The 230,686-nt window shown below is 58.5% G+C and carries 195 protein-coding genes, 3 tRNA genes, 1 rRNA gene, 1 other RNA gene and 4 pseudogenes (1 of these 204 cut by a window edge); 94 read left to right on the top strand and 110 right to left on the bottom strand.

What is annotated here, in order from left to right:
* Positions 1–105: ribosomal RNA gene (rrf, locus tag HCI85_RS08925) — 5S ribosomal RNA — on the top strand; the annotation flags it as partial.
* 164 nt (positions 106–269) lie between these two features.
* Here rrf and HCI85_RS08930 read toward each other — a convergent pair.
* On the bottom strand, positions 270–548 hold the full coding sequence (locus HCI85_RS08930; protein WP_090256113.1) for an HU family DNA-binding protein: 279 nt from the start codon (positions 546–548) through the stop codon (positions 270–272).
* A gap of 143 nt (positions 549–691) precedes the next feature.
* On the opposite strand from HCI85_RS08930, the pseudogene HCI85_RS21265 reads away from it, so the two are divergent.
* The 4 genes and pseudogenes from HCI85_RS21265 to HCI85_RS21160 form a co-directional block, all read left to right on the top strand.
* Positions 692–1,468, top strand: a pseudogene (locus HCI85_RS21265) (MCP four helix bundle domain-containing protein); the annotation flags it as partial.
* 27 nt (positions 1,469–1,495) lie between these two features.
* Positions 1,496–2,326 (top strand): methyl-accepting chemotaxis protein, encoded by an 831-nt coding sequence (locus HCI85_RS21270; protein WP_446730786.1) that lies wholly within the window; start codon positions 1,496–1,498, stop codon positions 2,324–2,326.
* A 104-nt stretch (positions 2,327–2,430) separates the two neighbouring features.
* Positions 2,431–2,527, top strand: an RNA gene (gene ffs / locus HCI85_RS08940) — signal recognition particle sRNA small type.
* Between the two features lie 80 nt (positions 2,528–2,607).
* Positions 2,608–2,832 carry a DUF6538 domain-containing protein gene (locus HCI85_RS21160; protein WP_342636221.1) on the top strand — a complete coding sequence of 75 codons (225 nt, stop codon included), beginning with the start codon at positions 2,608–2,610 and terminating at the stop codon, positions 2,830–2,832.
* 98 nt (positions 2,833–2,930) lie between these two features.
* Here HCI85_RS21160 and HCI85_RS08945 read toward each other — a convergent pair whose 3' ends face one another.
* Complete coding sequence (locus HCI85_RS08945) at positions 2,931–3,218, bottom strand: DUF3509 domain-containing protein (RefSeq protein ID WP_167144365.1); 288 nt, start codon at positions 3,216–3,218, stop codon at positions 2,931–2,933.
* A 70-nt stretch (positions 3,219–3,288) separates the two neighbouring features.
* The gene (locus HCI85_RS08950) at positions 3,289–3,510 is read right to left on the bottom strand and encodes a hypothetical protein (protein WP_090256116.1); all 222 of its coding nucleotides are present in this window, start codon (positions 3,508–3,510) and stop codon (positions 3,289–3,291) included.
* 461 nt (positions 3,511–3,971) lie between these two features.
* On the opposite strand from HCI85_RS08950, the gene dnaX reads away from it, so the two are divergent.
* The 4 genes from dnaX (at position 3,972) to HCI85_RS08970 (ending at position 8,386) form a co-directional block, all read left to right on the top strand.
* Positions 3,972–6,041 carry a DNA polymerase III subunit gamma/tau gene (dnaX, locus tag HCI85_RS08955; RefSeq protein WP_167144367.1) on the top strand — a complete coding sequence of 690 codons (2,070 nt, stop codon included), beginning with the start codon at positions 3,972–3,974 and terminating at the stop codon, positions 6,039–6,041.
* A gap of 18 nt (positions 6,042–6,059) precedes the next feature.
* Positions 6,060–6,386: a YbaB/EbfC family nucleoid-associated protein gene (locus tag HCI85_RS08960; RefSeq protein WP_090385942.1), complete on the top strand. Its 327-nt coding sequence runs from the start codon at positions 6,060–6,062 to the stop codon at positions 6,384–6,386.
* Between the two features lie 144 nt (positions 6,387–6,530).
* Complete coding sequence (gene recR / locus HCI85_RS08965) at positions 6,531–7,130, top strand: recombination mediator RecR (RefSeq protein WP_167144370.1); 600 nt, start codon at positions 6,531–6,533, stop codon at positions 7,128–7,130.
* A gap of 107 nt (positions 7,131–7,237) precedes the next feature.
* Positions 7,238–8,386, top strand: a complete 1,149-nt coding sequence (locus tag HCI85_RS08970) for an acyl-CoA dehydrogenase family protein (protein ID WP_167144372.1) — start codon at positions 7,238–7,240, stop codon at positions 8,384–8,386.
* 75 nt (positions 8,387–8,461) lie between these two features.
* On the opposite strand, the gene HCI85_RS08975 is transcribed toward HCI85_RS08970, so the two are convergent.
* Together HCI85_RS08975 and HCI85_RS08980 are read right to left on the bottom strand one after the other, a co-directional pair.
* Positions 8,462–8,674, bottom strand: coding sequence for a cold-shock protein (locus HCI85_RS08975; RefSeq protein ID WP_069516724.1), 213 nt, complete (start codon positions 8,672–8,674; stop codon positions 8,462–8,464).
* A gap of 343 nt (positions 8,675–9,017) precedes the next feature.
* Complete coding sequence (locus tag HCI85_RS08980) at positions 9,018–9,944, bottom strand: AraC family transcriptional regulator (protein WP_167144374.1); 927 nt, start codon at positions 9,942–9,944, stop codon at positions 9,018–9,020.
* Between the two features lie 301 nt (positions 9,945–10,245).
* Between HCI85_RS08980 and HCI85_RS08985 the strand changes: the two genes are divergently transcribed.
* Both HCI85_RS08985 and HCI85_RS08990 read left to right on the top strand, forming a co-directional pair.
* Positions 10,246–10,983 (top strand): SDR family oxidoreductase, encoded by a 738-nt coding sequence (locus tag HCI85_RS08985; RefSeq protein ID WP_167144376.1) that lies wholly within the window; start codon positions 10,246–10,248, stop codon positions 10,981–10,983.
* 25 nt (positions 10,984–11,008) lie between these two features.
* Positions 11,009–11,287 (top strand): putative quinol monooxygenase, encoded by a 279-nt coding sequence (locus HCI85_RS08990; RefSeq protein ID WP_090256122.1) that lies wholly within the window; start codon positions 11,009–11,011, stop codon positions 11,285–11,287.
* Positions 11,288–11,342: 55 nt separating this feature from the next.
* Here HCI85_RS08990 and HCI85_RS08995 read toward each other — a convergent pair whose 3' ends face one another.
* From HCI85_RS08995 to HCI85_RS09015, 6 genes are all read right to left on the bottom strand, one after another.
* Positions 11,343–12,359: an alpha/beta hydrolase gene (locus HCI85_RS08995; protein ID WP_167144378.1), complete on the bottom strand. Its 1,017-nt coding sequence runs from the start codon at positions 12,357–12,359 to the stop codon at positions 11,343–11,345.
* Positions 12,360–12,418: 59 nt separating this feature from the next.
* A complete protein-coding gene (locus HCI85_RS09000) occupies positions 12,419–12,847 on the bottom strand; it encodes an organic hydroperoxide resistance protein (RefSeq protein ID WP_090256124.1) in 429 nt (142 codons plus the stop codon).
* Positions 12,848–12,913: 66 nt separating this feature from the next.
* Positions 12,914–13,042 carry a hypothetical protein gene (locus HCI85_RS21100; protein ID WP_256665650.1) on the bottom strand — a complete coding sequence of 43 codons (129 nt, stop codon included), beginning with the start codon at positions 13,040–13,042 and terminating at the stop codon, positions 12,914–12,916.
* 306 nt (positions 13,043–13,348) lie between these two features.
* Entirely contained in the window at positions 13,349–13,798 is a 450-nt protein-coding gene (locus HCI85_RS09005) for a MarR family winged helix-turn-helix transcriptional regulator (protein ID WP_160088576.1), read from the bottom strand.
* A 154-nt stretch (positions 13,799–13,952) separates the two neighbouring features.
* A complete protein-coding gene (locus tag HCI85_RS09010; protein ID WP_167144380.1) occupies positions 13,953–14,837 on the bottom strand; it encodes an SDR family NAD(P)-dependent oxidoreductase in 885 nt (294 codons plus the stop codon).
* The gene (locus HCI85_RS09015) at positions 14,834–16,387 is read right to left on the bottom strand and encodes a flavin-containing monooxygenase (RefSeq protein WP_167144382.1); all 1,554 of its coding nucleotides are present in this window, start codon (positions 16,385–16,387) and stop codon (positions 14,834–14,836) included. Before HCI85_RS09015 ends, HCI85_RS09010 begins: the two co-directional genes overlap by 4 nt.
* A 115-nt stretch (positions 16,388–16,502) precedes the next feature.
* On the opposite strand from HCI85_RS09015, the gene HCI85_RS09020 reads away from it, so the two are divergent.
* Positions 16,503–17,225, top strand: coding sequence for a TetR family transcriptional regulator (locus HCI85_RS09020; RefSeq protein ID WP_167144384.1), 723 nt, complete (start codon positions 16,503–16,505; stop codon positions 17,223–17,225).
* Between the two features lie 108 nt (positions 17,226–17,333).
* The gene (locus HCI85_RS09025) at positions 17,334–18,899 is read left to right on the top strand and encodes a cation:proton antiporter family protein (protein ID WP_167144386.1); all 1,566 of its coding nucleotides are present in this window, start codon (positions 17,334–17,336) and stop codon (positions 18,897–18,899) included.
* A gap of 23 nt (positions 18,900–18,922) precedes the next feature.
* Here HCI85_RS09025 and HCI85_RS09030 read toward each other — a convergent pair whose 3' ends face one another.
* The 4 genes from HCI85_RS09030 to fnr form a co-directional block, all read right to left on the bottom strand.
* Positions 18,923–19,750 carry a metal-dependent hydrolase gene (locus HCI85_RS09030; protein WP_167144388.1) on the bottom strand — a complete coding sequence of 276 codons (828 nt, stop codon included), beginning with the start codon at positions 19,748–19,750 and terminating at the stop codon, positions 18,923–18,925.
* 315 nt (positions 19,751–20,065) lie between these two features.
* Positions 20,066–20,866, bottom strand: a complete 801-nt coding sequence (locus HCI85_RS09035) for an ion transporter (protein WP_446730780.1) — start codon at positions 20,864–20,866, stop codon at positions 20,066–20,068.
* A 112-nt stretch (positions 20,867–20,978) separates the two neighbouring features.
* Positions 20,979–21,527 (bottom strand): adenine phosphoribosyltransferase, encoded by a 549-nt coding sequence (locus tag HCI85_RS09040; RefSeq protein WP_090256132.1) that lies wholly within the window; start codon positions 21,525–21,527, stop codon positions 20,979–20,981.
* Between the two features lie 25 nt (positions 21,528–21,552).
* Positions 21,553–22,287 carry a fumarate/nitrate reduction transcriptional regulator Fnr gene (fnr, locus tag HCI85_RS09045; protein WP_090256133.1) on the bottom strand — a complete coding sequence of 245 codons (735 nt, stop codon included), beginning with the start codon at positions 22,285–22,287 and terminating at the stop codon, positions 21,553–21,555.
* A 153-nt stretch (positions 22,288–22,440) separates the two neighbouring features.
* Between fnr and HCI85_RS09050 the strand changes: the two genes are divergently transcribed.
* Complete coding sequence (locus HCI85_RS09050) at positions 22,441–22,905, top strand: DUF1931 family protein (RefSeq protein ID WP_167144392.1); 465 nt, start codon at positions 22,441–22,443, stop codon at positions 22,903–22,905.
* A 26-nt stretch (positions 22,906–22,931) separates the two neighbouring features.
* Here the strand turns inward: HCI85_RS09050 and hemN are convergent, their stop codons facing one another.
* The 15 genes from hemN to ccoN (HCI85_RS09125) form a co-directional block, all read right to left on the bottom strand.
* The gene (gene hemN, locus HCI85_RS09055; protein ID WP_167144394.1) at positions 22,932–24,314 is read right to left on the bottom strand and encodes an oxygen-independent coproporphyrinogen III oxidase; all 1,383 of its coding nucleotides are present in this window, start codon (positions 24,312–24,314) and stop codon (positions 22,932–22,934) included.
* Positions 24,315–24,401: 87 nt separating this feature from the next.
* On the bottom strand, positions 24,402–25,085 hold the full coding sequence (locus HCI85_RS09060) for a sulfite exporter TauE/SafE family protein (protein WP_167144396.1): 684 nt from the start codon (positions 25,083–25,085) through the stop codon (positions 24,402–24,404).
* Positions 25,078–25,296: a cbb3-type cytochrome oxidase assembly protein CcoS gene (ccoS, locus tag HCI85_RS09065; protein ID WP_167144399.1), complete on the bottom strand. Its 219-nt coding sequence runs from the start codon at positions 25,294–25,296 to the stop codon at positions 25,078–25,080. Before ccoS ends, HCI85_RS09060 begins: the two co-directional genes overlap by 8 nt.
* A gap of 3 nt (positions 25,297–25,299) precedes the next feature.
* Positions 25,300–25,578, bottom strand: a complete 279-nt coding sequence (locus HCI85_RS09070) for a hypothetical protein (RefSeq protein WP_167144401.1) — start codon at positions 25,576–25,578, stop codon at positions 25,300–25,302.
* Between the two features lie 38 nt (positions 25,579–25,616).
* The gene (locus HCI85_RS09075) at positions 25,617–28,025 is read right to left on the bottom strand and encodes a heavy metal translocating P-type ATPase (RefSeq protein WP_167144403.1); all 2,409 of its coding nucleotides are present in this window, start codon (positions 28,023–28,025) and stop codon (positions 25,617–25,619) included.
* An 8-nt stretch (positions 28,026–28,033) separates the two neighbouring features.
* Positions 28,034–28,558, bottom strand: a complete 525-nt coding sequence (locus HCI85_RS09080) for a FixH family protein (protein WP_167144405.1) — start codon at positions 28,556–28,558, stop codon at positions 28,034–28,036.
* 12 nt (positions 28,559–28,570) lie between these two features.
* Positions 28,571–29,983 (bottom strand): cytochrome c oxidase accessory protein CcoG, encoded by a 1,413-nt coding sequence (gene ccoG / locus HCI85_RS09085; protein WP_167144407.1) that lies wholly within the window; start codon positions 29,981–29,983, stop codon positions 28,571–28,573.
* Between the two features lie 136 nt (positions 29,984–30,119).
* Positions 30,120–31,109 (bottom strand): cytochrome-c oxidase, cbb3-type subunit III, encoded by a 990-nt coding sequence (ccoP, locus tag HCI85_RS09090; RefSeq protein WP_160088552.1) that lies wholly within the window; start codon positions 31,107–31,109, stop codon positions 30,120–30,122.
* Complete coding sequence (locus tag HCI85_RS09095; protein WP_090256143.1) at positions 31,106–31,291, bottom strand: cbb3-type cytochrome oxidase subunit 3; 186 nt, start codon at positions 31,289–31,291, stop codon at positions 31,106–31,108. Before HCI85_RS09095 ends, ccoP (HCI85_RS09090) begins: the two co-directional genes overlap by 4 nt.
* A 6-nt stretch (positions 31,292–31,297) precedes the next feature.
* Entirely contained in the window at positions 31,298–31,906 is a 609-nt protein-coding gene (ccoO, locus tag HCI85_RS09100) for a cytochrome-c oxidase, cbb3-type subunit II (protein WP_090256144.1), read from the bottom strand.
* The gene (ccoN, locus tag HCI85_RS09105) at positions 31,906–33,348 is read right to left on the bottom strand and encodes a cytochrome-c oxidase, cbb3-type subunit I (protein WP_090256145.1); all 1,443 of its coding nucleotides are present in this window, start codon (positions 33,346–33,348) and stop codon (positions 31,906–31,908) included. The genes ccoO (HCI85_RS09100) and ccoN (HCI85_RS09105) overlap by 1 nt, the downstream gene beginning before the upstream one ends.
* A 370-nt stretch (positions 33,349–33,718) precedes the next feature.
* Positions 33,719–34,657, bottom strand: a complete 939-nt coding sequence (gene ccoP, locus HCI85_RS09110; protein WP_167144409.1) for a cytochrome-c oxidase, cbb3-type subunit III — start codon at positions 34,655–34,657, stop codon at positions 33,719–33,721.
* On the bottom strand, positions 34,654–34,839 hold the full coding sequence (locus tag HCI85_RS09115) for a cbb3-type cytochrome oxidase subunit 3 (protein WP_170050222.1): 186 nt from the start codon (positions 34,837–34,839) through the stop codon (positions 34,654–34,656). The genes ccoP (HCI85_RS09110) and HCI85_RS09115 overlap by 4 nt, the downstream gene beginning before the upstream one ends.
* A gap of 3 nt (positions 34,840–34,842) precedes the next feature.
* Positions 34,843–35,451, bottom strand: a complete 609-nt coding sequence (gene ccoO, locus HCI85_RS09120; protein ID WP_167144411.1) for a cytochrome-c oxidase, cbb3-type subunit II — start codon at positions 35,449–35,451, stop codon at positions 34,843–34,845.
* Positions 35,451–36,890: a cytochrome-c oxidase, cbb3-type subunit I gene (gene ccoN / locus HCI85_RS09125; protein WP_167144413.1), complete on the bottom strand. Its 1,440-nt coding sequence runs from the start codon at positions 36,888–36,890 to the stop codon at positions 35,451–35,453. The genes ccoO (HCI85_RS09120) and ccoN (HCI85_RS09125) overlap by 1 nt, the downstream gene beginning before the upstream one ends.
* Before the next feature lie 105 nt (positions 36,891–36,995).
* Here ccoN (HCI85_RS09125) and HCI85_RS09130 point away from each other — a divergent pair, with 105 nt between their 5' ends.
* Together HCI85_RS09130 and nfuA are read left to right on the top strand one after the other, a co-directional pair.
* On the top strand, positions 36,996–37,685 hold the full coding sequence (locus HCI85_RS09130; protein ID WP_167144415.1) for an alpha/beta family hydrolase: 690 nt from the start codon (positions 36,996–36,998) through the stop codon (positions 37,683–37,685).
* Between the two features lie 108 nt (positions 37,686–37,793).
* Positions 37,794–38,378 carry a Fe-S biogenesis protein NfuA gene (gene nfuA / locus HCI85_RS09135; RefSeq protein ID WP_090256151.1) on the top strand — a complete coding sequence of 195 codons (585 nt, stop codon included), beginning with the start codon at positions 37,794–37,796 and terminating at the stop codon, positions 38,376–38,378.
* 101 nt (positions 38,379–38,479) lie between these two features.
* Here the strand turns inward: nfuA and HCI85_RS09140 are convergent, their stop codons facing one another.
* The gene (locus HCI85_RS09140) at positions 38,480–39,511 is read right to left on the bottom strand and encodes an RNA methyltransferase (RefSeq protein ID WP_167144417.1); all 1,032 of its coding nucleotides are present in this window, start codon (positions 39,509–39,511) and stop codon (positions 38,480–38,482) included.
* A 156-nt stretch (positions 39,512–39,667) separates the two neighbouring features.
* Here HCI85_RS09140 and HCI85_RS09145 point away from each other — a divergent pair, with 156 nt between their 5' ends.
* Positions 39,668–39,970, top strand: coding sequence for a DUF1883 domain-containing protein (locus tag HCI85_RS09145; RefSeq protein ID WP_090256153.1), 303 nt, complete (start codon positions 39,668–39,670; stop codon positions 39,968–39,970).
* A 68-nt stretch (positions 39,971–40,038) separates the two neighbouring features.
* On the opposite strand, the gene HCI85_RS09150 is transcribed toward HCI85_RS09145, so the two are convergent.
* Entirely contained in the window at positions 40,039–40,935 is an 897-nt protein-coding gene (locus HCI85_RS09150; RefSeq protein ID WP_090256154.1) for a DMT family transporter, read from the bottom strand.
* Between the two features lie 200 nt (positions 40,936–41,135).
* Here HCI85_RS09150 and aceK point away from each other — a divergent pair, with 200 nt between their 5' ends.
* The 5 genes from aceK to HCI85_RS09170 all read left to right on the top strand — a co-directional run bounded on the left by aceK (position 41,136) and on the right by HCI85_RS09170 (position 47,604).
* Positions 41,136–42,866, top strand: a complete 1,731-nt coding sequence (gene aceK, locus HCI85_RS09155; RefSeq protein ID WP_167144419.1) for a bifunctional isocitrate dehydrogenase kinase/phosphatase — start codon at positions 41,136–41,138, stop codon at positions 42,864–42,866.
* Positions 42,867–42,877: 11 nt separating this feature from the next.
* A complete protein-coding gene (locus tag HCI85_RS09160) occupies positions 42,878–44,911 on the top strand; it encodes a TonB-dependent receptor family protein (RefSeq protein WP_167144421.1) in 2,034 nt (677 codons plus the stop codon).
* Positions 44,912–45,010: 99 nt separating this feature from the next.
* A complete protein-coding gene (locus HCI85_RS21165; protein WP_262498997.1) occupies positions 45,011–45,142 on the top strand; it encodes a PA1414 family protein in 132 nt (43 codons plus the stop codon).
* Between the two features lie 184 nt (positions 45,143–45,326).
* On the top strand, positions 45,327–46,892 hold the full coding sequence (locus HCI85_RS09165) for a methyl-accepting chemotaxis protein (RefSeq protein ID WP_167144426.1): 1,566 nt from the start codon (positions 45,327–45,329) through the stop codon (positions 46,890–46,892).
* 91 nt (positions 46,893–46,983) lie between these two features.
* Positions 46,984–47,604: a tRNA-uridine aminocarboxypropyltransferase gene (locus HCI85_RS09170; RefSeq protein ID WP_167144428.1), complete on the top strand. Its 621-nt coding sequence runs from the start codon at positions 46,984–46,986 to the stop codon at positions 47,602–47,604.
* Between the two features lie 6 nt (positions 47,605–47,610).
* Here HCI85_RS09170 and HCI85_RS09175 read toward each other — a convergent pair whose 3' ends face one another.
* Genes HCI85_RS09175 through HCI85_RS09185 form a run of 3 tightly spaced genes read right to left on the bottom strand, consistent with a single transcriptional unit; the run spans position 47,611 to position 52,516 of the window.
* Positions 47,611–48,969, bottom strand: coding sequence for an HlyD family type I secretion periplasmic adaptor subunit (locus HCI85_RS09175; protein ID WP_167144430.1), 1,359 nt, complete (start codon positions 48,967–48,969; stop codon positions 47,611–47,613).
* Between the two features lie 8 nt (positions 48,970–48,977).
* Positions 48,978–51,128, bottom strand: coding sequence for a type I secretion system permease/ATPase (locus HCI85_RS09180; RefSeq protein ID WP_167145705.1), 2,151 nt, complete (start codon positions 51,126–51,128; stop codon positions 48,978–48,980).
* A gap of 32 nt (positions 51,129–51,160) precedes the next feature.
* Positions 51,161–52,516 (bottom strand): TolC family outer membrane protein, encoded by a 1,356-nt coding sequence (locus HCI85_RS09185; protein WP_167144432.1) that lies wholly within the window; start codon positions 52,514–52,516, stop codon positions 51,161–51,163.
* Positions 52,517–52,954: 438 nt separating this feature from the next.
* Between HCI85_RS09185 and HCI85_RS09190 the strand changes: the two genes are divergently transcribed.
* Positions 52,955–64,840 (top strand): retention module-containing protein, encoded by an 11,886-nt coding sequence (locus tag HCI85_RS09190; RefSeq protein ID WP_167144434.1) that lies wholly within the window; start codon positions 52,955–52,957, stop codon positions 64,838–64,840.
* Between the two features lie 109 nt (positions 64,841–64,949).
* Here HCI85_RS09190 and HCI85_RS09195 read toward each other — a convergent pair whose 3' ends face one another.
* Positions 64,950–65,828 (bottom strand): DUF6685 family protein, encoded by an 879-nt coding sequence (locus HCI85_RS09195; protein ID WP_167144436.1) that lies wholly within the window; start codon positions 65,826–65,828, stop codon positions 64,950–64,952.
* 225 nt (positions 65,829–66,053) lie between these two features.
* Here HCI85_RS09195 and HCI85_RS09200 point away from each other — a divergent pair, with 225 nt between their 5' ends.
* A complete protein-coding gene (locus HCI85_RS09200; protein WP_090255930.1) occupies positions 66,054–66,275 on the top strand; it encodes a DUF2835 domain-containing protein in 222 nt (73 codons plus the stop codon).
* Between the two features lie 80 nt (positions 66,276–66,355).
* Positions 66,356–67,384 carry a quinone-dependent dihydroorotate dehydrogenase gene (locus HCI85_RS09205; protein ID WP_167144438.1) on the top strand — a complete coding sequence of 343 codons (1,029 nt, stop codon included), beginning with the start codon at positions 66,356–66,358 and terminating at the stop codon, positions 67,382–67,384.
* 162 nt (positions 67,385–67,546) lie between these two features.
* On the opposite strand, the gene rmf is transcribed toward HCI85_RS09205, so the two are convergent.
* Positions 67,547–67,762, bottom strand: coding sequence for a ribosome modulation factor (rmf, locus tag HCI85_RS09210; RefSeq protein ID WP_090255928.1), 216 nt, complete (start codon positions 67,760–67,762; stop codon positions 67,547–67,549).
* Positions 67,763–68,187: 425 nt separating this feature from the next.
* Here rmf and rlmKL point away from each other — a divergent pair, with 425 nt between their 5' ends.
* The gene (gene rlmKL, locus HCI85_RS09215) at positions 68,188–70,461 is read left to right on the top strand and encodes a bifunctional 23S rRNA (guanine(2069)-N(7))-methyltransferase RlmK/23S rRNA (guanine(2445)-N(2))-methyltransferase RlmL (RefSeq protein ID WP_167144440.1); all 2,274 of its coding nucleotides are present in this window, start codon (positions 68,188–68,190) and stop codon (positions 70,459–70,461) included.
* A gap of 33 nt (positions 70,462–70,494) precedes the next feature.
* On the opposite strand, the gene mnmC is transcribed toward rlmKL, so the two are convergent.
* The 4 genes from mnmC to HCI85_RS09235 form a co-directional block, all read right to left on the bottom strand.
* Positions 70,495–72,474 carry a bifunctional tRNA (5-methylaminomethyl-2-thiouridine)(34)-methyltransferase MnmD/FAD-dependent 5-carboxymethylaminomethyl-2-thiouridine(34) oxidoreductase MnmC gene (mnmC, locus tag HCI85_RS09220; protein WP_167144442.1) on the bottom strand — a complete coding sequence of 660 codons (1,980 nt, stop codon included), beginning with the start codon at positions 72,472–72,474 and terminating at the stop codon, positions 70,495–70,497.
* Positions 72,475–72,485: 11 nt separating this feature from the next.
* A complete protein-coding gene (gene greB / locus HCI85_RS09225; RefSeq protein WP_160088520.1) occupies positions 72,486–72,983 on the bottom strand; it encodes a transcription elongation factor GreB in 498 nt (165 codons plus the stop codon).
* Positions 72,984–73,198: 215 nt separating this feature from the next.
* Entirely contained in the window at positions 73,199–75,697 is a 2,499-nt protein-coding gene (locus HCI85_RS09230; RefSeq protein ID WP_167144444.1) for an ABC transporter permease, read from the bottom strand.
* Complete coding sequence (locus HCI85_RS09235) at positions 75,697–76,380, bottom strand: ABC transporter ATP-binding protein (RefSeq protein ID WP_167144446.1); 684 nt, start codon at positions 76,378–76,380, stop codon at positions 75,697–75,699. Before HCI85_RS09235 ends, HCI85_RS09230 begins: the two co-directional genes overlap by 1 nt.
* Before the next feature lie 10 nt (positions 76,381–76,390).
* Between HCI85_RS09235 and HCI85_RS09240 the strand changes: the two genes are divergently transcribed.
* The 3 genes from HCI85_RS09240 (at position 76,391) to HCI85_RS09250 (ending at position 78,365) form a co-directional block, all read left to right on the top strand.
* Entirely contained in the window at positions 76,391–76,996 is a 606-nt protein-coding gene (locus HCI85_RS09240; RefSeq protein ID WP_167144448.1) for an arylesterase, read from the top strand.
* Positions 76,997–77,054: 58 nt separating this feature from the next.
* Complete coding sequence (locus HCI85_RS09245; protein ID WP_167144450.1) at positions 77,055–77,336, top strand: hypothetical protein; 282 nt, start codon at positions 77,055–77,057, stop codon at positions 77,334–77,336.
* Positions 77,337–77,411: 75 nt separating this feature from the next.
* On the top strand, positions 77,412–78,365 hold the full coding sequence (locus tag HCI85_RS09250) for a L,D-transpeptidase family protein (protein WP_167145707.1): 954 nt from the start codon (positions 77,412–77,414) through the stop codon (positions 78,363–78,365).
* A 136-nt stretch (positions 78,366–78,501) separates the two neighbouring features.
* Here the strand turns inward: HCI85_RS09250 and oprI are convergent, their stop codons facing one another.
* Positions 78,502–78,753, bottom strand: a complete 252-nt coding sequence (gene oprI, locus HCI85_RS09255; RefSeq protein WP_090242095.1) for an outer membrane lipoprotei OprI — start codon at positions 78,751–78,753, stop codon at positions 78,502–78,504.
* A gap of 523 nt (positions 78,754–79,276) precedes the next feature.
* Between oprI and HCI85_RS09260 the strand changes: the two genes are divergently transcribed.
* On the top strand, positions 79,277–79,558 hold the full coding sequence (locus HCI85_RS09260; RefSeq protein ID WP_090255919.1) for a GNAT family N-acetyltransferase: 282 nt from the start codon (positions 79,277–79,279) through the stop codon (positions 79,556–79,558).
* Positions 79,559–79,624: 66 nt separating this feature from the next.
* Here HCI85_RS09260 and HCI85_RS09265 read toward each other — a convergent pair whose 3' ends face one another.
* A complete protein-coding gene (locus tag HCI85_RS09265; protein WP_167144452.1) occupies positions 79,625–80,359 on the bottom strand; it encodes a phosphoadenylyl-sulfate reductase in 735 nt (244 codons plus the stop codon).
* Positions 80,360–80,548: 189 nt separating this feature from the next.
* Here HCI85_RS09265 and thrH point away from each other — a divergent pair, with 189 nt between their 5' ends.
* Complete coding sequence (gene thrH / locus HCI85_RS09270; protein WP_167144455.1) at positions 80,549–81,166, top strand: bifunctional phosphoserine phosphatase/homoserine phosphotransferase ThrH; 618 nt, start codon at positions 80,549–80,551, stop codon at positions 81,164–81,166.
* 130 nt (positions 81,167–81,296) lie between these two features.
* Here the strand turns inward: thrH and pabB are convergent, their stop codons facing one another.
* Positions 81,297–82,646: an aminodeoxychorismate synthase component I gene (pabB, locus tag HCI85_RS09275; RefSeq protein ID WP_167144457.1), complete on the bottom strand. Its 1,350-nt coding sequence runs from the start codon at positions 82,644–82,646 to the stop codon at positions 81,297–81,299.
* 163 nt (positions 82,647–82,809) lie between these two features.
* Here pabB and HCI85_RS09280 point away from each other — a divergent pair, with 163 nt between their 5' ends.
* From HCI85_RS09280 to HCI85_RS09310, 7 genes are all read left to right on the top strand, one after another.
* Positions 82,810–85,524: a LuxR C-terminal-related transcriptional regulator gene (locus tag HCI85_RS09280; RefSeq protein ID WP_176600630.1), complete on the top strand. Its 2,715-nt coding sequence runs from the start codon at positions 82,810–82,812 to the stop codon at positions 85,522–85,524.
* Positions 85,521–88,244: a LuxR C-terminal-related transcriptional regulator gene (locus HCI85_RS09285; RefSeq protein WP_167144459.1), complete on the top strand. Its 2,724-nt coding sequence runs from the start codon at positions 85,521–85,523 to the stop codon at positions 88,242–88,244. The genes HCI85_RS09280 and HCI85_RS09285 overlap by 4 nt, the downstream gene beginning before the upstream one ends.
* Before the next feature lie 242 nt (positions 88,245–88,486).
* A complete protein-coding gene (locus tag HCI85_RS09290) occupies positions 88,487–88,915 on the top strand; it encodes a DUF6160 family protein (RefSeq protein ID WP_167144462.1) in 429 nt (142 codons plus the stop codon).
* A gap of 88 nt (positions 88,916–89,003) precedes the next feature.
* Entirely contained in the window at positions 89,004–89,765 is a 762-nt protein-coding gene (locus HCI85_RS09295; protein WP_108488198.1) for a C39 family peptidase, read from the top strand.
* Between the two features lie 40 nt (positions 89,766–89,805).
* Positions 89,806–90,810 (top strand): transporter, encoded by a 1,005-nt coding sequence (locus tag HCI85_RS09300; RefSeq protein ID WP_167144464.1) that lies wholly within the window; start codon positions 89,806–89,808, stop codon positions 90,808–90,810.
* Between the two features lie 17 nt (positions 90,811–90,827).
* Positions 90,828–92,420 carry an outer membrane protein transport protein gene (locus tag HCI85_RS09305; RefSeq protein ID WP_167144466.1) on the top strand — a complete coding sequence of 531 codons (1,593 nt, stop codon included), beginning with the start codon at positions 90,828–90,830 and terminating at the stop codon, positions 92,418–92,420.
* Between the two features lie 9 nt (positions 92,421–92,429).
* Positions 92,430–93,578, top strand: a complete 1,149-nt coding sequence (locus HCI85_RS09310; protein WP_167144468.1) for a MalM family protein — start codon at positions 92,430–92,432, stop codon at positions 93,576–93,578.
* A 64-nt stretch (positions 93,579–93,642) separates the two neighbouring features.
* Here the strand turns inward: HCI85_RS09310 and HCI85_RS09315 are convergent, their stop codons facing one another.
* Genes HCI85_RS09315 through rloA form a run of 3 tightly spaced genes read right to left on the bottom strand, consistent with a single transcriptional unit; the run spans position 93,643 to position 96,702 of the window.
* Positions 93,643–94,629 carry an alpha-L-glutamate ligase-like protein gene (locus HCI85_RS09315; RefSeq protein ID WP_090255909.1) on the bottom strand — a complete coding sequence of 329 codons (987 nt, stop codon included), beginning with the start codon at positions 94,627–94,629 and terminating at the stop codon, positions 93,643–93,645.
* Positions 94,630–94,633: 4 nt separating this feature from the next.
* Complete coding sequence (gene rloB, locus HCI85_RS09320; protein ID WP_160088496.1) at positions 94,634–96,160, bottom strand: osmotic stress tolerance membrane protein RloB; 1,527 nt, start codon at positions 96,158–96,160, stop codon at positions 94,634–94,636.
* Positions 96,161–96,165: 5 nt separating this feature from the next.
* Positions 96,166–96,702 (bottom strand): retropepsin-like aspartic peptidase RloA, encoded by a 537-nt coding sequence (gene rloA / locus HCI85_RS09325; RefSeq protein ID WP_090255907.1) that lies wholly within the window; start codon positions 96,700–96,702, stop codon positions 96,166–96,168.
* A 303-nt stretch (positions 96,703–97,005) separates the two neighbouring features.
* On the opposite strand from rloA, the gene HCI85_RS09330 reads away from it, so the two are divergent.
* The 5 genes from HCI85_RS09330 to prpF all read left to right on the top strand — a co-directional run bounded on the left by HCI85_RS09330 (position 97,006) and on the right by prpF (position 103,721).
* The gene (locus HCI85_RS09330) at positions 97,006–97,737 is read left to right on the top strand and encodes a GntR family transcriptional regulator (RefSeq protein ID WP_167144470.1); all 732 of its coding nucleotides are present in this window, start codon (positions 97,006–97,008) and stop codon (positions 97,735–97,737) included.
* Positions 97,734–98,618 (top strand): methylisocitrate lyase, encoded by an 885-nt coding sequence (gene prpB, locus HCI85_RS09335; protein ID WP_160088492.1) that lies wholly within the window; start codon positions 97,734–97,736, stop codon positions 98,616–98,618. Before HCI85_RS09330 ends, prpB begins: the two co-directional genes overlap by 4 nt.
* Positions 98,619–98,649: 31 nt before the next feature.
* The gene (prpC, locus tag HCI85_RS09340) at positions 98,650–99,810 is read left to right on the top strand and encodes a bifunctional 2-methylcitrate synthase/citrate synthase (RefSeq protein WP_167144472.1); all 1,161 of its coding nucleotides are present in this window, start codon (positions 98,650–98,652) and stop codon (positions 99,808–99,810) included.
* Positions 99,811–99,821: 11 nt separating this feature from the next.
* Positions 99,822–102,431, top strand: coding sequence for a Fe/S-dependent 2-methylisocitrate dehydratase AcnD (gene acnD / locus HCI85_RS09345; RefSeq protein ID WP_167145711.1), 2,610 nt, complete (start codon positions 99,822–99,824; stop codon positions 102,429–102,431).
* Positions 102,432–102,533: 102 nt separating this feature from the next.
* Positions 102,534–103,721, top strand: a complete 1,188-nt coding sequence (prpF, locus tag HCI85_RS09350; protein ID WP_167144474.1) for a 2-methylaconitate cis-trans isomerase PrpF — start codon at positions 102,534–102,536, stop codon at positions 103,719–103,721.
* 67 nt (positions 103,722–103,788) lie between these two features.
* On the opposite strand, the gene ppsR is transcribed toward prpF, so the two are convergent.
* Positions 103,789–104,607: a posphoenolpyruvate synthetase regulatory kinase/phosphorylase PpsR gene (gene ppsR, locus HCI85_RS09355; protein WP_090255935.1), complete on the bottom strand. Its 819-nt coding sequence runs from the start codon at positions 104,605–104,607 to the stop codon at positions 103,789–103,791.
* 180 nt (positions 104,608–104,787) lie between these two features.
* On the opposite strand from ppsR, the gene ppsA reads away from it, so the two are divergent.
* The 8 genes from ppsA to HCI85_RS09395 all read left to right on the top strand — a co-directional run bounded on the left by ppsA (position 104,788) and on the right by HCI85_RS09395 (position 112,847).
* Positions 104,788–107,163, top strand: coding sequence for a phosphoenolpyruvate synthase (gene ppsA, locus HCI85_RS09360; protein WP_090255903.1), 2,376 nt, complete (start codon positions 104,788–104,790; stop codon positions 107,161–107,163).
* Positions 107,164–107,305: 142 nt separating this feature from the next.
* Positions 107,306–108,313: an alpha/beta fold hydrolase gene (locus HCI85_RS09365; protein ID WP_167144476.1), complete on the top strand. Its 1,008-nt coding sequence runs from the start codon at positions 107,306–107,308 to the stop codon at positions 108,311–108,313.
* 158 nt (positions 108,314–108,471) lie between these two features.
* Positions 108,472–108,960: a ribonuclease E activity regulator RraA gene (gene rraA / locus HCI85_RS09370; RefSeq protein WP_090255901.1), complete on the top strand. Its 489-nt coding sequence runs from the start codon at positions 108,472–108,474 to the stop codon at positions 108,958–108,960.
* Positions 108,961–108,980: 20 nt separating this feature from the next.
* Positions 108,981–109,976, top strand: coding sequence for a zinc transporter ZntB (locus HCI85_RS09375; protein ID WP_160088482.1), 996 nt, complete (start codon positions 108,981–108,983; stop codon positions 109,974–109,976).
* 54 nt (positions 109,977–110,030) lie between these two features.
* Entirely contained in the window at positions 110,031–110,276 is a 246-nt protein-coding gene (locus HCI85_RS09380) for a CrfX protein (protein ID WP_090255899.1), read from the top strand.
* Positions 110,277–110,278: 2 nt separating this feature from the next.
* The gene (locus tag HCI85_RS09385; protein WP_090255898.1) at positions 110,279–111,094 is read left to right on the top strand and encodes a mechanosensitive ion channel family protein; all 816 of its coding nucleotides are present in this window, start codon (positions 110,279–110,281) and stop codon (positions 111,092–111,094) included.
* A gap of 88 nt (positions 111,095–111,182) precedes the next feature.
* Positions 111,183–111,782: an RNA polymerase sigma factor SigX gene (gene sigX / locus HCI85_RS09390; RefSeq protein ID WP_090255897.1), complete on the top strand. Its 600-nt coding sequence runs from the start codon at positions 111,183–111,185 to the stop codon at positions 111,780–111,782.
* 99 nt (positions 111,783–111,881) lie between these two features.
* Positions 111,882–112,847, top strand: a complete 966-nt coding sequence (locus HCI85_RS09395; RefSeq protein ID WP_090255896.1) for an OmpA family protein — start codon at positions 111,882–111,884, stop codon at positions 112,845–112,847.
* Positions 112,848–112,978: 131 nt separating this feature from the next.
* Here HCI85_RS09395 and cobA read toward each other — a convergent pair whose 3' ends face one another.
* From cobA to HCI85_RS09415, 4 genes are all read right to left on the bottom strand, one after another.
* A complete protein-coding gene (gene cobA / locus HCI85_RS09400) occupies positions 112,979–113,716 on the bottom strand; it encodes a uroporphyrinogen-III C-methyltransferase (RefSeq protein WP_167144478.1) in 738 nt (245 codons plus the stop codon).
* Positions 113,717–114,149: 433 nt separating this feature from the next.
* Positions 114,150–115,817 carry a bifunctional protein-serine/threonine kinase/phosphatase gene (locus HCI85_RS09405; protein WP_167144480.1) on the bottom strand — a complete coding sequence of 556 codons (1,668 nt, stop codon included), beginning with the start codon at positions 115,815–115,817 and terminating at the stop codon, positions 114,150–114,152.
* 98 nt (positions 115,818–115,915) lie between these two features.
* The gene (locus HCI85_RS09410) at positions 115,916–117,127 is read right to left on the bottom strand and encodes a nitrate/nitrite transporter (protein ID WP_167144482.1); all 1,212 of its coding nucleotides are present in this window, start codon (positions 117,125–117,127) and stop codon (positions 115,916–115,918) included.
* 861 nt (positions 117,128–117,988) lie between these two features.
* Positions 117,989–118,435: a thioesterase family protein gene (locus HCI85_RS09415; protein WP_167144484.1), complete on the bottom strand. Its 447-nt coding sequence runs from the start codon at positions 118,433–118,435 to the stop codon at positions 117,989–117,991.
* 153 nt (positions 118,436–118,588) lie between these two features.
* Between HCI85_RS09415 and HCI85_RS09420 the strand changes: the two genes are divergently transcribed.
* Complete coding sequence (locus HCI85_RS09420; RefSeq protein ID WP_167144486.1) at positions 118,589–119,461, top strand: alpha/beta hydrolase; 873 nt, start codon at positions 118,589–118,591, stop codon at positions 119,459–119,461.
* On the opposite strand, the gene HCI85_RS09425 is transcribed toward HCI85_RS09420, so the two are convergent.
* The 4 genes from HCI85_RS09425 to HCI85_RS09440 all read right to left on the bottom strand — a co-directional run bounded on the left by HCI85_RS09425 (position 119,458) and on the right by HCI85_RS09440 (position 123,203).
* Positions 119,458–120,249, bottom strand: a complete 792-nt coding sequence (locus HCI85_RS09425; RefSeq protein WP_167144488.1) for an ABC transporter ATP-binding protein — start codon at positions 120,247–120,249, stop codon at positions 119,458–119,460. The two genes, HCI85_RS09420 and HCI85_RS09425, sit on opposite strands and share 4 nt — an antisense overlap.
* Positions 120,250–120,288: 39 nt before the next feature.
* Complete coding sequence (gene ntrB, locus HCI85_RS09430; RefSeq protein ID WP_090255889.1) at positions 120,289–121,140, bottom strand: nitrate ABC transporter permease; 852 nt, start codon at positions 121,138–121,140, stop codon at positions 120,289–120,291.
* A 14-nt stretch (positions 121,141–121,154) separates the two neighbouring features.
* Positions 121,155–122,438, bottom strand: a complete 1,284-nt coding sequence (locus HCI85_RS09435) for a CmpA/NrtA family ABC transporter substrate-binding protein (RefSeq protein ID WP_167144490.1) — start codon at positions 122,436–122,438, stop codon at positions 121,155–121,157.
* Positions 122,439–122,885: 447 nt separating this feature from the next.
* A complete protein-coding gene (locus HCI85_RS09440; RefSeq protein WP_167144492.1) occupies positions 122,886–123,203 on the bottom strand; it encodes a transcriptional regulator in 318 nt (105 codons plus the stop codon).
* Between the two features lie 211 nt (positions 123,204–123,414).
* Between HCI85_RS09440 and HCI85_RS09445 the strand changes: the two genes are divergently transcribed.
* Positions 123,415–123,807 carry a hypothetical protein gene (locus tag HCI85_RS09445; protein WP_167144494.1) on the top strand — a complete coding sequence of 131 codons (393 nt, stop codon included), beginning with the start codon at positions 123,415–123,417 and terminating at the stop codon, positions 123,805–123,807.
* Positions 123,808–123,843: 36 nt separating this feature from the next.
* On the opposite strand, the gene alaC is transcribed toward HCI85_RS09445, so the two are convergent.
* The 5 genes from alaC to acnB form a co-directional block, all read right to left on the bottom strand.
* Entirely contained in the window at positions 123,844–125,070 is a 1,227-nt protein-coding gene (gene alaC / locus HCI85_RS09450) for an alanine transaminase (protein WP_167144496.1), read from the bottom strand.
* Between the two features lie 139 nt (positions 125,071–125,209).
* Positions 125,210–125,788, bottom strand: a complete 579-nt coding sequence (locus tag HCI85_RS09455; protein WP_090255884.1) for an ANTAR domain-containing response regulator — start codon at positions 125,786–125,788, stop codon at positions 125,210–125,212.
* A 1-nt stretch (position 125,789) separates the two neighbouring features.
* Complete coding sequence (locus HCI85_RS09460) at positions 125,790–126,986, bottom strand: CmpA/NrtA family ABC transporter substrate-binding protein (protein ID WP_167144498.1); 1,197 nt, start codon at positions 126,984–126,986, stop codon at positions 125,790–125,792.
* A gap of 215 nt (positions 126,987–127,201) precedes the next feature.
* The gene (locus HCI85_RS09465; protein WP_090255882.1) at positions 127,202–127,411 is read right to left on the bottom strand and encodes a YgdI/YgdR family lipoprotein; all 210 of its coding nucleotides are present in this window, start codon (positions 127,409–127,411) and stop codon (positions 127,202–127,204) included.
* A gap of 133 nt (positions 127,412–127,544) precedes the next feature.
* On the bottom strand, positions 127,545–130,154 hold the full coding sequence (acnB, locus tag HCI85_RS09470; RefSeq protein WP_167145713.1) for a bifunctional aconitate hydratase 2/2-methylisocitrate dehydratase: 2,610 nt from the start codon (positions 130,152–130,154) through the stop codon (positions 127,545–127,547).
* A gap of 406 nt (positions 130,155–130,560) precedes the next feature.
* On the opposite strand from acnB, the gene HCI85_RS09475 reads away from it, so the two are divergent.
* Positions 130,561–131,037 carry a DUF1289 domain-containing protein gene (locus tag HCI85_RS09475; protein ID WP_167144501.1) on the top strand — a complete coding sequence of 159 codons (477 nt, stop codon included), beginning with the start codon at positions 130,561–130,563 and terminating at the stop codon, positions 131,035–131,037.
* A gap of 60 nt (positions 131,038–131,097) precedes the next feature.
* Here the strand turns inward: HCI85_RS09475 and HCI85_RS09480 are convergent, their stop codons facing one another.
* Complete coding sequence (locus tag HCI85_RS09480) at positions 131,098–131,961, bottom strand: universal stress protein (protein ID WP_167144503.1); 864 nt, start codon at positions 131,959–131,961, stop codon at positions 131,098–131,100.
* 249 nt (positions 131,962–132,210) lie between these two features.
* Between HCI85_RS09480 and miaE the strand changes: the two genes are divergently transcribed.
* Positions 132,211–132,816, top strand: a complete 606-nt coding sequence (gene miaE, locus HCI85_RS09485) for a tRNA-(ms[2]io[6]A)-hydroxylase (RefSeq protein ID WP_167144505.1) — start codon at positions 132,211–132,213, stop codon at positions 132,814–132,816.
* Between the two features lie 49 nt (positions 132,817–132,865).
* Here the strand turns inward: miaE and HCI85_RS09490 are convergent, their stop codons facing one another.
* The 3 genes from HCI85_RS09490 to HCI85_RS09500 form a co-directional block, all read right to left on the bottom strand.
* A complete protein-coding gene (locus HCI85_RS09490) occupies positions 132,866–134,200 on the bottom strand; it encodes an SPFH domain-containing protein (protein WP_167144507.1) in 1,335 nt (444 codons plus the stop codon).
* Between the two features lie 99 nt (positions 134,201–134,299).
* On the bottom strand, positions 134,300–135,028 hold the full coding sequence (gene lpxH / locus HCI85_RS09495) for a UDP-2,3-diacylglucosamine diphosphatase (RefSeq protein WP_167144509.1): 729 nt from the start codon (positions 135,026–135,028) through the stop codon (positions 134,300–134,302).
* On the bottom strand, positions 135,025–135,519 hold the full coding sequence (locus HCI85_RS09500; protein WP_090255875.1) for a peptidylprolyl isomerase: 495 nt from the start codon (positions 135,517–135,519) through the stop codon (positions 135,025–135,027). Before HCI85_RS09500 ends, lpxH begins: the two co-directional genes overlap by 4 nt.
* 206 nt (positions 135,520–135,725) lie before the next feature.
* Here HCI85_RS09500 and HCI85_RS09505 point away from each other — a divergent pair, with 206 nt between their 5' ends.
* On the top strand, positions 135,726–137,390 hold the full coding sequence (locus tag HCI85_RS09505) for a glutamine--tRNA ligase/YqeY domain fusion protein (RefSeq protein WP_167144511.1): 1,665 nt from the start codon (positions 135,726–135,728) through the stop codon (positions 137,388–137,390).
* A 62-nt stretch (positions 137,391–137,452) separates the two neighbouring features.
* Positions 137,453–138,835, top strand: a complete 1,383-nt coding sequence (gene cysS / locus HCI85_RS09510; RefSeq protein WP_167144513.1) for a cysteine--tRNA ligase — start codon at positions 137,453–137,455, stop codon at positions 138,833–138,835.
* A 58-nt stretch (positions 138,836–138,893) separates the two neighbouring features.
* Here cysS and HCI85_RS09515 read toward each other — a convergent pair whose 3' ends face one another.
* On the bottom strand, positions 138,894–139,724 hold the full coding sequence (locus HCI85_RS09515) for a polysaccharide deacetylase family protein (RefSeq protein WP_167144515.1): 831 nt from the start codon (positions 139,722–139,724) through the stop codon (positions 138,894–138,896).
* A 254-nt stretch (positions 139,725–139,978) separates the two neighbouring features.
* Positions 139,979–141,850: a sigma-54-dependent Fis family transcriptional regulator gene (locus HCI85_RS09520; RefSeq protein WP_167144517.1), complete on the bottom strand. Its 1,872-nt coding sequence runs from the start codon at positions 141,848–141,850 to the stop codon at positions 139,979–139,981.
* A 260-nt stretch (positions 141,851–142,110) separates the two neighbouring features.
* On the opposite strand from HCI85_RS09520, the gene HCI85_RS09525 reads away from it, so the two are divergent.
* The 6 genes from HCI85_RS09525 to HCI85_RS09550 all read left to right on the top strand — a co-directional run bounded on the left by HCI85_RS09525 (position 142,111) and on the right by HCI85_RS09550 (position 148,096).
* On the top strand, positions 142,111–143,205 hold the full coding sequence (locus HCI85_RS09525) for an ABC transporter ATP-binding protein (protein WP_167144519.1): 1,095 nt from the start codon (positions 142,111–142,113) through the stop codon (positions 143,203–143,205).
* The gene (locus HCI85_RS09530; RefSeq protein WP_167144521.1) at positions 143,205–144,317 is read left to right on the top strand and encodes an ABC transporter ATP-binding protein; all 1,113 of its coding nucleotides are present in this window, start codon (positions 143,205–143,207) and stop codon (positions 144,315–144,317) included. The genes HCI85_RS09525 and HCI85_RS09530 overlap by 1 nt, the downstream gene beginning before the upstream one ends.
* Entirely contained in the window at positions 144,314–145,177 is an 864-nt protein-coding gene (locus tag HCI85_RS09535; protein ID WP_160014187.1) for a carbohydrate ABC transporter permease, read from the top strand. The genes HCI85_RS09530 and HCI85_RS09535 overlap by 4 nt, the downstream gene beginning before the upstream one ends.
* 8 nt (positions 145,178–145,185) lie before the next feature.
* Complete coding sequence (locus HCI85_RS09540; protein ID WP_090255867.1) at positions 145,186–145,986, top strand: carbohydrate ABC transporter permease; 801 nt, start codon at positions 145,186–145,188, stop codon at positions 145,984–145,986.
* An 11-nt stretch (positions 145,987–145,997) separates the two neighbouring features.
* Positions 145,998–146,270 (top strand): DUF2160 domain-containing protein, encoded by a 273-nt coding sequence (locus HCI85_RS09545; protein ID WP_167144523.1) that lies wholly within the window; start codon positions 145,998–146,000, stop codon positions 146,268–146,270.
* A gap of 83 nt (positions 146,271–146,353) precedes the next feature.
* A complete protein-coding gene (locus tag HCI85_RS09550) occupies positions 146,354–148,096 on the top strand; it encodes an ABC transporter substrate-binding protein (RefSeq protein WP_167144525.1) in 1,743 nt (580 codons plus the stop codon).
* 69 nt (positions 148,097–148,165) lie between these two features.
* On the opposite strand, the gene folD is transcribed toward HCI85_RS09550, so the two are convergent.
* Positions 148,166–149,020 (bottom strand): bifunctional methylenetetrahydrofolate dehydrogenase/methenyltetrahydrofolate cyclohydrolase FolD, encoded by an 855-nt coding sequence (folD, locus tag HCI85_RS09555; protein WP_167144527.1) that lies wholly within the window; start codon positions 149,018–149,020, stop codon positions 148,166–148,168.
* Positions 149,021–149,291: 271 nt separating this feature from the next.
* Between folD and HCI85_RS09560 the strand changes: the two genes are divergently transcribed.
* The 3 genes from HCI85_RS09560 to HCI85_RS09570 all read left to right on the top strand — a co-directional run bounded on the left by HCI85_RS09560 (position 149,292) and on the right by HCI85_RS09570 (position 149,615).
* A tRNA-Arg gene (locus HCI85_RS09560) sits at positions 149,292–149,368 on the top strand.
* 34 nt (positions 149,369–149,402) lie between these two features.
* Positions 149,403–149,478 (top strand) — tRNA-His (locus tag HCI85_RS09565).
* Between the two features lie 52 nt (positions 149,479–149,530).
* A tRNA-Leu gene (locus tag HCI85_RS09570) sits at positions 149,531–149,615 on the top strand.
* Positions 149,616–149,747: 132 nt separating this feature from the next.
* Here HCI85_RS09570 and HCI85_RS09575 read toward each other — a convergent pair.
* The 3 genes and pseudogenes from HCI85_RS09575 to HCI85_RS09585 form a co-directional block, all read right to left on the bottom strand.
* A pseudogene (locus HCI85_RS09575) lies at positions 149,748–150,662 on the bottom strand (tyrosine-type recombinase/integrase); the annotation flags it as partial.
* A gap of 133 nt (positions 150,663–150,795) precedes the next feature.
* Complete coding sequence (locus HCI85_RS09580) at positions 150,796–151,725, bottom strand: SGNH/GDSL hydrolase family protein (RefSeq protein WP_167144529.1); 930 nt, start codon at positions 151,723–151,725, stop codon at positions 150,796–150,798.
* Between the two features lie 61 nt (positions 151,726–151,786).
* Positions 151,787–152,440 carry a phage tail protein gene (locus HCI85_RS09585; protein ID WP_167144531.1) on the bottom strand — a complete coding sequence of 218 codons (654 nt, stop codon included), beginning with the start codon at positions 152,438–152,440 and terminating at the stop codon, positions 151,787–151,789.
* A 374-nt stretch (positions 152,441–152,814) separates the two neighbouring features.
* Here HCI85_RS09585 and HCI85_RS09590 point away from each other — a divergent pair.
* Positions 152,815–153,276: pseudogene (locus tag HCI85_RS09590) on the top strand (phage portal protein); the annotation flags it as partial.
* A 157-nt stretch (positions 153,277–153,433) separates the two neighbouring features.
* Here HCI85_RS09590 and HCI85_RS09595 read toward each other — a convergent pair.
* A complete protein-coding gene (locus HCI85_RS09595; RefSeq protein WP_167144533.1) occupies positions 153,434–154,330 on the bottom strand; it encodes a hypothetical protein in 897 nt (298 codons plus the stop codon).
* A gap of 866 nt (positions 154,331–155,196) precedes the next feature.
* Here HCI85_RS09595 and tig point away from each other — a divergent pair.
* The 6 genes from tig to HCI85_RS09625 all read left to right on the top strand — a co-directional run bounded on the left by tig (position 155,197) and on the right by HCI85_RS09625 (position 163,677).
* Positions 155,197–156,507, top strand: coding sequence for a trigger factor (gene tig / locus HCI85_RS09600; protein ID WP_167144535.1), 1,311 nt, complete (start codon positions 155,197–155,199; stop codon positions 156,505–156,507).
* Between the two features lie 90 nt (positions 156,508–156,597).
* Positions 156,598–157,233, top strand: coding sequence for an ATP-dependent Clp endopeptidase proteolytic subunit ClpP (gene clpP / locus HCI85_RS09605; RefSeq protein ID WP_090255862.1), 636 nt, complete (start codon positions 156,598–156,600; stop codon positions 157,231–157,233).
* Positions 157,234–157,346: 113 nt separating this feature from the next.
* Positions 157,347–158,627, top strand: coding sequence for an ATP-dependent Clp protease ATP-binding subunit ClpX (clpX, locus tag HCI85_RS09610; protein ID WP_090255861.1), 1,281 nt, complete (start codon positions 157,347–157,349; stop codon positions 158,625–158,627).
* A gap of 149 nt (positions 158,628–158,776) precedes the next feature.
* The gene (gene lon / locus HCI85_RS09615; RefSeq protein WP_167144537.1) at positions 158,777–161,170 is read left to right on the top strand and encodes an endopeptidase La; all 2,394 of its coding nucleotides are present in this window, start codon (positions 158,777–158,779) and stop codon (positions 161,168–161,170) included.
* A 136-nt stretch (positions 161,171–161,306) separates the two neighbouring features.
* Positions 161,307–161,579 (top strand): nucleoid-associated protein HU-beta, encoded by a 273-nt coding sequence (gene hupB / locus HCI85_RS09620; protein ID WP_010490206.1) that lies wholly within the window; start codon positions 161,307–161,309, stop codon positions 161,577–161,579.
* Positions 161,580–161,799: 220 nt separating this feature from the next.
* The gene (locus HCI85_RS09625; RefSeq protein WP_167144539.1) at positions 161,800–163,677 is read left to right on the top strand and encodes a SurA N-terminal domain-containing protein; all 1,878 of its coding nucleotides are present in this window, start codon (positions 161,800–161,802) and stop codon (positions 163,675–163,677) included.
* Between the two features lie 69 nt (positions 163,678–163,746).
* Here HCI85_RS09625 and fabI read toward each other — a convergent pair whose 3' ends face one another.
* The 6 genes from fabI to HCI85_RS09655 are packed head-to-tail and all read right to left on the bottom strand — an operon-like array spanning position 163,747 to position 171,956.
* Positions 163,747–164,541, bottom strand: coding sequence for an enoyl-ACP reductase FabI (gene fabI / locus HCI85_RS09630; protein WP_090255858.1), 795 nt, complete (start codon positions 164,539–164,541; stop codon positions 163,747–163,749).
* Positions 164,542–164,571: 30 nt separating this feature from the next.
* Entirely contained in the window at positions 164,572–166,179 is a 1,608-nt protein-coding gene (locus HCI85_RS09635; protein WP_167144541.1) for an ABC transporter ATP-binding protein, read from the bottom strand.
* Between the two features lies 1 nt (position 166,180).
* Positions 166,181–167,200 carry an ABC transporter permease gene (locus HCI85_RS09640; protein WP_090255856.1) on the bottom strand — a complete coding sequence of 340 codons (1,020 nt, stop codon included), beginning with the start codon at positions 167,198–167,200 and terminating at the stop codon, positions 166,181–166,183.
* A gap of 1 nt (position 167,201) precedes the next feature.
* Positions 167,202–168,275 (bottom strand): microcin C ABC transporter permease YejB, encoded by a 1,074-nt coding sequence (locus HCI85_RS09645; RefSeq protein ID WP_160088426.1) that lies wholly within the window; start codon positions 168,273–168,275, stop codon positions 167,202–167,204.
* Position 168,276: 1 nt separating this feature from the next.
* Positions 168,277–170,130: an extracellular solute-binding protein gene (locus HCI85_RS09650; RefSeq protein WP_167144543.1), complete on the bottom strand. Its 1,854-nt coding sequence runs from the start codon at positions 170,128–170,130 to the stop codon at positions 168,277–168,279.
* Positions 170,127–171,956, bottom strand: a complete 1,830-nt coding sequence (locus HCI85_RS09655) for an extracellular solute-binding protein (protein WP_167145717.1) — start codon at positions 171,954–171,956, stop codon at positions 170,127–170,129. Before HCI85_RS09655 ends, HCI85_RS09650 begins: the two co-directional genes overlap by 4 nt.
* A 167-nt stretch (positions 171,957–172,123) precedes the next feature.
* Here HCI85_RS09655 and HCI85_RS09660 point away from each other — a divergent pair, with 167 nt between their 5' ends.
* Positions 172,124–173,548 carry an HDOD domain-containing protein gene (locus HCI85_RS09660; RefSeq protein ID WP_167144545.1) on the top strand — a complete coding sequence of 475 codons (1,425 nt, stop codon included), beginning with the start codon at positions 172,124–172,126 and terminating at the stop codon, positions 173,546–173,548.
* Here the strand turns inward: HCI85_RS09660 and HCI85_RS09665 are convergent, their stop codons facing one another.
* Both HCI85_RS09665 and gloB read right to left on the bottom strand, forming a co-directional pair.
* Positions 173,549–175,129, bottom strand: coding sequence for a lytic transglycosylase domain-containing protein (locus HCI85_RS09665; protein WP_167144547.1), 1,581 nt, complete (start codon positions 175,127–175,129; stop codon positions 173,549–173,551).
* 98 nt (positions 175,130–175,227) lie between these two features.
* Positions 175,228–176,001, bottom strand: coding sequence for a hydroxyacylglutathione hydrolase (gloB, locus tag HCI85_RS09670; RefSeq protein WP_167144549.1), 774 nt, complete (start codon positions 175,999–176,001; stop codon positions 175,228–175,230).
* Positions 176,002–176,254: 253 nt separating this feature from the next.
* Between gloB and HCI85_RS09675 the strand changes: the two genes are divergently transcribed.
* From HCI85_RS09675 to nudC, 7 genes are all read left to right on the top strand, one after another.
* The gene (locus tag HCI85_RS09675) at positions 176,255–177,016 is read left to right on the top strand and encodes a class I SAM-dependent methyltransferase (RefSeq protein WP_167144551.1); all 762 of its coding nucleotides are present in this window, start codon (positions 176,255–176,257) and stop codon (positions 177,014–177,016) included.
* A gap of 37 nt (positions 177,017–177,053) precedes the next feature.
* Positions 177,054–177,506 (top strand): ribonuclease HI, encoded by a 453-nt coding sequence (gene rnhA, locus HCI85_RS09680; protein WP_090255849.1) that lies wholly within the window; start codon positions 177,054–177,056, stop codon positions 177,504–177,506.
* Positions 177,499–178,242, top strand: a complete 744-nt coding sequence (gene dnaQ / locus HCI85_RS09685) for a DNA polymerase III subunit epsilon (protein ID WP_167144553.1) — start codon at positions 177,499–177,501, stop codon at positions 178,240–178,242. The genes rnhA and dnaQ overlap by 8 nt, the downstream gene beginning before the upstream one ends.
* Before the next feature lie 128 nt (positions 178,243–178,370).
* Positions 178,371–180,629 carry an Orn/Lys/Arg family decarboxylase gene (locus tag HCI85_RS09690; protein ID WP_167144555.1) on the top strand — a complete coding sequence of 753 codons (2,259 nt, stop codon included), beginning with the start codon at positions 178,371–178,373 and terminating at the stop codon, positions 180,627–180,629.
* A gap of 237 nt (positions 180,630–180,866) precedes the next feature.
* Positions 180,867–181,679, top strand: a complete 813-nt coding sequence (locus HCI85_RS09695; protein ID WP_160086816.1) for a crotonase/enoyl-CoA hydratase family protein — start codon at positions 180,867–180,869, stop codon at positions 181,677–181,679.
* A 50-nt stretch (positions 181,680–181,729) separates the two neighbouring features.
* Positions 181,730–183,409, top strand: coding sequence for a ferrous iron transporter B (locus tag HCI85_RS09700; RefSeq protein ID WP_167144557.1), 1,680 nt, complete (start codon positions 181,730–181,732; stop codon positions 183,407–183,409).
* A 2-nt stretch (positions 183,410–183,411) separates the two neighbouring features.
* Complete coding sequence (gene nudC, locus HCI85_RS09705) at positions 183,412–184,239, top strand: NAD(+) diphosphatase (RefSeq protein ID WP_167144558.1); 828 nt, start codon at positions 183,412–183,414, stop codon at positions 184,237–184,239.
* Here the strand turns inward: nudC and HCI85_RS09710 are convergent.
* A complete protein-coding gene (locus tag HCI85_RS09710) occupies positions 184,207–184,992 on the bottom strand; it encodes a TSUP family transporter (protein WP_167144559.1) in 786 nt (261 codons plus the stop codon). The two genes, nudC and HCI85_RS09710, sit on opposite strands and share 33 nt — an antisense overlap.
* 102 nt (positions 184,993–185,094) lie before the next feature.
* Between HCI85_RS09710 and HCI85_RS09715 the strand changes: the two genes are divergently transcribed.
* On the top strand, positions 185,095–185,742 hold the full coding sequence (locus HCI85_RS09715) for a hypothetical protein (protein WP_167144560.1): 648 nt from the start codon (positions 185,095–185,097) through the stop codon (positions 185,740–185,742).
* Between the two features lie 55 nt (positions 185,743–185,797).
* Here HCI85_RS09715 and HCI85_RS09720 read toward each other — a convergent pair whose 3' ends face one another.
* The 4 genes from HCI85_RS09720 to HCI85_RS09735 all read right to left on the bottom strand — a co-directional run bounded on the left by HCI85_RS09720 (position 185,798) and on the right by HCI85_RS09735 (position 189,036).
* On the bottom strand, positions 185,798–186,565 hold the full coding sequence (locus tag HCI85_RS09720) for an SDR family oxidoreductase (RefSeq protein ID WP_090255842.1): 768 nt from the start codon (positions 186,563–186,565) through the stop codon (positions 185,798–185,800).
* A gap of 37 nt (positions 186,566–186,602) precedes the next feature.
* Positions 186,603–187,670 (bottom strand): phosphotransferase family protein, encoded by a 1,068-nt coding sequence (locus HCI85_RS09725; protein WP_167144561.1) that lies wholly within the window; start codon positions 187,668–187,670, stop codon positions 186,603–186,605.
* A gap of 283 nt (positions 187,671–187,953) precedes the next feature.
* Positions 187,954–188,265: an SCP2 sterol-binding domain-containing protein gene (locus HCI85_RS09730; protein ID WP_090255840.1), complete on the bottom strand. Its 312-nt coding sequence runs from the start codon at positions 188,263–188,265 to the stop codon at positions 187,954–187,956.
* Positions 188,266–188,325: 60 nt separating this feature from the next.
* Complete coding sequence (locus HCI85_RS09735) at positions 188,326–189,036, bottom strand: histidine phosphatase family protein (RefSeq protein WP_167144562.1); 711 nt, start codon at positions 189,034–189,036, stop codon at positions 188,326–188,328.
* Positions 189,037–189,246: 210 nt separating this feature from the next.
* Between HCI85_RS09735 and sohB the strand changes: the two genes are divergently transcribed.
* Positions 189,247–190,266 carry a protease SohB gene (gene sohB / locus HCI85_RS09740; protein ID WP_167144563.1) on the top strand — a complete coding sequence of 340 codons (1,020 nt, stop codon included), beginning with the start codon at positions 189,247–189,249 and terminating at the stop codon, positions 190,264–190,266.
* Positions 190,267–190,291: 25 nt separating this feature from the next.
* On the top strand, positions 190,292–191,281 hold the full coding sequence (locus HCI85_RS09745) for a YhdH/YhfP family quinone oxidoreductase (RefSeq protein WP_167144564.1): 990 nt from the start codon (positions 190,292–190,294) through the stop codon (positions 191,279–191,281).
* 57 nt (positions 191,282–191,338) lie between these two features.
* Here HCI85_RS09745 and HCI85_RS09750 read toward each other — a convergent pair whose 3' ends face one another.
* The 5 genes and pseudogenes from HCI85_RS09750 to HCI85_RS21280 all read right to left on the bottom strand — a co-directional run.
* Positions 191,339–191,836, bottom strand: a complete 498-nt coding sequence (locus HCI85_RS09750) for a DUF934 domain-containing protein (RefSeq protein WP_167144565.1) — start codon at positions 191,834–191,836, stop codon at positions 191,339–191,341.
* Positions 191,820–193,478: a nitrite/sulfite reductase gene (locus HCI85_RS09755; RefSeq protein WP_160086800.1), complete on the bottom strand. Its 1,659-nt coding sequence runs from the start codon at positions 193,476–193,478 to the stop codon at positions 191,820–191,822. The genes HCI85_RS09750 and HCI85_RS09755 overlap by 17 nt, the downstream gene beginning before the upstream one ends.
* A gap of 432 nt (positions 193,479–193,910) precedes the next feature.
* The gene (locus HCI85_RS09760) at positions 193,911–194,528 is read right to left on the bottom strand and encodes a hypothetical protein (RefSeq protein ID WP_090255835.1); all 618 of its coding nucleotides are present in this window, start codon (positions 194,526–194,528) and stop codon (positions 193,911–193,913) included.
* 7 nt (positions 194,529–194,535) lie between these two features.
* Positions 194,536–195,270 (bottom strand): methyl-accepting chemotaxis protein, encoded by a 735-nt coding sequence (locus tag HCI85_RS21275; protein WP_446730787.1) that lies wholly within the window; start codon positions 195,268–195,270, stop codon positions 194,536–194,538.
* A gap of 120 nt (positions 195,271–195,390) precedes the next feature.
* Positions 195,391–196,170: pseudogene (locus HCI85_RS21280) on the bottom strand (cache domain-containing protein); the annotation flags it as partial.
* Between the two features lie 322 nt (positions 196,171–196,492).
* Between HCI85_RS21280 and HCI85_RS09770 the strand changes: the two are divergent.
* The 3 genes from HCI85_RS09770 to HCI85_RS09780 all read left to right on the top strand — a co-directional run bounded on the left by HCI85_RS09770 (position 196,493) and on the right by HCI85_RS09780 (position 199,120).
* A complete protein-coding gene (locus tag HCI85_RS09770; RefSeq protein WP_167144567.1) occupies positions 196,493–197,323 on the top strand; it encodes an undecaprenyl-diphosphate phosphatase in 831 nt (276 codons plus the stop codon).
* Positions 197,324–197,407: 84 nt separating this feature from the next.
* Positions 197,408–198,370, top strand: a complete 963-nt coding sequence (locus HCI85_RS09775) for an alpha/beta fold hydrolase (RefSeq protein ID WP_167144568.1) — start codon at positions 197,408–197,410, stop codon at positions 198,368–198,370.
* Between the two features lie 36 nt (positions 198,371–198,406).
* On the top strand, positions 198,407–199,120 hold the full coding sequence (locus tag HCI85_RS09780) for a DUF1294 domain-containing protein (protein WP_167144569.1): 714 nt from the start codon (positions 198,407–198,409) through the stop codon (positions 199,118–199,120).
* 10 nt (positions 199,121–199,130) lie between these two features.
* Here HCI85_RS09780 and HCI85_RS09785 read toward each other — a convergent pair whose 3' ends face one another.
* Positions 199,131–200,030 carry a LysR substrate-binding domain-containing protein gene (locus HCI85_RS09785; protein WP_167144570.1) on the bottom strand — a complete coding sequence of 300 codons (900 nt, stop codon included), beginning with the start codon at positions 200,028–200,030 and terminating at the stop codon, positions 199,131–199,133.
* A gap of 123 nt (positions 200,031–200,153) precedes the next feature.
* On the opposite strand from HCI85_RS09785, the gene HCI85_RS09790 reads away from it, so the two are divergent.
* On the top strand, positions 200,154–200,762 hold the full coding sequence (locus tag HCI85_RS09790; RefSeq protein WP_167144571.1) for an FMN-dependent NADH-azoreductase: 609 nt from the start codon (positions 200,154–200,156) through the stop codon (positions 200,760–200,762).
* Positions 200,763–200,824: 62 nt separating this feature from the next.
* Here the strand turns inward: HCI85_RS09790 and HCI85_RS09795 are convergent, their stop codons facing one another.
* The 5 genes from HCI85_RS09795 to HCI85_RS09815 form a co-directional block, all read right to left on the bottom strand.
* Positions 200,825–202,411 (bottom strand): ABC-F family ATPase, encoded by a 1,587-nt coding sequence (locus HCI85_RS09795; protein WP_090255828.1) that lies wholly within the window; start codon positions 202,409–202,411, stop codon positions 200,825–200,827.
* A gap of 192 nt (positions 202,412–202,603) precedes the next feature.
* The gene (locus HCI85_RS09800) at positions 202,604–203,809 is read right to left on the bottom strand and encodes an MFS transporter (protein WP_167144572.1); all 1,206 of its coding nucleotides are present in this window, start codon (positions 203,807–203,809) and stop codon (positions 202,604–202,606) included.
* Between the two features lie 89 nt (positions 203,810–203,898).
* Positions 203,899–204,840, bottom strand: a complete 942-nt coding sequence (locus HCI85_RS09805) for a LysR family transcriptional regulator (protein WP_167144573.1) — start codon at positions 204,838–204,840, stop codon at positions 203,899–203,901.
* Between the two features lie 162 nt (positions 204,841–205,002).
* Positions 205,003–205,371, bottom strand: a complete 369-nt coding sequence (locus HCI85_RS09810) for an MmcQ/YjbR family DNA-binding protein (RefSeq protein ID WP_167144574.1) — start codon at positions 205,369–205,371, stop codon at positions 205,003–205,005.
* Positions 205,372–205,377: 6 nt separating this feature from the next.
* On the bottom strand, positions 205,378–205,656 hold the full coding sequence (locus tag HCI85_RS09815; RefSeq protein WP_167144575.1) for a peptidylprolyl isomerase: 279 nt from the start codon (positions 205,654–205,656) through the stop codon (positions 205,378–205,380).
* Between the two features lie 143 nt (positions 205,657–205,799).
* Between HCI85_RS09815 and HCI85_RS09820 the strand changes: the two genes are divergently transcribed.
* A complete protein-coding gene (locus HCI85_RS09820) occupies positions 205,800–207,029 on the top strand; it encodes a PilT/PilU family type 4a pilus ATPase (protein WP_176600631.1) in 1,230 nt (409 codons plus the stop codon).
* A 28-nt stretch (positions 207,030–207,057) separates the two neighbouring features.
* On the opposite strand, the gene HCI85_RS09825 is transcribed toward HCI85_RS09820, so the two are convergent.
* The 10 genes from HCI85_RS09825 to HCI85_RS09870 form a co-directional block, all read right to left on the bottom strand.
* Positions 207,058–207,702, bottom strand: a complete 645-nt coding sequence (locus HCI85_RS09825) for a substrate-binding periplasmic protein (RefSeq protein ID WP_167144576.1) — start codon at positions 207,700–207,702, stop codon at positions 207,058–207,060.
* 156 nt (positions 207,703–207,858) lie between these two features.
* Complete coding sequence (locus HCI85_RS09830) at positions 207,859–209,814, bottom strand: acetoacetate--CoA ligase (protein ID WP_167144577.1); 1,956 nt, start codon at positions 209,812–209,814, stop codon at positions 207,859–207,861.
* A 253-nt stretch (positions 209,815–210,067) separates the two neighbouring features.
* The gene (locus HCI85_RS09835; RefSeq protein ID WP_167144578.1) at positions 210,068–210,970 is read right to left on the bottom strand and encodes a hydroxymethylglutaryl-CoA lyase; all 903 of its coding nucleotides are present in this window, start codon (positions 210,968–210,970) and stop codon (positions 210,068–210,070) included.
* A gap of 93 nt (positions 210,971–211,063) precedes the next feature.
* Positions 211,064–213,025 (bottom strand): acetyl/propionyl/methylcrotonyl-CoA carboxylase subunit alpha, encoded by a 1,962-nt coding sequence (locus HCI85_RS09840; RefSeq protein WP_167144579.1) that lies wholly within the window; start codon positions 213,023–213,025, stop codon positions 211,064–211,066.
* On the bottom strand, positions 213,022–213,822 hold the full coding sequence (locus HCI85_RS09845; protein ID WP_167144580.1) for a gamma-carboxygeranoyl-CoA hydratase: 801 nt from the start codon (positions 213,820–213,822) through the stop codon (positions 213,022–213,024). Before HCI85_RS09845 ends, HCI85_RS09840 begins: the two co-directional genes overlap by 4 nt.
* A 36-nt stretch (positions 213,823–213,858) precedes the next feature.
* Positions 213,859–215,466 carry a carboxyl transferase domain-containing protein gene (locus HCI85_RS09850; RefSeq protein WP_167144581.1) on the bottom strand — a complete coding sequence of 536 codons (1,608 nt, stop codon included), beginning with the start codon at positions 215,464–215,466 and terminating at the stop codon, positions 213,859–213,861.
* A gap of 18 nt (positions 215,467–215,484) precedes the next feature.
* Positions 215,485–216,648: an isovaleryl-CoA dehydrogenase gene (locus HCI85_RS09855; protein ID WP_167144582.1), complete on the bottom strand. Its 1,164-nt coding sequence runs from the start codon at positions 216,646–216,648 to the stop codon at positions 215,485–215,487.
* 29 nt (positions 216,649–216,677) lie between these two features.
* Positions 216,678–217,079: a MerR family transcriptional regulator gene (locus HCI85_RS09860; RefSeq protein WP_090253868.1), complete on the bottom strand. Its 402-nt coding sequence runs from the start codon at positions 217,077–217,079 to the stop codon at positions 216,678–216,680.
* A gap of 145 nt (positions 217,080–217,224) precedes the next feature.
* Entirely contained in the window at positions 217,225–217,575 is a 351-nt protein-coding gene (locus HCI85_RS09865) for a low molecular weight protein tyrosine phosphatase family protein (RefSeq protein ID WP_160086835.1), read from the bottom strand.
* Positions 217,575–218,507 carry a LysR family transcriptional regulator gene (locus HCI85_RS09870; RefSeq protein WP_090253866.1) on the bottom strand — a complete coding sequence of 311 codons (933 nt, stop codon included), beginning with the start codon at positions 218,505–218,507 and terminating at the stop codon, positions 217,575–217,577. Before HCI85_RS09870 ends, HCI85_RS09865 begins: the two co-directional genes overlap by 1 nt.
* A 158-nt stretch (positions 218,508–218,665) precedes the next feature.
* On the opposite strand from HCI85_RS09870, the gene HCI85_RS09875 reads away from it, so the two are divergent.
* The gene (locus tag HCI85_RS09875) at positions 218,666–219,895 is read left to right on the top strand and encodes an acyl-CoA dehydrogenase (RefSeq protein WP_090253864.1); all 1,230 of its coding nucleotides are present in this window, start codon (positions 218,666–218,668) and stop codon (positions 219,893–219,895) included.
* A 176-nt stretch (positions 219,896–220,071) separates the two neighbouring features.
* Here the strand turns inward: HCI85_RS09875 and HCI85_RS09880 are convergent, their stop codons facing one another.
* The 4 genes from HCI85_RS09880 to xthA all read right to left on the bottom strand — a co-directional run bounded on the left by HCI85_RS09880 (position 220,072) and on the right by xthA (position 223,548).
* Entirely contained in the window at positions 220,072–220,332 is a 261-nt protein-coding gene (locus tag HCI85_RS09880; RefSeq protein WP_342636227.1) for a hypothetical protein, read from the bottom strand.
* Positions 220,333–220,385: 53 nt separating this feature from the next.
* Positions 220,386–221,135, bottom strand: a complete 750-nt coding sequence (locus HCI85_RS09885) for a substrate-binding periplasmic protein (protein ID WP_167144583.1) — start codon at positions 221,133–221,135, stop codon at positions 220,386–220,388.
* Positions 221,136–221,245: 110 nt separating this feature from the next.
* On the bottom strand, positions 221,246–222,628 hold the full coding sequence (locus tag HCI85_RS09890; protein WP_167144584.1) for a substrate-binding domain-containing protein: 1,383 nt from the start codon (positions 222,626–222,628) through the stop codon (positions 221,246–221,248).
* Positions 222,629–222,732: 104 nt separating this feature from the next.
* On the bottom strand, positions 222,733–223,548 hold the full coding sequence (gene xthA, locus HCI85_RS09895) for an exodeoxyribonuclease III (RefSeq protein WP_160086845.1): 816 nt from the start codon (positions 223,546–223,548) through the stop codon (positions 222,733–222,735).
* Between the two features lie 143 nt (positions 223,549–223,691).
* On the opposite strand from xthA, the gene HCI85_RS09900 reads away from it, so the two are divergent.
* The 4 genes from HCI85_RS09900 to HCI85_RS09915 form a co-directional block, all read left to right on the top strand.
* Positions 223,692–224,333, top strand: coding sequence for a GNAT family N-acetyltransferase (locus tag HCI85_RS09900; RefSeq protein WP_167144585.1), 642 nt, complete (start codon positions 223,692–223,694; stop codon positions 224,331–224,333).
* A 99-nt stretch (positions 224,334–224,432) separates the two neighbouring features.
* The gene (locus HCI85_RS09905; RefSeq protein ID WP_167144586.1) at positions 224,433–226,160 is read left to right on the top strand and encodes an autotransporter assembly complex protein TamA; all 1,728 of its coding nucleotides are present in this window, start codon (positions 224,433–224,435) and stop codon (positions 226,158–226,160) included.
* The gene (locus HCI85_RS09910) at positions 226,157–229,825 is read left to right on the top strand and encodes a translocation/assembly module TamB domain-containing protein (RefSeq protein WP_167144587.1); all 3,669 of its coding nucleotides are present in this window, start codon (positions 226,157–226,159) and stop codon (positions 229,823–229,825) included. The genes HCI85_RS09905 and HCI85_RS09910 overlap by 4 nt, the downstream gene beginning before the upstream one ends.
* Before the next feature lie 293 nt (positions 229,826–230,118).
* Positions 230,119–230,686, top strand: partial view of an alanine/glycine:cation symporter family protein gene (locus tag HCI85_RS09915; protein WP_160086853.1) — the beginning only. Its footprint extends 776 nt past the window's final position; 568 of the gene's 1,344 nt are visible here — the first part of the coding sequence; its start codon is at positions 230,119–230,121; the stop codon falls past the right edge of the window.

A 230,686-nucleotide genomic window follows, 5' to 3' on the forward strand; every position in this document is an offset into this window, starting at 1 on the left:
TAGAGCATTGGAACCACCTGATCCCATCCCGAACTCAGTAGTGAAACGATGCATCGCCGATGGTAGTGTGGGGTTTCCCCATGTGAGAGTAGGTCATCGTCAAGCACCTATACCAAAACCCCCGATCGTGAAAACGGTCGGGGGTTTTACTTTGTGGCGCGAAAACAAACCACGCCCAGCTCAGCCTTTGATAGGCAACTAAACAGGGCGTATGGCCATGAGCAATATTTACGAAACTCAAGGTGCGCTCTTTGAGCGCACCTGGCCCTTCAATTGATGGCGTCACTCAACGCTTTTGCCGGTACAAACTTAACGACTTTCTTTGCTGCGATTTGTAAGGTTTGTCCCGTTTGAGGGTTGCGGCCGGTGCGAGCGGGGCGCTCACTCACTTTTAGCTTACCGATACCCGGTAGCGTGATTTCGTCACTGTTCTCCAGTGCGTCGCTAACAATTTCACTTAACTGTTCCAGTGCTGCGCGCACGGTGCTTTTCGGTGTGTCTATGGCCTCGGCAATGTCGCTGATTAGCTGTTCTTTGGTTATAGCCATGGTTCTGCTCCTTGGTTGTATAGATAGCGGTTTAGATCGTATCGCGGTGCGGCATAGGCCGTTGAAGTGAAACTGGCGCTTTATCCGATCTAGCGCCAGTAGTCTATGCTGATGCTACTTGGCAATTCTCTTGGAGAACCAGCATGCTTCGTGCCTTCGCGAATTTAGGGTTTCGTTGGAAGATTGCGCTACCGATTATGTTGCTGGCGATTTTGTTGGTTTCGATGGGCGCCTTGGGAATGCGGGGCATTACCCAGGTTGCAGATTCAAGCACGAAACTGACTAATCGTTTTTTGCCAGGTATCAGCCTGCTTCTAAATGCCGATCGCGATCTTTATCAAGCCTTTGTTGCTGAGCGCAGCTTACTTGATGAGGGGGCGGGAGCGCATGCTGAGGCTTTGACTGCATCGCATTCAGAAAATATCCAGCAGGCTTACGAGCGCGTACATAAATTCGCAGATATGCAGCCGGGTCGAGAGGCGATGCAATTGGTTGCAGAGTTTGATAAGGGTTTCGAGCAATGGAAGGCCACGTCTCAAAAGGTACTGCAGTTAGCAACCAGTGACCCCCAAGCTGCCAGCGAGTTGAGTTTTGGCGGCAGTGAAGAACAGTTTGAATCGATGCGTACAGCTATTGATAAGCTGGGTGAAATGGATGATGCAGCGGCTAATGCTGAAGGGCTTGCCGCTATCAGATTGGGCGAGACATTAAGCTGGCAGCAGGGCGTCATTATTGCTATCGGTTTAGGGGTCTGTCTGGTGCTGGTGGTGGGCTTTCCAATTCTGGTCACTGGGCCGCTGCACAAACTTTTGAATCGTATCGAGCAGATTGCTGATGGCGATGGTGATCTCCGAGTGCGCCTGGATGTCTTGTCGAGTGATGAGCTCGGTAAGCTGAGTCACGCATTCAATCGCTTTCTTGATAAGTTACAACCGCTAATCAAAGAGGTGGGAAGGGTTACCGGTGAGGTTGAAAGCTCTGCACAGAATCTTGCCGGATTAGCTGCAGCCAATGATCGGTTGATTAGTAGTGAGCATGCTGCAGTCGATCAGGTCAGCACAGCTGCAACCGAGATGAGCTCAGCAGTGAATGAAGTCGCGCGTAATGCGCAAAATGCAGCTGATGCTGCGCGTGGCGCGGAGGTTCAGTCACGCGAGGGTGCACAAGTAGTCGGTGCCACGATCAACTCAATTCGCCAACTCGCGCAAGAGGTGGAAAGTGCGTCGTTGACCATTCAGGCGCTTGAGCAAGAGGCATCAAATATCGGTGCTGTATTGGCTGTTATTCGAGGTATTGCAGAGCAAACCAACTTGTTAGCCCTCAATGCGGCCATAGAAGCTGCGCGCGCGGGAGAGCAGGGGCGCGGTTTTGCCGTTGTTGCTGATGAGGTGCGTGCATTAGCGGCGCGTACGCAGGAGTCTACTAAGGATATCCAGGTAATGATTGAGCGCCTTCAAATCGGCGTGCAGAATGCGGTTAGGGCCACCCACTCAGGGAGCAGTAAGGCAAGGCAAAGTGTTGAGCAGGCAGCTGGGGTGGATCAGGCGCTAACTGATACCAGTAATTCTGTTCAGCGCATCAATGATATGACTGCACAAATCGCAACTGCCTGTGAAGAGCAGAGCAGTGTTACTGAAGAGATTGCGCGCAATATCAGTGACATCCGAGACCTGTCGAATGAGGCGGCCCAAACCTCTGAGCAGAGTGCAGAAGCCAGTCAGCGACTATCTGAGCTGTCGCATGGTTTGAGTAAGCTGGTTGGTCGGTTTCGTGTCTAAGTCACGTGCATTTTAATGGTCTAAGTGCTTGAAACGGTTGTAACTTCAACTCAAGCCAGTACAATGGCCCGGCTCGCTTCAGTCGAGCTGCGTTATGGTGGCCCTGCCGGTCCCCTCGCAACGATCAGCCGTGAACCCGGTCAGGCCTGGAAGGGAGCAGCCGCAGCGGTGACATTGTGTGCCGAGGTGTGGCTGGTGGGGTTGCCTCCAGTCTTCTATGTGGTTGATTTATAAAGGTTTTTCACTCCAAGCCACGCGGTGGTACAAGGAGTGATACAACCGTGTCGACCGTCCCAACCTACCTCCTGTTATCTCGCCACTCGGTCTATTACTTCCGAATCGTGGTGCCTGACGTCATTCGCCCGTTGTTTCATCGCAGGGAGATAAGGCGCTCTCTTCAGACCCGCTGCAGACGTGAAGCCCTTATACGTGGGCGTGAGCTTTTGCTGCAAGTTCAGCGGCTTTTCACCGAAGCATTCCAAGGTATCAAGCCGGCGGTTGACTAGCCCTCGTTTATGGCAGTGCGATAGTTTTCACACAATGTTGTGGCTAATTCGAAGTGTTGGGGAGGCGGCCCTGCTGGCATACAGGGCGCTGGTGGCTCTTAGCTTGTGTGGTAGCTAAGCACGCTGTCCTGTTCCTTTAATGCTTTACGCATGTCTGCAGGAATGCTGCCCGAGCGCATTGCAAGCTCTAGGCGAATATCTTCAAGGCTTTGAGCGAACGCTTGCGTGTCGGTCAGTTGGGCTGCGCTCAGCACACGGCTGTATGCAGTGGCTTCGTTTGCATCCAGCAAAGAGAGCACAACCCCACCGTCTGGGCGGGGAGGGCTGAATATGGCGCGCAGCGGGGTAAACAGTTGCTCAACGAGTTCGCGGTTAATCTTGTCCATGACCATGCTCCATCCAGAGGGTGATCACTTCTGACCCCTGAGATGCTCGATGGTTCGTGAATCTTGCCAATCAAGCAGTCAGTGACTGCCGAGCGCGCTCGATGACTTGTTCCAGGTGCGCGCCACTGTACTGGCCGGGGTAGAGGCGCTGACTGTGCTTGGCGATGCCTGCATCGTTGACGATTGTAAAGCTGAAGCTACCTTTGCGGGCGGCTAGGATGCGGCAGTCAAAAGGTGCAAATGCACTCGATAGGGTGCGAATAGCATCCTGAATTTGGTGTTGGGTATTCATTTTTGGGTACTTCCTAAAACAACAGGCGCGTCATTGCGCTAAATAAAGCTCCAGGCTGTCGACGTAAGTAGTCGATTGCATGTGCAGATAGGAGCTGGACTGCGCGCACAGGTTCCCATAATGGTTACGGTGTGCGGGTCGGTACGTCGGAGGCGGGCTTGAGTCAGCGCTTGCGCGGGACGGCCAGATCAGTCAGCAGGTTGGGATATGGGTTAGAGCTGTGCGGCATTACCCGTGGGTGATGCGCTCTTACCTGGAAACCATCGAGGGGGCCAAAAGGCCTGATTGACTTACAGCGTGGTACGAACGGAGCGGATGATACCCGTCTGGTTAATTTTTCGCCAGTTTATTTGCAAGCAATGCTGCAGGTTGGCCATTCGTAGGCTGCACATTGGATGCAATTTGCCCCATGCTCCGTTAGGATTAGCCCCACTTTTGCTTTCCTCTCGTGACGGGTTTCGATGAGTTATCAGGTTCTTGCACGCAAGTGGCGTCCGCGCTCGTTCAACGAAATGGTTGGCCAGACGCATGTGCTCAAGGCGCTGATCAATGCGCTCGATAGCCAGCGATTGCACCATGCCTATTTGTTCACGGGCACCCGTGGTGTCGGTAAAACCACCATTGCGCGGATTATTGCCAAGTGCCTGAATTGCGAGACCGGCATCAGCTCGACACCTTGCGGTGTCTGTTCGATCTGCAAAGAGATTGATGAGGGTCGTTTTATCGACTTGATCGAAGTCGATGCTGCCAGCCGTACCAAGGTTGAAGACACTCGCGAGTTGCTCGACAACGTGCAGTATTCGCCGAGCCGTGGACGCTTCAAGGTCTACCTGATCGACGAAGTGCACATGCTTTCCACGAGCTCTTTCAACGCATTGCTGAAGACCCTGGAAGAGCCGCCCCCCCACGTCAAATTCCTCCTGGCGACCACGGATCCGCAGAAGCTGCCAGTCACGGTGTTGTCGCGCTGCCTGCAGTTTTCACTGAAGAACATGCCACCGGAGCGGGTGGTCGATCACCTCACCCATGTCCTGGCTGCGGAAAATATCCCGTTCGAAAATGACGCGCTCTGGTTGCTCGGGCGCGCGGCCGACGGTTCGATGCGCGATGCCATGAGCCTGACCGATCAGGCGATTGCCTTTGGTGAGGGTAAGGTGCTGGCCGCCGATGTGCGCGCTATGCTTGGCACCCTAGACCATGGCCAGGTCTACGGTGTGCTGCACGCCCTGCTGGAGGGTGATGCGCGCGCTTTGATTGAGGCTGTGCGGCATCTGGCTGAGCAGGGGCCGGACTGGAATGGCGTGTTGTCCGAGATGCTCAACGTACTGCACCGGGTGGCCATTGCCCAGGCGCTGCCGGAAGCCGTTGATAACGGTCAAGGTGATCGTGAACGGGTGCTTGAGTTGGCTCGGGTGCTGCCTAGCGAAGACGTGCAGTTCTATTATCAGATGGGTTTGATAGGGCGACGCGATTTGCCGTTGTCGCCCGACCCACGCAGCGGCTTCGAGATGGTGCTGTTGCGTATGTTGGCATTCCGCCCGGCGGATACCCACGATGCGCCGAGGGTGGCGCTAAAGCCGCTGGGGATTAGCCAGGCCACTGCTGATCCCGCGACCAACCCAGTGGCCGGTGCTGCAATTGCAGCACCGGCCGGTATTCCTGTTGCCGCGTCTAATGCACCGCCACCTGTTCTTCTTGTTGCTGATGTAACGCCTATGGCAGTGCCTGAGGTATCGGCTGCTGATGTACTGAATATGCAAGTCGAGCCTCAGACTAACGATGTGGTTGCATCGCAGCCTTCGCCGATCGAGAGTGCACCTGCACCTGCACCTGCACCTGTAGTAGTTGTTGATCTACCCTGGGAAGAGCCGGTTCAGGCGCCGGTTGCTGAGGTGGTTGAGCCTGTCGCCATTAATGCCCCCGAAGTGATTGCTGAAGTGACGCCTCCTGCAGAAGATGAGTCGCAACAGGCAGAGTCCGTGCCGCAGGTTGATACGGATGACGATGAGCCCCCGTTGGGTGATTACGACTATGTCGAAATGGACGCCGAATCGTTTGATTATGATTTTGACGCTGTCGAGCACGCTGCGCCGATCGAGCCGGAAGTGTTGCCGGCTGCCCAACCCGCAACCGGGCTGGCGGCAGACTGGTTAGAGTTGTTCCCGAAACTCGGCTTGTCCGGTATGACCGGCAGCATCGGGGCTAACTGCACACTGATCAGTGTTGAAGGTGATAACTGGTTGCTGCACCTGGATCCTGCGCATTCGGCGTTGTTCAACCCAACCCAGCAGCGGCGCCTTAATGAGGCCCTCAATCAGTTTCACGGGCGTGAGCTAAAAGTGTTGATTGAATTATGCAAGCCTGAGCAGGAAACGCCGGCGCAGGCAGCCGCAAGTAAGCGCGCCCATCGCCAGCGCGAGGCCGAGGACTCGATCCATCAGGACCCGGTTATTCAACAAATGATTCAGCAGTTCGCCGCGGTTATCCGCGCGGACAGCATTGAACCCCTGGACACTCCCGTTAACCCCTAATTACCGAGGACTTACACCATGATGAAAGGTGGCATGGCCGGCCTGATGAAGCAGGCCCAGCAGATGCAGGAAAAAATGCAGAAGATGCAGGAAGAGCTGGCGAACGCCGAAGTAACCGGTCAATCCGGTGCTGGGCTGGTCAGCGTGGTCATGACTGGGCGTCACGACGTCAAGCGTGTCAGCTTGGATGACAGCCTGATGCAGGAAGACAAGGAGATCCTCGAAGACCTGATCGCCGCGGCGGTAAACGATGCCGTGCGCAAGGTTGAGCAGAACAGTCAGGACAAAATGTCCGGTATGACTGCCGGCATGCAGTTGCCTCCAGGCTTTAAAATGCCGTTCTAAGCGGTCATCCGCCAGCGCCGCATTGCGGCGCTGGGAGCCGGTGTGGGTATCCTCAGCCCACACCGGCTGTGCCTTGCTCTGTCAGGGTTCAATAGCCCGATAGGGTTTTGTTGGTAAGAGTTGTAGCCGTCGAGTATTTCCCCAATGAGTTTCAGCCCGCTGATCCGCCACCTGATCGATTCTCTGCGCATTCTTCCTGGCGTTGGGCAGAAGACTGCTCAGCGCATGGCTTTGCAGATGCTTGAGCGTGATCGCTCCGGGGCCTTGCGCCTGGCTCAGGCGTTAACGCAGGCGATGGAAGGGGTTGGCCACTGCAAGCAGTGCCGCAGCTTGAGCGAGGACGAGGTGTGTCAGCTGTGTCTGGACCCGCGGCGTGATGACAGTCTGCTGTGTGTGGTCGAAGGGCCGATGGATGTGTATGCGGTCGAGCACACCGGGTTTCGCGGGCGCTACTTCGTTCTCAAGGGGCATTTGTCGCCGCTCGACGGTCTCGGCCCAGAGGCGATTGGTATCCCAGAGTTGCTAGCGCGAATCACTGCAGGCAGTTTCACCGAGGTGATTCTGGCAACCAATCCGACGGTGGAAGGTGAGGCCACGGCGCATTACATCGCCCAGCTGTTGGCAGGCAAAGGCCTGATTGCCTCGCGCATTGCCCATGGCATGCCGCTGGGCGGCGAGCTGGAGTTAGTGGACGGTGGCACCCTGGCGCATTCGATTGCTGGGCGTAGGCCTATCCAGCTGTAGGTTCCTGGTGGCAGGAGGCTTGATTGCCCTTGCGCATGGCGTAATCCTCTTCTTGTAAACCAAGCAAGCGCTTGGTAATTTCCCTGAAACCTCAGTGGGAATATCTCATGTCTGTCTTCCAGGAATATTTCGATGAATCCCACCAGTTGGTGCGTGATTCTGTCAGGCGCTTTGTCGAGCGCGAAATTCTGCCGCACATCAATGATTGGGAAGAAGCCGAGGAGTTTCCTCGTGAACTCTACCTCAAGGCGGGGGCTGCGGGGGTTCTCGGTATTGGCTACCCGGAGGCTTTTGGTGGCAGCCATGAAGGCGATGTCTTTGCCAAGGTCGCGGCCAGCGAGGAGTTGATGCGCTCAGGCTCTGGCGGCTTGGTAGCTGGGCTCGGCTCCCTGGATATCGGTTTACCGCCTGTGGTGAAGTGGGCCAAGCCGGAGCTGCGAGAGCGCATCGTGCCGCAGGTCCTGGCCGGTGAAAAAATCATGGCGCTGGCGGTGACTGAGCCGTCCGGTGGCTCGGATGTGGCTAATCTGAAAACCCGTGCGGTACGGGATGGCGATTTCTACCGCGTTAGCGGCAGTAAAACCTTTATCACCAGCGGCGTGCGCGCGGATTACTACACGGTTGCCGTGCGCACCGGAGGTGATGGTTTTGGTGGCGTCAGCCTGTTGCTGGTGGAGAAGGGCACGCCTGGCTTCACCGTAGGGCGCAAGCTGAAGAAGATGGGCTGGTGGGCATCGGATACGGCGGAGTTGTTCTTCGATGATTGCAGGGTGCCGGTAGGTAATCTGATCGGCGCCGAGAACATGGGCTTTGCCTGCATCATGGCCAATTTCCAGAGCGAGCGGCTATCGCTGGCGATCATGGCCAATATGACGGCGCAGCTGGCACTTGAAGAGTCGATGAAGTGGGCCAAGGAGCGCGAGGCGTTCGGTAAACCTATTGGCAAGTTCCAGGTGCTCAAGCATCGTCTTGCGGAGATGGCGACCCAGCTTGAAGTGTCGCGCGACTTTACCTATCGGCAAGCGGCGAAGATGGCGGCAGGTAAAAGCGTGATCAAGGAGATATCCATGGCCAAGAATTTTGCCACTGATATTGCCGATCGACTGACCTACGATGCGGTGCAGATCATGGGGGGGATGGGGTATATGCGCGAAAGCCTGGTGGAGCGGCTTTACCGTGATAACCGCATTCTGTCGATTGGTGGTGGCTCGCGTGAAATCATGAACGAGATCATCAGCAAGCAGATGGGCTTATAGATAAGGCAGGTTTTACAGCCGTCAGATAAAACAAACCCCGCGAGCGCGGGGTTTGTTTTAAAGCAGGACAGGGGCTTAGGCCACCTGTACCTCTTCAGCTTGCATACCTTTCTGACCGCGAGCGGCCACGTAGGTAACAGTCTGGCCTTCTTTCAGGCTTTTGAAACCGTCGCTTTGGATGGCTTTAAAGTGAACGAAGAGGTCATCGCCGCCATTAGTTGGGGTAATGAAGCCGAAGCCTTTCTCATCGTTGAACCATTTGACGGTGCCAGTTTCGCGATTTGCCATGGTGTGTCTCTTAATTCGATACGAAGTGCGGTGCCAGAGTGCTCATAGCACCTATGCGGTTTTGCTGATAACTACAAGTCAGCTCAGCCATAATAGGCCGTTTTCACAGGAAGTGTTGGGTTTAACGTTAATTATTCATATTTTTCTCAGCTCATAAGCTGAAAAGTCCCCATTAGCCTGGGCTGCAGGGCGTTTGGGCGTCTGCCTGATGGTGTTGCCGATAATGAATTCTGCCCAGTTCTGCCTGCTTAAGCGCTAACTTGGCCCCAAGTAAAACGCCTCGGTGCTCTTGAAAAGCGTCGGGGAGTTTTTTCGGGCTGCTGTCAGCGATTTTTTAGCCCTGCTATGCCGAGCTGCGCAAGCGGGCCAGATCGCGCAGCGGTGGCGCGCCGAACAAGCGGCTGTATTCGCGGCTGAACTGCGAGGGGCTTTCATAGCCGACGCGATAACTGGCTGAAGCAGCCTCTAGTCCTTCGCAGAGCATCAGGCGCCGCGCTTCCTGCAGGCGTAGCTGTTTCTGATACTGCAGGGGGCTGAGAGCCGTGACGGCCTTGAAACGGTGATGCAGGGTTGAGGTGCTGAGGTTGACTTCGCGGGCCAGGTCCTCGATGCGCAGGGGCTGGTCGAAATTCAGGTTCAGCCATTCGATTGCTCGGTTGATGCGCTGGCCCTGGCTGTCGGCAATGGCAATTTCGTGCAGGCGATGGCCCTGCGGGCTGTGCAACAGGCGGTAGAAAATTTCACGCAGGGCCAGCGGCGCAAGCATGGCGATATCGCGCGGAGTCTCTAGCAGGCGCAGCAAGCGCAATACCGCGTCGAGCAACTGGGTATCCAGGCGATCCAGATACAGCGCCCTACGTGGGCCAGGATTAGGTACGCCGATGGGGCCGATGTCGGCGATCAGGCTGGTGATCAGCGCCGGATCAATATCCAAACGCAGGCTTAGATAAGGCTGCTCGGGGGTTGCGCCGATCACCTGGCCGGTAACTGGTAGGGTGACGGAAGCCACCAGGTAGTTCAGCGGGTCGTAGGTGTACTGCTCATCGCCGAGGCGCACATCCTTGCGGCCCTGGGCAATGATGCACAGGCATGGCCGGTACAGCGTCGGTATGGGCAAGCTGGGCTGGGTTGCGCAGGCCAGGTCGAGGCCGGCAATGGCGCTGCTATGCAGGCCATCAGCCGGACACTGGCGTTGGATCAGTGCGGCCAGTTCGGCTTGGCGCAGGGCCAGGTTGTCGTCGAAGACTAAGGGGCTGATGGACGATGTCATGGATGTGGCTCCTGCTGCTGGCTTGCAGATTATCCCGGTTTTTCAGGCAAGTCTGCGTTGTACGGAATGCGTTGCAGGATCAGGCAATAATTCACCAGAAATAGGCAATAAGTCCTTTTATACAGGCGAGCAATGCAAATCTGAACTGATCATATGTGCCGCAGGGTAATTTTTGCTGAATTTTGAGCGTTGCAGGTTTAGGCAATAATTCGCCAGAAATCGTCTAACCCTGAGCACGCCATCTGACGGAATCTGTTGCTGTCGCGGCAATCCTTGCCGCTTACCAGCAGAGGATTCGGCCATGTTTAATATCCAAGACAAAGTCATTCTGATCACCGGCGCCAGCAGCGGTATCGGCGAGGCCTGTGCGCGCTTGCTGGCCGAGAAGGGCGCGCAGCTGTTGCTCGGCGCGCGGCGTACCGAGCGCCTGGAGCAGTTGGTCGGCGAGATCCGCGAGGCTGGCGGTAACGCCGATTATCGTCACCTGGACGTGACCAGTCAGGCCGACACCCAGGCATTTGTCGACGCTGCTCTGGCGCAGTACGGCCGCGTTGATGTGCTGATCAACAACGCCGGGGTCATGCCGCTGTCGCGCCTGGATGTGCTGAAGGTCGACGAGTGGAACCGCATGATCGACGTGAATATTCGTGGCGTGCTGCATGGCATCGCCGCCGCGCTACCGGTGATGCAGCGTCAGCGCAGCGGTCAGTTCGTCAATATCGCCTCCATCGGCGCCTACAGCGTGGTGCCGACCGGTGCGGTGTATTGCGCAACCAAGTATGCGGTGCGCGCCATCTCCGAAGGCTTGCGCCAGGAGGTGGGCGGCGATATTCGCGTGACCCTGGTATCGCCGGGCGTGGTCGAGTCGGAGCTGGCCGAGAGCATTTCCGATGAGTCGAGCCGTGAGGCAATGAAGGCGTTCCGCAAGGTCGCCATCACCCCGGACGCGATTGCCCGCGCCATTGCTTATGCGGTTGAACAGCCAGCGGATGTCGATGTCAGCGAGCTGATCGTGCGGCCGACTGCCAGTCCTTATTGAGCCTGTATCTCTGGAGAGCAAGCCGATGTTAAGTCATAGCGCCGTGCTGCATGCCAGGGCGGGACGCACCGAGCAGTTGGGGGTGTGCCTGCATGGCTTGGGTGAATCCATGCAGACCCTTCCCGGGTGCCTGGATGTTGAGGTGCAGCAGCTGCCGGATGATGCGGCGCAGTGGCTGTTGCAAAGCCGCTGGCAATCGATGGCGGCGTTGCAGGCATTCTTCGCCGCGTCGCTGTTGCAGCAGGTGCTCGACCAGGCTTTGCAGCAAGGCCTGCTGCGTAGCCTGCAATGCCAGGCCGCTTGAACAGCAGAACGCCCCGGCACGCTAAGCGTGTCGGGGCGCTTTGTTGTAGCGCGGGTTACTTGAGGTTGGCTTTCAGCGCTGCTGCGGCTTGCTGCATGGCGCTTTGCGTGCCGGGTATCTGGCTGATCACGTTGAGCAAACCAAAGTCATGGATCATGCCGTTGTAGCGTACGGAGGTGACGTTGACCCCCGCCGCATCCAGCTTGCGCGCATAGGCTTCACCTTCATCACGCAGTACGTCGAACTCGGCGGTTTGCACCAGGGCTGACGGCAAGCCTTTCAATTGCTCCACCGATGCCTGTAACGGCGCGGCGTAGATCTCGGCGCGCTGTTTCGGATCGGTGGTGTAGTTATCCCAGAACCACTGCATCAGGCTCTTGCTGAGGAAGTGACCGTCGGCGAACTGGTTATAGGAGGCGTTGTTGAAGTTGGCGTCGGTGACCGGCCACATCAGCAGCTGGAATTTGATCGCTGGGGTGCCTTTGTCTTTGGCCATCAGGCTGACGACTGCAGCCATATTGCCACCCACACTGTTGCCGGCCACTGCCAGACGCTTGCCGTCGACACCAATCTGCGCGCCGTTCTGCGCCACCCATTGGGTTGCGGCGTATGCCTGGTTGATCGCGGTCGGGTACTTGGCTTCCGGTGATGGGGTGTAATCGACATACACCGCCGCCGCGCCAGAGCCCACCACCAGGTCATGGATCAGGCGTTCGTGGGTCGGGTAGTCGCCAAGCACCCAGCCGCCACCGTGGAAGAACATAAACACCGGCAGCGTGCCGTTGGCATCGGCCGGACGCACAACTTTGAGCTGGATCAATTGGCCATCAACCTCAATGGTCTTGTCGACCACCTTGATGCCCGATACATCGACCTTGACCCCGGCCTGCGCGCCGACCAATACGGCGCGGGCCTCTTTCGGGCTCAGTTGTTCGAGGGGCTTGCCACCGCCAGCGGCGAGGGCATTGAGGAAACCTTGAGTATTGCGCTCCACCCCGGGGCTACCAGCGGCAAACGCGCTGTTGACGGCAAGGGCGAGTACGGCGATCGACAAACCTTGTTTGATGTTCATGTGCGGCCTCCTGGGGCGGGCCGCTGACTGGCAGCGGCCGGGTAGTGGGTAGTTTGGGCTTAGTCGAGCAGCGTCAGGGTGACGTCGATATTGCCGCGGGTAGCATTGGAGTAAGGGCAGACGATGTGCGCACGCTCGATCAGGGTCTGCGCTTGCTCACGGTCCATGCCCGGCAGGCTGATGCGCAGTTCGACTTCGATGCCGAAACCGTTGGGAATCGCGCCTATACCTACGACACCTTCAATCGAGGCGTCTGCTGGCATTGCCAGCTTGTCGCGGCCCGCGACGAACTTCATCGCGCCAATAAAGCAGGCCGAGTAGCCGGCAGCGAACAGCTGCTCAGGGTTAGTGCCCGCACCGCCGGCACCGCCAAGTTCTTTCGGGGTGGTCAGGGCGACGTCGAGTACGCCGTCGGAGGAGATGGCACGGCCGTCACGGCCGCCGGTGGCTTCTGCGTAGGCACGGTAAGCAATGGTTTGAATCGACATGGTGGTAATCCTCTAAAGTCAGTTTGGGTTGGTACGCGTTACAGGTGTTGCGGTATCTGTGGTTGATCAGCCGTCGTGGTTGATCAGCCATTCTGGGTACAGGCCTTTGCCATCCTGTTGCTGCTTGTGGCTGTGGTCCGCCAGTACGGCAGCGGAGAGCGTGATGGCGATGGTGAATGTGATCAGGGTTTGCATAACAGTTCTCCTCAAGCTGCTGGGTTGTTTGGTTGGTCAGTAATTCGTTTATTAGCACTAAAGTTTTGCGCGCTAAGTAGTCCGATGAAGTGAACTTTAGTGAACATTAATTTAGCGCGCAATATATATTTTTGAACATTTTGCGATAAGCACTGCTTTGTTCAGGCATAAGCTAGGAGTGGCGGGCGGTTGCGCGATTTTTCGAGAGCTGCGGCAGGACGAAATTGTTGAGTGGAGCAAGGGAGTGACGGGTAAGAGTCCGCGATGTGGACGACGAGACTGGCGGCAAGCCTGTCGCCCAGGTGCTTACACGGCTTGTTGCAGACTGCTACGTAAGGCGACCAGCTCAGCCTTGAGGGCGCCAAGTTCAGCGGCGGATTGCTGGGTGGCGGTGAGGATGCAGCTGGGGATGCTTTTGGCCTGTTCGCGCAGGGCGCGGCCTTTATCGGTGAGGAACAGCTCGACCACACGCTCGTCAACACTGCTGCGGGTGCGCTTGAGCAGACCTTCGGCTTCCAGGCGTTTGAGCAGCGGGGTGACGGAACCTGGGTCGGTGAGCAGACGGCTGCTGATATCGCCCACGGTGATGCCATCGCCTTCCCAGAGCACCATCATCGCCAGGTATTGCGGATAAGTCAGGCCCAGCTCCTGCAGCAGGGGCTTGTAGACCTTGGTCAGCAGTAACGAGGTCGAATACAGGGCGAAGCACAGCTGGTTATCGAGCAGCAGTTCGGCGCAAGGGTCTTGCGTAGTCATGGCGTTCTCCAGCGGCACAGGACAGGTGCCGACAATTTATCGCGCCAACTACTGTTATGCCAATTGAATGCGCACGGTGTTCATCCAGCAAGGCAAACGTTATACGTAAAAAAGCCCCAGACACCTGCGGCGCTGGGGCTTGTGGGCTAGCCGGTTACTCCACGGCAGCCTGGACTTTCTTGCTTGAGCCTTTCGGCGCAAAGCGCGCGGCCAGACGCATGGAGGCTGTTACCATGCGTTGATAGAGTGCTGGCCATAGGCGTTGCATGCCATCCAGGGCGTAGGCGTCCGGGCCGATCAGGATGCGCCGCTTGTTTGCCAGGGCGCCGTTGATAATCACCTGTGCGGCTTTCTCCGGCGTGGTGCGCAGCAGTTGGTCGTTGAACTGCTGACGTGCCTTGTCGGCATCCTGGCCGGTAACGCTGCTCAGGCTGGCGTTCATCCGCGCGGTCTTGGCGATATTGGTCTTGATCCCGCCAGGGTGCACGCAGCTGGCCGATACGCCGCAATCGGCCATGTCTAGCTCCTGGCGCAGCGACTCGGTAAAGCCGCGCACAGCGAACTTGCTGGCGTTGTAGGCGCTCATGCCCGGTTGAGCGAACAGGCCGAACACGCTGGACACGTTGACGATATGGCCGCTGCCGGATGCCTTGATATGCGGCAGGAAGGCCTTAGTGCCGTTGACCACGCCCCAGAAGTTGATGTTCATGATCCACTCGTAGTCGGCGTAGTCGTTGCCTTCCACGGTGCCGCCCTGGGCTACCCCGGCGTTGTTGAAGATCGCGTTGACCCGGCCGAACTCGCTCACCACCTGGTCTGCCCAGGCATGCACCGCTTCACGGTCGGCGACGTTGACCAGGGTTTCGCTGACCTGCACACCGAGCTTGCGCGCCTGGGCGGCGGTTTCCGCCAGGCCCTCGGCATTCACATCGGAGAGCGCCAGTTGGCAACCCTGGCGGGCCAGACCGAAGGCCAGGGCACGGCCGATGCCGGAACCAGCGCCGGTGATGGCGGCTACCTTGTTTTCAAACGACTTCATGCGCTGGCCTCCTGGGCAGTCAACTGGATAGCGCTGTTCTGCGCCGGGTGTGCCGCGTGTCTACGGCTGAAATGATAGGCCGCTGGGTCAAAGTTGCGCGTCAGCAAGCGGAAACGCCAGGTAAAGCCCGGCCATACCGTGCAGTTGCGGCCGCTGACCGGGTGCAGGTACCAGCTGGTGCAGCCGCCAGCATTCCACACGGTGTTACCCAGGCTGCCTTGTAGCTTGCCGTTGAATTGGTCCTGCACGGCCTGCTTGACCTCAAGGCTCTGCAGCTCTTGCTCACCAATCAGCTTGAGCGCGCCGAGCACGTAATGGATCTGCGACTCGATCATATAGACCATCGAGTTGTGGCCCAGGCCGGTGTTCGGCCCCATCAGGAAGAACAGGTTGGGGAAGCCGGCAGTGAGTGTGCCTTTGTAAGCCTGTGGGCCTTCTGGCCAGGTGTCGAGCAGGTCGACGCCACCACGACCAAACACCACGCCGCGCGGTAGCGGGTCGCTCGGGGTGAAGCCGGTGCCGAAGATGATCGCGTCGATCTCGCGCTCTTTACCGTCCACGGTGCGGATGCTGCCGCTGCGAATTTCCTCGATGCCATCGGTGATCAGGTCGACGTTGGGCTGGGTCAGTGCCGGGAAGTAGTCGTTGGAGATCAGTACGCGCTTGCAGCCCATCAGGTAATCCGGGGTGACCTTGGCGCGCAGGACCGGGTCCTTGATTTGCTTGTTGATGTACCACTTGCCGACTTTCTGCGCGATGGTCATCACCTTGGGCAGCATGGCAAAGCCGATCACCCGGCTTTCCAGCAGGGCATAGATAGCGCCGCGCCAGAGCTTCTGCAGCAGCGGGAAGCGTTTGAAGCGGTTGCGCTCGCGCTCGCTGATGGCGCGGTCCGGCTTGGGCATGATCCACGGCGCGGTGCGCTGGTACAGATCGAGCTGGCTGACCTGCTTCTGGATCTGCGGCACGAACTGAATCGATGAGGCGCCGGTGCCGATTACCGCAATGCGTTTGCCGGTGAGGTCATAGCTGTGATCCCACTGCTGCGAGTGGAAGATCTTGCCGGTGAAGTCGCCCAGGCCCTTGAGCGCAGGAATCGATGGGGTGGACAACGCACCCATGCCGGAGACCACGAACTGCGCGGTATAGCTGTTGCCGGCGCTGTCGCTGATCTGCCACAGCTCTTGCTGTTCATCCCAGGCCAGGCGGGTGATTTCGGTGTTCAGCTGGGTGTGGTTCTGCAGGCGGTACTTGCTCCAGCAGCCTTCCAGGTAACCCTGGATTTCTGGCTGCTTGGCAAACATACGCGTCCAGTTGGGGTTCTGCTCGAAGGAGAACGAATACAGGTGCGATTGCACGTCACAGCCGCAGCCCGGGTAGTTGTTCACCCGCCAGGTGCCGCCGACGCCGGCTTCTTTCTCGAACAGCAGAAAGTCATGCTCACCGGCCTGCTTCAGGCGGATGGCCATGCCCAGGCCAGAGAAGCCCGTGCCGATAATGGCCACCTTGCAGTGGCGGGTGGCAGTAGGGGGTGAGACGGGTGCATTCATGGCCAAGCTCCTGTTATGTTTATTGCTGGCGTATACAGCTGTATACCAAGGTAGACAAATGTATACTCGCCAGCAAGCAGCATTCTCACAAGCCAACTTTTAGGTAGGGTTCGTCATGCAGGCAGACGCCAGCGAGCAGCAGCCAGCCGCAGAAAAAGCCACCGAGGCCCCAGGCAAGACTCTGCTACTGGAAGCCGCGTTACGTCTCACCTCAACCAGCCGCAGCCTGAGTAACCTGGGCCTGCGCGAGCTGGCGCGTGAGGCTGGGCTCAATCCCAATACCTTCTATAGGCACTTCAAGGATGTTGATGACCTGGGACTTACGGTAATCCGACAAATCTCCACCCAGCTGCGCCAACCGCTGCGCGCCCTGCGTCGCGAAGCGGCCGAGCGAGCGGTGCAGTCGACCCAGGCCAGCACGCCAATGCTGTTTGGCATTGACCTGCAGCGCGGCCGGCGCGTGTGCCATGAAACCGTGCAGTTGTTCTTTGATTTCGTTGCGCAGAACCCTGAGGCGTTCATCATCGGTGTGCGCGAACTGCATGGCGCCTCGGCTGTGCTGCGCGCGGCCCTGCAGGAAGTGATGGATGAATTTGGTGCGGACATGGCCGAGGACATCATCGCCTTCAAGCTGCTGCCGGACATGGTCAACTCGGCAGTGGTGCGGCAGGTGTCGAACCTGATCAGCCGCAACCTGTTCCAGCTGTCGCTGGACTACATTGGCCAACCCGAGCGGCAAGCGGCGATCTGCGCGTTGGCTGAAGAGCAGATCGTTATGCTGTTTACCGGCGCTAGCGTGTTGCAAAGCCTGGGGCAGTTGAAGTTGCCGGTTGAGTAAACACGGCCGCAACTGAGGCGAGTCAATGCGGCGCCATCTATGGGCGTTATGCTAGGCCGGCATAGTGCTACCGCGCTGTTTCGTCGTTTGCCCCATTAAGGACCCCCTATGATTGAAGCCACCTGGATTGCCTTTGCCTTTGTCATGGGGCTGGTGGCGCGAGGTATTGGTCTGCCGCCGCTAGTGGGCTACCTGGGGGCTGGCTTTGCTCTGGCCGGTTTTGGCGAGCATATCGGGGTTGGCCCGCATGACACCGCAGCGTTGGATCACATCGCCCACCTGGGTGTGCTGCTGTTGCTGTTTACCGTGGGCCTCAAGCTGAAAATCGGCAACCTGGTGCGGCGTGAGGTGATCGGTGGCGGTCTGCTGCATTTCGCTATTTCCAGTCTGATCTTTCTTCCAGCGATTCTGTTGCTGTTGGAACTACCCTGGGAGCAGGGGTTACTGCTGGCCATTGCCTTGTCGTTTTCCAGCACGGTGCTGGCGGCCAAGGTGCTGGAGGGCAAGCGCGAGCTGCGCGCCTTCCACGGGCGGGTGGCGATTGGCGTGTTGATCATCCAGGACCTGATTGCCCTGGTGGTGATGAGCCTGGCCAGTGGCAAGGTGCCTTCGGCCTGGGCGCTGCTGCTGTTCGGTTTGCCACTGCTGCGGCCGTTGCTGTTTAAGCTGCTCGATGTCAGCGGTCATGAGGAGCTGATGGTGCTGCTCGGTCTGCTACTTGCGCTGGTACTGGGCGGTTACGGCTTCGAGCAACTGGGGCTGAGTTCCGAGTTAGGCGCATTGGCCTTTGGTGCCATGCTGGCCAAACACAAGCGCGCCACCGAGCTGGCCAACTCGCTGTGGGGCATCAAGGAAATCTTTCTGGTCGGCTTCTTTCTGCAGATCGGCATTGGCGGCCTGCCGGATGCCGCTGCCTTGAAGTTTGCCCTGGTCATGGCCGTGCTGTTGCCGCTCAAGGGCGTGCTGTTCTTCTTTCTCTTTCTGCTGTTCCGCCTGCGCGCGCGCAGTGCCTTTCTCAGCAGCGTCAGCTTGACCAACTACAGCGAGTTTGGCCTGATCATGGCCAGCGTGGTACTGCCGGAGTGGATGATTCCCCTGGCGATTACCGTTGCGCTGTCCTTTGTGATTTCCGCGCCGCTCAACCGAGTTGTTCACCCGCTATACGAGCGCCTGGCTAAACGTCTGACTGCCCTGGAGCGCAATATCCGTCATCCGGATGAACAGCCTGTTTCTCTCGGCCTTTCCCAGGTGCTGGTAATGGGCATGGGGCGTACTGGACGTGCAGCCTATGACTACTTGCGGGAGAAGGGCTATCAGGTAGTGGGCCTGGATTCCGACCCAGTGGTGATCGAGCAGAGCAACAAGGTGGGGCGTAGCGTGCTGTTTGCCGACGGTGAGGACCCGATGTTTTGGCAGCACCTGCAAATGCCCAATATCGACGCGGTGATCCTGGCGCTGAATGATGAAGAGGCCAAGGTGATTGCCACGCAGAAGCTGCGCGAGCGCGGCTTTAACGGGTTGGTGGTGTCACACGCGCTGTATGAGGATATTGCCATGCGCATTCAGCAGGCCGGTGCCGACCGTACTTACCTGACCATGAGCGAGGCGGGTGCCGGTCTGGCCGAACATGTATTGCGCACGCTGAAAAGCCGTGCCGAGGCTGACGCGGATTAGCGGTCAACCTCGGCACGCTGGGCTTAGCTGAAGCCCAGACGCTGGCGCCAGCGTTTTTCCAGCGCTTTGCTATCGTGGTCCAGCGGATGGAAGCCCGGGCGGTAGTAGTCCAGATACGGCAGGATCAGTTTGGTTAGGAAGCCGTTGCGTGGGCCGAACAGGGTTTTCAGGCCTTTGCCCCAGCTGCGCCAGTTGAGCAGTTGGCCGTCCTTGCGCAGCAGGTGCAGCTGGAACCAGCCAATCACGCCGAAGAAGATCACTGTGGAAATCGCCATCATGCCAACGCGGGTGAAGTAGCCGCCATAGACCTTCTGGTACACGTCGTAGCAGACCGCCTTGTGTTCGTTCTCTTCAATCGCGTGCCACATCCACAGTTGATAGAGCTTGGGGTCATTCATCTGGGTGGTCAGGTCTTCGCGTTGCAGCAGTTGCTCGGCCATGGTTGCGGTGAAGTGCTCCAGGGCGCAGGTGGCGGCCAGGCGCTGCTTCTTGGTGGTGATCTTGGTCACCCACTCCAATAGCACCTTGATGCGCAGTTCCAGCAGCTCCAGGTCGATATTGTGCTCGGCGGCGTAGTCGTTATAGGCCGCGTGCTCTTTCGAATGCATGGCTTCCTGGCCGATAAACGCGCTGATGTCCTTCTTCAGCTGCGGCTCGGTGACCTTCTCGCGCACGGCGCGCACGCTGTCGACAAAGAATTTCTCACCATAGGGAAACAGTGACGACAGATTGTTCATGAAGTGACTCATGAATGGGTCGCCGGCAAACCAGAACTTCTGGCTTTCATCGAAGGTGAAGTCCATGCGGCGTACGGGAAAGCTGGCGGTTGGGGTGCTGGTTTTGGCTGTCATAAGGGCGACTCCTCGGCATATTGATCGCGTTCGCGACCGCTCTTGTTTTAGGGCTTGGGACGACAGGCTGGGCTGTCTTGGGCCGTGATTAATCTTTAGCCGAGGGCGTTTTAGGCGCGAGGTCATTCCTGGCCAGGGCGGCTGGAATTGCGCCAACTTATGGATAGTTGTCGGACAGTTCGTCAGGCTCAGGCGCTTTAAGGGCGCGAGCTCGCAGGGAGAGGGGCGTGACGGGAATACGATCTATGCCAGTACTGCATCGCGCCAGGCCGGCGCGATGCAGTACTGATACTTGCGGTTTTGCAGCCGTGGGCCTCAGCGTTGCTGGCGCAGCTCGGCAACTTCGGTGCGCAGGGCGCGCAGTTCATCGAGTAGCAATTGCTCGGTGGGCGAGGGCGGAGCGAGTTTGGCTTCCTGCTCATGGGTGGTCTGCATGGCATTGACCACCACAGCGATAAACAGGTTGAGCATCATAAAGGTGGCAATCAGGATAAACGGCAAGAAATACATCCACGCCAGCGGGAACTGCTCCATAACCGGGCGCACGATGCCCATCGACCAGCTTTCCAAGGTCATCACTTGGAACAAGGTATAGAGGCTGGCACCGAGGCTGCCGAACCATTCGGGGAAGGCCGCGCCGAACAGTTGCGTGGCCATCACCGCTGCCACGTAAAACACCAGGCCGAGCAGCATGGCGATGCTGCTCATGCCCGGCAGCGAGGACAGCAGGGCTTCGACCACCCGGCGCATGTTCGGGTTGATCGAAATCAGCCGCAGCACCCGCAACACGCGCAGCGCACGCAGCACGGCGAATGGACCGCTGGACGGCACCAGGGCTACGCCCACCACCAGGCAGTCAAATACCGCCCACGGATCGCGCAGCAAGGCCAGGCCGCGGGCGACAAAGCGCAGCGCCAGCTCCAGGATAAATACCGCGAGAATTAGCTGATCCAGCGTCAGCAGCAATTCGCCCCACTCGGCCATCAGGCTTGGGTAGGTCTGGATGCCGAGAATTGCGGCGTTGAGAATGATCAGGGCGGTGACCAGGCGGGTGATGGCTGTGCTTTCCATCAGCGCGCCGAGGCGCAGACGCCAATGATTGGATGGCGGGTTCATGGGTGTTTCGTTCATGGTCTGTGGGGTTCTTGTGTAAGCGGTGAGCGAATCAGTTCGCGAGGGGCAGCCAGGCCCGGACATGCAGCGCTGCGGTCAGGGCCGTTGAGCAGAGTTATTGATCGGTGAGGGCGAAGCTGGTCAGGGCAAAGGTGGGGATACCGCTGTCCTGCAGTTTTTGCGAGCCGCCCAGTTCGGGCAGGTCTATGATTGCGGCGGCTTCGATGATGCTTGCGCCCATGCGCCGCACCAGTTGTGCGGCGGCCAGCAGGGTGCCGCCGGTGGCGATCAGGTCATCGAAAATCAGCACCTTGTCGCCTTCGCAGAGGCTGTCGGCATGGACTTCCAGCTTGGCTTCGCCGTACTCGGTCTGGTAGCTCTCGCTGAGCACGTCGGCGGGCAGCTTGCCTTGCTTGCGGAACAGGATCAGCGGCTTGTTCAGTTCATAGGCGATGATCGAGCCGATCAGAAAACCGCGCGCATCCATGGCGCCGATATGGCTGAAATCGGCTTCGACGTAGCGCTGGATAAAGCTGTCGGCCACCATGCGCAGAGCACGTGGCGACTGAAACAGCGGGGTGATATCGCGAAAGATCACCCCCGGCTTGGGGAAGTCCAGCACCGGGCGGATCAGGGTTTTGATAGTGAATTCGTCGAAGATCATCGGTTAGGTCCTCAGGGCGGGTCGATCAGCCCTCGAGGTTACCGCCGGCCAGGGCGCACAACTCGATGGGGTCGAGGATATGCACTTCTTTGCCTTCGGCTTCGAGCAGCTTGTTCTGTTGGAAGCGGGTAAATACCCGCGATACGGTCTCCACCGCAAGGCCCAAATAGTTACCAATTTCGTTGCGCGACATGGCCAGGCGGAACTGATTGGCCGAGAAGCCGCGGGCGCGGAAGCGGGCCGAGAGGTTGACCAGGAACGTGGCGATGCGTTCATCGGCGGTTTTCTTCGAGAGCAACAGCATCATCTGCTGATCGTCGCGGATCTCCCGGCTCATGATGCGCATCAGCTGGCGGCGCAGTTGCGGCAGCTGCACCGACAGCTCATCGAGGCGCTCGAAGGGGATTTCGCACACTGAGGTGGTTTCCAGAGCCATTGCTGACACCGGGTACGCGTCACTGTCCATGCCAGACAGACCGACTAGCTCGCTGGGCAGGTGGAAGCCGGTGATCTGTTCGTCGCCGCTGTCGCTCAGGCTGAAGGTTTTCAGTGCACCGGAACGTACCGCGAACACCGAGTTGAAGGCATCGCCCTGGCGGAACAGGAATTCGCCCTTTTTCAGCGGGCGGCCGCGTTTGACGATTTCGTCGAGCGCGTCCATGTCTTCCAGGTTCAGGGACAGCGGCAGGCACAGACTCGCCAGGCTGCAATCCTTGCAATGGGCTTGGTGTGGGGTATGCAACTTGATGCTTTCGGACATCGCTGGTGATCCTGAGGGTAAACACACAATAGCCGTAAGGTTACAGCAGGGTGCAGGCTAGGGCCACTAGGGCGCAGTCTGATCGAATGTTCAAGTTTTATCCGGTGCGGCCGATAAATCAGATTGCTTTCAATATCTGCAAGGAGCATTCGTATGCGTCTGGAATCGACTCAATTGAGCACCCGCATGAACCTTGCGCTGGAGCGTAAGAGCGCTGCGGCTGAGGGCGTTGCAGAGAGTAGCGAGGCGGATAAGCAGGCGTTTCGCGACAGTCTACGGGTAAGCCTGTCAGAGCAGGGAAAGGCGCGCTCTGCTGCGGCACAGAAGAACCGCGACATTGATGAGAGCAGCCTGCCGGACGTGGTCAAGGATCTGCTCAAGAGAATCCGCGAGCTCAAAGCGCAGATCGAGGCGAAGAGAAACGAGCTGAAAGAGGTCATGCAGGACCAGAGCCTCGATCCCGAGGCCAAACGCATAAAGATCGAGACGCTGCAGGGCGAGCTGGCTTCGCTGCAGGGCGCGTTGAGCAGCGCCAACGCGACGCTGATCAAGACCCTGCGCGAGCAGGACCTCAGTGATCAGCAGATGCAGGAAGTGGCCAGCCTGGTCATGAAATAAACCCCGGTTTTACGGTCCGCAGGCTGCTATATCACCCGGGAAAAACGCTGCTGGTTTAGCTCGCTAAGGTAGCGATCAAACAGCATGCACAGCGAGCGCACCAGCAGGCGGCCCGCTGGCCGTACCTCGATGCCTTGGGCAGTCAGCTCGATCAACCCATCATTGGCCATCTGCTGCAGCTGCGGCCAGACCCCGGCGAAGTAATTGCGAAAATCGATGGCGTAGGCCTGCTCGATATCTGCAAAGCGCAGCTGAAAATGACAGATCAGCTGTTGAATCACCGCCCGGCGCACGCGGTCGTCGGCATCGCAGTGCAGGCCGCGCAGGGTGGCCAGTTCGCTGTGGCCAAGGCTGTCCTGGTATTTGCTCAGGTCGCTGTTGTTCTGGCAGTAAAGTTCGCCAATCTGGCTGATCGATGAAACACCCAGGCCAATCAGGTCGCAATGACCGTGGGTGGTGTAGCCCTGGAAGTTGCGTTGCAGGCTGCCGTCTTCCTGGGCGCTGGCCAGTTCGTCGTCGGGCAGGGCGAAGTGATCCATGCCGATATAGCGGTAACCGGCGGCGCTTAGTTGCTCGATGCTGGCCTGCAGCATGGCCAGTTTGTCGCCAGGACTTGGCAGGTCACTGGTGTTGATCCGCCGCTGCGGCATAAAGCGCTCCGGCAGGTGCGCATAGTTGAACAGCGACAGGCGATCAGGTTGCAGGGCAATCACCTCGGCCACGGTACGGGCGAAGCGTTCTGGCGTTTGCAGCGGCAGGCCGTAGATCAGGTCGATGTTCACCGAGCGGAACTGCAGGGTGCGCGCGGCTTCGACGATGGCGCGGGTTTCCTCCAGGGTCTGCAAACGATTGACCGCGCGCTGTACGGCAGGGTCGAGGTCTTGCACGCCCAGGCTGACGCGGTTGAAACCCAGCTCACGGAGCAGGCCCATGGTCGACCAATCGGCTTCGCGCGGGTCGATCTCGATGCTGCAGTCGCCGCTATCGTCATCCAGCAGGTTGAAGTGCTGGCGCAGGTGGCTCATCAGGTGGCGCAGTTCATCGTGGCTGAGAAAAGTCGGCGTGCCGCCGCCGAAGTGCAGCTGTTCGACCTTCTGCTGCGGGTCGAGATGGCGGCTGATGATCTCTATTTCACGTTCGAGTTTTTCCAGATAGGGCTGGGCGCGGCCGCGATCCTTGGTGATCACCTTGTTGCAGGCGCAGTAATAACAAATGTGCGCGCAAAACGGGATGTGCACATACAGCGACAGCGGCCGCAGGGCTTTGCGGCTGTCGCGCAGGGCATGCAGCAGGTCGAACTGGCTGACACGCTCATGAAACTGCACGGCAGTCGGGTAGGAGGTGTAGCGCGGGCCGGCCTGGTCGTAGCGGCGGATCAGAGTGCTGTCCCACTGGATGGCGTTGAGCATGCGGGTATTCCCGGTTTGGCTATCAATGCCGGGCAGTCTAAGAGCGCTGCGCCTGGGGTGTTTTGACCTGTATCAAGCGGCCGCCTGCTAGTGGCCCATCAACCAGTGCTGGTGCGGTCCAGGCAGGGTCCAGAGACCAAAAAGGATTACCAGAATGCCGCCGGCCATACGTACGCCCTGCTTGCGCAGCAGGGCGGTCAGACGTTCGGCGGCCATGCCGGTGGCCAGTAGCACTGGCAGGGTGCCGAGGCCAAAGGCAAACATCAGCGCGGCGCTGTCGACTGCATTACCTTGGCTGGCGGCCCACAGCAGGGTGCTGTAGACCAGGCCGCAGGGCAGCCAGCCCCACAGGCTGCCGAGCAGCAAGGCGCGGGGCAGGCTGGTGACTGGCATAAAGCGCCGGGTCAGCGGTTGAATATGCCGCCATAGGCCACGGCCTAGCGCCTCGATACGGGTCAGGCCACTCCACCAGCCGGCCAGATACAGCCCCATGGCGACCAGCAGCAACGCCGCAATCACCCGCAGGCCCATGACCAAAGGGCTATTGGCTAATGCCCAGCCCGCCAGGCCAAGCAGCAGGCCGGCCAGGCTGTAACTGAAGATGCGTCCCAGGTTGTAGGCAAGCAGTAGCTGAAAGCGTTGTGCGCGCTGCTCGGGTGGGATGGCCAGGGTCAGGGCGCCCATCAGGCCGCCGCACATGCCCAGGCAGTGGCCGCCACCGAGCAGGCCGAGGATCAGCGCTGAAACCAGCAGCGGCAGTAGCTCAAGCACCGGGCTTGTCCTGCTGCGAGTCTTTGTGCTGGTCTTGTTGCTGCTGGCTTACGGCTGCGGTGTGCTTGGGGTCTTCATCGTCGAACAGGATGCTATGGGCCGGGCCGTCGAGGTCATCGTACTGACCGCTGTCCACCGCCCAGAAGAACAGCCAGATGGCAAAGCCCACCAGGGCAATCGCGACCGGTATCAGGATATAGAGGGCGGGCATGGCTTAGTGGCTCCGGCGCAAGAGTTGCCGCAGATCGAGACTGGCAACTGGGAAGAGTTTGTCAGGGCTGCAGCCGGTCAGCGCGACGAAGGCAAACAGAGCATTAAGGAAAAGCATGATCAGGGTGTCCGGCAGACTGTCAGTAAACAGGCTGCTGAGTGTGGTCTGCTGACGGATCAGCGCGGTGGCAAAGTGGTAGGCCATAAACAGCTGCATGCTTAACAGCATTACGGCTAATAAGCGCACCCACCAGGCAATCTTGCCAGTCACGTTGTTTCGCATAAGACCTCGCCGAGCGTTTTAGTGGGCTGTTTGACAGCTTACTGCCGAGGCAGGCGAGTCAGGCGCAGTGCGTTGACCACCACCACCAGTGAGCTGACTGACATACCCAGCGCGGCCCAGATCGGAGTGATCCAGCCAATGGCGGCGAAGGGCAGTACCAGGCCATTGTACAGGCTGGCCCAGGCGAGGTTCTCGATGATGATGTGGCGTGTTCGTTGCGCCATGTGTAGAGCTTGCACCAGGCTGCTCAGACGGTTGGATAGGAGCACGGCATCAGCGCTGGTTTTGGCCAGGTCGGTGGCGCTGCCCATGGCCACGCTGATGTCGGCGGCGGCTAACACGGGCACATCGTTAACCCCGTCACCCAGCATCAGTACCCGGCGGCCCTGGCTGTGCAGCTGCTTCAATACCTCCAGCTTGGCATCTGGCGTGAGGCCACCACGCGCGTCTGTGATACCCAGCTGGCGTGCCACTTCGCCGACCATGGGCGAGCTGTCGCCGGACAGCAGCATGATCTGCCAGCCTTTGGCTTTGGCCATGTTGATCAGTTGCGGGGCGTCTTCGCGCAGGCGGTCATTCAATACGAACCAGGCCAACGGCCCTTGCTCATCACCCAGCAGCAACCATTGGCCATGTTCACTGGTAATCGCTGGCACGGGCTGAGCGCTCAACGCGCAGACGAAACTGGCTTCGCCAATACGCAGTATTCGGTTGCCAACCCGTCCTTGCAGCCCCAGGCCCGGATGGCTGTCGACCGCTTCGGCGGCTTCTGGTGCCTGGCCGAAGGCGCGGGCGATTGGATGTTCTGAGCGGTTTTCCAGCGCGGCGGCCAATGCGAGGCAGCTGTCGGCATCCAGCTCGCGTAGAGGATGAATGGCACCAAGGGTCAGGCGACCTTCGGTGAGGGTGCCGGTCTTGTCCAGCACCAGGGTGTCAATCTGATTGAGCCCTTCGAGTACATGGCCGCGGGTCAGCAGCATGCCCAGTTTGTGCAGAGAACCCGTGGCGGCGGTCAGTGCTGTGGGCGTGGCCAGGGCGAGTGCGCAAGGGCAGGTGGCGACCAGCAAGGAAAGCACGATCCAGAACGCGCGTGACGGGTCGAGTTGCCACCAAGCCAGACCGACGATGGCGGCTACCACCAGAACGATCAGCAGGAACCACTGCGCAACATTGTCGGCCAATACCGCTAGGCGTGGTTTGTCGCTCTGCGCGCGCTCCAGCAGGCGGACGATGGCCGATAGGCGCGTAGCATCACCAAGCGCCTGCACTTCAATCTGCAGCGGGCCTTCTACGTTAAGGGTGCCCGCCGTGACGCTGTCGCCCGTGTTACGCGGTTGCGGCAGGTATTCACCGGTCAGCAACGATTCATCCACGCTCGACTGGCCCTGAACAATGCGCCCATCAGCGGGCAGCAGAGCGCCGGGGGGGACCAGCACCTGATCGCCAATGTGCAGTTCACTCAACAGAATGCGCTGACTTTGGCCGTCGGCCGTCAGGCGCAAGCAAGAGGCTGGCAGCAGGTTGACCAGCTGTGCGGTGGCGGCTGCTGTGCGCTCACGGGCACGGCGTTCCAGGTAGCGGCCTGCCAGGAGGAATAGGGCAAACATGCCCACTGCGTCGAAATACAGTTCACCCTGGCCCGTCACCGTTGACCAGATACCGGCGATATATGCACCGCCAATCGCCAGGGATACCGACACATCCATGGTCAGGTGGCGGGTGCGTAAGTCACGCAGCGCCCCCCTGAAGAATTGCCCGCAGCAGTAGAAGACTATCGGCGTGGTGAGAAACAGGCTGACCCAGCGCAGGATCTTGTCCAGCTCGGGGCTGAGGTCGATGTTGAATTCCGGCCAGGTGGCCATGGTTGCCATCATCACCTGCATCCACAGCATGCCGGCCACGCCCAGTTCACGCATGGCGCGGCGGTTCTCGCGCTGCAGCTGTTCAGCGGCGGCATCCGCCTGCCAGGGGTGAGCGGCATAGCCGATCTTGCGCAGCGTTTTGAGCAGGCCGCTGAGCGGCAGTTGACTGTCGGCCCAGCGCACCTGCAATCGGTGGTTGGATAAGTTGAGGCGCGCCTCGCTGACACCCGGCAGGCTGCGCAGATGCTTCTCGATCAACCAGCCACAAGCGGCGCAACTGATCCCTTCGATCAGCAGGCAGGTTTCGCTGAGTTCGCCGTCGTGCTCGACAAAGGGTTGTTGCACGTCGCGGCGGTCGTATAGCGCCAATTCATCCGGTAACGCCTGAGGCAGGCTTTGCGGATTGGCGGCGCTTTCGCTGCGGTGTTTGTAATAGTGTTCCAGGCCGCCACTGACGATGGCGTCAGCCACTGCCTGACAGCCCGGACAACACATTTCACGGGTTGCGCCCAGTACCTGAGCCTGGAAACGGCTGCCGGCGGGAACCGGCAGGCCACAGTGATAGCAGGGAGTTGGGGTGCTCATCGGTGCGCTTATTGAGCATCCCCGAGGAGAATGTTCTGCCCGCTTTTCACGTTTTCTTCTTCAAACAGGCGCCAGTCCTTGCCGCCTTCCTGGCCGACCAGCTCCACAAAACGACGGCCTTGCACGGCATCGATCATCTGGCCGCTGTAACTGCCATCGGCCTGCGGTTGCAGAATCACCCGGCGGTCACGTTCGGGTTGCGTCGGCGAGATCAGGTTAAGCACCAGCTGCTGTGGACGGCTGTTGCCGCTCAGTTGCAGGGTCGCAATGCCGTTGTCATCGTTGAGCAGCAAGGTGGCATGCAGCTTCAGGCGAATAGCGTGATTTTCCCGCTCCAATGACTGGTTGATGCCTTTGCCGACATCGTAATAGTCATCGGAGATCAGCCCCGGCGGGTTCTTTGTGGCGATGGTCAGCAGGGTCAGCCCCTGCACCACTGAATAGGCCAACAGGCCAATCAGGAACCAGGGCCAGAATTGCTTGTACCAGGGCTTGATGATCTCAGCGTTCTTTTCAGCTATGGGCTCAGTCATGGTCTTCTCTAATCAGCGCACGCTGGGGCCGATAAAGCGGCTGGCGGCGTCGGTTTTGATACTTGGATCATCCACCGAGTGCAGGTGGAAGGTGATTTCATTGGTGCTAGAAGGCAGTTTTTCAGGGTCGATGGACAATTCGACCGGTAGCGACAGTACCTCGCCTGCGATCGCTTTGATTTCGCGCTTGCCTTCGTACACCAGGCCGTCGAGGCCGTCGGCTTCGATCAGGTACGTGACCTCGTGCTGGGCCTTGTTCATGATCTTCAGGGTGTAGACGTTCTCGATCCGGCCTTCTTCGTTCTCGCGGTAGAGCACGCGGTCCTTGAGTACATCCAGCTCCACCAGCGAACGGTCGGCGATGGCCCAGGCGAACACGCAGAGCATCGCCAGCAGGGCGATGGCGTAACCGATCAGGCGTGGCCGCACCAGATTGGTCTTCTGGCCAGACAGGTTGTGCTCGGTGGTGTAACTGATCAGCCCTTTCGGGTAGTTCATTTTCTCCATGATGCTGTCGCAGGCATCGACGCACGCGGCGCAGCCGATGCATTCGATCTGTAGGCCGTCACGGATGTCGATGCCAGTGGGGCAGACGTGTACGCACATTTTGCAGTCGATGCAGTCACCCAGGCCCTCGGCCTTGTAGTCCGCATCACGCTTGCGTGGGCCACGGTGTTCGCCGCGGCGTGGGTCATAGGAGACGATCAGGGTGTCCTGGTCGAACATTACGCTTTGGAAGCGCGCGTAGGGGCACATGTAGATGCACACTTGCTCGCGCAGGTAGCCGGCGTTGCCGTAGGTCGCAAGGGTAAAGAAGCCTACCCAGAACAGTGCCCAGCCACCGGCTTGCAAAGTGAACAGTTCGGTGATCAGCTCGCGAATTGGCGTGAAGTAGCCGACGAAGGTGATGGCTGTGACCAATGACACGCCAACCCAGATGCTGTGTTTAGCCAGCTTGCGCAGAAATTTCTGCGTGGTCATCGGCGCTTTGTCGAGCTTCATGCGTTGGTTGCGATCACCTTCAGTGACTTTCTCCGCCCACATGAACACCCAGGTGAAGACGCTCTGTGGGCAGGTGTAGCCGCACCACACGCGACCGGCGAATACGGTAATAAAAAACAGGCCGAAGGCGGCGATGATCAGCAGCGCGGAGAGCAGGACGAAGTCCTGCGGCCAATACGTCGAGCCAAAGATATAAAACTTGCGCTCCGGCAGGTTCCACCAGACGGCCTGACGGCCGTTCCAGGTCAACCATACGGTGCCGAAGTACAACAGGAAGAGGGCTGCGCCACCGAGCATACGCAAGTTGCGGAAAATGCCGGTGAAGGAGCGGGTGTAGATTTTTTCGCGGTTGGCGTACAGGTCAACAACTTCGACCTTGGCCGGGGCAGGGGTGACGTCTTTAACTGGAATCTGTGCGCTCATCAGTTTGTACCACGGCGGTTGATTGGCTGCCCTGGTCGATACGTGCCGGCCGGGGTCATACGGGCTCTTGCGCTATGGTACGCCTGACGATTGCCCAGCAGGTGCGACCTGCGGTCGCGCCTGCCAGGCAGGAGAATTACTTCTCGATTTTTGCTTGCGACAGGCTGTACACGTAAGCCGCTAGCAGATGCACTTTATCGTTGCCCAAGAAATCAGCTTGGGCGGGCATCTTGCCGTTACGGCCGTAGCGCAGAGTTTGTTGCACCTGAGCAAAACTGGAGCCGTAGAGCCAGATTTTGTCGGTCAGGTTAGGTGCGCCCATGGCCTGTTGGCCCTTACCTTCAGCGCCATGACAGACTGCACAATTGGTCGCGAAGATGTTTTGACCTGCGGCAAGGTCAACTTCAATACCTTCCGGATTTTTCAAACCCGAGAGGGTGCGAATGTAGCCGGCAACGTTACGGATGCCTTCTTCGCCGATGCTGTCCTTCCACGCTGGCATCGCCGCCTGACGGCCGGCCATGATGGTGGTTTTGATGGTTTCCGGCTCGCCGCCATACAACCAGTCATTGTCAGTCAGGTTCGGGAAGCCATATGCGCCCTTGGCATCAGAGCCGTGGCAGACCGAGCAGTTGGAGGCAAACAGGCGGCCGCCCATTTTCAACGCTTGCTCGTCCTGAGCCACTTGCTCGATCGGCATGGCAGCATATTTGGCAAAGATCGGGCCGTACTGGCTTTCAGCCTTGGCCATTTCCTTTTCCCACTGATGCACACCGGTCCAGCCTGCATTGCGCTCGGCACCACCAGCAATTTCGATGTTCGTTGCGAAAGGCTTCTTCGCTTCGGTATCGAGGTAGTCATAGCCTGGCAGCAGACCTTTCCAGTTACCCAGGCCCGGGTAGAGCGCCAGGTAGCCGAGGGCGAAGATGATGGTGCCAACAAACAACATGAACCACCATTTGGGCAGCGGGTTGTCGAACTCTTCGATACCGTCGAAGGAGTGGCCGACAGTTTCTTCGGTGGTTTCTTCGCGCTGGCCCTTGCGGGTGCCGAAGATCAGCCAAGTCAGGGCAAAGATGGTGCCCAGAGACAGAATGGTTACGTACCAACTCCAGAACGTGGTCATTGGTTATTGCTCCTGGAAGATTGCTCGTCACGCTCGTTGGGTTTGGGATCGTCGGCGAAGGGCAGGTTGGCGGCCTCGTCGAAGCTGGATTTACGCTTGCTGCTGTAGGCCCAGAGCACCACGCCAATAAAGGCGATGAACACCACTGCTGTGCCTATGCCACGAATAGTCCCGATGTCCATCGCGCGTTACCGTTTGTTCTTGATGGAAGTGCCGAGAACCTGCAGGTACGCCACAAGTGCGTCCATTTCGGTCTTGCCTTTTACCGCGTCCTTGGCCCCAGCGATGTCTTCATCGGTGTAAGGGATACCAAAGCCACGCATGACTTCCATCTTCTTGGCGGTGTCCTTGCCGTCGAGTTTGTGCTCGACCAGCCAAGGGTAGGCCGGCATCTTCGACTCAGGCACTACGTTGCGCGGGTTGTACAAGTGCGCACGCTGCCATTCATCCGAGTAACGACCGCCGACGCGAGCCAGGTCCGGGCCGGTACGCTTTGAACCCCACAGGAAAGGGTGATCCCAGACGCTTTCACCGGCTACCGAGTAGTGGCCGTAACGTTCGGTTTCGGCACGGAACGGACGAATCATCTGCGAGTGGCAGCCGACACAGCCGTTGGCGATGTACACATCGCGGCCTTCCAGTTGCAGCGCGGTGTATGGCTTGAGGCCTTCCACCGGCTCGTTGGTAACGTCCTGGAAAAACAGCGGAACGATTTGAGTCAGGCCACCGATGCTGACGGCCAGAACCATCAGCAGCGCCATCAGGCCAATATTCTTCTCAATGATTTCGTGTTTCATCAGTGCGCTACTCCGGCAGGAATCTGTGCAGCCGCTTCATATTCAGAAGCCTTGGCGGCACGCACGGTGCGGTAGGTGTTGTACGCCATCAGCAGCATGCCGGCGACGAAGAACGCACCACCAATCATGCGCACAACGTAGCCTGGGTGGCTGGCTTCCAGCGCTTCAACGAAGGAATAGGTGAGGGTGCCGTCTTCGTTGACTGCGCGCCACATCAGGCCTTGGGTGATGCCGTTGACCCACATCGAGGCGATGTACAGCACGGTGCCGATAGTGGCCAGCCAGAAGTGTGCGTTGATCAGGCCAACGCTGTGCATCTGCGGGCGACCAAAAACTTTAGGCAGCAGGTGGTACAGAGCACCGATAGAGATCATCGCAACCCAACCGAGCGCACCTGCATGTACGTGGCCGATGGTCCAGTCGGTGTAGTGCGACAGGGCGTTGACGGTCTTAATCGCCATCATCGGACCTTCGAAGGTCGACATGCCGTAGAACGCCAGGGAAACGACCAAGAAGCGCAGGATTGGGTCGGTACGCAGCTTATGCCAAGCACCCGACAGGCTCATCATGCCGTTGATCATACCGCCCCAGCTTGGTGCCAGCAGGATGATCGACATGGCCATGCCCAGGGACTGTGCCCAATCCGGCAATGCGGTGTAGTGCAGGTGGTGCGGACCGGCCCAGATGTACAGGGTGATCAGCGCCCAGAAGTGCACGATGGACAGGCGGTACGAGTAGATCGGACGCTCGGCCTGCTTCGGCACGAAGTAGTACATCATCCCCAGGAAGCCGGTGGTCAGGAAGAAGCCCACGGCGTTGTGGCCGTACCACCACTGGATCATCGCGTCAGTCGCACCGGCATAGGCCGAGTAAGACTTGAACAGGCTAACCGGAACGGCCGCGCTGTTGACGATGTGCAGCATCGCGGTAACCAGGATAAAGGCCCCGAAGAACCAGTTGCCCACATAGATGTGCTTGGTCTGACGTTTGACGATAGTGCCGAAGAACACCACGGCATAAGCGATCCAGACGATGCCCAGGAGGATATCGATTGGCCACTCTAGCTCGGCGTATTCTTTGGAACCGGTGAAACCCATCGGCAGAGTGATCACTGCAGCGACGATCACGGCTTGCCAGCCCCAGAATACGAAGGCAGCAAGGCCATCAGAGATCAGGCGTGCCTGGCTAGTGCGTTGCACCACGTAGAACGAGGTGGCCATCAGCGCGCAACCACCGAAGGCGAAAATCACCGCGTTGGTATGCAGCGGACGCAGACGGCCAAAGCTCGTCCATTCCATACCCAGGTTAAGTTCAGGCCACACCAGCTGTGCGGCGATGAAAACACCCAGGCTCATGCCAATGACTCCCCAAATCACCGTCATTACGGCGAACTGGCGAACCACCTTGTAGTTATAAGCAGTCGGACTGATTGCTGTGCTCATTATGGGTTCCACGGTTAATGGATTTTTTAGGGGCAAAAATCGGCGGCAAGTATGGAGAAAGCAGGTGCTCATTGCAACGACACATGCCGGCGCGATAGGGCTTACAGAGCTGTTGGTAAGCCTGCATGGTCGCTAATGCAGAGCATAACCGCGAGCAGTAAACGCCTAAACAGGCGTAGCGCAAAGATGGGAATCGCCTTGGAGTTATGACAGGTGGCGACTGTCGACAAGATTAGCTCAAGTCAAACGTCACGGGTGCACTTGGTCGGAAGGGTGCGACCTTGGGTCGCATGATCCGGACGGTTGTCCGAACTCGGTAGGGAGGGGCTGGCGACTGTCAGTCGCCAGCCAGGTGGTGCGGTTTTAGCGATTACTGCTCAGTGACGGTCTGCTGTTGCCGGCTCAGGCTCAGTACATAAGCCGCCAGTAGATGCACTTTGTCGTTGCCCAAGTATTGCTCCTGCGCCGGCATCTGGCCGTTACGGCCATGGCGGATGGTCTGCTGCAGTTGCACCAGGCTGCTGCCGTAGATCCAGCCAGCCGGCTTGGTCAGGTCGGGAGCGCCCAGCATGGCCATGCCGGTGCCTTTGGCGCCGTGGCAAGCCTGGCAGTTGGCGGCAAAAATGGCGGCACCTTTTTCCAGATCAAAGCGCTTGTCGGCGGGCAGTGGCAGGCCTGCCAGGTCCTTGCGGACATAAGCTGCGACCTGTTGTACACCGTCTTCACCAATAACCGCCGTCCAGGCCGGCATCGCCCCAATACGGCCATTGAGGATGGTAGTTTTGATTACGCTGGGCTCGCCGCCCCAGCGCCAGTGGTTGTCGGTCAGGTTAGGGAAGCCCACTGCACCCTTGGCGTCAGAGCCGTGGCAAACCGAGCAATAGGTGGCAAACATACGTCCACCCATTTTTAGAGCTTGTTCGTCTTTAGCCACTTCTTCCAGGGGCATCGCCGCATATTTGGCGAATATCGGCCCATACAACTCATCAGCATTATCGACTTCACGCTGCCATTGCTTGACCTGCGTCCAGCCGCCTTCGTATCCGGGCAGTACGCCTTTCCAGCTGCCCAGGCCGGGATACAGCACCAGATAGCCAATTGAGAAGATCAGCGTGCCGAGAAACAGCATGAACCACCACTTGGGCAGTGGATTGTCATATTCCTCAATACCATCGAAGGCATGGCCCATGGTTTGATCGGTGGGGCTTTTGTGAACTTCGCTTTTACGGGTGGCAAAAATCAACCAGAACAACGCGAGCAGGGTGCCCACGGTCAGCAGGGTGATGTACCAGCTCCAGAAAGTGCTCATGGGGTCTTGCTCCTTGGGGCAGCCAGTGTGGGTTCATCGGCAAAGGGCAGCAGGGCGGCTTGATCGAAAGCCGTGCGGCGTTTAGCGCTGTAAGCCCACAGGGTCACGCAAACAAACGACAGCAGAACCAGTGCAGTGCCGATGCCGCGCAGGGTGCCTATATCAATAAAGTCGAATGACATGACCTACCTCTTGTTCTTCACGGCTGTGCCGAGCACTTGCAGGTAGGCGACCAGTGCATCCATTTCACTCTTGCCTTTGACAGCCTCGCTCGCGCCTGCGATGTCGTCGTCGCTGTAGGGCACGCCAACCAGGCGCAGGGCTTTCATTTTGGCCGGGGTGTCCTGGCCGCTCAGGGTGCCTTCTACCAGCCAGGGGTAGGACGGCATCTTCGATTCCGGCACCACGTTGCGCGGGTTGTAGAGGTGCGCACGGTGCCATTCATCCGAGTAGCGGCCGCCAACGCGGGCCAGGTCTGGCCCGGTACGCTTGGAACCCCAAAGGAAGGGGTGGTCGTAGACGCTTTCGCCAGCGACCGAGTAGTGGCCGTAGCGCTCGGTTTCTGCGCGGAACGGGCGAATCATCTGCGAATGACAGCCGACGCAGCCTTCACGAATATAGACATCACGGCCTTCCAGCTGCAGCGCGGTGTAGGGCTTTAGGCCCGCCACCGGCTCATTGGTCACGTCTTGAAAGAACAGCGGGACGATCTGCGTCAGGCCACCGATGCTCACCGCCAGTACCATCATCAGCGCCATCAGGCCGATGTTCTTCTCGAGTATTTCGTGTCTCATCAGTGGGCTCCCTCAAGCGAAAACTGCGCGGCGGCGTCCATCTCGGCGGCTTTGGTATGGCGCACGGTCTGCCAGACGTTCCAGGCCATCACCAGCATGCCGGCGAAGAAGATCGCACCGCCGATCACCCGTACTACAAAGCCGGGGTGGCTGGCTTCAAGCGCTTCGACGAAGGAGTAAGTGAGGGTGCCGTCTTCGTTGACTGCACGCCACATCAGGCCTTGGGCGATGCCGTTGACCCACATCGAGGCGATGTAGAGCACGGTGCCGATGGTGGCGAACCAGAAGTGCACGTTGATCAGGGCGATGCTGTGCATTTCGTCGCGACCAAAGACTTTTGGCAGCATGTGGTACAGCGAGCCGATCGACACCATGGCGACCCAGCCCAGCGCGCCGGCATGTACGTGGCCGATGGTCCAGTCGGTGTAATGGGATAGAGCATTGACGGTTTTGATCGCCATCATCGGACCTTCGAAGGTCGACATGCCGTAGAACGCCAGCGATACAACGAGGAAGCGCAGAATCGGGTCGGTACGCAGCTTATGCCAGGCTCCGGAGAGGGTCATCATGCCGTTGATCATGCCGCCCCAGCTGGGTGCCAGCAGAATCAGCGACATCACCATGCCCAGGCTCTGCGCCCAGTCCGGCAGCGCGGTGTAGTGCAGATGGTGAGGGCCGGCCCAGATGTACACGGCAATCAGCGCCCAGAAATGCACAATGGACAACCGGTAGGAATACACCGGGCGCCCGGCCTGCTTGGGCACGAAGTAATACATCATCCCCAGAAAGCCTGCGGTAAGGAAAAAGCCCACGGCGTTGTGGCCGTACCACCACTGGATCATCGCGTCCGTCGCCCCGGCATAGGCCGAGTAGGACTTAGTCAGGGTGACCGGTACTTCCAGGTTGTTGACCAGGTGCAGCAGTGCAACGGTGAGGATAAATCCGCCGAAGAACCAGTTGCCGACGTAGATATGGCTTACGTTACGTTTGATCACCGTGCCGAAGAACACGATGGCGTAGCTGACCCAGACAATGGTGATCAGAATGTCGATCGGCCATTCCAGTTCGGCGTATTCCTTGGAGCTGGTCCAGCCCATGGGCAAACTGATGGCCGCCAGAACGATTACCAATTGCCAGCCCCAGAAGGTGAAGGCGGCAAGCTTAGGTGCGAACAAGGTGGCCTGCGAGGTGCGTTGTACCGCGTAATAGCTGGTGGCGAATAGCGCGCAACCGCCAAAGGCGAAGATCACAGCGTTGGTATGCAGCGGGCGCAGGCGGCCGAAGCTGGTCCACGGTAGGTTGAAGTTGAGTTCGGGCCAGGCCAGTTGCGCGGCGATAAATACGCCGAGCCCCATCCCGACAATGCCCCACACCACCGTCATGATGGCGAATTGGCGAACCACCCTGTAGTTGTAGGCGGAACTGGTTGCTGTGTTCATGTCTGGGCTTCCATCCACGGTTTATAGGCAGATCATCGAAAATCAGCGGCTGCGGGCTTGTACGATCTGCGTCGCAGTCCAACGGATTCTTTAAGCGAGGCAAGCATGAGCAAAGGGCAGGTTGCGGGTATTGACGGGGATCAATACGTGCAGGGGCAGGGTAAGGGCGCGTGGCTGTGGGATCGCCCGCTTGGTGAGACGCGCGCCACCTTGATTCTGGCCCATGGCGCCGGTGCGCCGATGGACAGCGAGTTTATGCAAAACATGGCGCAAAGCCTTGCTGAACGTGGGGTTGCCGTACTGCGCTTCGAGTTCGCCTACATGGCGGCGCGGCGTCTGGACGGCAAGAAACGCCCGCCCAACCCCCAGGTCAAACTGCTTGAGCAATGGCGTGAGGTCTATACCCAGGTTCGGCAGGTGCGCCAACAGGTCGCAGGGCCGCTGGGCATTGGCGGCAAGTCCTTGGGCGGACGCATGGCCAGCCTGCTGGCTGATGAGTTGGGCGCTGATGCGCTGGTGTGCTTGGGCTATCCCTTTTATGCCGTCGGCAAGCCGGAAAAGCCACGAGTCGCGCACTTAGCCGAGCTGTGCACGCCGACGTTGATCATTCAGGGCGAGCGCGACGCCTTGGGCGATAGACAGGCGGTGGCAGGTTACGCACTGTCTGATGCGATCAACCTGCACTGGCTGACCGCTGGGGATCACGACCTCAAGCCGCTAAAAAGCTCGGGCTTCACCCATCAGCAGCACCTGCAGACGGCGGCCGATGCGATTGCGCAGTTCCTCTGCGCATAGGCGGCAGGGCTGGCGTTTAGTGAATGACTGTTATTCCTACTAAAACACTAGGACTTTGCCGGCGCGGGTGAGTGGCGTACACTGCGCCCATGTTTGCGAGGAGTTGCCATGAGCACCATTACCATTACCGACGCTGCCCACGATTATCTGGCTGATCTGCTGAGCAAGCAGAACACCCCGGGCATCGGCATCCGCGTATTTATTACCCAGCCAGGCACCCAGTACGCTGAAACCTGCATTGCTTACTGCAAGCCGGGCGAGCAGAAGGCCGAAGACACCGCTTTGGGTCTGGCCAGCTTCACCGCCTGGATCGACGCTGTAAGCGAGCCGTTTCTGGAAGACGCCGTGGTTGACTACGCCACCGACCGTATGGGCGGCCAGCTGACCATCAAGGCGCCGAACGCCAAGGTGCCGATGGTCAACGAAGACAGCCCGATCAACGAGCGCATCAGCTACTACCTGCAGACCGAGATCAATCCGGGTTTGGCCAGCCATGGTGGCGAAGTCAGCCTGATCGACGTGGTCGAAGATGGTATTGCCGTGCTGAAATTCGGTGGCGGCTGCCAGGGCTGCGGTCAGGTTGACCTGACGCTCAAGGAAGGCATCGAGAAAACCCTGCTTGAGCGTATTCCCGAGCTCAAAGGTGTGCGTGACGTGACCGACCACAGCATCAAGGAAAATGCCTACTACTAAGTAGATGGCTAAACAAAAATGCCCGCGCTCTGCGGGCATTTTTATGCTGCTTACTTCGTGTGGGAGCGGCATTAGCCGCGACGCAACAGTGCAGTCATTACTTATGCACGGCTTTTGCGTCGATCCAGCAGTTCTGTTGCCCGTGCGCGCAATTGTCCGCAGCCGCCATCAATGTCCTGACCTGCCGAGTTGCGCACCTTGGTCAGCACGCCACGGCTGTGCAGGTAACGCACGATCTGCACGATGCGGTCGCCATCGGGGCGCTGAAACTCGTCTGCTTCCAGGCTGTTGTAGGGGATCAGGTTCATGATCGCGTACTTGCCCTTGAGCAGGCGCAGGATGCCGTCCATCTCCTCCTGGCTGTCGTTGATGCCCTTGAGCAGCGTCCACTGGTATTGGATCGGGTAATCGATCTGCCGCGCATAGGTTTCGCCCAGCTCGACCAGCTCTTCAGGATCAATACGCGGCGCGCGCGGCAGTAGCGTCTGGCGCAGCTCGGCATCGGTGGTATGCAGCGACAGTGCCAGCGCCGGCTTGACCTGCTGCTGCGGCAAACGCTCGAACACCCGTGGATCTCCAACGGTAGAGAACACCAAGTTGCGCTGGCCGATACCGCCCTCGGTGCCAAGCAGGTTGATCGCTTCGAGCACGTTATCGAGGTTATGTGCCGGCTCGCCCATGCCCATAAACACCACTTTTTTCACCGCGCGAAAGCGCCGCGCCAGGGCCACCTGAGCAACGATTTCGGCGGTGCTCAGCTGGCGCAGCAGGCCGCTCTTGCCGGTCATGCAGAACACGCAGCCCACCGCGCAACCGACCTGGCTGGAGACGCACAGGCCATCGCGCGGCAGCAGCACGCTCTCCACCATCTGTTTGTCGGCCAACTCCACCAGCAAACGCGCCGAGCCGTCCGTCGCCGGGTGTTCAGAGCTGAGGCGCGCCAGTCCATCAAGTTCGCTGCTTATCTCGGGCAGGGCATTGCGTACCGCCAGCGGCAGGAAGTTCTCGGTCTTCTGGTTGCGCGTACCGGTATCCAGCGGCATGCCGCGCAGCCAGGCACGGGTAATCCGCCCGATGTGCATGGGCTTGGCACCGAGATCGGTGAGGCGTTGGTGAAAGTCGTGAATATGCATGGGGCGCGCATGCTACCACCGGCCAGGTTGCGGTGGTATGTGTGGCGGTGGGCAGGCGTCGGATGCGCAGGCCACGCCGCTTAATCTTTGCTCAAGCCGCGCCGGGCACTCATACTAGCGTTCTGATTGGCCTGACCCAGCTGTGCGGAGCGGTAGATGAAATTTATACACCAGCGCGAACACCTCAACGAAGACGACGTCGTCGTGATCGAGTGCTCGCAGACCTGCAATATTCGCCTGATGAGCGATGCCAACTTCCGCAGCTTCAAGAATGGCGGCCGGCACACCTACCACGGCGGCGCGTTCGACACCTTCCCGGCCAAGATCACAGTACCGAGCAGCGGTTTCTGGAACATCACCATCGACACAGTCTCGCGCAAAGCCATCAGCGTCACACGCAAGCCGACGCTCAAGCATTCAATCAAAATCGTGCGCAAGTCGACCTCGCGGCTGAGCTGATCCCTAGTTTTAACCTGAGCCGCAAAAAAGCCCGCTTAAAGAGCGGGCTTTTTTGTGTCAGGGGTGAGTCACGTGGGTTTGACCGTTGCGCTAGGCCGTACCACCAGCCAAAGCGCGATGGCAATCAGCACGCCGCCATACAGGTAGGCCCAGGACAGTGGCTCATCCAGCAACAAGGCGCCCCAGAGTACGCCGAATGGTGGGATCAGGAAGGTGGTGGTGCTGGCCTTGATCGGGCCGATATCGCTGAGCAGGCGAAAATACAGCACATAGGCGAAGGCGGTGCAGATAAAGCCCAGCCCAGCCAGGGACAGCCAGACCTCTAGCCCGCCCCAGCTGGCCGGCGGCTGCACAACCAGAGAGCCGGCGAACCAGGGCAGTAGAAACAGGCTGGCACCACAGAGGCTGGCAAAGGCGGTCAGACGGTTATCCAGGCCGCCTTGTTGGCCGATCCAGCGTCGCGTTAGAAAGCCGGCAAAACCGTAACAGGCGGTAGCCACCAGGCAGGCAGCGGCGCCCCAGAGCAGCGGTAAATCAAACTCCACCGGGCCGGTGCGGGTCAGCACCGCTACCCCGAACAGGCCGATGGCCACCCCAGCGGCTTTGCTCCAGGTCATGGCTTCAGCAAAGAACAGCATGCCGATTAGCACCCCCATCATGGGTGTGGTGGCATTCAGAATCGCGGAGTAGCCCGCGGGCAGTACCAGTGCAGCCATGCAATACATGGCTGAGGGCAAGCCGGCGTTGATTACCCCGAGGATCAGGCAGTGTTTGAGTTTGCCGCTGAAGTCCCACCGCACCCGCATCAGTAACAGAATGGCGAATAAGCCAAGCATGCCCAAGCTGGCGCGGAAAAATGCGGTTGGCATGCTGCCCAGTACGGGCGCGACGATGCGCATAAACAGAAAGCTGGCGCCCCAGATGGCAGCCAGCAACAGCAGACGGATCAGGTCGGCAAGACGCACAACGAACTCCACATATTAAGAAAGGCGAGCAGTGTTGCTGGGCGCGTACGCCAAGGCAATTCGAAATGCGCTTTCAAAGCGGTCGAATGGCAATATTTCGTGGCAGATAAATCTGTATTCAGGCATTGCCGGCTTTTACTTGGTGCGGCCACTGGATAAGCTCGGTGGATTATCCGCATTTGATCTGCAGGGGTTCGTATATGCCACAGCAATGGCCGGCCAGCGCGATTGCCGCACTTATCCTCGACGGCTTCGATGATTACCGTGAGCAGTTCAGGCAGATCACCAATGGCGCGCGGGTGCGATTCGAACAGGCGCAATGGCAGGAAATTCAACAGGCTTCAGCCGCACGTATTGCCCTCTATGAAGAGTGCGTCGGTGCGGTCAGCGCGCGCTTGAGTCAGGAGTACGACGCTCAGGTGCTGCTGGATGTGGCGCAGTGGCCGCTGGTGAAGTCGGCTTACATCGCCCAGATCGACCTGCGCTACGACGATGAGCTGGCGGAAACCTGGTTCAACTCGATCTTTTGCGGGCTGTTCAGCCATGACCAGATCAACGATGGCTGCATGTTTATCCACACTACGCGCCCGGCGTTGCGGGTGAATGAGCGGGCGCCGCAAACACGGCTGTACGAACCCAAGGGCAATGTTGAACAGGCGCTGCGGCAGATTTTCGAGGATTTCAGTTTCGAAGTCGGCTATGAAAACCTGGAGCGCGATCTGGCGCGGCTGCTCAAGCAACTGCATGCCAATTTGCCGGATTGGGTGTGCAAGGACCCGGACCTGCGCATTGAGCTGTTCGCCTCGCGCCTCTATCGCAACAAAGGCGCGTACCTGGTTGGGCGGATCTACACCCGCGATGAGCAATGGCCGTTGGTGATTCCACTGCTGCACCGCGAAGGGCAGGGCATTCAGATTGATGCGCTGATCACCGATGAGGCGGAGGTGTCGATCATTTTCTCCTTCACCCGTTCCTATTTCATGGTGAGGGTGGGCTATCCGGCGGAGTTTGTCGGCTTCCTTAAGCGCATTCTGCCCGGCAAGCATATTGCCGAGCTGTACACCTCAATCGGCTTCTACAAGCACGGCAAGTCGGAGTTCTACCGCGCGCTGATCAATCACCTGGCCACCACCGATGACAAGTTCGTCATGGCCCCCGGGGTGCGCGGCATGGTGATGAGCGTGTTTACCCTGCCGGGTTTCAATACCGTATTCAAAATCATCAAGGACCGTTTTTCGCCGTCGAAAAACGTCGACCGCAATACGGTGATCGAGAAGTACCGGCTGGTAAAAACTGTCGACCGGGTAGGGCGTATGGCCGATACCCAGGAGTTCGCCGATTTCCGCTTTCCGCTGAGTAAGTTCGACCCCGAGTGCCTGGCCGAACTGCTGGAAGTCGCGCCGTCCACCGTCGAAGTGAAGGGTGATACGGTGCTAGTGCGCCACTGCTGGACCGAGCGGCGCATGACCCCACTCAACCTGTATGTGGAAAGCGCCAGTGCAGCCCAGGTGCGCGAAGCGCTGGACGACTATGGCTTGGCCATCAAGCAGCTGGCAGCAGCCAATATCTTCCCTGGCGACATGCTGCTGAAAAACTTCGGCGTTACCCGTCATGGCCGCGTGGTGTTCTATGACTACGACGAGATCTGCTTCCTCACCGAGGCCAACTTCCGGCGCATTCCGCCACCGCGTTACCCCGAGGATGAAATGTCGTCCGAGCCCTGGTACTCCGTGGCGCCGCTGGATGTATTCCCCGAGGAGTTTCCGCCGTTCCTGTTTGCCGATATGCAGCAGCGCAAGCTGTTCAACGAGCTGCATGGCGAGCTGTATGACGCCGATTATTGGAAGAGCCTGCAAGATGCCATTCGTGCCGGCAAGGTCATCGATGTATTCCCGTATCGGCGCAAGGATCAAGCCGACAGGGAGTATTGAGCAGCGTGCGCATGTCGTGTTGTGCGATTGCCGCCGGTGCCTGGCTACTGGCGGATAGTGCTGTTCTGAGGGCGGCTGAATCTGGCGAGGCTGCCGTTGAACTGGCGCCATTGTTGATCACTTCGCCACGTAGCACTGCGCGCTGGTTGAACACGCCGGCCGCCGTCACAGTTATTGATGTGGGCGTTGCGCCCGGTGAGCAGAACCTCGCGCTGGATGCTTTGCTGGCGCGCGTGCCCGGCGTGTTCAGCCTCAATCGTTACAACCTGGCTCAAGGCCTGCGCCCTGCGATTCGCGGATTTGGCGCGCGGGGCAATTTCGGCGTGCGCGGCATTCGCGTGCTGGTCGATGGGGTGCCCCTGACCATGCCCGATGGCCAAACTGAGCTCGACGGCCTTGATCCGGGCTTGGTTGAACGAATGGAGGTCCTGCGTGGCCCGGCTTCGGTGCTGTACGGCAATGCCGCAGGCGGCGTGCTGGCAATTGAAACGCGCGAGCCACCTGTAGTGCCCTTGATGCAGTTTGACCTCAGTGCGGCTGGGCTGGGTTATCAGCGTACACGTGGTGAAATTGGTGGCAGCGCCGGCAACCTGAGTGGTTTGCTCGCCTTCAATAGCACGGTTTTAGAGGGCTATCGCGAGCACAGCCAGGCGCACACCAACAGCCTCACCGGCAAGCTGCGCTGGTATGCGCCTACGGGGCGTCTGCGCCTGAATTTCAACGCCATCTACAACCGTGCTGAAGATCCGGGCGGCCTGACTGCCACTGAAGTAAAAAGGGATCGTCGTCAGGCAGCGCCGAATAACCTTCGGTTTGATGCCGATGAATACATTCGTCAACAGCGCTTGGGGCTGGTCTGGGATGGCTACGCTGCGGGGGCTGATGAGTACCAGCTGCGCAGTTACCTAGGACACCGCGAGTTTGGCAATCAGTTGGGGTTTGCCACCAGCGGGCAGACGACCTTCAAACGCTATTTCAGCGGCGTTGGTGGGCAGTACAGCCATTACCGTGAGCTGATTGGCCTGCCTCATAAAATCACCACAGGCTTCGAGCTAGAGGCGCAACGTGATGATCGTCGGCGGTATGACAACCTGCTTGGTGAGCGTGGACAATTGCGCCAACAACAAGATGAATCAGCGCTGAGCCAGGGGCTGTTTGTCGAAGATCAGATCGACCTGAGCGAGCAGTGGCAGGCCACGCTTGGGCTGCGTTATGACCAGGTACGTCTGGCGGTGGATGATTTTTATCTGGTCGATAATCGCAATGACTCAGGCTCGCGCAGCCTGGAAGATTGGAATTACAGCGCCGGTCTGAGTTATCGCATCACCCCGCAACAATCGCTCTATGCGCGCCTGGCCAGCTCTTTTGAAACACCCACCATCAGTGAGTTGGGTAATCCACAAGGCGGTGGCTTCAACAGCGCCTTGCAGCCGGCTCAGGCGTTTAGTCGTGAGTTGGGTATCAAAGGCGAATGGCCTGCGCTGCGTTATGCCTTATCGCTGTACCGCATTGAGCTTGAAGATGAGTTGGTGGGCTTTAGTCTGCCCGCCCAGCCTGGACGTAACTTTTATCGCAATGCCGGTGAATCACGCCGTGATGGCCTGGAGTTGAGCCTGGATTGGCAACTGGCCGATCATTGGCGTTGGTCTGCGGCCTATACGTTTAATCGTTACCGTTTTGAGACGTATCAAACCACGGCGGGCGATTTTTCCGGCAAGCGTATCCCCGGTATTCCGCAGCAAACCCTCTTCAGCGAACTGGCTTATGAACAGCAAGGCGCCTATGTGCGGCTCGGCGTGAGCGCTCAGTCGCGGGTATATGTTGACGATGCGAATAGCCGTTCTGCTCCTGGTAATGCCGTGTTCAATGTGCGCCTAGGTAAGCGTTATCAGATGAGCGAGCAAAGCGTGGAACCGTACGTGGGTATCGATAACCTGCTAGGGCGTGAGTATTTCGATAACCTGCGCATCAACGACGCCAATGAACGTTACTTCGAGCCCGGTCCCGGGCGTACCTTTTATGCTGGCCTGCGAGTCCTGTTTTAACCTGTTACGACGGAGTTGAAGCAGTTTCAATCAGCCTGAACTAGGCTGGAATGAGGTGTCCAATCACCTATGTCGATGTCTTGGGTTGGAGGCTATTGTATGAACACCAAGTTGCAGAATGCCTTGCTTGATTTGTTGGTTGCCCTTGGCCTGTGTGAACGGCCAAAACTGCAGCCAATCCCCGTACGCAGTAATTCCCCCGACTCCAAGTCGGTACCTCCACGGCGTTAGGTCTTTGTGCCTGTTTGCATGCGTCAGCGCCGGTCAGCTTTTGTCTGTGCCGCTTACACTTATTGCGCAAATTGTCCCAGATCATGATTGCCTGCTTTAAAACAAGCATTTGCTAGCGCGTTGTCAGCGCTGTGCTAGACCTACACCTGAAGTTGTGCAAATAGCTCAGACAGGGATAGCTCCAATGCGCCAGAACCTCCCAGTGACTCAACGGGAAAGAACGTTTCCCGCCAATGAACGGCTGATTTCCACCACCGACCTGAACAGCAATATCACCTATTGCAACGATGCCTTTGTCGAGATCAGCGGTTTTACTCGCGAAGAGCTGCTCGGTCAGCCGCACAATCTGGTGCGCCATCCCGATATGCCCCCCGGTGTGTTTGCTCACATGTGGGAAACCATTAAACAGGGCAAGCCCTGGATGGGCGTCGTCAAAAATCGTGCAAAAAATGGTGATTACTATTGGGTCAGCGCCTACGTCACGCCGATCTATGAAAATGGCCGGGTGGCTGGCTACGAATCGGTACGTTCTCTACCTGATGAAGCGCAGAAACGCCGAGCTGAAAAACTCTATGCCCGCCTGCGTGAGGGCAAGCCTCCTGTGCCAAAACTGGAGTACTGGACCTACGATATCATTCAGTCATGGCCACTGATTCTGGCGTGCGTGCTGATTCTTGCTGCACACGCAGTGCTCAGTGGTACTTGGCTTTTGGGCTTCATTTTTGCGGTGCTGTTCGGGCTCGGGTCCTATCAACTGCACGCTAAAAGCAGTTTGATCAGGGACACACTTGCCGAGCACCCCAAGGCATTTACCAGTGCTCTGGTAGCCCTGACCTATACCGACAGTCGCGGTGCACAGGCATTATTGGATATGGCGATGATCAGTGAGGACGCACGACTTCAGACCGCGCTGACACGCATTGAAGACGCAGGTAACAATGTCAAAAAGCATGCCGCGCGCTCGGCCGACCTTTCACGTTCCGGGGCGCTGATGCTTGATCAACAGCGTAGCGAAACCGATCAGTCCGCCACTGCAATCAACCAGATGGCAGCAACCATTCAGGAGGTGACGCACAACGTGCAGAGCACCTCGCATGCCGCTGAGGAAGCAGACCGGCTGGCTAAACAGGGCCTGCAACTTGCCAGTGGTAGCCTCGACTCTATGCAGCATATGGCTAAGGCCGTGGTCGATATTGGTCAGGCCGTCAATGACCTGGCCAACTCGACACAATCCATTGGCAGCGTTGCTGATGTGATTACCTCGATTGCTGAGCAAACCAACTTGCTGGCGCTCAACGCTGCCATCGAGGCGGCGCGAGCGGGTGAGCAGGGACGTGGCTTTGCGGTGGTGGCCGATGAGGTGCGTTCATTGGCATCACGTACGCGTGAGTCGACCGAGCAGATTCATCAGATTATTTCGTCGCTACGCGCAGGGGCTGAACGTGCGGTGGTAACCGCAGGCAAGGGCGAGGCGATTTCCAATCAGAGCGTTGAAAGTGTCGAGTCGGTCCGCACCGCGTTAAGCGGCATCAGTGAAGCCGTCAGCCGCATCACTGGCATGAGCCAGCAAATGGCATCTGCATCCGAAGAGCAAAGCCATGTGGCGGAAGACATCAGCCGACAGATCACGCAGATTGCGCAACTCTCTGACCGCAGTGCCGAGCAGGCGCATCAGGGCGCAGTTATTGGCCAGGAGCTGGAAGATATGGCCGATTATCTGCACAGCCTCGCGGAGCGCTTCAATCGCTGAGTGATGATTTGGCCGGATGCCTGTCGGCTCGCCTCTGAGCTGAGCCGATTTTCGATGTGTTATGGCAAACTGCGCGGCTGAGGAGAAACCGATGCCACGCCCGCAATGCCTACGTTGTGCCCGTCCGATTGAGCGCTGTTTATGTGCGCTGATTCCCTTTCTAAATAGCCGTACTCGGGTGCTGATCCTGCAGCATCCGAGTGAGGTCAAGCATGCGCTGAATACCGCACGTCTTGCGGCTCTTGGCCTGAGTAATGCTGAGTTGCTGGTAGGTGAGGTCTTCGAGTCGCTTGCTGCACTGCTGCAGCCGCCTGGCTATCGTGCGTGTTTGTTGTTCCCCGGCGAGCATGCGCAAGCGTTACGGGCGTTTGCTCAACAGCACAGTGAGCAGCCGCTGCTGCTGGTGGTGCCTGACGGCACATGGCGCAAAGCCCGTAAGCTGTTGCACCTCAATCCATTGTTGGCAACTTTGCCCAGAGTTGTATTACCGGAGGGATTGCAGTCACGTTATCGCTTGCGCAAAGCGCCGATGCCCGGTGCTTTATCAACCATCGAAGCGATTGTGACTGCCCTGAATATCGTTGAGGCTCCAGTCTGTTTCGATGGGCTGCTCACACCCTTTGAGGCATTGATTGAGGGGCAGATTGAGGCGATGGGTGAACAGACTTTCCTGCGTAACCACGGCAAGCCGGATGCATCAGGCGTCAGATAAGGCATTTCAGCGCTCACGCATGGCTTCCGAGCGTGCCTTCAATACTGGTTTGAGCAGGTAGTCGAGCACACTTTTTTCACCGGTGATGATGTCGACCGTGGCAACCATGCCAGGGATGATCAGCAATGGATGTTCATCGCTGCCTAGGTGGCTCTTATTGGTACGTACCTGGATCAGGTAGAAACTATTGCCTTCCTCATCGGTAATGGTGTCGGCGCTGATCAGTTCGAGGTTGGCCTTGAGTCCACCGTAGATGGTGTAGTCGTATGCGGTAAATTTGACCATGGCTTTCTGCCCAGGGTGCAGGAAAGCGACATCCTGCGGGCGTACCTTGGCTTCAATCAGCAGGCTGTCATCCAGCGGTACGATTTCCAGCATGTCACTGCCGGGTTGAACGACGCCGCCGATGGTGTTGACCTTGAGTTGTTTGATCACCCCGCGCACGGGTGATACCACGGTGGTGCGGCTGACGCGGTCATCAATCGCAACGCTGGTAGCGGTGAGCTTCTGCAGTTCGGTGCGGATTTCGTTGAGTTCCTTGAACGCGTCTGAGCGAAAGCTCAGTTCCGATTCTTCAATCTTGCTTTTGATCTCATCCATCGCCGACTCGGCTCTTGGGATCGCCAAGTTGGTGGCATCCAATGAGCCGCGTATTTCCACCAAGCTGCGACGCAGGCGGAGGATTTCCACTTGGGAAATGGCGCCTGTTGCGACCAGGGGTTGCGACATATTCAGCTCCTGCTGCAGCAGGCCCATACTGGAGCGGTATTGCTGAGCCTTGGCGCGAAATTCGGCCAGTTCCTGGGTTTTTTGCCGCAGCTGTTCGCCGAGAGTGCGTTGTTCGCTTTGCAGGCGATTCTGTCGAGATTGATAGAGCGCCAGCTCATCCTCAGCCAGTTGTGGGGCTTCGCGCAGAATATCCGCCGGCATGCTGAGAGGACGTCCTTCAGCTTCTGCGGTTAACCGCTCGACCCTTGCCACCAGAGCCAGGCGATCGGCTTCGGCTTCGCCTCGATTGGAGAGAAAGCGCGTGTCATCCAGACGCAGTAGCACAGCGCCTTTTTCGACAATCTGTCCTTCGCGTACAAAAATCTCGCTGACGATGCCGCCTTCCAGGTTCTGAATAACCTGGATCTTGCTGGATGGGATGGCTTTGCCTTCACCAGTAGTGACTTCTTCCAGCACGGCAAAGTTGGCCCAGATCAACGCCACGATCAGGCATGTGCTCACCACCCAGACGGTGATACGGGTGAACCAGGGCGAGTCTTCGAGAATGGCGCCGTCGACTTCCGGCATAAACTCGGTGTCCTGCTTGCGCTGGCGCATGCTGGCGAAGTAGTCGCGAATCGAGGTGCTTATTTGCATGACCGTTCCTATACCGCAGCAGGGCCAACTCGACCTTTGCGTAGCGCTTCAATTACTGCTTCTTTCGGGCCGTCTGCAACAATATGGCCGTTATCCAGCACCACCAGACGGTCTACCAGGCTGAGCATTGAAGCGCGGTGAGTGATCAGCAGCATGGTTTTACCCTGGGCCCAGGTTTGCAGGCGGTTGCGTAGGATTTCCTCGCTGGTGTTATCCATGGCGCTGGTGGGTTCATCCAGCAGCAGGATGGGTGGATCAAGTAGTAACGCGCGCGCTAGCAGTACGGCTTGACGCTGACCACCGGAAAGCAGCTGGCCTCGCTCACCCACGGGGCGATCGAAGCCTTGCGGATGTTGCCGGGCCAGATCGACCACACCGGTCAGCTCAGCCACTTCTAGCATGCGCGCATCGCTGACATAGCGTGCGCCCAGTGTCAGGTTATCGCGCAGGCTGCCGGCCAGCAGTGGTAGGTCATGGGCGACGTAACCAATCTGGTGGCGTAAGTCAGCCACGTCGAGCTGACGCAGGTCGAGATTGTCCAGCAGGATTTGCCCTTTGCTGGGGCTGTAGAAAGCCATGACCAGGCGCGCCAAGGTGCTCTTGCCTGAGCCGCTGCGGCCGATGATGCCGATACGTTCACCAGCTGTCAGCCGCAGGCTCACGCCTGCAAGCGCTTGGGTGCTTTGTCCCGGGTAGCTGAATGTAACGTCGCGTACATCCAGTGCCCCATGCAGTTGGGTGCGGTCTAGTGGTCGTTGTTTGGCCTGACGCTCCTGCGGCAGGGCCATCAGCGCATCGGTGCTGGTCATGGTCAGGCGCGCTTGCTGGTAGCGGGTGATCAGTCCAGCGATTTGCCCCAGCGGCGCTAAAATACGGCTGCCCAGCATGTAACAGGCCACCAGTGCACCCACACTGAGCTGGCCGGCGATGATGATGTATACCCCCGCGATGATGGTGGCCATGCCCGCGAATTGCTGCAGAAACAGTGTGCCGTTGGTGGCGATCGAGGCCAGTGAGCGAGCATGAATATCGAGACGGGTGAGGGCACCATGGGTTTTTTCCCACTGGTGCTGGCGTTCACTTTCTGCGCTGCAAGCCTTCAGGGTTTCCAGGCCGCCGAGGGTTTCGATCAGCAGTGCTTGGCGTTGTGAGGCCAGTTGCAGACTTTTTTCCACCGTATCGCGCAGACGCGCCTGGATGATAAAGGCGAACAGCGCGGTGATCGGAAACGCCAGCAAGGGGATGACCACCAGCCAGCCGCCGATCAGCCAGATCACCGTAATCATCAGAAATGAGAAGGGCAGGTCGATCAGGCTGGTGAGGGTGACGGCCGTGAGAAATTCACGCAAACCCTGAAAATCATGAATGCTCTGGGCAAAGCCGCCTATGGTGGCCGGCCGGGCTGTCATCGACATGCCAGTGATGCGCTCGAACAACGTGGCCGATAGCACCACATCGGTTTTCTTGCCTGCGGTATCGAGCAAGTGCGAGCGCAGGATTTTCAGCAGCAACTCGAAGCCCATGCCAATAAACAAGCCGATGGCCAGAACCCAGAGCGTTGAGGTGGCCTGGTTGGGCACGACGCGGTCATAGGTCTGCATGACGAACAGCGGCACCATCAGGCCGAGCAAGTTGATCAGTAGGCTGGCGAGAATGGCATCGGTATACAACCAACGCGACAGCTTCAGTGTGTCGCGAAACCAGGCTTCGATACGCGGTACGAGCGGAGAACGTGCTTCTTCCAATTCATGCCGTGGTCGGGCAAAGAAGGCTTGGCCGCTGTACTCGTTGGCCAGTTGTTCACGGCTGACCCACTGTTCGCCGCCGTCGGCTTCGCAGGGCAGTATTTGCGCTTGGTTCTTCGGGCCCCATTGACGCAACACCGCGCTACGGCCGTTTTTCAACAGCAGCAGAACGGGCAGGTTGAGGGTTGAGATGCTGGCCAGATCGCGTTGCAGCAAACGCCCTTGCAAACCCGCCCGCGCTGCAGCGCGGGGCAGTAACTCAGGAGTCAGGCGCTGCTCTGGCAAAGGCAGGCCTGCACTCAAGCTGCCACGGCTGGCTGAGCAGCCGTGGAGTTTGCAAAGAATCAACAAGCCATCAAGCAGCGGGTCGTCGTGATTAAGACGCGGGTCGCTGGATGACCCCGGCCGTTCCATGGTGGTCAAGGTTACTACTCCTTATGCCGGTTCTATTTCATTGCCGGCAGACGGGCCTCGCTCTTCACTTCAGTGAGGGCTACAGCTTCTGCCGGTACTACCACTTGCTGCTGACGCAACAAGTCACCCATCGCTGCGGTTACCCGGTACATCGAGAACTCTTCGCTAAAGCGCACTTCGCTGTAACGCCGATTAGCGGTAAAGAGCTCGTTTTCACTGTCCAAGAGGTCGAGCAGGGTGCGTTGGCCAAGGCTGAATTGCTGTTGATAGGCTTCGCGAACTCGTGCGGTGTAGTCTGCGTAATCACGCGCTTTGGGGGTTTGCAGGCGTGCGTTTTCCATGGCGTTCCAGGCCAGGGAGAGGTTTTCGTTGAGTACGCGTAGGGCGTTGTTACGGATGTCCATCGACTCATTAATCTGGTGTGCAGTCGACTGTAGGCGTGCTCTGTCGCGCATGCCGTTGAACAGGTTGTAGTTCATCACCACAGCCGCACGCCAACCATTGTTATGGCCCTCATCGCCCTGGGTGTTGTTGTCGGCATTGGTGGCCAGCTCAAGGTCAACACGTGGGTAGAAGGTTGATTTGGCAACTTCGTATTGTTTTTCGGCTGCCTGGACGTCGGCCTGTGCGGACTTCAGGAACGGGTTGTTATCAATCACGGCTTGGCGGGCGCCATCCAAGGTCTCTGGCAATGAGCCCTTGAGTGAGGCGGGCGAGTCCAGCTCGTCCGGCATGCGGCCAACGGCACTGAAGAAATTGGCTTCGGCATCGGCAAGGTTTACCTGCTCGGTGTAAAGGTTGTTCTCTGCCAGGGCCAGACGTGCTTCAGATTGGTCCAGGTCCGCCGTGCTGCCAACGCCTTGCTGGCTGCGCAGGCTGATTTGATCATTGATACGTTGGTGGGCCTGTAAGTTGTTACGTGCCAACTCGACCATTTCACGGCGCATCAGCAGATCCAAATAGACCTCAACGGTACGCAGAGCCAGGCTTTCCGAGGTGCCCAGGAGCCGATAAGCCCGCGAGTTGACCACTGCTTTGGTGCGCTCGACTTCATTGGGCGTATTGAAACCATCAAAGATCATCTGCCGCAGGCGCAGCTCAGATGTGCCGTAATTCAGGGTTTCAGTGTTGTGGTTGCCCAGTGCTCGTGTGCTGGGGCTGTCGGTATTTTCGCGACCGTAGCCCATCAGCAGGTCGACGGTTGGCAGATAACCGCCTTTGGCAATTTTGACTTCTTCATCCGATGAAAGGCGGCTATTGGCCCCTGCATGCACCTCCGGATGGTTGTCCAGAGTGCTCTGGATCGCCTCCGATAATGTGATGCCTTGTGCCTGGGTACAGACCGCTGCCAGCACGATACTGCTCCATAGAGGGTTGAGTGCGCGCATCTGGAAACTCTCCTTATAAGACTTGCTTAATTCCGTCGCCAAAAAAATGGCTTTTTTGTCTTGTTGATTACTCTCCGCCTGTAACATCACAGCTAAGAACACTTTTCAGCGTAGCTAAGAAAAAATTGTTACAAGCCATATAAGAAAAAAATCTTATGCAGACTGATAAAAGCAGCACATTGTTTTCATCCAGAAGCCGTGCATTTCGTGCTTTTAAGTGTCGTGCGCGGCTAAAACAGATGGTCAGATGCAAAATAGGGGCGGGATCTTGCTGGTGTAATTGGCGACGTGAGTCAGGGTGACAGTTTTTTGTCGTTATTGTTTTTGAGTGTTACGTCGTTTCAACAGCCAGTGGTTTTGTTCTCTCCTTGAAAGGTATTTCGACCTTTTTTGGCATACGTGTCGGCGGTGGTCGGCAGTTGTAGTGAGGATGGAATCATGGCTACTTTGATTGGTGTCGTCAGCCAAGTTATCGGCGAAGTCTATGCAGTAGCTGGCGACGGAACGCGTCGGCCGCTCAGTGAAGGCGATCGAGTTTTTGCGGGGGAACAAATCGTTACTGGGGCCGCTGGATCTATTGCGGTTGCCATGAGCAATGGGCAGCAACTGACTCTGGGCCGCGACAGCAGCCTGAATCTCAACGAGCAAATGCTCGCCGATAATTCCAATTCACAAGTCCCCACCGCTGAAACGCCTCCAGCAGCGCCGAGCGATGGCGACTTAACCGACGTTGAGCAATTGCAGGCCGCAATTGAGGCCGGCGTCGACCCGACTCTTGAAGGTGAAGCAACCGCTGCGGGCCCAGGTGCGGGTGGTGCCGGCGGTGCCGGTGGTGTGGGCGGCGGTCATTCGTTTGTACTGCTGGGTGAAACCGGCGGTGCGCTTGATCCGATCATTGGCTTCCCAACCGAAGGGCTGAGCACTGGGCCGGAGTTTCCAGATCCTGAGCCGGTGGTTGCTGATGAGGCGCCAGATGCCCCGGATTTCACTCCAGATATTGATATTGAATACGAGGACGGCAGCGGCACCTTGATTGCCGGCCCTGCGGTTGTGGATGAAGAGGGATTGGCGAATGGGAGTAACCCCTCCAGCAACTCAGAACAAGCCAGTGGCACCATCATCATCAATTCACCGGACGGTCTGTCTGCGCTGGAAATCCTTGATGTCAACGGTAGCTGGGTAAATGTAACCGGCGGTGGAGTCGTTCAAGGTCAGTACGGCACTCTCACCGTGGATGCGGCCGGTAACTGGACTTATAGCCTTACCAGCAACACGCTTAATCACATAAATCCGAATGCAACGGGGGCTGCCGATCAGGTTGGCGAAAGCTTCCCTGTGCGGATGTTTGATCTCGACGGTGACGTATCCCCTACGGTACTGATTGACGTTCTGGTGAATGACGATGGCCCACAAGCACAGCTAAGTGAGCAATCAGGTGAGTTGAGTTCCGTGGTTTTAGACGAGAGCCTGGCCAGCCTGGGCGGCGCCTATGCTGACGGAATTGCCTCAGCGGTGCTGAGCGCAGCGGTGGTGCAGTCGCAGTTTGACAGTGTGTTCGGTGCTGATGGCGCCGCGGCAGGTGATGACGGCACGGTATACAGCCTGGAACTGAGCGGCGACGATGTACCGAGCGGTCTGTTTGCGGTGGACGCCAGTGCCCCATTGGGCAAAGGCGAACAGATCGTCCTGAACCAGCTGGGCAACGTGATTACCGGCAGCGCCGGTGGCGTGGCGTATTTCACCCTGACCATCGACCCGGTCAGTGGTGAAGTGACCCTAGAACTGCTGGACAACCTCTGGCACGACGACACCGCCGATGCCGATGACAGCGAAGTACTGAGCCTGGCCGAAGGTGCACTGCTGCTGACCCAGACCGTAACCGACGGCGATGGCGACAGCGACAGCGCCTCGATTGACCTGGGCGCGGCGGGTGTCTTCAGCTTCGAAGACGATGGCCCCGTGGCACAACTCAGTGAACAACCTCGCGAACTGGGCAGCGTGCGGGTAGACGAGAGCCTGGCCAGCCTGGGCGGCGCTTACACCGACGGGATTGCCTCAGCGGTGCTAAGCGCAGCAGTGGTGCAATCGCAGTTTGACAGCGAATTCGGCGCCGACGGTGCGGCAGCCGGCGATGACGGCACCGTGTACAGCCTGCAGCTGAGCGGCGCGGATGTACCAAGCGGCCTGTTTGCCGTGGACGCCAGTGCCCCTTTGAGCAAAGGCGAGCAGATCGTCCTGAACCAGCTGGGCAACGTGATTACCGGCAGTGCCGGTGGCGTGGCGTATTTCACCCTGAGCATCGACCCGGTCAGTGGTGAAGTGACCCTGGAGCTGCTGGACAACCTCTGGCACGACGACACCAGCGATGCCGATGACAGCGAAGTACTGGCGCTGGCTGAAGGTGCACTGCTGCTGACCCAGACCGTAACCGACGGCGATGGCGACAGCGATAGCGCATCGATCGACATTGGTGCTGCCGGGGCGTTCAGTTTTGAAGACGATGGCCCGCAGGCATGCATCCATTTGAAAGGTCCATGGGCACAGGTCGTACATGATGAGAGTGCGGGGCAGCAGAACTTCTTCACTTCCTGGTGGAAGCCGGGAGACTGGGACAATGATGTCAGCTCAGCTTCTGTTTTCGATGGTGTGAGCAATAAAGGCTTCGACATTGATCCTGCTGGTTTTGCCCGGAGTCTGACGCCAATTGTCGGTACTTTCGGCAGCAGTTATGGCGCGGATGGCAAGGGCAGTACTGTGCTCAGTCTGGAACTGAGCGGTGCCCAAGGCAGTGACTCGGGCCTAAGAACCACCGATGGCAAACCGATCAATCTCTACCTTGAGGGCGCTTTGATCGTGGGGCGTGTTGCCAGTGGCGATGCTGTTGGTCCAGCAGCCTTCGCTGTGGCCATTGGTGGCGATGGTTCGATCAGTGTGGTCCAGTACATGTCACTGAAGCACCCGGCTGGCGGCAGCAGTCATGACGAAGCCGTGAATCTGCTTGGCAAGATCAAAGCCGTCGTGACTGTCACCGACGGCGATGGTGACGTGGCAGTGGATAAGGTCAGTATTGGCCATGTGATCGGTTTTGAGGACGATGGCCCGCTTGCCAGCGTCAAGCTGATTCAGGGCGCGGTCGTTGTGCATGACGAATCGCATGGGCTGCAGAATGCCAGCGCAACACCTACTGCTCCTGAAGATGCCAATGACCATGACAGTAATGGCGTATCCGGCCTATTCAATAGTGTAGTCAACAGAGGTGGTGATCTTTCCCCTAAAGGTTATGCGCAAAGCAATGGTCCTTTGGTAAGTACCGCTGGCAGCAGCTATGGCCAGGATCAGGAAGGTGCTACTTCAAAACTCAGCCTGGCGATTGTTGGGGGTAATGGGGTTGATTCTGGGCGTACAACCACTGCGGGTTTCACCATCAAGCTGTACATGGAAAACGACCTGGTTGTCGGTCGTATTGTGGGTGGGCCAGATAATGGCAAGGCAGCCTTTGCTGTTGCCATCAGCGCGGATGGAACGATCAGCGTGGCGCAATATGTCTCGCTGCAGCATCCTACCGGTGGCAGTAGCTATGACGAAGCGGTAAGTCTCGCAGGCAAAGTGCAGGCAGTACTGACGGTGACCGATGGTGATGGCGATGTTGCGATCGACAAGGTTCAGATCGGTAGCGCTATTCGTTTCGAGGATGATGGCCCCAGCGCGAACATTAATCTCAAAGGCCCGTGGGTCGACGTCACCCACGATGAAACGACCGGATTGCAGAACTTCTGGACGACCTGGACGCCCGGTGATATCGGCGATGATGATGTGGCGTTCCTGTCAGCGTTTAACGGTGTGGCCAATAAAGGCACTGATATCACCCCCACCGGTTATGCCAAAAGCACGACGCCTGTAGTGACGACCCATGGCAGCAGCTATGGCGAGGACGAAGAGGGGGCTACCACCCAGCTCAGCTTGCTGGTCAAAAATGGCAATGGAACAGACTCTGGCCTGAAAACCACTGACGGCCACACCATTACGCTGCATCTAGAGGGTGCCTTGATCGTTGGGCGTATTGTTGGTGGCGGCGATACTGGCAAGGCTGCGTTTGCGATAGCCATTGGCGCAGACGGTTCATTGAGCCTGGCTCAGTATGTGTCGCTGCGGCATTCGCTCGGTGGTAGCAACTACGACGATGCCGAAACACTAGCTGGCAAGATTCTCGCCGTGGTTACAGTGACCGATGGCGACGATGATGTAGCGGTCGATACAGTTGATATTGGCAGCGTGATCCGTTTTGAGGATGACGGCCCCACCGCTTGCATCAGCCTGGTACGGAATGCGTCTGTGACCCATGACGAGTCAGCAGGCCTGCAGAATGCAGTGCTGACTCCCTCAATTGTGGGGGATGCAGATGATAACGACGTGGCGGATCTGTCTGCCTTGTTCAGTGGTGTAATGCATCCGGGCACTGATCTCGGTACAACAGGTTATGCGCAAAGCGCCACTTCAGTGGTGAGTACGGCAGGGAGTTCTGTCGGCCAGGACGAGGAAGGTGCGACGTCCGTGCTTAGCCTGGCTCTGCAGGGGAATAATGGGCAAGATTCCGGTCTGAAGACGACTGACGGTTTTACCATTCGCTTGAGTGTTGAAGGCTCACTTGTCGTCGGCCGAGTGGATGGTGGCAGCGAGAACGGAAAAGCTGCCTTTGCCGTTGCAATTGGCAGTGACGGCAAGTTGAGTGTGGCGCAGTACATTTCCATTCAGCACCTTGATAGCGGCAGTGCTGATGAGGCCCGGACACTCAGCGGCAAGATCAAGGCCGTATTGACCATTACTGATGGTGATGGTGATGTCGCGGTGGACAAAGTCGATATCGGCCATGTGATTCGCTTCGAGGATGACGCCCCAAGCGCCGGTCAAACCACGGCTGCGCTTGTGCTGGATGACGAAGGCCTGCTTGGTGGGATCAATGGTGGCCCGGAAGACGCCCTAGGAGCCGCTACGAGCACCAGTGGTAATCTGTTTTTTGCAGCAGGGGCTGATGGCTTGAAGTCACTTGCTCTCAGTGGGCCGGCAATGCTGGGCACTGAAACGGTTTCTTCCAGCTGGGATGCCGTGAGTCATACGCTAACCATTAGCAGCTCACGTGGCCCGCTGGTGACCGTTGTATTGACCAATCCCGCTACCGGTGCCTACACCATCAACCTGCTGAAACCGTTGATGCACTCTGCAAGTGGCACTGAGGACAATATCACCCTGAATATTGGCTACAAAGTGATGGACGGTGATAACGACACAGCGACCGGTTCACTGGTAGTTAGTATCGACGATGACTCGCCGACCATTCAGGCAGGCAACCTTTCAATAGATTCGTTTGTGACGTATCACGGCACCGACGCCAGCTATGCCAATAGTTATGGCTACTACATCAAGGGTGCCGATGGCACGCCACAGAGTGGGAAAGTAATCTGGGCCAACGTGCAGGATCAGGTCGATGGCGATACCTCTAGCCTGGCTGGACTCAACCCGGCCCAAGTCGGCTTCTTCATCATCCCCAATGGCGGTGCCAATAGCGGCTTGATCAATGGTGCTGAACTGACGTTCCAGCAGGTGGCGGGTAAATGGACAGCGTTCCTTGGCTCAACGGCGTTGACCGGTGATTTGGGGGCCAATGTCTTGTTCAGTGATGCCATCCTCAATCCAGGTGGCTCACACCTGCAGGACAACAGCGGCGTTGGCAATCAGAACTGGGAGGATGTGACCACTGGCTCTGATTATGACTACAACGACGTCAGCACAAATGTCACTTGGGGCAGTGGCTTGCAGCTGCAGGTTGATGAAACACGCCTGGATATTGATGTCAGTGCCAATTTTAGCGGCGTCTTCAATGTGCAGCCCGGAGCGGATGGGCTGCAACGCCTGAGCTACCAATTCGATGTCAACGACAGTGACAGTGGACTGGTCGATACCCTTACCAATCAAGCCGTGATGTTGAGTGTCAATGAGTTTGGTGTACTTGAAGGGCGCACGGCGGGTAGCGGTGAGCTGGTATTCAAACTCAGCGTTGATACCGCGGGTAAAGTCACCCTCGACCAACAGCGCGCAATTTTTCACAACACAGTAGATCCTGATGAGGCCAGGTTCCTTGGCTTAGGTCATATCTCACTCACCGCCACAGTTTTAGATAAGGACGGAGACTCTGCCAATGCCAGCATCGACCTGGGGGCAGTGATCAGTTTCCGTGATGATGGTCCGCGCTCTACGCCAAACAGCCTTGTGCAATTGGATGACGATGATCTCCCGGCTGGGTTGCCTGGCGGTACTGGCGACGATGGCGTTTCGCCCTTGCAGGGCACTCTCGGGCATGATTTTGGAGCAGATCGCGCGGGCAGTGTGCAGCTGCTTGAAAGTGGAACAGCCCCAGCTGGGTTCAGCTATGTGAAGGATGGTGACGACCTCTTGATCAAGCAGGGCAGCACCGATGTACTGCGTATCGAGTTGGATATCACCACGGGCGAATACCGGGTTATCCAGTTAGCAGCCATTCGCCATGAGGCTGGTAACAACGAGAACAATATCGGCTTTACCTTGAACTACCGCGTTACCGACAAGGACGGTGATTACGCTAACGGTATACTGCAGATAGACGTTGATGATGACACTCCAACGGCCAGTCATGTCACGGCAGTCAAACCCCTAGACGATGAAGGATTGCCGGGTGGCATCAATGGCGGTGACGCGGATGTCGCGGAAGCCTTGACCAGTATCAGCGGTTCTCTGGGTTACAGTGCAGGGGCTGATGGACTCAAGAGCATTGTGCTCAGCGGGCCACTTAGTCTGGGCAGTGAGGCTGTTACCTCAACCTGGCATGCAGCAACAAATACGCTGAGTATCAGCAGTCTTCGCGGGGTTCTGGTTAACGTAACGCTGACCAATCCGGCTACGGGGGCTTATACCGTCAATCTGTTGAAACCGTTGATGCACCCTGTTGCGGATACCGAAGACAACATAACCCTCAATATTAGCTACAGGGTAACTGACGGTGACGATGACCACGTTGATGGTTCTTTGGTCGTCACAATCAATGATGACACGCCCACCATCCAGGCCGGCAACATTGATACAGGCTCTTATGTCACTTTCTATGGCACGGATGCGGGTTACGCCAATAGCTACGGGTATTACATAAAAGGCCCTGATGGTTCCCCCGTCACCGGCAAAGTGATCTGGGCTAATGTGCACGATCAAGAGGCAGGCGATACCGCCAGCCTGAATGGTTTGGACCCCAACAGTGTTGGCTTCTTCATCATACCGAATGGTGGGGTCAACCCAGGCTTGGCTAATAATACTGACCTGACCTTCAAACTGATTGAAGGCAAATGGACCGCGATGCTGGGTGGGAACCCGCTGACCGGCGCAGATGGTGCCAATGTGCTGTTCAGCGCAGCTGGGCTCAATCCTGGCGGTTCACACCTGCAAGACACCAGCAACGCAGGGAATCAGAACTGGGAAGACAAGACCGAAACGTCTGATTACGACTACAACGATGTCAGCACCAGTGTTACCTGGGGTTCATCGTTGCAGGTTGACGAATCGAATTTCGATGTTGATGCCAAGGCTAACTTCAGCGGTGTATTCAATGTTCAGGCTGGCGCCGATGGGCTCAAGAAAGTCGATTATGAGCTGACCGTACAAAACACTACCACCGGTCTGGTGGACACGCTCACTAACAAGCCTGTCGTGCTCGGTATCAATCCTGCTGGCGTAATAGAAGGGCGTGCGGGCACAAATGGTGAACTGGTGTTTACCCTTTCGGTGGATGCTGGCGGCACTGTCACCTTGAATCAACTGCGCGCGGTAGTGCACCCCACCGCTGATGCGAATGAAGCCAAATTCCTTGGCGCAGGGTATGTCAGTCTGAAAGCCACTGTTACTGACGGTGATGGAGATACCCGCAGCGCTGACCTCGATATCGGCAAGGTCGTCAGCTTCAGGGATGATGGGCCATTGGCCGTTGATGACAATCCAACAGCGCTGATGGAAGGCAGTGTGACAGCCATTCAAATCTCTGGGGTCGTTCTCGATAATGATGCTGCTGGTAATGATGGCGGTAAGGTCTTTGTGGCCTGGGATAATGCTGCCAATGGCGCAGCGATAGCCGAATTGGCCCGCTACGGAACTCTGGTCCTTAGCCATACCGGTGGTGGCTATAGCTTTGTTCTGGACAACAGTGATCCGGATGTCATCAACCTGCTTGATGGTCAGACCATCGCCCAGAGTCTGCAGTACAGCATGCGTGATGCGGACGGGGATATTTCTACCGCCAAGCTGACCATCACTATAGTGGGCAGTAACAGTGCTCCAGAAATTAGCGTTGATCCGGTGAGTAACCAAGTCTTCGAAGCGGGGCTTGATGGCAGCGGAACTGAAGCATTAAGTAGCAGTGAGTTTGCTGTGGGTACATTCAAGGTCTCTGACCCCGATGGTCTGAGTGACATCCTGGCGGTAACCATAAATGGACAGGAAATCCTGATCGGCGCTCTGGGCAGTAACAACCCAATTATTGGGAATCACGGCACTCTGACTATAACGGCCTATGACCCGGCGACAGGTGTTGCGCAATACCGTTATGAGTTGACGGAGCGTACCGAGAATGTACCTGGCTCTGAGCAAGATGAGTTTACGTTGACCACCCGTGACGCATCAGAAACATCTGCGCCGGCCAAGCTAACTATCGACATTGTCGATGACGTACCGATCGCCAAGGATAATTCGATCTGTGTTCCCGAAACGGGGTTGCCACCTTTCAGTGTCACCCTAATTATCGATCGATCCAGCAGCATGTCTTCCTTGGTAGAGGCCGATATTGACGGTGATGGTGACCTTGATACGGTTTCCAGGTTGCAAGTCGCGAAGCAGGCATTGGTCAATTTGATTGATAGCTATGTGTCGCTGGGTGTACCAGTTAACTTCAATCTCATTGGTTTCAGTAGCAACGCCAGCATGCTTTATGAAGGAACCAGTGCGGCGGCTGCTAAAGCGGCGATCCTCGATCCCGGCCTGAGCCCCAATGGCACGACTAATTACGAAGCTGCACTGAACCTGGCGAAAAGTGATCTTGAAGATGAACTGAGCCCCGGTGGCGAATACCTCCCCGGTTATCAGCACAAGGTCTACTTCCTCTCTGACGGTGAGCCGTACCCAAGCAGCAACGATGCCCCGGCCAGTTGGAAACCCTTTGTTGACAGTAATGGCATTGACGTCATTGCTGTGGGTATTCAGATCCCTGACGGTTCCGATGCGGAAGGAGAGCTCAAAGAGGTCGCCAACGGCACTGAAGAGGCCATGCTGGTGCAGAATCCAGATGAGTTATCTGCCGCTCTCGATGCCACTGTGCCTGATCCGGTTACGGGTAACCTGATCACCGATGTGGACGCTGTGGCAGGCGCTGATCTAGCAGGAGCTGACGGCCCGGTTACGGTGACACATATCAGCTTCATTGTTGCTGACGCGTCGGCTTATCAGGATGGCAGCGGTAATGATGCCGATAGCGTGGCCAATCTGGGCGCAGGACAGTTTCTGGTCACCTACAAGGTTGAGGGGGGCACGACTGGGCTAATTGACACCCCTAAAGGTGGCTTGCTAAAAGTCGCGGGGGACGGGACTTATACCTACAGTGCACCCGCCAATGTCTCAGGGGATAGCCAAGAGGTCTTCACCTACAGCATCAAAGATAGCGATGGCAGCAGTTCTGAAGCCAAGCTGACTGTGTGCATCGAGGATGGTGCACCGGTGGCACGGAACAATACCGTCAGTGTTGAGGAAAGTGGTTTGCGTCCATTCAGCCTCACCCTGATTCTGGACCGCTCAGGCAGTATGGATGATGACGTCATTAAGGCCGATCTGGATGGTGACGGTACTCTGGAAAATACAACTCGGCTGCAGGTGGCGAAACAGGCGCTGGTGAATTTGATTGACAGCTATGCTGCGCTGGGTGATCTGGGTCTGCTCAATATCAACTTTATTGCCTTCAGCGAAAATGCCTCATTGCGATATGAAGGCAGTGATCTGCTTGCGGCCAAGCAGGCCATTCTCGATGGTTCTCTGGGGGCCAGCGGCAGCACTAACTACGCTGCTGCCTTGAATATGGCGCGCAGTGAGATTGAGGATGAAATGACCCCTGGTGGCTCTGAGTATCTGGCGGACTACCAGCACAAGGTCTACTTCCTGTCTGACGGTGAGCCAAACCCGAGCAGTGCAGATGCGCCGGATGACTGGCAGAGCTTTGTCGATGGTAATGGCATTGATGTGATTGCCGTCGGGATTCAAATCCCCGATGGCTCCGATGCAGAGAATGAGCTCAAAGAAGTCGCAAATGCTCTTGAGGAAGCTGTACTGGTGCAGAATCCGGCTGAACTCTCTGCCGCGCTCGGTGAGACAGTGCCCGGAACGATTGATGGCAACGTGATTCTGGATGTGGATAGCGTGGCTGGGAAAGACCTGCCAGGCAATGACTTGCCTGTGACGCTTACCCAGATCAATTTTGCTGTAGATAATGCCAACCTGACGTTGTTGACCCAGTATCAGGGGCATGGCGCTACCTTGGTGGTCGGTTCTGCTATCACGATGGTGACTTTCAATGTCCCGGCAAATGGCAGCGATCTGATTATCGAAACCCCACTGGGTGGTACGCTGAGCATCGATAAAACAGGCTCTTATCATTACAGCTCACCCGGTAATGTCGCCTCAGGCGTGCAGGAAGTTATCACCTACACGATTGCTGATAGCGATGGTGATGCTTCCAGTGCTGATCTGATTATCAATGTAACGGACAGTGTTCCCTTCGCAGTCAATGATGTTCGCAGTCTGAACGAAGGTCATTGGGTCATGGGTACTGGCAATGATCTCTACTCGGCAGTGTTTGAGGTAGACGGTAGCTGGAGCGCTATTCCAGTGTCTCAGTCCCTGACACGTGGTGATATTTCCAATGCACCCAATGGTGGTCAGAAATCCAGTGATTCGTCAGGGTTTACTGTCGTTGCAGATACGGCTCATCCAGTTGAGATACGTTTTGACGCCACCGTTGGTGATTTCAACAGTGCCGACCGTTGGCAGGCTCAGGTATTCAAAGTCGGTTCTTCTTCTCCTGTTGCTGAGCTGCTGGGTCAGACTGGTAGTGTGGCTAACAAAACCATCGGCGGGATAACCGAGTCTGGAGCCTATTACGTAAGGTTTACAGTGTTCGATAACTCCACCAGTAACCGTGCAGATCTTGATATCAGTAGATTCTCTTACAGTAGTTACAGTTACACCCAGCCTAGTACTCAAACAGTGAACGTTACTGCGCCGGCACTGATGTGGGTCGCAGCCATGCTGAGTGGCAATCTACTCGCCAATGACCAACCCGGTGCCGATGCAGGTCTCAAGGTCACTGCCGTTGACGGTGTTGCTGTTGTGGTCGGTGGGGTAAGCATTGCTGGGGACTACGGCACGCTGCAAATAGCCTCTAATGGCCAGTACACCTACACACAGCATCAGCAGGACTACCACACAGGTGCATCGGACAGTTTTTCCTACAGCATTGTTGATGCTGATGGCAGCACGTCCAGTGCGATACTGACCATTAACCTGACGGATCATAATTACACTGCAACAGCTTCGAACAGCAGTGATTTCATTGGGGGTGAGGATGCCAATGACACCCTGAATGGGCTGAACGGCAACGACATCGTCTATGGCGGCGCTGGAAACGATACCCTCAGTGGTGGTTCGGGCAATGATCACCTGGTGGGAGGAGCCGGAGACGATATCCTCAACGGTAATGACAACAACGATATTCTTGAAGGCGGTGCTGGCGATGATCAGCTCTATGGCGGCGCAGGCAGTGATGCGCTACTCGGAGGGGCAGGTAATGACAATCTGCTGGGCGATGCCGGCGATGACATTCTGATTGGAGGTCTGGGCAACGACACCCTGACCGGTGGCGCCGGCAAGGATGCTTATGTATGGCGCGCTGGAGAGGAGGGTGGTGTAGACCGGGTGTTTGGTTTCTCGGTCGACATTAACGGTATCAGTTCTGACATGTTGGATCTTTCAGACCTGCTTTCGGGACTCCCAGATCAGCCCGGAGCCAGTGCATTGAATAGCTACTTGAGCTTTGGTTTTGCCAGTGGCAGCACAACAATCAGTGTGGATAAAGCTGGTGATGGAGGGGCTGTCGATCAGACGATCGTGCTTGAGGGCGTTGATCTCTCCAGCAGTGCGTATTACGGCAGTGCAGATACCGCGACCATTATCAGTGGAATGCTCGATGACAATGCTTTGAAAGTAGCGTGATAACCCGGATGTTGGAACAGATTTGACACCCTTCATGAAGACATCCGCCACCCTGACCGGTGGCGGTTTTTATCCCATTTTTTTAAGGGGTGTTTGAGGAGCGCTCGGACTAGCTGTGCAGTTTTTGTAAATATCCTACCACGTCGGGTGCCCCGGCCAGGCGCAGGCCTTCCCCTAGGGCAGTGGCTTCGGCTGAATGTTTGGGAAGAAGAAGGAACTCCGGTGACCCAGGACCGCCAAGTTGTGACAGGCGCGCATAAGGCAGGCCTTTATCCAGCAGCAGGGCCATAAAGGCGGGGTCACTCCAGGCCGCATTGGGCATGGCCAGTACATGATAGCGCTGCTGCAGGCTGTTCAGACCTTGTTCGCTGAGGTGGTAATGACTGATCACCGCAGGCAAGTTGACCTCAAGCTCGCGACGCCGCGCATAGGCAATCGCACAGGCGAAGGCCTCATTGTGGTGATCGCCAGTCCAGAACACTCGCTCACCGCGCCAGCTTGCCTGGCTCAGGCTGATGCACTCACCGGCTAAAAAACGCGGTAGTGCGAGGCTGATGGTTTTGACGAAATCCTTGTAGCTGATGATGCGAATTTGGCGACAGCTCTCGCTGGCTGCAAAGGTTTCGAAGCTCTGCTGCTCAGCTTGTTGTGGGCTGCAGGTGGAGAGGCCATCAACCAGGCGTAGATCGAAAGAGCTTAATGGCTGCTCATTGACTTCTACTACACGCACGAGCATGGCGTGAGCTTGTGCCTTGTCTTCCTGAACCGGCCCGGACAACGCACTGCGGGGTAGATCGACCAGGCGATGCAGCTGTGGGGCGTTTTGCCAGCAGATGTTTTGGCGTGGTGCAGGCAGGGGGCTGAAGGGGAGGCGTAGGTGGCTGGCACGTTCAAGTATCTGGCGTTGCCCGCGACCAATAAGGCCTAGCCGTTGCGCCAAAGCACCAAGGCGTGAGCTGAGGGTAGAAGGCTGCTCAGACAAACTCATGGCCAGGTACAAACTCCATAATCTCTGCAAGCAGTTTGGCAGACGCTGCAAGGCGCTGCACAGGCTTTATCGGCGGTTTGGGCAGGTATTTTAAGGTTTACATGGAATGGATGAAGGTCCGACAGGACACCACAGGTGGAACCAAGAAGGGATGCCAGCCATTTTTTACCGGGCCGGCACGCGGCGTATGGCAAGATTGCTGCAGTCAGTTGCAAAGGTGCCTCCATGCCCAGTCTGGTGTTTGATATTGCGTTATCGGCCGAGCGCTTACGTGTGGTCTATCAAGGGCGTGCCAACCGGATATTAGTGCAAAGTCGCGATGGACGGAGTGTCAGTGTGCCGGCTCACCATTTTCGGCCATTTCTGACCCATGACGGGGTCTATGGTTCCTTCGAGCTCGAGTTCAGCGCGGCCGGTGAGTTACTCAGCCTACGCCGCTTGGGCTGACAGCACCGTGTGCCTCGCCTATCAGGGGCGCAGCCGGCTATAATCGCGACCTTTGTAACTTTATCGAGCTAAGCCTGCCCATGTATACCCTGGCCCGCGAGCTGCTGTTCAAACTTTCCCCCGAAGCCTCCCATGAACTGTCCATCGACTTGATCGGTGCCGGCGGTCGTCTGGGGCTTAACGGTTTACTGACCAAGAGCCCAGCCGCGCTGCCGGTCAAGGTGATGGGGCTGGAGTTCGCTAATCCGGTCGGTTTGGCTGCCGGTTTGGACAAGAATGGCGACGCCATCGATGGTTTTGCTCAGCTGGGCTTCGGCTTTGTTGAAATCGGTACAGTAACGCCGCGGCCACAGCCGGGTAACCCCAAGCCACGTTTGTTTCGTCTGCCTGAAGCTGAGGCGATCATCAATCGCATGGGCTTCAACAACCATGGCGTCGATCACCTGCTGACCCGTGTGCAGGCAGCCAAATACAAGGGCGTGCTGGGCATCAATATCGGCAAGAATTTCGATACGCCGGTCGAGAACGCAGTGGATGACTACCTGCTGTGCCTGGACAAGGTCTATCAGCACGCCAGCTACGTCACCGTTAACGTCAGTTCGCCAAACACCCCAGGCTTGCGCAGCCTGCAGTTTGGCGACTCGCTCAAGCAATTGCTCGAAGCCCTGCGTAAGCGTCAGGAAGATCTGGCTGCACAGTACGGTAAGCGTGTGCCGCTGGCGATCAAGATCGCCCCGGACATGAGTGATGAAGAAACCATCGAAGTTGCCAATGCGCTGGTTGAAGCCGGCATGGATGCGGTGATCGCCACCAACACCACGCTGGGCCGTGAAGGTGTGCATGGTCTGGAGTGTGCTGACGAGGCAGGTGGATTGTCTGGCGCGCCGGTACGTGAGAAGAGCACGCACATTGTTAAGGTGTTGGCCAGTGAGTTGAAAGGTCGTTTACCGATCATCGCCGTGGGCGGGATTACCGAAGGCAAGCATGCGGCTGAGAAGATCGCCGCCGGTGCTAGCCTGGTGCAGATTTACTCCGGCTTTATCTACAAGGGCCCAGCATTGATTCGCGAAGCGGTCGATGCGATTGCTGCGCTACCGAGCAAGTCGTAAACAATAAAAATGGCCGAGAGGCATTTTAAACGTCGCGTAGCGATGGCCAGAAGGGTTGCCGCTCATGGAGGGCAGGCAATAAAAAGGGCTCCCTAAAGGAGCCCCTGGGCTCGCGCCCGCCGCTCGGATGGAGCGCGCATGGTGAGTCGGTAGGTTCCTGAATCAGCCGACAGCGTGAAGTTCGTTGAGTCGATGGATGCCGGCGGTGCCGGTCATGCCGTCCCAATTGTCACCGCGGCCTTCGCGCCAGCCGTTTAACCAGGCTTGGCGGACAGAGGGGAGGGTGAATGGACAGAGTTCGCGGGATTTACCACTGATGCCGTATTGATAGCCGCGCAAAAAAGCTCTTTCTAACGGATCACGCTTAAGTCTTCTCATAGGGTGTAGCCCTCAATGTTGACTGTTATGTCCCTTAGACCTTGAAGCAAGGTCAGGCAGAAACGTTCTGCCTACGGAGTCCGCTGCCGGCGTCGCGAGCCTCCTTGCCAGCACCGTTGCAGTGCTGGCCTGGGTAGATTTCTAACCAATGCGCGGGTGCCTGTGAATGACCGTTTCGTCATAAGGCCGTAACGTTTTTGAGGGTCGTGCCATAAGGCATTGCGTTGGATGCCCTGTTTTTTCGCTGTAACGCCTATGCTGTGGGCGTATGCGTCAGGTGTGCTGGTGTTGTGCTATCGCGAATGAATTGCGATTGAGACTGTTGTTTATTCCGACGAAGGGTCGCGCTTAGACGCTTCGTCACTTATTTTGGCCGTGCCGATTTGTCGGTGCGCCGTTGATTGCCTTAGGCACTGGAAACTCCCATGTCGGATCGTTACGAACTCTTCCTCACCTGCCCCAAAGGCCTCGAAGGCTTGCTGCTTGAAGAAGCCAGCAGCCTCGGCCTTGAAGAGGCACGTGAGCACACCTCGGCCATTCGTGGCATGGCTGACATGGAAACCGCTTACCGTCTGTGCCTCTGGTCGCGTTTGGCCAACCGTGTGCTGCTGGTGCTCAAGCGCTACAGCGTGCAGGACGCCCAGAGTCTTTACGAAGGCGTGCTGGAGGTTGATTGGTTTGAGCACCTGGAATCCACCGGCAGCTTGGCTGTGGAATTCAGCGGTAACGGCTCAGGCATCGACAACACCCATTTCGGTGCGTTGAAGGTTAAGGATGCCATCGTCGACAAGCTGCGCCTGAAAGACGGTACGCGGCCTTCGGTGGACAAGATCAACCCCGACCTACGGGTGCATCTGCGTCTGGATCGCGGTGAGGCGATTCTGTCTCTCGATCTCTCTGGCCATAGCCTGCACCAGCGCGGATACCGCCTGCAGCAGGGCGCTGCACCGCTGAAGGAAAACCTCGCCGCTGCCGTATTGATCCGCGCCGGTTGGCCGCGTATCGCGGCAGAAGGCAGCGCACTGGCTGACCCGATGTGCGGTGTTGGCACCTTCTTGGTCGAGGCCGCGATGATCGCCGCCGATATCGCGCCGAATATGACCCGTGAGCAATGGGGCTTCAGCAAGTGGTTGGGCCACGTGCCCGCCTTGTGGAGGAAAGTGCATGCCGAGGCCGAAGAGCGCGCAGCAGCGGGCATGGCCAAACCACCCCTGTGGATTCGCGGTTACGAAGCCGACCCACGGCTGATTCAGCCCGCGCGCAATAACATCGAGCGTGCCGGCATGAGCGATTGGATCAAGGTCTATCAGGGCGAAGTGGCGACCTTCGAGCCGCGACCGGATCAGAGCCAGAAAGGCTTGGTGATCTGCAATCCACCCTACGGCGAGCGCTTGGGTGATGAAGCCAGCTTGCTGTATCTCTACCAGAACCTCGGCGAGCGCCTGCGTCAGGCCTGCATGGGCTGGGAAGCAGCGGTGTTTACCGGCGCGCCGGACCTGGGCAAGCGCATGGGTATTCGCAGCCACAAGCAATACGCCTTCTGGAACGGCGCGTTGCCGTGCAAATTGCTGCTGATCAAGGTGCAGCCCGAGCAGTTCGTCACCGGTGAGCGCCGTACGCCTGAGCAGCGTGAACGCGAGCGTGAACAGGCTGAGGCCGATAAGGCGCCGCTTGAACCGGTGGAGCGCCAGTACAACAAGAACGGCAACCCTATCAAACCGGCGGCTGCACCTGCTCCGGTGGTCGAACAGGCGCGCCTGAGCGAAGGCGGCCAGATGTTTGCCAACCGCCTGCAGAAGAATCTCAAGCAGCTGGGCAAATGGGCGCGTAAGGAAGGCGTTGAATGCTACCGCCTGTACGACGCCGACATGCCGGAATATTCCATGGCGGTGGATTTGTATGGTGATTGGGTGCACGTGCAGGAATATGCCGCGCCCAAGTCCATTGATCCGGAGAAAGCCAAGGCGCGTATGTTTGACGCTATTGCCGCGATTCCGCAGGCGCTGGGTGTCGACAAAAGCAAGGTGGTGATCAAGCGCCGCGAACGCCAGAGTGGCACCAAGCAATACCAGCGCCAAGCCACGCAGGGGCAGTTTCTGGAAGTCAGCGAAGGCGGCGTGAAGTTGCTGGTCAATCTGACCGATTACCTGGACACCGGCCTGTTCCTCGATCACCGCCCGTTACGTTTGCGCATTCAGAAAGAGGCCGCCGGTAAGCGCTTCCTCAACCTGTTCTGCTACACCGCTACCGCCACCGTGCATGCGGCAAAGGGCGGCGCGCGTACCACCACCAGTGTCGACCTGTCGAAAACCTATCTGGACTGGGCGCGCCGCAACCTGTCGCTCAACGGTTATTCGGACAAGAACAAGCTGGAGCAGGGCGACGTGATGGCCTGGTTGGCCGAAGACCGTGGCGAATACGAGCTGATATTTATCGACCCGCCGACCTTCTCCAACTCCAAGCGCATGGAAGGCATCTTCGACGTGCAGCGCGACCATGTGCAGCTGCTCGACCTGGCCATGGCCCGCCTGACCAAAGACGGGGTGCTGTATTTCTCCAATAACTTCCGCAAGTTTGAGCTCGATGAGAGCTTGGCCGCGCGGTATCAAGTGGAAGAAATCAGTGCATCGACCCTTGATCCAGATTTCGCCCGTAACCCGAAAATCCACCGCGCCTGGCGTTTGAGTCTGCGCGGTTGACCCGTGCGCGCGCCTGCTGATAGGCGCGCCGGGTTAAGCCTTGTTGCGGATCAGCGCCCGCAAGGCGAAGCGGTTGGGGTGGCAGGCCTGTGCCACATCGGCAGGCACGGGCAGCGGCTCGCTATTCAGCCAGGCGGCGATCAGTTCACCGGACAGCGGTGCGGTAATCAGACCACGTGAGCCGTGCCCGCTGTTGATATACAGGCCTTCGAGCCAGGGGCAGGGCGTATCCGGTACCTGGCGGGCATCCTTGCTCAGCACCGCATAGGCCTCGACAAAGGCGGTGGTATCGGCCAAAGGGCCGACAATTGGCAGATAATCCGGGCTGGTGCAGCGAAAGGCGGCGCGGCCTTGCAGGTGTTCGGGATCGAGTGCCGTAGCTTTTAGTGCGCCGCAAAGCTCGGGCGATATCTCGTCCAATAACTGCAGGTTGCTTGCGTGATCGGCGCTGTTCAGCGTCAGATCATCACTGTTGAAATCAAAGCTCGCCCCCAGGGTGTGTTCATCCTGGCGCGCCGGCGCGACGTAGCCCTCGGCGCATACCACGGTGTTCAATGCGCGACTGGCTGCGGTGGCTGGTAAGCGAGTGATCTGCCCGCGAATGCGTTTAAGCGGTAAGCCTGCGCTTTGGGTAAACCCCTTGATCTCGGCGGCACTGGCCAACACCACCACGCTGGCGCTGGCCAGCAGCTGCTTGTCATTCCAAGCTTGCCAGCTATCACCGTCACGGCGCAGCTCCAGCGCCTCCTGATGCAGTCGCAGCTGGATGTTCGGTTGCTGGCTCAGCAGTGCGCACAGCGCCGGCGGATGTACCCAGCCCGCCTCGGGGTAGAAAAGGCCGCCAGCGGGCAGGGTTATGCCGGCTTTGGCTTCGGCGGCGCTTCTGTCCAGGTTTGTCAGTAGGTCGGCGGGGAAGGCAGTAGCAAGCTGCGCCTGGCGTTGCGCTTCCTTGGTATCGAAGGCCAGTTGCAGCACGCCGCAGTTATCCCAGTCCTGACCTTTATGTAGGCGCTCCAGTAGCCGGCGGGTATGGCCGTAGCCGCTGACAATCAAGCGTGAGAGGGCGGTGTGATGGGCGGACAGCTTGAGGTACAGCACGCCTTGCGGATTGCCCGAGGCTTCTTGGGCAATGCCGTTGTGACGCTCCAGCAAGGTGACCTGCCAGCCGCGCTGCGCCAGGCTGGCGGCGGTGGCGCAGCCGGCCAGCCCCGCGCCGATCACCAGTGCTGTGCGTTCACCTGTGACCGGTGTGGGGCGGGCGAACCAGGGTTTTTCTGCCGAGTCAGCACTGCCGATAAAAGTGCCTTTAAGCACTTCCCATTTTTTTCCCAGCCCCGGTACGCGCTTCATCTTGAAGCCAGCCTCGTTCAGGCGGCGGCGTACATAACCGGTACTGGTAAAAGTGCCGAGGGTGGTGCTGGCATGGGACAGCCGGGCCAGTTCGGCGAACAACTCCGGCGTCCACATATCCGGGTTTTTCGCCGGCGCAAAGCCGTCGAGAAACCAGGCGTCGACCTGGGCATCCAGTTGCCCGAACAGCTCACGTGCATCGCCAATCAGCAAGGTCAGAACAATGCGCCCGCCGGCAAATACCAGGCGCTGAAAACCTGGGTGCAGCGCCACGTACTGCGCCAGCAGCTGTTCGGCATAAGGCGCCAGCTCTGGCCACAGCGCCAGTGCGCGCTGCAGGTCAGCACAGTTCAGCGGGTACTTTTCCACGCTGACAAAATGCAGGCGCGCAGTTGCCGTGGCGTGCTGCTCGAACAGCTGCCAGGCACAAAGGAAGTTCAGTCCGGTGCCGAAGCCGGTTTCGCCAATGACCAACTGCTGATTGGCCGTCAGCGCGGCGAAGCGTTCCGGCAGCTGGTTGTTGGCGAGAAACACGTAGCGGGTTTCGGCGAGCGCGTTCTCGTTGGAGAAGTACACGTCGGCGAATTGGCTGGACAGCGGCTGGCCCTGCTCATCCCACTCAAGGCGGGCTTGCTGGGATGAGGTCTCTGGGGCGGAGGGCATGCTTGGCTCGGTCACAGGTAGTCGATCGCGACGATGTACCAGGTCTTCTCGCCGGTCGGGGTTTGCACTCGCACTTCGGCGTCCAGGCTTTTGCCGATCAGGGCGCGGGCTAGGGGTGAGTCGATGCTGATCAGGTTGTTTTTCAGGTCCAACTCATCCGGGCCGATGATGCGGTAGCGCGATTCAGCACCGTCCTCATCTTCCAAGGTGACCCAGGCGCCGAAGTAGACCTTGTCTGGATCGCTGGGCCGGGCGCTGACCACCTTGAGGTTTTCCAGGCGCTTGGTCAGAAAACGTACGCGGCTGTCGATCTCGCGCAGCATCTTCTTGCCGTAGGTGTATTCGGCATTCTCCGAGCGGTCCCCCTGGGCGGCAGCTTCACTGACCGACTGGGTAACCTGAGGACGGCGCACATGCCAAAGCTCATGCAACTCGGCGCGCATGCGGGCCTCGCCCTCGGGGGTGATCAGGGCAGTGCCGGCGGAGCGGGGTGGGCGGTAGCGACTCATAAGAACCTATTTAACGTCTGCTGCGCGTCGGCCCTGCTGCGTTAAAAACAGGCCGGGACGCGGCGTCTCGAAATGCTCATGTACAAAAGTACACTCCGCTTCCTCGCCGCTTTGACCAGCCGGAGGCTGTTACTAACGTAGCGCCTTGCAGGACTCTAGCTCGCAAGACACTAAACAGGTTCTCGGACGGCTGAGAAAGGTGGTGCGCGAGTCTATCAGCCCTCGCGCAGCACCGTCAGCGGGCTGATGTTTAGCGCCCTGCGCGTACCGAGAACGCCAGCCGTGCCCACCAGCAGCGCGCCAATCAACGGCAGCAAGAGCAACCAGGGGTGCGGTTGCCAGGTGAGGTCGAAGGCAAATCGATAGAGCAGGAAGCTGATCAGCTCACAACCAAAGGCCGCTAGCAGGCCGCTGGATGCGCCAAGCAGGCCGAACTCGGCACGGCGTGCCTTGATCAACAGTTTGCGTTCGGCGCCCAGGGCGCGCAGCAGGGCGCCCTGGCGAATGCGTTCATCCAGGGTGGCTTGCAGCCCGGCGAACAATACGGCCAGGCCGGCGGCCAGGACGAACAGCAGAACAAACTCGATAGCTAGGGTCACTTGCGCGAGGATGCTGCGTAGTTGTGCCAGCAGCGCTTCGACCTGCAGCAAGGTTACGGCCGGGAAGGCGCGCGACAGTTTGACCAGTTGCTTTTCGTACTGCGGCGGCAGGTAGAAGCTGGTCAGGTAGGTAACCGGCAGATCCTGCAAGGTGCCGGGCTGGAAGATCATGTAGAAGTTGGGCTGGAAGTTGTTCCAGTCGACTTCACGCAGGCTGCTGACCACCGCGTCGCGGTTAAGGCCGCCAACACTGAAGCTCAGGCGGTCGCCCAGCTTCAGCTGCAGGCTTTCGGCCAGTTCGGACTCCACCGATACGCCCGGCAATTCGCTGGTATTGGCATCCGTCCACCAGTTACCGGCGATCAAATTGTTATCCGCTGGCAAATCCTCGGCCCATGTCAGGCTAAGGTCGCGGCGAATCGCGCGCTCGCCCTGGGATTCCTTGCTGACGATCTGCCGTACCGGCTCGCCATTGATCATCACCAGTCGACCGGGCACCACGGGGAACAATGGTGCGGGGTGCGGTGATAGTTCATTAAGGCGAGCGGCGAAGGCGTCCTTGTCTGCCGGCAGGATATTCAGGGCGAAGTGGTTAGGCGCATTTTCGGGCAGCTGATCTTGCCAGGTGTCGAGCAGCTCGCCACGCAGCAAGGCGATCAGCGCCATGGCCAGAATGATCAGGCCGAAAGCCAGCGACTGTCCGGCTGCAGCCAGTGGGTGACGCAACAATTGGCCCAGGCCCAGCCGCCAGGGCAGCGAAGCACCGGCCAGCATGCGGCGTAGGCTCTGCAGGCCGAGCAGCAGCAATCCACCCAGTAGCAGTGCGGTTAACAGGCCTCCACCGAGCAGGGTGAAGGTGAGCTGCAGATCGAGGCTCAAGCGCCACATTATCAAGCCGAGTGCCAGCAAGGCGGCGCCATATACCAGCCAGGAGCTGGCCGGCACCGGCAGCAGATCGCGGCGCAGGACTCGCAACGGCGGCACACGGCCGAGTGCGGCCAGTGGCGGCAAGGCGAAGCCGGCGAGGGCGACTAGGCCGGTGGCCATGCCGGCCAGTGCGGGCCACAGGCCGCCAGGTGGAATCTGTGCTGGCAGCAGGTCCTGCAGCAAATTGAACAGGGCGAGCTGCGCCAGCCAGCCCAGCAGTGCGCCGATCAGGCTGGCGGTAATCCCCAACAGTGCCAATTGCAGGCTGAACAGACCGAGTGCCTGGTTACGTGACAGGCCCAGGCAGCGCAGCAGTGCGCTGGCATCGAAACGCCTGGCGGCAAAGCGGGCGGCCGACAGCGCCACCGCAACCCCAGCAAGCAGCACGGCGGCCAGGCTGGCGAGGTTCAGATAACGCTCGGCGCGGCCCAGGGCGCTGCCGACCTGGCGATTGCCATCTTTGGCATCTTCCAGGCGCTGGTTGGGGGCGAGGGTGATGCCCTGGCGATACTGCGCCAATGCATCCGCCTCGCCGCGCCATAACTCCTGATAACGCACGCGGCTGCCTGGCTGCACCACGCCGGTGGCGGCGAGGTCATCCAGGTGCATCAGCAGGTGCGGCGTCAAGCTGTAGAAATCACCGGCTTCATCCGGGAGGAAGGTCAGCACGCGTGTCAGGCGCAGGGTTTTAGCGCCCACCTCGACGCTGTCGCCGGGTTTCAGGTTGAGGGCGACAAACAGCCTGGCTTCGGCCCAGGCTTCACCGGGCTGCGGGCCGGTACCGATTTGTTCAACGTCATACAGTGCCGCGGCACTCTTCAGTTCGCCGCGCAGTGGGTAGGCGCTGTCCGCTGCTTTGATGCTGGCCAGCTGAATACCCGCATCGCTGGCCACCACGCTGGAGAATTCCACCAGCTGGGCATGCTCCAGCCCCAATTGTTTACCCGTGCTGATTTGCTCGGGTGCGCTGGGCGAGCTGCCAGTCAGGCGCAGGTCGGCAGCGAGAAATTCAGTCGCGCGCAGCAGCATGCCGTCGTTTAGGCGTGCGCTGAAATAACCGATGGCCGTGCTGGCGGCGACCGCGATCAGCAAGGCGAAAAACAACACACGCAGCTCGCCTGCGCGGGCATCGCGCAGCAACTGACGGCTAGCGAGAGAAAGCAGGCGGGTAAATGGCAGCTGTTTCATCAAGGTTCCACGTGGTCGACCAGGTGACCACCTTCTAGGCGGATCAGGCGTTGGCAGCGGTGCGCCAGGCGTTCGTCATGGGTGACAAGTACCAGGGTCGCGCCGCGCTCCTGGTTCAGTTCGAACAGCAGGTCGCTGATGCGCTCGCCGGTGTGGCTGTCGAGGTTACCGGTGGGCTCGTCGGCAAACAGTACCGCGGGCTCGGCGGCAAAGGCGCGGGCGATGGCTACACGTTGCTGCTCACCGCCGGAGAGCTGACGTGGGTAGTGCGTGAGGCGTTGGCCCAGGCCGACACGCTCCAGCAGGGTGCGGGCGCGCTGGCGGGCATCGGCATGGCCCTCAAGCTCAAGCGGCAGCATGACGTTTTCCAGGGCATTCAAACTGTCGAGCAACTGGAAGGACTGAAAGACGAAACCGACGTGCTCTGCGCGAACGCGCGCACGCTGATCTTCATCGAGGCTGGCTAGGTCGTTACCGGCCAGCACCACGCTGCCACTACTGGGTAGATCGAGACCGGCGAGCAGGCCGAGCAGGGTGGATTTACCCGAACCGGAGCTGCCGACAATCGCCAGGCTGCCACCGGAAACCAGCTCCAGCGACAGATCATGGAGTATGGTTAGCTCGCCTTCCGTGCTAGGGACCACTTTGCTAAGGTTTCGCGCGGTGAGAATACTTGAGCTCATGGAGAATCCAATGCGTAAGTGGTTGATCGGTACTGCCCTGAGCCTGCTGCTCTGGGGGCCGGCGGCGTTCGCGGGTACCGTGCTGGTCGTCGGCGATAGTATCAGCGCGGCTTTTGGCCTGGATACCCGCGAGGGATGGGTCGCCTTGTTGGAAAAACGCTTGGCCGAAGAGGGTTTTGCCCACCAAGTAGTCAATGCGTCGATCAGCGGCGACACCAGCGCAGGCGGCGCCGCACGGCTGCCAGCGCTGCTTACAGAGCATCAGCCGGAGCTGGTGATTATCGAGTTGGGAGGCAATGATGGACTGCGTGGCCAGCCCCCGGCGCAATTGCAACAAAACCTTGCGGCCATGGTGCAGGCATCGCAGCAGAAGGGTGCCAAGGTGCTGATCCTTGGCATGCAGCTACCGCCCAATTACGGTGTGCGCTACACCACGGCGTTCGCTGAGGTGTTCCCTATGGTGGCGCAGGCGCATGACGCTGCCCTGGTGCCTTTCGTGCTGGAGGGCGTAGGTGGTGTGCCTTCGCTGATGCAAAACGACGGCATTCACCCCACTGCTGAGGCGCAACCCAAGCTGCTGGAAAACGTCTGGCCGACCCTTAAACCTTTGCTCTGACGGGCTTTTCTGTACCGTGCCTTTCGGCTAATGTGGCGGCCCCGCACTGGAGCCCTCAATGCCGCGTCCTGCCTGGTCCTTGCATGCCTACCAACTGATCGAGCCCGACGAGCAGCTTGACCTGTTCGCCTGCCGAGAAGTGCGTGTGCACCTGCTGGCGCGTCAGCTTGAGTTAGGTGAGTTTGCCGACCGCACGTTATGCGGTGGTCTGCTGCCCGCGCAACCCGTATGGCGTGATCTGGATAAGACGATGCTGCGTGACAAGCGCTTGTGCCCGGCATGCCGGGCCACACTTGATGCGCAGAAACGCGGTGATCGTCCAGCATTGCCAGCTAGCTGAGCTATCCAAGCAGCTGATCAATCGGTGTACAATCGGCCCCAACTTTTACCAACCTTTTTCGTCAGGAATTTCCGGATGTTGTCGCGTGCCTTTGCCGTCACTCGTTGCCTGCCGCTTGCCGCTGTATTTGCGGTTGCGTCTGCTAATGCTCTTGAGTTTCCTTTGCCCCCGCCTGGTGAGGATATCGTTGGCGAAGTGCAGGTAATCCAAGCCAAATATGAGGACACCTTTGCCGACTTGGGTGTGGCAAATGATTTGGGTTATTTGGAAATGGTTGTTGCCAATCCGGGTGTTGACCCCTGGCTGCCGGGCGCTGGCAACGAGATTATTTTGCCGACGCGTTACATTCTGCCGCCTGGCCCGCGTGAAGGTATTGTGATCAACCTCGCCGAGTACCGTCTGTACTACTACCCGAAAGGTCGCAACGTGGTTTACACCTATCCGCTGGGTATTGGTCGCGAGGGCTGGAGTTCGCCGGTTGCCAATGCGCGTATCACGGCCAAAACGCCTAACCCAGGCTGGACTCCACCCAAGTCGATCCGCGAAGAGCATGCTGCCGATGGCGATCCGTTGCCAGCTTACGTGCCGCCAGGCCCTAATAATCCGCTTGGCCCATACAAGTTAGGTTTGTCGGTGCCGGGTTACCTGATTCACGGTTCGAACAAGAAATTTGGTATTGGTATGCGTGTCAGCCATGGCTGCTTCCGCATGCTCAACCACAACGTCTTGAAGCTGGCGTCGATGGTGTCTGTGGGCACGTCGGTGCGCATCATCAACGAGCCTTATAAGTTCGGTCGCAGTGGCGGTAAGGTCTACCTGGAAGCCCATGCTCCGCTAGATGATTCGGGCGATGCTTCGGTTGTTGATAAGCACACGGCCGTCATCAATGCGCTGCTGAAAAATGATCAGTTCGCCGACCTGCGTCTGGACTGGGAAATGCTGCGCGAAGTAGTAGCTGCTGAAGATGGTTTGCCGGTTGAAATTGCTCAACCTGATCAGGCCATGGCGGCGAGTGAGCCGGCTATCTGACTTTTATCTGTTTACAGAACCCGTCATGCGCTGTGCTGACGGGTTTTTTATTGCCTATAAAACGGTAGTCATTTTTGCTGGGCAAGAAAAAAGCCGACCCAGAAACTGGGTCGGCTTGTCATAGCCTTGTGAGCTATTACTTGCGGCTGGCTTTTTCCAGCATACGCAGAGCGCGCTCATTGGCTTCGTCAGCAGTTTGCTGAGCCTTCTGAGCAGCAGCCATAGCGTCATCAGCCTTACGGTAGGCTTCGTCGGCACGGGCTTGAGCGCGAGCGGCTGCATCTTCAGTTGCAGTCAGACGAGCTTCAGTTTCTTTGGACATGCTGCTGCAACCGGTAGCCAGAACTGCGGCCAATGCCAGAGCAGAGAATTTCAGAACGTTGTTCATCGTGTTCCCCTTGAGGTGGAGTTTTTCCATAAAAGCAATTTCCTAATGGTAGGAAATTAGCCGGCGTACATACTACCTGTAACTTGTAGTAAGTAAACGGAGGCAAGGCAAGCCGCCAGAGTTTTTTTCTGCTTTATGCATAGCCGCCCACTTATTTGACATGTTTTGGTTAAAAAACAATCAGTTCCGAGGCTTCTTGCAGTCACACGGGAAGCACTGAGGTCAGGCTAGCGTCGCGTTGATCACTCTAGTGGGCTTGGAAATGATGCCGTAAGTTATCTGATGGTGAATCATCCGAAGGATGCCGTGTCTACAAACGTTGCCGACGCCGACATAGACATCGTTCGGATTGCTTGTGTGCCGAAATGACGCGAGGTGCGATCTAAGTTATTGATTCACGTGACCTCGCAGGTTTTTGCCTGATAAGCTCGTGAATATTGCCTACAACTTAATTGGTGCAGATGCTGCACCAATTAAGTTGTAGGGGCGAAAGCGGGTTGCGCGTTTTAACAGAGGAGTTGCAATGAGCGAGGCGTTGTCCATTCACCATGACCTGGCAGGCCATCAATTCGAGACCACAGTGGATGGTGATCGGGCATACCTGGCTTATATGGACCTTGGGAAGCAAACCCTGGATATCTATCGCACCTTTGTGCCTAATTCGTTGCGTGGGCGCGGGATCGCGGCAGCGTTGACCGAGCATGCGCTTCAGTATGCCGAGCTGCTGGGGTATACGGTGATTCCTTCATGTTCCTACGTCGAACGTTACATGGTTCGCCGCCAGCGTCATGCTGATAAAAGCTGATTAATACGCACACGAAAAGGCCAGTCATTGACTGGCCTTTTTTATATCTGTCTTTCGTCTTTGCAATCAGATTTTGGCGATTAGATTGCCAGCGTGCAGGCCACATTCTTTCTGTGTTGCTTCTTCCCACCACCATCGGCCTTCGCGCTCATGCTGGTTAGGCAGCACCTGGCGCGTGCACGGCTCGCAACCGATGCTGATAAAGCCGCGTTCGTGCAGGCTGTTGTAGGGCAGTTCGAGCATGCGGATATAGGCCCAGATGTCTTCGCTGCTCATCTGCGCCAACGGGTTGAACTTGTATAGGGCGTTGTCTGCTGTAGAAAAGGCGCCGTCAATTTCCACTACAGCAACCTGGCTGCGCGTGCCGGGGCTCTGGTCACGGCGCTGGCCTGTGGCCCAGGCTTTTACCGTGGCAAGCTTGCGGCGTAGCGGGGCAGTTTTGCGGATGCCGCAGCATTCACCATGGCCGTCCTTATAGAAGCTGAACAGGCCCTTTTCCTTGACGAAAGGCTCCAGCGCGGCGGCCTCCGGCGAGAGTATGTCGATGCTGATGTTGTAGTGCTCGCGCACCTGATCGATAAAACGGTAAGTCTCCGGATGCAGGCGGCCGGTGTCGAGGCTGAAGACCTTGACGTTCTTGTTGAGTTTCCAGGCCATGTCGACCAGCACCACATCTTCCGCGCCGCTGAAAGACAGCCATAGGTCATCGCCAAAGTGTTCAAAGGCGAGTTTGAGAATGTCTTGAGGCGACTTATTGGCGTAGCTCGCCGCCAGCTCGGCTGCATCGAAGGGTTGGCTCATCGGCTGAATTCCTAGTTATGGTGACGTCGCGCGTCTTTGTGTGGCGATGGTAGCAAAAGCTGGTTATACGACTAAATAACCAAGTACCTTAGTAGACCTCTGATTTGGGTATAAAGCTCTGCGTTGCAGAGCTTTAGGGGAGCGGCTAGAGTGCCGCCTTCTCAAATAAATCCAAGCTAGGAGTGTCCTGTGGAAATCGCGTGTCTCGACCTGGAAGGCGTGTTGGTCCCGGAAATCTGGATCGCCTTCGCGGAAAAAACTGGCATCGAATCGCTGAAAGCGACCACCCGGGATATTCCGGACTATGACGTGCTTATGAAGCAGCGCCTGCGCATCTTGGACGAACACGGCTTGAAGCTGTCTGACATTCAAGAGGTGATCGCCACACTAAAGCCTCTGGACGGTGCGGTGGAGTTTGTCGACTGGTTGCGTGAACGCTTTCAGGTGGTGATTCTCTCGGACACCTTCTACGAGTTTTCCCAGCCCCTGATGCGTCAGCTGGGTTTCCCGACTCTGCTGTGCCACAAGCTGATCACCGATGAAACGGATCGGGTAGTGGATTACCAACTGCGCCAGAAGGACCCCAAGCGTCAGTCGGTCCTCGCCTTCAAGAGCCTCTACTATCGCGTGATCGCGGCGGGTGACTCGTATAACGACACCACCATGCTTAGTGAAGCCCACGCCGGTATCCTGTTCCATGCGCCGGACAACGTGATTCGCGAATTCCCGCAGTTCCCAGCAGTACACACCTATGAAGACCTCAAGCGCGAGTTCCTCAAGGCATCCAATCGCGAGCTGAGCCTGTAATCAGCTCTCTATTGAAAAGCCCGCATTTGCGGGCTTTTTTGTGGCTTGCCATCCATGGCGGCCACCCTTCGGGTCGTCGCTGGGCGACGTCAAAAACTTTTCCCGGAAGTTTTTGTGCCTGCCGTCCAGTTCAGTCGCAGAACTGCTCTAGTGTCTCCAGCAGCACTCTGACCTTGGTAATCGATTCCTGGTATTCGGCCTGGCCGTTGGAGTCGGCGACGATGCCACCGCCACCCCAGCAGCTGATCTGTCCATCCTTGGCCAACAGGCTGCGGATGGCGATTGAGCTATCCATTTCGCCGCGGACATCCAGGTACAGCAGCGAGCCGCAATACAGGGCGCGGCGAGTGGGCTCCAGTTCATCGATGATCTGCATAGCACGGATCTTTGGCGCGCCAGTAATCGAGCCGCCTGGGAAACTGCCGGCGATCAAGTCCAGGGCATCTTTATCCGCTGCCAGCTCGCCGGTCACGGCGCTGACCAAGTGATGCACATTGGGGTAGCTTTCCAGGGCGAAGAGTTCAGGTACCCGCACCGAGCCTACGGTGCAGCTGCGGCCCAGGTCATTACGCAGCAAGTCGACAATCATTAGGTTTTCCGCTCGGTCCTTACTACTACCCAGCAGGGCGTCGGCTTGCGCTTTATCCCGCTCTGCATCGGTATGGCGAGGGCGGGTGCCTTTGATCGGCCGTGTTTCCACCTGGCCTTCGCTGATGCGCAGAAAGCGTTCAGGCGACAGGCTGATGATGGCGCCGCCGTCTGGCAACGTCTGATAACCCGAGAAGGGTGTAGGGCAGGCGGCGCGCAGGGCTTGGTAGGCGGTCCACGGCGAGCCTTGATAGCCCGCGCGGAAGCGTTGCGCATAATTCACTTGATAACAGTCACCGGCCTGAATGTAGGCCTGAATCCGCGCAAAACATTGCAGGTACTCGGCTTCGCTGATATCCGACTGAAAATGCTCCAACAGCCTGAAAGGTTGCGGTTCGGGCGTTGTCGATGTTGCGAATAGCTCACTCAGACGTTGGCGTACGGCCGTATCCAAGCTTGGGTGAAACATCAGCTGGCTGCGCTGTTGTTGGTGATCGGTGATCAGGGCCCAGGCGTAGAGGCCAAAACGGGCATCGGCCAGATTTAGGTCATCGACTGCCTGGGCCGGCAGCTGTTCAAGTCTGCGGCCGAAGTCGTAACTCAGGTAGCCAATCAATCCGCCGACGAACGGAAGCGGATTATCTGCCGGTGCTTGGCACTCGCCGAGACTGGCAAGGCTCTGGCGTAGGCGTTGCAGGAAAGCGTTGGCCGTTTCGTCAGGTGCGGGTGCCAGCTCTGCCAATGGCCAGGCGCTGATAAGGTCATAGCGTCCACGCTGCGCGGTTGGGCGTCCGGCATCCAGTAAGACGGCACCGGGTGCATGCATGACGCTGCTGAAGTAACGCGAAGGGTCTGCGAGGTAGGGCAGAGCCTGTACAAGGCAAGTAGGCATATGACACTTTCAAGGTGCGCGGACGCCGATTGTAGAACGTCGCCAACATTCATCCTAGAGCTTGCGCGTGGGTTTACTCGGGATGCTTGTGCTCATTAGTATGGAACTGTCCCCGGATGTTCGATGTGACTCATAAAACAATAATTACTACGGGATCAAGGCCATGGATGAAGTAATGGATCCTGCCGCTGGGAGCCTCTTGCGTGCCAAGCTGATGCCACCTCAGGCGTCTGCTGATTATCTGGTCAGGCCGCAGCTGGAATCAGCGCTGTCTGGCAATCCCCATGCGCGTGTGCTGCTATTGGCTGCCCCGGCTGGCTTCGGTAAAACCAGCGCACTGGTTGCGTTAGCCCAGGCGCGGGCATACAGCGGTCAGGCTGTTGCCTGGTTGTCGCTTGGCCCTGGTGACGATGAGCCTTCTCGTTTTCTGCTGCAGCTGATCGAAGCGCTTTCGTGTCTGTTACCAGGCTTTGGTGCAGAAGCTTTGGCTTACCTGCAGAACACCATGCGTGTTCCGGTATCTGCGGTGATGGAAAGTCTGCTGGTGGACCTGGCGCAGCTTGAAACCCCGCTGCTGCTGGTGCTCGATGATCTGCACCTGATTCAGGACTCCGAGTTGCTGAACGCACTTAATCGCCTGATCAAATTTGCCCCTGAAGGTTTTACTCTGGCCATCGGTAGCCGCTCTCAGCCGGCACTTAACCTGGCCACCCTGCGCGCCAAGGATTTGCTGGTGGAGATCGGTGAGCAGGAACTGCGCTTGAGCAAGGCGGAAACCCGCGATTACTTGCAGCGCTGCGGTTTGCAGCTGGATGCCGTGGCGTTTTCGGCGCTGTACAGCCAGACCGAAGGTTGGATGGTGGGCGTGCACTTGGCCAGCCTCTGGCTGCGTCATCAACCCCAGGCCGCTGCACAGATTGCCGACATGGGCACGGATCAGGTCGCTGTGGGTGCGTACCTGCTGCGTAGCGTGTTCGAGCAGTTGCCCGCCGACAAACAAGAACTCCTGCTGGCTCTGGGCGTGGCGCAGCAGCTCAGTGGTGACCTGGCTAATGCCCTGACCGGGCGGCATGACGGCCAGCAGTTGCTGGAAGAGCTGGAAGCGATGCAGCTCTTCCTCCTACCGCTGGACCGCGAAAGGCAGTGGTATCGCTTTCATAACCTGTTTGCCGAATTCCTGCGCAGCCGCCTGAAAGAGCGCGACCCGGAGCGTTTCAAGCAGCTGCATTTCAACGCCAGCCTGTGGTTCACCAACCACCATATGCAGAACCTGGCCATTGAGCATGCGTGCCTCGCCGAAGACCCGGAAATGCTCGCGGCGTTGGTCGATGGTTGCGGCCTGGAGTTGATCAACCGTGGTCAGCTCAACCTGATCTACAAATGGCGTCAGCACGTACCGGATGAGATTGCCGAGCGCTTTCCCGTACTGGTACTCGCCGATGTCTGGACCCGTGCCGCCGAGCTTGGCTTGGTTGAAGCCAACCGCATGCTCGATGAGCTGCTGGAGCGCTGGACGGAAGCCAAGCAGGGCGCGCCGCTGAGCGACAAGTTGTTGGCAACCCTGGCGATCAAGTCGGTTATCGCCTTGCAGAAGGATGATTTGCAGACCTGTATAGCCCTGGCGCGGCGGGTTGAAGTGCAGCTGGGCCAGCACACCGCCTTTCTTGAAGTGGCGATGCTGATCGTCGGCGCGCTGGCTAATGTGATGATCGGCCAGCCGGACCAGGCCAAACGTTTGCTGGCTCTGGCGCAGCAGCGCAATCACTTCCTCGAAGGGCGCTATCTGGATATGCAGTTGGCCAACGTCGAGGTGCTGCTGAGTCTAGAGCAGGGGCAGATTCGTCAGGCCGAGCTGCTGTTCGCCCAGTTGCGCGCGCGGGTCATACCCTGGTTTTCCGATCGGTCGCGGGCATTGGCATTGCCGACCATCACCGAAGCCTTGATTGCCTATAACCAAGGACGCCTGGAAGGTATTGAGGAGCGCCTGCGCTGGGCGCTGGCCACGGTTGATGTGATCAATCCGATCGATCTATATGCCCAGGGTATGCTGTGCATGGCCCATGTGCAGCGCATGCAGGACAACCCCAAGGAGGCCTACGCCAGCCTGGTGCTGATGCAGAACCTCGCCGCGCGTAATCAGTCCTGGCGTTTCTATGCCCAGGCGGTGGCCGATGAGGTGGTGCAGATTCTTCAGGAGCCTGCAGCGGACCGCCTCAAGCGCGCTGAGCAACGCCTCAAAACGGTGGACTGGAACAAGCTAGCCGAGCATTACCAGCATATGCGCTTCAATCCGGTGCTGTGGGTGCGCGGTCTGACCCGAATTCGTCTGCAGCAGGCGCGCGGCCATTACAGCGAAGCGCTGCATGAAATCACTCAGCTGCGCGGCATGTTGTTGGATAACTGGCACGGTTTGCATCGCTTGCGGCTCGATTTGCTGGCGGCGCTGAGTTATCAGCGTTTGGGTTACCAGGAACGAGCGCAAAGTTTGCTGGTGCAATGTTTGATTGGTGCAGAGCGCGAAGGGGTGCGTAGCTTGTTTGTCGAGGAGGGCGAAGCTATTCGCTTGTTGCTGCAGCAGCTGGAAGCCGCCGAACGCCAGCCGGCGCTGCAGGGGTTTATCCGTGGTTTGCTGGCTATCTGGCCGGGCAACAGTGCGCGGCAATCGCAGGAAGTACTCGAAGAGGGGCTGACCGAGCGCGAGCGTGAGGTGGTCTGCCTCGCGGCTCAGGGCATGTCGAATGACGAGATCGGCCAGCAACTGTCATTGGCCCTCGGTACTGTCAAATGGCACCTGCACAACATTTACGAAAAGCTCAAGGTGCGTAACCGCACACAAGCCATCCGCCGCGCGCGTGAACTGAGTCTTCTTGATCAATGAATAGCCAATCGAAACCCCGTCCGGGCAAGTTACCGTTACTGCGCACCAAGTTATTTCCTGCTGAGTCCGCTGGCCGCCCGTTGTTGGCCCGCGATGCCTTGCTTGACCGGTTGTTCAAGGCGCGCGAGCAGCGTCTGATTTTACTCAGCGCGCCGGCGGGCTTTGGCAAGAGCACGGTGCTGAGTCAGTTTCGTCTGCGCTTGCTGGAGACTGGTGCGCGGGTCGCCTGGTTGTCCTGCGATGAGGCCGACAGCGAGCCACAACGTTTGCTGCATTACCTGATCGCGTCCATTGAGGCGCAACTGCCGGGCTTTGGAGCAAGCACCGCACGTCTGTTGCGTGACGACCTGAGTGTGCCGAATGAGCTGCTGATGGATTCGTTTATCGGCGACCTGAAAAGGGTTCAAGGCGATCTGTACTTGATCTTTGATGACTTTCATCGCGTGCGGCATGTCGATCTGGGGCCGCTGGTCAATTACTTCGTCAAGCAGGTGCCAGCCAATGTGCGGATGATCGGTAGCACGCGCTACAAACCGCGGTTTCTCGATGAGCAGCCGGTTATTTCGCCCTGGGCGCTGTGGATCAAGGCAGACGAGCTGCGCCTGACCCGAGGCGAGACGGAAGCCTATTTTCATGAGCTTAAGCAGCTGCAGCTGAGCAGTGCCGAGCTGGACTTGCTGCACCGGCGTACCGAAGGCTGGATCACGGCCCTGCACCTGGTGGCGCTCGCACTGGCGCGGCAGCCTGAGCGCGCTGCATTTCTCTCTGGGCTGTCAGGTACTGAGCGCAATATTGCCGATTACCTGGCCGAAGACGTGCTTGATCATCTGCCGCAGGATCAGCAGCTGTTTCTTGATCAGACTTCGGTGCTTGACGAGTTCAATGCAGAGTTGTGCAACGCTCTGACGGGGCGCACGGACGGCGCGCAAATGCTCAAGCGCCTGCAAACGGCCCAGCTGTTTATCATCGCGCTGGACGAGCAGGGCGAGTGGTTTCGCTATCACCACTTGTTTGCCGAATTTCTTCAGGGCCGCCTCAGCCGTGCGGGTGATCCAACCCATCTGCTGCATGCCGCCGCTCGTTGGTGTGAAAGCCATGAACTGACCGATAAATCGGTCAAATACGCCCTGCGCGCGCGGGATTACGCATTTGCCGCTGAGTTGCTGGAACGCCAGGGCGCGACGCTGATTGCGGGTAATCAGGTGTACGGCATCCTGGCGATCCTCAAGGATGTGCCCTCGGAGGTCATCCGTGAACATCCGGTGTTCCAGATTTTCTACGCCTGGCAGCTGGCCTTCGAGCAGAAGTACGCCGAGGCCGAAGCGTTAATTGAAGAGGTCAGCACGCGCCTGATGCAGGGGCGTGGCAAGCCGATGCACTTTGGTTTGGCAGTGCTGCTGGCCGTGGCACAAGTGCTCAAGGCACTGGTGCTGCTGTATCAGGACAAGCTGGAAGGCGCGCTGAAAGTGGCGCGGCACTGGCTGGCCTTGGTGCCCGATAATCAGCCGATTTTCCGCGCCAGCATGTCCTGCATTCAGGCCGCGGCCTACGCGCTGCTGGGCGAATTCGGTGAGGCGGCCAAATCGATTGCGGTGGCGCGTGACAACCTGGAGCAGGCCGATAGCGAATACCTGCATGCGGTGGTCAGCCTGATTGAGGCACTGATTTGCAAGGAAATGGGCCAGCCCGAGCGCGGCCGCGTCTTGGCTGAAAGTGCGCGCGCGCGGGTCGAGCAGGTATTTGGTCGGCGCAGTCGGGTCGGCGGGCCGTTGGCCCTGGCTTATGCGGATTTGCTGTATGAGCAGGATCGGCATGCGGCGATTCTCGCTGAGCTGCCGCTGGCAACCACCTGGCGCGACGTAGCCACGCCGGTTGAGCTGATCAGTCGCGGCAAACTGGTGATGGCCAAGGCGCGGTTCTTTGCTGGCGAGGGTGAGTCGGCCCTGGCTGAGTTGGACGAATGGTTGGCCGGTTTGCATGGTCCTGGGTATGAGCGCGTCTATGCCCTGGGCATGAGCTGCAAGGTGCAGTTTCTGCTGTGGCTGCGTAAGCCCAATGAGGCCGAGCGCACCTGCCTGCAGCTGCAACGCCACCTAGCGGTCCTACCGCCTGGGCGGTATGCCGATGCGGAAACTGTGCAGGTGTTGTCGGAGGCGCGACTGGCCCTGTGCGAGCGACGTGCTGACAAGGCGCAAACCTTACTCGAAGCCTGCCTGGCCAAACAGACGGCCGAGCATCAGCGTGATCGGCGCTTGCGTCTTTCCTTGTTACTTTCTGTGGCGTACTGGCGCAAAGGTAACAGCGACAAGGCTTTTGCCCTGCTCAAAACCACGCTTGAGGATGCCTGGGCCAGCGGTTACCGGCGCATGTTTCTGGATGACGCACTCTGGCTGCTACCGCTCTGGGACGCCTGGCACAGCGCCGAACCCAAGCGCGCCAGTGCCTGGCAAGGGCTGGCTGAACAGCTGCGCGAGCAATGCCGTCGGTTGTCTATAGACCTAGAAACTTTCGATGAAAATCAAGATGTTAGCCATCGAGAGCGGGAGATTTTGCGCTTTGTCGCGGCTGGTTTGTCGAACCGTGATATCGCCCAGGCGGTGCATTTGTCTGAGGCCACCATCAAATGGCACCTGCACAACCTGTTCGCCAAGCTGGGTGTGCGCAGCCGCACGCAAGCGGTTTTGAAGGGCAAGAGCCTGGGGTTGTTGAGTGAAGCATGAGGCTTGGCTGGCTGATTGGCGCTAGATGGGCGCTCCATCCCTTGGATGGGCTGGCAGCCAGGGCCTGCACCAGTAGTTTTAACGTCAGGACGAGAAGCATGGTGCTTCACGATTCTAAGCCTGACGCGAATAGGGAAGCAGTGTCAGACCTGGTGAGCGGCGCACGCCGCTAGCTGAGACGGACAGGAGTCCAGAGCAGCCTGCCGGGGACAACCCATTAGTGAACTGTGGAGACAATAACAATGAAAACCCTCAAGCAACTGGCCCTGGCCACCGCTGTTCTGGCTGTTCCTTTCATGGCTCAGGCTGAGCTCAAGGCCATGGATGACAGCTCGCTGTCTTCCGTGACAGGTCAAGCTGGTATCAGCATTTCCGGTAACTTCAACGGCAGTATTGGCAAGATCAGCTATATCGATGACGGTAACAGCCTGAACATGGAAACCGTCGCATTCAGCGGCTTTAACATTTCCGACTCTGCTCCTGTTCTGGTCGACGTAGTGAGCACTGACATCAACGGTACTGCTACTCAGCAACTGCAAATCAGCCTGCCAACCATCACTGGTGAGGTCAGCATTGGTGCAATCAAAATGGGCACCGGCGCTAGCATCGGTTCCCTCGCTATTAATGGCATGAACATGGCAGGTACCACTGTAAAAGTATGGGGCCACTAAGTTCGCTTAGTTGCTGAGTGTGATGAAAAGTCTTACCGGTTTTGACCGGTAGGACTTTTCTCTTGGTGGGCGGGAGTGCAGTGGGCGGATGATCGAGATTTTGCTAGGCAGTCTGATTGGCGTTTGGGGTTTCACCGAAGCCGTGGATACCAAGCCGCCAGCGCCAGGTACTGTATATATCAATCAACAGCTGTTGCCGGACGGTCCTTTGCGCGAGACGGTAACGCTTGAGCCGATGAGCCAACTGCAGTTTCGAAATGTAATCCGCCAGGCTTATGACTACAGCTGCGGTTCCGCAGCGTTGACCTCTCTACTTGACTATTTTCTTGGGCGCAACCTGCAAGAGCGCCAGGTCATGGAAGGTCTGTTGCAGTTTGGCGAGGCCGATAAAATCGTCGAGCGGCGTGGCTTTTCTCTGCTCGACATGAAACGCTTTGTTACTGCGCTGGGTTATAAAAGTGGCGGTTTCCGTGCGGCATTCGCTGATCTTGATGGGCTGGAACATCCCGCTATCGTGCCGATTGAATATGCCGGTTTTAAGCATTTCGTGGTGGTACGTGACGTTTACAACGATCATGTATTTGTCGCTGATCCGGCACTTGGCAATATCAGTTTCACTCGTACCCGGTTCGAAGAAATCTGGGATCAAAATGTGGTGTTTGTGATTTTTCCGAATGGTAACGAACCACCTAATGCCCTTGCTTTGACTGAGCAAGACCTGCGCATCATTGATGATCGTACTGTTAGCTTGTTGGCATTTCGTGAGTTTCCACAGATGACCAAATTCACTGAAAACCAGGCCACCGAGCTTGGCTCTGGCGGCACTATTCAGTACATCCGACGTAAATAAAAAAACGCCCGGCATAACAATAATATTTGGGGGCTGTGCCATGAGAGTTTTGCGTTGTGTATGGCTAGCCATACTGGCAACTGCTGCCAGTTCAGCGGCATATGCTGAAACGGCGTCTGTCGATCAGGCGCGTGAAGCGTTGACCAAGCAGGAAGACGATGCCGATAGCGCGAAAGCGCTGGAGGAGGTGTTTCAGGCTGCGGAAAAAAGCTACACCTTGCTCAAAAAGGGTGAGCGCACATTGACCTATGGTTTCGACTATTCACTGGTTCGCGATACGGTGATTGAGACTGTTCGTACCGGAAATAATGTGTTCAGCGTTGTTGGGCAGAGTGAAGCCCAGCACACCTTTACCAACTCCTTCACCTTTGACTATGGCGTTTGGGACAACCTGACCTTCAGTGTGCGTCTGCCCATGGTGGCTAAATACGACACTGAACGTGATCTCAATGCCTACAGCCTGGGCGATATTTCTGCCAGTTTGCGCTGGCAACCCTGGACGTCATTACGGGGTAAACCGGTCACAACGCTTTATGCCACCTTGGGGCTTCCCACCGGGAATAGCCCGTATGACATCAATACAGACAGTGATCTATCAACGGGTGGTGGTGCCTATAGCCTTGGCCTTGGTGCAAACCTTTCCTATGTTATCGATCCCGTCGTGTTGTTTGGTTCGGTTGGTTATACCTACAACGTGCCAATCACCGGTATTGGTCAGGTGCGGGGCGGCCGTCTGCTCGAAGAGGTTGATCCGGGTTCCTCTTTCTCTCTGAGCATGGGCTTTGCCTATGCCTTGTCCTATGACGTGTCACTGGCTACGTCATACCAGATGTCGCATTCCCTAAAACCGACATTCACCTTTGCGGATGGCGAAGCTGAGGGACGAGGGCAAACCAGTTCAGTCATGAACTTCTCGCTGGGCCTGCGAACTTCGCCGGAGCGAATCGTCAACGTCAGCGCCGGTTTCGGTATGACCGAGGACTCGCCGGATGTGCTGTTGGGCATCTCCATGCCTTTGGACATCAAAGGCCTGAAGGCCCAATAAACGCGAGCGAGAACGTCATGAAAACGCGAATTTCGCTGCTCACGCGGGCGGTTCTAGGGGTTGCTCTGTTCAGCGCCAGTGCAGCGCATGCGCAACTGGCGCAGAACCTGACGATTGGTAGCCCCAAGGCCATGGCTCTTGGCAATGCTGTGACGGCAGACTTTACCGGGATCGACTCGGTGCATTACAACCCCGCCGCGCTGACCAAACTCAAGGGGCGTCAAACAACAGTCAAATTCATCACCGGGATGATGGATATTCGCGCCGAGTTTGATGCCCCGGCCGGCTATGGCGCTAATTTTCTTGGCTTGAGAAATGACTCGGTTGCCAACTCTTCCAGCCGTGCGGGTTCGGCCATGATGTACTTGCCCGGTGTTGGTGGTGCAACCGAACTGCCCATGCTGTTTGCGCCTCTTGCCGGATTGTCGATCAATCCCCCCGGTTCAAAGCTGACCTTTGCAACCAACATGTACACCCCGCAAGCGCTCGGGTTTGCACGCGATGACGATGACCCAGGGCGTTATCAGGGCAAGGAGTTGGTGCTTCAGCGCTTGACCTATTTTTCGCCATCGCTTGCATATAAGGTCAATGATGAGCTTTCCGTGGGTATGTCCATTGGCTTTTCTCACCAGGCCATGGCGCTCAACCAAGACTTCCGTGCGCCGGGTATCCTCACCGGGTTTGTCGGCGTTGCCCAGGACGCACTGTGCCTGGTGGACAACAACCCATTCGAGATTTTTCTCAATATCTGTGGAGGGGAGCTGGGACCCTTCACAGACATTGCCAATATCGACATTGATATGCAGCAAACGCTTTCGCCAACATGGAACCTGGGTTTCCTCTGGGAGCCGAATGACTGGTTTGCTCTCGGTGCGGTCTACCAGAGTGAGGCGCGGATGCGCCTGAAAGGTCAGTATGTGGTTGACTACTCGCAGAACTGGCAGGGCTTCTGGCAGGGGCTGGACAGTTCGTTTATCGGTGCAGTTTTTAGCACGATCACTCCGGATGGGCTTTTCGATAAAGAGCGCGGTAATGTCTCGCTCAATATGACTTACCCAGCCCATTTTGCCTCTGGGATCAAATTCAAACCGCATGATCGCTGGCAAATCAATCTCGACGTCAAATGGACGGACTATGCCGCCTGGGACAAGTTCGAACTGGAGTTCGACCGTCAGCTGGATATTTTGACCATCGCCAGTCTGTTCTCTCCGGAGAACGCCACGTCCACCAGCATCATTCTTGACCGTGGTTATGAGTCCGTCTGGAGTTGGGCCGTTGGTGTCGAATACCAGGTCAATGACCGTCTGAGTTTGCGTATGGGTTATGAGCCAAGACCTTCAGCCATTCCCGGCAACAAGGCTGACGTACTGGCACCTCTTGGGGATGCCAAACTCTATGGTCTCGGGGTGGGTTATCAGTGGGATAAGGATACTGTGATCGATCTGGGCTTCAACTATCTGGTCAGTAAACAGGACATTCCGGCGCGTTCCAGTTGCAATATCAACTGCTCATCCATCGACAGCATGGTGTACAACCCTTATGCCGATTTGGATGTTAAAACCAGTGTCAAAGCCTATGTATTGGCATTGACCTATCGCACCACTTTCTAGGGTTCAGTCATGCGTATTGTGCTGATGCTGGTGGGTTTTATGGCGGCTACGCAGGCCAGCGCCAGCGGCCGCTATTTAACCTGGGTGGATGATCAGGGGCGGGTGCACAACAGTTTTGTCGACAATCGCTACGTGGCGCATCAACAGACGGCTATCGGCAATATCCAGCGCAGCGATCAGGCGCGCTTGAATGACGGTGAGGCAGCAGTCTGGCCTGGTAGCAAGAGCACTGGTGAAAGCAAGCGACGCTATTTCACCTGGGTGGACGCAAGCGGCAATTTGCAGAACAGCTTCTATGCGGGTCAGCAGGTGCAAGCCGGTGGTAATGAGGTTCTTCTGGGTACGGGTGAGCGCTCCAGTGCTTACATCAGCTCGGATGTATTGGAGGGGCGCGATTTTGCCCGTGACGAGCAGGATGGACGCTACTTCACCTGGGTGGATGAGCAGGGCCGCATGCGTAACTCCAAGGTCCCGCCCAAGGGAGCCAAAGCGCCGACACCCACCTTGCACAATGTGCCGCTGACCCAGGGTAGGGAAGTGACCTTTGACGCTAAATCACACACTTTGCCGGGGCTGGATGGGCAGCCCACTGCCGCGATGCAGGCTTTGCTGGCGGGTACTGAAGAGAAGGTTGAGGAGCGCTATCAGGAACTAGTCGAGCGTTGCTGTGGGCAATTGAGTGAGGAAGATTTCACCCCTATCAGCGCCGATGAACCACGTTATGAAGAGCTCAATCGCTTTTCCCCCAGCCTGGATTTTCCCATGGGCAAGAGCTACTACGCTGCCCTGAAGCTGCCACGCTCGCAGTACGACTTCGGTTTGCGTATTCGCAGCTTCGCCAACAAGCAGGTCGCGTATCCCTCCTTGCTGTTCCTTGATCAGGCCAAGCAGCCAACGCGCCTGGTGAGTGATGCGGTGTATCAGCTGCATGCGGAAACTTGGTATCGCTATGCCTTTATCGAAGGCACTGTGCCGGTAAGAGCCGCCGCCGGTGAGCACTATGTGCTGCTATTGACTACGGATGAAGATCGCAGCCTGCAAACCCTGGATAACAAACCCTTCAAACGGCCCCTGCAGGCGCTGGCAGTCGATGAGGCTGGTATGCAGACCCATGCACACAGCGATGAAGGCGCATTCGAGTTGGCGATTGTGCGTTAGCGACTCAATCAAACAGCCATAAAAAAGCCCGGACTTGTCCGGGCTTTTTTGTTTGTGCGATCAATCAGATTTGCGCAATCGAGACATGGCCAAACAGCTCTTGCGAGAAGCGTACGCGCTCTTCGGCGGTTTCGACGATGCCTTTTTTCTGCAGTTCGGCGATACGCGCCTCGACTGCGTGGGCTCGGTGGGTGAGGCCGCAGTCGTTAGCGATCTGGATGTTCAGGCCTGGGCGGGCATTGAGTTCGAGAATCAACGGGCCCTTGTCCTGATCCAGCACCATGTCCACGCCGATATAGCCCAAACCGCAGAGCTCGTAGCAGCCGGCGGCGAGCTTCATAAAGCCGTCCCAGTTAGGCAGTTGCACACCGTCTACCGCATTGGTGGTGTCCGGGTGCTTACTGATCTTGTTGTTCAGCCAAGTGCCGCGCAGGGTTACGCCGGTGGCCAGGTCTACACCGACACCAATGGCGCCCTGGTGCAGGTTGGCCTTGCCGCCGGATTGACGCGTCGGCAAGCGCAGCATGGCCATCACTGGATAGCCCATCAGTACGATGATGCGAATGTCCGGCACGCCTTCGTAGCTGATGCTCTTGAATATCTGGTCGGGTGTAACCCGGTATTCGATCAGCGCGCGATCACGGTGACCGCCCAAGGAGTAGAGCCCGGTCAGAATGCTGGAGATCTGATGCTCGATCTCCTCGTGGCTGATGATCTTGCCTGAGACCGTTTTGTACTTCTCTTCAAAGCGATCCGCGATCACTAGGATGCCGTCACCGCCAGCGCCCTGCGCTGGCTTGACCACGAAGTCCGGGCGATCACCGATGATTGCACGCAGGTTATCGATGCCTTTTTCGGTATCGATGATGCCGTACATTTCCGGCACATCGATACCCGCTTCGATAGCGCGCATTTTGGTAATGATCTTGTCATCGACGATCGGGTACAGGTGCCGTTTGTTGTACTTCAGCACGTAGTCCGCGTTACGCCGATTGATGCCCATGATGCCTTTAGCTTCCAGGGCTTTCCACGTCTTGATCAGACCGAACATGGCATTAGTCCTTGAGGAAGGCTTTGAAGCGGAACAGTTCGGTCAGGCGGTAGCCACGGTAGCGACCCATCGCCAGCATGAAGCCCACCAGAATCATCAGTACGGCCGGGAAGGTGAACACAAAGTAGTTCAGCTCCGGCACGCTCATCAGCAGGTGCGCCAGGGTGGCAGCGAACAGGGTGCCGATGGCGACCTTGAAGGCATGGCCGCCGCCGCGCTCTTCCCAGGTGATCGACAGGCGCTCGATGGTCATGGTCAGAATTACCATTGGGAACAGAGCTACGGACAGGCCGCGTTCCAGGCCCAGCTTATGGCTGAACAAGCTGATCACCGCAATCAGCACCACCACAAAGGTCAGCACCACCGATAGCCTTGGCAGCATCTGCAGCTTCAGGTGTTCGAGGTAGGAGCGTAGCGACAGACCCAGAGCGGTTATCACGGTAAACAAGATAATGCCGAAGCCCAACTGGGTTTCACGGAAAGCCAGGGCAATCAGAACCGGGGTGAAGGTACCGAGCGTTTGCAGGCCACCGAGGTTACGCAGGATCAGAATCACCAGCACGCCAATCGGGATCATCACCATGATCATGAAGGTCTGCTGAGTCTGTAGCGGCAGACCGTACAAGCTGTATTCGAGGAAGTCAGCGTCGGTATTTTCGTCGGTCAGCTTGGCCAGGCGAATGGCGTTCATTTCGCTGTTGTTCAGGCTGAAGCTGACTTGCGCCTGCTTGCCGCCTTCCAGGGTGACCAGGTTGTCATCGCCAATCCACCAGACCAGACGATCAACCGGTAGGCCTTGCTCGCCGCTTTCTGGGTTGAAATACAGCCAGTTCTCGCCGTTGAAGCTGCGCAGCCACAGTTCTGGGTTTTGCTGGATATCCGCAGCCAGGCGAATGGTGTGTACGCGCTCCATTGGCACATGGGCGATGGACAGCAGCAGTTCGATTACTTTGGCTTTGTTCGGGGTAGAGGCATCGCCGCCCAGCAGCAGTTTGACGTTGTCATCATTGCTGTTGTTAACCCGCTTGATGGTCTCGCTGATAAAGGTTTCAACGTCCGCCGAGTGCTGGCGAATAGGTGCCAGCAACGCTTCGGCAGCAATCTTCTCGGCGCCTTCAACCGGGATGCTGTCGCGGAAGATCGGCCCCTTGGCTTTGGCTTGCTCGCCGCTGTAGCGCTTGGTCAGCACCAGACGGTAGTAGAGAGTTTGCTTGCCACTGGCGCGACGTGCGGACCAGGTGACTTTGCGGTTGCCGTCGGCGCGGTTGATGCTCACGCCGTAGTTATTCGAGATAAAGCTCTCATTCAGGCTGACGTAATCCTGGGCCAACGGCGGCACGAACATCTGCAGCTTTACTGGCTCGCGTGGATTGGCCTGGAACTCGACTTTGGCGTCGATGTTCCACAGGTCATCAGTTTCGTCTTCGGTCATGGGAATGCCGAGGATGAAGATCTGATAAGCCGTGATCAGAACGCCCAGGCTCACGAGGAGTATGACCAGGACTTTCAGATGGAGGGTAAGAGAGCGCATGGGAATTACTCGCCAAGGTTTGCGTCAGGGGCACAAGCAGGTTTACCTGCTGCGTATTTAAGACTCGGATCGACCAGCGCCGAAAAGCGTTTGAGTGCTTCGGAGCCTATCAATAACGGGTATTGGAAAGCACTGCGGTCGGTCAAGTTCACTTCAATTGTGCGTAGGCTGCTGCCCATGCACACATCCATTTCGATCACGGGGCGTGCCGTATAGGTTTTTTCTTCCTGTGGATCATAGTCGCCTGCGCGGCGTTTGATCTTGCTGATGCGCGCCAGGGGGCGTTCGATCGGGCTGCTATGTGCTTCGTCGATGGCCAGGTAAAAGCGTACCCAGGTTTCGCCATCACGCTTGAAGCGTTTGATGTCGCGAGCACTCAGTGATGCGGTCTTGGCGCCGGTGTCGAGCTTGGCGGCAAGCTTCAGGTCGAGGTCGAATAAGCGGACGTATTCATTAAGCCCATAGACTGTCTTCTCCGCAGCGAAACTCAGGCCGGGAGTAAGTAGCAGGCATAGCAGAAGAATGGTGGGCTTTAGTGTCATAAGTCCTGAAGTATGGTGTTGATGAAGGGACAAGCACATGCAGGTTGCGCAAGCGGCTCTTGGTGCGCCTGGGCTTGGAGTCTAGCAGGCAGTCAGAAATTCCTCTGCTCGTGTTAAACGGGCGGCATTCTAACATGGGGTTTTTCAGTCGTGACAGGCGCTTATAGGCGTTTATGCAAGTAAGGTCGCGACTGCGGGCGACTAAAGTAGTGCTGCGCACTGTCAACAATCTTCTTGGTTTGTTTGACACTAATGCCTTCTTGGCGTAGTTTTCAGGCACTTAATTTGCGCAGTGTCGACAATATGCTTGATGTAATTGAGCCGCTCGAGTCTAGCCAGGAAGATGCTGAAACGCTTTCTGAGCAGGTTTTCCGGCGTATTCAGGCGGCTATCGTCAAGGGCGAGATTGCCCCCGGCAGCAAAATTTCCGAGCCTGAATTGGCGCGCACCTATGGCATCAGCCGTGGCCCGCTGCGTGAAGCGATTCATCGCCTGGAAGGTCAGCGCCTACTGGTGCGCGTGCCGCACATAGGTGCGCGGGTGGTGTCGCTCAGTCACGCCGAACTGATCGAACTCTATGAGATTCGTGAGTCCCTGGAAGGTATGGCTTGTCGCCTAGCTGCCGAGCGTATGAGTCAGGCAGAAATTGATGAGCTGCGCGCGGTGCTCGATCTGCATGAGCAAGACGCCGCCTTCAAGGCTGGCGTCGGCTACTACCAGCAGGAAGGCGATTTCGACTTCCATTACCGGATCATTCAGGGCAGTGGCAACAAGACCCTAACCCAGATGCTCTGTGGTGAGCTCTATCAACTGGTGCGCATGTACCGCCTGCAGTTCTCCGCGACGCCCAATCGTCCGCGTCAGGCCTTTGCCGAACACCATCGTATTCTCGATGCCATCGCCGATCGAGACGGCGAATTGGCCGAGTTGTTGATGCGCCGTCATATCGGGGCTTCCAAACGCAATATCGAGCGCCATTTCTCCAGCAGCACGGGCGCGCACACCAAGACAGCCAAACCACGAGGTGAGTCATGAGTCAGCTTTCCCCAGGCCAGCGTTTCCGTCAGGCGCTTGCCATCGAGTCGCCCCTGCAGGTGATCGGTGCGATCAATGCCAACCATGCCTTGCTGGCCAAGCGCGCAGGTTTCAAAGCTATTTATCTGTCCGGTGGCGGTGTGGCAGCCGGCTCGCTCGGTTTGCCTGATCTGGGCATCAACACCTTGGATGACGTGCTCACTGATGTGCGTCGTATCACCGATGTCTGCGACCTGCCGCTGCTGGTGGACATCGACACCGGCTTTGGCCCGAGCGCCTTCAATATCGAGCGCACCATCAAGAACCTGATCAAGGCCGGCGCCGCTGCCGCGCATATCGAAGATCAGGTGGGTGCCAAGCGTTGTGGCCACCGTCCGGGCAAGGAGATCGTCTCCTGCGAGGAAATGGTCGATCGCGTACGCGCTGCCGCTGATGCTAAAACCGATCCTGATTTCTTCCTGATTGCCCGCACCGACGCGATTCAGGCCGAGGGTGTGGATGCCGCCATCGAGCGCTGCCTGCGTTACGTGGAGGCCGGTGCCGACGGCATCTTCGCCGAAGCGGCCTATGACCTGCCGACCTACAAGCGCTTCGTCGATGCGCTGAATGTCCCGGTACTGGCCAACATCACCGAGTTCGGCGCCACGCCGTTGTTCACCCGCGACGAACTGGCCTCGGTGGGCGTGGCCATTCAGCTCTACCCGCTGTCGGCCTTCCGCGCCGCCAACAAGGCCGCAGAAAGTGTCTACACCTCGATTCGCCAGAGCGGCCACCAGAAAGACGTGATCGAGCTGATGCAGACCCGCGCCGAACTCTATGACCGCATCGGCTACCACGCCTTCGAGCAGAAGCTCGACGCCCTGTTTGCCGCAAAAAAATAACAACGCATCAACCGGATTTGAGGAGATAAGCATGAGCGCAACCCCGGAAACCACCCCAGGCTTCAAGCCGAAGAAATCCGTGGCTCTTTCTGGCACTGCTGCCGGCAACACCGCCCTGTGCACCGTGGGTCGCACCGGTAATGACCTGCACTACCGTGGCTATGACGTGCTGGACTTTGCCAACCGCTGCGAGTTCGAGGAAATCGCCCATCTGCTGGTGCATGGTAAGCTGCCCAATGCCGCCGAACTGGCCGGTTACAAGGCCAAGCTCAAGGCCCTGCGCGGGTTGCCGGCGGCATTGAAGGTTGCGCTTGAACAATTGCCGCCGTCCGCTCATCCGATGGATGTGATGCGTACGGCTGTGTCGGTACTGGGTTGCGTGTCGCCAGAAAAGGACGACCACAATCACCCTGGCGCTCGTGACATTGCCGACAAGCTGATGGCTTCGCTGGGTTCCGCGCTGCTGTACTGGTACCACTTCAGCCACAACGGTAAGCGCATCGAGGTGGAAACCGACGACGACTCCATCGGCGGGCATTTCCTTCACCTGCTGCATGGCGAGAAGCCTCGTGAATCCTGGGTGCGCGCCATGCACACCTCGCTCAACCTGTATGCCGAGCACGAGTTCAATGCGTCGACTTTCACCTCGCGAGTGATCGCCGGTACGGGCTCGGATATGTACAGCTGCATCGCCGGCGGTATCGGCGCGCTGCGTGGTCCGAAACATGGCGGTGCCAACGAAGTGGCCTTCGAGGTGCAGAAGCGCTACGACACCCCGGACGAGGCCGAGGCCGATATCCGTGCGCGGGTCGAAAAGAAGGAAGTGGTGATCGGCTTTGGCCACCCGGTTTACACCGTGGCGGACCCGCGCAATAAGGTGATCAAGGAAGTGGCCCGCGAGCTGTCGGCTGAGCAGGGCAATATGAAGATGTATGACATCGCCGAGCGTCTGGAAACCATCATGTGGGATATCAAGAAGATGTTCCCCAACCTCGATTGGTTCAGCGCCGTCAGTTACCACATGATGGGCGTGCCCACCGCCATGTTTACCCCGTTGTTCGTGATCGCGCGCACCTCCGGCTGGTCCAGCCATGTGATCGAGCAACGCATCGACGGCAAGATCATTCGTCCGAGCGCCAACTACACAGGTCCTGAGGACCTGAAGTTTGTGCCGCTCAAGGACCGCAAATAATGAGCAGCCCAGTGAACACTCAATACCGCAAACCGCTGGCTGGCACAGTGCTGGATTACTTCGACACCCGTGAGGCGGTCGATGCCATCACCCCAGGTGCCTACGCCAAACTGCCCTACACCAGCCGCGTGCTGGCCGAGCAACTGGTACGCCGCTGCGAACCCGCAGCGCTGACTGATGCGCTCAAGCAGCTAATCGAGCGCAAGCAGGACCTGGATTTTCCCTGGTACCCGGCGCGGGTAGTGTGCCACGACATTCTCGGCCAGACCGCTTTGGTCGACCTGGCTGGCCTGCGTGATGCCATCGCCGAGCAAGGCGGGGACCCAGCCAAGGTCAACCCGGTGGTGCCGACCCAACTGATCGTTGACCACTCCCTGGCTGTGGAATTCGCTGGCTTTGATCCGGATGCGTTCGAGAAGAACCGCGCCGTGGAAGAGCGCCGCAACGAGGACCGCTTCCACTTTATCGAGTGGACCAAGACCGCATTCAAGAACGTCGACGTGATCCCGGCCGGTAACGGCATCATGCACCAGATCAACCTGGAGAAAATGAGCCCGGTGATTCAGGCGCGTGGCGGTATTGCGTTTCCGGATACCTGCGTTGGCACCGACTCGCACACTCCGCACGTCGATGCATTGGGCGTGATCGCCATCGGTGTCGGCGGCCTGGAAGCCGAGACCGTGATGCTCGGCCTGCCGTCGATGATGCGCTTGCCCGATATCGTCGGCGTTAAATTGACCGGCAAGCGTCAGCCTGGGATTACCGCCACCGATATCGTCCTAGCGCTGACCGAGTTTCTGCGCAAGGAGCGCGTGGTTGGGGCCTGGGTCGAGTTCTTCGGCGAGGGCGCAGACAGCCTGTCCATCGGTGACCGTGCAACCATCTCCAATATGTGCCCGGAGTACGGCGCAACGGCGGCGATGTTCTATATCGATCAGCAGACCATCGACTATCTCAAGCTTACCGGGCGTGAACCGGAGCAGGTGACGCTGGTCGAGCACTACGCCAAGACCACCGGCCTGTGGGCCGATGCGCTGGTCAGTGCTGAATACGAGCGCGTGCTGAGCTTCGACCTGTCGACCGTGGTGCGCAACATGGCCGGCCCGAGTAACCCGCACAAGCGCCTGCCGACCTCGGCGCTGCACGAGCGCGGCATTGCCGACGAGGCCAAGTTGGCCGCTGGCAAGCTGGAGGAGGATGAAGGCCTGATGCCGGATGGCGCCGTGATCATCGCCGCCATCACCAGCTGCACCAACACCTCCAACCCGCGCAACGTGGTGGCGGCCGGCCTGCTGGCGAAAAAAGCCAACCAGCTGGGATTGCTGCGCAAGCCGTGGGTCAAGACGTCCTTCGCGCCGGGTTCGAAAGTCGCCAAGTTGTACCTAGAAGAGGCTGGCCTGCTGAGCGAGCTGGAACAGTTGGGTTTTGGCATCGTCGCCTACGCCTGCACCACCTGTAACGGCATGTCCGGCGCGCTGGATCCAGTGATCCAGCAGGAAATCATCGACCGCGACCTCTACGCCACCGCAGTGCTCTCCGGTAATCGCAACTTTGACGGGCGCATCCACCCGTATGCCAAGCAGGCGTTCCTGGCTTCGCCGCCGCTGGTAGTGGCCTACGCCATTGCCGGCACCGTGCGTTTTGACATTGAGCAGGATGTGCTCGGTCATGACCAGAACGGCAACCCGATCACCCTCAAGGACCTGTGGCCGAGCGACGAAGAGATCGATGCCATCGTCGCCTCCTCGGTGAAGCCTGAGCAGTTCCGGCAGATTTATATCCCGATGTTCGATTTGGGCACTGTCACCGAAGCCGAAAGCCCGCTGTACGACTGGCGTCCGATGAGCACCTATATCCGTCGCCCGCCTTACTGGGAAGGCGCACTGGCCGGTGAGCGCACGCTCAAAGGCATGCTGCCGCTGGCGATCCTGCCGGACAACATCACCACCGATCACCTGTCGCCTTCCAACGCCATCCTGCTGGATTCGGCCGCCGGTGAGTACCTGCACAAAATGGGCTTGCCAGAGGAGGACTTCAACTCCTATGCCACCCATCGCGGTGACCACCTGACCGCGCAGCGCGCCACCTTTGCCAACCCGCAGTTGGTCAACGAAATGGCCGTGGTTGACGGTGTGGTGAAGAAGGGTTCGCTGGCCCGCGTTGAGCCGGAAGGCAAGGTGATGCGCATGTGGGAAGCGATCGAAACCTACATGAATCGCAAGCAGAACCTGATCATCGTCGCCGGTGCTGACTACGGCCAGGGTAGCTCGCGTGACTGGGCGGCCAAGGGCGTGCGCTTGGCAGGCGTGGAAGTGATCGCGGCCGAAGGGTTCGAGCGTATTCACCGCACCAACCTGGTGGGCATGGGCGTGCTGCCGGTCGAGTTTAAGCCGGGTACAACCCGCCTGACCCTCGGCCTCGACGGCACTGAGACCTACGACATCCAGGGCGATGTGTCGCCACGCTGCGACCTGACCCTAGTGGTCAATCGCCGCAATGGTGAAGTGGTCAAGGTGCCAGTGACCTGTCGTTTGGACACTGCAGCCGAAGTGCATGTGTACAAGGCCGGTGGCGTTCTGCAGCGTTTTGCTCAGGACTTCCTCGAAGGCGCCGTCGCCTGATTCCGTGGGGTGGATGGCGCTTTTCCATCCACCGCTTTCACGCACCGACGGTGAAGCGTGGTCCACCCTACGGCAATTTCACTTTTCAGCCAGGACCAAACCATGGCTCATCTCTCCCAGATTAGAATTCCCGCCACCTATATGCGTGGCGGCACCAGTAAGGGCGTGTTCTTCCGCCTGCAGGACCTGCCGCAAAACTGCCAGGTGCCGGGCGCCGCGCGCGACAAGCTGTTTATGCGGGTGATCGGCAGCCCCGATCCTTATGCGGCGCAGATCGACGGCATGGGCGGCGCAACGTCCTCGACCTCCAAGTGCGTGATCCTGTCGAAAAGCAGTCAACCGGATCACGACGTTGACTACCTCTATGGTCAGGTTTCGATCGATAAACCCTTCGTCGACTGGAGCGGCAACTGCGGCAACCTGTCTACCGGTGCCGGGGCTTTTGCCATTCATGCCGGTCTGCTTGACCCTGCGCGTATTCCGGAAAACGGCGTGTGCGTGGTGCGGATCTGGCAGGCGAATATCCAGAAAACCATCATCGCCCATGTTCCGGTCAGCAATGGTCAGGTGCAGGAAACCGGTGACTTTGAGTTGGACGGGGTGACATTCCCGGCGGCCGAGATCGTGCTGGAGTTCCTTGATCCGTCCGATGACGGTGATGAGGGTGGCTCGATGTTCCCCACCGGCAACCTGGTGGACGACCTGGACGTGCCAGGAGTTGGCACCTTCAAGGCAACCATGATCACTGCGGGCATTCCGACCGTGTTCGTAAACGCCGAAGATATTGGCTATCAGGGCACTGAGTTGCGCGAGCAGATCAACGGTGACCCTGAGCAGCTGGCGCGTTTCGAAAAGATCCGTGTGGCGGGGGCGTTGCGCATGGGGCTGATCAAAACGGCGGAAGAAGCAGCTACCCGCCAGCACACGCCGAAAATCGCCTTTGTTGCTAAACCAAAGGATTACCTGTCTTCCAGTGGCAAAACGGTGCCTGCGGGCGAGATCGATCTGCTGGTGCGTGCGCTGTCTATGGGCAAGCTGCATCACGCCATGATGGGTACCTGCGCGGTGGCCATCGGCACCGCAGCGGCAATTCCCGGCACCTTGGTCAATCTGGCAGCGGGCGGCAGTGCGCGCGAAGCCGTACGTTTTGGTCATCCATCCGGCACCTTGCGCGTGGGTGCACAGGCGGCGCTGGTCGACGGTCAGTGGACGGTAACCAAGGCGATCATGAGTCGCAGTGCACGAATCTTGATGGAAGGTTGGGTGCGTGTGCCGGGCGATGTTTTGTAGCGTTTATAAATGAGAAAAGGCTCGAAGAGTTCGAGCCTTTTCTCTTAGCTTCAATGAGTTGTGCGAGTTACTTGAGGCGGCGCTCAACACCTTTTTCCACCAAGATCTTCGCGGAGATCTCTTCCACGGAGAAATAGGTAGAGTTGATAAAGTTGATGTTCTCGCGGCGGAACAGGTTTTCTACTTCGCGCACTTCAAACTCGCACTGAGCGAAACTGGCGTAGCGGCTGTTGGGTTTGCGTTCATGGCGAATGGCGGTGAGGCGGTCCGGGTCGATGGTCAGGCCGAACAGCTTGTCCTTGTGCTTTTTCAGCACGGCTGGCAGCTGTAGGCTCTCCATGTCGTCTTCGGTCAGTGGGTAATTGGCGGCACGAATGCCGTATTGCATGGCCATATACAGGCAGGTAGGCGTTTTACCACAGCGCGAAACGCCTACCAGGATCAGGTCGGCCTTGTCGTAGTAGTGGGTGCGCGCACCGTCGTCGTTGTCGAGGGCGAAGTTGACTGCCTCAATGCGCTCCATGTAATTCGAGTTATGGCCAATGGAGTGCGATTTGCCGACCGAGTACGAGGAGTGAGAAGTCAGTTCTTGTTCGAGCGGCGCAAGGAAACTTGCGAAAATATCGATCATGAACCCTTCGGACTCTGCCAGGATGTCGCGAATGTCCTGGTTGACGATGGTGTCGAAGATGATCGGGCGAGAGCCGTCTTTCTCGGCGGCGCTATTGATTTGTTGTACCATTGCGCGCGCTTTTTCCACGCTGTCGATGTAGGGGCGCGTGAGCTTGGTAAAGTCGATGGTTTCAAACTGTGCCAGCAGACTTTGGCCCAGGGTTTCGGCAGTGATACCGGTGCCATCGGAGATGAAAAAAGCGGTTCGTTTCATTTGCACCATGGGCCTTAAGCTGAGGACGAATCTTGGCTATCATAGGCCCGCCTTTGCAGGGCCGATCCGGCCTGCATTGTTACTTATTTTCCAGGGCCAGGCCACAATCGTGCCGGCATGTATGCCGCCGAGCTTCCCCAGCCCCTTGAGCTTTTCCAACACCTTAGTGGAGAGATCACCTTGGTAGAGTACGTAGTTTCCCTCGACAAGCTCGGCAATCACGATGTTGAGCACGTAGGGGGCAAGAACGCCTCCCTGGGCGAGATGATCAGCAACCTTGCCGGTGCCGGAGTTTCGGTGCCTGGTGGTTTCGCCACTACAGCCCAGGCCTACCGGGACTTTCTTGAACTGAGCGGTCTGAACGATCAGATTCATGCTGCCCTCGATGCCCTTGATGTTGATGACGTCAACGCGCTGGCCAAAACCGGTGCGCAGATCCGTCAGTGGGTGATGGACGCTGCTTTCCCCGAAGAGTTGAACGCCCAGATCCGCACCGCCTTCGCCGAAATGGCCGGTGGTAACGACAATATGGCCGTTGCCGTGCGCTCCTCGGCCACCGCCGAAGACCTGCCAGATGCCTCGTTTGCTGGTCAGCAGGAAACCTTCCTGAACATTCGCGGTGTGGACAACGTGATCCGCGCTGCCAAAGAAGTATTCGCCTCGCTGTTCAACGACCGCGCTATTGCCTACCGCGTGCATCAGGGCTTCGACCACAAACTGGTCGCTCTGTCTGCTGGCGTGCAGCGCATGGTGCGTTCGGAAACCGGCACCGCCGGCGTGATGTTCACCCTCGATACTGAATCCGGTTTCCGCGACGTGGTGTTTATCACCGGCGCCTACGGCCTCGGCGAAACTGTTGTGCAGGGTGCGGTCAACCCTGACGAGTTCTACGTGCACAAGCAAACGCTGGAAGCTGGCCGTCCGGCAATTCTGCGCCGCAACCTGGGCAGCAAAGCCATCAAGATGATCTACGGCGACGAAGCCAAGGCCGGTAAATCGGTCAAGGTGGTCGATGTGGACCGTGCCGAACGTGCGCGTTTCTGCCTGACTGATGCTGAGGTCAGCGAGCTGGCCAAGCAGGCGATGATCATCGAAAAGCACTACGGCCGCCCGATGGACATCGAATGGGCCAAAGACGGTGATGACGGCAAGCTGTACATCGTCCAGGCGCGCCCTGAAACGGTGAAAAGCCGCACCAACGTCAATGTTATGGAACGCTACCTGCTCAAGGAAACCGGCACTGTGCTGGTGGAAGGTCGCGCGATCGGTCAGAAGATCGGTGCGGGCCGCGTGCGGGTCATCCATGACGTGTCCGAGATGGACAAAGTCCAGCCCGGCGACGTGCTGGTCTCCGACATGACCGACCCGGATTGGGAGCCTGTGATGAAGCGCGCTAGCGCTATCGTCACCAACCGTGGCGGCCGTACCTGCCATGCTGCGATCATCGCCCGTGAGTTGGGTATTCCAGCCGTGGTCGGTTGCGGCAACGCCACCCAGGTGCTGAAAGATGGCATGGGTGTGACGGTTTCCTGCGCCGAAGGCGACACCGGCTTTATCTTCGAGGGCGAGCTGGGCTTCGATATTCGCAAGAATTCGGTCGACGCCATGCCCGAGCTGCCATTCAAGATCATGATGAACGTCGGTAACCCCGACCGCGCATTTGACTTCGCTCAGCTGCCGAATGAAGGCGTTGGCTTGGCGCGTCTGGAATTCATCATTAACCGCATGATTGGCGTGCACCCGAAAGCGCTGCTGAACTTCGCTGGCTTGCCGCCGGAGATCAAAGACAGCGTCGAGAAACGCATCGCCGGTTACGATGATCCGGTCAATTTCTACGTTGAGAAGCTGGTTGAGGGCATCAGCACCCTGGCTGCTGCGTTCTGGCCGAAGAAGGTCATCGTGCGTCTGTCGGACTTCAAGTCCAACGAATACGCAAACCTGATCGGCGGCAAACTTTACGAGCCGGAAGAAGAGAACCCGATGCTCGGTTTCCGTGGCGCTTCGCGTTACATCAGCGAATCGTTCCGCGACTGCTTTGAGCTGGAGTGCCGTGCACTGAAGAAAGTGCGCAACGAGATGGGCCTTACCAACGTCGAGATCATGGTGCCGTTCGTGCGTACCCTGGGTGAAGCCAGTCAGGTGGTCGACCTTCTGGCCGCCAACGGTCTGGCCCGTGGTCAGGATGGCCTGAAGGTCATCATGATGTGCGAGTTGCCGTCCAATGCGATTCTGGCTGAAGAGTTCCTCGAGTTCTTCGACGGTTTCTCCATCGGTTCTAACGACCTGACCCAGCTGACCCTAGGTCTGGACCGTGACTCGGGCATCGTCGCGCACCTGTTCGATGAGCGTAATCCGGCCGTGAAGAAGCTGCTGAGCAATGCCATCCAGGCCTGTAACAAGGCTGGCAAGTACATCGGCATCTGCGGTCAGGGTCCTTCGGATCACCCGGATCTGGCGCGCTGGCTGATGGAACAGGGCATCGAAAGCGTATCGCTGAACCCGGATTCGGTACTTGATACCTGGTTCTTCCTGGCTGAAGGTCAAGCGCCGGCCTGATAGCGCGTTTAAATCTCTGTTCAAGGGCGGGTTGATCCTGCCCTTTTTTGTGCCAGCACATCCTGTGCTTACCCCCTCCGGGCCGTCGCTTGCGACGTGAAAGAATTGCTCCCGGCAATTGGTTGTACCAGAGCGAAGATAGATGCAAAGCAGCAGTGAGCTTTTCCCCGTCACCTTGATCAGTGCAGAGTTTCGGGGCGATTTGAGCGAGGATGTCTATCGCCTCAAACCCGGTAACAGTCCGGACAGCAGTGTCGAGCTGGCTCTGACTCGTCTTGGTCGTGCTGGTCATGAACAGGTACGTGGCGTGCCGGTGATTCTGATTCCCGGCAGTTTTTCCAACCGGCGCTTCTGGTATTCCCCCAAATGCATTGGCTTGGGGCCTTACTTGGCGCGCGCCGGTTTTGATGTATGGATTGCCGAAATGCGTGGTCATGGCCTGTCGCCGCGCAATCGTGACTATTCGCGCAACACAGTCAGTGACTACGTGCGCTACGATCTGCCGGCAATTGCTGATTTTGTGCATGAGCAGAATCCGCAGAAGGCTCACTGGTTAGGCCATTCCCTTGGGGGGATTATTCTGGCCGGCGCACTCGGTGGGCAGTATCTGAGTGAAGATAAAATCGCTTCCAGCGTCCTGTTTGGCAGCCAGATCAGCCGCGTTTACTGGCCGCTGAAACTGCCGCCGCTGGAGTGGGGGAGCCGCTTGCTACTCAAACGGTTCTCGGTGATTTCCGGGTCACGGCTCAAGCGTGGTCCGGAGGATGAGCCGATAGGTCTTGCAGTCGAAAGTTTGCGCTGGCACGGCCTGTTCGGCCGCTTTGGTGATGCTGACCGCGATTGGTGGGCGGGGCTGGCCGAGGTGCGTGTTCCGATAATGGCCGTGGCCGCGCTGGGTGATCATCAAGACCCGGTCTGGGCGTGTCAAAAACTGCTCAAGCAATTTGGATCGCCCTTGAGTGAGTTTCTCTGTCTAGGTAAGAAGCATGGTTTCAGCGGTGATTTCGGCCATGTTGAGATGCTGGTTAGTAAAGAAGCGCAACTTGAGGTCTGGCCGTTGGTCGAACAGTGGCTGCGCAAGAGTCCGCAGGTCGCTGCTGAGCTGGCGCAAGCCGAGTTAGCGCGTAACAACGAGGTTTCGCCTGAATAGGCAGGCGCTGGCCGGTGTCCGGCCTTTTACTGAAAGCGTGAATCGATACAGATGGGGCGTGTGGCGTTTGCCCGTTGTGCACCCGTCTGTGGCTCAATGCTGCACAGCAGGGCGTGATTGCTCTGTCAGCAGACCTACAACATCCAAGGAGCTTTGCCATGCATTACATCACTCCCGATCTTTGTGACGCCTACCCGGAGCTGGTCCAGGTGGTTGAGCCGATGTTCAGCAACTTCGGTGGCCGTGATTCCTTCGGTGGCGAGATCGTCACCGTCAAGTGCTTCGAGGACAACTCGCTGGTCAAAGAGCAGGTCGACCTGCCGGGCAAAGGCAAAGTGTTGGTGGTGGATGGCGGTGCCTCCATGCGTCGCGCGCTGCTGGGCGATATGCTCGCCGAAAAAGCCGCGAAGAACGGTTGGGAAGGGATTGTGGTGTACGGCTGCGTGCGTGATGTTGATGTGTTGGCGCAGACCGATCTAGGCATTCAGGCCCTGGCCAGTCACCCGATGAAAACCGACAAGCGTGGCATCGGTGACCTTAATGTCGCGGTGACTTTCGGCGGCGTGACCTTCCGTCCGGGCGAGTTTATCTACGCCGACAATAATGGCGTGATCATCTCGCCCTCTGCACTGCAGATGCCGGAGTAGGGCGCTTGCAGGAAACCGTCATGCACGAAGGTGACAACGCGCAATGGGGCCTGGTGCACGCTTTTGTCCTTAATGGTCACGGCGGTGCCCGCAGCATTGCCCGGCAAGAGCTGCACGGCCTCGTCCTAAGCGAGCAGGAAAGCCTCTGGCTGCATTGGGATCGCAGTCATCCGCAGACGCAGACTTGGTTGCGTGCAGAAAGTGGTCTGAGCGCTTTTGCCTGCGACCTGCTGCTGGAAGAGAACACTCGCCCGCGTCTGCTGGCGTTGCCTGAGCAGCAACTGTTGTTGTTCCTGCGTGGCCTGAACCTCAATCCAGGGGCTGAGCCTGAAGACATGGTCTCGGTGCGCATTTTTGCCGATGCGCAGCGCGCTATCTCCCTGCGCTTGCGGCCTTTGCACGCAACAGAAGCCTTGATCGAGGATTTGCTGGCGGGGCGAGGGCCTAAAACCTCGGCTGAGCTGATTTTGCGCCTGGCGCATTACCTGACCGACAAGATCGAGCTGCTGGTCGGCGAGTTGTCAGAGCAGGTCGACGACCAGGAAGAGCGCGCCGATGCGCTGGAGAGTCAGGCCCCTGATCATGCCGCGCTGCTGCAAATCCGCCGGCGCGCCGCCAGCTTGCGACGTTTTCTGTCGCCACAGCGGGATATCTACGGGCAGCTCACGGCCAGTGCTCAGGCCTGGCTGGTCGGTGCCGATAGCAGCTACTGGAACGAGCTGAATAACCGTCTGACGCGCTACCTTGAAGAGCTGGAGTTGAGCCGTGAGCGGGTCAACCTGCTGCTTGAGGCGGAAAATCGGCGTATGGATGAGCGGATGAACCACACCATGTACCGCTTCGGCATTATCACCGGGATTTTCTTGCCAATGAGTTTTCTTACCGGCCTTCTCGGTATCAATGTCGGCGGTATTCCGGGTTCCGAAAGCCCCCATGGCTTTCTGCTGGCGTGTTCGCTGATGGCCGCCGTGGCGCTGGTGCAGTGGCTGCTTTTTCGTCGCCTGCGTTGGATCTGATGTGACTTGCTCTGTACTCGTCTCGTCTAGCCGACACATCCTGTGAGGTGCGCCATGCACGATCCCTTTGAAGAATCACTGCGCGATTTGCTCAAGTCGCCCACCTCGAGTCACGACGATGACGCCTGTCTGCATCGCGTGCTGAAAACCGCCAACCGCCAAGTCGGTGCGGGTGATCTGTTTGCCCTGATGGGACACTGGGCCGGCGCATTGATGCTGGCCCTGAACAACGGCTCGGCGCATGTGGCGCCGGTCTCGCGTCGTAAAACCACCGATTCAACTGTTAATAAGGCTGACTGAGCATGGAATTTACTCAAGTTCTGGTTGATGCGATGGCCAGCGTTTGGTCCCCGATTGCCGCCTTTATCCCGCGTCTATTTGGCGCCATGGTGGTGGTACTGCTGGGTTTTGTCGTCGCCAAGTTCCTTGACACGCTGCTGTCGAAATTGCTCGGCAAGATCGGCCTGGATCGCCTGATGGCTGGCACTGGCCTGACCAAGTTGTTGAGCCGTGCCGGCATTCAGGTGCCGGTGTCGACCCTGATCGGCAAGATCGTCTACTGGTTCGTGTTGTTGATCTTCCTGGTGACCGCCGCCGAGTCGCTGGGCCTGGAGCGAGTTTCTGCGACCCTTGATGTACTGGCTTTGTACCTGCCAAAAGTCTTCGGTGCAGCTCTGGTGCTGCTCGCGGGCGTGTTGCTGGCGCAGCTGGTCAGCGGCCTGGTGCGCGGTGCCGCAGAAGGCGTCGGGTTGGACTATGCAAGTGGCCTGGGCCGCGTGGCTCAGGGGCTGGTGATCATCATCAGCATTTCGGTGGCGATTGGTCAGCTGGAAGTGAAAACCGATCTGCTCAACAACGTGATCGCCATCGTGCTGATCTCGGTCGGCCTAGCGGTCGCGCTGGCGCTGGGCCTGGGCAGTCGCGACATTGCCAGCCAGATTCTGGCCGGTATTTATGTGCGTGAGTTGTATGAGGTTGGGCAACAAGTGCAGGTAGGTGAGGTCGAAGGGCAGATCGAGGAAATCGGTACGGTCAAAACCACGTTGCTGACGGAAGCCGGCGAACTGGTTTCTGTGGCTAACCGCACCTTGCTCGAGCAGCAGGTAAGCAGCCGCTAAGGCTAATCCCTGTTATTGTATGCGGCCAATCCGCAGCCTGATTTACAGGCTGCGCTGGCTTTTGTCCTGACTGTCGGCCCGACTCGTTTTGAATAAAGCCCACTCTGCGTCTCTGCGTTATGACCCCCGCGAACTCTCGGACGAAGAGTTGGTGGCGCGTGCCCACGACGAGTTGTTTCACATAACCCGTGCATACGAAGAACTGATGCGTCGTTACCAGCGCACGTTATTCAATGTCTGCGCGCGTTATTTAGGCAATGACCGTGATGCTGACGATGTTTGTCAGGAGGTCATGCTCAAGGTCTTATATGGCCTGAAGAACTTTGAGGGCAAATCGAAGTTCAAAACCTGGTTGTACAGCATTACTTACAACGAATGTATTACTCAATATCGCAAGGAGCGACGTAAACGTCGCCTTATTGACGCCTTAAGTTTGGACCCGCTTGAAGAAGCATCCGAAGAAAAAGCGCCAAAGCCTGAGGATAAAGGCGGTCTTGATCGTTGGCTGGTGCATGTTAATCCCATTGATCGGGAAATCCTGGTGCTACGTTTTGTCGCAGAACTTGAGTTCCAGGAGATTGCCGACATTATGCACATGGGCCTAAGCGCCACGAAAATGCGTTATAAGCGTGCACTTGACCGGCTGCGCGATAAATTTTCGGACAGCGCTGAAACTTATCTTGAATAAAGCCGTCATAGCTAACGGTTAATTCTGGTAGAATTGCCGGCTGAGTTGTCTTGTGTTTGTCAGACAACTTACTGACCACCAAGATAGGGAACATTAGTAATGAAATTGAAAAACACTTTAGGCGTTGTCATTGGCTCGTTGTTGGCCACATCCTCCCTCAGCGTTCTGGCTCAGGGTCAAGGCGCTGTCGAAGTGGAGGGTTTTGCCAAGAAGGAAATCTTCGACAGCGCCCGTGACTTCAAAAACAACGGCAACCTGTTCGGCGGCAGCATCGGCTACTACCTGACTGACGACGTTGAACTGCGTCTGGCCTACGACGAAGTGCACAACGCTCGTGGCGAAGACGGCCGCAACATCAAGGGCTCGAACACCGCTCTGGATGCTCTGTACCACTTCAACAACGCTGGCGACGCACTGCGTCCTTACGTTTCTGCAGGTTTCTCGGATCAGAGCATCGGTCAGTCCGGTCGCAATGGTCGTAACGGCTCCACCTTCGCCAACATCGGCGGCGGCGCCAAGTACTACTTCACTGACAACTTCTACGCCCGTGCTGGCGTTGAAGCTCAGTACAACATCGACCAAGGCGACACCGAGTGGGCACCAAGCGTCGGTATCGGCATGAACTTCGGTGGTGGCAGCAAGCCAGCTCCAGTTGCCGTTGCTGCTGTTGAGCCGACTCCAGAGCCAGTTGCTGTTGAAGAGCCGATGGAACTGGTTCGCGTTGAACTGGACGTTAAGTTCGACTTCGACAAAGCCAGCGTTAAAGAAGAAAGCTACGGCGACATCAAGAACCTGGCTGACTTCATGAAGCAGTACCCACAGACCACCACCGTGGTTGAAGGTCACACTGACTCCAAAGGCAGCGATGCCTACAACCAGAACCTGTCCGAGCGTCGTGCAAGCGCTGTTCGTGACGTGCTGGTTAACCAGTACGGTGTAGATGCTGCTCGCGTTAATGCTGCTGGCTACGGTGAAGCTCGTCCGGTTGCTGACAACGCTACCGACGCTGGCCGCGCTGTTAACCGCCGCGTAGAAGCTGAAGTAGAAGCTCAGATCAAGCAGTAATCGATCTGGCTGTATAGAAAACCCGGCTTCGGCCGGGTTTTTCTTTATGGCCCGCAATCCATGGCGGCCCATAAAGAAAAACCCATGTAAAAAGCTCGCTGGTGGCAGGCAAGGGGAATTTCGCGAAGCGGTTAGGCGCTTATAGCTGTGAGCTGTATGTTCGGTTGAGCGGCCACCTCACCAATCACCAGAATGGCCGGGCTTTTCAATTTGAAGTCGTGGGCGGCTTGTTGCATGGCCGCGAGGCTGCTGCGGCACTCGCGCTGGTGTGGCAGTGAGGCATTCTCGATCAAGGCTACGGGCATGTCGGCGCGCATGCCGCCCGCCAGCAGGCTCTCGCGAATTTCTGCCAGTTTGGCCACGCCCATATACACCACCAGGGTTGTGCCGCTCTGAGCCAGAGCGGACCAGTTGAGACTGCTGTCATCCTGGGTGTGCGCGGTAACCAGGGTGACTCCGCGCGCTACGCCGCGCAGTGTCAGAGGGATGCCGCAGTTGGTTGCTCCGGCCAGACCTGCGGTGATGCCGTTGACCATTTCCACTTCGATGCCGTGCTCGCTCAGCCAGTCGGCTTCTTCGCTGCCACGGCCAAAGATGCAGGGGTCGCCGCCTTTCAGGCGCACCACGCATTTACCCTGGCGGGCATAACGCAGCATCAGGCGATGGATAAACGCCTGTGGCGTAGAGCGGCAACCGCCGCGCTTGCCCACCGGCATGATCCGCGCGTTGATGCAGTGCTCCAGTACGGCGGGATTAACCAGGTCATCAATCATCACGATCTCGGCCTGGTTCAGGGCTTTAACCGCCTTGAGGGTCAGCAGCTCCGGGTCACCGGGGCCTGCGCCTACCAGCCAGACTTTTGCGCTCATTTTGATCTCCTCAGCCCGTGTGCATCACCAGCAATGGTTTGATTTGGCTACGCAGCAGCCGTGTTGCAACAGTCATTTAGGGGGCCATCAATCTGCTTAATAAAACTCACGCAAAACAAAAAATTGCCGGGAGCAATTTTTGACGTCGCCCCGCGACGGCCCGTAGGGTGGCTGCCATGAATCGCTGGCCACAAAAAAGGCGTCCCGCTAGTCACCTAGCGAGGACGCCTTTGTCCAAGTCCCGTTCTATCGGGAAGTGCAACCTTCTTCGTTGAGGCCGCGCTTTATTAAATTGTCCAATTACCAATGCAGACCCTGTGCCAACTTGTATGGTGCGTATTTTCAAGGCTTATCAGCAAGTTACAGCTGTTTTTTGAGGGTTTACGCACCATTTAAAGGCGCTTTGCGCAGTATTGGTGCGCAAGTGGCGGCTTTAATGCAGTAGCCCGATCAGTAGGAGCAGATTCAGCAGCAGGGAAAACAAGGCCACGCCTCGCCAGACCAGCAGCGGTTCACGTTCCAGCAGTGGCCGTGGTCGGCTGCTGAGGGATTTTCGTTCCGCCTGCTCCAGGTTGAGCAGCCATTCCTCGGCGGTTTCATAGCGCTTTTTCGGTTCGGCACTCAGGGCTCGGTTGAGGCTGTCATCGACCCAGCTGGGTATATCCGGACGATAGCGACTGGCTGGAGTCGGCTGGCCGAAGCGTGGATGCTGGAAGGCTTCAATTTCACCATAGGGGTAATGCCCGGTAAGCAGAAAATACAGCGCCACGCCTGCGCTGTAGAGATCCTGCTGCGGGCTGGGGGCGACGCCGGTAAAGGCTTCCGGCGCGATATAACTGGGCGTGCCGGGCAGCTCGCAGGCTTCATCGCGGGTCAGGCCGGGGCAGTAAGCCAGGCCGAAATCCAGTACGCGCAGCTCGCCGTCATCGCCCCACAGCAGGTTTTCCGGCTTGATATCGCGGTGCAGGATGTTGCGCCGATGCAGCATGCCCAGGGCTTTAATCAGCTGTGGGGCGATGTCTAGCCATTCCGGTAGCCCCAATGGGCCGCTCAGGCGCAGGTGTTCGGCCAGGGTTTGCCCGGCATATTCGCGCTGCACGTAATACAGATGCTGACGCTGCGGCAGCGAGTGCACTTCCGCGAAGAAGCGCCCGGTCACGCGGCGCACAAACCATTCTTCAAGTAATAGTGCATGGCCGGCTTGCGGCTCATCGCTACGGCTGGGCGGCAGGGTTTTCAGCAGCCAGCGCCGTGCCTGAGCATCACGCACTCGATACACCATCGATTGGCGCGATTCGGCCAGCAGTCGCTCGACCTGCCAGCCTTCGAAGTTCTGCCCTTCACGCAGTTTGGCCGGTAGCGGCCAGTGCTGCAGTTGCGCCAGGGTGTCGGCCAAATCACTTTGCGGCAATGCCTCGACACGCAGCAACAGGGCGCTCGCGTTATCCTGGCTGCCGGCCAGGTGCGAGGCATTGACCAGCGCACGGCTGGCGGCGGACAGATCTTGCTCATCATGGAGGATGCGTTGAATGCCCGCGTCGCCCAGGGTGGCCCAGATACCGTCGCTGACCAACACGAAACATTCGCCCTGACGCAGCTCGCCATCCAGATAATCCATTACCAGGTGCTGGTCCAGACCCATGGCGCGCTTGAGCACATGCTGCATGCCGGGTTGTTCCCACACATGGTCTTCGCTGAGGCGCTCAAGCGTGCCGTTCAGCCAGCGGTAGGCCCGGCAATCACCGACGTGCGCCAGGGTAAAACGCCGGCCGCGCAGGATCAGTGCGCTCAAGGTGGTGAGCAGCGGCTGACCGCCGCTATTGGCTTGCAGCCAGCGGTTGTGCGCGACCAGCACACGGTCCAGCGACTGGGTTACCGCCCAGGTTTCCGGGGTGGAGTAGTAATCCAGGGCCAAGGCCTGCAGAGTGGCGCGCGCCGCCAGGCCGCCGTCGGCGCATTGGCTAACGCCATCGGCGAGGGCGAACAGGTAGCCCTTGCTGGCCGCCAGGGCCGGAGCCGGGGTGACCACGCGAATGGCGTCCTGATTTTCGCTACGCGGGCCAGTGGCGCTGGCTTCGCCGAAGGTCAGTTGCAAGGCCATGCAGAGGTTCCTGGAGAGGCGACTGAAGAAACGCTGAGGTAATAATGAATGGCTACAGGGTGGATGAACCGAGCGTCATCCACCCTGCATTTTTGTTATTACACCCGAGCGGCGGTCACTGCGGCGCTGCCCCAGGTTGTGCGCCAGCGCAGCTTGACTCTATAGAGGCCGAACCAGGCGAGCACGCCGAGGCTGGCGAACAGCCATAAGCCGAGCTGGTAATCACCGGTCTGCTGCTTGATGGTGCCCAGGCCGGCGGCGAGGAGGAAGCCGCCGATGCCGCCGGCCATTCCGATCAGCCCGGTCATTGCGCCGATTTCTTTGCGAAAGCGCTGCGGCACCAGTTGGAACACTGCGCCGTTACCTGCGCCAAGGCCGAGCATGGCTGTGACGAACAGGGCCAGCGCTGCGGTCGAACTTTGCAGATTGAAACCCACAGCGGCAATGCTCAAGGACGCCAGGGTGTACATCATCAGCAAGGTGCGGATGCCGCCGATACGGTCGGCCAGTGCGCCGCCGAGGGGGCGCAACAGGCTGCCGGCACAGACGCAGGCGGCGGTGTAGTAACCGGCGGTCACCGGGTTCAGGCCGTACTGGTCGTTGAAATAACCGGGCAGGGCGCTGGCCAGGCCGATAAAGCCGCCGAAGGTCACGCTGTAGAAAAACATAAACCACCAGCTGTCGCGGTCACCCAGAGCTTTCAGGTAATCGGCCAGGGCTTTTGGCTTGGGGCGCTCCGGAGCATTTTTGGCAACCAGGGCGAAGATCAGCAGGGTTGCCAGTAGCGGGATCAGTGCCCAGCCGAATACGTTCTGCCAACCGAATAGTGCGGCCAAGCCCGGGGCAAACAGTGCAGCCAGTACGGTGCCGGAGTTACCCGCACCGGCAATGCCCATGGCCTTGCCCTGGTGCTGCGGTGGATACCATTGCGAGGCCAGCGGCAGGGCTACGGCAAAAGCCGCGCCCGCAAAACCGAGGAACAGACCTAATAACAAGGCATGTTCATAGCTGCTGATGCCGATCTGCCAGGCGCAGAACAGCGCCACGATGACAATCACCTGACCAATCAGGCCGGCGGTTTTGGGTGATAGGCGATCCGCGAGAAAGCCCATCAGCAAACGCAGCACGGCACCGGCGAGAATCGGCGTGGCGACCATCAGACCGCGCTGTTGCGCGGTCAGGTCGAGAGCGGTGGCGATCTGCACAGCCAGTGGGCCGAGCACGTACCAGACCATAAAGCTCAGGTCGAAATACAGAAACGCGGCGAACAAGGTTGGGGTGTGGCCGGATTTCCAGAAACTTGTATTCATCGAAAACCTCATTCGGCAAAAAAGGGTCCCGGTGGGGGCGCTACGCCATGGTCGTGGACACGGCGGCCGCACCCCATCGGGGAGGTGGTGTACTTGTGGTACGCCACCCTGAGGAACAGGGTCTGTTGACGTTTCGACGCGGCTCGCGGCGAAACATCAATAGACCCTCCGCCACAGCTGGGTTGAGAGAGTTACTAGCGCAAGTCCTGGATCGCAGGGCAGGTGCCAGCCCCAAACGCTGGGGCGTAAAACGCAAAACGCCGCATAAACCGAGCGCTCTAGGGCGAGGTTTATGCGACGTCTTTGTCGTTTGTTGAGCAGCCGCCATTGGCTACCGGTAACAGGTCTTTAGCAAGAGCTGCGCCAACCGGGCAATCCATGGATTTACGGGGCTTTCAGCTGTTGGATAGCTGCGACTGTGCTGCAAAAGGAGGCGCTGGCGGAAGGCATGCCCTTGAATAGGGCGCAGAATTTTTTCCCGGTTCCGACAAGCCAGGCTTTCTAAGGCAGGCCTCAATCGGCCTTGTGGCGAGTGCGTCAGCTGGTAGGCGTTAGCATGCTGCAGCGTGACTCACCGGGTGTGGCGTAGGCGGCTGCATGTGCAGCCTGGGTCGGTAAGGGAAGGGTGAGGAGGGCCATAGCGAGTAGGTTGCTCAAAAGCCCGGCGTGGCGGACATGGCTGCGCGTGGTTGGCATAGCAATTCCCCTGCTTTTGTTGTTATGCCTAAGGCGTAGCAGAGGATGTGCCAGCTGTCACGGCGGCCGCTAGATAGTTGAGCAATTAATGCTCAATCCGGCAGCTTTGCTGCGATCAAGCGTGATCAGGACGGTAATCACCCGATTTATGCCGATAAGCCCAGGTTACTTGCTCAGCCAGTTGACCTTGCTGAATTTGTCGCTGAAGGTCGCCGGCATCTGAACCACTTTGCCCAGTTTGTAGTTGAAGAACACAAACCCGGACTTGGCCATGGCCACCAGCGTGTTGTCGGCGGGGCGGGTGATGCGGAAAGTAATGTCGCCACCATAAGTGTTGAAATCCATCACGCCAACCTCGAACAGCAACTGATCACGGGCGTGAGCCTCGGCGCGGTAGGTGGTGGCGAGGTCCGTGACGATGATGCCTGTGCCGTCTTCCTGGGTTTCCTCGATGCCGAACTCGAAGAGAAAACGTGCCCGCGCCTCGGAAATCATCGAGATCATCGAATCGTTGCCCAAGTGGTTGGCCGCGTTGATATCGGTCACCCGCACGGTCAGGTGGGTGCTGTAGCAGAACTGGTCTTCGGGGAACTCAAGGGTCAGGCGGGCCATGCCAGCATCCGGTCGTCAGTAAAAGGTGGCGAATGTTAACCCCGTTCGCATCTGTCGGGCAGCCGCTGATGCGCGTTGCAGGTAAAACGGTGATGATCGGCCCATCATCTTCAGGTGCGGAGTTAAGCGCGTATGAACTTCAGGCAATTGAGCATGGGTGGACTGCTGGCGCTGCTGTTACTGGGGGATGTGCAGGCGCAGGGGCTGCGCGATGCCATGAGTGATCGACGCAGTGCCAAAAGTGCCGCGCAGCTTGGTGCTGAACTGTTGGCAGATCTGCCATACGGTCAGCATGAGCGCCAGCGCCTGGACGTTTATCGTCCACTCAATGCGCGCTCGGCGCCCATATTGCTGATGGTGCATGGCGGTGCCTGGGATAAAGGCGATAAGCGTATGGACCGGGTCGTAGAGAACAAGATGGCGCGTTGGTTGCCCCAGGGATACCTGTTTGTGTCGACCAACTATCGCTTATTACCGGATGCCACCCCCCTGCAGCAGGCCGAGGATATTGCCCAGGCGCTGAGCTACGTCCAGCAACATGCAACAGCCTGGGGTGGTGACCCGCAGCGCGTGGTGCTGCTGGGGCATTCGGCAGGTGCGCATTTGGTCAGCCTGCTCAGTGCCGCTCCTGAGATTGGCCAGGCTTATGCTGTACAACCCTGGTTGGGCACTGTGGCACTCGACAGTGCTGCGTTTGATGTTGAACGCATTATGCGCGACAGGCACTACCGCCTGTATGACAAGGCGTTTGGCCAGGACCCGGCCTATTGGCGTGCCGTATCGCCCGTGCGGCGTTTGCAGCAAGCAGGCGCGCCAATGCTGGCCGTCTGCTCCAGTAAACGCAAAGAGGCGTGCCTCCAGGCGCAGGGATTTGCCGAGCGAGGCCGCGCCTTTGATATGCAGATGACGGTATTGCCACAGGCGTTGTCGCACGGCGAGATCAATGCGCAATTAGGCGTGCCGGGTGCCTACACCGATGCAGTGGAAACCTTCTTCCAGCGCATCGGTGCGACGCCTTCGCCCTAGGCCGCCGGGCGCTGCTGGCGCTGGTAGAGAAACTCCAGCACGGCGGTGCGGTAGGCGTGATAGTGCGGGTCATTGGCCAGAGCCAGGCGATCGCGCGGGCGCGCCAGCTCGACCTTGACGATATCGCCCACAGTCGCAGCCGGGCCATTGGTCATCATCACAATGCGATCAGACAGCAGCACGGCTTCGTCGACATCATGGGTGACCATCACCACCGTGCTGTGGGTTTCGCCGACGATGCGCAGCAGTTCGTCCTGCAGGTGCGCGCGGGTCAGGGCATCCAGCGCGCCGAAGGGTTCGTCCATCAACAGCACCTTGGGCTGCATGGCCAGGGCGCGGGCGATGCCGACGCGCTGTTTCATGCCGCCGGAGATTTCATTGGGATGTTTGTAGGTGGCGTGGCTCAGGCCAACCATGGCCAGCGCCGCTTCGGTGCGCTCCTTGAGCTGGGCCTTGCTCTCCTTGCCTGCGAAGACCTTTTCCACCGCCAGGTAGACGTTGCCATAGCAGGTCATCCAGGGCAGCAGGCTGTGGTTCTGGAACACCACGCCGCGCTCTGGGCCAGGGCCGTCGATCTCGCGGCCGTTGCAGATCAGGCCACCTTCGCTGGCCTCGAGCAGGCCGGCGATCAGATTGAGCACGGTGGATTTACCGCAACCCGAGTGGCCGATTAGGGTGACGAACTCACCCTTGGCAATGCTCAGATTGACTTCTGTAAGGGCCTGGAAACGACCTTTCTTGGTATCGAAATGCTTGCCGACCTGGGTCAGCTCCACGAATTTATCCATGTTGCGGCTCCTTAGCGTGTCTGCTTTAGCTGGCCTGCTTTAACTGGCGTAGTCGAAACGTTTGGCCAGCAACAGCAACAGCTGCTCCAGGGCCAGGCCGACCAGGCCGACGATGATGATGGCGATCAGAATGTGTTCGACGTTGAGGTTGTTCCACTCATCCCACACCCAGAAGCCCAGGCCCGTGCCGCCGGTGAGCATCTCGGCGGCGACTATCACCAGCCAGGCCACGCCAATGGCCAGACGGATGCCGGTCATCAGGTGCGGCAGTACGGCGGGGAACAGGATGCGCGTGAGCACCTTGAACTCGGACAGCTTGAGCACGCGCGCCACGTTCAGGTAATCCTGCGGCACGCTGGCCACACCAGCGGCGGTGTTGAGGATGATCGGCCAGATTGAGCTAATGAAAATTACCCAGATCGACGCCGGGCCAGCCGCTTCGAACACCAGCAGGCCGATGGGCAGCCAGGCCAGGGGCGAAACCGGGCGCAGCAGGCTGATGATCGGCGAGAGCATGCCGGCGAGAAAGGCAAAGCGGCCGATGGCAAAGCCCAGCGGGATGCCCACCAGCGCTGCCAGACCAAAGCCGATACCGACGCGGCCCAGCGAATGCAGGATGTTCCAACCGATGCCCATGTCATTCGGGCCGTTGTCATAGAAGGGGTTGGCAAACAGCTCCAGCGCCGCCGCCCAGGTACTGACCGGGCCAGGCAGGCCCTCGCTCTTTGTCGCAATCAGCGCCCACACGCCGATAAACAGCAGGATGCCGAGCAATGGCGGCACAACCGCCTTGAGCAGGCTGGTCAGCGCCGCTACGCCTGGCAGCACCAGGCGTGGCGCTTTGCGGGTCGGCGCAGCTAACGGCAATGGGGTTTTCAGTGGTGCGTTCATCACGAACCTCCCAATCAGGCTTTAATCGCAAAGGAGTTGGCGTAGGCGGCCGGGTCGGAGCCATTCCACACGTTGCCGTCGATCAGCGTGCTGCTGCGCAACGAGCTGGCCGGCACGGGGATGTTCAGCGCACTGGCGGCTTCCTTGTACAGCGCAACCTGGTTGACCCCGGCGGCGACGGCGGCGTAGTTCGGGTCCTCCTTGATCAAGCCCCAGCGCTTGAACTGGGTCATAAACCACATACCGTCGGAGTGGTACGGGAAGTTCACCGTGCCGTTTTTGCAGAAGGCCATGGCGTGGTCGTCTTTCCAGCTGTTGCCCAGGCCGTCCTCGTAGTGGCTGAGGAAGCGCGGCTCGATCACCTTGACCGGCGCATTGACGTAGGCTTTGCCGGAAATCAGCTTGGCCGTGCTCTTGCGGTTTTCCTCGCTGGCCTCGATAAACTGGCTGGCGTCCAGCACCGCCATGATCAGTGCGCGGGCCGCGTTGGGGTATTGCTCGATAAAGGCGCGGGTGGTGCCGAGGACTTTTTCCGGATGATCCGGCCAGATCTGCTGAGTCGTGACGGCGGTGAAGCCAATCTTGTCGGCAATCGCCCGCGCGCCCCAGGGCTCGCCGACGCAGAAGCCGTCCATATTGCCGACGCGCATATTGGCGACCATCTGTGGTGGCGGCACGACGATGGTTTTCACATCGCTCATCGGGTTGATGCCCAGGCTCGCCAGCCAGTAATACAGCCACATGGCGTGGGTGCCGGTGGGGAAGGTCTGGGCGAAGGTCAGCGGGTTGCCGCCTTTTTTTACATGCTCGGCCAGTTGCGCACCGTTGGTGACGCCGGCTTCCTTGAGCTGCTTGGAGAGGGTGATGGCCTGGCCGTTCTGGTTCAGACCCATCAGTACGGCCATATCCTTCTGCGGCCCGGCGATACCCAGTTGTGCGCCGTACATCATGCCGTACAGCACGTGGGCGGCATCCAGTTCGCCAGTATTCAGCTTGTCACGCACTCCAGCCCAGGAGGCTTCCTTGCTCGGGGTGATGGTCAGGCCGTATTTCTCGCCAAAGCCCTGGGTAGCGGCAACCACTACCGAAGCGCAGTCGGTCAACGGGATAAAGCCGACTTTCAGCGCAGCCTTTTCTGGCGCATCGGAACCGGCGGCCCAAGCTACGCTACGCAGCGAGGCGGGTGCGCTAAGACCAAGGGCGGCGACACCGCCGACGGTGCCGGCGACGGCAATCGAGGTTTTCAGGAAATTACGGCGGCTGTGCAGGCTTGGGTTCTTCGAATCACGATCAGTCATAGGTCTGTCCTTTCTGGCCGATAAAACGGCTGAAACAAAAAACGGCGTACGCCAGGCCACCTCAAGGAGGGGACCTGACGGACGCCGTTGTCCGTGATCCGCGGCTCACCGCCGTTGGTGGGCTGCGCAGGAATCTTGTGAGGACAATTGCAAGGGGCTTGCCAGTTTTACTGGGGCACGGCGGCGAACAACCGCCTGCGTGCTCTGAGAATGGCTCGAGCGGGCCTTAGGTTGGCAAGCTTAAACGCTATAAATCATAGGCTTAAGCGCAGTATTGAATGTTGGCTAGAGCAGAGTTTCCTTGCCGTAGCAGTGCGCCATGCCGCAGATCAGCAGCGCTGCCAGCCGGCTTATTGAGCCAATGCTGTGCATGGTCAAGCCGCTGCCAAGCGCTTTTGCTTCGCCTTGGTGCTTGACGCGCGCTGGTGTTGATCGCGTGTCATAGCCTTAGCGGGACAGCGATTTGCCCTGAGCTTCCTCAACAAACTCCTTGAGCCAGCGCAGCACCTCCACCGCCTCCCAGCGCGAGGGGTCGAACATGGCATAGGCCAATCCCTGATAGCCGACCACATCCAGCTGGCGGTGATAGCCGGCGCGCTGCAGCAAGGCTTCGATCTCGGCAAAACAGGTGTTGAAGTGCACCCGGGAAAACGGTGTCTTGCCCTCGGTAACGATGCCTTCAAGCTGCAATTCATTGACGGTGGTCCGGACTTTTTCCAGGGGCATGCGGTTTACGCTGTGTTTCAGCTGCAGTACGTCGAGCATCTGGGTACTCCTGTTAACGCCTTGTATGGGCCCGATCTGCCGGGCGACATGGTTGGCTGGATGGCATGACCAAGGGTAATCGAAAAATACTGTACAAATAAACAGTATTCGATAATAGTAAGCCCAAGGCCCTAACCGGCACCTACTCGATCACTCGCGCCATCTGCCCGCAAAGCCAATGGCCACAGGCACTGCAGAGGAGTCACTAACAATGCAACAGATGCTGATGACAATTGTGCTGTTGGGTCTTTTGGCCGGTTGTGCGCAACCGCAGCTTGATCAACCGAGGGCCAATGGCACCTACCTGGTGATCGAGAACGGGCAGGCCTGGGCGGTGCTGGTATCTGACGGCAAACGCGTGGAAGAGCAAGGTACGGTGGTGGATGTGATCAGGCTGCCGAGCGAGAGCTCTGCAGTTGCTGCCAGTTATGTGATCGAAACGGCCAATTGCGGCCGTGTGCAGTGGCTGAGCGAACGCTCGGATGCGGCGGATGGCATGACCAACCTGATGTCGCTGCACAGCAACAATCAACTCGGGCAGAGCGGCTGCGTCATTACCGATGGCCTTACCCGGGTTTGGACGGTACTGGATTACTCCGGTTGAGACGAAAGAGGGCACCCTAAGGTGCCCTCTGTTTGTTTACTCGTCGGCCTTGGCCTTCTTGCTGGGTAGCAGGCCATCGGCGCGGAACATCGTTTTGATCCCGCGAATCGCCTGACGAATGCGGTCCTGGTTTTCGATCAGGGCAAAGCGCACATGGTCATCGCCGTAGTCGCCGAAGCCGATACCCGGGGAGACGCAGACCTTGGCCTCCAGCAGCAGCTTCTTGGCGAACTCCAGCGAGCCGAGCGCGGCGTACTGCTCAGGAATCTTCGCCCAGACATACATCGAGGCTTTCGGGTTTTCGACCATCCAGCCCAGCTCGTGCAAGCCTTTAACCAGCAGGTTGCGGCGCTGGCGGTATTGCTCGGCGATATCGCGCACGCATTGCTGATCACCTTCCAGCGCAGCAATCGCCGCCACCTGCAGCGGAGTGAAGGTGCCGTAGTCGTGGTAGCTCTTGATTCGCGCCAGGGCGCTGACCAGCTCCTTGTTGCCGACCATAAAGCCGATGCGCCAGCCGGCCATGTTGTAGCTCTTCGACAGGGTGAAGAACTCCACGGCTATGTCCTTGGCGCCCGGCACCTGCATGATCGACGGGGCTTTCCAGCCGTCGTAGACGATATCGGCGTAGGCCAGATCGTGGATCACCAGCACGTCATATTGCTTGGCTAGGGCCACCACACGCTCGAAGAAGTCCAGCTCCACGCACTGCGCGGTGGGGTTGGAGGGGAAGCCGAGGATCATCATCTTCGGCTTGGGGATCGACTCACGAATCGCCCGCTCCAGCTCGGCGAAGAAATCCACCCCAGGAATCAGCGGCACCGAACGCACCTGGGCGCCGGCGATGACAGCGCCGTAGATATGAATCGGGTAGCTGGGGTTGGGCACCAGCACGGTGTCGCCATGGTCCAGGGTGGCAAGCATCAGGTGCGCCAGGCCTTCCTTGGAACCGATGGTGACGATAGCTTCGCTTTCCGGGTCGATCTCGACCTCGTAGCGGTCCTTGTACCAGCGCGAAATGGCGCGACGCAGGCGCGGAATGCCGCGTGAGGTGGAGTAGCCGTGGGTGTCTTCACGCTGGGCGACCTGCACTAGCTTTTCGACTATGTGCGGCGGCGTGGCGCCATCCGGGTTGCCCATGCTGAAGTCGATGATGTCTTCGCCACGGCGACGCGCGGCCATCTTCAGTTCGGCAGTGATGTTGAAAACGTAGGGGGGGAGTCGATCAATGCGCGCAAAGCGGCGCGAAGCTTGGTCAGCCATGCTTTCCTCGGATACGTAAGCGCCCGGAACCGTCCGAGCGACGTTGGCCAGTGCGCTGGCCAGGCGGCGAAGATAAGCGCCGCGCCACCCGGCTGTCCAGCACAGTCAAACGGCGCTGCGGCATAACAGTGCGATTGGCTTAGCTGCCGAGCATGTCGTGCATGGCGATGATCTGTTCGGCCACCTGCGCCAGTTTCTGCTGGCGGCTCATGGCCTGCCGGCGCATCAGGGTGTAGGCCTGTTCTTCGTCACAGCTTTTCATCTTCATAAGTAGGCCCTTGGCCAGCTCGATGCGCTTACGTTCGGCCAGCTGGGCATCGCGAGCCTGCAGCTGTGCGCGCAGCGCCTGGTCGCTTTCGAAACGGGCCATGGCCACGTCGAGAATCGGCTGCAGGCGCTGGGCGTGGATGCCTTCGACGATATAGGCGCTGACGCCGCTCTGAATCGCCTGGCGCATCACGCCGGGATCGTGCTCGTCGGTGAACATGACAATCGGCCGCGGTTGATCACGGCTGACCAGCACCACCTGTTCCATCACGTCGCGGCTCGGTGATTCGGTGTCGATCAGGATCACGTCAGGCCGAACTGCCTCGACCCGTTCCGGCAGGTCGATGGTCAATCCGGATTCGTCGATGACCTCGAAACCGGCTTCGGTCAGGGCGTTTTTCAGGCGGCCAACCTTCTTTGCGGTGTCATTGATCAGCAGGATGCGCAGCATATTAGCGGCTCTCCTGTTGAATACTGAGGGGCGCATCGGCCAGGGCGTGTAGGGCAAAGCTGCGCGCGTAAACGGCCGGGTCGCTGCCGTCCCAGACCTGGCCATCGAGCAACTGGCTGCGGCGCATGTCGCTTGGTATGTCGATGCCGAGCGCTTCGGCAGCCTGGCGGTAAAGGTCGAGTTGCTGCACCTGGCGAGCAATCGCCAGGTAGTCTGGGTCGTCACGCAGCAGGCCCCAGCGGCGGAACTGGGTCATAAACCACATGCCGTCGGACAGGTACGGCTGGTTGACTGCGCCGCCTGCGTGGAAGCGCAGCGGGTGGGCATCCTGCCAGGCATGGCCGAGGCCGTCCTGATACTGGCCGAGGAAACGCGGCTGAATCGCCGACAGAGGCGCATCGACATACTCGCTACCACTGAGCAGTTGCGCGGTGCTGCGTTGGTTTTCTTCGCTCTCATCGATAAACCGACTGGCTTCCAGCACAGCCATGATCAACGCACGCGCGCTGTTGGGGTACTGTTCAGCAAACTCACGGGTGCAGCCCAGAACTTTCTCCGGGTGGTCCGGCCAGATGGCCTGGCTAGTTATAAGGGTGCAACCCATCTGCTCATTCACGGCCTGAGCGCACCAGGGTTCACCGACGCAGAAACCATCGATGCGCATGGCTTTAAGGTGGGCGAGCATCTGCGGTGGCGGTACGACGACGCTGTCCACGTCGCTCAATGGGTGAATGCCCTGGCTGGCCAGCCAGTAATTCAGCCACATGGCGTGGGTGCCGGTGGGGAAGGTCTGGGCGAAGGTCAGTTTTGCGCCAGGCTGGTGCGCGCGTTGCGCCAATGCGCTGCCAGTGCTCACACCGGCAGCTTGCAAGGCGGGCGACAGGTTGATGCTTTGGCCATTCTGGTTCAGGCCCATCAGCACGGCCATATCGGTGGCTGGTGCACCGCCAAGACCCAGCTGTACGCCATAGATCAGGCCGTAGAGGCTATGCGCTGCATCGAGTTCGCCGCTCAGCAATTTGTCGCGCAGCGTGGCCCAGGAAGCCTGGCGCTGCAGGTTAAGGGTCAGTCCATGCTTCTCGGCGAAGCCCTGGGTGGCGGCGACGATGACCGATGCGGCGTCTGTGAGGGCCATAAAGCCGATGTTCAGCACCGGTTTTTCCGGTGTGTCGCTGCGGCTGATCTCGTGCTCATTCATGGTGCGTTTCCTATGCCCACACAAAAAGGTGCCGTGCCAAGCACTGACTTCAGTCAGCGATCAGAACGACACCATTGTCTATTTGAGCCGTTTCCGCCGTTGGAAAGGCTTAGTGACTTAAGCCAAAGCAAGGCGTATGCCAGTGCATGGTACGGGGACGCAGACAGAACAAACCCCGCCGTAGCGAGGTTCGGTTTGGGACTGGCAGAGCTGGTTTAGCGTTCCAGCATCTGCTTGACTGAACTCTGTGGGATTTGCTGTTTGCGGCCTTCACTGTCGGTGAACTCGATCATGCCGGTGTCCTCGTCCAGCTGCGGTTTGCCGTCGCTGGTAAGCATCTGCCCGTCGGTGGTACTGATAATGTATTCACTGCTGCAGCCGGCCAGGCTGAATACGCAGAGTGCAGCAATAATCCAGTGTTTCATGAGGCTCTCCTGATGGTCCGTGGTGCGTTGTTGCACCCCCATTTCAGAAGGTAGCTGCTGAGCATTGCCTGGCAAGCCAGGCTGCAATAAAAAAGCCCCGCACTAGGCGGGGCTTTCTTGTTGCGGGTAACGCTTAAACCTGAACAGCAGGGATCTGGGCGTTTGCAGCAGCTTCACGGAACTCGGCGATCTGGTCGAAACTCAGGTAGCGGTAGACGTCCGCTGCCATGGTGTCGATTTTCTTCGCGTAGACCATGTATTCCTCAACAGTTGGCAGTTTGCCGGTGATGGCAGCAACAGCCGCCAACTCAGCCGAAGCCAGGTAGACGTTGGCACCATCGCCCAAACGGTTGGGGAAGTTACGGGTAGAGGTCGACACCACGGTGGAGTTCGCCTCAACGCGTGCCTGGTTACCCATGCAAAGCGAGCAGCCTGGCATTTCCATGCGCGCGCCTGCTTTGCCGTAGATGCCGTAGTAGCCTTCTTCGGTCAGCTGATGCTGGTCCATCTTGGTTGGTGGCGACAGCCACAGGCGAGTCGGCAGGGTGCCTTCGACTTTTTCCAGCAACTTACCGGCAGCGCGGAAGTGACCGATGTTGGTCATGCACGAACCGATAAACACTTCGTCGATTTTCTCACCCTGAACGGAGGACAGCAGACGAGCATCGTCTGGGTCGTTCGGAGCGCAGAGAACCGGCTCGTTGATCTCGGCCAGGTCGATTTCGATGATTTCGGCGTACTCGGCGTCCTTGTCGGCTTCCATCAGCTTCGGATCGGCCAACCAGGCTTCCATCGCTTGAGCGCGACGTTCCATGGTGCGGGCATCGCCGTAGCCTTCGCTGATCATCCAGCGCAGCAGGGTGATGTTCGAACGCAGGTACTCGGCAATCGCCTTTTCCGGCAGCTTGATGGTGCAACCAGCAGCGGAACGCTCGGCAGAGGCGTCGGACAGCTCGAAAGCCTGTTCAACGGTCAGCTCGTCCAGACCTTCGATCTCAAGGATGCGGCCGGAAAAGATGTTTTTCTTGCCTTTCTTCTCTACTGTCAGCAGGCCTTTTTGGATGGCCACGTAAGGGATGGCATGCACCAGGTCACGCAGGGTGATGCCTGGTTGCAGTTTGCCCTTGAAGCGCACCAATACCGACTCCGGCATGTCCAGCGGCATTACGCCAGTGGCAGCGGCGAAGGCAACCAGACCGGAACCGGCCGGGAAGGAGATGCCGATCGGGAAGCGGGTGTGCGAGTCACCACCGGTGCCGACGGTATCCGGCAGCAGCATGCGGTTCAGCCAGCTGTGGATGATGCCGTCGCCAGGACGCAGGGACACGCCGCCACGGGTGCGGATGAAATCCGGCAGGGTGTGGTGGGTGGTGACGTCGATTGGCTTCGGATAAGCCGCGGTGTGGCAGAACGACTGCATGACCAGGTCAGCGGAGAAGCCCAGGCAAGCCAGGTCTTTCAGCTCGTCGCGGGTCATCGGGCCAGTGGTGTCCTGGGAGCCGACGGTGGTCATCTTCGGTTCGCAGTAGGTACCAGGACGCACGCCTTTGCCTTCTGGCAGGCCGCACGCCTTGCCAACCATCTTCTGCGCCAGGGTGAAACCCTTGGTGCTGGCAGCAGGTGGCTCAGGCAGCTTGAACAGGTCGGTTGGGCCCAGGCCCAGTTCGGCACGCGCTTTCTCGGTCAGACCGCGACCGATGATCAGCGGGATACGGCCGCCAGCGCGGACTTCGTCGAGCAGTACTGGAGTCTTCATTTCGAAGGTGGTCAGTACTTCGTCGGTGCCATGCTTGCAGACTTTGCCAGCATGCGGGTACAGGTCGATCACATCGCCCATGTGCATGTTGGAAACGTCGAATTCGATTGGCAGAGCGCCTGCATCTTCCATGGTGTTGTAGAAGATCGGAGCAATCTTGCTGCCGAAGCAGAAACCACCCGCGCGCTTGTTCGGCACGTTAGGGATGTCGTCGCCGAAGAACCACAGCACCGAGTTGGTGGCGGATTTACGCGAGGAGCCGGTACCGACTACGTCACCGACGTAGGCAATCGGGAAACCTTGGCCGCGCATGGCTTCGATCTGCTTCATCGGGCCGGTTACGCCTTGCTCGTCCGGCACGATGCCGTCACGGGCCATTTTCAGCATGGCCAGGGCGTGCAGTGGGATATCCGGACGCGACCAGGCATCTGGCGCCGGGGATAGGTCGTCGGTGTTGGTTTCGCCGGTGACCTTGAACACGCGCAGGCTGATCTTGTCGGCCAGAGTCGGGCGGTTCTTGAACCACTCGCCGTCAGCCCAAGACTGCAGTACGGCTTTGGCGTGAACGTTACCGTTCTTAGCTTTCTCTGCAACGTCGTGGAAGGCGTCGAACATCAGCAGGGTGTGCTTCAGTTGCTCGGCAGTCACGGCAGCCAGTTCGCTGTCGTCGAGCAGCTCTACCAGAGTGGCGATGTTGTAACCGCCCTGCATGGTACCGAGCAGTTCAACAGCGTGTTGCTTGCTGATCAGAGGGGAAGTGACCTCGCCTTTGGCAAGGGCAGAGAGAAAACCGGCCTTGACGTAAGCGGCTTCGTCGACGCCTGGCGGCACGCGGTTGGTTATCAGGTCGAGAAGAACAGCTTCTTCGCCGGCTGGCGGGCTTTTCAGCAGCTCGATCAGGCCTGCGGTTTGTTCGGCGTTCAGCGGCTGGGGCACGATACCCTGAGCGGCACGCTCTGCTACATGTTTGCGATAGGCTTCAAGCACAGTTATTACCCTCATCAGTGGTCCCAAAGGGTTGTCCGGGACGCGATCCAGAAAACAACAAACCAGGCGCTTCGTGGCGTTATGGGCCGCTCAGCCGAGGTTACGCTGCTTTCTTGCAGAAGCTGTTTTCAAAGTTTTACGCCGGCAGGACGGGCTGGATGAGGGCTGGTGCAGACACTTGAAGGGTGGTTCAAGGGTCGGCACCAACATCGAACCTGCAGGATTGACTGTGCTCGTGACGCTTTGAAAACAGCTTCCAACGGACGTTGCTGCCTCTAAAAGGCCGGCCGATTCTACTGGAAAGCTTTGAATAAGTTAAGCCAAAGGCCCCGCTTATATAGGGGTGATCTGCCTTAGACAAAGGGCTAAGATGCCAGCCTGTCCGCCAGTATCCATGCCTTTTGCTATGTCCAACCAACGCATCAAAACCCCTTGTGTCGGCCTGTGCTCCACTGTTTACGGTGATTTGGTCTGCCGTGGCTGCAAGCGCTTTCACCATGAGGTGATCAACTGGAACGGCTACAACGACGAGGAAAAACACGCTGTTTGGCTGCGTTTGGAAGTCTTATTGGTGCAGGTGATGGCGGCCAAGCTGGAAGTTTTCGATGCCGATCGCCTGCGTATGCAGCTGGAACAGCGCAAGATCCGCTTTGTGCCACAGCAATCACCGTATTGCTGGGCGTATCAGTTGATTGCCCGGGGGGCGCGGGTAATCAGTCAACTGGAGGCCTATGGGATGGTACTGCTCCCTGAGTTTCGTGGCTGGGGCCTGCCAGAGTTACGTGATGCGATTGATCGAGAGTTCTTTCTGCTGTCTGAAGCGCACTACGAGCGTTACATCGCGCCACGCTTTCTGCTCGAAGGTCTTGAGCTAAGGGTCTGAAACCAGTGGTACATGAAAAAGCCGCCTGTTCAGGCGGCTTTTTTGTTGCGCGCAGTTGGTTTAACGCTGGGCGACCAGCTCTTCCAGGTGAGCGATGATGTCATCCGGCTTGAGCACCAGGATGTCGCTTTCCAGCGAATCAAGAATCACCTCGGCGGTGTTGCCGATCAGTGCGCCGGAAATACCGGTACGCGCCACAGTGCCAATCACCGTCACACCTGCGTTGAGTCGATGCGCGGTCTGCGGGATCAAGACATCGGCTGGGCCTTCGGCGATATGTAAGCGCTCATCGCTGATTTCGTACTCGGCTTGGAACGCCTTGCATTGTTCACGGTAACGCGCCTCGATGGTTTCCTTGAGCTGGAAGGTCGGGTCGGCCGCCGAGAGCATGGGGGCAGGGTATGCGCTGATCACGTGCAATTCGGCTTTGGCTAAAGCTGCAATATCAAAGCCATGGCTGACGATGCTGGCATGCAGGGTGCGGTGTTCGCTGTCGGCGTTACCCACATCGACTGCCGCCAAAATAGCGGTGTCCGCCCAGGATTTTTCGGTTTTAACCATCAGCACTGGCGCCGGGCAATAGCGCAGCAGCTTCCAGTCTTCGGGGGTGAGCAGGGCTTTTTTCAGTGGGTTGTCGGGGAAGTGCTGCTTGATCACCAGGCCGCACCCTTCGGCTTGTTGCACGTTGATGATGGTCTGGTGCTGAGTGTCATCCCAGGCCTGCTGGCTGGAGGTGCTGAACCCTTCGCTGTTAAGCAGGCCGGTAAGGTCGCGCAGGTAGCCGGTGTGATCACTTTTCTTGTCGCATACCAGCAGGTGCAGATGCGATTGAGTGACGCCGGCAATCAGCTTGGCGCGTTTGAGGGCCAGGTCTTCCGTGTGATTGGGCTCCATCACTACCAGAATGCTGCGAATAGCTTGCATGATCATCTCCATGTGCAGTCAGTTGTACTGTTTATCACTATAGATCGCTGCCACTGGCTTGATGCTTGACCGGTGTCAATCGAGTGGCTGTTCGCGTGCTCATTCGTATAATGGCCGCGCTGTAGCCTTATCACTCCCGCCTGCCTGGTTTTGTGAATTTATGTATCTGTTAGCCGCAACCGATGATCTGCTGCGTTGTTTTGCCCCTTGTCTGTTGGCATGTCGCCGTCTGGTTACGGAGATTCACCGATGAACCTGCCAGAAATTCATGAGTTTCTCGGCTGCCGTACGCCGGATGCCTGGATCACCGCCGCCTTGGCTGATCAGCAGACCCTGCTGATCGACCACAAGAACTGCGAATTTAAGGCCGCCAGCACAGCGCTGAGTCTGATGGCCAAGTACAGCACCTATATTGACCTGATCAACGCCATGTCGCGTCTGGCCCGTGAGGAACTGGTGCATCACGAGCAAGTGCTGCGCATCATGAAGCGCCGCAAGATCGGCCTGCGCCCGGTATCGGCGGCGCGCTACGCTTCAGGCTTGCGTAAGGTTGTGCGCACCCATGAGCCGCACAAACTGGTGGATACCCTGGTGGTCGGCGCCTTTATCGAAGCGCGCAGCTGTGAGCGTTTCGAGGCCCTGGTGCCGCATCTTGATGAAGAGCTAGGCAAGTTCTATTTCGGTTTGTTGAAAAGTGAAGCGCGGCATTTCCAGAATTACCTGAAGCTGGCGTATCAGTACGGCGATGCGCGTGATGTGGACCAGGCCATTGAGCGGGTGAGGGTGGCAGAGCGCGAGCTGATCGAGTCGCCGGACACTGAGTTTCGCTTCCACAGCGGTGTGCCGCCGCTCTAAAGCAAAAAGCGCCCAGTAGGGCGCTTTTTTGTAGGTGGGTATGTAGTGCTTACTGCTGCACTTTCAGATCCAGCGACAAGTCGCGTGCGGCCTTGGTGGCCAGAACACCCATCAGCTGGCTGATTTCATCCTGACGGCTGCTGGCGCCTTCGCTACCGCCACCCATCATCACGCTCGGCACTGGTGCTTGAGCAGCTGCTTCGGCCCAGACCTTGTTGATCGCGATCAGCGCATCAAGTTTGGGTTGTAACGCACCGTCCGCCTTGATCACCGCTTCACGGGCATAAGCCTCGGCGTCGGCGGTGATCTTCGTCGCGTCGGCGGTGATCGCAGCCTTGTCGCGCAGCAGCTCGGCGGTCTGCTTCTCGATCTCGGCGCGACCCTTCTCACGCTCGGCGTTGATTCGCGCCAGTTGCTTCTCGGTTTCCGCCTGGGTGGTGCGTTCGATCTGGTCGCGCAGGGTTTCCTGGCGACGCGCTTCCACTTCTTTCTCGCCGCGGGCGGTCACCAGCAGCTTCTCTTCTTCTTCCTTCAGGCGGTTCTGCCGTGCTACGGCCAGCTCAGCCAGGGCTTGCTGCACCTTGACCATGCGCTGTTTGTATTGCGGATTAGGGTCGACGTTGGTGATGCGCGCCTCGACCACTTCCACGCCGTATTTGCGGAACTGCTGCTGCTTGCGTACCGGGATGCCCTTGTTGTCCATGACCTTTTCGGTGACGAACTGGCTGACGTTGTTATCGCCGAACACACCCTGTTCAGTGCCGGCCTGCAGGATTGCGGTTTGCGTGGGCTGGTGGCCGCGCGGGCCGCGAATTTCCTTGCGCTTGATCAGGTACAGGCCGTCATTCAGCTGGTTTTCGAACTCGGCAGCAAACTCGCTGCGCGCACCGGCATAGAAATCGTCGGCGCTCATTAGTGAGGCGGTGGCCTGCAGGGTTTCCTTGATGGCCGGAACCAGCGCGGTTTTGATGAAGTTTTCCGGGTTGCGGTATTCCTGAGCGATTTTCAGGAACTGCTCGCCTGCAGGTAGGCGGAAACGCGCGGAGGACTCGACTTTGGCGTCGACGTTGCCGAGAAACACGATGGGGAAGGCTTCGATGGTGGCGCCGAGCGAGTCGTTGTCGCTGCTGTCGTCGATGGCCAGGGCTTCGGTAAGCACCGATTGCACGCTCAGGGCCTTTTTCCAGGCGGTAGCGCGGCCGAACCATTTGGTGGCGTAGCCCACGTCATCGACCACTTTCTCTTCACCGAAGATGGTGCGCACGTGAGTGGCAAAACCGGCTTCGTTATAAAAGAACACGCTGTTGAAGGTGACGAAACTCATCGCCACCAGTGCGGCGGGGGCGATGGCGTATTTAAAGAGATGTTCCTTGCTGAGCAGCATGATCGGTCCCTGATGGCGTTCTGAGGTCGCTGATGCTGATGATCGGCGAATCGTCCGTCAAGAGGGGGCGATCAGCGCTTTGTGCGCGCCGTCAAAGTTTCACGCAGGATCAAGATCGAAGGCACTTTGCTGCAAGCCTTGGCGGTCTGCTTGCAGTGCCCAGCCCTGTTTGTCCCAGTCGCCAAGCACAATGCGCTGCGCCGTCTGGCCGTTGACTTGCAGTTGATGGGTGGCGGGGCGATGGGTGTGGCCGTGGATCAGCGTGCGCACGCCGTGTTCGGCCATGATGCGCGGCACTTCATCCGGGGTGACGTCGACAATCTCGCTGGCTTTCATCCGTGTTTGCGTGCGGCTTTCATTGCGCAGCTTGCGCGCCAGTTTTTGTCGGGTGCTGAGCGGCAGGTTGCGCAGGATAAACAGCGAAATCGGGTTGCGCAGCCAACGGCGCAGCTTCATATAGCCGATGTCCTGGGTGCACAGGCTGTCGCCGTGCATCAGCAACACGCGCTCGCCATTCAATTCGATCACGCAGGGATCGGGCAGCAGGGTGCAGCCGGCTTCACGGCAGAAGGCCTTGCCGAGTAGAAAGTCGCGATTGCCATGCATCAGGTAGATGCGCGTGCCGCGCTCACTGAGTCGGCGCAGGGCTTGGGCAATCGAACGTTGAAAGGGGGTTATGGCATCGTCGCCGATCCACACTTCAAAGAAGTCACCCAGGATATACAGCGCCTGAGCTTGAACCGCGCGCGTTTCAAGAAAATGCAGAAACGCCCGGCTGGTGTCCGGGCGCTCCTGTTCAAGATGCAGGTCGGATATCAGTAAGATCACTCAACGATCTCGGCACGCTCGATGATCACGTCCTCAACCGGTACATCCTGGTGGCCGGATTTGCTGGTGGTAGCAACGGCCTTGATGGCGTTGACCACGTCCATGCCTTCAACCACTTCACCAAACACCGCATAGCCCCAGCCTTGCACGGTTGGTGCGCTGTGGTTAAGGAAGCTGTTGTCGCCCACGTTGATGAAGAACTGCGCGGAGGCCGAATGCGGCTCCATGGTACGGGCCATGGCCACGGTGCCGATCTTGTTGGCCACGCCGTTGTTGGCTTCGTTCTTGATCGGGGCGCGGGTGGTTTTCTGCTTCATGCCCGGCTCAAAACCGCCGCCCTGGATCATGAAGTTGCTGATCACGCGGTGGAAAACGGTGTTGTCGTAATGACCTTCTTTGACGTACTGCTTGAAGTTGGCCACGGTTTCCGGGGCTTTGTCTTCGAACAGGTTGAGGGTGATAACGCCGTGGTTGGTGTGCAGCTTGATCATGTAGGTAATCGCTCTGTCGATAAATCCGTGAGCCGCTGAATTTCCAGCAAAGGGCGTTGCAGCGGTTCTTGGGCCTGTCAGGGGGTTGACAGCTTCGGCTATGATAAGCGCTTTGTATAAGTCGGCCTACCCTGAGAGCCTGTTGACGCGTTGCCTGGTGCACGCGAACCGGTTCTGAGCCGCGCCTCGCACTCGCTAAGGACCCCATGAGCAAGCCAGAAACTGTCGCCGCCGCCAACTTTCTTCGTCCTATCGTCCAGGCTGACCTGGATGCAGGCAAACATGCGAAGATCATTACCCGTTTTCCTCCGGAGCCCAATGGCTACCTACACATCGGCCACGCCAAGTCGATTTGTCTGAACTTCGGTCTGGCCAAAGAGTTTGGTGGCGAGTGCAACCTGCGCTTTGATGACACCAACCCGGCCAAGGAAGACCAGGAATACATCGACGCGATCAAAAGCGACGTGCAGTGGCTGGGCTTTCAGTGGGCGGGCGAGGAGCGTTATGCCTCCAATTATTTCGACCAGCTGCATGCCTGGGCCATTGAACTGATCAAGGCGGGCAAGGCCTTTGTCTGCGACTTAAATGCCGAAGAAATGCGCGCTTATCGCGGCAACCTCACTGAACCGGGTAAGAACAGCCCGTACCGTGAGCGCAGCGTCGAGGAAAACCTTGATCTGTTTGCCCGCATGAAAGCTGGTGAATTCGCCGATGGCGCCCGTTCGCTGCGCGCGAAAATCGATATGGCCTCGCCGAACATCAACCTGCGCGACCCGATTCTGTACCGCATTCGCCACGCTCATCACCACCAGACGGGCGACAAGTGGTGCATCTACCCGAGCTATGACTTCACCCACGGTCAGTCGGACGCCATCGAAGGCATCACCCACTCGATCTGCACCCTGGAGTTTGAAGACCACCGTCCGCTGTACGAGTGGTTCCTGGCGCAACTGCCGGTGCCGGCGCAGCCGCGTCAGTACGAGTTCGCCCGGCTGAACCTCAACTACACCATCACCAGCAAGCGCAAGCTCAAGCAACTGGTTGACGAGAAACACGTCAATGGTTGGGACGACCCGCGCATGTCGACCCTCTCGGGCTTCCGCCGCCGAGGCTATACACCGGCTTCGATCCGCACTTTCTGCGACATGATCGGCGTCAACCGCGCCGGTGGCGTGGTCGATGTGGGCATGCTTGAGTTCGCCATCCGTGATGACCTGGACGCCAACGCAGGCCGCGCCATGTGTGTGCTCAAGCCGCTGAAAGTGGTTATCACCAATTATCCGGAAGGCAAGGTTGAGAACCTCGAACTGCCGCGCCATCCCAAGCAGGACATGGGCGTACGCGTGTTGCCGTTCAGCCGCGAGATCTATATCGACGCCGGTGACTTTGAAGAAACCCCGCCGGATGGCTTTAAGCGCCTGATTCCGGGTGGCGAGGCGCGTCTGCGCGGCAGCTACGTGATTCGTGCTGACGAAGCGATCAAGGATGCTGACGGCACTATCGTCGAACTGCGCTGCAGCTACGACGAAAACACCCTGGGCAAGAACCCCGAAGGCCGTAAGGTCAAGGGCGTGATCCACTGGGTGCCGGCGGCTGAAAGCGTTGAGTGCGAAGTGCGCCTGTATGACCGTCTGTTCCGCTCCGCCAACCCGGAGAAGGACGAAGAGGGCGGCAGCTTCCTCGACAACATCAATCCGGATTCGCTGGTGGTGCTCAAAGGCTGTCGCGCCGAGCCCTCGCTGGCTGAGGCTGCACCGGAAGAGCGCTTTCAGTTCGAGCGCGAAGGCTACTTCTGCGCCGATATCAAGGACAGCAAGCCGGGTGCGCCGGTGTTTAACCGCACTGTGACGCTGCGTGACTCCTGGGCTTAAGACCCAGGCGCTCTGATTAAAACCGGGCCGGTACGCCGGCCCGTGGTTTTCAAGGAACTGCAATGCTCTCGATCTACAACACGCTGACCAAAAACAAAGACGTTTTTAAACCGCTGGTGGGTAACCAGGTGCGCATGTATGTGTGCGGTATGACGGTTTACGACTTCTGTCACATCGGTCATGCGCGGGTGATGGTGGCGTTCGATGTGGTGACTCGCTGGCTGCGCCATCGCGGCTATGACGTGACCTACGTGCGCAATATCACCGACATCGACGACAAGATCATCAAACGTGCCAATGACAACGGTGAGCCGTTTGAAGCGCTGGTCGAGCGCATGATCGCGGCCATGCATGAGGACGAAGCACGCCTGAATGTGCTGCGTCCTGATCAGGAACCGCGTGCCACCAGCCATATCGCCGGCATGCACCAGATGATCCAGACCTTGATCGACAAGGGTTTTGCCTACGCGCCCGGCAATGGTGACGTGTATTACCGGGTCGGCAAGTTCGTCGGTTACGGCAAGCTGTCGCGCAAGAAGATCGAAGACCTGAAGATCGGTGCACGCATCGAAGTTGATGAAGCCAAGCAGGATCCGCTGGATTTCGTGCTGTGGAAGGGCGTTAAACCGGGCGAGCCGAGCTGGGAGTCGCCGTGGGGCGCCGGTCGTCCGGGCTGGCATATCGAGTGTTCGGTGATGTCCACTTGCTGCTTGGGCGAGACGTTTGACATCCATGGCGGCGGCCCTGATCTGGTGTTCCCGCACCACGAAAACGAGATTGCACAGAGTGAGGCGGCCACCGGCAAGCTCTACGCCAACGCCTGGATGCATGCCGGCGCGGTGCGCGTGGACGGCGAGAAGATGTCCAAGTCCCTGGGCAACTTCTTCACCATTCGTGAGGTGCTGGAAAAATATCACCCGGAAGTGGTGCGCTACCTGCTGGTGTCCAGCCATTACCGCAGCCCGATCAACTACTCCGAAGACAGTTTGCGCGAAGCCAAGGGCGCTCTGGAGCGCTTCTACAATGCGCTCAAGGGCCTGCCAGATGCTGCACCGGCTGGCGGTGATGCCTTTGTCGAGCGCTTTGCGGCGGCCATGGACGATGACTTCAACTCGCCAGAAGCCTGCGCCGTGCTGTTCGAAATGGCCCGTGAGATCAATCGTCTGCGTGAAACCGACCTGCAGGCCGCTGCTGGCTTAGCCGCGCGCTTGAAGGAATTGGCTGGGGTGCTGGGTGTGTTGCAGCTGGAGCCTGAAGCATTTCTGCAGGCCGGTGCTGCCGGTAAGGTCGATGCTGCCGAGGTGGAGGCATTGATCGCTGCGCGTCTGCAGGCCCGTGCCGAGAAGAATTGGGGCGAGTCAGACCGTATCCGCGACCAGATCACCGCTATGGGCGTGGTACTGGAAGACGGTAAGGGCGGTACTACCTGGCGCCTGGCGGACTAGATTGATTGCTGCATAAAAAGGCCGCTTTCGAGCGGCCTTTTTTATTGCGTACGGTTTGCTAGTTCCACAGCCAGTTCCACAGGCCCGGCAGCCGAGCGTACTGCTGTGGGTCGCCGAGGGCGCGTCTTAATGCAGCACGTTGCAGGGCATCACGTTGGCCATAGAACGGCTGTTTATCGGTGGCCAGGCCCACATCTGCGGCCACATCCAGAAGAATTTGCAGGTATTCCTGCATATGCCGTGCGGTGTAGGGATTGAGGTCGTGGAAGGTCACGACTACGGGTATCACCCCATCTACTGCCGGCAAGGCACCGACGCTGATCTGCTGTGCGGCCCGCGCCAGCTGGTCACGCAGGTTACTGCGCCGGCGCAGGCTGCCATTGATGCCCCAGGTCTTGCCATCGTTGGCGCTTAAATCGGTTAGCAGTATGCGCAGACCGTGCGTCTGGTAGGCGGCGAATGTGCGCTCGTCGTAGTTCCAGAAGGGTGGTCGCACCAGGCGCGGCGCCGTGCCACTGATGACGGTCAGGTCGGCTACACCGTTTGCCAGCGATTGTTGCAACGCTTCAGGGCTGAGGAAGCGGTGGTTGGCATGGCCTGGAGTTGCCGTGTGAAAACCCAGCAGGTGGCCCTCTCGTTGCTGGCGCTGAAGTAGCGTCTGGCCGTGAACGCTGCCGCCAGCTGCTGCGGCGCGGGTCTGGACAAAGAACAGCGCCTTGATCCCTGGCTGGATTGGGTTGTCTGCCAGGGTGTCGAGAATCTGTTCGGTTGGATTGTCGCGGGTATTGCCGCTTGGGCCGTCATCGAAACTCAGGAGAAAACGTATCGGTTCAATCTCGGGGTTTGCTTGTGGCGGTGCAATGCTGCCGCAGGCGCTCAACAGCAGCATGCTGATTAAGGCGCAGGCCAATGGCGCGGTTCGCGCAAAAGCTTCTGTTGGAGTTGCGGGGTCACGCATTAGGTTTGGGCTCGCGAAGGAGAAGGATTGGCCTGGTGGCGGCGCTGGAAGAGAGAGGGCACGGGTGAGCGCAGTACGGACCCGTAAAGGCTACCTAATGGGTTCGACCCTACCTGGGCCGTATAAGTCCATGTCAGGTTGAGAAGGCTGGTTCAGGCCAGGTGTTACAAGAGCTACGACCTAATCTAGCGCGCCGTCAGTCCTGTTTCCCGTAAGCGTTTGTACAGTGTGTTGCGGCTGACCCCTAGGCTGCGCGCCAGGTGCGAGATATTGCCGCCGCAGGCCTGGTACTGGCTGGCCAGATCATCCGCGCTGGTGCTGGCCAAAGGTGGCGGTAGCGTTTGGGTGGCGGCTATTTGCGCAGCTGCTGGCTGCAAATCGGCAAAGAAATCATCCGGCAGATGTTCGGCGCGGATCTGCTGGTCATCGGCCATGGCCAGGGCAATCTGCAAGACGCTGCTCAGTTGGCGCAGGTTGCCGGGCCACGGGTGACGCTCGAACAGGCTCAGCACCTCATGACTCAGTCCCGCCCATTGCTGCGGTTCGCGGTGGTAATCCCAGATGCGCTGGACCATGGCGGCCTTGTCGGTGCGTTCACGCAGCGGCGGCAGCTCCAGATTGAGGCCGCTGATGCGGTAGTAGAGGTCCTGGCGAAATAGCCCGCTTTCCACATCCTGGCGCAGCGGGCGGTTGGTGGCGGAAATCAGGCGGATATCCACCGGATACAGCTCGCTACTGCCCAGCGGTTGTACGCAGCGCTCTTGCAGTACTCGCAAAAGACGGGCCTGCACCCGCAGTGGCATATCGCCGACTTCGTCGAGAAATAGCGTGCCTTTGTGGGCTTTGCGAATCAGGCCGATGCTGCCTTTCTGGTTGGCCCCGGTAAACGCGCCTTTTTCATAGCCAAACAACTCGGACTCCACCAGCTCGGCTGGGATTGCCGCGCAGTTGACCGCGATAAATGCTTGGTTGGCGCGCGAGCTGGCGTGATGCAGGGCTTTGACGAAAACCTCCTTGCCGACTCCAGTTTCGCCATGCACCAGAATTGGAATGTCTTTTTCCAGCAATCGCTCTGCCTGGCGCACCGCTTTATCGACGCGCGGGTCGCCGAGGTTGAGCGAGGCCAGGGTGAAGTGGTTGCTGGTGGTGCTTTCGGGTGGCTGCGGGGCTTGGCGAAAGTCGCGGGCCTGGATTGGCGAAGGCTGCTGCGGGCGTTTGATTTGCGCGTGAAAGCGAAAGCGTCCGCTGGCGCGCAGGTTGAACGGCAGCGCCTCTGGCTGGTTGAGCAGTTGCTGCAGCGGCACGTCGAACAGGCTTTCGATATTCACTTGGGCCAGGCCAACACCCAGCAGGCTGTCGGCACGGCGGTTGGCGGAAACCACCTGACCTTGCTCATCGAAAATCAACAGTCCGGCCCAGGGGCTGCTGAGGTTATCCAGGCTGGTATTGAAACTCAGTTGGAAGTAACGCTGCTGGAACAGGTTGAGAATCAGCCGGTTCTCCACCGACTGGCTCATCATCTTGACCATGCCCAGGGTGTGCGAGGGCGGCAGGTAGCTGTCGCTCGACACATCCAGCACCGCAATCATCTGCCGCTGCTCGTCAAAAATAGGCGAGGCCGAGCCGGTCATAAAGCGGTTGGCCTTGAGGAAATGCTCATCGTGCTGAATATGTACCGCCTGGGCGCAACTCAGGGCGGTGCCGATGGCATTGGTGCCGGTGTAACGCTCCAGCCAGGTGGCTCCGGCGACAAAGCCGGCGGCGCGGCTCGGTTCGATAAAACGTTGGTCGCCCCAGGACTGCAGCACCTGACCTTGGTGGTCGGCCAGCATGATCAGGCAATTGGAGTTGGCCAGGATGGTGCCGTAGTAGGGCAGCACTTCCTTGTGGGTGGTGTGCACCAGAGCATGCTGGCTTTCCAGAAGCGCGCTGACTTCACCGCGCTCGGGCTGGTTGAAGATCGGTGTGCTCTGGTGGGTTAGGCCGTAGTCACGACAGCGTGTCCAGGAGTCCTGGATGATGGTCTCGTGAGGCAGGGCAGTGACAGCGTCAGCCATGACAGGTCTCTCGCGCGGGTTCTTGTTGTTATTGGCCACGGTCTGCGCCGGGTCACAGCAGTGTCGCCGAAGGCTGTTCGATGTCAACGCTGTGGCTGTTCAGTTGTTCACTGTGCACTGTTCAAAAGTGTTCAGTGGTGTTTGAGCTGGATGCCTACATTCACCTGCAGTTGTTTTAAATCAATGGCTTGGGGGTGCCGCAAAGGGTTGGCACGGAACTCGCCTTGTTGCAGGGCAGATAACAAGAAAAAGGACGGCCCATGTCACTTACCCTGGAGCATGTCACGCGGATCGTTGATCACCAGCTGTATATCGACGATGCCTGCCTGAGCTTCGAACCCGGCTCCTTCAATGTGCTGCTGGGGCGCACGCTGTCTGGCAAGACTAGCCTGATGCGCCTGATGGCGGGGCTGGACAAGCCCAGCAGCGGACGCATCCTGATGAATGGCGCGGACATGACTAATGTCTCGGTGCGCCAGCGCAACGTGTCGATGGTCTACCAGCAGTTCATCAATTACCCGACCCTGACGGTGTTCGAGAACATCGCCTCGCCGCTGCGTCAGGCCGGCGTGAGCAAGGCCGAGATTCTGGAAAAGGTCCATGCCACGGCGAAGATGCTGCGTATCGAGGCCTTGCTCCAACGTCATCCGCTGGAGCTGTCCGGCGGTCAGCAGCAGCGTACGGCGATGGCGCGGGCGCTGGTCAAGGATGCTTCGCTGATTCTGTTTGATGAGCCGCTGGTCAACCTCGACTACAAGCTGCGAGAAGAGCTGCGCCAGGAGATGCGCGAGCTGTTCCAGGCTCGTCACACCATCGCCATTTATGCCACCACTGAGCCCAACGAGGCCCTGGCCCTGGGTGGCACCACCACCATCCTGCATGAGGGACGGGTGGTGCAGAGCGGCAAGACCGCCGAGGTTTATCACCGTCCGCAACAGGTGCTGGCCGCCGAGCTGTTTTCCGAGCCGGCGATCAACCTGATGCCGGGGCGCGTCAGCGGCACCGAAGTAAGTTTTGCTGATACCGTGCATTTCCCGCTCAACCCGGACCTGCAAGGTATTGCCGAAGGCGAATACCGCTTTGGCGTGCGACCCAGTCATATCGGCCTGGTGCCGTCCAATGATGACGATCTGGAACTGGCGGTAACGGTTGAACTGGCTGAGATCAGCGGTTCGGAAACCTTTCTGCATGTGCGCAACGAGCAGTTCGTGCTGGTCCTGCACCTGCCTGGGGTCCATGAGTACGACGTGGACACGCCGATCCTTATCTATATCCCCACTCACAAGCTGTTTGTCTTTGCCGCTGATGGGCAGTTGATTCAGGCGCCCAGCCGCCGTCTGGGGAGGGTTGCCTGATGGCCGAGATCCGTTTGCACAACCTGGCCCACAGTTACAGTCGCGCGCCGAATGGCGCGGCCGATTACGCCATCCGCGAGATGAACCATGTGTGGGAGCAGGGCGGCGCCTATGCGCTGCTGGGGCCTTCCGGCTGCGGCAAGTCGACCCTGCTGAATATCATTTCCGGGTTGCTTAGTCCGTCCCATGGCGAGGTGCAGTTCGATGGCAAGGTGGTCAATGCGCTGCCGCCGGAGCTGCGCAATATCGCTCAGGTTTTCCAGTTTCCGGTGGTCTACGACACCATGACGGTGTTCGATAACCTGGCCTTCCCGCTGCGCAACCAGGGCATGAATGAGGCGAAGATCCTCACCAAGGTCAACGAAATTGCCGAGGTGCTGGAGCTGCACCCGTTGCTGCACAAGCGTGCCCGTAATCTGACCGCCGATGAGAAGCAGAAAGTTTCCATGGGCCGTGGTCTGGTGCGTGACGACGTGTCGGCGATCCTCTTCGATGAGCCGCTGACGGTGATCGACCCGCACCTGAAATGGAAGCTGCGGCGCAAGCTCAAGCAAATTCACGAGCAGTTCAATATCACCATGGTATACGTCACCCACGACCAGCTCGAAGCCTCGACCTTCGCCGACAAGATTGCGGTGATGTACGGCGGGCAGATCGTCCAGTTCGGCACCCCGCGTGAGTTGTTCGAGCGCCCCAGCCACACCTTTGTTGGCTACTTCATCGGCAGCCCAGGAATGAACCTGATTGATGTGCTGCCTTATGCCGGCGGTGTGCGTTTCAACAACACCGTGCTGCCGTTGTCGCCGGCGCTCAATCGGCGCCTGGCCGAGCTGCCTGGGGCCAAATTGAAAATTGGCATCCGTCCGGAGTTCGTCCATGTCTGGGATGGCCCCAACGAGGACGCGCTGTGTGGCGAGGTGCTGCATGTGGAAGACCTTGGCACCTACAAGATTCTCACCCTCAAGCTCGATGGCCAGTCGCTCAAGGTGCGCCTGCAGGAAGACCAGCCCGTGCCGCAGCAACAGGTGTACCTGAGCTTTCCGGCGCAGTGGTTGATGCTCTACGCCGATGACTTTCTGGTTGAGGCGCAAGCGCAGGAGATGCAGCCATGAAGGTTCAGAACAACAAGGCCTGGTGGTTGGTGCTGCCGGTATTCCTGCTGGTGGCGTTCAGTGCCATCGTGCCGATGATGACGGTGGTCAACTACTCGGTGCAGGACATCTTCGACCATTCCACACGCTATTTCGTTGGCGTCGACTGGTACAAGCAGGTGCTGCAGGACACCCGTCTGCATGACTCGCTGCTGCGCCAGTTCATCTTCTCCGCTTGCGTGCTGCTGATCGAAATTCCCTTGGGCATCGCCATCGCCCTGTGCATGCCGACCAAGGGGCGCATGGCTTCGCTGGTGCTGATCGTGCTGGCGATTCCGCTGCTGATTCCGTGGAACGTGGTCGGCACCATCTGGCAGATCTTCGGCCGCGCCGACATCGGTTTGCTGGGCTGGAGCCTGAACAGCTTGGGCATCAGCTACAACTACGCCTCCAATACCAGTGACGCCTGGGTCACGGTGTTGATCATGGACGTCTGGCACTGGACCTCGCTGGTGGCGCTGCTTTGCTATTCGGGGCTGCGTGCCATTCCGGATGTGTATTACCAGGCGGCGCGCATCGACCGTGCATCCGACTGGGCGGTGTTCCGTCATATCCAGCTGCCCAAGCTGAAGAGCGTGCTGCTGATCGCGGTGATGCTGCGCTTTATGGACAGCTTCATGATCTACACCGAACCCTTCGTGCTGACAGGTGGCGGGCCGGGTAACGCCACTACCTTCCTCAGCCAGACCCTGACGCAAATGGCCATCGGCCAGTTCGACCTGGGCCCGGCGGCGGCGTTTTCGCTGGTGTACTTCCTGATCATCCTGTTGGTGTCCTGGCTGTTCTACACCGCCATGACCCATAACGATAAGACTCGCTGAGACCTACCATGACCCTACGCAAGAAGGTGGTACTGGGGCTGTATGTCCTGTTCCTGCTGGTGCCGATCTACTGGCTGCTGAACATGTCGTTCAAGAGCAACACCGAGATCCTCGGCGGCCTGACGCTCTGGCCGCACGGCTTCACCCTGGATAACTACAAGGTGATCTTCACCGACCCGAGCTGGTACGAAGGCTATCTCAACTCGCTGTACTACGTGTGCCTGAATACGGTGATTTCGCTGACGGTGGCGCTGCCGGCGGCCTACGCGTTTTCGCGCTACCGTTTTCTCGGCGACAAGCACCTGTTCTTCTGGCTGCTGACCAACCGCATGGCGCCACCGGCGGTGTTTCTGCTGCCGTTTTTCCAGCTGTATTCGTCGATCGGCCTGTTCGATACGCATATCGCCGTGGCGCTGGCGCACTGCCTGTTCAACGTACCGCTGGCGGTTTGGATTCTCGAAGGCTTTATGTCCGGCGTACCGAAGGAAATCGACGAAACCGCCTATATCGATGGCTACAGCTTCCCGAAATTCTTCGTGAAGATCTTTATCCCGCTGATTGGCTCGGGCATCGGCGTCACCGCGTTCTTCTGCTTCATGTTTTCCTGGGTCGAGCTGCTGCTGGCGCGCACCTTGACCTCGGTGGACGCCAAGCCGATTGCTGCGGTGATGACGCGCACGGTGTCGGCATCGGGGATCGATTGGGGCGTGCTGGCGGCGGCAGGGGTGTTGACCATTCTGCCGGGCATGTTGGTGATCTGGTTTGTCCGTAACCATGTGGCCAAGGGCTTTGCCCTGGGCCGGGTATAGGAGTCGCGACTATGGATTGGATGGCCTGGACTCTGCCGACGGCGTTGTTTTTCGGCTTTATCGGCATGCTGCTGGTCGGCATGACGATCTGGGAACTGCGTTCGCCCTGTATTGAACGCAAAGGGTTCTTGCCGATTGCGACCACCCGTGGTGATCGGCTGTTTATCGGTCTGCTTGGAAGTGCCTACCTGCACCTGCTGGTGGTGGGCGCGACCGATTGGAGTGTCTGGATAGCCTCGGTGCTGTCCCTGTTCTGGTTATTTGCAGTGATGCGTTGGGGCTAAGTCGGGCTGCCTTGGGCGCGCCTGCTGATTGGGTGCGGCCATGACCCGCTTGCCTCATTCCAAACCCTGAGATGGAGGTCTCTATGTTCGACAATAACAACAAAACTCGACATAGCATGGCGCTGGCTGCCCTGCTGACGTTGTCCGGCTTGAGCGGCGCAGCCTGGGCTGATGCCTACGAAGAAGCGGCAAAGAAGTGGATCGGCGAGGAGTTCAACCCCTCGACCCTGACGCCTGAGCAGCAACTCGAAGAGTTGAAGTGGTTTATCAAAGCCGCCGAGCCGTTTCGCGGCATGAGCATCAGCGTGGCCTCGGAAACCATCGCCACCCACGAGTACGAGTCCAAGGTACTGGCCAAGGCCTTCAGCGAAATCACCGGGATCCAGCTCAAGCACGACCTGATGCAGGAAGGTGACGTCGTCGAGAAGCTGCAAACCCAGATGCAGTCGGACAAGAACATCTACGACGGCTATATCAACGACTCGGACCTGATCGGCACGCACTTCCGTTACGGCAAGGCCGTGGCCATCAGCGACATGATGGAAGGCGAAGGCAAGGCTGTGACCTCGCCGACCCTGGATCTGCAGGACTTTATCGGCATTTCCTTCACCACCGGGCCTGACGGCAAGCTCTATCAACTACCGGATCAGCAGTTCGCCAACCTTTACTGGTTCCGCGCTGACTGGTTCGAGCGTCCGGAGCTGAAGGCCAAGTTCAAGGAAATCTACGGCTACGAGCTGGGTGTGCCGGTCAACTGGTCAGCCTATGAAGACATCGCCGAGTTCTTCTCCGAGAAGGTCAAGGAGATCGATGGCCAGCGCATCTACGGCCATATGGATTACGGCAAGAAAGACCCATCCCTTGGCTGGCGCTTCACCGATGCCTGGTTCTCCATGGCTGGCGGTGGCGACAAGGGCCTGCCTAACGGCTTGCCCGTGGACGAGTGGGGTATTCGCGTGGACGGTTGCCGTCCGGTGGGCTCCAGCGTTGCCCGTGGCGGCGATACCAACGGCCCGGCGGCGGTGTATGCCACCACCAAGTATGTCGACTGGATGCGCAAGTACGCGCCGCCAGAAGCGCAGGGCATGACATTCTCCGAGTCCGGCCCGGTTCCAGCGCAGGGCAGCATCGCCCAGCAGATCTTCTGGTACACCGCCTTTACCGCAGACATGACCAAGCCAGGTTTGCCGGTGGTTAATGAAGACGGCACACCGAAGTGGCGCATGGCGCCTTCACCAAAAGGTCCGTACTGGGAAGAGGGTATGAAGCTGGGTTATCAGGACACCGGCTCCTGGACCTTCCTCAAATCCACCCCGGAGAAACAGCGCCTGGCCGCCTGGCTGTATGCGCAGTTCGTTACCTCGAAAACCGTATCGCTGAAGAAGACCCTAGTCGGTCTGACGCCGATTCGTGAATCGGACATCAACTCGCAAGCCATGACCGACGTCGCGCCGAAACTGGGCGGCTTGGTGGAGTTCTATCGCAGCCCGGCGCGGGTGCAGTGGACGCCGACCGGTACCAACGTGCCTGACTACCCACGTCTGGCTCAGCTGTGGTGGCAATTCATTGCTGAAGCAGCCAGCGGCGACAAGTCGCCACAAGAGGCGCTGGATGGCCTGGCAGCGGCGCAGGACACCATGCTGGGTCGCCTTGAGCGTTCCGGCGTGCTGGGTGAGTGCGGGCCGAAGCTCAACGAACCGCGTGATCCGCAGTACTGGTTGGACCAGCCGGGCGCACCTAAACCCAAGTTAGCCAATGAAAAACCTCAAGGTGAAACCATCAACTACAACGAGCTGCTGAAATCCTGGGCGCAAGCCCGCGACTGACGCTGTGGGTTGAACTAGGTATAAAAAAACGGCACCTAAGGTGCCGTTTTTTTTATACCAGCGCGGCAATCAGTCGTGCAGATGCTCGGCGGCGTGCAGGGTGTTTTCCAGCAGGCAGGCGCGGGTCATTGGGCCAACGCCGCCCGGTACTGGAGTAATCCAGCCAGCGCGGGGTAGGGCGGTTTCATACACCACATCGCCAATCAGTTTGCCGTCGGTCTGGCGGTTGATGCCTACGTCGATGACGATGGCGCCGGGCTTGATCCACTCGCCGTGAACCAGGCCAGGCTTGCCGGCAGCTACCACGACGATATCGGCTTGGCCTACATGCATGGGCAGGTCTTTGGTGAAGCGATGGGTCACGGTGACGGTGCAACCGGCCAGCAGCAGCTCCATCGCCATCGGCCGGCCGACAATGTTCGAGGCACCAACTACCACTGCGTGCATGCCGTACAGGTCGACGCCGGTGCTTTGCAGCAGGGTCATAATGCCTTTCGGGGTGCAGGGGCGCAGCAGTGGCATACGCTGGGCCAGGCGACCGATGTTGTAGGGGTGGAAGCCATCAACGTCTTTATCCGGACGAATGCGCTCCAGTAATAAAGAGGCGTCGAGATGTTCTGGCAGTGGTAGCTGCACCAGAATGCCGTCGATGCTCGGTTCTTCATTCAGGCGGTCGATCAATGCCATCAGCTCGTCCTGGCCGGTAGTAGCTGGCAGGTCATAGGCCTGCGAGACGAAGCCAACTTCTTCGCAGTCTTTGCGTTTGTGCGAAACGTAGACCTGGGACGCAGGGTCGCTACCGACGAGAATCACCGCCAGCCCGGGTGCGCGCAGGCCTTGCTGGCGGCGTTCGGCGACACGATGGGCGATCTGCTGGCGCAGGCTGGCGGCAATTGCTTTGCCATCGATCAGTTGTGCGGTCATTGCGCTTGGTTAACCATAAAGAAAGGATGGAAAAAGGACGCGCATTCTCGCATGACCGTGCTGTGGGGCAAAGGCGCACGCCACGGTTTTCGCGTAACTCCTTTAAATGGCTGAATTTTTTTAACTTTTCCTGTTGACGGCCTGAAACGGCCTCTATAACATTCGCCCCGCTTGTCGAGCACAGCCAGTCGCTGGGTAAGACGGCAAAGGTCGAAGCTGCAAAGTTTTTTCCGAAGCCGAAAGCTTTAAGTCTGCAACTGCAGATGGATAGGCGCCCGTAGCTCAGCTGGATAGAGCATCCGCCTTCTAAGCGGATGGTCGCAGGTTCGAGTCCTGCCGGGTGCGCCATTTGGCGGTCTTGGCTCAAGCAAAATGCAATATGGTGGGCGTAGCTCAGTTGGTAGAGCACAGGATTGTGACTCCTGTTGTCGTGGGTTCGATCCCCATCGTCCACCCCATATTCCAAAGCGCCAGGTTAATTCCTGGCGTTTTTGTATAAAGCTTTACCACGCGGACGTGGTGGAATTGGTAGACACACTGGATTTAGGTTCCAGCGCCGCAAGGCGTGAGAGTTCGAGTCTCTCCGTCCGCACCAAGTATATTGCTGTTTTACAAAGAGTTTTCTTGGGACTCCGTTAAAAATGGATTGTCTTGGGAACATTTTGGGAATAACACACGAAAAAGGCAGCTCCGAAAGGGCTGCCTTTTGTCGTTTCTGGGGCTGGGTTTAGAGCTTTAGCGCGGCTTCCAGGATGCCCACCATGTCCGGGCCGTCTTCGTTGATCCAGGTGCCGTAGTGGCGTTTGATCATGGCGGTTGAGGTATGGCCCATCTGATCGGCGATCCAGTCCAGCGGCACCGCGCCGGTGGTGGGCAACTGGCTGGCGAAAGTGTGTCGGCAGTTGTTCGGCCCCCTGTAGTGCACGCCGGCCGCTTCCAGGTGTGGACGCCAGAATCCCTTTAGCAGCATGTCTGAGCTGCTGTGCGCCGCGCCGGTAGTGGTGCAGTGGAAGACAAAGCGCACGCTCTGACGCTTGCGGGTTTTGTTGTCGCGGTCTAACACCTCAATCTGCACCGGCTTGGTCTTCTGGGTGTGGATGGCCTGCGCCATGAGTGCCTGCAGGGCGGGTTTGAGCAGGCGGATCTCGCGGTTGGAGCGTCTGGTTTTAGTCACCTTGTACACACCGCGCACCTGACTGCGGCGCAGCTTCACTGTTCCAGCCTTGAGGTCGACATCTTCCCAGGCCAGTGCAATGGCCTCCGACACCCTCGGCCCTGCCCAGATCATGAACTGAGCCAGGTGCAGCTCCTGAACTTTTTCTGATGGCTCGCTGAGGATGGCCTCGATCTCTTCCCGCGTGAACGGGTCCACCTCGTCCTGGTCGGGCAGCATGATCTCGATGCCCTCGGTTGGGTCGTATGCTGAGCGGTTGCGCGTGCGGTACAGCGTGAAGACTTGCTTCATGAGGCTGACAATCTCGCGAACAGTTTTATTGTGCAGGCTGGGCATCAGCGTGTTGTGCACCCACTCCTGCAGATCCAGGTGGTCGATGCCGTCCGCCTGATGATTGCCCCAACGCGGGCGGATGTGGGTTTCAACCTTGCTTTTGTAGTTACGAAAGCCCGAAGGGGCCAGCGTGTTGATACAGGCGCGGGCGTTGATGGTGCGGGGCTGAAAACGTAAGGCCGGCGAGCAAACAAAAGCCCCGGCGTGCGGGGCTTGAAAGTGACCATTTTGAGGGGATGCGCGGGATGGTCAGGCGTTGTTGCAACTTTTAGTTCGAATCGGTTGGAGCTTCAGCTTTTGATTTAATAAATCCGGCCATGATTCGAGCGATCTCCCGATAACCCTCAATGTTTGGGTGTAATCCTTCGTCCCAGTAATGTTTGTGCGAAACAATCGGGCGAAACTCTTTATCCAGATCGGCCACCGTGCAGTTGCATTGTGGTACCCAATTTCTTAACAGAGCATTGACCTTGTCGTTTCTGGCCTGATTTTCATCTAGGCGCGGCAGAAGCGTCGAAACAATTACTAGTCCTCCTTTGTCACTTAAACGCTTAGCGATTAAGCGAATCTGGTCGAAAGTCTGCTCGGGCGACATGGGAGTTTTCCAGTCATTGGTGCCTATCAAAACGACATAGTTGTCAGCTGGAGCAATTGCATCGAGGCGCTGCAATACATCCGACGAATTGTTACCGCCTTCGCCAGCGTGGCCGTAGCCAAACTGGTCAGTGTGCGGGCCGGTAAAGTCAAAGTCTGGTATTTGAGCCGCCATCATGCAGCGGAAAAACCTGCCGTAGCTCCACCAGGTGATCGAGTCGCCGACCATCGTGAGGCTTGGACTATTCTTAGTTTCGGCTGTCTCGACCGCATAGACACTGTACTGACCTGGTGCTGGCAGTTGGCTGCCTTGCTCCCAAACCAGATTACCCATATACATCGAGCCATCAGCTTCAAACATTTCACCCATACGAAAACGGTAGCTCTGATGGTTGAGTGCTAGCTCGTAAAGAGTGTCGAAGTCAAAGGCCGACTTGTATAGCAAACCGTCCTGTTCAGGCTCAAAGCGAATTAGACCTTCGCGTGCTTCTAGGATACTGAGTGTGCCAAGAAGCTGCTTAGCAGCAATGGGGTGTGGCTTCAGTTCACATTCTTGGGCGTAAACGGAAAAACAGACCAAAAAACAAGCAATTATACGTAGCATGATGCCCTCTCTTGCCGCGATTTTACTTCAATTGCCTGCCTATTCGCACCTTTCGGGTGGTCTAAGCGTTGCCCAAGCCAACCACTGCGGCATCAATCGAAGCGATGGTTTGCTCGGTGAGTTGTTTGGCGTCATCTACCTGGCCTGCGGCCATCAGCGTTCTGATTTGCTCTTTAGCCGCCAGGCGGTTTGTCCGTAACAGCTCCAGCGTAACGGTGTAATGTGCCGCCTCTGCAAGAATGTTGTCCGCCGCTTGCTGAGGTGTGCGGCCGTTGAGGGCCCAGGCAGCGACCATTGGTGGCACCTTGCCCTGGTAGTTGGCAGCGGCGAATTGCTCAGCGTCGATGCGGGCGCGGTCGTATTCAATGGCACGCAGGGCGTCGCCAGCTACTGCAGTGCGGGCGACGTCTGCAGCGGTGTCCACCGATTGGCACAGGCTTACAGTTAGGGCTAGGCGATTTGCAGCTTGCAGAGTGGCATCTAAGGTCCAAGCGTTGTCCGACCAACTGTGGTCAACCGATGGCCGTGGCAGGGTGGTGAGGCCTTCGGGCAGGTTGCCCAGTTCGGTGTATTGCTCAGCTGCACCAGTATCCGTGCGGTAAACCGTGCCTCGATGGTCGGCCAGCTGTTGCGGTTGGCCATCAACCAGCGCCCAGACTTTGCCTGCTGCGGGGTTAGCCAGCTTGGCAGCTAGTTGAATGGCGTTGCTCGGCACCTGGATGCCTAACCCAGAAATACGGGGAGGGCGACAGGGCCAGAGAGGACGCCCGCGTTGTCTGCGATGTAAATGTGCATGGAGGGTTCCTCAGATCAGTTTGATACGGCCGGGGTAGGCGATGTTTCGCGGGCGTGATTCAGCGCCACCACTGCTGGACGTGTTGAAATCTGAGCCAGAGACAAAAACTGAAGCACCACCACCAGAAGAAACGAAAACTGCACTAGCCATGGTGTGGGTGTGTGCCAAGTTTTGCGATGCCTGGGAGCTACCGGCTATTCGCCCAACGTCAACGCCCCTCGTTTCATCCAGAACGCGCAAGAACTCTCCGCGTCCTTCAGGCCCCCGGAATGTTGCTGCACCATCGCCTGATGTCCACGCTGTTCCGCCGTAAGTATTACAACAACGGCTCACACGCCGGGTTCATCTTGTACATGACGGACGCTGCGCAGAATGAGGACTTCGTCGGCGATCTGCGCAATGCGATGAAGAACAGCAAAGGCCCCGGTAATTTCCGCAACCTGTTCATGTACGCACCAGGCGGGAAGAAGGACGGCATCCAGCTGATCCCGATCAGTGAGGTGGCGGCCAAGGATGACTTCGCCGCCATCAAGAACATCAGCCGCGACGATCTGCTCACGGCGCTGCGCATTCCACCTCAACTGCTGGGCATCGTCCCGCAAAACGCGGGCGGCTTCGGCAGCCTACGCGAGGCCTCTGAGGTGTGGGCAATGAATGAACTTGAACCGATGCAAGCCCGCCTGGCCCATCTGAATGACTGGGTGGGGGAGGAGGTGATCAAGTTCCGGCCGTTTGAATTACCGGCAAAGGGGTGAAAGCCCCCGCGCAGTAAACGAGGCGACGAGCCGGTGCGCTAACACCGGCTCGAAGTCGAACCACTCGAGCACGCCGAGTGATCCACCAAGGAGTCGACCTACTGCGTTGATCTAGATGGAGCTGCCCGATTTAACGAGTGCTCGTTGCTCTAGAGGATTACAGTGTTGGTATTACAACTACTTCTACCGACAGCCGCTCTGCCAATATGGCCAGTTCAGCCGGCAAGTCTCGCTGAATAACGAGTACCGATCTTGCGTCTGGAATGTCCAGTTTGGCTCGCTGCCATGCGATAGCTACTGACTTGTATTTAATGCATTGGAAAATGCCACGAGACAGGTCTGCGTCGTTGGAAATGTGAGATTTAACCTCAACCGCAACCATTTTTCCGGCCTTGCTGAAAAGAACATCCGCACGGTCACCTGACGGTAGGTTGACTTCTTTTTCACCTTTCCACCCACGGATGGCACCGTCAATGACAAGTCTTGGGTTGTTCAGAACGAAGTCCTTAAGAGCTTTGTGGGCTTCGGACTCTTGCTCCTTAGAGAAGCCGCCTAAGGCAGGTGATATTAGCCGCTCGTCAACCTCCTCCTCGGGAAGGATGGCACCAGTAATAGGTTCCATTTCGTAGATATCGAGGAGTGCATCCCAATTACGGCATTCAAAAATATCCTGGGTAGCTCTTTCAACTACGGCTTCTTGCTCAGATTCAGTCAGCGATTCGAATTCTCGTCCTTTTGTGTAACGTTTGAAGTAGGCGTCACAGCCTGTCCCGGGGCGGCGAGTCCCTTTATTGACTACCAAGATGTTTAGAGGGGGAAGATCCATTTCCTCCTCCTTCTCTGTATCTCTCAGTGCATCTCCGACTACTCCGGCTACTCGGCCGTACAGAGCGGCATGAGCACTGTGCCCTAGACCTCTTCTAACAAGCTCTCTATCGAGGTGCTTGTAAGTGATCGTTCTGCGGTTTTTTGCGCACCAGACAAGAAGCGGGATGATCGCGTTGGCTGTATCTACGGTCCAGGTATTGCCAGTGAGACGTTCAGGAATAGCCATAAATAATCCTTATTTAGAGAGGCAAACCATAGTGGCACTGTGCTTGTGTTGTCCATTGGCGCGCGCAGTCTTCCCCACTCCACGCCTGCGGGCTAAAGGGGGCTAAAGGGGGCTATTTTTCTTCACCCCTGCGCAGGCTCTATGCGGGCCGCTGCGGGCGCTTGCTGCAGCTTTTACTGCGCGGCAATACCTGCAAAAGCCTGCGGTGTAGCGGCTTATGTAGAGGGGGTTGTGAGTTTTCTATTGGGGCAGTTTTCAGTTTCGCTATCGGCCGAGGGTAATTTTGGTCATATCTCGGATCTTAGAAGCTGCAAGCCCCGATTTTACTGGCTTCGGCTGCTTACCTTTATGGGTAATTAACGGTAAGTGCGAAGGTAATAAATCTGTAAGTGATTGATTTTAAAGGGCTCTGTGTTGTGACTGTCTAGCCTGGGTTTTGGGTAATCGCCTAACCTGAAAATTACTCTTTTATTACTTTTAAAAATATCCTCTAAGTTATTGAAATATATATATTTTAGCCGCTTTAAAAGGTAGCCTAACCAAAATTACCCCAAAAAAATGTGTCAACATAAAAACCTGTTGACCGCCCCGGCGGCGGCTCATACAGTGCCGCTCCCTTCATTCTTGGGAATGACTTGGGAACAATTCAGGCATGTGCAAAGCGCGCAGGCCAATAGCAATCAGCCGTCCAGGCAGCTGGGGTTATTGTTGGTGAGTTCGAGTCTCTCCGTCCGCACCATCTTTTAGCTCCCTCCCGTTTGCCGCCTGCATCTAGGGTGACTTCTGCAAATCGACCCTCTAGAATGCATGCCCTTGATTAGGGGCCGGCAAGCGGCCGGCTTATGTCTGTGCAACGAGGATTATCCATGCAAGTTTCTGTTGAAAGTACCTCTGCTCTCGAGCGCCGTATGACCGTTGGCGTCTCTGTTGAGCGCATCGAGACTGAAGTCAACAAGCGTCTGCAGCAGACTGCCCGTCGTGCCAAGGTCCCTGGTTTCCGTCCTGGCAAAGTGCCAATGAGCGTGATTCGTCAGCGTTATGAAGATGCTGCGCGTCAGGAAGCTCTGGGCGACCTGATCCAATCCACTTTCTACGAAGCCGTTGTTGAGCAGAAGCTCAATCCAGCAGGCGCTCCGGCCGTTGAGCCGAAGTCATTCGAGAAAGGCAAGGATCTGGAATACGTTGCAACCTTCGAAGTGTTCCCGGAATTCACCGTTGGCGGCTTTGAATCCATTGCCATCGAGCGCCTGCAGGCTGACGTAGCTGACGCTGACGTCGACAACATGCTGGAAATCCTGCGTAAGCAGAACACCCGTTTCGAAGCCGCCGAGCGCGCTGCCGAAAATGGTGACCAGCTGAACATTGATTTCGTTGGCAAGATTGACGGCGAAGCCTTCGCAGGCGGCTCGGCCAAGGGCACTCAGCTGGTTCTCGGCTCCGGTCGCATGATCCCTGGCTTTGAAGATGCACTGGTCGGCGTCAAGGCTGGTGAAGAGCGTGTAATCAACCCAACTTTCCCGGCTGATTATCAGAACCTCGATCTGGCAGGTAAAACTGCTGAGTTCACCGTTACCGTTAACAGCATCGCTGCACCTCAGCTGCCTGAGCTGAATGATGACTTCTTTGCCCTGTTCGGTGTTAAAGAAGGCGGTCTGGAAGGCTTCCGTGCTGAAGTGCGCAAGAACATGGAGCGCGAGCTGCGCCAGGCTATCAAATCCAAGGTTAAAAACCAGGTTATGGATGGTCTGCTGGCTGCCAACCCGATCGAAGTGCCAAAGGCGCTGATCAGCAACGAAGTGAACCGTCTGCGTGTGCAGGCTGTTCAGCAGTTCGGTGGCAACCTCAAGCCTGAGCAGCTGCCAGCTGAGCTGTTTGAAGAGCAAGCCAAGCGTCGCGTTGTGCTGGGCCTGGTTGTGGCTGAAGTGGTCAAGCAGTGCGAACTGAAGCCGGATGACGCACGCGTTCGCGAAATGATTCAGGAAATGGCTTCGGCTTACCAAGAGCCTGAGCAGGTTGTGGCCTGGTACTACAAAAACGACCAGCAAATGAACGAAGTGCGTTCGGTTGTACTGGAAGAGCAAGTTGTAGATACTGTTTTGCAGAAGGCCAACGTGACCGATAAAGCGGTCTCGTACGAAGAAGCTGTCAAGCCGGTAGAAGCACCTCAAACCGCCTGATTTCTTTACCTCGTTCGAACACGCCATAAGCCAGCCTCCGCGCTGGCTTATGCGTATTTGTGACATGACTATTTAGGGAGCGAGTGCAGCATGTCCCGCAATCCTTTTATGCATCAAATGTCTGATATCCAAGCTGCTGGCGGCTTGGTGCCAATGGTTGTTGAGCAGTCTGCTCGCGGTGAGCGTGCGTACGACATCTATTCGCGTCTGCTCAAAGAGCGCGTAATCTTTCTTGTCGGTCCTGTAGAAGACTACATGGCCAATCTGATCTGCGCGCAATTGCTGTTCCTTGAAGCGGAAAACCCGGACAAGGACATCCATCTGTATATCAACTCACCGGGCGGTTCGGTGACGGCGGGTATGTCGATCTACGACACCATGCAGTTCATCAAGCCCAACGTGTCCACGACCTGCATTGGTCAGGCGTGCAGCATGGGCGCATTCCTGCTGACCGCTGGCGCCGAGGGCAAGCGTTACTGCCTGCCGAACTCGCGAGTGATGATTCACCAGCCACTGGGCGGCTTCCAAGGCCAGGCGTCGGACATTGAAATTCACGCCAAAGAAATCCTCTTCATCCGTGCGCGCCTGAATACGCTGATGGCGAAGCACAGTGGGCGGACCCTGGAAGAAATCGAGCGCGATACCAATCGTGATAACTTCATGAGCGCCGAAGCCGCTCGTGAGTACGGGTTGATCGACGCTGTGATTGAAAAGCGACCTGCTTAAATATAAGCAGCTCAAAATAGGGCGGGCCGGCTTATCTGGTCTCCGGCGGGCTTGAAAAAGCCCGCATAAGCCTTCATCTTGTGTTGCAAGCCTATCGGATTTGGATCGAACGAATGACTGACACCCGCAACGGCGAGGACAACGGCAAGCTGCTTTATTGCTCCTTCTGCGGCAAAAGCCAGCATGAAGTGCGCAAATTAATTGCCGGCCCCTCGGTCTTCATCTGCGACGAGTGCGTAGACCTGTGTAATGACATCATCCGCGAGGAGGTGCAGGAAGCTCAGGCTGAGAGCAGTGCGCATAAATTGCCTGCCCCCAAGGAAATCAGCGGCATCCTTGATCAGTATGTGATTGGTCAGGAGCGTGCTAAGAAAATTTTGGCTGTAGCGGTTTATAACCATTACAAGCGCCTCAATCAGCGCGATAAGAAAGATGACATTGAGCTGGGCAAGAGCAACATCTTGCTTATCGGCCCGACGGGTTCAGGTAAGACCTTGTTGGCTGAAACCCTAGCGCGGCTTCTCAATGTACCGTTCACTATTGCAGACGCCACCACACTGACCGAGGCTGGTTATGTGGGCGAGGATGTGGAAAACATCATTCAAAAGCTGTTGCAGAAATGCGACTACGACGTAGAAAAGGCTCAGATGGGTATTGTCTACATCGACGAGATCGACAAAATCTCGCGTAAGTCTGATAACCCTTCGATTACCCGTGATGTATCGGGTGAGGGTGTGCAGCAGGCGCTGCTGAAACTGATTGAAGGCACTGTTGCCTCTGTTCCTCCGCAGGGAGGGCGTAAGCACCCACAGCAAGAGTTTTTGCAGGTTGATACTCGCAATATACTGTTTATTTGTGGTGGTGCTTTTTCTGGCCTGGAAAAGGTCATTCAAGGCCGTTCTACCAAAGGCGGAATCGGTTTCAATGCCGAGGTTCGCAGTAAGGAAGAAGGCAAGAAAGTTGGCGAGTCACTTCGCGCTGTTGAGCCCGATGACTTGGTCAAGTTCGGCTTGATTCCTGAGTTCGTCGGTCGCTTGCCGGTCATTGCAACCTTGGATGAGCTTGATGAGGCGGCCCTGGTACAGATTCTGACCGAGCCGAAGAATGCCTTGACCAAGCAATATGCCAAGCTGTTTGAAATGGAAGGGGTGGATCTTGAGTTCCGTCCTGACGCGCTTAAGTCGGTTGCGCACAAGGCGCTTGAGCGTAAAACCGGTGCTCGCGGTTTGCGTTCGATTCTCGAAGGTGTGCTGCTCGACACCATGTATGAGATTCCTTCGCAGTCGGACGTCAGTAAAGTGGTTATCGATGAAAGCGTTATCGATGGCACCTCCAAGCCGTTGCTCATTTATGAGAACAACGAGCTGCCAGCTAAGGCTGCGCCTGACGCGTAACAGCGTTGTAACATGTTGAAAGCAAGGGGCCTGCGGGCCCCTTTGCTTTTACTGTGTCGACGCTTGTTTTTTGTTGGGGCTGCCCCCATCTTAGGGTTAAGGGTTATCCCATCCGTTCACGGCCATATGGCCGCCGTAGAGCCGAAATCATGAAGACAACCATCGAATTGCCTCTCTTGCCGTTGCGCGATGTTGTGGTCTATCCGCACATGGTCATTCCGTTATTCGTCGGGCGTGAGAAATCCATTGAAGCGCTTGAAGCTGCAATGACGGGCGAGAAGCAGATTCTGCTTCTCGCGCAGAGAAATCCTGCCGACGATGATCCAGATGAGGCTGGCCTCTATCGGGTTGGTACAGTCGCCACCGTTTTGCAGTTGCTCAAGCTTCCAGACGGCACCGTCAAGGTACTGGTCGAAGGCGAACAGCGTGGTGAGATTGAGCGTTTTATCGAGGTCGATGGTCACTGCCGTGCTGAAGTGCAGCTGATCGACGAAGTTGATGTCGCGGAGCGTGAGTCTGAGGTTTTCACCCGTAGCTTACTGAGCCAGTTTGAGCAGTATGTTCAACTCGGTAAGAAAGTACCTGCCGAGGTGTTGGCATCGCTGAACGGCATTGATGAGCCGAGCCGTCTAGTCGACACCATGGCGGCACACATGGTGCTGAAGATCGAGCAGAAGCAAGAAATTCTGGAAATTACCGATCTGGCTGCGCGGGTTGAGCATGTATTGGCACTGCTGGATGCGGAAATCGACCTGCTGCAGGTTGAGAAGCGCATCCGCGGTCGGGTCAAGAAGCAAATGGAGCGTAGCCAGCGCGAGTACTACCTGAATGAGCAGATGAAGGCCATTCAGAAAGAGCTTGGTGACAGCGAAGAAGGCCATAATGAACTTGATGAGCTGAGAAAGCGCATCGACAACGCTGGCCTCACAGCTGAAGCGCTGAGCAAAGCCAATGCGGAGCTCAACAAGCTCAAGCAGATGTCGCCGATGTCCGCTGAGGCTACTGTGGTGCGCTCCTACATTGATTGGTTGGTCAATGTGCCATGGAAAGCGCAGAGCAAGGTACGTCTCGATCTGGCACGCGCTGAAAGCATTCTGGATGCGGATCACTATGGCCTGGAAGAGGTTAAAGAACGCATTCTTGAGTACCTCGCCGTGCAGAAGCGCGTAAAGAAACTCAAAGGCCCGGTATTGTGTTTGGTCGGACCACCTGGTGTGGGTAAAACCTCACTGGCAGAGTCGATTGCCAGTGCCACAAACCGTAAGTTCGTGCGTATGGCGCTCGGTGGTGTGCGTGATGAAGCTGAAATCCGTGGTCATCGCCGCACCTATATTGGCTCCATGCCGGGTCGATTGATTCAAAAGATGACCAAGGTCGGCGTGCGTAACCCGCTCTTCTTGCTCGATGAAATCGACAAAATGGGCCAGGACATGCGCGGCGACCCTGCGTCGGCGCTGCTTGAGGTGCTAGATCCAGAGCAGAATCACAACTTCAACGATCACTATCTGGAGGTCGACTACGACCTGTCCGATGTGATGTTCCTCTGCACGGCTAACTCGATGAATATTCCGGGTCCGCTGCTGGACCGCATGGAAGTGATTCGCTTGCCGGGTTACACCGAAGCCGAGAAGATCAACATCGCGATCAAATACCTGGCGCCCAAGCAGGTTCAGGCCAACGGTCTGAAGAAAGCTGAGCTGGTGTTTGAGGACGCGGCGATTCGCGACATCATTCGCTACTACACCCGCGAGGCCGGTGTGCGCGGCTTGGAGCGGCAGATTGCCAAGGTGTGCCGCAAAGTGGTCAAGGAGCACTCCACCGAGAAGCGCTTCCAGGTCACCGTTACGGCAGAGTCGCTGGAGCATTTCCTCGGCGTGCGCAAGCATCGCTACGGTTTGGCCGAGCAGCAGGATCAAATTGGCCAGGTCACCGGTCTTGCATGGACCCAAGTTGGCGGTGAGCTGCTGACCATCGAGGCAGTCGTGGTCCCTGGTAAAGGCCAGCTGATTAAGACCGGTTCGCTTGGCGATGTAATGCTGGAATCCATCACCGCTGCGCAGACCGTTGTTCGCAGTCGGGCCAAGAGCCTGGGCGTGCCTGTGGACTTCTATGAGAAGCAGGACATTCATATCCATATGCCGGAAGGCGCGACGCCCAAAGACGGCCCCAGCGCAGGCGTTGGCATGTGTACGGCGCTGGTTTCAGCCCTGACACAGATCCCTGTGCGTGCAGATGTGGCCATGACTGGGGAAATTACCCTGCGTGGGCAGGTACTAGCCATCGGTGGTTTGAAAGAAAAACTGCTGGCTGCTCACCGCGGTGGAATCAAGACCGTCATCATTCCGGAAGAGAATGTGCGCGATTTGAAAGAGATTCCGGAGAATATTAAGCAAGACCTGCAGATTAAACCGGTTAAATGGATTGACGAGGTCCTGCAAATTGCGCTGCAATACGCCCCGGAGCCCTTGCCTGATGCGGCTCCCATGGTTGCAAAGGATGAAAAACGCGAGACTGATTCCAAGGAGCGAATTAGCACGCATTAGCCGGAGGGGTTCCTTGACACATTTTTAGAGCCCTTGTTATAAAGCGGCTCTTATCGTGTCGGCAGGCTCTCCGCACCAGCTTCGCTTACATTTAAAAGCAAGAAATAAACTCAACAGAAATTAAGGGGACTTAAGAGTGAACAAGTCGGAACTGATCGATGCCATCGCTGCATCTGCTGATATCCCAAAAGCTGTTGCCGGCCGTGCGCTGGACGCAGTAATTGAATCCGTTACTGGCGCTCTGAAGGCCGGTGATTCCGTAGTACTGGTTGGCTTCGGTACTTTCGCTGTGAAAGAGCGTGCTGCTCGCACTGGCCGCAACCCACAGACTGGTAACCCAATCAGCATCGCTGCTGCCAAGATTCCAGGCTTTAAAGCCGGTAAAGCCCTGAAAGACGCTGTCAACTAAGCCTCTTTCGGTTTTGCCCAGCAGATCAGTTGAATGGCTGATCTGATGCGGGGCGGGATGTTCAGCCGAGCATGGCTCGCTGAGCACGACGAATAAGCTGCTTGAGTTCGATCCGCTTCGCCAGTTACGAGAAGGCGCATCCACTGATGCGCCTTTCTTCTATCCGGATTTTACCCACACTGCGCGACTGCTTTATTTTTACAGTCGTTCTGGGGGACGCATGCTGCAAAACATCAGGGACAATTCACAGGGTTGGATTGCCAAAACCATCATCGGCATTATCGTCGCGCTGCTCGCGCTGACAGGTGTGGATGCCATTTTTACAAGCACCAGCAACAGCCAGAATGCGGCTGAAGTTAACGGCGAGAAGATCACTACTACTGAACTCAGCCAGGCGGTTGAGATGCAGCGTCGTCAATTGCTTCAGCAGTTGGGGCGTGATTTCGATGCGTCCTTGCTGGATGAGAAACTGCTGCGCGAAGCCGCGCTGAATGGCTTGGTTGAGCGTACTTTGTTGCTCGATAGCGCCAAAGACGCCAAGTTTGCCTTCTCGCAACAAGCGTTGGACCAACTGATCCTGAAAACCCCTGAGTTCCTGGTTGATGGCCAGTTCAATGCAGAGCGCTTTGATCAGGTTATCCGTCAGTTGGGCTACAGCCGTTTGCAGTTCCGTCAGATGCTTGAGCAGGAAATGCTCATCGGTCAGCTGCGCGCCGGTTTGGCTAACAGCGGTTTTGTCACTGATGCTCAGGTGCAGGCGTTTGCCGCACTGGAGAAGCAGACACGTGATTTCGCGACCCTGACTCTCAAGGCTGATCTGAACGCGGTCACGCTCAGCGATGACGACATCAAGGCCTACTATGACGCTCAGGCCAGTGAGTTCATGACTCCTGAGCAGGTTGTGCTGGAATACGTTGAGCTGAAAAAAGACGCTTTCTTCGATCAGGTTGAAGTCACCGATGAGGCGCTGCAAAGCGCTTATCAAAGTGAAATCGCCAACCTCGCCGAACAGCGCCGTGCTGCGCACATTCTGGTTGAGGTCAACGATAAGCTGAATGACGAACAAGCCCAGGCCAAACTGGTCGCGGTGCAGAAGCGTCTTGAGCAGGGCGAAGACTTCGCCGCGCTGGCCAAAGAAGTCTCCGATGACTCGGGTTCGGCAGGTGAGGGCGGTGATCTGGGCTTTGCCGGCCCAGGCGTGTATGACCCGGCCTTTGAAGAAGCACTGTATGCGCTGGAAGAAAATGCCGTGTCTGCTCCCGTGCGCAGCGAGTTTGGTTGGCACTTGATCAAACTCCTGGGTGTTCAGGCGCCGGAAGTGCCGAGCTTCGCCAGCCTGGAAGAGAAACTGCAGCGCGATCTTAAGGCGCGTCAGGTTGAGCAGCGCTTTGTTGAAGTGTCAAAAGACCTCGAAGACGCCGCGTTTGAGTCATCTGACTTGGCTCAGCCCGCTCAGGAACTCGGCCTGGAGGTCAAGACGACCGAAGCGTTCGGTCGCCAGGGCGGCGCTGAAGGTCTGACGGCCAATCGTCAGGTGATTCAGGCGGCATTCAGCGATGAAGTGCTGGAAGACGGCAGCAACAGCAGTGTGATCGAGCTTGATCCGAACACTGTGGTGGTGGTGCGCGTTAAAGAGCACAACAAACCTGAGCAGCTGCCGCTTGAGCAGGTTGCCGATAGCATCCGCGCCCAGTTGACCAAGGTTCGCGCAAGCGAAGCCGTGAAAGCCAAGGGTGAAGAGCAGCTGGCTGCTTTGCGCGACGGTCAGACGCCGGTTACCCAGGCCGATGCCAAGCAGGGCTGGAATGTGGTCGAAGCGGCCACTCGTAGCCAGGAAGGCGTTGAGCCGGTGGTGCTGCAAGCGCTGTTCCGTATGCCTAAGCCTGAAGCAGCTGACAAGCCGACCTTCACCGGCCTCAGTTTGAGCAACGGTGATTTTATGATCATCCGTCTCAATGGCGTGAGCCAGCCGGAGCAAGCGTTGTCAGATGAGGACAAGGCCATGTACAGCCGCTTCCTCGCCTCACGCGTCGGTCAGCAGGACTTCGAAGCGTTCCGCAAGCAGCTGGAAGAGACAGCGGATATCGAACGTTTCTGATCGATATCACTGAAGAATAAAAAAGGCCGCTTAATTAAGCGGCCTTTTTTATTGCTGCGATTTAACTGCTTACTCTTCCATAGCGCCCATGGCGGTGGTGTTGAAACCGCCGTCGACGTACATGATCTCGCCGCTGACGCCCGAGGCCAGGTCCGAGCACAGGAAGGCGCCGGCGTTGCCGACTTCTTCGATGGTCACGTTGCGACGCAGTGGGGTCTGCTTCTCGTTAGCGGCGAGCATCTTGCGGAAGCTCTTGATACCGGAGGCGGCCAGGGTGCGGATCGGGCCTGCAGAGATGGCGTTGACGCGGGTGCCTTCTGGGCCGAGGCTGCCGGCCAGGTAGCGTACACCGGCTTCCAGGCTGGCCTTGGCCATGCCCATCACGTTGTAGTTAGGCATGGTGCGCTCGGCGCCCAGGTAGGACAGGGTCAGCAGGCTACCATTGCGGCCTTTCATCATTTCGCGGCCGGCTTTGGCCAGGGCGACGAAACTGTAGGCACTGATGTCGTGTGCGATGCGGAAGCCTTCGCGGGTGGTGACGTCGGTGAAGTCACCGTCCAGTTGGTCGCCAGGGGCGAAGCCAACGGAGTGAACGATGCAATCCAGGCCGTCCCACTTCTTGCTCAGGGCTTCGAAGACCGAGGCGATTTCCTCATCGTTTGCCACATCGCATGGGAAGCACAGGTCAGCGTTCGAGCCCCAATCAGCGGCAAAGCCTTCAACGCGGCCTTTGAGCTTTTCGTTTTGATAGGTGAAGGCCAGTTCGGCGCCTTCACGGTGCATGGCTGCTGCGATACCGGAGGCAATGGACAGTTTGCTGGCGACGCCAACGATCAGTACGCGCTTGCCGCTTAGAAAACCCATGGGTGTGATTCCTCTTCCTGTCTACAAGAATTAGCCAGCTGGGACCATAAAGGCCGCTTCCAGCAACTGTTGTGTATAGATGTCCTGTGGCGCGGCAAAGACACGTTCAGCCGGGCCTTGTTCGACCACTTTGCCTTGTTTCACCACCATCACCTGGTGACTCAGGGCCCTGACCACGGCCAGGTCATGGCTGATGAACAAGTAGGTCAGGTTGTATTTGGCCTGTAGTGAACGCAGTAATTCGACCACCTGGCGCTGCACGGTGCGGTCGAGGGCTGAGGTCGGCTCATCCAGCAGGATCAACGCAGGTTTGAGTACCAGGGCACGGGCGATGGCGATGCGTTGACGCTGGCCACCGGAGAACTCGTGGGGATAGCGGTGACGGGTTTCAGGGTCCAGCCCCACTTCCACCAGTGCGTCGATAATGGCCTGTTCCTGTTCGGCTTCGCTGCCCATGCGATGGATCTGCAGGCCTTCGCCAATAATCTGGCCAACTGACATCCGCGGACTGAGGCTGCCGAAGGGGTCCTGAAACACCACCTGCATCTGCCGGCGCAGTGGGCGAACGTCATGTTGCGAGAGCTGGTCGATGGCCTGGCCCTGGAAGCGGATGCCGCCCTGACTGCCGAGCAGACGCAGAATTGCCAAACCCAGGGTGGATTTTCCCGAGCCGCTTTCGCCGACGATGCCCAGGGTATGCCCCTGCGGCAGGCTGAAGTTGATGCCGTCCACGGCTTTGACATGGTCGACCGTGCGGCGCAGCAAACCCTTTTTGATCGGGAACCAGACGCGCAGGTTGTCGATTTCCAGCATAGTTTTGCCAGGCGGCTGATCGACCGGGCCGCCCGTGGGCTCGGCGCCCAGCAGTTCACGGGTGTAAGGATGTTGTGGGTCTTTAAACAATGTTTCGCAGGCCGCCTGTTCGACGATATGCCCGCGCTGCATCACGCACACACGATGGGCAATGCGCCGCACCAGATTGAGATCGTGGCTGATCAGCAGAATCGCCATACCCAGGCGCGCCTGCAGGTCCTTGAGCAGCTCGAGGATCTTCAGTTGCACGGTGACGTCAAGCGCGGTGGTCGGCTCGTCGGCGATCAGCAGTTCCGGCTCGTTGGCCAGGGCCATGGCGATCACTACGCGCTGGCGTTGCCCGCCCGACAGCTCGTGTGGGTAAGCCTTGAGGCGCTTGTGCGGCTCGGGAATGCCGACCAGCTCCAGCAGCTCCAGAGTACGTGCTGTGGCGGCCTTGCCGCGTAGACCTTTGTGCAGCCCCAGCACCTCGTTGATCTGCTTCTCAATGCTGTGCAGCGGATTCAGCGAAGTCATGGGCTCCTGAAAGACCATAGCGATGCGGTTGCCACGGATGCCGCGCAGTTTGTTCTCGTTCAGTTTGAGCAGGTCTTGTCCGGCGTAGTGAATGCTGCCGCTGGGGTGCTGCGCCAGCGGGTAGGGCAGCAGGCGCAGGATTGAGTGCGCGGTGACTGATTTTCCCGAGCCGCTTTCGCCCACCAAAGCCAGGGTTTCGCCGCGCTTGATGTCGAAGCTGACGCCTTCGAGCACGCGCTGTTTCAGGCTGCCGGTGACGAATTCGACCGCCAGGTCGCGGACTTCGATGAGGGTGTTGGAGTCGGTCATGTCATTTCCTCGGATCGAAGGCATCGCGTGCCGCTTCGCCGATAAACACCAGCAGGCTGAGCATCAGAGCGAGCACGGCAAAGGCGCTGATACCGAGCCAGGGCGCCTGCAGGTTGGATTTGCCCTGGGCCACCAGCTCACCCAATGACGGTGCGCCCGGCGGTAGGCCGAAGCCGAGGAAATCCAGCGCAGTGAGGGTGCCGATCGCGCCGGTGAGGATAAACGGCATAAAGGTCATGGTGGAAATCATCGCGTTGGGCAGGATATGGCGGAACATGATCGAGCCGTTCTGCATGCCCAGGGCGCGGGCTGCGCGCACGTATTCCAGGTTGCGTCCACGCAGGAACTCGGCGCGCACCACATCCACCAGGCTCATCCAGGAGAACAGCAACATGATGCCCAGCAGCCACCAGAAGTTCGGCTGCACGAAGCTGGCGAGGATAATCAGCAGGTAGAGCACCGGCAGCCCGGACCAGATTTCCAAGAAGCGCTGCCCGGCCAGATCGACCCAGCCGCCATAGAAGCCCTGCAGGGCGCCGGCAAAAACGCCGATTACCGAACTGGCCAAGGTCAGGATCAGGGCAAACAACACGGAAATGCGGAAGCCATAAATCACCCGTGCCAGAACATCGCGGCCCTGGTCATCGGTGCCCAGCAGGTTTTCCGCTGAGGGTGGCGCTGGGGCGGGCACTTGCAGGTCGTAATTGATGCTGGAGTAGCTATAGCGGATCGGCGGCCAGATCATCCAGCCGTCCTTTTCCTTGATCAGCTCTTGGATGTAAGGGCTTTTGTAGTTGGCCTGCAGCGGGAATTCACCGCCGAAGGTGGTTTCCGGGTAGCGCTTGAATACCGGGAAATACAGTTCGTTGTCGTAGCCCACCACCAGCGGTTTATCGTTGGCGATCAGTTCGGCACCGAGGGTGACGAAGAACAGGGCGAGGAACACCCACAGCGACCACCAGCCGCGTTTGTGCGCCTTGAACAGCTGGAAGCGGCGTTGATTGATTGGCGACAGTTTCATCTCAACCCTCCCGGCTTTCGAAGTCGATGCGCGGATCGACCAGGGTGTAGGTAATGTCGCCGATCAATTTCACCACCAGGCCCAGCAACGTGAAGATAAACAGGGTGCCGAACACCACCGGGTAATCGCGGTTGATCGCGGCCTCGAAACTCATCAGGCCCAGGCCATCGAGGGAGAAGATCACCTCGATCAGCAAGGAGCCGGTAAAGAAGATGCCGATAAAGGCCGCCGGGAAGCCGGCGATGATGATTAGCATGGCGTTGCGGAACACATGGCCGTAGAGCACGCGGTTGTTGCTCAGGCCCTTGGCGCGAGCTGTGACCACGTACTGCTTGTTGATCTCATCGAGAAAGCTGTTTTTGGTCAGCAGCGTCAGGGTGGCGAAGTTGCCGATCACCAGCGCCGTGACGGGCAGCGCCAGGTGCCAGAAATAGTCGAGCAGCTTGCCGGTAAAGCTCAGCTCGTCGAAATTGTTCGACGTCAGCCCGCGCAGCGGGAACCAGTCCCAGTAGCTGCCGCCAGCAAACAGCACGATCAGCAGAATGGCGAAGAGGAAGGCGGGGATGGCATAACCGACGATGATCGCCGAACTGGTCCAGACGTCGAAGGCGCTGCCGTGGCGAGTGGCCTTGGCAATGCCCAGCGGGATCGACACCAGGTACATGATCAGTGTGCTCCACAGCCCCAGGGAGATCGACACTGGCATCTTCTCGATGATTAGGTCGATGACCTCCGCATCGCGAAAGAAGCTCGAGCCGAAGTCCAGCTGCGCGTAGCTCTTGAGCATCAGCCAGAAGCGTTCCGGGGCGGATTTATCGAAGCCGTACATGCGCTCAATTTCTGCCACCAGCTCGGGGTCCAGGCCCTGGGCGCCGCGGTAGTTGGAACCGGCCACCGAAACTTCGGCACCGCCGCCGGCAATCCGGCTGGTAGCGCCGTCAAAGCCTTCCAGCTTGGCGATCATCTGCTCGACCGGGCCACCGGGGGCGGCCTGGATGATGATGAAGTTGATCAGCAGAATGCCGAACAGCGTGGGGATGATCAGCAGCAGCCGACGAAAGATATACGCCAGCATCTTATTGCTCCACGTCTACGGCGGGGTGAGCGGCAGCTTCGTCGGCTACGGCTTCAGGTGATTTCTCGCGGGCCCACCAGGTGTGCAGGCCTATGTCGTATTTCGGGCTTATTTCCGGGTGCTCAAAGCGGTTCCAGTAGGCTACGCGCCAGGTCTTGATATGCCAGTTGGGCACCACGTAATGGCCCCACAGCAGCACACGGTCGAGGGCACGGGTGTGGGTGATCAGGCTCTGGCGCGAGTCGGCGTTGATCAGCCCCTCGACCAGGCTGTCCACGGCCGGGTCTTTCAGGCCAATAAAGTTACGGCTGCCAGGGTTGTCGGCGCTGCTGGAGTGCCAGTATTCGCGCTGCTCGTTGCCGGGGGAGTTGGACTGACCAAAGCCGCCGACGATCAGATCAAAGTCGCGTGAACGCAGGCGGTTGATGTACTGGGACACGTCAACGCGGCGGATCACCAGTTCGATGCCCAGGTCAGCCAGGTTCCGTTTGAACGGCAGCAGGACGCGTTCGAATTCGGTTTGCGCCAGCAGGAACTCGAAGCTCACCGGTTTGCCTGTGCTGTCGAGCATCTGATCGCCATCCACGCGCCAGCCGGCTTCCTGCAGCAACTGATAAGCGCGGCGTTGTTGCTCACGAATGATGCCGCTGCCATCGGTGACAGGGGGGTGGTACTCGTCGGTAAATACCTGGGGCGGAATCTGCACGCGCAGCGGCTCAAGCAGCTTCAACTCATCTACGGACGGTAGGCCGACTGAGGCCAGTTCCGAGTTGTCGAAGTAGCTGCGCGTACGCGTGTAGGCGCCGTTGAACAGCTGGCGGTTTGCCCACTCGTAATCGAACAGCAGGCCCAGGGCTTCACGCACGCGGCGGTCCGTGAACAACGGGCGGCGGGTGTTGAAGATAAAGCCCTGCATGCCCGTTGGGTTGTGGTTGGCGATTTCTTCCTTGATCAGCTGGCCATTGGCAACTGCGGGGGTGTTGTAGGCGGTGGCCCAGTTCTTTGCGCTGGTTTCCAGCCAATAGTCGAATTGCCCAGCCTTGAGTGCTTCAAGGGCGACGGTGTTGTCGCGGTAATAGTCGATTTCCAGGGTGTCGAAATTGTAGAACCCGCGATTGACCGGCAAGTCCTTGCCCCACCAGTCCTTGACCCGCTCATAGCGAATCGAACGGCCGGCCTGCACGTCCGCCACCTTGTAAGGCCCACTGCCCAGTGGCACATCGAGGTTGCCTTTACTGAAGTCACGCTCGGCCCACCAGTGCTTTGGCAATACCGGCAATTGGCCGACGATCAGCGGCAGCTCACGGTTCCCAGCCTGTTTGAAGACAAAACGGACACGCTGGGGGCTTTCGACCTCGACCTTTTCGACATCGGCGTAGTAGCCGCGGTACATCGGTGCACCTTTGCTCATCAGCGTATCGAAGCTGAACTTGACGTCTTCGGCGGTCACCGGCTGACCGTCGTGGAAGCGTGCCTCGGGGCGCAGGTAGAAGCGTACCCAAGCGTTGTCCGGGGCTTTCTCGATCTTTTCTGCGAGCAGACCGTATTCGGTAAAGGGTTCATCCAGACCATGGCGTGTCAGGGTGTCGTAGATCATGCCGATATCGTCGGCCGGCACGCCCTTGTTAATGAATGGGTTGAGGCTATCGAAGCCGCCAAAACCGGCCTGACGCAGGGTGCCGCCTTTGGGCGCATCCGGGTTTACGTAGTCGAAGTGCTTGAAGTTAGCCGGGTACTTGGGAGGCTCGTCGTACAGGGTTTGTGCGTGCTTGGGGCCGGCCAGGGCCATGCTGGCAACGCCAAGCAGGGCAATGCCACTGACGTGGATTAACAGGGCGCGCAATGCATGGGTCATTCAGCGTTCTCCATGGATTTCAGCCACCAGGTACGCAGGCCCAGGGTGTAGGGCGGCGTGGTGACGAAGGCAAATCGGTTGCGGTAAGCCAGGCGGTGGTAATCGATATACCAGTTCGGGATGCTGTAGTGCTGCCACAACAGTACCCGGTCAAGGGCGCGGGTGGCGGCGATCTGCTCGTCGCGGCTCTGCGCCGAAAGCAGTTTTTCGATCATGGCGTCGACCACCGGGTGGGTAACCCCCGCATAGTTTCTGCCGCCTTTGACCTTGGCCTGAGACGAGTGGAAATACAGCGACTGTTCAAGGCCAGGGCTGAGGGTTTGCGGCAGGGTCAGCAGAATCATGTCGAAGTCGTATTGGTCTAGGCGCTGCTTGTATTGGGCGCGGTCGACGGTGCGCAGGTTGGCCTGGATACCAATGCTGGCGAGATTTTCGGTAAAGGGCTGCAAAATGCGTTCAAGGTTCGGGTTGACCAGCAATATTTCAAAGCGCAGCGGCTGCCCCTCACTGTTGAGCAGGCGTTGGCCGGAAGGCTTCCAACCGGCTTCGGCCAATAGACCGAGGGCGCGGCGCAAGGTTTCCCGCGGGATACCCCGGCCATCGGTCTGCGGCATGCTGAATGGTTCGCTGAACAGGCGCGCCTGCAACTGTTTGCGGTAGGGCGAGAGCAACAGCCACTCGGCGCCCTCTGGTTTGCCGCTGGCTGAGAACTCGCTGTTGGGGTAATAACTTTTGGCGCGGGTGTAGGAACTGTTGAACAGTGCGCGGTTAGCCCACTCGAAGTCGAACATCAGGCCCAGGGCTTCGCGTACCTGGCGGTCAGCAAACACCTCGCGGCGGGTGTTCATAAACAGCGCCTGGGTCTGGGTCGGGATCTGGTGCGGAATCTCGGCGCGGATCACTTCGCCACGGCTCAATGCCGGGAAGCGATAGCCATTGGCCCAGTTCTTCGCCTGCTGTTCGATATAAATGTCGAATTCACCGGCCTTGAACGCCTCGAACGCCACATGGCTGTCGCGGTAGAACTCCACGTCGACCTGGTCAAAATTGTACTTGCCGCGGTTGACCGGCAATTTGGCACCCCACCAGTCCTTAACCCGCTCAAAGCGCAGGCTGCGCCCGGGGCTGACTTGGGTAATTCGGTAAGGGCCACTGCCCAGCGGCGGCTCATAAGTGGTGGCCTTGAAGTCGCGACCTTTCCAGTAGTGCTGCGGCAGCACCGGCAATTCACCGAGGCGCAGGATGAGAAGAGAGTTGCCGGCACGCTTGAGAACAAAACGGATGCTGTGGCGGTTGAGAATATCGACTCGCTTCACTTCCTGCAGGTTGGTGCGGTACTGCGGGTGACCGTCCTTGAGCAGCAGGCGGTAGGAGAAGGCCACGTCATAGGCAGTGATCGGTTTGCCGTCGTGAAAGCGCGCTTCGCGGCGTAGGTTGAACACCACCCAGCTACGGTCATCACTGTATTCCACTGATTCGGCGATCAGGCCGTAACTGGATGCCGGCTCATCACCGGACGGGTCATAGGCGCCGGTACCGACCATCAACGGCGCGTTCAGCTCGTTGACCCCGTACTGCAGAAAATTGGCCGTGCTGATCGGGCTGCTGCCCTTGAAGGTGTAAGGGTTGAGCGTGTCGAACGTGCCGTTGGCCATCATCCGCAGCGTGCCGCCTTTGGGGGCTTCCGGATTGACCCAGGCGAAATGGGTGAAGCTGGCGGGATACTTCAGCTCGCCAAACTGGGCGTAACCGTGGCTTTTATACAGAGTGGCCCAGGCAGATGAACTGATGGCCATGCAGAGAAGTAACGAGAGGAGGGGACGTATCAAGTGAAATATCCGATCCGTGGCGTCTTGTGGGCTGCTGGTCAGGCACATTAACAGCTTGTATCGGCTGGAAAAAGGGTAGGTTCGACAGCCGTTGATGGCGGCACTTTGACTACACTCAAGTGATCCACTGCGAGGGCATCATTTTGCTAACAGCCTGCCATGGTTTGCAGTCATGGATCGATCGCTTCAACCAAGCCGAATTACCCGCCCTGGCTGCGGTGGTGCAGGATCTGCATCGTTTGACCCTGGGTGACAAATCGTCCGTGCAGCAACTGGCAGACGTTCTGCTACGCGACGCGGCCTTGACCACCAAGGTGCTGCGTATCGGCAATAGTGTCTACTACAACCCCTCGCAGGAGCCTATTCGCACGATTTCCCGGGCAATCGTGCTGATTGGCTTCGACAACGTACGGCAGATCGGCCTGTCGGTCAGCCTGATCGACGGCCTGCTGGCACGCAGCTCCCGCGATCAGCTTGCTGAACTGTTGGCACGCTCGTTTCACGCCGCCGTGCAAGCGCGCAATATCGCCGGCTACGTGCTGACGAAAAATGATGAGGAAGTGTTTATCGCCGCCTTGTTACATAACGTCGGTGAGCTGGCGTTCTGGGGCTGCGCCGGCGATGCGGCCGATGACCTGGCAAGTGCTCTGGCGCAACCTGGAATCGATGTGGACGAGCTGGTGATGCAACAACTGGGCACCAGTTTCCGTCAGCTCAGTTTGGCGCTGGTAAAAAGCTGGAACCTGGGCGACACCGTCAGCCTGGCGCATCAGTCCACCAGCCAGAATGACCCGGCCGTCAAAGCCGTGACCCTAGGGGCAAAGATTAGTCAGGCCGCGCTGGATGGCTGGGATACTCCAGTAATGGAGACGCTGGTAGGGCAGTTGGCCAGTTTCATCGGTGTGACCCCTCAAGAAGCCATGCAGCAGGTGCTGGCCAGCGCTGAGGAAACCGTGAAGATGGCGGCAACCTTTGGCGCCAGTCAGCTGTGCAAGCTGATCCCCAATACCGACCCGGAGCAGATTCGTCTGCAGCAGGAGCAACGTAAGGCACGCCTGCTACAGCCCAACTTGCTGGTTTTGCAGCAAGCGCTGCAGGACCTTGGCTTGATGGTTTCGCGCCGTGGTGATCTGGGTATGGTGCTCGATACCTTGTTCAAGGGGCTTCATCTGGGCGCGGGGCTAGAGCGCATCATGCTGGTGGTGCTGTCAGATGGGCAGAGTTGTTTCCGCTGCAAGCGTGTGATGGGCGAGGGAACGGCCGGTTGGGCCCATGATTTTATTTTGCCGGTTGAACAAACCGAACAGCCGCATATTTTCAGTTATGCCCTGCGCAACAAAGAGGCCCTCTGGATGGGGGTGCCGGCCAGTTACAACCTGAATGAGTTGGTCACTCAACCGATTCGCCAACGTCTAGGGCAGGGGATGTTCTTTATTGCCCCCCTGTTGGCCGGCACCCGTGAAATTGGCTTGCTGTATGCCGACAGTCGGGTATCGGGGCGGGCCTTGAAGCACGAGCAGTTTGTCGCCTTTCAGCGTTTTACCCAGTTGACCGGGCGTTGCCTGGAGGCGATGAGCAAGAAGGCGTGATCAGTTTAGGCTGTACAGGGTCAAGGTCTGCCCTGGCTTGAGCGCTTTGCCAGCTTTGGGATTCCAGCTCTGCAGGCTCTTCATCGGCACCTTGAAGCGCTTGGCGATCAGGTACAGCGAGTCACCCTGGCGCACCTTGTAGTAGGTTGCGTTCTGCCGCCGTGGGGCGCTGCCACTGCTGCCGCTTGCACCGCTGAGTTGGCTGCCGGCTTGTAAGGTGAGCACTTGACCGACACGCAAGCTGTTGCCGGAAAGCTTATTCCAGCGCTGCACATCCTTGACGGCGACCTGGTGGTTTTTGGCGATCTGCCAGAGGTTGTCACCGTTTTTCACCCGATAGGTACGGCTGGGGGCACTGTGGGCCACGCTGCGTTGGAATACCGGTTCGCGCGCAGGTACACCCGGTTGCGCGGGGATACTCAGGACCTGGCCAATGCGCAGGTTATTGCTTGAAAGCTTGTTGATGTCTTTGAGGGTGTTCACAGTGAGCTGGTGCCGGTTGGCGATGGTGTGCAGGCTGTCACCGGAGCGTACGCGGTATTGCTGCCAGTCCACCTGCTCCTGAGGCTTCATCAAGGACAGGTTGGCGGTCAGCAACTCGGCTTTGTCAGTGGGTATCAGCAGGTGCTTAGGGCCGTCGAGGGTAATGCCTTTTTTGAACGCGGGATTAAGCAGGTACAGCTCGTCTTCATCCAGATCTGCCATGGCGGCGACACGCGCAAGGTCCATGCGCTGAGTGAAGGCAACCTTCTCGAAGTAGGGTTCATTGGCAATCGGCGCGAGGCTGACGCCGTAGGCTTGCGGCGTCATCACCACTTGCGAGAGGGCCAGCAGCTTGGGCACGTAATTCTGGGTTTCCACTGGCAGCGAGAGATTCCAGTAATCGGTCGGCAGACCGAGCTTCTGGTTGCGCTCAATCGCTCGGCTCACTCGGCCTTCGCCAGCGTTATAGGCTGCCAGGGCTAACAGCCAGTCGCCGTTGAACATTTCTTTTAGGCGCGTCAGATAGCTGATTGCCGCATCGGTCGAGGCCATTACATCGCGGCGGCCGTCGTACCAGTTGGTTTGGCGCAGGTTGAAGTTGCGCCCGGTGGACGGGATGAACTGCCACAGCCCAACCGCATGAGCATGGGAGTAGGCCAGCGGGTTGTAGGAGCTTTCGATCATCGGCAGCAGTGCCAGCTCCATCGGCATATTGCGCTGCTCCAGGCGCTCAACGATGAAGTGGATATAGGGGCTGCTGCGCTCGCCGGCTTTCTCGATAAACGTAGGGTTGCTGACGAACCACAGACGCTGTTGCTCGATACGCGGGTTGAGGGTGATGGTGTCCTGCAGTTGATAGCCGTTGCGCACCCGTTCCCAGATGTCTTTTGGTTCGTCGGGCGTAGAGGCGACGCCACTGTTGAGCCATTCCGGCTCTTGCTCAAGGCCAACCGCACGGTCAGTGTCGCGGCCACTGTCAGGGCGGTATTGGTTACTGGTCTGGCAGCCGGCCAGGGTTACGCACATGATCACCACAAGCGTCTGAGCGCTTTGTGCCAATGCCTTTAAATTCAAGGTCTTGCGTGGTGATAAGGGCATTGGCGGCGGTGTGCTTCCCGGCGAAAAGGTCGAGCGATTCTAGGAACCCGTCTGCCCTTGGTCAAGTTTTAACCAGTCTTTTGTGTGGTTGTCGAGGTTTAGAAATGGTCCTTCCAGGCGCGCAATGCCGCGAATACCTGAGCGGGAGTGCGATTTTCAGGCCCATCACGTTCAGTCATGCGGGCGACGACCGACGGTTGTGCGCTACGCAGAAAAGGGTTGGTAGCGCGCTCTAGGCCAATCGATGAAGGAAGGCTGATGTGCCCAGCTTCGCGCCATTGGCTGACTTGGGCCAGGCGTTGGTTGATGTCTGGATTATCGGGCTCAACGGCCGCGGCAAAGCGCAGGTTGCCCAAGGTGTATTCGTGGGTGCAGAACACTTGCGTTTGTTCGGGGAGGGCAGCCAGGCGACTGAGCGAGTGATGCATTTGCTCGGGGCTGCCTTCAAACAAGCGACCACAGCCGCCGGCAAACAACGTGTCACCACAAAATAGCCAGTGCAGCTCAGGCTGGATATAGGCGATATGCCCGAGTGTGTGTCCCGGCACTTCATAAATGTCGAATCGTTGGCCCAGCACTTCAGCCTGGTCGCCGTCGCGCAGCGCCAGGTCGCGCCCTGGAATTTTTTCGTTGGCCGGCCCCATTACTCGAGCACCGGTGGCCGCCTTCAGTCGTTCAATGCCGCCGACGTGATCGAAATGATGGTGGGTGATCAGAATATCGCTCAACTGCCAGCCTGGATTGGCCGCCAGCCAGGCCTCGACCGGCGCGGCGTCACCCGGGTCAACAACCGCGCAGCGGCGCTGCTTCAGGTCTTGCAGCAGCCATATATAGTTGTCGGAGAATGCGGGCAGGGCGTCGATTTTTATCATCAGTCGGTCGCTAAGCAGGGCACAAAGGTGCATCTTAGGGTGCAATGGCGATGCTGGCTATGCAGCACGGCCTGCTGCGCGTCAGCCCTGCTGCGTTAAAAACAGGCTCGGATGCGAGCCCAGTCGGAATGCTCATGTACAGAAGTACACTCCGCTTCCTCGCCTGTTCTTGCCTTGCAGGACTCTAGCTCGCGAGGTCGTGAGTAGACTCTAAGCTCCAGCTCGGTCGCGAATAATACGGGAGTAGCCCCTTATGTCCGATCACCCTTTTGCCCATGCAGACAGTGAATGGCTTGACCTAATTGCCTCAGCGCGCACTTGGCTGAGTGGCCCACTCGGGCAGTTGCTGCTGGAGCAGGAGCGGCAATTGCTGGAGGAAGAGCTGGCGCGCTTCTTTGGCGGTTACCTGGTGCATTACGGCCCAGCCGCCGAAACGCCGCCGGATGCTCAGCAGATTCAGCGCAGTGTGCGCCTGGGCGCGCCGTTCACGGGCGTGGACATTGTTTGTGAGGAGCAATCCTGGCCGCTCACCGAGCATGCTGCCGATGTTGTGGTGGTACAGCACGGCCTGGATTTCAGCCTGTCACCCCACGGTTTGCTCCGTGAGGCGGCGCGCAGCGTACGCCCAGGCGGTCATCTGCTGATCGTGGGCATCAACCCGATGAGCACCTGGGGTATGCGTCATTTCATAACACGCGATGCCTTGCGTCAGGCGCGCTGTATCGCGCCCAGTCGGGTCAGTGACTGGTTGCACCTGCTGGGTTTCGCGCTGGAGAAACGCCGCTTCGGGTGCTATCGTCCGCCGCTTTCTTCGCCGGCCTGGCAGGCGCGGTTGGCGGGGCTAGAACGTTTAGGCGCAGCGTGGCAGCCACCCGGTGGCGGTTTTTACGTGCTGGTGGCCCGTAAGCTGGTCGTGGGGCTGCGGCCATTGCGCCAACCCAACCGGCAGCCGGTAGGTAAATTGCTGCCGATGCCCGTGGCCAAAGTCAGCCGCCGCGAAACACCCCAGAAATAGCACCGGCCGGACTAATTGAGCGAGAGATTGCAGATACATGAGTGAACAGGTCGAGATCTACACCGACGGCGCCTGCAAAGGTAATCCTGGCGTGGGTGGCTGGGGAGCGTTATTGATTTGCAAGGGTGTAGAGAAGGAGCTGTGGGGCGGTGAGCCCAATACCACCAATAACCGCATGGAATTGATGGCGGCGATCTGCGCCTTGATCGCGCTTACCCGACCTTGCTCGGTGCGCCTGGTGACTGACTCGCAGTATGTGATGAAAGGCATCCAGGAGTGGATGCCGAACTGGAAGAAGCGTGGCTGGAAGACCGCCGCCAAGGAGCCAGTGAAAAACGCCGACCTTTGGCAGGCGCTGGACGAACAGGTCAATCGGCATAACGTTACCTGGCAGTGGGTGCGCGGTCATACCGGCCATCCGGGTAACGAGAAGGCCGATCAACTGGCCAACCGCGGTGTGGATGAAGTGAGGGCTAAGAAGCATGCGTAGCGTCGTACTCGATACCGAAACCACCGGTATGCCGGTGGCCGATGGTCACCGGATCATCGAAATCGGCTGTGTTGAACTGATCGGCCGGCGTCTGACCGGGCGGCACTTTCACGTTTACCTGCAGCCTGATCGCGAAATCGATGAAGGCGCGATTGCGGTGCACGGCATCACCAACGACTTTGTCAAAGACAAGCCGCGCTTCAAGGAAGTCGCCGATGAGTTCTTCGAATTCATCAAGGGCGCGCAGCTGATCATTCACAACGCGGCGTTCGACGTTGGCTTTATCAACAACGAGTTCGCCCTGATCAAGCAGGACGACCGCGCCGATATCAGCGAGCACTGCTCGATCCTCGACACCCTGATGATGGCCCGCGAGCGCCATCCAGGGCAGCGCAACAACCTCGATGCCCTGTGCAAACGCTATGGCGTTGATAACTCTGGTCGTGATCTGCACGGCGCTTTGCTCGACGCCGAGATTCTGGCTGACGTCTACCTGACCATGACCGGTGGACAGACCAATCTGTCCCTGGCTGGCGATGGTTCGGAAGGCGACAGCAATGGCCGTCAGCAGCCCAGTGCGATCCGCCGCCTGCCTGCTGAGCGCGCGCGTACGCGGGTGATCCAGGCCAGTGCTGCTGAGCTTGCCGAACATGCCGCGCGCCTGGCGATTATCGAAAAATCCGCTGGTGCGCCGCCGCTCTGGGTGCAAATGGAGCAGCCCAAGGCTGAGGTGTAGGAACGTCGCGAGTTATCCACTCGCGACCTTTTCGTACAGCGTCACGCAGAGGGGGTTCCGCCTGGCGGAGCCAGCCTCTACCCTGAGGCGATAGGCAGGCTCAGCCTGTCACACTCAGGGACGCCACAATGTATAAAGACCTAAAGTTCCCCGTCCTGATCGTGCACCGTGACATCAAGGCCGATACCGTGGCCGGTGACCGGGTGCGCGCCATCGCCCAAGAACTGGAGCAGGACGGCTTCAGCATTCTGTCTACCGCCAGCTCCGCCGAGGGGCGCATCGTCGCTTCCACGCACCACGGCCTGGCCTGCATCCTGGTCGCGGCCGAAGGTGCTGGTGAAAACAAGAACCTGCTGCAGGACATGGTTGAGCTGATCCGCATCGCCCGCCGTCGTGCGCCACAGTTGCCGATTTTTGCCCTCGGTGAGCAGGTGACCATCGAGAATGCGCCGGCTGAGGCCATGGTGGACCTCAATCAGTTGCGCGGCATCCTCTATCTGTTCGAAGACACCGTGCCGTTCCTGGCCCGCCAGGTGGCCCGCGCGGCGCGCAATTATCTGGATTGCCTGTTGCCGCCATTCTTCAAGGCGCTGGTGCAGCACACGGCGCAATCCAACTATTCCTGGCACACGCCCGGCCATGGCGGTGGTGTGGCCTATCGCAAGAGCCCGGTGGGGCAGGCGTTTCACCAGTTCTTCGGCGAAAACACCCTGCGTTCCGACCTCTCGGTGTCGGTGCCGGAGCTGGGTTCGTTGCTCGATCACACTGGCCCGCTCGCCGAGGCTGAAGCCCGCGCGGCGCGTAACTTTGGCGCCGATCACACCTATTTCGTGATAAACGGCACCTCGACTGCCAACAAAATCGTCTGGCACAGCATGGTCGGCCGGGATGACCTGGTGCTGGTGGATCGCAACTGCCATAAGTCGATCCTGCATTCGATCATCATGACTGGCGCGATTCCGCTGTACCTGTGCCCAGAGCGCAACGAGCTGGGCATCATCGGGCCGATTCCGCTGAGCGAATTCAGCCGTGAATCGATCCAGGCCAAGATCGATGCCAGCCCACTGGCACGCGGTCGTGTGCCGAGCAGCAGCGGGGCGATGGTCAAGCTGGTGGTGGTGACCAACTCGACCTACGACGGCCTTTGCTACAACGCAGAATTGATCAAGCAGACCCTGGGCAACAGCGTTGAAGTGCTGCATTTCGACGAGGCCTGGTATGCCTATGCAGCATTTCATGAGTTCTATGCCGGGCGTTACGGCATGGGCACCGCACGTACCGAAGCAGCGCCGCTGGTGTTTACCACGCACTCCACCCACAAATTGCTGGCCGCATTCAGCCAGGCTTCGATGATTCATGTGCAGGATGGCGGTGTGCGCCAATTGGATCGGGATCGCTTCAACGAAGCCTTTATGATGCACATCTCCACCTCGCCGCAGTACGGCATCATCGCCTCGCTGGATGTGGCTTCGGCGATGATGGAAGGTCCAGCAGGCCGCTCACTGATTCAGGAAACCTTCGATGAAGCGCTGAGCTTCCGTCGCGCCCTAGCCAACCTACGGCAGAACCTAAGTGCTGATGATTGGTGGTTTAGCATCTGGCAGCCGGCCAAAGCCGAAGGCACCGATGATGTGGTGACTCAGGATTGGCTGCTGCAACCGCAAGCCGACTGGCACGGGTTTGGTGAGGTGGCTGAAGACTATGTGCTGCTTGACCCGATCAAAGTCACGCTGGTCACGCCTGGACTGACCGCCGACGGCAAACTGGACGAGCGGGGCATTCCGGCTGCTGTGGTCAGTAAGTTCCTCTGGGAGCGTGGCTTGGTGGTGGAGAAGACCGGTCTGTATTCCTTCCTGGTGCTGTTCTCGATGGGCATTACCAAAGGCAAGTGGAGCACGCTGCTGACCGAGTTGCTGGAGTTCAAGCGCAGCTATGACGCCAACTTGCCGTTAAGCGATGTATTGCCGTCTATCGCCCAGGCTGGCAAGGCGTTTTATCAGGACATGGGGCTGCGTGACCTGTGTGATGCGCTGCATGCCTGCTACCGCGAAAACGCCACGGCCAAGGCACTCAAGCGTATGTACACGGTGCTGCCGGAAGTGGCGATCAAACCCGCTGATGCCTACAACCAACTGGTACGCGGCGAAGTCGAGGCGGTGCCGATTGAGCAGCTGGAGGGGCGGATCGCTGCGGTGATGCTGGTGCCCTATCCGCCAGGTATTCCGCTGATCATGCCAGGCGAGCGTTTTACTGCGCAGACGCGTTCGATCATTGATTACTTGGCCTTTGCCCGTACCTTTGACCGCAGCTTCCCTGGTTTCGATGCCGATGTGCACGGCCTGCAGCGTGAGAATGGCGTCTACACCGTGGACTGCATCAAGGCCTGATCCTGCTCTGGCCTGTACCTTTGCCCGGCGGCACCAGCGATATGCGCTGGTTTGCCGCCAGTCTTTCTCAGTAGATCAAGCGCTTATCGCGGATAAGTAAAAATTGAGCTTAACTTTGATGACGTGGCCTGCGTCACAGTGGCCAGCATCGACATTTGTCGGTTGGTTGTTATAGTTGCTCGATTTTTACCCTAATAAGATTCTACGCGCTCCGCGCCCTTGCTGAGGATGACTGCCGTGTCCGACTACAAAGCCTTTAATGTCGAGTTGGCAGATAAGGTCGCCCACGTGGTGATTAACCGCCCAGAAAAAGTCAACGCGATGAATGCGGACTTCTGGCGCGAGATTATCGAGATCTTCCGCTGGATTGATGACACCGATGAGGTGCGTGCGGTGGTGATCTCCGGGGCGGGCAAACATTTCTCCTCCGGCATTGACCTGATGATGCTGGCGTCGATTGGCAGCCAGCTGGGCTCGGATGTCGGTCGCAATGCCGAAAAGCTGCGGCGCAAGATTCTTGAACTGCAAGCCTCGTTCAACGCTGTAGACAATTGCCGTAAACCGGTGCTTGCAGCCATTCAAGGCTACTGCCTGGGCGGCGCGATTGATCTGATTTCGGCCTGTGACATGCGTTACTCGACGGTCGATGCGCAGTTCTCGATCAAGGAAATCGACATTGGCATGGCCGCCGACGTGGGTACGTTGCAGCGTCTGCCGCGCATCATTGGTGATGGCATGATGCGCGAGCTGGCCTTTACCGGCCGCACCATTGAGGGTGAGGAGGCGCGCAGCATTGGCCTGGTCAATCGTACCTATGCCGATGTCGATGCCTTGCTTGAGGGCGTGATGGGTATTGCCCGTGAGATCGCCAGCAAGTCGCCGGTCGCCATCCGTGGCACCAAGGAAATGATTCGCTACATGCGTGATCACCGTGTCGATGATGGTCTGGAATACATCGCCACCTGGAACGCCGCCATGCTGCAATCGGCCGATCTGCGGGTGGCCATGGCCGCTCATATGAGCAAACAGAAACCGGAGTTTGCCGACTGATGTTGCCCTTCCACCTGTCTTTTTTCCTAACGCGGGAGGCGCAATAGCTCATGGTTTCTGGAGCCACGTCGCTTAATCTGGTGCGCGATGAGTTGTTCGCCACCATGGAAGAGGCCGAGTCGAGCCTCGAACACTTTATCGCCGACCGTCACAACGGCAGTCTGTTGCAACAGGCCGTGGAAAACCTGCATCAGGTACGCGGCACGCTGAACCTGATTGAGCTGGCAGGTGCCGAGTTACTGGCCCAGGAAGTGCTGGATCAGGCCACTGATATTCCCGCCGGTGCCGGCGAAGAGCGCGATGCGCAGCTTTCCGCCCTGAGCAACGCATTGCATGTGCTGCGCCGTTATCTGGAAAACGTTGAAGCCCACCGTCAAGAAATGCCGGAGCTGTTGCTGCCGGCGATCAATGATCTCCGTCTGGCCGGCGGTCAGTCCGCCTTGCCAGAAAGCTTTTTCTTTAGCGTGCGCCTGGACCACGCCCGCCCGCGCACCTCGCCGCCCTCGGTTGATGGCGCTGCCCGTGAGAGCGAAGCGCGTCGTTTACGCCATATGTATCAAGTGGGGCTGCTGGGCTTTATCCGTGAGCAGAACCCGCAAGCCAGTCTCAAATTGATGGGGCGTGCACTGAGTCGTCTCGATAGCTTGTTTGCCAACGAGCCGCGCGGTCGCCTGTGCTGGGTTGGTGCAGCGGCTGTTGAGGCGCAGGTGGACGGTCAGCTGCTGGCGCGCAAGTCGCGTAAACAGCTGTTTTCGCGCATTGACCGCGAGCTCAAACAACTCTTCGTCAATGGGCAATACGAAGCGCCACGTGGGCTACTCAAAGAATTGCTCTACCTAGTGGCCTTGGCCGACAGCCGTGGGCCGCAAGCGACCGCCCTGAGTGAAGTGTTCGGTTTGACGCCGTTACCCTTTACCGATCACCTGCTGGAAGAGGAATACCAGCGCCTGGCAGGTCCCGGGCAGGCCGTAATGCGCTCGCTGAGCTCGGCGATCCGTGAGGAGCTCAACAGCGTCAAGGATATGCTTGACCTGATCGAGCGCGGCACCCTGCAAAGTGACAGTCTCAATAGCTTGCATGCCCTGCTTGGTAAGTTGAGTAAGACCTTGGGTATGGTTGGCCTCAGTTCGGCTGGCAACTCCCTAAACGCTCAACTGCAGACTGTCGCCAGCTGGAGCGAGGAGAGTGCGCCTCAACCGCAGGAGCTGCATAAACTGGCCGATGCGGTGCTGTACGTCGAAGGTATGGTTGCCAGTCTGGATCGCGGCGAGCGCCGTGAAGTAAGACCCACGCAGGCTCAGCCTGGCGAAGAAGCTGACTCCTTTGCGCTGCACCAGCTCAATGAGGCCCGTATTGTGGTGGTCGACGAGGCCCAAGCCGGGCTGGCTCTAGCCAAGCGGGCAATTACCGCCTACCTCGAATCGGGCGGCGAGCGCATGCATCTGTCGAATGTTCCGTTCAGTTTGCAAGCCGTTCGTGGTGGGCTGTGGTTCCTCGGTCAGGAACGCGCAGCCCAGTTGGTCGGTGCGTGCGCCGATTACATTCAACAGCATATGTTTGACGCGCCGCATATGCCGTCCGAGCAGATGTTGGAAACCCTCGCCGATGCCCTTAGCAGCCTTGAGTACTACCTCGAAGCCGGGGCGGTGATGCGTCCGGAAACCCAGCCCAGCGTGCTTGATCTCGCGGCAGAAAGCGTGCGTGCCCTGGGCATGCCGCTGGAGGTGTGAGCATGCTCCGCTGGCAACCTAAACTGCTAGACAGCCAGCAGCCTGGTGGCTGGGCGGTTGTGCATTGCAAACAGCATTTTCTAGCAGACAGCAACGGTGTGCTGTTTCCCCGTGAGTGGTTGAAAAAGCAGGATGTACCGATCATCGCTGAGCATGGCTTAGGCCACTTTGATGGCGATGCTGTTTATCTGCTGGAGTTGAGTCAGCCATTCGAGATGCCGGGCTGCGCCTGGCAGAGCCTTCGCCAATTTATGCTGCAAGGAGATGCCGATACCTTCAAGTTGCTCAGCTACGCCACCCAGATTGGCACTTGGGCCAGTCAGCATCGTTTCTGTGGCAGCTGTGGTGGATCGATGCAACATATGCCGGGCGAACGCGCGATGCACTGCGTACGCTGTGAGCTGCATCATTACCCGCGGCTTTCACCCAGCATGATTGTGCTGGTTACTCGCGGCGATGAGGTTCTGCTGGCGCGCTCGCCGCGCTTTGTGTCCGGGGTTTACAGCACTCTGGCAGGCTTCGTGGAGGCGGGGGAGTCGGTCGAGCATTGCGTAGCCCGTGAAGTACGCGAAGAGGTCGGGGTCGAGATCAAGAACCTGCAGTACCTGGGTAGCCAGGGTTGGCCGTTTCCGCATTCGCTGATGCTGGGCTTCCATGCTGAATACGCCAGTGGCGATATCGTCATGCAGGTCGATGAAATCGAGGATGCGCAGTGGTTCAGTGTGCATGACCTGCCGCCACTGCCGGCTTCGCGTTCGATTGCCCGTTATCTGATCGACGTCTATGTGGCGCGCCGTCTAGGTCAGCCCGAACCAGTGCTGCCAGGCTAAGCGCACGGTCAACGCCAAGACCACCAGGATAAATACCGGGCGGATAAACTTCGATCCGCCCTTGATCGCGGTGCGTGCCCCGAGAAACGCCCCGACCATCAACGCCAACCCCATGCAGATACCCAGCAGCCAGGCCACTTGTCCGCTGATGATAAACACGGTCAGTGCGCAGATATTGCTGACGAAGTTCATGCTGCGCGCCACGCCGCTGGCCTTGACCAGGTCGAGCGGATAGAGCAGCAGGCTACTGACCGTCCAGAAAGCGCCCGTACCAGGGCCTGCAACCCCATCATAGAAACCCAGGCTGAGGCTTTGTGGCCACTGCCGGCCTTTGGCAATCGGCGCTTCGGCAAGCAGCGGCGCATCCGGAGTTTTGCCAAACAGCAGGTACAAGCCGCAGCCAAATACCACGGCGGGTAGCAGTTGGTTCAACCACTCCGACGGCAGCCATTGCGCCATCGCGGCTCCGAGAAGCGCGCCGACGGCCGTGCCAATCAACGCGTTGCGCCATTGGCCGGGGTCGAACAATTTGCGCCGGTAGAAGGTGTAGCTGGCAGCAGCCGAGCCAAAGGTCGAACTGAGTTTGTTGGTGCCCAGAGCAAGGTGCGGCGGTAGGCCGGCCGTCAGCAGCGCCGGGATGGTCAGCAGACCGCCACCGCCGGCAATTGCATCGATAAAGCCAGCAATAAACGCGACCAAGGCGAGAATTGCCAGTGTGCTTAGATCAACGCTGAGTTCAAACGGGAAAGCCATTTAAAAACACGTCCTGTGTCTAATTGTGGTGTTCTCTGGCTGTTCTATAGCCAGGTAGCTGCGCATAATGCCGGCAATCTCACGCATAAGGAATGCACAGCAATGCAATACGGCGGACTGGCATGGGCAACGGCATTGCTAGGGTTATTGGCGGCGTTTGTTGCGGCGCGCATCCTGTTCAATCGTCACTGGTTTCTCGGTTGGTTGCGTGGCACCTGCGGCCTGGCATTTCTCGCCTTGGCGGCGCTGATTGGTCTGTTGGCCAACGATTTGCGCAGCTACGCAGCAATTCCTGAAGGTAAGCCGCTGGCGACGTTGAGCTTCAAGGCTGACGGCCCGCTGTATCGCGTCAGTGTGCTGGAGGGCGGTCGTGAGCGCACACTGACCATGGAGGGTGACCTCTGGCAGCTGGATGCGCGATTTCTGCAGTGGAAGGGGCTGGCCGAGTTGATTGGTTTGCAGCCAGGTTATCGCCTGGAAAAGCTCTCGGGGCGTTTTCTTTCCATCGAACAGCAGAGCCTGGCGCAGCATACCCGTGTCGAGCTGGCGCACAGCCTTTATGGCATCGATCTTTGGCGCTGGCTGCGGCTGGGCCAGCATGATCTGTTTATCTTCGATCCACAGGCGCGCCGGGTAACGTACCTGCCGCTGGCCGATGAGGCGGTGTACAGCATCAACCTTACACCTGCTGGCTTGCTCGCCGAGCCAATGAATCCGGCGGCCAAGCAGGCGCTGAAGGACTGGCAGTAAATTCCAGACTGCAAAAAAGGGACCCGAGGGTCCCTTTTTTATTGGATTGGCTATCTCAGGAGAGGAAGCCGCCATCCACATTCAATGCCACGCCGGTGGTGTAGCTGGAGGCATCGCTGGCCAGGTACAGCACGGTGCCAGCCATTTCACTCGGATCAGCCACACGCTTGAGCGGGATGCGCTGCAAGGCGACTTTGAGGATGGCATCGTTCTTGGTCAGCGCTGAGGCGAACTTGGTGTCAGTCAGGCCTGGCAGCAGGGCGTTGCAGCGAATGCCGAACTGCGCGCATTCCTTGGCGAAGACCTTGGTCATGCTGATGACGGCAGCTTTGGTGACCGAGTAAATACCTTGGAATTCACCCGGCGAAACGCCGTTGATCGAGGCCACGTTGATGATGCTGCCACCACCGTTGGCCTTCATCAGTTTGCCGCCCTCGATGGACATGAAGTAGTAACCGCGAATGTTCACATCAACGGTCTTCTGGAACGCGCCCAGGTCGGTGTCGAGCACGTTGCAGAACTGCGGGTTGGTGGCGGCGTTGTTGACCAGTACGTCGAGACGGCCGAATTGCTCTTTGATCTGCGCGAAGACGTTGCTGATCTGCTCCATCTCGCCAATGTGGCAGGCAATTGCCGTGGCCTTACCGCCGTCAGCGATAATGGCATCCGCGACTTTTTGGCAGTCGTCGATCTTACGGCTCGAAACGATGACGTGAGCGCCTTGTTGGGCCAGCAGTTTGGCAATGGCCTCGCCGATGCCACGGCTGGCGCCGGAAACGAAAGCGATCTTGCCGTCGAGGTCGAACAGATGGGTCTTGGACATGGGCTTTTCCTTTCTTATGAGATGCCTGTTCGGCCGTTTACAGCTGCGATTTATTGATGACCTGCAGGCTCATCTGCTCCAGCAGCTTGTTCATGTGAATGAACTGCGCGAAGCGTTTGTCCTGAGTCTGGCCATGGAAGTAGCGGTAGTAGATCTGCTGCACGATGCCGGCCAGGCGGAACAAGCCGTAGGTGTAGTAGAAGTCGATGCTCTTGATCTCGATGCCTGAGCGCTCAGCGTAGTAGTCGGCGAACTGCTGGCGAGTCAGCATGCCAGGGGCGTTGCTTGGCTGGCGGCGCATCATCTGAATTGGCGCCGAGTCGCCGGCTTCGATCCAGTAGGCGAGGGTATTGCCCAGATCCATCAGCGGATCGCCGATGGTGGTCAGCTCCCAGTCCAATACGCCGATAATTTGACTTGGGTTCTGCGGGCTGAGGATGACGTTATCGAAGCGGTAGTCGTTGTGCACGATACCGGGCTTGTGGTGGTCGGCAGGCATCTTGTCCTTGAGCCAGGTCTTGACCGGCTCCCACAACGGTGCGTCGGGGGTCAGCGCCTTGTCGTAGCGATCACTCCAGCCGCCGATCTGCCGCTGCACATAGCCCTCAGGCTTACCCAGGTCACCCAGGCCGCAGGCTTGATAGTCGACGTTGTGCAGTTCGACCATCTTGTCGATAAAGCTCTTGCACAGCTCGCGGGTCTGCTCGGCGCTGAAGTTCAGCTCCGCTGGCATCTCCGAACGCAGGATGATGCCGTTGACCCGTTCCATGACATAGAACTCGGCACCGATCACCGACTCGTCGGTGCAGTGCACGAAGGCTTTCGGGCAGTAAGGAAAACCGGCGTTGAGCTGATTGAGGATGCGGTACTCGCGGCCCATGTCGTGAGCCGATTTGGCTTTGTGGCCGAAGGGCGGACGACGCAGTACAAATTCCTGGTTGGGGTATTCGAGCAGATAGGTCAGGTTCGAGGCGCCGCCAGGAAACTGGCTGATGCGCGGCTCGCCTGCCAAGCCAGGGATATGCGCCTTGAGGTACTGGTCGATGACCGCAGCGTCGAGTTCTTCGCCTTCGCGGATTCGGGTGGACTGGTCAGTAAGCGCCATGTTTATCCCTTCTGCTTATGATGGGTGCCTAAGATAATTAGCTAATCTAATGCTGCAGCTTGCTGCTCACAAGGAATACCCGCCGTTATAGGTGGGCGTGTTGCTACCCAATCAAGCTGCCTGATTGGTCATTCAAGCTTAGTTTTTAGCCATAAAACAATGGTCGGGAGCCAGTGTTAACGTCGCGTAGCGACGGCCCGTAGGGTGGCCGCCATGGATGGCGGCCATAAAAAAACCGGAGTCAATGACTCCGGTTTTTGGTGCCGCGCAGTTGCTTTACCGCTTAAACCGGGAACAGCTCGCCCAGCTTCATGGCCAGCATCATGTCGCCTTCGGCGCGTAGTTTGCCGGACATGAACGCTTGCATACCGTCGGTTTCGCCGCTGGTGATGCCTTTCAGGGTCTCGGTGTCCATGATCAGGGTCACGTTGGCGTTGGCGTTGTCGCCTTTCTCAACGGCGCAGGTGCCGTCCTTGACGATCAGCGCGTAGTTCTCGCCGTCTTCGATGTTGAATTGAAACACCAGGTCCAGGCCTGCAGCGGCACCGGCGTTGAATTTGGACTGCATGGTATTGACGATGTCTGCAACGCTCATGGTTTCTTCCTTTTTCTCAGGTTTTTTCTAGCGCCCTTGATGGGTGCAGTGGGCCGAAACTCAGCGATAAGTGATGAGCTCCGGCGCCTTCAACAGCTGTAAATGCACATGGCTGTTGAAGGAAGCCAGGCTCACTTGGCTGCCACGAAACTTAAGGCAGCTTAGTGAGGTGTTAACAATTTGCCAGTTCAGTTCAAACGCCTGTGCAGGCGCGATTCCGGTAATGAGGTGCAACAGGGCGGTGATGGTGCCGCCCGAGGTGAATACGGCAATGTTCTGTTTGCTGTCAGCCTGTTCCAGCAGGCGGGTGAGGCCGCCCTGAACCTGCTCGACGAAGCCTTGCCAGCTTTGCAGGTCCGGCATGTCGTGCTCACCGGAAATCCAGCGGCCAATCAGCTTGGCGAACAGGCGCTGAAATTCAGCTCGGTTCTGCGCGCCGTTGCGCAGAATGTGCAGGGCTTCGGGTTCTTCGCCAAGCATTTCCGGCAGCAGGCTGCGGATTACGGCATCCGCATCAAACTCGTTGAAGGCAGAGTCAATCTCCAGCGATGGTGTAGCAATGCCTGCTTGCTCCAGCTGCTGTAAGGCACTGTTAGCCGTGTGCTGCTGGCGGCGCAGATCACCGCTTACACTGCGGTCAATGCGCGTACCCAGCTGAGCAAGGTGCTCGCCCAGCACTTCGGCCTGGCGAATTCCAATGGGCGATAGCACATCGTAATCGTCTGCACCGAAGGAGGCTTGGCCATGTCGAATCAGGTAGATGCTGCCCACGTCCGCTCGATTCCGCTGCGGTGAAAGTTTCGCGAGGGTATGAGGAAGCTTAAGAGCTGTCAACGTAAAAACATACGCTTGTTTGAATTGCATGAATGCGCTGAATGACTAGACCTTGCTTGCTGGCCGTGAACCCATGGCCTCGGTATGCTTGGGCGCTAATGTGCGCAGTCAGTGAGGGCGCGCAGCCATGGGGAAAAGGGGGAATACGTGGAGTTTTTTGCAGAGTACATCGGCTTTCTGGCCAAGACAGTGACCCTAGTTATTGCCATCGTGGTGGTGTTGGTGACGATTGCCGCTCTGCGTAGCAAAGGCCGTCAGGGCACGGGTCAGTTGCAGGTGAACAAGCTCAATGATTTCTTCAAGCAGCTGCATCAGCGCATGGAACATGCGGTGCTCGATAAAGAGCAACTGAAAGCCGCGAGTAAAGCTGAAGCCAAGGCTGCGAAGCAGGAAAAGAAGGCCGGTGTTCACAAACCGCGCGTTTACGTGCTGGATTTTGATGGCGACATCAAGGCCTCGGCCACCGACAGCCTGCGGCACGAAATCACTGCTTTACTGACTATGGCAACGCCGCAGGATGAAGTGGTGCTGCGCTTGGAAAGTGGTGGTGGCATGGTGCACAGCTATGGGCTGGCCTCTTCACAGTTGGCGCGCATTCGTCAGGCTGGCGTACCGCTGACTGTCTGCATCGACAAGGTCGCGGCCAGCGGTGGCTACATGATGGCCTGCATTGGCGAGAAGATCATTTCCGCGCCGTTCGCCATTCTTGGTTCGATTGGTGTGGTCGCCCAGCTGCCTAACGTGCATCGCCTGCTGAAGAAGCATGACATCGATTTTGAAGTGCTTACCGCCGGTGAGTACAAGCGCACCCTGACCGTGTTCGGCGAGAACACCGAAAAGGGCCGGGAGAAGTTCCAGGAAGACCTGGAAACCACCCATGAGTTGTTCAAGGGCTTTGTTGCCCGCTACCGGCCGCAGTTGGATATCGATCAGATTGCCACCGGCGAAGTCTGGCTGGGCCTGGTGGCGTTGGAGAAGCAACTGGTCGATGAGCTGAAGACCAGTGACGAATACCTGGCAGAACGCGCCAAGAGCGCCGAGCTATTTCACTTGCACTATGCCGAGAAGAAAACCCTGCAGGAGCGCGTTGGACTGGCGGGCAGCGTTGCGCTGGATCGTTTCGTTCTGAACTGGTTGAGTCGTTTGAATCAGCAACGCTTCTGGTAATCGGTCCGTCATACAGAGGAAGAACATGAGCAAGTTCAGTGCATTGCAAGCCCGTGAAAGCGCCGCGGGCGGTTTCGAACAGGTGATTGTGCAGCGTGATGTCGATGACTTGCCCGCCGGCGAGCTGCTGATTCGGGTCAAGTATTCCTCGCTTAACTACAAGGATGCGTTGTCCGCGAGTGGCAACCGTGGCGTGACCAAAAGCTTTCCACACACACCGGGTATAGACGCCGCGGGCGTGGTGGAGGCTTCAAGTGTGGCTGAGTTCAGCGCCGGCGATGAGGTGATCGTCACCGGCTATGACCTGGGAATGAATACCTCGGGCGGGTTGGCTCAGTACATTCGCATTCCCGCCAGCTGGGCGCTGAAACGACCTAAAGGGTTATCCCTGCGCGAGGCTATGGTGCTTGGCACCGCTGGGCTGACGGCTGCGCTGTGTGTCGACAAGCTGGAGCAAAGCGGGCTGACGCCGGATGCCGGCACCGTACTGGTGACGGGTGCCACAGGTGGTGTTGGCAGTGTCGCGGTGGCTTTGTTAACTACCCTGGGTTACCGCGTGGCGGCATCGACTGGCAAGGTGGAGCAGGCGGATTACCTCAAGGCGCTAGGCGCGCAGCAAATTGTGTTGCGTGCCGAACTGCAGGACGGCACCGATAAGCCGATGCTCAAAGAGCAGTGGGCTGGTGCGGTGGATTGCGTGGGCGGGGATATTCTGTTCAACGTGGTTAAGTCGCTGCGTTACGGTGCCAGCGTTGCCTGCTGTGGCCTGACGGCTGGGGTCGGTTTCAAGGGCAGTGTGCTGCCCTTTATTCTCCGTGGGGTGAATCTGCTCGGAGTTGATTCAGTTGAGCTGCCGTTGGTGGTTAAGGCGTCGATGTGGGACAAGCTGTCGCTGCAGTGGAAGGTCAAGCTCGATGCACTGGTCACCGAAGTAACGCTTGAGCAACTGCCGGATGCAATTGCGCAGATCCTCGCGGGTAAGCAGGTCGGTCGGGTGCTGGTCAATCTAGGTTGAGTCGCAAGAAACAAAAAAGGCCACCCCAAGGGGTGGCCTTTTGAATTGCCGGCAGAATCAGGCGCGGCGACGGAACAGCGGTAGCGGCTGGTCCGTTGAGGCCTGATAGACCTCGCTGAACTCCTCGAAGGCTTTCAAGGCATCCAGCGGGTCTTTGTCCTCGCGCAGGGCGAAGGCATCGAAGCCTACGCGCAGGTAGGAGAACAGCTGATCGCGCAGCACATCGCCAATGGCACGCACTTCGCCTTTGTAGCCGTAGCGGTTACGCAGCAGGTAGGCGGTGGAGGTGTGGCGTCCATCAGTAAAGGCCGGGAAGTTCAGCGCGATGACCTGGAAGTTATCCAGCTGATCGGCGATTTCCTCGATTTCCTCTCCGGCATCCAGCCACACGCCCAAGCCGCCATCGCGGGCCTTGAGCGCAGTGCTGTGCTCGACCCACAGGCCCAGCGGCACGATCAGGTCGTCGCAGTTGGGAATGCCGTCCAGCGTGGCGTCCTTGGGCAGCAGGTGCCAGTTTTCATCGATCAGCTGGCCGTTCTTAATGATTCGCTGCATATACGCGCTCCTTGAACGGGTCGACGCCAATACGGCGGAAGGTGTCGAGGAAACTCTCTTCTTCGGTGCGGCGCTCGACATAGACCTTGACGATCTTATCGATCACGTCAGCCATGTCCGCTTCGGCGAAGGATGGGCCGAGGATCTGCGCCAGGCTGGCGTCACGACCGGCGCTACCGCCGAGAGACACCTGATAGAACTCCTGACCTTTCTTGTCCACGCCGAGGATGCCGATATGGCCCACGTGGTGGTGACCGCAGGCGTTCATGCAACCAGAGATATTCAGGTCGATATTGCCGATGTCGAACAGGTAATCCAGGTCGTCAAAACGGCGCTGAATGGCTTCGGCAATCGGAATCGACTTAGCGTTGGCCAGCGAGCAGAAGTCGCCGCCCGGGCAGCAGATGATGTCAGTCAGCAGGCCGACGTTCGGCGTGGCGAAACCGTTTTCACGCAGCTCGCCCCACAGGGTGAACAGCTGCGCCTGCTCAACATCCGCGAGGATGATGTTCTGGTTGTGGCTGTTGCGTACTTCGCCAAAGCTGTAGCGGTCGGCCAGGTCGGCAATCGCATCAAACTGCTTGTCGGTGACATCGCCCGGCGCCACGCCGGTTGGCTTGAGCGACAGAGTCACGGCGACATAGCCTGGCTTCTTGTGCGCGAAAGTGTTGCGCTGACGCCAGCGGGCAAAGCCTGGGTGTTCGGCATCCAGGGCAGCCAGAGCGGCATCCTGATCGTCGAGGGCTTTGTAGCTTGGGTCGATAAAGTGCGCGGCAACGCGGGCCACTTCGGCTTCGGTCAGGGTGGTCGGGCCATCTTTCAGGTGAGCCCACTCAGCATTCACGCGTTCGGCGAACACTTCAGGGGTCAACGCCTTGACCAGAATCTTGATGCGCGCCTTGTACTTGTTATCACGACGGCCGTAGCGGTTGTACACACGCAGGATGGCGTCGAGGTAACTGATCAGGTGCTGCCACGGCAGGAATTCGTTGATAAAGCTGCCGACGATCGGGGTACGGCCCAGGCCGCCACCAACGGACACACGGAAGCCCAGCTCACCGGCGTCGTTCTGGACCGCTTCCAGGCCGATGTCGTGCACTTCAATCGCTGCACGGTCGCTGACTGCGCCGTTTACGGCAATCTTGAACTTGCGCGGCAGGTGGGTGAACTCAGGGTGGAAGGTCGACCACTGACGAATGATCTCGCACCACGGACGTGGGTCGATGATTTCATCCTTGGCCACACCAGCGAACTGGTCGGTGGTGGTGTTACGGATGCAGTTGCCGCTGGTCTGTATCGCGTGCATCTGCACGGTGGCCAGCTCGGCAAGAATGTCAGGCACATCTTCCAGGTCTGGCCAGTTGAACTGGACGTTCTGACGGGTGCTGATGTGCGCGTAACCCTTATCGTAGTCACGGGCAATCTTGGCCATCATGCGCACTTGGGCGGACGACATCAGACCGTACGGCACGGCAACGCGCAGCATGGGCGCAAAGCGCTGGATGTACAGGCCATTCTGCAGGCGCAGCGGGCGGAATTCTTCACCGCTCAGTTCACCGGCAAGGTAACGGCGGGTTTGATCGCGATACTGCTTGACGCGGTCTTCGACGATTTTTTGGTCGTACTGGTCGTATACGTACATGGAGTGTCCTGTTATCAGGCTTTTTACAGCTATCAGCGCGCACGGCCGCGCACTCCCTGCGGAGCCGGAGGAAGATACCAGCTCAGGGTTATGCGCAAAAGTGATGTTTGAGTATATGGAAAGAACTTAAAGGGATAAGACGGCCGTTGAACATAGCCCTACGGCTTGAGTAAGCGAGCATGCTGGTCTTAACTGCAGAAGACGATTCACCCATAAACACAACAAGAGGGGTAGTCCATGAGTGAACACAGTGAGCCGGATAATGCTGACAGCGTGGTCGATGCCAAGGCTATTTTCGCCTTGATTGTGATTTTCGTCGTCACCGCGGTGTTCTGGGTCAGCCAGCAATAAGATTTGGCGCAGCTAAAGCACAAAGCGGGCATTCCTTGACGGATGCCCGCTTTTTTATTGCCCTCACGGCAGGGCTGCGACTCAGTGGCAGGTGAGACTGTCGGCCTGGCGATAGAGCATAAGCAGTTTGCGCGTAATGGACTGCTGAATATCGTCGCGCTCGAAGGTCGATAGTCGTGTCAGACGACTAACCTGCAGGCGGTGCAGGTGGATATAGGGCATCTGCTGATCAAACTCACGCAGGTCGCCCTTCATCATGATTGGCAGGAAGATATCGCCTGCCTTCTTCTGGTTGCTGATGATTTGCGCCAATGCTGGTTTGAACGGCATGGTTTTCGGTGCTGGGCCGCCTTCCTTGATCATCGTAGTCAGCAGCAAGCCAGGCTTGCGCAGGACCACGCCGGGCAGCACGCACAGCCCGGTTTTACGGACTGCATGCGCCTCGATGCCATGTAGGGTGTCGTGAAACGCATAGGGATTGGGCAGCACCACCATCTTGCGGCCCATATCGCTGGGGAAGTGCAGGTCGTAGTTGGTGTACAACTGCCGCGTTGACTCCGAATACACGCACAGGCGGTTCTCGAACAGCTTGATAAAGCGTTCCGCTAGTTCGCGCCGGGCGATGCTGTCCAAGTCCCAAATCAGGTCCTGGTTTTGCGGTTTGCTCAGGTCGACTTCCTGGTGTTCCATGTTGCTCATTGCGTTCTCATACCCTGAACTGTCCAAGCAGACGATTGAGCTGCTCAGCCAACTGACCTAAGTATTGCCCGGCATCGCTGGATTGCTGCGCCGCCAGGGCGTTGTTATGGGCCAGGCTGGCTGCCTGGGTGACGTTCTGATTGATGTCTTCGACCACGTGCGATTGTTGCAGTGTGGCGCTGGCGATGGAAGCGTTCAAACCGCTGAGGTTGCGCAGCCCGCTGGCGATTAACGTCAGGCTGGTTCCGGCCTGACGGGCTTGCTCGATGGTCAGCTGAGAGGCTTGACTGCTGTCGTTGATCACCTTGACGGCTGCTTCGGAGTTGCCTTGCAGGCGCTCGATCATGACCTGGATTTCCGCTGTGGATTTTTGCGTGCGTTGCGCCAGCAGGCGCACCTCATCGGCCACCACGGCAAACCCACGACCTTGCTCACCGGCACGGGCGGCTTCGATGGCCGCGTTTAGCGCGAGCAGGTTGGTTTGTTCGGCAATCGAGCGGATAACTTCTAATACGCTGCCTATCTGCGTGCTTTCCTGAGCCAGGGCCTGAATCACCGTTACCGCTTGGTCGATGGTGGCGGACAGCGCATTGATCTGGCGCAGGCTGGCTTCAATGTTCTGCTGACCTTGCAGCGCTTGCTCTTCGGCCGTGTGCACCTCTGTAGCGGCGTGTTCGGCATTTTTTGCCACATCCTGCACGCCATAAGTCACTTCATTGATCGCTGTGGCAACCAGTTCCATTTGCTGCGACTGCTGCTCGCTGTGCTGTTGCGATTGGCCCGCAACATCACCGAGGTTGCGGGCAGCAGCATCGAGTTGGCCGGCAGAGTCGAGGGAGTGTTTGATCACCTGGCGTAACTTTTCCGTAAACGCATTGAAGTGACGGGACAAAGCGGACAATTCGTCGTTGCCCTGGGTATCGAGGGTTCGTGTCAGGTCGCCATCACCGCTGGCAATATTGGCCATGGCATCGACCGCGTGCTGCAGGGGCTGGGTGATGCTGCGCACGATCAGCACTATGAGCAGGGCCACCAAGGCGGCAATCACCAGGCCAATCAGCAGGGTTTTCAAGGCCTGGGTGTGAAACTCGGCCTGCACATCATCGATATAAACCCCTGAACCGATGATCCAGCCCCAGGGCTGGAACAGTTGCACATACGACACCTTGGGCACAGGGTCACTGGCACCAGGTTTGGGCCAACGGTAATTGACCTGGCCAGCGCCCTGACTTTTGCTGATAGCGACCATTTCATTGAACAGTGCCTTGCCGTCTGGGTCTTTGAAACCTGAGAGGTTTTGCCCTTCCAGTTTGGGGTTGGTCGGGTGCATGACCATCACTGGGGTCTGATCATTAATCCAGAAATACTCCTGGCCGTCGTAGCGCAGGTTACGAATGATCTCTGCAGCCTGTTTCTGCGCCGCTTCGCGGGTGATTCCGCCCGCCGCTTCCAGTGCATGGTAATGCTGCAGAATGCCCGCGGCGCTTTGCACCACATGCTGGGTTTTTTCAGATTTGGCGGCATATAGGTCGGCCTCGATCTGCTTGAGTAACAGGGCGCCCTGAATAATCAGCATGACAATGGCAACCACCAGAATCAGCCAAAGACGACGGTTAATGGGCAAGCTGCGCAGGTTATTCATGGTGGGCTCCCTGGTTGTTTAGGCGCGGGGTCGCCTCTTATAGATGATGAGTCTTGCTTCGCTACTTTAGACCTTAGGCTAATTGGTGGATTAGTGACGGCTCGGTTGGCGATTGCTTTCATCAGGTCGAGACCAGTACAGCGTGCTGTAGCCTAAATACTCAGGTTCTCTGCTAGGATTCGCGCGGTGCGGGTTAAGTGTGTGATTTGATTATTTATTCTGCCGGCCGGAACCTTTTAATAGCCGGTTGGTCGGAGGCCCTCGCGAGTTCGTCATCATAATGTTGCTGTTCGTGCCGGTGCGCACGTATTGAGGAGTGAGGATGGATCTTTGGGTGGCTGTTCAGGCACTGATTTTGGGTATCGTGGAAGGCATTACGGAGTTCTTGCCCATTTCCAGTACCGGACACCAGATCATCGTCGCGGACCTGATTGGTTTTGGCGGTGAGCGGGCGATGGCCTTCAACATCATCATCCAGCTGGGGGCGATTCTCGCTGTGGTCTGGGAGTACCGGCGCAAGATCCTCGACATTGTCATCGGTCTGCCCAAAGAGCCGCAGGCTCAACGGTTTACCGCCAATTTGCTGATCGCCTTTCTGCCGGCCGTGGCGCTGGGTGTGCTGTTCGCCGATCTTATTCATCATTACCTGTTCAACCCGATCACCGTGGCGCTGGCGTTGGTGGTGGGTGGGGTGATCATGCTCTGGGCCGAGCGGCGCACGCACCTGGTGCACGCCGAGAGCGTCGACGACATGACCTGGAAGGACGCGCTTAAGATTGGTTTTGCTCAGTGTCTGGCGATGATTCCGGGTACTTCACGCTCCGGCGCGACGATTATCGGCGGCTTGTTGTTCGGCTTGTCGCGCAAGGCGGCCACCGAGTTTTCCTTCTTCCTTGCCATGCCGACCATGGTCGGTGCTGCGGTCTACTCCGGCTACAAGTACCGTGACCTGTTCCAGGCCAGTGATCTGCCGGTGTTTGCCATTGGTTTTGTCACCTCGTTTATTTTCGCCATGATTGCGGTGCGGGCACTGCTCAGCTTTATCGGTAAGCACAGTTATGCAGCGTTCGCCTGGTACCGCATCGGGTTTGGCTTGTTGATTCTGGCGACCTGGCAGTTACAGTGGATTGACTGGAGCACGGCGCAGGGCTGATTGCTGCCCTTGTATTCGTCGGATGAATAAAGGCGCACCCCAGGGTGCGCCTTTGTCATAGTGGGACTTCACACAGGAGGTGCCATGCACAATACGGCCGATCATTTCCAACTCGATCTCAACGGTATATCCCTCAGTCTTTACTGCGCAGGGCCAGAACAGGGCGCGCCTGTGTGGTTATTGCACGGTTTTCCGGAGTGCTGGTATTCCTGGCGTCAGCAGGTTGATCCGTTGGTCGCGGCCGGCTATCGGGTGTTCATGCCTGAGATGCGTGGGTATGGCCGCAGCGAGGCGCCGGCGGACGTAGCGGCCTATGACGTACTGACGCTGTGCGCTGACATACGTACGGCCATGGATCACTTTGGCCACACTCAGGTGGCAATGGTCGGCCATGATTGGGGCGCAATGGTCGCCTGGTATCTGGCACTGCTTGAGCCCGTGCGGATCAAAGCCCTCATCACTCTGTCGGTGCCTTTTGCCGGGCGGCCTCGTCGCCCAGCCACCGAGATCATGCGTGAGGCCAGTGCTGGGCGATTCAATTACATCCTCTACTTTCAGGAACCTGGCCGCGCCGAACACGAGTTGGACGCTGACATCGACCGCACCCTGCGTCTGCTCATGTACTTCGAGGAGCGAAACCTGTTACTGCAGGACAAGCCTGCTGATGGGCGTTTGTTCGAGGACGACATGCAGGTGGGCGCGCTGCCCAACTGGTGCACGGAGGACGACTTTGCGGTGTATCGCCACACCTTTGCTCAGCACGGTTTACGGGGAGCGTTGAATTGGTACCGCAACTTCGAACGCAACTGGCACGTGACCGAGCCATTACAAGGGCAGACGATCAAACCGCCGACGCTGTTCTTGATCGGTGACCATGACCCGGTAGGCAAACTGGAAGCCTACACCCTGAAGAAAATGCCGGAATGGGTGGATGACTTGCAGCAGCACGTCCTAAAGGATTGTGGGCACTGGATCCAGAACGAGCAGGCTGAGCAGGTTAATCAGTATCTGCTTGAGTTTTTGGATCGCCATTTCCCAGGCTGCTAGAGTGCGCGCGGCGTATACCTGTTGAGAGTAATGGGAATGGAACAACGCGGCGTGTTGCGCAGCTGGAATGACGACAAAGGCTTTGGTTTTATCCAGCCGGAGCAGGGCGGGACTGAGCTTTTTGCGCATATCTCGGCCATGCGCGGCGACCGTCGCCCCGTGGCCGGGGATCAGGTGATGTACGTGCCGGGTAAGGACCCTCAGGGGCGTGCCCGCGCCGAGCATATCCGCGTTGCTGGCGAACTTGCGTTGGACAGTCCGGCGATTCGCCGTAAGCCTCGCGCTGTTAAGCCCAGGGTTGCACCATCAGCGAAAGCCAGGGTGCGTCAGGTTTCGTCGGGGCGCAGCCATGAGCCGATTCAGCACCTCGGACTGAAGTTAGTGCTACTGACGGCGTTGTGTGTGTTGCCTCTAATGGGCGCTTGGCAGCTGTTCCTAACGTCTGGTTTTGTGTGGGTGCTGGTTGCTTACCCGCTCGCCAGCCTGATCAGTTTTGTGCAGTACTGGCAGGACAAGTCCAGTGCCCAGCGAGGCCGTTGGCGCACGCCGGAAAAAGCATTGCATCTGGTCGAGTCGCTGGGTGGCTGGCCCGGCGCGTTGATCGCGCAGCAGTGCTTTCGGCACAAAACGCGCAAGCTCTCCTTCCAGCTGGTGGTTTGGCTGATTGTTGCAGCCCATCAGCTGGTATGGATTGACTGGCTGTTGTTGGATGGCCAGCTGTTCGGTGAGTTATTGCGCCGTTACAGCTGATGCAGCGGCGCTAAATCGGTTGGTCCCAGCGGCTGAAGGCGTCGCTGATATGCTCAATCCATGCCCGAACGGCTGGTAGCATGCCGCGTCTGTGGGTGTACACCGCTTGCAGGTGGGCAGCAGGCAGTGCCCAGTCCGGTAGCAAGCGGATCAGTCGTCCATCGGCCAGTTCATCCAGGCACAGGGGCGCGGGCAACATGGTAAATCCGAGGCCGCACATCGCTGCATGTTTGCGGACGTTGAAGTCCTCAATGGCCAGGCGCGCGTCCAGCACCACTTCCTGCACGCGCCCATTGTCATCCTGCAAACGCAGGTGAATTTTGCGGTCCGCTTCCAGTGCGCCCAGGGCCGGCAGTTTCGCCAGATCGTCAGGTGTGCTGACCCGCGCGTGCTCCATCAGGGCCGGTGCGGCAACCATAAAGGCCTGCGCGGGGCGCAAGCGCCGGGTGATTAGCGTCGGGTCTTCATCCTCGGCGCTGCGCACGCGCAAGGCGACGTCTACGCCCTCGTTGAGCAGATCAATACGCCGGTTGGTCTGAATCAGCTCCAACTGCACCTTGGGATAGGCCGCGAGAAAGCTCACCACCAACTCCGAAAGCAAAGCAATGCCGCCTGGGGCGCTGACACGTAGGCGGCCGCGCGGCTCGCTGGTCAGGCTGGCCACGGTTTCCTCGGCCTGTTCGGCCTCCTGCAGCATGGCTTGGCAATGGCGCAGGTAGCGCTCACCAATGTCGGTCAATGCCAGTTTGCGTGTGGTGCGTTGCAGCAGGCGCGCGCCGAGGCGATTTTCCAGCTCGGCAATGCGTCGTGACAGGCGGGATTTGGGAATGCCCAGGGTGCGCCCGGCGGCGGCAAAGCCGCCGACTTCTACCACTTTGGCAAAATAAAACAGGTCATTGAGGTCATGCATGGTTTTATCGTCCTATCAGTGGGACGAACTATCGCATTTGCACGGACTAATCGGCCATTGCTTTCATCGATAGTATCTCCAACATCTTGATCGCCGTGGGGCGATCTCACTTTGGAGATTGTCATGAAACTACTGCACCTCGATTCCAGCATCCTCGGCGACTCGTCTGCTTCTCGCCAACTCAGCCGTGCCGTGGTCGACGCCTGGCTGGCCGCTGAACCTGAAGCTCAGGTGAGCTATCGCGATCTGGCCAGCGATGCGCTGAGCCATCTGTCCGCCGCCAGTCTGGTCGCCGGCGGTACACCTGCGGAGCTGCGCGATGCGGCGCAAAAGCATGAAGTCGAGCTGGCGGAAGGCACCCTCAACGAGTTTCTCGCGGCCGATGCCATCGTGATTGGCGCGCCGATGTACAACTTCACCGTGCCGACCCAGCTCAAGGCCTGGATTGACCGCGTGGCTGTCGCCGGTAAAACCTTTGCTTACGACGAGAATGGCCCCAAGGGCCTGGCAGGTGGCAAGAAGGTGGTGATCGTGTCCACCGCAGGCGGTATTCATGCGGGCCAACCAAGCGGTCAGGCCCATGAAGAGTATTTGCTGCTGGTGCTGCGCTTCCTCGGCATTACCGATATTGAAATTGTGCGCGCCGAAGGGCTGGCTTACGGTGATGAGCCGCGCGCGAATGCCTTTGCGGCAGCGCACGCCCAGATCGGTGGTTTGTTCGCCTCAGCGTAATAACCGCACCCAACAAAAAGCCCGCTCAGTGAGCGGGCTTTTTTATGCCGGCGACAAACCGGTTAGACGATCACGCCCTGGCTGCGCAGGTAGTCATCGTAGGTACCGCTGAAGTCCGTAATGCCGTTGGCTGACAACTCGATGATGCGCGTAGCCAGGGAGCCCACGAACTCGCGGTCGTGGCTAACGAAGATCAGTGTGCCTGGGTAGTTTTCCAGCGCCAAGTTCAGCGCTTCGATGGATTCCATGTCCAAGTGGTTGGTCGGTTCGTCCATCACCAGCACGTTAGGCTTTTGCAGAATCAGCTTGCCGAACAGCATGCGGCCTTGCTCACCACCGGAGATGACTTTTACCGACTTGAGAATCTCGTCGTTGCTGAACAGCATACGACCCAGGGTGCCGCGGATCATTTGCTCGCCGGTGGTCCACTGGCCCATCCAATCGAACAGGCTGACGTCGTCTTCGAAGTCGTGAGCGTGGTCCTGGGCGTAGTAGCCGATTTCTGCGCTGTCGGTCCATTTCACCGCACCGGCATCCGGTGCCAGTTCGCCAACCAGGGTGCGCAGCAGGGTGGTTTTACCAATACCGTTCGGGCCGATGATGGCTACGCGCTCGCCCGCTTCAACCTGGAAGCTGAAGTTCTTGAACAGCTCCTTGCCGTCGAAACCCTTGGCCATTTTCTCGATCATGACGGCCTGGCGGTGCAGCTTCTTGTTCTGTTCGAAGCGAATGAACGGGCTGACACGGCTGGACGGTTTGACCTCGGCCAACTGGATCTTGTCGATCTGCTTAGCACGCGAGGAAGCCTGCTTGGATTTCGAGGCGTTGGCCGAGAAGCGGCTGACGAAGCTTTGCAGCTCGTTGATCTGCGCCTTTTTCTTGGCGTTTTCGGACAGCAACTGCTCGCGCGACTGGGTTGCGGCGGTCATGTATTCATCGTAGTTGCCTGGGAATAGGCGCAGCTCGCCGTAATCCAGGTCCGCCATGTGCGTGCACACGCTGTTCAGGAAGTGACGGTCGTGCGAGATGATGATCATGGTGCTGTTACGCTGGGTCAGGATGTTTTCCAGCCAGCGGATGGTGTTGATATCCAGGTGGTTGGTCGGTTCGTCCAGCAGCAGCACTTCCGGATCGGAGAACAGCGCCTGGGCCAGCAACACGCGCAGTTTCCAGCCGGGCGCTACTTCGCTCATCGGGCCAAAATGCTGCTCCAGCGGAATACCCAGGCCCAGCAGCAACTCACCGGCGCGGGATTCTGCGGTGTAACCGTCCATCTCGGCGAACTCACCTTCGAGTTCACCGACCTTCATGCCGTCTTCTTCGCTCATTTCCGCCAAGGAATAGATACGGTCGCGTTCGGCTTTGACTTTCCACAGCTCTTCGTGACCCATGATCACGGTGTCGATCACCGTGAATTCTTCATAGGCGAACTGGTCCTGACGCAACTTACCCAGGCGTACGTTCGGCTCCAGCATCACCTGGCCACCGCTCGGCTCTAAATCGTCGCCGAGAATTTTCATAAAGGTCGACTTGCCGCAGCCGTTGGCCCCGATCAGACCGTAACGATTGCCGCCGCCAAACTTGACGGAAACGTTCTCGAACAAGGGCTTAGCCCCGAATTGCATGGTGATGTTGGCGGTGGAGATCACGAATCTTGGTCCAGATAAACGGGCGCACGGGCGCGAAAGGGGCGCGATTGTAGCGGTTTACGGCCGCAAAAGGCAGCGGATGGACAGGCGGAGTGTCTGTTCGACGCTGCTATCTGCTGCGATTGCCCCTCAGCGCGACGAGTATCAGCCACTCATGCGTACACTTTGTGAACGTCGACGGCTGGCAGCACGTTACTCAGTGCAGTGGGTAGCGCGCGTTGCCAGGCGATGGACCCACGGAACCATTAATAACGCCACACCGGCAACGGCTGCAGCGACATAGCCGACATAGCCGATACCCGCGGTTTGGATGGTTAGGCCGCCGACCAGCGCGCCGATCCCTATCCCGGCGTTGGCCGCGGATACGTTGGTTGTGCCTGCCAGCGCCTGAGAATGCGCCACCGAGTTCATGACTCGGACCTGGCAAATCGGGTACAGCGCCGTGTTGGCAATGCCCCACAGCGCGAGCGCGATACACACCAGTACGCCTGCTCCTGCCAGAGGCGTCACCGCTGCCATTCCCAGTGCAAGCAGTGCCACAAACAAAGCCGTGGCGTTGAGTGGCGAGTGATCCACCGCTTTGCCGCCCATCCAATTGCCAATCAGGCCGACGGCGCCAAACCCCATCATCCACCACCCGACATCTGCTGGCGCCACACTAGCTAGGCGTTCCAGCATGTCGGCCAGGTAGGTGTACGCAACGAACATAGCGCTGAAGATAATGATCGACAGTGCGACATTGGCCAGAAACAACGGCTCCTTGAAAATACGTGCCTGTTTCAGGAAGTCGACCCGCTCGGCACGCGCGACAGCAGGCATACAGACCAGTACAGCCACTGCCATCAGCAGTGACAACCCAGCCAGCAATGCAAAGGCGCCTCGCCAGCCAATCCCGTTAGCTGCCAGCGTCCCCAATGGAATACCCAACAGCAGCGCAGCGGTAATGCCCAGGTAGACCCGGGCAATGGCCTGGCCTGCTTTGGCTGGGCCGGCCAGCTGGGCTGCCGTTTCACTGGCCGTACCCCAAAAGACCGGCAGCATCAGCGCGGGGATAAAACGTGCGAGAGCCAGCACCCAGATGTTCGAAGACAGTGCCGCCAGAGCATTGGCGAATGCGAAGACCAGCAAGATCGCGATAAACAGCTTTTTTCTGTCCAAGTGGGCGAGGGCGGCGGTAAGGGGTGGGCCGAAGAGCATGACTGTAAAGGCGAACAGCGTGACCAGCTGGCCGGCTGCGGCAATTGAAACGCCGAGGTCACGGGCCAGGGCGGGCAGTAGGCCGATGATCAGAAACTCAGTGGTTACGATCAAAAAAGCCGAGATGGCCAGGATGATAATGCTGAGTGAAGAGCCAGCCGCAGGCATAACCTGGGGGCTGGATGAATCGATAGCACTCATAACGACGCTCTTGGTTGGGGAGGGCGCTATGGTATTGATTCTTTAGCGGTCTATTTGTGGCGTTTTTTCTAACAATTACTGATTTTAATTCACTTATCTGGTGGTGTCGGCAATGTGTGGCCACTGGGGGATAAACACTTGGCTAAGACCTCTAACAGCGCGTTGACTTTGGGCAGTGTTTCGCGCTTTTTCAGCCAAACCAAGTTCATCGGCAGGCCATCACTGGACAGCTGCGGCAGCACTTCAACCAAGGCTCCGCTATCTAAATGCGTTTGCACCAGCCACGTGGGCAATTGCGCAATGCCATAGCCTGCCAGCACAGCCAGTACTTCACCCTCGCCATCTCCCACGGCGATGCGTGCCGGCATGATTCGACGCTTCTTGTCGCCGGGCTGTGGGCCTTCTCGATACCAAGGGCTAACCAGGCCATTACTGAGGCCGTAGAGCACGCAGTCATGATCTTCAAGCGCGGTTTCAGTGGTCGGCATGCCACGCCTGGATAGGTATTCGGGGGCGGCGCAGTAGATCAACCGCTCAGCACCCAGGTAGCGGTGGCCCAAGGTCATCGGCCACACGTCTGAACCGCCGATACGCACCAGCAGGTCTATGCCCTGATCAGCCGGTTCAACAAAGCTGTCGGTAAAGGAAATATGCGGCGTCAATAACGGATATTGCTTCACGAAGTTCAAGATCACCGGCAGCACGTGCAAGCGTCCATAGGATGCCGGCAGATCGATGCGGATCCTTCCGCGCGGTTCGAGGAACTCGGCATGCAGAGCCAGCTCCGATTCTTCAAGGTCGGAGAGTACGCGGGTGCAGGTTCGGTAGAAGGCTGTACCCGCGTCAGTCAGCGCCAATCGGCGCGTGGTGCGCTCAAACAGGCGTATATCGAGGCGACTTTCCAGTCGTGCAATGCCTTTACTCACCGCCGAGCTGGTCAGGCTCAGGCGCTCTGCCGCCGCAGTAAAGCTGCCCAGTTCGGCGACGCAGACGAAAACATCGATGCCTTTCAAACGCTCAGAGGAGAACACGTGGCGGCCTTATATCGCAGTGGGATGCTGAGCAGGTTAACTCAGCTGATCAATGAAGACTGCTGGCAGCTTTCTGACATGACCGGTCAGCTTGCTCCGTCAAGCCAGCGTCGTTGCTGTCCCTGCGCCGGGCATCCGAGCCGCGCACAGAGCCTGCGTTAGTCATCCGTCCGCTGTTGGCGAGTCAAGCAGCAGTGCTAGCTTCAGGCGTTTGGGTAGTTTGCCGACCACCAGCTGATGGGAGCGCGTTAGCAGGGCTTGCAGTTCGCCATCGCTCATCGGGTAGGGTGTGGCCATGCTTATCCAGCGGGCGCGGGCCAGATAAGGAGCAGGGCGGATGCCGGGGCGGTCGCAATAGCCAAGGAAGAGATCGTCATCCACCTTAAAGGCTAGGCCGTCATGGCTGCCCAAGTGAAACAAGGCGAACATCTTGCTCTCCGCCACTGAGAATACCCGCACGCCGCCCCATTTAATGTCCTCACGGACACCCGGCAGGTTCAGGCAAAAAGCAGCAATGTGTTCAGGCGTCATGGCAGATCACTCGCGGTAGAAGACCTGCACCAGATGGTAACCAAACTGGCTTTTCACCGGTCCGTGCACTTCACGCACAGGCTTTTTGAAAATGACTTGATCAATAGCGCGCACCATCTGCCCAGGGCGCACTTCACCCAGATCGCCGCCTTTCTTGCCGGAGGGGCAGGTTGAGTACTTGCGTGCCAGCACATCGAAGGCTTCACCAGCAGCGATGCGTTTTTTCAGCGCAGCGGCTTCTGCTTCGTTTTTCACCAGAATGTGGCGGGCCATTGCCTTAGCCATGACGGGCTCCTCGGAATTCAATCAACCTATTGTGCCAGTATTCTCAACCGCTTAGCGCCTGAACCAGGCACGCTCCGATTTTCTCAGGAGCGATGCGAAATCTTGGCCTAACGTAATACATCCAACTCACGGGATAGCTCGTTATGGACCTCAACGCCATGCTCAAAATCCTGTCCAGCCAGGACGGGTCCGACCTTTATCTTTCCACCGGGGCGCCGCCCTGCGCCAAGTTCAATGGCGTGCTCAAGGCACTCAGTGCTGAACCACTAAAGGCCGGCGAGGTGGCCGCGATTGCCGATTCGGTGATGGATAGCGCGCAGCGTGAGGAGTTCGAGCGTGAGCTGGAAATGAACCTGGCGATCTCGATTGCCAGTGTTGGGCGCTTTCGCATCAATATTTTCAAACAGCGCAACGAAGTGTCGATCGTGGCGCGCAATATCAAGATGGATATCCCCAAGTTTGAAGACCTCAAACTGCCGGAGGTGCTGCTCAAGACGGTGATGGAAAAACGCGGGCTGGTGCTGTTCGTCGGTGGCACGGGCTCGGGCAAGTCGACCTCGCTGGCGGCGCTGATCGACTACCGCAACCGCAACAGTGGCGGCCATATCATCACCATCGAAGACCCGGTTGAGTATGTGCACAAACATAAGAAGTCGATAATCAATCAGCGCGAAGTGGGCGTGGATACACGCAGCTTTCATGCGGCGCTGAAGAACACCCTGCGTCAGGCCCCGGACGTTATTCTGATCGGCGAAATTCGCGACCGCGAGACCATGGAACATGCCCTGGCCTTTGCTGACACCGGCCACCTGGCAATCTCCACGTTGCACGCGAACAACGCCAACCAGGCGCTGGACCGTATCATCAACTTTTTTCCGGAAGACCGGCGTCCGCAGCTACTCAATGATCTGGGGAACAACCTCAAGGCATTTGTCTCCCAACGGCTGGTCAAGACCATCGACGGTAAGCGCCGGGCGGCGGTGGAAGTGCTGCTCGGCACGCCGACCATTCGTGACCTGATCAAGCGCAACGAGTTTTCCGAGATCAAGGAAATCATGGAAAAGTCGAAAAACCTCGGCATGCAAACCTTCGATCAGGCGCTGATCGACCTGGTCAACGATGGCTCGATTGATGAAGAAGAAGCGGTGAAAAACGCCGATTCGGCGAACAACGTGCGCCTCAAGCTCAAACTCTATCGTGATAACCCCGGAGCCTCGGCGCCTGCCGCAGCCCCTGCGGCAGTGGCCGCCGCAGCAACACCCGTAGCACCTTCGACACCCGCTGCTTCGGCGGGCGAGTGGGGGCTGGAGTTGAAGCTGGAGGATATCGAAGAGGAGCAGCTGCCTGAGGACCCTGGGCGCAAAGGCATTTAAACACCGGTGGCGACACGGATGTCCGCTGTCAGCGCGCGGGTTGATAGGCGTCCTGAATACGTTGGATCATGCCTTCGGCACGTAGCGCGTCGACCGCTTTGCGCAGATTGTCCTGCAAGTCTGCGTCGCACGCTTTGGAGCAGGCTAGGTACAGATCGGTACTGGCCAGCACGGGGCTCATCTGCAATCGATTGTCACTTTTCGGCCACAGGTACAACCCTTCCGGAACCCCGGTAAACCAGGCATCGACGCGGCCCAGTTCGAGCATGCGTGTGGGGTTATCGCCAAGCTTGAGGCTGACAATCTGCTTATCGGTAAACCCTTCGCGCTTGAGTATTTCCATCTGTGCGGTGCCCAGACCGACGGCGATACGCTTGTAACGCTGGCGCGCTTCGGCAAAGTCGGCCACTGGCGTGTCGAGGCTGAAGAAGGCGCGCTCAAGCGGTGAAATAGGGGCGATCCAGGTGTACAGCGCTTCGCGTTCCGGCGTGCGCGAGAGCGGGATAATCAGCAGGTTGTTGCCACGGCTGACCCGCTGCTGGGCCCGAGCCCAGGGGGTTACATGGATATGGCTGAGATACCCCGCGCGGGCAATGGCGGCCAATGCCACATCGCCCACCATGCCGTAACCACCCTGAAAGCTGACAAAGGTCAGCGGCGGCGCGTCCGGCATATGCAGCTCCAGCGGTTCCTGTGCTGTTGCGCTTAGGCTCAGCGAGGTTAGCAGTACAGCGAGACAGATCCAGCGCACAGCCACGGCAGCACTCCAACAACGACTGACTTGGAGTATAAGCACCGTGCGCTTGGCTCGGTTGGAGTTTTTGGTACTTTAGTCCCGTAGTTCTGCTAGGTCGCGGTATAACTCCAGCGCCTGTGGGTTGGCCAGGGCGTCGGTGTTCTTCACCGGTTTGCCGTGTACCACGTTGCGCACCGCCAGTTCGACGATCTTGCCGCTGATGGTGCGCGGGATATCCGCTACGGCGATGATCTTCGCCGGTACATGGCGCGGTGTGGTGTTGGCGCGAATCACCTGGCGGATCTGCGTTTGCAGCGCGTCAGTCAGTTCGATGCCCTCGCGCAGACGGACAAACAGCACCACGCGCACATCGTCGTCCCACTCCTGGCCGATGGCGATGGACTCCAGCACGGCTTCGACCTTTTCCACCTGGCGGTAGATCTCCGCGGTGCCGATACGCACGCCACCGGGATTGAGTACCGCGTCACTGCGGCCGTGAATGACCACCCCACCATGGGCGGTGACTTCCGCGTAATCGCCATGGGCCCAGATGCCGGGGAAAGTCTCGAAGTAGGCCGCCTGGAACTTGCTGCCATCGGCATCCTTCCAGAAGCCCACCGGCATAGAGGGGAAATGCTGTGCGCAGACCAGTTCGCCTTTCTTGCCTGTTACCGGTTGGCCTGCGTCGTTCCACACCTGCACGTCCATGCCCAAGCCCTTGCATTGCAGCTCGCCGCGCCACACCGGCAGCACCGGGTTGCCGAGGGCGAAGCAGGATACGATATCGGTGCCGCCGGAGATCGATGACAGGCAGATATCGGCTTTGATCTCGCGGTAGACGTACTCGAAACTCTCGTGGGACAGCGGCGAGCCGGTCGACAGAATGGCCTTGAGCTGTTGCAGTTTGTGCGTGCTGCCGGGCCTGGCCCCGGCTTTTTCCAGGGCAGCGAGAAACTTGGCGCTGGTGCCGAAGATGCTGATGTTTTCCGCATCGATCAGATCGATCAGCCGCTCGGCACCCGGATGGAAGGGCGAGCCGTCAAACAGCACCAGAGTTGCGCCCATAGCCAGGCCCGAGACCAACCAGTTCCACATCATCCAGCCGCAGGTGGTGTAGTAGAACAGCGTGTCGTCGGCGTGCAGGTCGGTGTGCAGGCCGAGTTCTTTGACGTGCTGCAACAGAGTGCCGCCAGTGCCGTGCACGATGCACTTGGGTACGCCGGTGGTGCCGCTGGAGTAGAGGATATAAAGCGGGTGATCGAACGGCACCTGCGTAAATTCGGGCTCGCCGCCGGCCTGGTAGAAGTCCTGCCACAACGCAACTTTGGCTTCCGAGTGGAAGTCGGCGGCTTTGGCCTGGGCGTTGGAATAGGGCACCACAATCAGCTGTTCGAGTGAGGGCAGGCGTTCGAGGATTTCATTGAGCTTGGCAGTCAGGTCGAGGTTCTTACCGGCGTAGCGATAGCCGGCGGCGGCGATCAGCACCTTGGGCTCGATCTGGCCGAAGCGGTCGATCACGCCCTGGGTGCCAAAGTCCGGCGAGCAGCTCGACCAGGTTGCACCGAGGCTGCTGGCGGCAAGCATGCCGACCAGGGTTTGCCAGGTGTTGGGCATAAAGGCAGCAACGCGGTCGCCAATACCCACGCCGGCAGCGCGCAGGCTGCGTTGCAAACCCGCGACATGGGCGGCTAGTTCGGCATAGCTCAGTTGCTCGCGGGAACCGTCTTCACCGATAGCCACCAGGGCAGGGTAGTTATCGCGGCGGCGCAGCAGGTGTTCGGCAAAGTTCAGCGTCGCGCCAGGAAACCAGTGAGCGCTGGGCATGGCGCTGCTTTCTTGCAGCACTGCCTCGGGTTGGGCGTTAAAGCGTATTTCAAAGAACTCGACAATTGCCTGCCAGAAGGACTCGCGCTGCGCCACGCTCCAGGCGTGCAGGGCCGGATAGTCGGCCAGTTGCAGGCTGTGGTGCTGATTGACGAAGCGGCGGAAGCTGTCCATCCGCGTCGCGGCGATACGTTCCTTGGAGGGTGTCCACGAGGGCTGTTGCATGTCGATTCCTCATTCGGCAGGTGCCGTAATTCTTGTTGTGCCGAGCTGTTGCGCCTGGCCGATGGCACGCTAGCCTACTGGTCGCTGCAAGCCTTGAGCTGCAGCGACCCTTATTGTTCGGCGGCCGACCTGGCGGCTGTTGTAGCAGTTTTGCACCGAAGGCAGGGCCGGCACGCGGCATCTGGGGCTCTGGCTTTACAGGCTGTAAACAAAGCCTGACGGCAGTGGCTTTCCTAGCCAGATACAGACAGGTTTACGCGCTGGCCAGCCGCGCCCGCGCCACCCGCGAACCATTGGGCTTATCCAGTACCGCGCAAATACGCTGGCCGGCGGCGATCAGCCGGCCCATATCGATACCGGTTTCGATGCCCAGGCCCTCGAGCAGGTAAAGCACATCTTCGGTCGCGACATTGCCGGTGGCGCCTTTGGCGTAAGGGCAGCCACCCAGACCCGCGACCGAGCTGTCGAATACGCTGATGCCTTCGAGCAGACTGGCGTAGATATTGGCCAAAGCCTGGCCGTAGGTGTCATGGAAGTGCCCGGCCAACAAATTACGTGGCACCTCGCGGCCGACCACGTTGAACAGGTGGCGGGTTGCCCCAGCGGTGCCGGCCCCTATGGTGTCGCCCAGGGAAACCTCATAGCAGCCCATGGCGTACAGCTCACGGGCTACGCTGGCGACTTGCTCTGGTGGCACGCTGCCGTCGTACGGACAACCCAACACGCAGGACACATAGCCGCGCACGCGAATGCCATGCTGCTTGGCGGCGTCCATTACCGGGACAAAGCGCTCAAGGCTCTCGCTGATCGAGCAGTTGATATTTTTCTGCGAGAAAGCTTCCGAAGCCGCGGCAAACACCGCAACTTCCCTAACGCCCGCTTCCAGCGCGCCTTCAAAGCCTTTCAGATTGGGCGCCAGGGCCGCGTAGGTAATACCTGGCAACTGCTGGATCTGCGCAAAAACCTCGGCGGAGCCCGCCATCTGCGGCACCCACTTGGGCGAGACAAAGCTGCCCACCTCGATATAGCCGAGGCCTGCGGCAGACAGGTCATCGACCAGGCGCACCTTGTCGGCCACGCTGATCGGTTGTTTCTCATTCTGCAAACCGTCGCGCGGGCCGACTTCGACCAGGCGGACTTGTTTGGGTAGGTTCATCGTTGCCTCGTTGTTCGTCTCGATGGGTATCGCGCTCAACGTCGTAGGAGGCGCTTTAGCGGCGAGCTTGGCTAAAGGCACTCCTACAAAAGGTTATGCGCTGATTTCTTCCAGCTCCGCCAGTACCGCGCCTTCGCTAACCATTTCGCCCTCGCTGCAATACAGCGCCTTGACGGTTCCGGCATGCGGCGCGCGGATGCTGTGTTCCATCTTCATCGCTTCCAGCACCACCAGCGCAGTACCGGCTTCGACCTGCTGGCCGGCTTCCACCAGCACCCGTACGATGCTGCCATTCATGGGTGCGGTGAGGCCTCCGTGATGCTGATGGCTGGCTTCCACTTCAGCAATCGGGTCGACGCGCTGAATGCTGCGCAGCTCGCCGGCATAGTGCAGATAGAGGCTGTCGCCGCGGCGAATCGCCAGATGCTGCTGACGCAGGCCGTCGCGCTCTACCTGTAGGACTTCGCCTTGCAGCTGTACGGTGGAAGCCGAAGCATGGCGCAGGCGAATTACCTGGCGTTCGCTCTGGCAGTTCAGATGTAGATCGGTTTCCGCTGGCAGGCCCAGGCGCAGGCCGTTATTGCAGGCCCAGGGCGAGTAATAGTCGTCGTGGCGCTGCAGCGGCGCTTCACTTTGCACAAAGGCTTCGGCGGCCAGTTGCCAGAACTCGGCCGGCAATTCAGTTACTGGAGGCAGAAGCTGCGCTTCGTGACGCGGAATAAAACCGGTATCCAGCTCCGCATTGGCAAAGGCCGGATGGGCCAGCACGCGGATGAGAAAGGCTAGATTGGTTCTGACTCCGCCGACGCAGGTTTCTTTAAGCATGGCCAGCAAGCGCAGGCGCGCCTCCTCGCGGTTTTCGCCCCAGGCGATCAGTTTGCCGAGCATCGGGTCATAGAAGGGCGAGACTTCATCGCCTTCGCTGACGCCGCTGTCTACCCGGCGACCTGGGCCGGCATTAGCTTCGCGGTACAGCGCTAGGGTGCCGGTGGCCGGCAGAAAGTCGTTGTCCGGATCTTCCGCGTACAGCCGCACTTCAATGGCGTGGCCAATCAGCGGCACTTGCTCCTGGGTGATCGGCAGCGCTTCACCATGGGCGACGCGGATCTGCCAGGCCACCAGATCCAGGCCGGTAATCAGCTCGGTGACCGGGTGCTCGACCTGCAGGCGGGTGTTCATCTCCATAAAGAAGAAGTCGCCGCGCTCATCCAGCAGAAATTCCACGGTGCCGGCGCCGACATAACCGATGGCTTGCGCCGCCTTGACCGCCGCCTCGCCCATGGCGCGACGCAGTTCGGCCGACAGGCCCGGAGCAGGGGCTTCTTCGACGACCTTCTGGTGACGGCGCTGGATCGAGCAGTCGCGCTCATTCAGATACAGGCAGTTGCCGTGCTGGTCGGCAAAGACCTGGATCTCCACATGGCGCGGCTTGAGTACGTATTTTTCCACCAGCATGCGCGAGTCGCCGAACGAGGACTGCGCTTCGCGCTGGGCGCTGGCCAGGGCCTCGGCCAGTTCGCTTTCGCGCTCGACCACCTTCATGCCCTTGCCACCGCCACCGGCCGCAGCCTTGAGCAGCACCGGGTAGCCGATTGCGTTCGAGGCAGTGCGGAAGGTTTCCACATCCTGTGCTTCGCCGTGATAACCGGGCACCAACGGTACGTTTGCGGCTTCCATCAGCGCCTTGGCCGCGGACTTGCTGCCCATGGCGTCGATGGCGCTGGCGGGCGGGCCGAGAAAGATCAGGCCGGCGGCGTCGATGGCGCGGGCAAAGCCAGCGTTTTCCGAGAGAAAGCCATAGCCGGGATGGATCGCCTGGGCTCCGCTGGCCTGGGCCGCAGCGATCAGTGCGTCAATGCGCAGGTAGCTGTCCGCCGGTTTGGCACCGCCCAGATTCACCGCCAGATCAGCTTCACGCACATGGCGGGCGTTTGCGTCTATGCCGCTGTGTACCGCCACGGTTTGGATGCCCATGGCTTTGGCCGTGCGCATCACCCGACAAGCGATTTCGCCACGGTTGGCCACCAGCAGGGTGTCGATAGGCTTGAGACTCATGCTTGTGGCTCCTGCCATGCGGGTTTGCGTTTATCCAGGAAGGCCCGCAGACCTTCCTGACCTTCGGGGCTGACGCGGATACGGGCGATGGCGTTTTCTGTGTAACGGCGCAGCGCCGGGGTCAGCACGCCGCTGCCGACTTCGCGCAGCAAATCCTTGCTGGCGAGCATCGCTTGCGGGCTATTGAGCAGCAGCGTGTCGACCCACTCGGCCACGGCCGGCTCCAGGGCATCGGCGGCATAGCATTCGGCAAACAGCCCCAGCTCCTGCGCCCGCTGCCCGCTAAAGCGCTCGGCAGTCAGGGCATAACGGCGCGCAGCGCGTTCGCCAATCGCCTGCACGACAAAGGGGCTGATCACCGCCGGCGCCAGACCGATGCGCACTTCGGACAGGCACAGTTGGGCATCAACGGCGCCGATGGCCATATCGCAGCAGCTGATCAAACCCAGCGCACCGCCGAAGGCCGCGCCTTGCACCACGGCCAGGGTGGGGATCTTCAGCTGATACAGGTTGTGCATCAGCTCGGCCAGCTCACGCGAATCAGCCAGGTTGGCGTTGTAGTCCAGGGTCGCGGCGTGCTGCATCCAGGCCAGGTCCGCGCCGGCGGAAAAGTGCTTGCCGCGGCCGCGCAGCAGCAGGAAGCGCAGGCTTTTGTCGGCCATCACCGTATCGAGGGCGAGAATCAGCTCGCGGATCATTTCGGCGTTAAAGGCGTTGTTCTTGTCCGCGCGATTGAGCCAGAGGATGGCAAAACCGCGTGGGTCTGTTTGCAGTTCGATGGTGTTGAAGTCGGTCATGGTCTGTCGCTCTAGAATCCGGGGCAGGGCGCTGCCTTACATGCGGAACACGCCAAAGGTGGTCGGCTCGATTGGCGCGTTAAGGCTGGCGGACAGCGCCAAGCCCAAGATGTCGCGGGTTTGCGCCGGGTCTATAACCCCGTCATCCCACAGGCGGGCGCTGGAGTAGTAAGGGTGGCCCTGGCGCTCATACTGTTCGAGGATCGGCTGCTTGAGCTTGGCTTCATCCTCGGCGGAAAAGCTCTGCCCGGCGCGGGCAGCCTGTTCGTGCTTGACCTGCACCAGTACGCCGGCGGCCTGTTCGGCGCCCATAACGCCGATGCGCGCATTCGGCCACATCCACAGAAAACGCGGGTCGTAGGCGCGGCCACACATGCCGTAGTTACCCGCACCGAAGCTGCCGCCGATGATCACGGTGAATTTCGGCACCTTGGCGCAGGCCACGGCGTTTACCAGCTTGGCGCCGTGTTTGGCGATGCCGCCAGCTTCGTACTTCTGCCCGACCATAAAGCCGGTGATGTTCTGCAGGAACAGCAGCGGAATGCCGCGCTGGCAGGCCAGCTCGATAAAGTGCGCGCCTTTTTGCGCAGACTCCGCAAACAAAATCCCGTTATTGGCGAGGATCGCCACTGGATAGCCGTGGATATGCGCAAAGCCGCAAACCAGGGTGGCGCCAAACAGCGCCTTGAACTCATCAAATACGCTGCCATCGACGGTGCGGGCGATTACTTCACGCACATCAAAGGGCTGCTTGGCGTCCGCCGGAATAACCCCGTACAGCTCTTCGCTGCTGTAAAGCGGGTTGATCGGCGTACGGTTGTTGAGCTCGCCGAGTTTGCGCCAGTTCAGATTGCTGATGCTGCGCCTGGCCAGGGCCAGGGCGTGTTCGTCGTTGTCGGCGTAGTGGTCAGCCACGCCTGAAGTTTTGCAATGCACATCGGCGCCGCCGAGGTCTTCGGCGCTTACCACCTCACCGGTGGCGGCTTTTACCAGCGGCGGGCCGGCGAGGAAGATGGTGGCTTGATTGCGCACCATGATCGCTTCATCGGCCATAGCCGGCACATAGGCGCCACCAGCGGTGCAGGATCCCATGACCACGGCGATCTGCGGGATGCCCATGGCCGACATATTGGCTTGGTTAAAGAAGATCCGCCCGAAGTGCTCGCGATCCGGGAACACCTCATCCTGACGCGGCAGGTTGGCGCCGCCGGAATCCACCAGGTAAATGCACGGCAAGCGGTTCTGTTGGGCGATGGTCTGCGCGCGCAGGTGCTTTTTCACTGTCAGCGGGTAGTAGCTGCCGCCTTTTACCGTGGCGTCGTTGGCCACGATCATGCATTCCACACCCTCGACCCGGCCGATACCGGCCACTACGCCTGCCGCAGGCACTTCTTCGCCATACACCTCATGGGCGGCCAGCTGGCCGATTTCGAGAAACGGCGAGCCGATATCCAGCAGGCGGTTGATCCGTTCCCGTGGCAGCAACTTGCCGCGCGAGGTGTGACGCTCCTGCGCCTTGGCACCGCCGCCTTCATGGATGCGGGCGAGCAGGGCGCGCAGGTCGTTGACCTGGGTGAGCATCGCCGCACTGTTGGCAGCGAACTCCGGCGAACGGGTGTTGATCTGGGTGTGCAGAATGGCCATCTGGCGCGCTCCGTCAGGCTATTTGGTTTCGTTGAACAGTTCGCGACCGATCAGCATCCGGCGAATTTCGCTGGTGCCGGCGCCAATTTCATAAAGTTTGGCGTCGCGCAGCAGGCGGCCGGCCGGGTACTCGTTGGTATAGCCGTTACCACCGAGCAGCTGGATGGTGTCCAGGGCCATTTTGGTAGCCATTTCGGCGGTGTAGAGGATCACGGCGGCGGCGTCTTTGCGCGACTCCTCGCCACGGTCGCAGGCCTTGGCGACGTTGTAGAGGTAGGACTTGGAGGCGTTCATGCCGGCGTACATGTCGGCCAGCTTGCCCTGTACGAGCTGGAACTCGCCGATCGACTGCTTGAACTGCTGACGTTCGTGCACGTAGGGCAGCACCACGTCCATGCAGGCAGTCATGATCCCGGTCGGGCCGCCGGAGAGCACGGTGCGCTCGTAGTCCAGGCCGCTCATCAGTACGCGTACGCCGCCGCCCTCCGCGCCGAGGATGTTCTCTTCCGGCACTTCGCAATCCTCGAACACCAGTTCGCAGGTGTTGGAGCCGCGCATGCCCAGCTTGTCCAGCTTTTGGTGGCGGGAGAAGCCCTTGTAGTCGCGCTCGACGATAAACGCCGTCATGCCGCGTGAGCCGGCGCTGATGTCGGTTTTGGCGTAGATCACATAGGTGTGGGCGTCGGGACCGTTGGTGATCCACATCTTGTTGCCGTTGAGTACGTAGCGGTCGCCGCGTTTCTCGGCACGCAGCTTCATCGATACCACGTCGGAACCGGCGTTTGGCTCGCTCATGGCCAGGGCGCCGACGTGTTCGCCGGAGCAGAGCTTGGGCAGGTACTTGAGCTTCTGCTCGTGGGTGCCGTTCTTGCGGATCTGGTTCAGGCACAGGTTGGAGTGAGCGCCGTAGGACAGACCGACCGAGGCCGAGGCGCGGCTGATCTCCTCCATGGCCACCACATGCGCCAGGTAGCCCATGTTGGTGCCGCCGTATTCCTCTTCCACGGTCATGCCGAGCAGGCCCATGTCGCCGAACTTGCGCCACATGTCCATGGGGAACTCGTTGTCGCGGTCGATCTGCGCGGCACGTGGGGCCAGTTCGGCTTGTGAGAACTGATACACCGAGTCGCGCAGCATATCGATGGTCTCGCCGAGACCGAAGTTGAGGGATGGGTAGCTCATGGTTCCACCTGTAATTGTTCGAATTAAGTTCAGGAGATAACGGTCTGTTTTTTATCAGTTTCAGCCAGGGCTGCCAGGCAGCGCTCTTCGGCGGTATCCAGTTCAAGCTGCATCTGTTCGATGTCCAGCAGTTGCTGCTGCAGCTGGGCGCGGCGCTCGGCGATCTTGGCCATAAAGGTGTGCAGCTGCTTGTGATTACCGTGCACCGGGTCGTATAGCTCGATCAGTTCCTTGCACTCGGCCAGCGAAAAGCCGATGCGTTTGCCGCGCAGGATCAGCTTGAGAGTCACTTTGTCCTTGGCGGTGTAGATGCGCTCCTGACCGCGACGCTCGGGACTGAGCATCTGCTGTTCTTCATAGAAACGAATGGCGCGGGTGGTGATATCCAACTCGCGGGCCAGTTCGGAAATGGAGTAGGTGGTGGCGGACATACGGCTGCGCTCTTGTTTACCTTTACGTTAACGTAAGCTTGCCGACGCCTGTAGTCAACCAGAGCGCATGCTGCGTGATTGGGTTGATCAAACCTGATGCGGATTTATGGGCTGAAAACTGTTATTCGATAAAGGCTTACGGCGCTTATCTAGAAAGGTAGGGAGGTACGCGTTGTTGCAGCACGTTTACCAGCGCGGGGTCCATATACGCGTAATCGTCGGGGATATTCAGGTTGTAGATGGGCTTGTTACCAAGCTGGCGGCGAAACTTTTCCGCCAGTTTGCGCCGATGGCGGCTTTCCATCACCAGGATCAACTCGGCCCACTCGAGCAGTTCGGGGCTGACCGGGTTGTCAGCATCGCGGTTAACCCCAGCCGAGGCGGTTTCTACCCCAGGCCAATTGGCGAAAATCTTTTCGGCGGTGGGGCTGCGCAAGCGGTTCTTGGCGCAGATAAACAGCACCCGCAGTGGCGTACGCGTGCTGGCCAATGGCATCAGGCCTGAGCCTTCTCGGCTTTTTTCTCCAAGGCAATCGCTTGCTGGGCAATTTCGATGATCTGTTCGCGCATCCAGCGATTGGCTGGATCCTGGTCGGTGCTTTCGTGCCAGTACAGGTGGGTTTCCAGTGGCGTCATGTCCTTGATCGGCAACTCGACAAAATGCAGGTCATTGCGACGGGCAAAGCGCTCTGGCACGGTCATGGCCATGTCTGTGCTCTGCAGCACAGTGGTGGCCATCAGGTAATGCTGCGAGCGCAGGGCAATCTTGCGCTGGATGCCCATGCGGCCCAGAGCCAAGTCAACGTGCCCCAAACCACTGCGCCGGCTGGAAATATGGATATGGGTCAGGCCCATGTATTCGTCGAGGCTGATCTTGTCTTTGGCCAGCGGATGGCCACGGCGCAGGGCGCAGACGTAACGGTCTTCCATCAGCTTGACGTGGCGCACCTGGGGATCAGTGTTAAGTGGTGCGTCCACCGCAAAATCCAGGCGGCCAGCAGCCAGCTCCTTGGTGGTTTCGCGGCGCCGCGCGAGCATGCTTTCAATGTTTACGTTAGGTGCCATGCGGCGCAGGCGCTGGAACAGCGGCGGCAGGATGATGGCCTCGGTGAGGTCAGTCATGCTGATGCGGAAGGTCTTGTTGGCCTGCGCCGGGTTGAAGATGCGGCTTTCCTGCACGGAAATGCGCAGTTGCTGCAGCGCGTTGCGCACCGGGCCGATGATGTTCTGCGCCATTGGCGTAGGCACCATACCCTGGGCTGTGCGAACAAACAGCGGGTCATTGAAGGTTTCCCGCAGGCGGGCCAGGGCGTTGGAGACGGCGGGTTGGGTAATGCCGACGATCTGTCCGGCGCGGGTTAGATTGGCCTCGGTGTAGATGGCATCGAAGACGACAAAGAGGTTGAGGTCGACCTTGTTCAGATTCATTACACGCTCGCTCCGCAGGATGTCGGTATCAGTGGATCATATATCGGTGATGAATGTTTATACACGGTGAGAATAGATTAGATAAATCCTAAGCCCTGTTCTAGCATCATTTCCACTTCACCGAATTCCCCAAAAATCAGCGTCAGAAGGTAGCCATCATGGATTTCGCCTACTCCCCCAAGGTTCAGCAGCTGCGTGAGCGCGTCACCGCGTTTATGGAGACCCATGTCTATCCAGCCGAAGCCGTGTTCGAGCAGCAGGTCAATGAAGGCGATCGCTGGCAGCCCACTGCGATCATGGAAGAGTTGAAAGCCAAGGCTAAAGCCGAAGGCCTGTGGAACCTGTTTCTGCCGGAGTCCGAGCTGGGTGCCGGCCTGACCAACACTGAATACGCGCCGCTGGCGGAAATCATGGGCAGCTCGTTGATCGGTGCCGAGCCGTTCAACTGCGCTGCGCCGGATACCGGCAACATGGAAGTGTTGGTGCGCTATGCCAACGAAGCGCAGAAAGAGCAGTGGCTCAAGCCGCTGCTGGACGGCACCATCCGTTCCGCCTTCGCCATGACCGAGCCCGGTGTAGCGTCCTCCGATGCCACCAATATGCAGGCCAGCGCCGTGCGCCAGGGTGATGAGTGGGTGATCAACGGCCGCAAATGGTGGACATCGGGCGCTTGCGACCCGCGCTGCAAAATCATGATCTTCATGGGCCTGACCAATCCGGATGGCCCGCGCCATGCACAGCACTCGATGATTCTGGTGCCGATGGACGCCCCGGGTGTGAAAGTGCTGCGTCCGCTGCCGGTGTTCGGTTACGACGATGCGCCGCACGGCCATGCCGAAGTACTGTTCGAAAATGTCCGTGTACCTTACGAAAACGTGCTGCTGGGTGAGGGCCGTGGCTTTGAAATTGCTCAGGGTCGCCTTGGCCCAGGCCGTATTCACCACTGCATGCGCTCCATCGGCATGGCCGAGCGCGCACTGAAGTTGATGTGCGAGCGCTCCATCAGCCGCACCGCCTTCGGCAAACCGCTGGCGCGTCTGGGCGGCAACATTGATCACATCGCCGACTCGCGCATGGAAATCAACATGGCACGTCTGCTGACGCTGAACGCGGCGTACATGATGGACACCGTGGGTAACAAGATCGCCGCCAGTGAGATCGCCCAGATCAAGGTGGTCGCACCGAACGTGGCGCTGAAAGTGATTGACCGCGCCATCCAGATTCACGGCGGCGCCGGGGTTAGCAACGACTTCCCGCTGGCCTACTGGTACGCCATGCAGCGCACCCTGCGTCTGGCTGACGGCCCGGACGAAGTGCATCGCGCGGCGATTGGCAAGTTCGAGATCGGCAAGTACGTGTCCAAGGATGTGATGAAAGCCAGCCGCTAAGGCGCTGGGCACGTCACTGAAAAAGCACAAGGCCCGCAATTGCGGGCCTTGTGCGTTGTGGCTAGTGCTGTTTTAGGCATGCTCTATCGTTGTTTGCCAGGCTATGTGGGAAGGCCTTTAGCCGCGATTGATCGTGAACGTGTCGCGGCTAAAGCCCTTAGCAAAGAAAGCACAGGTTATTCGTACGATTTGCCCGGCGGGGCAAACTCATCATCCGTGTTGGCATGCTCTTGCAGCCACAGCAAACGCATATGCAGTTGCGCAGCGAAGGCACGGGCGGCCTGCTCCTGATGGAAGATCAGGCTACGTCGACCCATGCGCACTTGCCAACGCAGCTTGCCGCGCTGCGCCAGCGGCTCGATAACGATGCTCGGTGAGCTCAAACGATCAATGCTCCTGAAAGGACTGAGCATGTCGACAATCGCCAACACAGACATGGCCTAAGCATTAGGCTCTCGCAGCAAACTTGGCAAGCGCCTTAGCGGGCGATTTAGTTGCTGTATTGGTAGATGATTGGGGCAAAAATGCCCGTGTCGTGGCCATTCTTCAGGCACTGATTGAACTGTTCGAGGAACCAGCCCATCTTCAGTGTTTTGGCGATGCCCATGTGCTTGCTGTCACTCTTGAACGGCACCGGCAACGTTGTGAAGGCATCGGCCTGCAAGCCAGGCCAGCTCTGGGCGAGCCGGCTGATATCAACGCTGGAGCCGACCAGGATCGCATCAATGCGACCGCGCTGCAGCATGCCCAGACCGCTGCGAGTGTCATTGAAGCCGACGATGGTCAGGGTGCCGTTGGCCACGGCTTCGTCATAGGCAGTGCCATAGCTGGTGCCGATAGTGGCGCCGATCAGCTTGTCTTTAAGGTCAGTGATGTTCTGGTAGGCAAACTCGCGGCCTTTCTGCACCACCAGCACGATATGTTCGGTGAAAATTGCTTCGGAAAAGTCGAACAGGGCCAGGCGCTCATCACTGATCGACAAACCAATTACGCCGCCTTCGCTGCGTTCGGCCATGGTATAGGCGCGTTTCCATGGCAGCAGCTGGATCTGGTAGGGGACCTGCATCTGGTTCAGGCAGTGTTTACTGATGTCCACGACAATGCCTTTGGCCTCACCATCCTCCTCAAAGTATTTGGGGAAACCGTCGTGTGCGCCAAACACGCGGAACACCTCGGCCTGGACGGTTTGTACGACCAGCAGTGCCAGTAGCAGGATCAACCGCAGAGGTGTAGCGAGCATGGCAGAACCTCAAGTAGAGGCGAGAAAGTTTGTTCAGCTTAGCCACTCGGCGTTGTTAATCACTGCCTAATTCAGCAATACCTGCAAACAACGCCGGGGCTGAGCCAGGCTCAATAAACCCAGACTTCTACCCGGCGGTTCTTGATCCGTCCGTCATCGCCGCTGTTGGCGGCCACTGGCAGCTCATCACCCAGGCCGATGATATCGCGGAAGATCACGCCACCTTTGTTCAGTTCACGGCGCACTGCCATGGCGCGCAGTTTCGACAGCAGTTCAGCGCGGGCGGTGTCAGCCTTGGTATCGCCAAACCCAACCAGCACCACTTTATCGCGCAGCTTGTTCTGCTCGTTTAGGTAGGTCATCAGCCGGTTGAGATCACGCAGGGCTTTATTGTCGAGAGTGGCGCTGCCTTCCTGAAAACGAAAGTTTACCGACAGACGTTGCGCATTCTCGGCCAGCTCTTGGTAGTTCGCCGGCATCTGCGGGTTTACGGGTATTTTTACCGCTTGAACGGTCTGCGCAATAAATCCGCTCTGTTCAACGATCGCCTGTCCGCGCGGACTATGAGCAAACTGCACCAGAGCGCGTCCCCAAGGGTTGCTCAACTCTGGCTGGTTGTAGAAGAACAACCGTCGCGACAGCGGGTAATCCTCGGTGGCGATCAGGGTCAGGCTTGGCAGCATGGGTTGCGAATCACCCGCGGCAATCGCCAGCGCTTTGGCCTGGCGGATATACGGCAGGCCAATAAAGCCGATGCCATTAGGGTCCTGGCTGACCGCGTCGGAGAGTTTTTCACTCGACTCAAAGCGTTTGGCGCTGGCCGCCAAGGCTTTGCCATTGGCGCTCAGCACCAGCTCCTTGAACGTGTCGAAGGTACCGGACTTGTCATCCCGGGCATACAGGGTGATGGCGCCAGCCGGGGCGCCGAGTTGCGACCAGTTGCTGATCTCGCCAGCGAATATCTGTGCCAGTTGTGCCGTGTTCAGCGCGCCCAGCGGGTTATTCGGGTGCAGGATAATAGCCAGGCCATCGAGGGCGATGATCTGCTCGGCGCTGGCGCTTTTCAGGTCGCCCAAGTTCAGCAGGCTAGTGGCTTCGCTGTCCTTGATCGGTCGGGACGAGGCCGCCAGTTCAGCACTGCCGTCGGCCAGTGAGGTAAACCCAGTGCCCGAACCATGGGCCGCTACCTCGATGCTCACACTGCGGCCATCGGTGGTTTTGCCGATGATTGTCTGCTCGTTTTCTGCATTGCCTGCTTCGACGCGGATTGCGCTCAGGCCTTGTTCCTCGAGCAGGCCTTTGACCAATGCCGGGCCCAACCGTGCACCAATGGTGTTTGAGCCCTGTATGCGCAATACGCTGCTGTTGTCGCTTGGGACTGGCAGGGCGGCAAATACTGACCAGGGCAGGGCGTAGCAGATGGAGCCGAGCAGCAAAAAGCTGACGGTGCGAATCCAGGTGTCACGTTCGAAGGCAGAGGAGGCGCGCAGCATGCGGCAAACACCTTATATGGGTGAGTGAAAGTGCCGCGACGATAAGACAAAAAAGTGACTGCAATATGACAGTCACTTATCTATGTGAAGGCTCTATTGCAGGCTTACTGAGCCAACTCAAGCCAGATGGGGGCATGGTCAGATGGCTTTTCCATGCCGCGCAGGTCGTAGTCGACGCCGGCGTCCTTGATCCGCGCCTGCAACGCCTGAGAGGCGAGAATCACGTCGATGCGCAGACCGCGCTTGGGTTCATCCTCAAAACCCCGGCTGCGGTAATCAAACCAACTGAAACGATCATTCACTGTGGGGTTGAGGTGGCGGAAGCTGTCAACCAGGCCCCAGTTCTTTAGGGTGGCCAGCCACTCGCGCTCTTCTGGCAGAAAGCTGCATTTGCCGGTTTTCAGCCAGCGCAGACGATTAGGCTCACCAATGCCGATGTCGCAGTCTTCCGGCGAAATATTGATATCACCCATCACCACCAGCGCTTGCTCGGGGCTGAACTGGCTCAGCAGCAGCTGTTGCAGGTCGGCATAGAAACGCTGTTTTGCCGGGAACTTGGTCGGATGGTCGCGGCTTTCGCCTTGCGGAAAGTAGCCGTTCATCACCGTCACCGGGTTGCCCTGGGCATCGGCGAAGGTGCCGTAGATAAAGCGCCGCTGCGCGTCTTCGGCGTCGCCGGGAAAGCCCTTGTGCAGGCTCAGTGGTTCCTGGCGCGAGAGTAGGGCGACGCCGTAATGGCCTTTCTGGCCATGGTAGTGCACGTGGTAGCCGAGCTCACGGATATCTGCCTCGGGGAACTGCTCGTCGGCAACTTTGGTTTCCTGCAGGCCGATCACATCCGGCTGGTGTTTCTCGATCAATGCTGCCAGTTGATGCGGGCGTGCACGCAGGCCATTGATATTGAAGGAGACGATCTTCATGGGCGGCAGTCCTGGCTGTGGCTCTGGAAAGCTCGCGATGCTAGCCGATTAGCGGCCCTGCCGACCAGCCTGTAGCGGCGCAGGGTGCGCGGTGCTAACGTGGCTGCAGGCCCAGTAAATCAAGAACAACAGAGGTCAATTCGATGCCCAACAGTCTCGCCGAAGTACGTATGCTCGATAGTGGCTATGCCCGCGAAGCACGCTCGCTGCTGTATCACGCCTATCGTCACGACCCCACCTTTGCCTACCTGTTTGAAGCCGAGCGGCCAGGCTATGACCAGCGCGTACGCGCCACGGTACGTGAGCTGGTGCAGCAGCACTTTGCCGAAGACCTGCCGGCGATTGGCTTGCTTATCGACGATCGACTGATCGGCATGGCGTTGATCGCTCCGCCACAGCGGCGCATGGACATCACCGAAAGCTGGGGCTGGCGCATGCGCATGCTGCTGACCACCGGCTTCCGTTGCACCAAGAGATATCTGGAATACCACGATGCAGTGATCGCCTGCCTGCCGCCGGGGCCCTACCACGTGTTGCCGCTGCTGGGCATTCATCCGGAATACCAGGGCAAAAACCTTGGTGAGCAACTGCTTGAAGCACTGCACAACTGGTGCGCCGAAGACGCCAGTTCCCAGGGTGTAGTACTGGATACGGGCAATGGACATTACCTGGAGTTCTATAAACGTCAGGGTTACGAAGAAATCGGCGAGGTGGCCATCGGCCCGATTATCGAGCACGTTTTCTTCCATCCAAGTCCGCAACTGGCAATCAAGGCCAGTGCTTGATAACGGCCTGCTCGGTGTGTCTACAGACACATCGAGTCGCAACTATTTGCCCGCACTGGTGCTCTAAGTCGGCCCTGAGCTCGTGCTAGCATCGCCCTCATGCCTGTTCCTCTCCACTTTTTCACCGCGCTGTTTCTTCTGCTGCTGAGTGCTACGGCCCTGGCCGAAGCACAGTTGCGTGTGCGGGTTGAGCCGGCCAACAGCGCGCTGAAAAGCAATATCGAGGGCTACATCGGCAGCTTGGGTGAGCGTGATGCTGAAGCCTTGCAGCGCTTTCGTCGGGTCGCCGAAAACCAGGCAGAGAAAGCCGCCCAGGCGCTGGGCTTCTACCAGGCGCAGATCACGACTGAAGTCAGCGAGGGCGCAACACCGCGCCTGACCGTACGCATTCAGCCGGGTGAAACGGTGCGTTTGCGTGATGTGGTGGTGCGCGTCGAGGGGCCCGCTGCGCAGCTGCGCGCCTTTCGTACGCCCAATGACCCGCAATTGCGTAGCGGGGCACAACTTAACCACGGTCAGTACGACGCCGCGAAGCGCGAAATTCAGAATCAGGCTTCGCGTTATGGCTTCTTCGCCGGGCGCTTTAGTCGTCAAAAACTCACAATCGACCCCGAAGCCGGGGTTGCCGATATCGAACTGATCTATCTCAGCGGCCCGCGCTATCAACTGGGCGCGGTGAGTTTTGTCGGCGATGCGCCCTTCGATGAGCAATTGCTGCAGCGCATGGTGCCGTTCCCGGCGGATACGCCCTATGACTCGGCATTGATTGCCGAGCTGTATCAGGCGCTGCGCTCCAGTGGTTATTTCGAGTCGGTGCAGGTGGATGCCAACCCCAGTACTGCCAGTGGTGAACAGATCCCTGTGCAGGTTCAATTGCAGGCGCGCAAGCCACGCAGCATGGGCCTGGGCTTGGGTTTTTCCACCGACGTGGGGCCGCGTGGCCGGGCCAACTGGACGCGGCACTGGGCCAATCCGCAAGGGCATAGCTATGGCGCAGAGTTCGAACTGTCGGCGCCGCGGCAGAATATTGGCCTGTGGTACGACGTGCCGCTCGATCCGCCGCTGACCGATAAATTGCGGGTGGCCGGCGGCTATCAGGCCGAAGACCTGGCCAATACCGACAGCGGCAGCCGTCTGCTGACCTTTGGCCCGGAATGGCACAGCAAGCTCGACAGCGGCTGGCAGCGCGTGTTGTCGCTGAAATGGCAGCACGAGCAGTACGACCTGGGCGATGACGCGGGGACCAGCACGCTGCTGATGCCAGGCCTGAGTTATTCCTACCTGCAGAGTGACAACCAGATCGACCCCAACCACGGCTACCGCCTGCAGTTTGATCTGTCCGGCGCGGCCAAGGGGTTGTTGTCCGATGCCAATGTGCTGCACGGCAATATCCAACTCAAGGGTCTGACCACCGTATTCAAGCGCCATCGACTGCTGGGGCGGGTGCAGGTGGGTGGCACTGAATCCGATGGGTTTGCCAAGGTGCCGCCGTCTCTGCGCTTCTTCGCGGGTGGTGACCAGAGCGTGCGCGGCTATGACTACCAGAGCCTGTCGCCGGAAAACCGCGCCGGCGACAAGGTCGGCGGGCGCTACCTCTTTACCAGCAGCCTGGAATACCAATACAGCCTGACTGAGCGCTGGCGCTTGGCGAGCTTCTTCGATCAGGGCAATACCTTTGACTCGCTGCAGCTTCCGTCGCTGAAAAGTGCAGTGGGTCTGGGCGTGCGTTGGGTATCACCACTCGGACCGCTGCGCCTGGATCTGGCGCATCCATTGGATGACCAGGGCGGCGTGCGCCTGCATTTTTCCATGGGGCCGGAACTGTGAAGCGCTGGTTACGTTATGGGCTGTTCAGCCTGCTGGGGCTGCTGCTTGTGCTGGCTATTAGCCTGAGTCTGTTGCTGGGCACCCAGGGCGGCAGCCGCTGGTTATTGGTGCAGGTGCCGGGCTTGCAGGTAGATGACTTCAATGGCCGCCTCGGCGGTAGCTGGAGCGCACAGCAGCTGCGCTGGCAGCAGGGCGAGAATAGCGTGCAGGTTATGGCGCCTCGCCTGGATTGGTCGCCGGCCTGTCTGCTGCGTCTGACCCTATGTATCGAGCAACTGCACAGCGGGCCAATCAGCCTGGTTTTCCCTGGCGATGAGCAGCCAAGCAGCGAGCCGTTCAGTCTGCCGGACCTGAGCCTGCCGTTGACGTTGCAACTGGGGCAGGTACAGATCAACAGCCTGCAGCTTAATGGCGTCGAACAGATGCAAGGGCTGCAGCTGGCTGCGCGCTGGACGGCGCAGGGTATTCAGATTGAAAACCTCAGCCTGGCTACCGCCGATCTGCAGCTGGCGGTGCAGGGCCAGGTGCAAACCTCCGGCAACTGGCCGCTGCAACTGAACGGACAGCTACGACTGCCTGCGCCCGAGCAGCAGGCCTGGCCGGTGGCACTGCAGCTCAACGGTGAGCTGCGCGAGCGGGTGCAGGTCTCGGCCAGCAGCCGCGGCTATCTGACCGGCGAGCTGAGCGGTTGGGTACAGCCTTTGGCTGAACACCTGCCGGCGCAACTGCGCTTGCAGGTCGCCAGCTTCAAAGCCAGCGCTGAGCTGCCCGACACCCTTAACCTTGAGCAGGTTGAGCTCAATGCCCAGGGCGATTTGCAGGCGGGTTATCAGATCATCGGCAGTGCCAGCCTGCCAGCAACTGAAGGGCCTATTGCTATGGCGCTGGCGGGGCTGCTCAAGGCTGACGGCGCGGCCATCAGCAACCTGAGCTTGACCGCCGAACCGGAGCAGCAGTTACAGCTCAGCGGCGAGCTGAACTGGCAGCAAGGTCTGAGCCTGGATAGCCGCTTCAACTGGCAGAGCTTCCCCTGGCAGCGCCTTTATCCGCTGGACGAGCCAGCGCCTGTGGCGTTGCGGATGCTTAATGGCGAGCTGGCTTATCAGAATGGCAACTACCTCGGGCATTTCGCTGCCGAGCTGGATGGACCGGCCGGCGCCTTTAGCCTGCAAAGCCCGCTGAGTGGCGATCTACAGAAGCTGTATCTGCCAGAGCTGCGTATGCAGGCCGGCCAAGGCCGCGCCGTAGGCCAGGTCAGCTTGGGTTTTGCCGAGCAGCTGAGTTGGGATGTGCGCCTGCAGTTGAGTCAGCTTGATCCGGCTTACTGGCTGGCCGAGTTACCCGGCAGCCTGGCGGGCCCCTTGAACAGCTCAGGCAGCTTGATCAATCAGCAGCTTAACCTTAACGCCGACATCGACCTCACCGGCCGCCTGCGTGGTCAGCCGGCCAAGCTGCTGGCGAAGTTTGCCGGTGGCCTGGAGCAGGGCGAGCTGAGTGCCTTGGATATCCGCCTGGGTGATAACCGCATCAGCGGTCAGGCCGCCTTGCAGCAACAGCTGAGCGGCCGGTTATTACTAGCGATGCCGCGATTGGGGCAGCTTTGGCCAAGCTTGCAGGGGCACCTTAATGGTCAGCTGGACCTGGCTGGGAGTCTGCAAGCACCCCAGGGCCAGTTGCAGCTGCAAGGTCAGCGCCTGGCCTATGACGATCAACGTCTGCAACAGCTCAAGCTCGATGCCAGCCTGAACAGCGCCCAGCGTGGCCGAATTACCCTGGAGGCATTGGGTATTCAACTGGGCGAAACGGAGTTAGGGCGCCTGGATGTCACTGCCGCCGGTGATCAGCAGCAGCAAAGTCTTGAGCTGCACCTGCAAGGTCCCTTATTGCAAAGCCAGCTGGCCCTGGCCGGCAAGCTGGACAAGGGTAACTGGCGCGGCAGCCTGAGTAGTGGCGAGGTGCAAAGCGGTGGCCAGGATTGGCGCCTGCAACAGCCGGCCACGCTGGTACGGCTGGCCAATGGGCAGCTTAGCCTGGGCGCGCACTGCTGGCGTTCTGGCGAGGCCAGTCTGTGCGGCACGGAGCAGCGCCTGCTGCCGCAGCCCAAGCTCAACTACCAGCTGAGCAACTTCCCCATAGAGAGCTTTGCGGCGCTGTGGCCGAAGGATTTCAGCTGGCGGGGTGAGCTCAATGGTCGGCTGCAGCTCGATATGCCGGTCAGCGGTCCGAATGGCAGCCTGGAACTGGATGCCGGCAGCGGCATCTGGCGCATTCGTGATCAGCAGCAGTGGCTGGAGTTTGCCTACGACAGCCTGCGCCTGAGTACACAGTTGCGCCCGCAGCGCATAGATAGCCTGCTGGAGCTGCGTGGCCCAACCATTGGCGAGCTGTCGCTGCAGGCGCAACTGGATCCGCGTCCGGCGAGCAAGCCGTTGTCTGGCAGCTTCCGCCTCAATGGTCTGGACCTGGCCCTGGCGCGTCCGTTTGTGCCGATGGTGGAGCGGATTGCGGGGCAACTGAATGGCGCGGGCACATTGTCGGGCGGGCTGTTGGCACCGCAGATCAACGGCAACCTGCGGGTGCTGAATGGCGAAATAAGCGGCGCTGAACTGCCGATGAACATCGAGCAGCTGCAATTGCAGGCGCAGATCGCAGGCGAGCGGTTGCTTCTCGAGGGCGATTGGCGCAGCGGTGAGCAAGGGCAGGGCAGTCTGAATGGCGAGCTGAGCTGGGCCGATGGGCTGGTGGCGAACATGCAGCTGCGAGGCAGTCGTCTACCGGTCACTGTTGAGCCCTATGCCGCGCTGGAGGTCGAACCGGATCTGCGTTTAAGCCTGCGTGATGAGCAGTTGTCGCTGGCCGGCAAGGTGCTGATCCCCAGCGGCAAGATTGAGGTGCGCGAGTTGCCGCCCTCAACGGTACAGGTGTCCAGTGACGCCCAGGTGGTAGGGCGCGACAGCCCGCAGCAGCAGGCGACGGCCATCGCCATGGATGTTGACGTTGAAGTGGGTCAACAGCGCCTCACCTTCAGCGGCTTTGGACTGGATGCCGAGCTGTTGGGGCGCGTACACATTGGCAATGACCTGGACACTCGCGGCGAGCTGAGCCTGAACAAGGGCCGTTTCCGCGCCTACGGCCAGCGCCTGAATGTACGCCGCGCACGCCTGCTGTTCGCCGGGCCGATTGATCAGCCATTTCTTGATATCGAGGCTGTGCGCCAGGTCGATGGCGTGACGGCTGGTTTACGCCTGAGTGGCAATGCCACGCAACCGACCAGTACGGTGTTTTCCGAACCGGCCATGAGTCAGGAACAGGCGTTGTCTTACCTGGTTATGGGGCGGCCACTGGGGCAGGGCGGTGGTGACAATACGATGCTGGCACAAGCTGCGCTGGCCCTGGGGATGGCCGGCAGTGCACCGTTGGTCAATAACCTGGCGCAGGGCTTGGGTATCAGTGATTTTCAACTCGATACCCAGGGTTCTGGGGTAACCACCAGCGTGGTCGCCAGCGGCAATCTCTCGGAGCGGTTGAGCCTGCGCTACGGCGTGGGGGTGTTCGAACCAGCCAATACCATTGCGTTGCGCTATGAACTGAGCCGACGGCTCTACCTAGAGGCTGCCAGCGGGTTGGCGAGCTCTCTGGATTTGTTCTATCGGCGCGATTTCTAGGCCATGTTTCTGCGGGAGGACGCTGGATTAAGCCTGTTAATTCGCGTTTAAATTGCTCCCCTCGCTCAAAACGTCTGAGCGTTGAAATCTAAACAGTGAAAACCACTATCACAGTCTTCATATACTGACCGCCGCTGATACCTGGCAGTCGTTGTGCTGGCTGGTATAGCCCGATCCGCTGTTTGCAGGCGCGCCAACCCGGTTCGCGTTCTGCTCATCAGTTTGGCCTACCCGGCAATCGGACAAGCGAAGGCTACCCACCTCGCGTTCACTACAAGAATAAGGAAATGAGCATGGAATTCGTCAACACCCTGGTCAATCAACTCAATGGCGTGGTCTGGGGCCCGCCCATGCTGGTGCTGATTCTCGGCACCGGTCTGTTCCTCATGTTGCGTTTGAAATTCATGCCGCTGAGCAAGATTGGCGCGGGCTTCAAACTGATGTGGCAAGGCCGTCAGAAAGGTGATGCCGAGAGCGGTGAAATCAGCCCGTTCCAGGCCCTGATGACCTGCCTGGCCGCCACTGTCGGTACCGGCAATATCGCCGGTGTAGCCACAGCGATTTTCCTCGGCGGTCCCGGTGCGTTGTTCTGGATGTGGTGTACCGCACTGGTCGGTATGGCCACCAAGTACTGCGAAGTGGTGCTTGCGGTGCATTACCGCGAGAAGGATGAGCGCGGCGAGCACGTCGGAGGTCCGATGTACGCGATCAAGAATGGCCTGGGCAAGAAGTGGCTGTGGCTGGGTACCGCGTTCGCCATCTTCGGCGGCTTTGCCGGTTTCGGCATCGGCAATATGGTGCAGGTCAACAGCATGGCCGCAGCTCTGCAAACCACCTTCAATATTCCGCTGTGGGTTACCG

Origin of the sequence: Pseudomonas sp. OTU750018 (assembly GCF_011636575.1) — a bacterium.
GTDB lineage: Bacteria > Pseudomonadota > Gammaproteobacteria > Pseudomonadales > Pseudomonadaceae > Aquipseudomonas > Aquipseudomonas peli.

Bases quoted from the DNA above. Each gene is read 5' to 3' on its own strand.
- HCI85_RS08930 (WP_090256113.1), bottom strand. From the start codon at position 548: ATGGCTATAACCAAAGAACAGCTAATCAGCGACATTGCCGAGGCCATA.
- HCI85_RS08945 (WP_167144365.1), bottom strand. From the start codon at position 3,218: ATGGACAAGATTAACCGCGAACTCGTTGAGCAACTGTTTACCCCGCTG.
- HCI85_RS08950 (WP_090256116.1), bottom strand. From the start codon at position 3,510: ATGAATACCCAACACCAAATTCAGGATGCTATTCGCACCCTATCGAGT.
- dnaX (WP_167144367.1), top strand. From the start codon at position 3,972: ATGAGTTATCAGGTTCTTGCACGCAAGTGGCGTCCGCGCTCGTTCAAC.
- HCI85_RS08960 (WP_090385942.1), top strand. From the start codon at position 6,060: ATGATGAAAGGTGGCATGGCCGGCCTGATGAAGCAGGCCCAGCAGATG.
- recR (WP_167144370.1), top strand. From the start codon at position 6,531: ATGAGTTTCAGCCCGCTGATCCGCCACCTGATCGATTCTCTGCGCATT.
- HCI85_RS08970 (WP_167144372.1), top strand. From the start codon at position 7,238: ATGTCTGTCTTCCAGGAATATTTCGATGAATCCCACCAGTTGGTGCGT.
- HCI85_RS08975 (WP_069516724.1), bottom strand. From the start codon at position 8,674: ATGGCAAATCGCGAAACTGGCACCGTCAAATGGTTCAACGATGAGAAA.
- HCI85_RS08980 (WP_167144374.1), bottom strand. From the start codon at position 9,944: ATGACATCGTCCATCAGCCCCTTAGTCTTCGACGACAACCTGGCCCTG.
- HCI85_RS08985 (WP_167144376.1), top strand. From the start codon at position 10,246: ATGTTTAATATCCAAGACAAAGTCATTCTGATCACCGGCGCCAGCAGC.
- HCI85_RS08990 (WP_090256122.1), top strand. From the start codon at position 11,009: ATGTTAAGTCATAGCGCCGTGCTGCATGCCAGGGCGGGACGCACCGAG.
- HCI85_RS08995 (WP_167144378.1), bottom strand. From the start codon at position 12,359: ATGAACATCAAACAAGGTTTGTCGATCGCCGTACTCGCCCTTGCCGTC.
- HCI85_RS09000 (WP_090256124.1), bottom strand. From the start codon at position 12,847: ATGTCGATTCAAACCATTGCTTACCGTGCCTACGCAGAAGCCACCGGC.
- HCI85_RS21100 (WP_256665650.1), bottom strand. From the start codon at position 13,042: ATGCAAACCCTGATCACATTCACCATCGCCATCACGCTCTCCGCTGCC.
- HCI85_RS09005 (WP_160088576.1), bottom strand. From the start codon at position 13,798: ATGACTACGCAAGACCCTTGCGCCGAACTGCTGCTCGATAACCAGCTG.
- HCI85_RS09010 (WP_167144380.1), bottom strand. From the start codon at position 14,837: ATGAAGTCGTTTGAAAACAAGGTAGCCGCCATCACCGGCGCTGGTTCC.
- HCI85_RS09015 (WP_167144382.1), bottom strand. From the start codon at position 16,387: ATGAATGCACCCGTCTCACCCCCTACTGCCACCCGCCACTGCAAGGTG.
- HCI85_RS09020 (WP_167144384.1), top strand. From the start codon at position 16,503: ATGCAGGCAGACGCCAGCGAGCAGCAGCCAGCCGCAGAAAAAGCCACC.
- HCI85_RS09025 (WP_167144386.1), top strand. From the start codon at position 17,334: ATGATTGAAGCCACCTGGATTGCCTTTGCCTTTGTCATGGGGCTGGTG.
- HCI85_RS09030 (WP_167144388.1), bottom strand. From the start codon at position 19,750: ATGACAGCCAAAACCAGCACCCCAACCGCCAGCTTTCCCGTACGCCGC.
- HCI85_RS09035 (WP_446730780.1), bottom strand. From the start codon at position 20,866: ATGAACCCGCCATCCAATCATTGGCGTCTGCGCCTCGGCGCGCTGATG.
- HCI85_RS09040 (WP_090256132.1), bottom strand. From the start codon at position 21,527: ATGATCTTCGACGAATTCACTATCAAAACCCTGATCCGCCCGGTGCTG.
- fnr (WP_090256133.1), bottom strand. From the start codon at position 22,287: ATGTCCGAAAGCATCAAGTTGCATACCCCACACCAAGCCCATTGCAAG.
- HCI85_RS09050 (WP_167144392.1), top strand. From the start codon at position 22,441: ATGCGTCTGGAATCGACTCAATTGAGCACCCGCATGAACCTTGCGCTG.
- hemN (WP_167144394.1), bottom strand. From the start codon at position 24,314: ATGCTCAACGCCATCCAGTGGGACAGCACTCTGATCCGCCGCTACGAC.
- ccoS (WP_167144399.1), bottom strand. From the start codon at position 25,296: ATGCCCGCCCTCTATATCCTGATACCGGTCGCGATTGCCCTGGTGGGC.
- HCI85_RS09070 (WP_167144401.1), bottom strand. From the start codon at position 25,578: ATGCGAAACAACGTGACTGGCAAGATTGCCTGGTGGGTGCGCTTATTA.
- HCI85_RS09075 (WP_167144403.1), bottom strand. From the start codon at position 28,025: ATGAGCACCCCAACTCCCTGCTATCACTGTGGCCTGCCGGTTCCCGCC.
- HCI85_RS09080 (WP_167144405.1), bottom strand. From the start codon at position 28,558: ATGACTGAGCCCATAGCTGAAAAGAACGCTGAGATCATCAAGCCCTGG.
- ccoG (WP_167144407.1), bottom strand. From the start codon at position 29,983: ATGAGCGCACAGATTCCAGTTAAAGACGTCACCCCTGCCCCGGCCAAG.
- ccoP (WP_160088552.1), bottom strand. From the start codon at position 31,109: ATGACCACGTTCTGGAGTTGGTACGTAACCATTCTGTCTCTGGGCACC.
- HCI85_RS09095 (WP_090256143.1), bottom strand. From the start codon at position 31,291: ATGGACATCGGGACTATTCGTGGCATAGGCACAGCAGTGGTGTTCATC.
- ccoO (WP_090256144.1), bottom strand. From the start codon at position 31,906: ATGAAACACGAAATCATTGAGAAGAATATTGGCCTGATGGCGCTGCTG.
- ccoN (WP_090256145.1), bottom strand. From the start codon at position 33,348: ATGAGCACAGCAATCAGTCCGACTGCTTATAACTACAAGGTGGTTCGC.
- ccoP (WP_167144409.1), bottom strand. From the start codon at position 34,657: ATGAGCACTTTCTGGAGCTGGTACATCACCCTGCTGACCGTGGGCACC.
- HCI85_RS09115 (WP_170050222.1), bottom strand. From the start codon at position 34,839: ATGTCATTCGACTTTATTGATATAGGCACCCTGCGCGGCATCGGCACT.
- ccoO (WP_167144411.1), bottom strand. From the start codon at position 35,451: ATGAGACACGAAATACTCGAGAAGAACATCGGCCTGATGGCGCTGATG.
- ccoN (WP_167144413.1), bottom strand. From the start codon at position 36,890: ATGAACACAGCAACCAGTTCCGCCTACAACTACAGGGTGGTTCGCCAA.
- HCI85_RS09130 (WP_167144415.1), top strand. From the start codon at position 36,996: ATGAGCAAAGGGCAGGTTGCGGGTATTGACGGGGATCAATACGTGCAG.
- nfuA (WP_090256151.1), top strand. From the start codon at position 37,794: ATGAGCACCATTACCATTACCGACGCTGCCCACGATTATCTGGCTGAT.
- HCI85_RS09140 (WP_167144417.1), bottom strand. From the start codon at position 39,511: ATGCATATTCACGACTTTCACCAACGCCTCACCGATCTCGGTGCCAAG.
- HCI85_RS09145 (WP_090256153.1), top strand. From the start codon at position 39,668: ATGAAATTTATACACCAGCGCGAACACCTCAACGAAGACGACGTCGTC.
- aceK (WP_167144419.1), top strand. From the start codon at position 41,136: ATGCCACAGCAATGGCCGGCCAGCGCGATTGCCGCACTTATCCTCGAC.
- HCI85_RS09160 (WP_167144421.1), top strand. From the start codon at position 42,878: ATGTCGTGTTGTGCGATTGCCGCCGGTGCCTGGCTACTGGCGGATAGT.
- HCI85_RS21165 (WP_262498997.1), top strand. From the start codon at position 45,011: ATGAACACCAAGTTGCAGAATGCCTTGCTTGATTTGTTGGTTGCCCTT.
- HCI85_RS09165 (WP_167144426.1), top strand. From the start codon at position 45,327: ATGCGCCAGAACCTCCCAGTGACTCAACGGGAAAGAACGTTTCCCGCC.
- HCI85_RS09170 (WP_167144428.1), top strand. From the start codon at position 46,984: ATGCCACGCCCGCAATGCCTACGTTGTGCCCGTCCGATTGAGCGCTGT.
- HCI85_RS09175 (WP_167144430.1), bottom strand. From the start codon at position 48,969: ATGCAAATAAGCACCTCGATTCGCGACTACTTCGCCAGCATGCGCCAG.
- HCI85_RS09180 (WP_167145705.1), bottom strand. From the start codon at position 51,128: ATGGAACGGCCGGGGTCATCCAGCGACCCGCGTCTTAATCACGACGAC.
- HCI85_RS09185 (WP_167144432.1), bottom strand. From the start codon at position 52,516: ATGCGCGCACTCAACCCTCTATGGAGCAGTATCGTGCTGGCAGCGGTC.
- HCI85_RS09190 (WP_167144434.1), top strand. From the start codon at position 52,955: ATGGCTACTTTGATTGGTGTCGTCAGCCAAGTTATCGGCGAAGTCTAT.
- HCI85_RS09195 (WP_167144436.1), bottom strand. From the start codon at position 65,828: ATGAGTTTGTCTGAGCAGCCTTCTACCCTCAGCTCACGCCTTGGTGCT.
- HCI85_RS09200 (WP_090255930.1), top strand. From the start codon at position 66,054: ATGCCCAGTCTGGTGTTTGATATTGCGTTATCGGCCGAGCGCTTACGT.
- HCI85_RS09205 (WP_167144438.1), top strand. From the start codon at position 66,356: ATGTATACCCTGGCCCGCGAGCTGCTGTTCAAACTTTCCCCCGAAGCC.
- rmf (WP_090255928.1), bottom strand. From the start codon at position 67,762: ATGAGAAGACTTAAGCGTGATCCGTTAGAAAGAGCTTTTTTGCGCGGC.
- rlmKL (WP_167144440.1), top strand. From the start codon at position 68,188: ATGTCGGATCGTTACGAACTCTTCCTCACCTGCCCCAAAGGCCTCGAA.
- mnmC (WP_167144442.1), bottom strand. From the start codon at position 72,474: ATGCCCTCCGCCCCAGAGACCTCATCCCAGCAAGCCCGCCTTGAGTGG.
- greB (WP_160088520.1), bottom strand. From the start codon at position 72,983: ATGAGTCGCTACCGCCCACCCCGCTCCGCCGGCACTGCCCTGATCACC.
- HCI85_RS09230 (WP_167144444.1), bottom strand. From the start codon at position 75,697: ATGAAACAGCTGCCATTTACCCGCCTGCTTTCTCTCGCTAGCCGTCAG.
- HCI85_RS09235 (WP_167144446.1), bottom strand. From the start codon at position 76,380: ATGAGCTCAAGTATTCTCACCGCGCGAAACCTTAGCAAAGTGGTCCCT.
- HCI85_RS09240 (WP_167144448.1), top strand. From the start codon at position 76,391: ATGCGTAAGTGGTTGATCGGTACTGCCCTGAGCCTGCTGCTCTGGGGG.
- HCI85_RS09245 (WP_167144450.1), top strand. From the start codon at position 77,055: ATGCCGCGTCCTGCCTGGTCCTTGCATGCCTACCAACTGATCGAGCCC.
- HCI85_RS09250 (WP_167145707.1), top strand. From the start codon at position 77,412: ATGTTGTCGCGTGCCTTTGCCGTCACTCGTTGCCTGCCGCTTGCCGCT.
- oprI (WP_090242095.1), bottom strand. From the start codon at position 78,753: ATGAACAACGTTCTGAAATTCTCTGCTCTGGCATTGGCCGCAGTTCTG.
- HCI85_RS09260 (WP_090255919.1), top strand. From the start codon at position 79,277: ATGAGCGAGGCGTTGTCCATTCACCATGACCTGGCAGGCCATCAATTC.
- HCI85_RS09265 (WP_167144452.1), bottom strand. From the start codon at position 80,359: ATGAGCCAACCCTTCGATGCAGCCGAGCTGGCGGCGAGCTACGCCAAT.
- pabB (WP_167144457.1), bottom strand. From the start codon at position 82,646: ATGCCTACTTGCCTTGTACAGGCTCTGCCCTACCTCGCAGACCCTTCG.
- HCI85_RS09280 (WP_176600630.1), top strand. From the start codon at position 82,810: ATGGATGAAGTAATGGATCCTGCCGCTGGGAGCCTCTTGCGTGCCAAG.
- HCI85_RS09285 (WP_167144459.1), top strand. From the start codon at position 85,521: ATGAATAGCCAATCGAAACCCCGTCCGGGCAAGTTACCGTTACTGCGC.
- HCI85_RS09290 (WP_167144462.1), top strand. From the start codon at position 88,487: ATGAAAACCCTCAAGCAACTGGCCCTGGCCACCGCTGTTCTGGCTGTT.
- HCI85_RS09295 (WP_108488198.1), top strand. From the start codon at position 89,004: ATGATCGAGATTTTGCTAGGCAGTCTGATTGGCGTTTGGGGTTTCACC.
- HCI85_RS09300 (WP_167144464.1), top strand. From the start codon at position 89,806: ATGAGAGTTTTGCGTTGTGTATGGCTAGCCATACTGGCAACTGCTGCC.
- HCI85_RS09305 (WP_167144466.1), top strand. From the start codon at position 90,828: ATGAAAACGCGAATTTCGCTGCTCACGCGGGCGGTTCTAGGGGTTGCT.
- HCI85_RS09310 (WP_167144468.1), top strand. From the start codon at position 92,430: ATGCGTATTGTGCTGATGCTGGTGGGTTTTATGGCGGCTACGCAGGCC.
- HCI85_RS09315 (WP_090255909.1), bottom strand. From the start codon at position 94,629: ATGTTCGGTCTGATCAAGACGTGGAAAGCCCTGGAAGCTAAAGGCATC.
- rloB (WP_160088496.1), bottom strand. From the start codon at position 96,160: ATGCGCTCTCTTACCCTCCATCTGAAAGTCCTGGTCATACTCCTCGTG.
- rloA (WP_090255907.1), bottom strand. From the start codon at position 96,702: ATGACACTAAAGCCCACCATTCTTCTGCTATGCCTGCTACTTACTCCC.
- HCI85_RS09330 (WP_167144470.1), top strand. From the start codon at position 97,006: ATGCTTGATGTAATTGAGCCGCTCGAGTCTAGCCAGGAAGATGCTGAA.
- prpB (WP_160088492.1), top strand. From the start codon at position 97,734: ATGAGTCAGCTTTCCCCAGGCCAGCGTTTCCGTCAGGCGCTTGCCATC.
- prpC (WP_167144472.1), top strand. From the start codon at position 98,650: ATGAGCGCAACCCCGGAAACCACCCCAGGCTTCAAGCCGAAGAAATCC.
- prpF (WP_167144474.1), top strand. From the start codon at position 102,534: ATGGCTCATCTCTCCCAGATTAGAATTCCCGCCACCTATATGCGTGGC.
- ppsR (WP_090255935.1), bottom strand. From the start codon at position 104,607: ATGAAACGAACCGCTTTTTTCATCTCCGATGGCACCGGTATCACTGCC.
- HCI85_RS09365 (WP_167144476.1), top strand. From the start codon at position 107,306: ATGCAAAGCAGCAGTGAGCTTTTCCCCGTCACCTTGATCAGTGCAGAG.
- rraA (WP_090255901.1), top strand. From the start codon at position 108,472: ATGCATTACATCACTCCCGATCTTTGTGACGCCTACCCGGAGCTGGTC.
- HCI85_RS09375 (WP_160088482.1), top strand. From the start codon at position 108,981: ATGCACGAAGGTGACAACGCGCAATGGGGCCTGGTGCACGCTTTTGTC.
- HCI85_RS09380 (WP_090255899.1), top strand. From the start codon at position 110,031: ATGCACGATCCCTTTGAAGAATCACTGCGCGATTTGCTCAAGTCGCCC.
- HCI85_RS09385 (WP_090255898.1), top strand. From the start codon at position 110,279: ATGGAATTTACTCAAGTTCTGGTTGATGCGATGGCCAGCGTTTGGTCC.
- HCI85_RS09395 (WP_090255896.1), top strand. From the start codon at position 111,882: ATGAAATTGAAAAACACTTTAGGCGTTGTCATTGGCTCGTTGTTGGCC.
- cobA (WP_167144478.1), bottom strand. From the start codon at position 113,716: ATGAGCGCAAAAGTCTGGCTGGTAGGCGCAGGCCCCGGTGACCCGGAG.
- HCI85_RS09405 (WP_167144480.1), bottom strand. From the start codon at position 115,817: ATGGCCTTGCAACTGACCTTCGGCGAAGCCAGCGCCACTGGCCCGCGT.
- HCI85_RS09410 (WP_167144482.1), bottom strand. From the start codon at position 117,127: ATGAATACAAGTTTCTGGAAATCCGGCCACACCCCAACCTTGTTCGCC.
- HCI85_RS09415 (WP_167144484.1), bottom strand. From the start codon at position 118,435: ATGGCCCGCCTGACCCTTGAGTTCCCCGAAGACCAGTTCTGCTACAGC.
- HCI85_RS09420 (WP_167144486.1), top strand. From the start codon at position 118,589: ATGGGTGGACTGCTGGCGCTGCTGTTACTGGGGGATGTGCAGGCGCAG.
- HCI85_RS09425 (WP_167144488.1), bottom strand. From the start codon at position 120,249: ATGGATAAATTCGTGGAGCTGACCCAGGTCGGCAAGCATTTCGATACC.
- ntrB (WP_090255889.1), bottom strand. From the start codon at position 121,140: ATGAACGCACCACTGAAAACCCCATTGCCGTTAGCTGCGCCGACCCGC.
- HCI85_RS09435 (WP_167144490.1), bottom strand. From the start codon at position 122,438: ATGACTGATCGTGATTCGAAGAACCCAAGCCTGCACAGCCGCCGTAAT.
- HCI85_RS09440 (WP_167144492.1), bottom strand. From the start codon at position 123,203: ATGCTCGACGTACTGCAGCTGAAACACAGCGTAAACCGCATGCCCCTG.
- HCI85_RS09445 (WP_167144494.1), top strand. From the start codon at position 123,415: ATGCAACAGATGCTGATGACAATTGTGCTGTTGGGTCTTTTGGCCGGT.
- alaC (WP_167144496.1), bottom strand. From the start codon at position 125,070: ATGGCTGACCAAGCTTCGCGCCGCTTTGCGCGCATTGATCGACTCCCC.
- HCI85_RS09455 (WP_090255884.1), bottom strand. From the start codon at position 125,788: ATGCTGCGCATCCTGCTGATCAATGACACCGCAAAGAAGGTTGGCCGC.
- HCI85_RS09460 (WP_167144498.1), bottom strand. From the start codon at position 126,986: ATGAATGAGCACGAGATCAGCCGCAGCGACACACCGGAAAAACCGGTG.
- HCI85_RS09465 (WP_090255882.1), bottom strand. From the start codon at position 127,411: ATGAAACACTGGATTATTGCTGCACTCTGCGTATTCAGCCTGGCCGGC.
- HCI85_RS09475 (WP_167144501.1), top strand. From the start codon at position 130,561: ATGTCCAACCAACGCATCAAAACCCCTTGTGTCGGCCTGTGCTCCACT.
- HCI85_RS09480 (WP_167144503.1), bottom strand. From the start codon at position 131,961: ATGCAAGCTATTCGCAGCATTCTGGTAGTGATGGAGCCCAATCACACG.
- miaE (WP_167144505.1), top strand. From the start codon at position 132,211: ATGAACCTGCCAGAAATTCATGAGTTTCTCGGCTGCCGTACGCCGGAT.
- HCI85_RS09490 (WP_167144507.1), bottom strand. From the start codon at position 134,200: ATGCTGCTCAGCAAGGAACATCTCTTTAAATACGCCATCGCCCCCGCC.
- HCI85_RS09500 (WP_090255875.1), bottom strand. From the start codon at position 135,519: ATGATCAAGCTGCACACCAACCACGGCGTTATCACCCTCAACCTGTTC.
- HCI85_RS09505 (WP_167144511.1), top strand. From the start codon at position 135,726: ATGAGCAAGCCAGAAACTGTCGCCGCCGCCAACTTTCTTCGTCCTATC.
- cysS (WP_167144513.1), top strand. From the start codon at position 137,453: ATGCTCTCGATCTACAACACGCTGACCAAAAACAAAGACGTTTTTAAA.
- HCI85_RS09515 (WP_167144515.1), bottom strand. From the start codon at position 139,724: ATGCTGCTGTTGAGCGCCTGCGGCAGCATTGCACCGCCACAAGCAAAC.
- HCI85_RS09520 (WP_167144517.1), bottom strand. From the start codon at position 141,850: ATGGCTGACGCTGTCACTGCCCTGCCTCACGAGACCATCATCCAGGAC.
- HCI85_RS09525 (WP_167144519.1), top strand. From the start codon at position 142,111: ATGTCACTTACCCTGGAGCATGTCACGCGGATCGTTGATCACCAGCTG.
- HCI85_RS09530 (WP_167144521.1), top strand. From the start codon at position 143,205: ATGGCCGAGATCCGTTTGCACAACCTGGCCCACAGTTACAGTCGCGCG.
- HCI85_RS09535 (WP_160014187.1), top strand. From the start codon at position 144,314: ATGAAGGTTCAGAACAACAAGGCCTGGTGGTTGGTGCTGCCGGTATTC.
- HCI85_RS09540 (WP_090255867.1), top strand. From the start codon at position 145,186: ATGACCCTACGCAAGAAGGTGGTACTGGGGCTGTATGTCCTGTTCCTG.
- HCI85_RS09545 (WP_167144523.1), top strand. From the start codon at position 145,998: ATGGATTGGATGGCCTGGACTCTGCCGACGGCGTTGTTTTTCGGCTTT.
- HCI85_RS09550 (WP_167144525.1), top strand. From the start codon at position 146,354: ATGTTCGACAATAACAACAAAACTCGACATAGCATGGCGCTGGCTGCC.
- folD (WP_167144527.1), bottom strand. From the start codon at position 149,020: ATGACCGCACAACTGATCGATGGCAAAGCAATTGCCGCCAGCCTGCGC.
- HCI85_RS09580 (WP_167144529.1), bottom strand. From the start codon at position 151,725: ATGCTACGTATAATTGCTTGTTTTTTGGTCTGTTTTTCCGTTTACGCC.
- HCI85_RS09595 (WP_167144533.1), bottom strand. From the start codon at position 154,330: ATGGCTATTCCTGAACGTCTCACTGGCAATACCTGGACCGTAGATACA.
- tig (WP_167144535.1), top strand. From the start codon at position 155,197: ATGCAAGTTTCTGTTGAAAGTACCTCTGCTCTCGAGCGCCGTATGACC.
- clpP (WP_090255862.1), top strand. From the start codon at position 156,598: ATGTCCCGCAATCCTTTTATGCATCAAATGTCTGATATCCAAGCTGCT.
- clpX (WP_090255861.1), top strand. From the start codon at position 157,347: ATGACTGACACCCGCAACGGCGAGGACAACGGCAAGCTGCTTTATTGC.
- lon (WP_167144537.1), top strand. From the start codon at position 158,777: ATGAAGACAACCATCGAATTGCCTCTCTTGCCGTTGCGCGATGTTGTG.
- HCI85_RS09625 (WP_167144539.1), top strand. From the start codon at position 161,800: ATGCTGCAAAACATCAGGGACAATTCACAGGGTTGGATTGCCAAAACC.
- fabI (WP_090255858.1), bottom strand. From the start codon at position 164,541: ATGGGTTTTCTAAGCGGCAAGCGCGTACTGATCGTTGGCGTCGCCAGC.
- HCI85_RS09635 (WP_167144541.1), bottom strand. From the start codon at position 166,179: ATGACCGACTCCAACACCCTCATCGAAGTCCGCGACCTGGCGGTCGAA.
- HCI85_RS09640 (WP_090255856.1), bottom strand. From the start codon at position 167,200: ATGAAACTGTCGCCAATCAATCAACGCCGCTTCCAGCTGTTCAAGGCG.
- HCI85_RS09645 (WP_160088426.1), bottom strand. From the start codon at position 168,275: ATGCTGGCGTATATCTTTCGTCGGCTGCTGCTGATCATCCCCACGCTG.
- HCI85_RS09650 (WP_167144543.1), bottom strand. From the start codon at position 170,130: ATGACCCATGCATTGCGCGCCCTGTTAATCCACGTCAGTGGCATTGCC.
- HCI85_RS09665 (WP_167144547.1), bottom strand. From the start codon at position 175,129: ATGCCCTTATCACCACGCAAGACCTTGAATTTAAAGGCATTGGCACAA.
- gloB (WP_167144549.1), bottom strand. From the start codon at position 176,001: ATGATAAAAATCGACGCCCTGCCCGCATTCTCCGACAACTATATATGG.
- HCI85_RS09675 (WP_167144551.1), top strand. From the start codon at position 176,255: ATGTCCGATCACCCTTTTGCCCATGCAGACAGTGAATGGCTTGACCTA.
- rnhA (WP_090255849.1), top strand. From the start codon at position 177,054: ATGAGTGAACAGGTCGAGATCTACACCGACGGCGCCTGCAAAGGTAAT.
- dnaQ (WP_167144553.1), top strand. From the start codon at position 177,499: ATGCGTAGCGTCGTACTCGATACCGAAACCACCGGTATGCCGGTGGCC.
- HCI85_RS09690 (WP_167144555.1), top strand. From the start codon at position 178,371: ATGTATAAAGACCTAAAGTTCCCCGTCCTGATCGTGCACCGTGACATC.
- HCI85_RS09700 (WP_167144557.1), top strand. From the start codon at position 181,730: ATGGTTTCTGGAGCCACGTCGCTTAATCTGGTGCGCGATGAGTTGTTC.
- nudC (WP_167144558.1), top strand. From the start codon at position 183,412: ATGCTCCGCTGGCAACCTAAACTGCTAGACAGCCAGCAGCCTGGTGGC.
- HCI85_RS09710 (WP_167144559.1), bottom strand. From the start codon at position 184,992: ATGGCTTTCCCGTTTGAACTCAGCGTTGATCTAAGCACACTGGCAATT.
- HCI85_RS09715 (WP_167144560.1), top strand. From the start codon at position 185,095: ATGCAATACGGCGGACTGGCATGGGCAACGGCATTGCTAGGGTTATTG.
- HCI85_RS09720 (WP_090255842.1), bottom strand. From the start codon at position 186,565: ATGTCCAAGACCCATCTGTTCGACCTCGACGGCAAGATCGCTTTCGTT.
- HCI85_RS09725 (WP_167144561.1), bottom strand. From the start codon at position 187,670: ATGGCGCTTACTGACCAGTCCACCCGAATCCGCGAAGGCGAAGAACTC.
- HCI85_RS09730 (WP_090255840.1), bottom strand. From the start codon at position 188,265: ATGAGCGTTGCAGACATCGTCAATACCATGCAGTCCAAATTCAACGCC.
- HCI85_RS09745 (WP_167144564.1), top strand. From the start codon at position 190,292: ATGAGCAAGTTCAGTGCATTGCAAGCCCGTGAAAGCGCCGCGGGCGGT.
- HCI85_RS09750 (WP_167144565.1), bottom strand. From the start codon at position 191,836: ATGCAGCGAATCATTAAGAACGGCCAGCTGATCGATGAAAACTGGCAC.
- HCI85_RS09755 (WP_160086800.1), bottom strand. From the start codon at position 193,478: ATGTACGTATACGACCAGTACGACCAAAAAATCGTCGAAGACCGCGTC.
- HCI85_RS09760 (WP_090255835.1), bottom strand. From the start codon at position 194,528: ATGAGCAACATGGAACACCAGGAAGTCGACCTGAGCAAACCGCAAAAC.
- HCI85_RS21275 (WP_446730787.1), bottom strand. From the start codon at position 195,270: ATGGAACTGGTTGCCACAGCGATCAATGAAGTGACTTATGGCGTGCAG.
- HCI85_RS09770 (WP_167144567.1), top strand. From the start codon at position 196,493: ATGGATCTTTGGGTGGCTGTTCAGGCACTGATTTTGGGTATCGTGGAA.
- HCI85_RS09775 (WP_167144568.1), top strand. From the start codon at position 197,408: ATGCACAATACGGCCGATCATTTCCAACTCGATCTCAACGGTATATCC.
- HCI85_RS09780 (WP_167144569.1), top strand. From the start codon at position 198,407: ATGGAACAACGCGGCGTGTTGCGCAGCTGGAATGACGACAAAGGCTTT.
- HCI85_RS09785 (WP_167144570.1), bottom strand. From the start codon at position 200,030: ATGCATGACCTCAATGACCTGTTTTATTTTGCCAAAGTGGTAGAAGTC.
- HCI85_RS09790 (WP_167144571.1), top strand. From the start codon at position 200,154: ATGAAACTACTGCACCTCGATTCCAGCATCCTCGGCGACTCGTCTGCT.
- HCI85_RS09800 (WP_167144572.1), bottom strand. From the start codon at position 203,809: ATGAGTGCTATCGATTCATCCAGCCCCCAGGTTATGCCTGCGGCTGGC.
- HCI85_RS09810 (WP_167144574.1), bottom strand. From the start codon at position 205,371: ATGACGCCTGAACACATTGCTGCTTTTTGCCTGAACCTGCCGGGTGTC.
- HCI85_RS09815 (WP_167144575.1), bottom strand. From the start codon at position 205,656: ATGGCTAAGGCAATGGCCCGCCACATTCTGGTGAAAAACGAAGCAGAA.
- HCI85_RS09820 (WP_176600631.1), top strand. From the start codon at position 205,800: ATGGACCTCAACGCCATGCTCAAAATCCTGTCCAGCCAGGACGGGTCC.
- HCI85_RS09825 (WP_167144576.1), bottom strand. From the start codon at position 207,702: ATGCCGGACGCGCCGCCGCTGACCTTTGTCAGCTTTCAGGGTGGTTAC.
- HCI85_RS09830 (WP_167144577.1), bottom strand. From the start codon at position 209,814: ATGCAACAGCCCTCGTGGACACCCTCCAAGGAACGTATCGCCGCGACG.
- HCI85_RS09835 (WP_167144578.1), bottom strand. From the start codon at position 210,970: ATGAACCTACCCAAACAAGTCCGCCTGGTCGAAGTCGGCCCGCGCGAC.
- HCI85_RS09840 (WP_167144579.1), bottom strand. From the start codon at position 213,025: ATGAGTCTCAAGCCTATCGACACCCTGCTGGTGGCCAACCGTGGCGAA.
- HCI85_RS09845 (WP_167144580.1), bottom strand. From the start codon at position 213,822: ATGACCGACTTCAACACCATCGAACTGCAAACAGACCCACGCGGTTTT.
- HCI85_RS09850 (WP_167144581.1), bottom strand. From the start codon at position 215,466: ATGGCCATTCTGCACACCCAGATCAACACCCGTTCGCCGGAGTTCGCT.
- HCI85_RS09855 (WP_167144582.1), bottom strand. From the start codon at position 216,648: ATGAGCTACCCATCCCTCAACTTCGGTCTCGGCGAGACCATCGATATG.
- HCI85_RS09860 (WP_090253868.1), bottom strand. From the start codon at position 217,079: ATGTCCGCCACCACCTACTCCATTTCCGAACTGGCCCGCGAGTTGGAT.
- HCI85_RS09865 (WP_160086835.1), bottom strand. From the start codon at position 217,575: ATGCCATTGGCCAGCACGCGTACGCCACTGCGGGTGCTGTTTATCTGC.
- HCI85_RS09870 (WP_090253866.1), bottom strand. From the start codon at position 218,507: ATGAATCTGAACAAGGTCGACCTCAACCTCTTTGTCGTCTTCGATGCC.
- HCI85_RS09875 (WP_090253864.1), top strand. From the start codon at position 218,666: ATGGATTTCGCCTACTCCCCCAAGGTTCAGCAGCTGCGTGAGCGCGTC.
- HCI85_RS09880 (WP_342636227.1), bottom strand. From the start codon at position 220,332: ATGTCTGTGTTGGCGATTGTCGACATGCTCAGTCCTTTCAGGAGCATT.
- HCI85_RS09885 (WP_167144583.1), bottom strand. From the start codon at position 221,135: ATGCTCGCTACACCTCTGCGGTTGATCCTGCTACTGGCACTGCTGGTC.
- HCI85_RS09890 (WP_167144584.1), bottom strand. From the start codon at position 222,628: ATGCTGCGCGCCTCCTCTGCCTTCGAACGTGACACCTGGATTCGCACC.
- xthA (WP_160086845.1), bottom strand. From the start codon at position 223,548: ATGAAGATCGTCTCCTTCAATATCAATGGCCTGCGTGCACGCCCGCAT.
- HCI85_RS09900 (WP_167144585.1), top strand. From the start codon at position 223,692: ATGCCCAACAGTCTCGCCGAAGTACGTATGCTCGATAGTGGCTATGCC.
- HCI85_RS09905 (WP_167144586.1), top strand. From the start codon at position 224,433: ATGCCTGTTCCTCTCCACTTTTTCACCGCGCTGTTTCTTCTGCTGCTG.